224 protein-coding genes, 1 tRNA gene, 3 pseudogenes, 1 riboswitch and 1 other annotated feature (1 of these 230 cut by a window edge) are annotated in these 195,786 nt (G+C 43.9%); of the genes and pseudogenes, 182 read left to right on the forward strand and 46 right to left on the reverse strand.

Annotation, left to right across the window (positions count from 1 at the left end; all coding sequences use genetic code 11):
• From grpE to mtaB, 6 genes are all read left to right on the forward strand, one after another.
• A protein-coding gene (grpE, locus tag KHQ79_RS03130) for a nucleotide exchange factor GrpE (RefSeq protein WP_003237097.1) crosses the window boundary here: on the forward strand, positions 1–344 show its 3' portion. 220 nt of this gene lie to the left of the window's left edge; only the last 344 of its 564 coding nucleotides appear in the window; the start codon falls outside the window, past its left edge; it ends in the stop codon at positions 342–344.
• 23 nt (positions 345–367) lie between these two features.
• Positions 368–2,203 (forward strand): molecular chaperone DnaK, encoded by a 1,836-nt coding sequence (gene dnaK / locus KHQ79_RS03135; RefSeq protein WP_060399056.1) that lies wholly within the window; start codon positions 368–370, stop codon positions 2,201–2,203.
• Positions 2,204–2,402: 199 nt separating this feature from the next.
• Complete coding sequence (gene dnaJ, locus KHQ79_RS03140; protein ID WP_060399055.1) at positions 2,403–3,530, forward strand: molecular chaperone DnaJ; 1,128 nt, start codon at positions 2,403–2,405, stop codon at positions 3,528–3,530.
• 24 nt (positions 3,531–3,554) lie between these two features.
• Entirely contained in the window at positions 3,555–4,490 is a 936-nt protein-coding gene (gene prmA, locus KHQ79_RS03145; protein ID WP_019258930.1) for a 50S ribosomal protein L11 methyltransferase, read from the forward strand.
• 22 nt (positions 4,491–4,512) lie between these two features.
• Positions 4,513–5,283 carry a 16S rRNA (uracil(1498)-N(3))-methyltransferase gene (locus tag KHQ79_RS03150; protein WP_225514192.1) on the forward strand — a complete coding sequence of 257 codons (771 nt, stop codon included), beginning with the start codon at positions 4,513–4,515 and terminating at the stop codon, positions 5,281–5,283.
• Entirely contained in the window at positions 5,283–6,638 is a 1,356-nt protein-coding gene (gene mtaB, locus KHQ79_RS03155) for a tRNA (N(6)-L-threonylcarbamoyladenosine(37)-C(2))-methylthiotransferase MtaB (protein WP_225514193.1), read from the forward strand. Before KHQ79_RS03150 ends, mtaB begins: the two co-directional genes overlap by 1 nt.
• A gap of 34 nt (positions 6,639–6,672) precedes the next feature.
• On the opposite strand, the gene KHQ79_RS03160 is transcribed toward mtaB, so the two are convergent.
• Positions 6,673–7,596, reverse strand: coding sequence for a Na/Pi symporter (locus tag KHQ79_RS03160; RefSeq protein ID WP_003237089.1), 924 nt, complete (start codon positions 7,594–7,596; stop codon positions 6,673–6,675).
• Positions 7,597–7,768: 172 nt separating this feature from the next.
• Between KHQ79_RS03160 and rpsU the strand changes: the two genes are divergently transcribed.
• The 25 genes from rpsU to KHQ79_RS03285 all read left to right on the forward strand — a co-directional run bounded on the left by rpsU (position 7,769) and on the right by KHQ79_RS03285 (position 30,812).
• Complete coding sequence (gene rpsU, locus KHQ79_RS03165) at positions 7,769–7,942, forward strand: 30S ribosomal protein S21 (RefSeq protein WP_003152957.1); 174 nt, start codon at positions 7,769–7,771, stop codon at positions 7,940–7,942.
• 14 nt (positions 7,943–7,956) lie between these two features.
• The gene (locus KHQ79_RS03170; protein ID WP_003230022.1) at positions 7,957–8,403 is read left to right on the forward strand and encodes a GatB/YqeY domain-containing protein; all 447 of its coding nucleotides are present in this window, start codon (positions 7,957–7,959) and stop codon (positions 8,401–8,403) included.
• Positions 8,404–8,533: 130 nt separating this feature from the next.
• Entirely contained in the window at positions 8,534–9,847 is a 1,314-nt protein-coding gene (locus tag KHQ79_RS03175; protein WP_225514194.1) for an NfeD family protein, read from the forward strand.
• A gap of 21 nt (positions 9,848–9,868) precedes the next feature.
• Positions 9,869–10,864: a flotillin-like protein FloA gene (gene floA, locus KHQ79_RS03180; protein ID WP_060399050.1), complete on the forward strand. Its 996-nt coding sequence runs from the start codon at positions 9,869–9,871 to the stop codon at positions 10,862–10,864.
• 24 nt (positions 10,865–10,888) lie between these two features.
• Complete coding sequence (locus KHQ79_RS03185; RefSeq protein WP_060399049.1) at positions 10,889–11,305, forward strand: hypothetical protein; 417 nt, start codon at positions 10,889–10,891, stop codon at positions 11,303–11,305.
• Positions 11,306–11,361: 56 nt separating this feature from the next.
• On the forward strand, positions 11,362–11,643 hold the full coding sequence (yqfC, locus tag KHQ79_RS03190; protein ID WP_003237082.1) for a sporulation protein YqfC: 282 nt from the start codon (positions 11,362–11,364) through the stop codon (positions 11,641–11,643).
• Between the two features lie 18 nt (positions 11,644–11,661).
• Positions 11,662–12,858 carry a sporulation protein YqfD gene (gene yqfD / locus KHQ79_RS03195; RefSeq protein WP_019258924.1) on the forward strand — a complete coding sequence of 399 codons (1,197 nt, stop codon included), beginning with the start codon at positions 11,662–11,664 and terminating at the stop codon, positions 12,856–12,858.
• The gene (locus KHQ79_RS03200; protein WP_060399048.1) at positions 12,855–13,814 is read left to right on the forward strand and encodes a PhoH family protein; all 960 of its coding nucleotides are present in this window, start codon (positions 12,855–12,857) and stop codon (positions 13,812–13,814) included. The genes yqfD and KHQ79_RS03200 overlap by 4 nt, the downstream gene beginning before the upstream one ends.
• Before the next feature lie 78 nt (positions 13,815–13,892).
• A complete protein-coding gene (pgpH, locus tag KHQ79_RS03205) occupies positions 13,893–16,028 on the forward strand; it encodes a cyclic-di-AMP phosphodiesterase PgpH (protein ID WP_225514195.1) in 2,136 nt (711 codons plus the stop codon).
• Complete coding sequence (ybeY, locus tag KHQ79_RS03210; protein ID WP_087986868.1) at positions 16,029–16,502, forward strand: rRNA maturation RNase YbeY; 474 nt, start codon at positions 16,029–16,031, stop codon at positions 16,500–16,502. It abuts the gene before it with no gap.
• Complete coding sequence (locus KHQ79_RS03215; protein ID WP_133486909.1) at positions 16,483–16,854, forward strand: diacylglycerol kinase family protein; 372 nt, start codon at positions 16,483–16,485, stop codon at positions 16,852–16,854. The genes ybeY and KHQ79_RS03215 overlap by 20 nt, the downstream gene beginning before the upstream one ends.
• Positions 16,855–16,974: 120 nt before the next feature.
• Entirely contained in the window at positions 16,975–17,385 is a 411-nt protein-coding gene (locus KHQ79_RS03220; protein WP_060399046.1) for a cytidine deaminase, read from the forward strand.
• Positions 17,366–18,271, forward strand: a complete 906-nt coding sequence (gene era / locus KHQ79_RS03225; protein ID WP_041905673.1) for a GTPase Era — start codon at positions 17,366–17,368, stop codon at positions 18,269–18,271. The genes KHQ79_RS03220 and era overlap by 20 nt, the downstream gene beginning before the upstream one ends.
• Before the next feature lie 143 nt (positions 18,272–18,414).
• The gene (locus KHQ79_RS03230; RefSeq protein ID WP_003230053.1) at positions 18,415–18,558 is read left to right on the forward strand and encodes a YqzL family protein; all 144 of its coding nucleotides are present in this window, start codon (positions 18,415–18,417) and stop codon (positions 18,556–18,558) included.
• Positions 18,559–18,594: 36 nt separating this feature from the next.
• Complete coding sequence (gene recO / locus KHQ79_RS03235) at positions 18,595–19,362, forward strand: DNA repair protein RecO (protein ID WP_060399045.1); 768 nt, start codon at positions 18,595–18,597, stop codon at positions 19,360–19,362.
• 39 nt (positions 19,363–19,401) lie between these two features.
• Positions 19,402–19,577 (forward strand) — a binding site (T-box leader).
• Between the two features lie 82 nt (positions 19,578–19,659).
• Positions 19,660–20,547 carry a glycine--tRNA ligase subunit alpha gene (gene glyQ, locus KHQ79_RS03240; protein ID WP_003226213.1) on the forward strand — a complete coding sequence of 296 codons (888 nt, stop codon included), beginning with the start codon at positions 19,660–19,662 and terminating at the stop codon, positions 20,545–20,547.
• Positions 20,540–22,579: a glycine--tRNA ligase subunit beta gene (glyS, locus tag KHQ79_RS03245; RefSeq protein WP_225514196.1), complete on the forward strand. Its 2,040-nt coding sequence runs from the start codon at positions 20,540–20,542 to the stop codon at positions 22,577–22,579. Before glyQ ends, glyS begins: the two co-directional genes overlap by 8 nt.
• Before the next feature lie 133 nt (positions 22,580–22,712).
• A complete protein-coding gene (gene ccpN, locus KHQ79_RS03250; protein ID WP_003237058.1) occupies positions 22,713–23,351 on the forward strand; it encodes a transcriptional regulator CcpN in 639 nt (212 codons plus the stop codon).
• 25 nt (positions 23,352–23,376) lie between these two features.
• Positions 23,377–24,189 (forward strand): pyruvate, water dikinase regulatory protein, encoded by an 813-nt coding sequence (locus KHQ79_RS03255; protein WP_003237056.1) that lies wholly within the window; start codon positions 23,377–23,379, stop codon positions 24,187–24,189.
• A gap of 253 nt (positions 24,190–24,442) precedes the next feature.
• The gene (locus KHQ79_RS03260) at positions 24,443–24,937 is read left to right on the forward strand and encodes a YaiI/YqxD family protein (RefSeq protein WP_003237054.1); all 495 of its coding nucleotides are present in this window, start codon (positions 24,443–24,445) and stop codon (positions 24,935–24,937) included.
• 33 nt (positions 24,938–24,970) lie between these two features.
• On the forward strand, positions 24,971–26,785 hold the full coding sequence (gene dnaG, locus KHQ79_RS03265; protein ID WP_133486915.1) for a DNA primase: 1,815 nt from the start codon (positions 24,971–24,973) through the stop codon (positions 26,783–26,785).
• A 199-nt stretch (positions 26,786–26,984) separates the two neighbouring features.
• Entirely contained in the window at positions 26,985–28,100 is a 1,116-nt protein-coding gene (gene rpoD, locus KHQ79_RS03270; RefSeq protein WP_003226225.1) for an RNA polymerase sigma factor RpoD, read from the forward strand.
• A 328-nt stretch (positions 28,101–28,428) separates the two neighbouring features.
• Entirely contained in the window at positions 28,429–28,791 is a 363-nt protein-coding gene (gene cccA / locus KHQ79_RS03275) for a cytochrome c550 (RefSeq protein WP_003237051.1), read from the forward strand.
• A gap of 256 nt (positions 28,792–29,047) precedes the next feature.
• Entirely contained in the window at positions 29,048–29,698 is a 651-nt protein-coding gene (gene trmK, locus KHQ79_RS03280) for a tRNA (adenine(22)-N(1))-methyltransferase TrmK (protein WP_003237050.1), read from the forward strand.
• The gene (locus KHQ79_RS03285) at positions 29,691–30,812 is read left to right on the forward strand and encodes a Nif3-like dinuclear metal center hexameric protein (protein ID WP_225514198.1); all 1,122 of its coding nucleotides are present in this window, start codon (positions 29,691–29,693) and stop codon (positions 30,810–30,812) included. The genes trmK and KHQ79_RS03285 overlap by 8 nt, the downstream gene beginning before the upstream one ends.
• Positions 30,813–30,834: 22 nt before the next feature.
• On the opposite strand, the gene KHQ79_RS03290 is transcribed toward KHQ79_RS03285, so the two are convergent.
• Both KHQ79_RS03290 and KHQ79_RS03295 read right to left on the reverse strand, forming a co-directional pair.
• Positions 30,835–31,779, reverse strand: coding sequence for a 4-hydroxy-3-methylbut-2-enyl diphosphate reductase (locus KHQ79_RS03290; RefSeq protein ID WP_019258918.1), 945 nt, complete (start codon positions 31,777–31,779; stop codon positions 30,835–30,837).
• 122 nt (positions 31,780–31,901) lie between these two features.
• On the reverse strand, positions 31,902–32,624 hold the full coding sequence (locus KHQ79_RS03295; RefSeq protein ID WP_225514199.1) for a YqfQ family protein: 723 nt from the start codon (positions 32,622–32,624) through the stop codon (positions 31,902–31,904).
• Positions 32,625–32,792: 168 nt separating this feature from the next.
• Between KHQ79_RS03295 and cshB the strand changes: the two genes are divergently transcribed.
• The gene (gene cshB / locus KHQ79_RS03300; protein ID WP_019258916.1) at positions 32,793–34,109 is read left to right on the forward strand and encodes a DEAD-box ATP-dependent RNA helicase CshB; all 1,317 of its coding nucleotides are present in this window, start codon (positions 32,793–32,795) and stop codon (positions 34,107–34,109) included.
• Positions 34,110–34,118: 9 nt separating this feature from the next.
• On the forward strand, positions 34,119–35,012 hold the full coding sequence (locus KHQ79_RS03305; RefSeq protein WP_019258915.1) for a deoxyribonuclease IV: 894 nt from the start codon (positions 34,119–34,121) through the stop codon (positions 35,010–35,012).
• 27 nt (positions 35,013–35,039) lie between these two features.
• Here KHQ79_RS03305 and KHQ79_RS03310 read toward each other — a convergent pair whose 3' ends face one another.
• Positions 35,040–35,294, reverse strand: coding sequence for a DUF2624 domain-containing protein (locus tag KHQ79_RS03310; RefSeq protein WP_003237038.1), 255 nt, complete (start codon positions 35,292–35,294; stop codon positions 35,040–35,042).
• Positions 35,295–35,409: 115 nt separating this feature from the next.
• Here KHQ79_RS03310 and KHQ79_RS03315 point away from each other — a divergent pair, with 115 nt between their 5' ends.
• Positions 35,410–36,291, forward strand: coding sequence for a YitT family protein (locus KHQ79_RS03315; protein WP_003237036.1), 882 nt, complete (start codon positions 35,410–35,412; stop codon positions 36,289–36,291).
• Positions 36,292–36,428: 137 nt separating this feature from the next.
• Positions 36,429–36,866 (forward strand): zinc uptake transcriptional repressor Zur, encoded by a 438-nt coding sequence (gene zur, locus KHQ79_RS03320; RefSeq protein WP_003237031.1) that lies wholly within the window; start codon positions 36,429–36,431, stop codon positions 36,864–36,866.
• A gap of 41 nt (positions 36,867–36,907) precedes the next feature.
• On the opposite strand, the gene KHQ79_RS03325 is transcribed toward zur, so the two are convergent.
• Complete coding sequence (locus KHQ79_RS03325) at positions 36,908–37,489, reverse strand: hypothetical protein (protein WP_148981987.1); 582 nt, start codon at positions 37,487–37,489, stop codon at positions 36,908–36,910.
• A 133-nt stretch (positions 37,490–37,622) separates the two neighbouring features.
• On the opposite strand from KHQ79_RS03325, the gene KHQ79_RS03330 reads away from it, so the two are divergent.
• Positions 37,623–38,012 carry a DUF308 domain-containing protein gene (locus tag KHQ79_RS03330; RefSeq protein WP_080010836.1) on the forward strand — a complete coding sequence of 130 codons (390 nt, stop codon included), beginning with the start codon at positions 37,623–37,625 and terminating at the stop codon, positions 38,010–38,012.
• Positions 38,013–38,037: 25 nt separating this feature from the next.
• Here KHQ79_RS03330 and ispG read toward each other — a convergent pair whose 3' ends face one another.
• Positions 38,038–39,171: a flavodoxin-dependent (E)-4-hydroxy-3-methylbut-2-enyl-diphosphate synthase gene (gene ispG, locus KHQ79_RS03335; protein ID WP_080010835.1), complete on the reverse strand. Its 1,134-nt coding sequence runs from the start codon at positions 39,169–39,171 to the stop codon at positions 38,038–38,040.
• A 121-nt stretch (positions 39,172–39,292) separates the two neighbouring features.
• The gene (locus KHQ79_RS03340) at positions 39,293–39,592 is read right to left on the reverse strand and encodes a LysM peptidoglycan-binding domain-containing protein (protein ID WP_225514200.1); all 300 of its coding nucleotides are present in this window, start codon (positions 39,590–39,592) and stop codon (positions 39,293–39,295) included.
• A gap of 276 nt (positions 39,593–39,868) precedes the next feature.
• On the opposite strand from KHQ79_RS03340, the gene yqgA reads away from it, so the two are divergent.
• The gene (yqgA, locus tag KHQ79_RS03345; RefSeq protein ID WP_225514201.1) at positions 39,869–40,297 is read left to right on the forward strand and encodes a cell wall-binding protein YqgA; all 429 of its coding nucleotides are present in this window, start codon (positions 39,869–39,871) and stop codon (positions 40,295–40,297) included.
• A gap of 414 nt (positions 40,298–40,711) precedes the next feature.
• Here the strand turns inward: yqgA and KHQ79_RS03350 are convergent, their stop codons facing one another.
• The gene (locus tag KHQ79_RS03350; RefSeq protein WP_120028366.1) at positions 40,712–41,479 is read right to left on the reverse strand and encodes a DUF1189 domain-containing protein; all 768 of its coding nucleotides are present in this window, start codon (positions 41,477–41,479) and stop codon (positions 40,712–40,714) included.
• Positions 41,480–41,589: 110 nt separating this feature from the next.
• On the opposite strand from KHQ79_RS03350, the gene KHQ79_RS03355 reads away from it, so the two are divergent.
• The 9 genes from KHQ79_RS03355 (at position 41,590) to pstB (KHQ79_RS03395) (ending at position 51,087) form a co-directional block, all read left to right on the forward strand.
• Positions 41,590–42,072: a DUF456 domain-containing protein gene (locus tag KHQ79_RS03355; protein WP_060399036.1), complete on the forward strand. Its 483-nt coding sequence runs from the start codon at positions 41,590–41,592 to the stop codon at positions 42,070–42,072.
• A gap of 179 nt (positions 42,073–42,251) precedes the next feature.
• Positions 42,252–42,860, forward strand: coding sequence for a superoxide dismutase SodA (gene sodA / locus KHQ79_RS03360; protein ID WP_003237019.1), 609 nt, complete (start codon positions 42,252–42,254; stop codon positions 42,858–42,860).
• Positions 42,861–42,968: 108 nt separating this feature from the next.
• Entirely contained in the window at positions 42,969–44,261 is a 1,293-nt protein-coding gene (locus KHQ79_RS03365; protein WP_225514202.1) for an MFS transporter, read from the forward strand.
• A 113-nt stretch (positions 44,262–44,374) separates the two neighbouring features.
• Positions 44,375–46,525, forward strand: a complete 2,151-nt coding sequence (pbpA, locus tag KHQ79_RS03370) for a penicillin-binding protein 2A (RefSeq protein ID WP_225514203.1) — start codon at positions 44,375–44,377, stop codon at positions 46,523–46,525.
• A gap of 154 nt (positions 46,526–46,679) precedes the next feature.
• Complete coding sequence (locus KHQ79_RS03375; RefSeq protein ID WP_003237013.1) at positions 46,680–47,582, forward strand: phosphate ABC transporter substrate-binding protein; 903 nt, start codon at positions 46,680–46,682, stop codon at positions 47,580–47,582.
• A gap of 68 nt (positions 47,583–47,650) precedes the next feature.
• Positions 47,651–48,580 carry a phosphate ABC transporter permease subunit PstC gene (pstC, locus tag KHQ79_RS03380; RefSeq protein WP_060399034.1) on the forward strand — a complete coding sequence of 310 codons (930 nt, stop codon included), beginning with the start codon at positions 47,651–47,653 and terminating at the stop codon, positions 48,578–48,580.
• Positions 48,580–49,464 carry a phosphate ABC transporter permease PstA gene (gene pstA, locus KHQ79_RS03385; RefSeq protein ID WP_003237008.1) on the forward strand — a complete coding sequence of 295 codons (885 nt, stop codon included), beginning with the start codon at positions 48,580–48,582 and terminating at the stop codon, positions 49,462–49,464. Before pstC ends, pstA begins: the two co-directional genes overlap by 1 nt.
• Positions 49,465–49,484: 20 nt before the next feature.
• The gene (gene pstB, locus KHQ79_RS03390; RefSeq protein ID WP_225514204.1) at positions 49,485–50,294 is read left to right on the forward strand and encodes a phosphate ABC transporter ATP-binding protein PstB; all 810 of its coding nucleotides are present in this window, start codon (positions 49,485–49,487) and stop codon (positions 50,292–50,294) included.
• A 10-nt stretch (positions 50,295–50,304) separates the two neighbouring features.
• Positions 50,305–51,087, forward strand: a complete 783-nt coding sequence (pstB, locus tag KHQ79_RS03395) for a phosphate ABC transporter ATP-binding protein PstB (RefSeq protein ID WP_003237005.1) — start codon at positions 50,305–50,307, stop codon at positions 51,085–51,087.
• 31 nt (positions 51,088–51,118) lie between these two features.
• On the opposite strand, the gene KHQ79_RS03400 is transcribed toward pstB (KHQ79_RS03395), so the two are convergent.
• Together KHQ79_RS03400 and KHQ79_RS03405 are read right to left on the reverse strand one after the other, a co-directional pair.
• Complete coding sequence (locus KHQ79_RS03400; RefSeq protein WP_019258905.1) at positions 51,119–51,583, reverse strand: endolytic transglycosylase MltG; 465 nt, start codon at positions 51,581–51,583, stop codon at positions 51,119–51,121.
• Entirely contained in the window at positions 51,580–51,933 is a 354-nt protein-coding gene (locus KHQ79_RS03405) for a hypothetical protein (protein WP_003226272.1), read from the reverse strand. The genes KHQ79_RS03400 and KHQ79_RS03405 overlap by 4 nt, the downstream gene beginning before the upstream one ends.
• Positions 51,934–52,112: 179 nt before the next feature.
• On the opposite strand from KHQ79_RS03405, the gene KHQ79_RS03410 reads away from it, so the two are divergent.
• From KHQ79_RS03410 to KHQ79_RS03465, 12 genes and pseudogenes are all read left to right on the forward strand, one after another.
• On the forward strand, positions 52,113–52,583 hold the full coding sequence (locus KHQ79_RS03410) for a hypothetical protein (protein WP_119914024.1): 471 nt from the start codon (positions 52,113–52,115) through the stop codon (positions 52,581–52,583).
• On the forward strand, positions 52,580–53,659 hold the full coding sequence (locus KHQ79_RS03415; protein WP_225514205.1) for a glycosyltransferase family 4 protein: 1,080 nt from the start codon (positions 52,580–52,582) through the stop codon (positions 53,657–53,659). The genes KHQ79_RS03410 and KHQ79_RS03415 overlap by 4 nt, the downstream gene beginning before the upstream one ends.
• A gap of 83 nt (positions 53,660–53,742) precedes the next feature.
• Positions 53,743–53,892 (forward strand): 50S ribosomal protein L33, encoded by a 150-nt coding sequence (rpmG, locus tag KHQ79_RS03420; protein ID WP_003153056.1) that lies wholly within the window; start codon positions 53,743–53,745, stop codon positions 53,890–53,892.
• A gap of 84 nt (positions 53,893–53,976) precedes the next feature.
• Positions 53,977–54,540: a 5-formyltetrahydrofolate cyclo-ligase gene (locus KHQ79_RS03425; protein WP_225514206.1), complete on the forward strand. Its 564-nt coding sequence runs from the start codon at positions 53,977–53,979 to the stop codon at positions 54,538–54,540.
• 64 nt (positions 54,541–54,604) lie between these two features.
• Positions 54,605–54,778 (forward strand): hypothetical protein, encoded by a 174-nt coding sequence (locus KHQ79_RS03430; protein WP_003236997.1) that lies wholly within the window; start codon positions 54,605–54,607, stop codon positions 54,776–54,778.
• 88 nt (positions 54,779–54,866) lie between these two features.
• Positions 54,867–56,390 (forward strand): rhomboid protease YqgP, encoded by a 1,524-nt coding sequence (gene yqgP / locus KHQ79_RS03435; RefSeq protein WP_225514207.1) that lies wholly within the window; start codon positions 54,867–54,869, stop codon positions 56,388–56,390.
• 113 nt (positions 56,391–56,503) lie between these two features.
• Positions 56,504–56,720 (forward strand): annotated as a pseudogene (locus KHQ79_RS03440) (YqgQ family protein).
• Between the two features lie 10 nt (positions 56,721–56,730).
• Positions 56,731–57,696, forward strand: a complete 966-nt coding sequence (gene glcK, locus KHQ79_RS03445; RefSeq protein WP_003236990.1) for a glucose kinase GlcK — start codon at positions 56,731–56,733, stop codon at positions 57,694–57,696.
• Between the two features lie 115 nt (positions 57,697–57,811).
• Complete coding sequence (locus tag KHQ79_RS03450; RefSeq protein WP_225514208.1) at positions 57,812–59,728, forward strand: LTA synthase family protein; 1,917 nt, start codon at positions 57,812–57,814, stop codon at positions 59,726–59,728.
• Between the two features lie 81 nt (positions 59,729–59,809).
• On the forward strand, positions 59,810–60,940 hold the full coding sequence (locus tag KHQ79_RS03455; RefSeq protein WP_225514269.1) for a M14 family metallopeptidase: 1,131 nt from the start codon (positions 59,810–59,812) through the stop codon (positions 60,938–60,940).
• A 67-nt stretch (positions 60,941–61,007) separates the two neighbouring features.
• Positions 61,008–62,063: a YqgU-like beta propeller domain-containing protein gene (locus KHQ79_RS03460; protein WP_225514209.1), complete on the forward strand. Its 1,056-nt coding sequence runs from the start codon at positions 61,008–61,010 to the stop codon at positions 62,061–62,063.
• Between the two features lie 2 nt (positions 62,064–62,065).
• Complete coding sequence (locus KHQ79_RS03465; protein ID WP_003236982.1) at positions 62,066–62,374, forward strand: MTH1187 family thiamine-binding protein; 309 nt, start codon at positions 62,066–62,068, stop codon at positions 62,372–62,374.
• A 37-nt stretch (positions 62,375–62,411) separates the two neighbouring features.
• Here KHQ79_RS03465 and KHQ79_RS03470 read toward each other — a convergent pair whose 3' ends face one another.
• Positions 62,412–62,585, reverse strand: a complete 174-nt coding sequence (locus tag KHQ79_RS03470) for a DUF2759 domain-containing protein (protein WP_003236980.1) — start codon at positions 62,583–62,585, stop codon at positions 62,412–62,414.
• 156 nt (positions 62,586–62,741) lie between these two features.
• Here KHQ79_RS03470 and KHQ79_RS03475 point away from each other — a divergent pair, with 156 nt between their 5' ends.
• Entirely contained in the window at positions 62,742–63,377 is a 636-nt protein-coding gene (locus KHQ79_RS03475) for an MBL fold metallo-hydrolase (protein ID WP_003236978.1), read from the forward strand.
• Positions 63,378–63,416: 39 nt separating this feature from the next.
• On the opposite strand, the gene KHQ79_RS03480 is transcribed toward KHQ79_RS03475, so the two are convergent.
• Positions 63,417–63,662, reverse strand: coding sequence for a DUF2626 domain-containing protein (locus tag KHQ79_RS03480; protein ID WP_003236976.1), 246 nt, complete (start codon positions 63,660–63,662; stop codon positions 63,417–63,419).
• Positions 63,663–63,894: 232 nt separating this feature from the next.
• On the opposite strand from KHQ79_RS03480, the gene mgsR reads away from it, so the two are divergent.
• Positions 63,895–64,272 (forward strand): transcriptional regulator MgsR, encoded by a 378-nt coding sequence (mgsR, locus tag KHQ79_RS03485; RefSeq protein ID WP_019258896.1) that lies wholly within the window; start codon positions 63,895–63,897, stop codon positions 64,270–64,272.
• Between the two features lie 65 nt (positions 64,273–64,337).
• On the opposite strand, the gene KHQ79_RS03490 is transcribed toward mgsR, so the two are convergent.
• Positions 64,338–64,408, reverse strand: a tRNA-Gln gene (locus KHQ79_RS03490).
• 88 nt (positions 64,409–64,496) lie between these two features.
• Between KHQ79_RS03490 and KHQ79_RS03495 the strand changes: the two genes are divergently transcribed.
• Complete coding sequence (locus KHQ79_RS03495; protein ID WP_003236972.1) at positions 64,497–65,336, forward strand: STAS domain-containing protein; 840 nt, start codon at positions 64,497–64,499, stop codon at positions 65,334–65,336.
• A 59-nt stretch (positions 65,337–65,395) separates the two neighbouring features.
• On the opposite strand, the gene KHQ79_RS03500 is transcribed toward KHQ79_RS03495, so the two are convergent.
• Positions 65,396–66,724 (reverse strand): hemolysin family protein, encoded by a 1,329-nt coding sequence (locus tag KHQ79_RS03500; RefSeq protein WP_225514210.1) that lies wholly within the window; start codon positions 66,722–66,724, stop codon positions 65,396–65,398.
• Between the two features lie 143 nt (positions 66,725–66,867).
• On the opposite strand from KHQ79_RS03500, the gene corA reads away from it, so the two are divergent.
• The 10 genes from corA (at position 66,868) to KHQ79_RS03550 (ending at position 72,691) form a co-directional block, all read left to right on the forward strand.
• Entirely contained in the window at positions 66,868–67,812 is a 945-nt protein-coding gene (gene corA / locus KHQ79_RS03505; RefSeq protein WP_003236968.1) for a magnesium transporter CorA, read from the forward strand.
• 62 nt (positions 67,813–67,874) lie between these two features.
• Entirely contained in the window at positions 67,875–68,285 is a 411-nt protein-coding gene (locus KHQ79_RS03510; protein WP_225514211.1) for a CBS domain-containing protein, read from the forward strand.
• A 215-nt stretch (positions 68,286–68,500) separates the two neighbouring features.
• The gene (comGA, locus tag KHQ79_RS03515) at positions 68,501–69,571 is read left to right on the forward strand and encodes a competence protein ComGA (protein WP_225514212.1); all 1,071 of its coding nucleotides are present in this window, start codon (positions 68,501–68,503) and stop codon (positions 69,569–69,571) included.
• Positions 69,558–70,595 (forward strand): competence type IV pilus assembly protein ComGB, encoded by a 1,038-nt coding sequence (gene comGB, locus KHQ79_RS03520; RefSeq protein WP_225514213.1) that lies wholly within the window; start codon positions 69,558–69,560, stop codon positions 70,593–70,595. Before comGA ends, comGB begins: the two co-directional genes overlap by 14 nt.
• 13 nt (positions 70,596–70,608) lie before the next feature.
• Entirely contained in the window at positions 70,609–70,905 is a 297-nt protein-coding gene (gene comGC, locus KHQ79_RS03525) for a comG operon protein ComGC (RefSeq protein ID WP_019258890.1), read from the forward strand.
• Positions 70,895–71,326, forward strand: a complete 432-nt coding sequence (gene comGD, locus KHQ79_RS03530; protein ID WP_225514214.1) for a competence type IV pilus minor pilin ComGD — start codon at positions 70,895–70,897, stop codon at positions 71,324–71,326. Before comGC ends, comGD begins: the two co-directional genes overlap by 11 nt.
• Positions 71,310–71,657: a competence type IV pilus minor pilin ComGE gene (gene comGE, locus KHQ79_RS03535; protein WP_225514215.1), complete on the forward strand. Its 348-nt coding sequence runs from the start codon at positions 71,310–71,312 to the stop codon at positions 71,655–71,657. The genes comGD and comGE overlap by 17 nt, the downstream gene beginning before the upstream one ends.
• A gap of 25 nt (positions 71,658–71,682) precedes the next feature.
• Positions 71,683–72,066 (forward strand): competence type IV pilus minor pilin ComGF, encoded by a 384-nt coding sequence (gene comGF, locus KHQ79_RS03540; protein WP_225514216.1) that lies wholly within the window; start codon positions 71,683–71,685, stop codon positions 72,064–72,066.
• A complete protein-coding gene (gene comGG, locus KHQ79_RS03545; protein ID WP_225514217.1) occupies positions 72,067–72,441 on the forward strand; it encodes a competence type IV pilus minor pilin ComGG in 375 nt (124 codons plus the stop codon). It begins immediately after the preceding gene.
• Between the two features lie 70 nt (positions 72,442–72,511).
• Positions 72,512–72,691 carry a YqzE family protein gene (locus KHQ79_RS03550; protein ID WP_003236949.1) on the forward strand — a complete coding sequence of 60 codons (180 nt, stop codon included), beginning with the start codon at positions 72,512–72,514 and terminating at the stop codon, positions 72,689–72,691.
• Between the two features lie 41 nt (positions 72,692–72,732).
• On the opposite strand, the gene KHQ79_RS03555 is transcribed toward KHQ79_RS03550, so the two are convergent.
• On the reverse strand, positions 72,733–73,059 hold the full coding sequence (locus KHQ79_RS03555) for a YqzG/YhdC family protein (protein WP_029316858.1): 327 nt from the start codon (positions 73,057–73,059) through the stop codon (positions 72,733–72,735).
• A gap of 272 nt (positions 73,060–73,331) precedes the next feature.
• Between KHQ79_RS03555 and tapA the strand changes: the two genes are divergently transcribed.
• The 3 genes from tapA (at position 73,332) to tasA (ending at position 75,501) form a co-directional block, all read left to right on the forward strand.
• Positions 73,332–74,096 (forward strand): amyloid fiber anchoring/assembly protein TapA, encoded by a 765-nt coding sequence (gene tapA / locus KHQ79_RS03560; protein ID WP_133486967.1) that lies wholly within the window; start codon positions 73,332–73,334, stop codon positions 74,094–74,096.
• Positions 74,080–74,652, forward strand: coding sequence for a signal peptidase I SipW (sipW, locus tag KHQ79_RS03565; protein WP_080429111.1), 573 nt, complete (start codon positions 74,080–74,082; stop codon positions 74,650–74,652). The genes tapA and sipW overlap by 17 nt, the downstream gene beginning before the upstream one ends.
• Before the next feature lie 63 nt (positions 74,653–74,715).
• Positions 74,716–75,501, forward strand: a complete 786-nt coding sequence (gene tasA, locus KHQ79_RS03570) for a biofilm matrix protein TasA (protein WP_003236939.1) — start codon at positions 74,716–74,718, stop codon at positions 75,499–75,501.
• 94 nt (positions 75,502–75,595) lie between these two features.
• On the opposite strand, the gene sinR is transcribed toward tasA, so the two are convergent.
• The 4 genes from sinR to KHQ79_RS03590 all read right to left on the reverse strand — a co-directional run bounded on the left by sinR (position 75,596) and on the right by KHQ79_RS03590 (position 78,811).
• On the reverse strand, positions 75,596–75,931 hold the full coding sequence (gene sinR / locus KHQ79_RS03575) for a transcriptional regulator SinR (protein ID WP_003226345.1): 336 nt from the start codon (positions 75,929–75,931) through the stop codon (positions 75,596–75,598).
• Between the two features lie 33 nt (positions 75,932–75,964).
• Complete coding sequence (sinI, locus tag KHQ79_RS03580; RefSeq protein WP_003226347.1) at positions 75,965–76,138, reverse strand: anti-repressor SinI; 174 nt, start codon at positions 76,136–76,138, stop codon at positions 75,965–75,967.
• Between the two features lie 184 nt (positions 76,139–76,322).
• Positions 76,323–77,117, reverse strand: coding sequence for a YqhG family protein (locus KHQ79_RS03585; RefSeq protein ID WP_003236936.1), 795 nt, complete (start codon positions 77,115–77,117; stop codon positions 76,323–76,325).
• Between the two features lie 20 nt (positions 77,118–77,137).
• A complete protein-coding gene (locus KHQ79_RS03590) occupies positions 77,138–78,811 on the reverse strand; it encodes a DEAD/DEAH box helicase (RefSeq protein ID WP_003236934.1) in 1,674 nt (557 codons plus the stop codon).
• Positions 78,812–78,979: 168 nt separating this feature from the next.
• A riboswitch (glycine riboswitch) is annotated at positions 78,980–79,081 on the forward strand.
• Positions 79,082–79,254: 173 nt separating this feature from the next.
• Between KHQ79_RS03590 and gcvT the strand changes: the two genes are divergently transcribed.
• The 3 genes from gcvT to gcvPB are packed head-to-tail and all read left to right on the forward strand — an operon-like array spanning position 79,255 to position 83,178.
• Entirely contained in the window at positions 79,255–80,343 is a 1,089-nt protein-coding gene (gcvT, locus tag KHQ79_RS03595) for a glycine cleavage system aminomethyltransferase GcvT (RefSeq protein ID WP_225514218.1), read from the forward strand.
• 29 nt (positions 80,344–80,372) lie between these two features.
• Entirely contained in the window at positions 80,373–81,719 is a 1,347-nt protein-coding gene (gene gcvPA / locus KHQ79_RS03600; protein WP_060399010.1) for an aminomethyl-transferring glycine dehydrogenase subunit GcvPA, read from the forward strand.
• On the forward strand, positions 81,712–83,178 hold the full coding sequence (gene gcvPB, locus KHQ79_RS03605; RefSeq protein ID WP_225514219.1) for an aminomethyl-transferring glycine dehydrogenase subunit GcvPB: 1,467 nt from the start codon (positions 81,712–81,714) through the stop codon (positions 83,176–83,178). The genes gcvPA and gcvPB overlap by 8 nt, the downstream gene beginning before the upstream one ends.
• A gap of 36 nt (positions 83,179–83,214) precedes the next feature.
• Here the strand turns inward: gcvPB and KHQ79_RS03610 are convergent, their stop codons facing one another.
• Positions 83,215–83,592, reverse strand: coding sequence for a rhodanese-like domain-containing protein (locus KHQ79_RS03610; protein ID WP_225514220.1), 378 nt, complete (start codon positions 83,590–83,592; stop codon positions 83,215–83,217).
• A 190-nt stretch (positions 83,593–83,782) separates the two neighbouring features.
• On the opposite strand from KHQ79_RS03610, the gene lipM reads away from it, so the two are divergent.
• The 3 genes from lipM to KHQ79_RS03625 all read left to right on the forward strand — a co-directional run bounded on the left by lipM (position 83,783) and on the right by KHQ79_RS03625 (position 86,147).
• Entirely contained in the window at positions 83,783–84,619 is an 837-nt protein-coding gene (gene lipM, locus KHQ79_RS03615) for an octanoyltransferase LipM (protein WP_060399008.1), read from the forward strand.
• A 99-nt stretch (positions 84,620–84,718) separates the two neighbouring features.
• Entirely contained in the window at positions 84,719–85,147 is a 429-nt protein-coding gene (gene mntR, locus KHQ79_RS03620; protein WP_003236923.1) for a transcriptional regulator MntR, read from the forward strand.
• Positions 85,148–85,271: 124 nt separating this feature from the next.
• A complete protein-coding gene (locus KHQ79_RS03625; RefSeq protein WP_003236918.1) occupies positions 85,272–86,147 on the forward strand; it encodes a patatin-like phospholipase family protein in 876 nt (291 codons plus the stop codon).
• On the opposite strand, the gene KHQ79_RS03630 is transcribed toward KHQ79_RS03625, so the two are convergent.
• Positions 86,144–86,539 carry an SA1362 family protein gene (locus KHQ79_RS03630; protein ID WP_003226367.1) on the reverse strand — a complete coding sequence of 132 codons (396 nt, stop codon included), beginning with the start codon at positions 86,537–86,539 and terminating at the stop codon, positions 86,144–86,146. The genes KHQ79_RS03625 and KHQ79_RS03630 overlap by 4 nt on opposite strands.
• 39 nt (positions 86,540–86,578) lie before the next feature.
• A complete protein-coding gene (locus KHQ79_RS03635; RefSeq protein WP_225514221.1) occupies positions 86,579–87,535 on the reverse strand; it encodes a DUF1385 domain-containing protein in 957 nt (318 codons plus the stop codon).
• 225 nt (positions 87,536–87,760) lie between these two features.
• Here KHQ79_RS03635 and KHQ79_RS03640 point away from each other — a divergent pair, with 225 nt between their 5' ends.
• From KHQ79_RS03640 to KHQ79_RS03775, 28 genes are all read left to right on the forward strand, one after another.
• Positions 87,761–88,297 (forward strand): YqhR family membrane protein, encoded by a 537-nt coding sequence (locus tag KHQ79_RS03640; protein WP_080010833.1) that lies wholly within the window; start codon positions 87,761–87,763, stop codon positions 88,295–88,297.
• Between the two features lie 87 nt (positions 88,298–88,384).
• Positions 88,385–88,825, forward strand: a complete 441-nt coding sequence (gene aroQ / locus KHQ79_RS03645; protein WP_019258874.1) for a type II 3-dehydroquinate dehydratase — start codon at positions 88,385–88,387, stop codon at positions 88,823–88,825.
• A gap of 2 nt (positions 88,826–88,827) precedes the next feature.
• Positions 88,828–89,889 carry an aminopeptidase PapA gene (gene papA, locus KHQ79_RS03650; RefSeq protein WP_019258873.1) on the forward strand — a complete coding sequence of 354 codons (1,062 nt, stop codon included), beginning with the start codon at positions 88,828–88,830 and terminating at the stop codon, positions 89,887–89,889.
• A gap of 24 nt (positions 89,890–89,913) precedes the next feature.
• Entirely contained in the window at positions 89,914–90,471 is a 558-nt protein-coding gene (gene efp / locus KHQ79_RS03655; RefSeq protein ID WP_003236907.1) for an elongation factor P, read from the forward strand.
• A gap of 143 nt (positions 90,472–90,614) precedes the next feature.
• Entirely contained in the window at positions 90,615–90,896 is a 282-nt protein-coding gene (locus KHQ79_RS03660) for a YqhV family protein (protein ID WP_003226379.1), read from the forward strand.
• Positions 90,897–90,971: 75 nt separating this feature from the next.
• Positions 90,972–91,889 carry a stage III sporulation protein AA gene (gene spoIIIAA, locus KHQ79_RS03665; RefSeq protein ID WP_003236905.1) on the forward strand — a complete coding sequence of 306 codons (918 nt, stop codon included), beginning with the start codon at positions 90,972–90,974 and terminating at the stop codon, positions 91,887–91,889.
• Entirely contained in the window at positions 91,883–92,398 is a 516-nt protein-coding gene (gene spoIIIAB, locus KHQ79_RS03670) for a stage III sporulation protein SpoIIIAB (protein ID WP_003236904.1), read from the forward strand. The genes spoIIIAA and spoIIIAB overlap by 7 nt, the downstream gene beginning before the upstream one ends.
• A 22-nt stretch (positions 92,399–92,420) precedes the next feature.
• Positions 92,421–92,627, forward strand: coding sequence for a stage III sporulation protein AC (gene spoIIIAC, locus KHQ79_RS03675; protein WP_003153142.1), 207 nt, complete (start codon positions 92,421–92,423; stop codon positions 92,625–92,627).
• Between the two features lie 6 nt (positions 92,628–92,633).
• A complete protein-coding gene (gene spoIIIAD, locus KHQ79_RS03680; protein WP_003230228.1) occupies positions 92,634–93,035 on the forward strand; it encodes a stage III sporulation protein AD in 402 nt (133 codons plus the stop codon).
• An 18-nt stretch (positions 93,036–93,053) separates the two neighbouring features.
• Complete coding sequence (gene spoIIIAE / locus KHQ79_RS03685) at positions 93,054–94,253, forward strand: stage III sporulation protein AE (protein ID WP_003236902.1); 1,200 nt, start codon at positions 93,054–93,056, stop codon at positions 94,251–94,253.
• A 13-nt stretch (positions 94,254–94,266) separates the two neighbouring features.
• Positions 94,267–94,887 (forward strand): stage III sporulation protein AF, encoded by a 621-nt coding sequence (spoIIIAF, locus tag KHQ79_RS03690; protein WP_003236901.1) that lies wholly within the window; start codon positions 94,267–94,269, stop codon positions 94,885–94,887.
• Positions 94,880–95,569 (forward strand): stage III sporulation protein AG, encoded by a 690-nt coding sequence (gene spoIIIAG, locus KHQ79_RS03695; protein WP_019258869.1) that lies wholly within the window; start codon positions 94,880–94,882, stop codon positions 95,567–95,569. The genes spoIIIAF and spoIIIAG overlap by 8 nt, the downstream gene beginning before the upstream one ends.
• The gene (spoIIIAH, locus tag KHQ79_RS03700; RefSeq protein WP_003236899.1) at positions 95,570–96,232 is read left to right on the forward strand and encodes a stage III sporulation ratchet engulfment protein SpoIIIAH; all 663 of its coding nucleotides are present in this window, start codon (positions 95,570–95,572) and stop codon (positions 96,230–96,232) included.
• A gap of 155 nt (positions 96,233–96,387) precedes the next feature.
• Complete coding sequence (gene accB, locus KHQ79_RS03705; RefSeq protein WP_003236898.1) at positions 96,388–96,870, forward strand: acetyl-CoA carboxylase biotin carboxyl carrier protein; 483 nt, start codon at positions 96,388–96,390, stop codon at positions 96,868–96,870.
• Between the two features lie 11 nt (positions 96,871–96,881).
• Positions 96,882–98,234, forward strand: coding sequence for an acetyl-CoA carboxylase biotin carboxylase subunit (gene accC / locus KHQ79_RS03710; protein WP_003236897.1), 1,353 nt, complete (start codon positions 96,882–96,884; stop codon positions 98,232–98,234).
• A gap of 20 nt (positions 98,235–98,254) precedes the next feature.
• Positions 98,255–98,662: a fatty acid biosynthesis protein YqhY gene (gene yqhY / locus KHQ79_RS03715; RefSeq protein ID WP_003236896.1), complete on the forward strand. Its 408-nt coding sequence runs from the start codon at positions 98,255–98,257 to the stop codon at positions 98,660–98,662.
• A gap of 263 nt (positions 98,663–98,925) precedes the next feature.
• Complete coding sequence (nusB, locus tag KHQ79_RS03720) at positions 98,926–99,321, forward strand: transcription antitermination factor NusB (protein ID WP_003236895.1); 396 nt, start codon at positions 98,926–98,928, stop codon at positions 99,319–99,321.
• 11 nt (positions 99,322–99,332) lie between these two features.
• Positions 99,333–100,184 carry a bifunctional methylenetetrahydrofolate dehydrogenase/methenyltetrahydrofolate cyclohydrolase FolD gene (gene folD, locus KHQ79_RS03725; RefSeq protein ID WP_003226403.1) on the forward strand — a complete coding sequence of 284 codons (852 nt, stop codon included), beginning with the start codon at positions 99,333–99,335 and terminating at the stop codon, positions 100,182–100,184.
• 137 nt (positions 100,185–100,321) lie between these two features.
• Positions 100,322–101,668, forward strand: coding sequence for an exodeoxyribonuclease VII large subunit (gene xseA, locus KHQ79_RS03730; RefSeq protein ID WP_133486983.1), 1,347 nt, complete (start codon positions 100,322–100,324; stop codon positions 101,666–101,668).
• Positions 101,665–101,919, forward strand: a complete 255-nt coding sequence (locus tag KHQ79_RS03735; protein ID WP_003226409.1) for an exodeoxyribonuclease VII small subunit — start codon at positions 101,665–101,667, stop codon at positions 101,917–101,919. The genes xseA and KHQ79_RS03735 overlap by 4 nt, the downstream gene beginning before the upstream one ends.
• A complete protein-coding gene (locus KHQ79_RS03740) occupies positions 101,909–102,799 on the forward strand; it encodes a polyprenyl synthetase family protein (RefSeq protein ID WP_003236893.1) in 891 nt (296 codons plus the stop codon). The genes KHQ79_RS03735 and KHQ79_RS03740 overlap by 11 nt, the downstream gene beginning before the upstream one ends.
• A 180-nt stretch (positions 102,800–102,979) precedes the next feature.
• Positions 102,980–104,881, forward strand: a complete 1,902-nt coding sequence (gene dxs, locus KHQ79_RS03745) for a 1-deoxy-D-xylulose-5-phosphate synthase (protein ID WP_003236891.1) — start codon at positions 102,980–102,982, stop codon at positions 104,879–104,881.
• Positions 104,878–105,723 carry a TlyA family RNA methyltransferase gene (locus tag KHQ79_RS03750; RefSeq protein WP_019258865.1) on the forward strand — a complete coding sequence of 282 codons (846 nt, stop codon included), beginning with the start codon at positions 104,878–104,880 and terminating at the stop codon, positions 105,721–105,723. Before dxs ends, KHQ79_RS03750 begins: the two co-directional genes overlap by 4 nt.
• A 97-nt stretch (positions 105,724–105,820) precedes the next feature.
• A complete protein-coding gene (gene argR, locus KHQ79_RS03755) occupies positions 105,821–106,270 on the forward strand; it encodes an arginine repressor ArgR (RefSeq protein ID WP_003236889.1) in 450 nt (149 codons plus the stop codon).
• 35 nt (positions 106,271–106,305) lie between these two features.
• A complete protein-coding gene (gene recN / locus KHQ79_RS03760) occupies positions 106,306–108,036 on the forward strand; it encodes a DNA repair protein RecN (RefSeq protein ID WP_225514222.1) in 1,731 nt (576 codons plus the stop codon).
• Positions 108,037–108,210: 174 nt separating this feature from the next.
• Positions 108,211–109,491 (forward strand): SpoIVB peptidase, encoded by a 1,281-nt coding sequence (gene spoIVB / locus KHQ79_RS03765; protein ID WP_003236887.1) that lies wholly within the window; start codon positions 108,211–108,213, stop codon positions 109,489–109,491.
• Between the two features lie 275 nt (positions 109,492–109,766).
• Entirely contained in the window at positions 109,767–110,570 is an 804-nt protein-coding gene (spo0A, locus tag KHQ79_RS03770; protein WP_003226427.1) for a sporulation transcription factor Spo0A, read from the forward strand.
• A gap of 140 nt (positions 110,571–110,710) precedes the next feature.
• Positions 110,711–110,890: a hypothetical protein gene (locus KHQ79_RS03775; protein WP_003236884.1), complete on the forward strand. Its 180-nt coding sequence runs from the start codon at positions 110,711–110,713 to the stop codon at positions 110,888–110,890.
• Between the two features lie 234 nt (positions 110,891–111,124).
• On the opposite strand, the gene KHQ79_RS03780 is transcribed toward KHQ79_RS03775, so the two are convergent.
• Both KHQ79_RS03780 and KHQ79_RS03785 read right to left on the reverse strand, forming a co-directional pair.
• Positions 111,125–112,243, reverse strand: coding sequence for an NADH-dependent flavin oxidoreductase (locus KHQ79_RS03780; protein ID WP_225514223.1), 1,119 nt, complete (start codon positions 112,241–112,243; stop codon positions 111,125–111,127).
• Between the two features lie 72 nt (positions 112,244–112,315).
• Positions 112,316–112,450 (reverse strand): hypothetical protein, encoded by a 135-nt coding sequence (locus KHQ79_RS03785; protein ID WP_003236876.1) that lies wholly within the window; start codon positions 112,448–112,450, stop codon positions 112,316–112,318.
• Between the two features lie 327 nt (positions 112,451–112,777).
• On the opposite strand from KHQ79_RS03785, the gene KHQ79_RS03790 reads away from it, so the two are divergent.
• From KHQ79_RS03790 to prpB, 9 genes are all read left to right on the forward strand, one after another.
• Positions 112,778–113,074 carry a hypothetical protein gene (locus tag KHQ79_RS03790; protein WP_003236873.1) on the forward strand — a complete coding sequence of 99 codons (297 nt, stop codon included), beginning with the start codon at positions 112,778–112,780 and terminating at the stop codon, positions 113,072–113,074.
• A gap of 19 nt (positions 113,075–113,093) precedes the next feature.
• Positions 113,094–113,714, forward strand: a complete 621-nt coding sequence (locus KHQ79_RS03795) for an N-acetylmuramoyl-L-alanine amidase family protein (protein ID WP_225514224.1) — start codon at positions 113,094–113,096, stop codon at positions 113,712–113,714.
• A 78-nt stretch (positions 113,715–113,792) separates the two neighbouring features.
• On the forward strand, positions 113,793–114,524 hold the full coding sequence (locus tag KHQ79_RS03800; protein WP_225514225.1) for a glycerophosphodiester phosphodiesterase: 732 nt from the start codon (positions 113,793–113,795) through the stop codon (positions 114,522–114,524).
• A 127-nt stretch (positions 114,525–114,651) separates the two neighbouring features.
• A complete protein-coding gene (locus KHQ79_RS03805; RefSeq protein WP_225514226.1) occupies positions 114,652–115,833 on the forward strand; it encodes an acetyl-CoA C-acetyltransferase in 1,182 nt (393 codons plus the stop codon).
• Positions 115,834–115,857: 24 nt separating this feature from the next.
• The gene (locus KHQ79_RS03810) at positions 115,858–116,721 is read left to right on the forward strand and encodes a 3-hydroxybutyryl-CoA dehydrogenase (protein ID WP_225514227.1); all 864 of its coding nucleotides are present in this window, start codon (positions 115,858–115,860) and stop codon (positions 116,719–116,721) included.
• A 27-nt stretch (positions 116,722–116,748) separates the two neighbouring features.
• The gene (locus KHQ79_RS03815) at positions 116,749–117,888 is read left to right on the forward strand and encodes an acyl-CoA dehydrogenase (RefSeq protein ID WP_225514228.1); all 1,140 of its coding nucleotides are present in this window, start codon (positions 116,749–116,751) and stop codon (positions 117,886–117,888) included.
• A 31-nt stretch (positions 117,889–117,919) separates the two neighbouring features.
• Positions 117,920–119,038 carry a citrate synthase gene (mmgD, locus tag KHQ79_RS03820; RefSeq protein WP_003236862.1) on the forward strand — a complete coding sequence of 373 codons (1,119 nt, stop codon included), beginning with the start codon at positions 117,920–117,922 and terminating at the stop codon, positions 119,036–119,038.
• Between the two features lie 21 nt (positions 119,039–119,059).
• Positions 119,060–120,478 carry a bifunctional 2-methylcitrate dehydratase/aconitate hydratase gene (locus KHQ79_RS03825; protein ID WP_225514229.1) on the forward strand — a complete coding sequence of 473 codons (1,419 nt, stop codon included), beginning with the start codon at positions 119,060–119,062 and terminating at the stop codon, positions 120,476–120,478.
• 16 nt (positions 120,479–120,494) lie between these two features.
• Positions 120,495–121,400 carry a methylisocitrate lyase gene (prpB, locus tag KHQ79_RS03830; protein WP_019258853.1) on the forward strand — a complete coding sequence of 302 codons (906 nt, stop codon included), beginning with the start codon at positions 120,495–120,497 and terminating at the stop codon, positions 121,398–121,400.
• A gap of 42 nt (positions 121,401–121,442) precedes the next feature.
• Here prpB and KHQ79_RS03835 read toward each other — a convergent pair whose 3' ends face one another.
• Complete coding sequence (locus tag KHQ79_RS03835; protein WP_225514230.1) at positions 121,443–121,679, reverse strand: DUF2627 domain-containing protein; 237 nt, start codon at positions 121,677–121,679, stop codon at positions 121,443–121,445.
• A 152-nt stretch (positions 121,680–121,831) separates the two neighbouring features.
• Between KHQ79_RS03835 and KHQ79_RS03840 the strand changes: the two genes are divergently transcribed.
• The 8 genes from KHQ79_RS03840 (at position 121,832) to bfmBB (ending at position 131,899) form a co-directional block, all read left to right on the forward strand.
• Positions 121,832–123,910 carry a sigma 54-interacting transcriptional regulator gene (locus tag KHQ79_RS03840; protein ID WP_225514231.1) on the forward strand — a complete coding sequence of 693 codons (2,079 nt, stop codon included), beginning with the start codon at positions 121,832–121,834 and terminating at the stop codon, positions 123,908–123,910.
• A gap of 124 nt (positions 123,911–124,034) precedes the next feature.
• On the forward strand, positions 124,035–124,934 hold the full coding sequence (yqiS, locus tag KHQ79_RS03845; RefSeq protein ID WP_060398984.1) for a phosphate butyryltransferase: 900 nt from the start codon (positions 124,035–124,037) through the stop codon (positions 124,932–124,934).
• Between the two features lie 11 nt (positions 124,935–124,945).
• The gene (gene bcd / locus KHQ79_RS03850; protein ID WP_003236852.1) at positions 124,946–126,040 is read left to right on the forward strand and encodes a branched-chain amino acid dehydrogenase; all 1,095 of its coding nucleotides are present in this window, start codon (positions 124,946–124,948) and stop codon (positions 126,038–126,040) included.
• A gap of 18 nt (positions 126,041–126,058) precedes the next feature.
• A complete protein-coding gene (gene buk / locus KHQ79_RS03855) occupies positions 126,059–127,150 on the forward strand; it encodes a butyrate kinase (protein WP_119914000.1) in 1,092 nt (363 codons plus the stop codon).
• 20 nt (positions 127,151–127,170) lie between these two features.
• Positions 127,171–128,595, forward strand: a complete 1,425-nt coding sequence (lpdA, locus tag KHQ79_RS03860) for a dihydrolipoyl dehydrogenase (protein ID WP_225514232.1) — start codon at positions 127,171–127,173, stop codon at positions 128,593–128,595.
• 21 nt (positions 128,596–128,616) lie between these two features.
• Positions 128,617–129,609, forward strand: coding sequence for a 3-methyl-2-oxobutanoate dehydrogenase subunit alpha (gene bfmBAA / locus KHQ79_RS03865; protein WP_019258847.1), 993 nt, complete (start codon positions 128,617–128,619; stop codon positions 129,607–129,609).
• Between the two features lie 13 nt (positions 129,610–129,622).
• On the forward strand, positions 129,623–130,606 hold the full coding sequence (bfmBAB, locus tag KHQ79_RS03870) for a 3-methyl-2-oxobutanoate dehydrogenase subunit beta (protein WP_003236844.1): 984 nt from the start codon (positions 129,623–129,625) through the stop codon (positions 130,604–130,606).
• Between the two features lie 21 nt (positions 130,607–130,627).
• Positions 130,628–131,899 carry a branched-chain alpha-keto dehydrogenase complex dihydrolipoyllysine-residue (2-methylpropanoyl)transferase gene (gene bfmBB / locus KHQ79_RS03875; protein ID WP_225514233.1) on the forward strand — a complete coding sequence of 424 codons (1,272 nt, stop codon included), beginning with the start codon at positions 130,628–130,630 and terminating at the stop codon, positions 131,897–131,899.
• Between the two features lie 61 nt (positions 131,900–131,960).
• On the opposite strand, the gene bmrR is transcribed toward bfmBB, so the two are convergent.
• From bmrR to KHQ79_RS03890, 3 genes are all read right to left on the reverse strand, one after another.
• Positions 131,961–132,797 (reverse strand): multidrug efflux transcriptional regulator BmrR, encoded by an 837-nt coding sequence (gene bmrR, locus KHQ79_RS03880; protein ID WP_225514234.1) that lies wholly within the window; start codon positions 132,795–132,797, stop codon positions 131,961–131,963.
• Positions 132,798–132,869: 72 nt separating this feature from the next.
• Positions 132,870–134,039, reverse strand: a complete 1,170-nt coding sequence (gene bmr, locus KHQ79_RS03885; RefSeq protein ID WP_003236835.1) for a multidrug efflux MFS transporter Bmr — start codon at positions 134,037–134,039, stop codon at positions 132,870–132,872.
• A gap of 106 nt (positions 134,040–134,145) precedes the next feature.
• Positions 134,146–135,039, reverse strand: coding sequence for a YegS/Rv2252/BmrU family lipid kinase (locus KHQ79_RS03890; RefSeq protein WP_225514235.1), 894 nt, complete (start codon positions 135,037–135,039; stop codon positions 134,146–134,148).
• A gap of 160 nt (positions 135,040–135,199) precedes the next feature.
• On the opposite strand from KHQ79_RS03890, the gene brxB reads away from it, so the two are divergent.
• The 6 genes from brxB (at position 135,200) to KHQ79_RS03920 (ending at position 139,753) form a co-directional block, all read left to right on the forward strand.
• Entirely contained in the window at positions 135,200–135,637 is a 438-nt protein-coding gene (gene brxB / locus KHQ79_RS03895) for a bacilliredoxin BrxB (RefSeq protein ID WP_003226477.1), read from the forward strand.
• Between the two features lie 267 nt (positions 135,638–135,904).
• Positions 135,905–136,672 (forward strand): arginine ABC transporter substrate-binding protein ArtP, encoded by a 768-nt coding sequence (gene artP, locus KHQ79_RS03900; RefSeq protein WP_225514236.1) that lies wholly within the window; start codon positions 135,905–135,907, stop codon positions 136,670–136,672.
• An 80-nt stretch (positions 136,673–136,752) separates the two neighbouring features.
• A complete protein-coding gene (gene artQ, locus KHQ79_RS03905) occupies positions 136,753–137,412 on the forward strand; it encodes an arginine ABC transporter permease ArtQ (protein ID WP_003236829.1) in 660 nt (219 codons plus the stop codon).
• Positions 137,405–138,127, forward strand: coding sequence for an arginine ABC transporter ATP-binding protein ArtM (gene artM, locus KHQ79_RS03910; RefSeq protein WP_003236827.1), 723 nt, complete (start codon positions 137,405–137,407; stop codon positions 138,125–138,127). Before artQ ends, artM begins: the two co-directional genes overlap by 8 nt.
• 72 nt (positions 138,128–138,199) lie before the next feature.
• Entirely contained in the window at positions 138,200–139,168 is a 969-nt protein-coding gene (locus KHQ79_RS03915; protein ID WP_003236825.1) for an aromatic acid exporter family protein, read from the forward strand.
• 51 nt (positions 139,169–139,219) lie between these two features.
• Entirely contained in the window at positions 139,220–139,753 is a 534-nt protein-coding gene (locus KHQ79_RS03920) for a L,D-transpeptidase (RefSeq protein ID WP_003236823.1), read from the forward strand.
• Positions 139,754–139,773: 20 nt separating this feature from the next.
• Here KHQ79_RS03920 and prli42 read toward each other — a convergent pair whose 3' ends face one another.
• Complete coding sequence (prli42, locus tag KHQ79_RS03925; RefSeq protein ID WP_019258837.1) at positions 139,774–139,866, reverse strand: stressosome-associated protein Prli42; 93 nt, start codon at positions 139,864–139,866, stop codon at positions 139,774–139,776.
• Positions 139,867–139,955: 89 nt separating this feature from the next.
• Here prli42 and mce point away from each other — a divergent pair, with 89 nt between their 5' ends.
• From mce to KHQ79_RS03940, 3 genes are read left to right on the forward strand one after another with little or no spacing between them, the layout of a single operon-like run.
• Entirely contained in the window at positions 139,956–140,378 is a 423-nt protein-coding gene (mce, locus tag KHQ79_RS03930) for a methylmalonyl-CoA epimerase (RefSeq protein ID WP_003236820.1), read from the forward strand.
• Complete coding sequence (locus tag KHQ79_RS03935) at positions 140,371–141,894, forward strand: acyl-CoA carboxylase subunit beta (protein ID WP_225514270.1); 1,524 nt, start codon at positions 140,371–140,373, stop codon at positions 141,892–141,894. The genes mce and KHQ79_RS03935 overlap by 8 nt, the downstream gene beginning before the upstream one ends.
• A 17-nt stretch (positions 141,895–141,911) precedes the next feature.
• The gene (locus KHQ79_RS03940; RefSeq protein WP_003236816.1) at positions 141,912–143,027 is read left to right on the forward strand and encodes a tripeptidase T; all 1,116 of its coding nucleotides are present in this window, start codon (positions 141,912–141,914) and stop codon (positions 143,025–143,027) included.
• 48 nt (positions 143,028–143,075) lie between these two features.
• Here KHQ79_RS03940 and KHQ79_RS03945 read toward each other — a convergent pair whose 3' ends face one another.
• The 3 genes from KHQ79_RS03945 to mifM all read right to left on the reverse strand — a co-directional run bounded on the left by KHQ79_RS03945 (position 143,076) and on the right by mifM (position 145,112).
• The gene (locus tag KHQ79_RS03945) at positions 143,076–143,804 is read right to left on the reverse strand and encodes a YqjF family protein (protein WP_225514237.1); all 729 of its coding nucleotides are present in this window, start codon (positions 143,802–143,804) and stop codon (positions 143,076–143,078) included.
• Positions 143,805–143,967: 163 nt separating this feature from the next.
• A complete protein-coding gene (locus KHQ79_RS03950) occupies positions 143,968–144,795 on the reverse strand; it encodes a membrane protein insertase YidC (RefSeq protein WP_225514238.1) in 828 nt (275 codons plus the stop codon).
• 29 nt (positions 144,796–144,824) lie between these two features.
• Positions 144,825–145,112: a membrane protein insertion/folding monitor MifM gene (gene mifM / locus KHQ79_RS03955; protein WP_080010842.1), complete on the reverse strand. Its 288-nt coding sequence runs from the start codon at positions 145,110–145,112 to the stop codon at positions 144,825–144,827.
• Positions 145,113–145,184: 72 nt separating this feature from the next.
• Here mifM and KHQ79_RS03960 point away from each other — a divergent pair, with 72 nt between their 5' ends.
• Together KHQ79_RS03960 and gndA are read left to right on the forward strand one after the other, a co-directional pair.
• Entirely contained in the window at positions 145,185–146,429 is a 1,245-nt protein-coding gene (locus tag KHQ79_RS03960; RefSeq protein WP_225514239.1) for a DNA polymerase IV, read from the forward strand.
• Between the two features lie 109 nt (positions 146,430–146,538).
• Positions 146,539–147,948, forward strand: a complete 1,410-nt coding sequence (gene gndA / locus KHQ79_RS03965) for an NADP-dependent phosphogluconate dehydrogenase (RefSeq protein WP_225514240.1) — start codon at positions 146,539–146,541, stop codon at positions 147,946–147,948.
• A gap of 131 nt (positions 147,949–148,079) precedes the next feature.
• On the opposite strand, the gene zwf is transcribed toward gndA, so the two are convergent.
• On the reverse strand, positions 148,080–149,549 hold the full coding sequence (gene zwf, locus KHQ79_RS03970; protein ID WP_003236805.1) for a glucose-6-phosphate dehydrogenase: 1,470 nt from the start codon (positions 149,547–149,549) through the stop codon (positions 148,080–148,082).
• 225 nt (positions 149,550–149,774) lie between these two features.
• On the opposite strand from zwf, the gene rnz reads away from it, so the two are divergent.
• The gene (rnz, locus tag KHQ79_RS03975; RefSeq protein ID WP_225514241.1) at positions 149,775–150,698 is read left to right on the forward strand and encodes a ribonuclease Z; all 924 of its coding nucleotides are present in this window, start codon (positions 149,775–149,777) and stop codon (positions 150,696–150,698) included.
• A 78-nt stretch (positions 150,699–150,776) separates the two neighbouring features.
• On the forward strand, positions 150,777–150,926 hold the full coding sequence (gene rpmG / locus KHQ79_RS03980; RefSeq protein ID WP_003226511.1) for a 50S ribosomal protein L33: 150 nt from the start codon (positions 150,777–150,779) through the stop codon (positions 150,924–150,926).
• Between the two features lie 41 nt (positions 150,927–150,967).
• Here the strand turns inward: rpmG (KHQ79_RS03980) and KHQ79_RS03985 are convergent, their stop codons facing one another.
• Positions 150,968–151,729: an alpha/beta fold hydrolase gene (locus KHQ79_RS03985; protein WP_003236800.1), complete on the reverse strand. Its 762-nt coding sequence runs from the start codon at positions 151,727–151,729 to the stop codon at positions 150,968–150,970.
• A 110-nt stretch (positions 151,730–151,839) separates the two neighbouring features.
• Positions 151,840–152,856, reverse strand: coding sequence for an NADPH dehydrogenase NamA (gene namA / locus KHQ79_RS03990; protein ID WP_060398971.1), 1,017 nt, complete (start codon positions 152,854–152,856; stop codon positions 151,840–151,842).
• Between the two features lie 172 nt (positions 152,857–153,028).
• On the opposite strand from namA, the gene KHQ79_RS03995 reads away from it, so the two are divergent.
• Positions 153,029–154,663 (forward strand): M20/M25/M40 family metallo-hydrolase, encoded by a 1,635-nt coding sequence (locus KHQ79_RS03995; protein ID WP_225514242.1) that lies wholly within the window; start codon positions 153,029–153,031, stop codon positions 154,661–154,663.
• 48 nt (positions 154,664–154,711) lie between these two features.
• Here KHQ79_RS03995 and proC read toward each other — a convergent pair whose 3' ends face one another.
• Positions 154,712–155,548 carry a pyrroline-5-carboxylate reductase gene (gene proC, locus KHQ79_RS04000; RefSeq protein ID WP_003236795.1) on the reverse strand — a complete coding sequence of 279 codons (837 nt, stop codon included), beginning with the start codon at positions 155,546–155,548 and terminating at the stop codon, positions 154,712–154,714.
• Between the two features lie 401 nt (positions 155,549–155,949).
• Here proC and KHQ79_RS04005 point away from each other — a divergent pair, with 401 nt between their 5' ends.
• The 5 genes and pseudogenes from KHQ79_RS04005 to KHQ79_RS04025 form a co-directional block, all read left to right on the forward strand.
• The gene (locus tag KHQ79_RS04005; protein WP_225514243.1) at positions 155,950–156,909 is read left to right on the forward strand and encodes an MBL fold metallo-hydrolase; all 960 of its coding nucleotides are present in this window, start codon (positions 155,950–155,952) and stop codon (positions 156,907–156,909) included.
• Positions 156,910–156,914: 5 nt separating this feature from the next.
• A complete protein-coding gene (locus KHQ79_RS04010; RefSeq protein WP_019258824.1) occupies positions 156,915–157,694 on the forward strand; it encodes an SDR family NAD(P)-dependent oxidoreductase in 780 nt (259 codons plus the stop codon).
• A gap of 78 nt (positions 157,695–157,772) precedes the next feature.
• On the forward strand, positions 157,773–159,107 hold the full coding sequence (dsdA, locus tag KHQ79_RS04015) for a D-serine ammonia-lyase (RefSeq protein ID WP_225514244.1): 1,335 nt from the start codon (positions 157,773–157,775) through the stop codon (positions 159,105–159,107).
• 71 nt (positions 159,108–159,178) lie between these two features.
• On the forward strand, positions 159,179–160,138 hold the full coding sequence (coaA, locus tag KHQ79_RS04020) for a type I pantothenate kinase (protein ID WP_003236785.1): 960 nt from the start codon (positions 159,179–159,181) through the stop codon (positions 160,136–160,138).
• A gap of 4 nt (positions 160,139–160,142) precedes the next feature.
• A pseudogene (locus KHQ79_RS04025) lies at positions 160,143–160,253 on the forward strand (VOC family protein); the annotation flags it as partial.
• A 25-nt stretch (positions 160,254–160,278) separates the two neighbouring features.
• Here the strand turns inward: KHQ79_RS04025 and KHQ79_RS04030 are convergent.
• Positions 160,279–160,437, reverse strand: a complete 159-nt coding sequence (locus tag KHQ79_RS04030) for a hypothetical protein (RefSeq protein WP_187441459.1) — start codon at positions 160,435–160,437, stop codon at positions 160,279–160,281.
• 50 nt (positions 160,438–160,487) lie between these two features.
• Positions 160,488–161,720, reverse strand: coding sequence for an MDR family MFS transporter (locus KHQ79_RS04035; protein WP_003236779.1), 1,233 nt, complete (start codon positions 161,718–161,720; stop codon positions 160,488–160,490).
• 238 nt (positions 161,721–161,958) lie between these two features.
• On the opposite strand from KHQ79_RS04035, the gene KHQ79_RS04040 reads away from it, so the two are divergent.
• On the forward strand, positions 161,959–162,162 hold the full coding sequence (locus KHQ79_RS04040) for a hypothetical protein (RefSeq protein WP_003236777.1): 204 nt from the start codon (positions 161,959–161,961) through the stop codon (positions 162,160–162,162).
• Between the two features lie 160 nt (positions 162,163–162,322).
• Here KHQ79_RS04040 and KHQ79_RS04045 read toward each other — a convergent pair whose 3' ends face one another.
• Positions 162,323–162,529 (reverse strand): YqzH family protein, encoded by a 207-nt coding sequence (locus KHQ79_RS04045; RefSeq protein WP_003226541.1) that lies wholly within the window; start codon positions 162,527–162,529, stop codon positions 162,323–162,325.
• A gap of 167 nt (positions 162,530–162,696) precedes the next feature.
• Between KHQ79_RS04045 and KHQ79_RS04050 the strand changes: the two genes are divergently transcribed.
• From KHQ79_RS04050 to KHQ79_RS04080, 7 genes and pseudogenes are all read left to right on the forward strand, one after another.
• Entirely contained in the window at positions 162,697–163,935 is a 1,239-nt protein-coding gene (locus KHQ79_RS04050) for a DNA polymerase IV (protein WP_225514245.1), read from the forward strand.
• On the forward strand, positions 163,932–164,273 hold the full coding sequence (locus tag KHQ79_RS04055) for a YolD-like family protein (protein WP_225514246.1): 342 nt from the start codon (positions 163,932–163,934) through the stop codon (positions 164,271–164,273). Before KHQ79_RS04050 ends, KHQ79_RS04055 begins: the two co-directional genes overlap by 4 nt.
• Positions 164,274–164,461: 188 nt before the next feature.
• Entirely contained in the window at positions 164,462–164,932 is a 471-nt protein-coding gene (locus KHQ79_RS04060) for a GNAT family N-acetyltransferase (RefSeq protein WP_225514247.1), read from the forward strand.
• Between the two features lie 10 nt (positions 164,933–164,942).
• Positions 164,943–165,288: pseudogene (locus KHQ79_RS04065) on the forward strand (antibiotic biosynthesis monooxygenase family protein).
• Positions 165,281–166,312, forward strand: a complete 1,032-nt coding sequence (locus KHQ79_RS04070) for a GNAT family N-acetyltransferase (protein WP_225514248.1) — start codon at positions 165,281–165,283, stop codon at positions 166,310–166,312. Before KHQ79_RS04065 ends, KHQ79_RS04070 begins: the two are co-directional and overlap by 8 nt.
• Entirely contained in the window at positions 166,309–166,632 is a 324-nt protein-coding gene (locus KHQ79_RS04075; protein WP_003226552.1) for an iron-sulfur cluster biosynthesis family protein, read from the forward strand. The genes KHQ79_RS04070 and KHQ79_RS04075 overlap by 4 nt, the downstream gene beginning before the upstream one ends.
• Positions 166,633–166,645: 13 nt before the next feature.
• The gene (locus tag KHQ79_RS04080; RefSeq protein WP_003236767.1) at positions 166,646–166,885 is read left to right on the forward strand and encodes a YqkC family protein; all 240 of its coding nucleotides are present in this window, start codon (positions 166,646–166,648) and stop codon (positions 166,883–166,885) included.
• A gap of 40 nt (positions 166,886–166,925) precedes the next feature.
• Here KHQ79_RS04080 and KHQ79_RS04085 read toward each other — a convergent pair whose 3' ends face one another.
• Positions 166,926–167,843 carry an alpha/beta hydrolase gene (locus KHQ79_RS04085; protein WP_003236766.1) on the reverse strand — a complete coding sequence of 306 codons (918 nt, stop codon included), beginning with the start codon at positions 167,841–167,843 and terminating at the stop codon, positions 166,926–166,928.
• 163 nt (positions 167,844–168,006) lie between these two features.
• Between KHQ79_RS04085 and KHQ79_RS04090 the strand changes: the two genes are divergently transcribed.
• Positions 168,007–168,231, forward strand: a complete 225-nt coding sequence (locus KHQ79_RS04090; RefSeq protein ID WP_225514249.1) for a YqkE family protein — start codon at positions 168,007–168,009, stop codon at positions 168,229–168,231.
• Between the two features lie 32 nt (positions 168,232–168,263).
• Here KHQ79_RS04090 and KHQ79_RS04095 read toward each other — a convergent pair whose 3' ends face one another.
• Positions 168,264–169,184, reverse strand: coding sequence for an aldo/keto reductase (locus KHQ79_RS04095; protein ID WP_148981930.1), 921 nt, complete (start codon positions 169,182–169,184; stop codon positions 168,264–168,266).
• A gap of 63 nt (positions 169,185–169,247) precedes the next feature.
• The gene (gene mciZ / locus KHQ79_RS04100; protein WP_003236763.1) at positions 169,248–169,370 is read right to left on the reverse strand and encodes a Z-ring formation inhibitor MciZ; all 123 of its coding nucleotides are present in this window, start codon (positions 169,368–169,370) and stop codon (positions 169,248–169,250) included.
• Between the two features lie 73 nt (positions 169,371–169,443).
• On the opposite strand from mciZ, the gene nudF reads away from it, so the two are divergent.
• Together nudF and KHQ79_RS04110 are read left to right on the forward strand one after the other, a co-directional pair.
• Entirely contained in the window at positions 169,444–170,001 is a 558-nt protein-coding gene (gene nudF, locus KHQ79_RS04105) for an ADP-ribose pyrophosphatase (RefSeq protein WP_003236762.1), read from the forward strand.
• Positions 169,998–171,161, forward strand: a complete 1,164-nt coding sequence (locus KHQ79_RS04110; protein WP_225514250.1) for a TIGR00375 family protein — start codon at positions 169,998–170,000, stop codon at positions 171,159–171,161. Before nudF ends, KHQ79_RS04110 begins: the two co-directional genes overlap by 4 nt.
• Before the next feature lie 8 nt (positions 171,162–171,169).
• Here the strand turns inward: KHQ79_RS04110 and ansR are convergent, their stop codons facing one another.
• Entirely contained in the window at positions 171,170–171,520 is a 351-nt protein-coding gene (gene ansR / locus KHQ79_RS04115) for an HTH-type transcriptional regulator AnsR (protein ID WP_225514251.1), read from the reverse strand.
• A gap of 181 nt (positions 171,521–171,701) precedes the next feature.
• On the opposite strand from ansR, the gene ansA reads away from it, so the two are divergent.
• From ansA to lysA, 23 genes are all read left to right on the forward strand, one after another.
• Complete coding sequence (gene ansA / locus KHQ79_RS04120) at positions 171,702–172,691, forward strand: asparaginase (protein ID WP_225514252.1); 990 nt, start codon at positions 171,702–171,704, stop codon at positions 172,689–172,691.
• Between the two features lie 45 nt (positions 172,692–172,736).
• Positions 172,737–174,164: an aspartate ammonia-lyase gene (gene aspA / locus KHQ79_RS04125; protein ID WP_003236755.1), complete on the forward strand. Its 1,428-nt coding sequence runs from the start codon at positions 172,737–172,739 to the stop codon at positions 174,162–174,164.
• A gap of 141 nt (positions 174,165–174,305) precedes the next feature.
• The gene (gene mleN, locus KHQ79_RS04130) at positions 174,306–175,712 is read left to right on the forward strand and encodes a malate-H+/Na+-lactate antiporter MleN (protein ID WP_225514253.1); all 1,407 of its coding nucleotides are present in this window, start codon (positions 174,306–174,308) and stop codon (positions 175,710–175,712) included.
• A gap of 17 nt (positions 175,713–175,729) precedes the next feature.
• Complete coding sequence (locus tag KHQ79_RS04135; RefSeq protein ID WP_003236751.1) at positions 175,730–177,049, forward strand: NAD-dependent malic enzyme; 1,320 nt, start codon at positions 175,730–175,732, stop codon at positions 177,047–177,049.
• Positions 177,050–177,150: 101 nt separating this feature from the next.
• Positions 177,151–177,366: a hypothetical protein gene (locus KHQ79_RS04140; RefSeq protein WP_003236749.1), complete on the forward strand. Its 216-nt coding sequence runs from the start codon at positions 177,151–177,153 to the stop codon at positions 177,364–177,366.
• Between the two features lie 100 nt (positions 177,367–177,466).
• Complete coding sequence (spoIIM, locus tag KHQ79_RS04145) at positions 177,467–178,111, forward strand: stage II sporulation protein M (protein ID WP_019258808.1); 645 nt, start codon at positions 177,467–177,469, stop codon at positions 178,109–178,111.
• 112 nt (positions 178,112–178,223) lie between these two features.
• Positions 178,224–178,673, forward strand: a complete 450-nt coding sequence (fur, locus tag KHQ79_RS04150) for a ferric iron uptake transcriptional regulator (RefSeq protein ID WP_003236746.1) — start codon at positions 178,224–178,226, stop codon at positions 178,671–178,673.
• A 123-nt stretch (positions 178,674–178,796) separates the two neighbouring features.
• Positions 178,797–179,024 (forward strand): YqzK family protein, encoded by a 228-nt coding sequence (locus KHQ79_RS04155; RefSeq protein ID WP_003236745.1) that lies wholly within the window; start codon positions 178,797–178,799, stop codon positions 179,022–179,024.
• A 7-nt stretch (positions 179,025–179,031) separates the two neighbouring features.
• On the forward strand, positions 179,032–179,922 hold the full coding sequence (gene xerD, locus KHQ79_RS04160) for a site-specific tyrosine recombinase XerD (RefSeq protein ID WP_003236743.1): 891 nt from the start codon (positions 179,032–179,034) through the stop codon (positions 179,920–179,922).
• Between the two features lie 160 nt (positions 179,923–180,082).
• Positions 180,083–181,267 carry a phosphopentomutase gene (gene deoB, locus KHQ79_RS04165; protein WP_019258807.1) on the forward strand — a complete coding sequence of 395 codons (1,185 nt, stop codon included), beginning with the start codon at positions 180,083–180,085 and terminating at the stop codon, positions 181,265–181,267.
• A 12-nt stretch (positions 181,268–181,279) separates the two neighbouring features.
• A complete protein-coding gene (locus KHQ79_RS04170) occupies positions 181,280–182,095 on the forward strand; it encodes a purine nucleoside phosphorylase I, inosine and guanosine-specific (RefSeq protein ID WP_003236738.1) in 816 nt (271 codons plus the stop codon).
• 157 nt (positions 182,096–182,252) lie between these two features.
• The gene (dacF, locus tag KHQ79_RS04175) at positions 182,253–183,422 is read left to right on the forward strand and encodes a D-alanyl-D-alanine carboxypeptidase DacF (protein ID WP_133487067.1); all 1,170 of its coding nucleotides are present in this window, start codon (positions 182,253–182,255) and stop codon (positions 183,420–183,422) included.
• A gap of 95 nt (positions 183,423–183,517) precedes the next feature.
• Positions 183,518–183,871: an anti-sigma F factor antagonist gene (spoIIAA, locus tag KHQ79_RS04180; RefSeq protein ID WP_003223957.1), complete on the forward strand. Its 354-nt coding sequence runs from the start codon at positions 183,518–183,520 to the stop codon at positions 183,869–183,871.
• Entirely contained in the window at positions 183,868–184,308 is a 441-nt protein-coding gene (spoIIAB, locus tag KHQ79_RS04185) for an anti-sigma F factor (RefSeq protein ID WP_003236730.1), read from the forward strand. The genes spoIIAA and spoIIAB overlap by 4 nt, the downstream gene beginning before the upstream one ends.
• An 11-nt stretch (positions 184,309–184,319) precedes the next feature.
• Positions 184,320–185,087, forward strand: coding sequence for an RNA polymerase sporulation sigma factor SigF (sigF, locus tag KHQ79_RS04190; protein ID WP_003236728.1), 768 nt, complete (start codon positions 184,320–184,322; stop codon positions 185,085–185,087).
• A gap of 125 nt (positions 185,088–185,212) precedes the next feature.
• Positions 185,213–185,833: a stage V sporulation protein SpoVAA gene (gene spoVAA / locus KHQ79_RS04195; protein ID WP_225514254.1), complete on the forward strand. Its 621-nt coding sequence runs from the start codon at positions 185,213–185,215 to the stop codon at positions 185,831–185,833.
• Positions 185,823–186,248 carry a stage V sporulation protein SpoVAB gene (spoVAB, locus tag KHQ79_RS04200; protein ID WP_003236725.1) on the forward strand — a complete coding sequence of 142 codons (426 nt, stop codon included), beginning with the start codon at positions 185,823–185,825 and terminating at the stop codon, positions 186,246–186,248. The genes spoVAA and spoVAB overlap by 11 nt, the downstream gene beginning before the upstream one ends.
• Before the next feature lie 12 nt (positions 186,249–186,260).
• Positions 186,261–186,713 carry a stage V sporulation protein AC gene (gene spoVAC / locus KHQ79_RS04205; protein WP_003236723.1) on the forward strand — a complete coding sequence of 151 codons (453 nt, stop codon included), beginning with the start codon at positions 186,261–186,263 and terminating at the stop codon, positions 186,711–186,713.
• Positions 186,714–186,725: 12 nt separating this feature from the next.
• On the forward strand, positions 186,726–187,742 hold the full coding sequence (gene spoVAD / locus KHQ79_RS04210) for a stage V sporulation protein AD (protein WP_003236720.1): 1,017 nt from the start codon (positions 186,726–186,728) through the stop codon (positions 187,740–187,742).
• Between the two features lies 1 nt (position 187,743).
• Entirely contained in the window at positions 187,744–188,094 is a 351-nt protein-coding gene (spoVAE, locus tag KHQ79_RS04215) for a stage V sporulation protein AE (RefSeq protein ID WP_003236718.1), read from the forward strand.
• A gap of 7 nt (positions 188,095–188,101) precedes the next feature.
• The gene (spoVAEA, locus tag KHQ79_RS04220) at positions 188,102–188,719 is read left to right on the forward strand and encodes a stage V sporulation protein SpoVABEA (RefSeq protein ID WP_225514255.1); all 618 of its coding nucleotides are present in this window, start codon (positions 188,102–188,104) and stop codon (positions 188,717–188,719) included.
• Positions 188,664–190,145, forward strand: coding sequence for a spore germination protein SpoVAF (gene spoVAF / locus KHQ79_RS04225; RefSeq protein WP_032731866.1), 1,482 nt, complete (start codon positions 188,664–188,666; stop codon positions 190,143–190,145). Before spoVAEA ends, spoVAF begins: the two co-directional genes overlap by 56 nt.
• Positions 190,146–190,251: 106 nt before the next feature.
• Entirely contained in the window at positions 190,252–191,571 is a 1,320-nt protein-coding gene (gene lysA, locus KHQ79_RS04230; protein ID WP_029316852.1) for a diaminopimelate decarboxylase, read from the forward strand.
• A 26-nt stretch (positions 191,572–191,597) separates the two neighbouring features.
• Here lysA and KHQ79_RS04235 read toward each other — a convergent pair whose 3' ends face one another.
• Positions 191,598–192,470: a DUF1002 domain-containing protein gene (locus tag KHQ79_RS04235; RefSeq protein WP_019258801.1), complete on the reverse strand. Its 873-nt coding sequence runs from the start codon at positions 192,468–192,470 to the stop codon at positions 191,598–191,600.
• A gap of 257 nt (positions 192,471–192,727) precedes the next feature.
• On the opposite strand from KHQ79_RS04235, the gene KHQ79_RS04240 reads away from it, so the two are divergent.
• Complete coding sequence (locus KHQ79_RS04240; protein WP_003223931.1) at positions 192,728–193,159, forward strand: peptidylprolyl isomerase; 432 nt, start codon at positions 192,728–192,730, stop codon at positions 193,157–193,159.
• Positions 193,160–193,308: 149 nt separating this feature from the next.
• On the opposite strand, the gene KHQ79_RS04245 is transcribed toward KHQ79_RS04240, so the two are convergent.
• A complete protein-coding gene (locus KHQ79_RS04245; protein WP_003236705.1) occupies positions 193,309–193,521 on the reverse strand; it encodes a spore germination protein in 213 nt (70 codons plus the stop codon).
• 299 nt (positions 193,522–193,820) lie between these two features.
• Here KHQ79_RS04245 and KHQ79_RS04250 point away from each other — a divergent pair, with 299 nt between their 5' ends.
• From KHQ79_RS04250 to KHQ79_RS04260, 3 genes are all read left to right on the forward strand, one after another.
• Entirely contained in the window at positions 193,821–194,027 is a 207-nt protein-coding gene (locus tag KHQ79_RS04250) for a zinc ribbon domain-containing protein (RefSeq protein ID WP_003236703.1), read from the forward strand.
• 476 nt (positions 194,028–194,503) lie between these two features.
• Complete coding sequence (gene sipS, locus KHQ79_RS04255) at positions 194,504–195,058, forward strand: signal peptidase I sipS (RefSeq protein ID WP_019258796.1); 555 nt, start codon at positions 194,504–194,506, stop codon at positions 195,056–195,058.
• Positions 195,059–195,294: 236 nt separating this feature from the next.
• Positions 195,295–195,639 carry a hypothetical protein gene (locus tag KHQ79_RS04260; protein ID WP_003236697.1) on the forward strand — a complete coding sequence of 115 codons (345 nt, stop codon included), beginning with the start codon at positions 195,295–195,297 and terminating at the stop codon, positions 195,637–195,639.
• Between the two features lie 61 nt (positions 195,640–195,700).
• On the opposite strand, the gene KHQ79_RS04265 is transcribed toward KHQ79_RS04260, so the two are convergent.
• Positions 195,701–195,786: IS3 family transposase (locus KHQ79_RS04265; protein ID WP_131121716.1), on the reverse strand; the 86-nt coding region annotated here is incomplete at its 5' end.

The raw sequence follows: 195,786 nt of genomic DNA on the forward strand, positions 1-195,786 counted from the left end.
TGGAAGCGTCCCAAAAATACCGTTCTCAAAACATCGTGGCTGATTTGCTGCCGGCTCTTGACAGCTTTGAAAGAGCGCTTCAGGTTGAAGCCGACAATGAACAGACGAAAAGTTTGCTCCAAGGAATGGAAATGGTCCACCGTCAGCTCGTAGAAGCCTTGAAAAAAGAAGGCGTGGAAGCCATTGAAGCTGTAGGGCAGGAATTTGATCCTAATCTGCACCAAGCCGTTATGCAGGCTGAAGATGAAAACTACGGCTCCAACATTGTTGTTGAGGAAATGCAAAAAGGCTATAAGCTGAAGGATCGCGTCATTCGCCCTTCCATGGTCAAAGTGAATCAATAATTACATAGCAGGAGGTTATTCAAGTGAGTAAAGTTATCGGAATCGACTTAGGTACAACAAACTCATGTGTGGCAGTGCTTGAAGGCGGAGAGCCTAAAGTTATTGCTAACGCTGAAGGAAACCGCACAACGCCATCAGTTGTTGCGTTCAAAAACGGCGAACGCCAAGTAGGGGAAGTGGCTAAACGCCAATCTATCACAAACCCTAACACAATCATGTCTGTTAAACGCCATATGGGTACAGATTATAAAGTTGAAATTGAAGGAAAAGATTACACTCCTCAAGAAGTGTCTGCTATCATCCTTCAACATCTTAAATCATACGCTGAGAGCTATCTTGGCGAAACAGTATCAAAAGCAGTTATCACAGTTCCTGCATACTTTAACGATGCTGAGCGTCAAGCAACAAAAGACGCTGGTAAAATTGCAGGTCTTGAAGTAGAACGTATCATCAACGAGCCGACTGCAGCAGCGCTTGCATACGGACTTGATAAAACAGATGAAGATCAAACGATCCTAGTATATGACCTTGGCGGCGGTACATTCGACGTTTCAATCCTTGAACTTGGCGACGGTGTATTCGAAGTTCGTTCAACTGCCGGCGACAACCGTCTTGGCGGGGACGATTTTGACCAAGTCATCATCGATCATCTTGTGTCTGAATTCAAAAAAGAAAACGGCATTGATCTGTCAAAAGACAAAATGGCGCTCCAGCGTTTGAAAGACGCAGCTGAAAAAGCGAAAAAAGATCTTTCCGGCGTTTCTTCTACACAAATTTCTTTACCGTTTATCACAGCTGGAGAAGCAGGACCGCTTCACCTTGAACTTACATTAACCCGCGCTAAATTCGAAGAGCTTTCTTCTCATTTAGTAGAGCGCACAATGGGTCCTGTCCGTCAAGCGCTTCAAGATGCAGGACTTTCTGCAAGCGAAATCGACAAAGTCATCCTTGTCGGCGGATCAACTCGTATCCCTGCTGTACAAGAAGCAATCAAAAAAGAAACTGGAAAAGAAGCGCATAAAGGCGTAAACCCAGATGAAGTTGTAGCGCTTGGTGCTGCGATTCAGGGCGGCGTTATCACTGGTGACGTAAAAGACGTAGTTCTTCTTGACGTTACACCGCTTTCTCTCGGTATCGAAACAATGGGCGGCGTGTTCACAAAACTGATCGACCGCAACACGACGATCCCGACAAGCAAATCTCAAGTGTTCTCAACTGCTGCTGATAACCAAACAGCTGTTGATATCCATGTTCTTCAAGGTGAGCGCCCAATGTCTGCCGACAACAAAACACTCGGCCGCTTCCAGCTTACTGATATCCCGCCAGCACCGCGCGGCGTGCCTCAAATCGAAGTTTCTTTCGATATTGACAAAAACGGTATCGTAAACGTAAGAGCAAAAGACTTAGGAACAGGAAAAGAACAAAACATTACTATCAAATCTTCTTCAGGTCTTTCTGATGATGAGATCGAACGCATGGTAAAAGAAGCGGAAGAAAATGCTGATGCTGATGCGAAGAAAAAAGAAGAAATTGAAGTCCGCAACGAAGCAGATCAGCTTGTTTTCCAAACTGAGAAAACATTAAAAGATCTTGAAGGCAAAGTGGACGAAGAACAAGTGAAAAAAGCCAACGATGCCAAAGACGCTTTAAAAGCAGCGATTGAGAAAAACGAATTTGAAGAAATCAAAGCGAAAAAAGATGAGCTTCAAACAATCGTTCAAGAGCTTTCTATGAAGCTTTATGAAGAAGCTGCTAAAGCACAGCAATCTCAAGGCGGAGCAAACGCTGAAGGCAAAGCGGATGACAACGTTGTCGACGCTGAATACGAAGAAGTAAACGACGACCAAAACAAAAAATAAGTTCCTTTCCGAGTCAGTCCCGCTTCTGGGGCTGACCGAAAAGAACACATTTCATAATCTGATTCAATGATTAGAAAGTCAAAGTCAGGCATCTCTTGGCTTTGACTTTTTTTCTTGCCCGGGATAAAAGGAATTGAAAAATCATAATTCAAAATGATACAATCTAATTTATGTGAGAAATTCGGGAGAGTGAAGCGAGATGAGTAAGCGTGATCACTATGAAGTGCTGGGAGTAAGTAAGAGTGCTTCAAAGGATGAAATTAAAAAAGCTTATCGGAAGCTGTCAAAAAAATATCATCCTGATATTAACAAAGAAGCCGGATCGGATGAAAAATTTAAAGAGGTAAAAGAAGCGTACGAAACCCTGTCAGATGACCAAAAACGTGCGCATTACGACCAATTTGGGCATACTGATCCTAATCAGGGCTTCGGCGGCGGAGGTTTTGGCGGCGGCGATTTCGGCGGTTTTGGTTTCGATGATATTTTCTCAAGTATTTTCGGCGGAGGCACAAGACGAAGAGATCCTAACGCACCGCGCCAAGGTGCCGATTTGCAGTATACGATGACCTTGTCGTTTGAGGATGCCGCTTTCGGTAAAGAAACGACCATCGAAATTCCGCGTGAGGAAACGTGCGACACATGTAAAGGTTCAGGTGCGAAACCTGGAACAACTCCTGAAACGTGCTCCCACTGCGGAGGCTCCGGCCAGTTAAACGTGGAGCAAAATACGCCGTTTGGAAAAGTTGTTAACAGACGTGTCTGCCACCACTGTGAAGGTACGGGCAAAATTATTAAAGACAAATGTGCGGATTGCGGCGGCAAAGGGAAAATCAAAAAACGCAAAAAAATTAACGTGACAATTCCAGCTGGTGTAGATGACGGGCAGCAGCTTCGTCTCTCGGGACAGGGTGAACCAGGAGTAAACGGCGGCCCTGCCGGGGATTTATTTGTCGTGTTCCACGTGCGCGCCCACGAGTTCTTCGAGCGTGACGGTGATGATATTTACTGTGAAATGCCGTTAACGTTTGCTCAGGCTGCTCTCGGTGATGAAGTGGAAGTTCCGACGCTGCATGGAAAAGTGAAATTGAAAATTCCAGCCGGTACACAAACAGGAACGAAATTCAGATTAAGAGGCAAAGGCGTTCAAAATGTCAGAGGCTATGGACAGGGTGACCAGCATATCGTCGTCCGCGTCGTTACGCCGACAAACCTGACAGATAAACAAAAAGACATTATACGCGAATTTGCCGAGGTTAGCGGAAACCTGCCTGACGAACAGGAAATGAGTTTCTTTGACAAGGTAAAACGCGCGTTTAAAGGCGATTAATTATTGGATGAGGAGTTGGTAGTTTTGAAATGGTCCGAATTAAGCATTCACACAACACATGAAGCGGTCGAACCTATCTCAAATATATTGCATGAAGCTGGTGCAAGTGGGGTTGTGATAGAGGACCCGCTTGATTTAATTAAAGAACGTGAGAATGTGTACGGGGAAATCTACCAGCTCGACCCCAATGATTATCCAGACGAGGGTGTCATTGTTAAAGCATACCTGCCGGTTAACAGTTTTCTAGGCGAAACGGTGGATGGCATTAAAGAAACGATTAATAATCTGCTTCTTTACAATATTGATTTGGGCAGAAATCACATCACGATTTCTGAAGTGAATGAAGAAGAGTGGGCCACTGCCTGGAAAAAGTATTATCATCCTGTGAAAATTTCTGAAAAGTTTACAATTGTGCCGACGTGGGAGGAATATACGCCGGTCCATACAGATGAACTGATTATTGAGATGGACCCGGGAATGGCATTCGGTACAGGAACACACCCAACAACCGTACTGTGCATTCAGGCGCTTGAACGCTTTGTGCAAAAGGGCGATAAGGTGATTGATGTCGGTACAGGTTCCGGAATTTTAAGTATTGCGGCTGCAATGCTTGAGGCGGAATCGGTTCATGCCTACGATCTTGATCCCGTAGCTGTAGAAAGTGCACGCCTCAATCTCAAGCTGAACAAAGTGAGCGATACTGCTCAAGTGAAGCAAAATAATTTGTTAGACGGGATTGAAGGGGAACATGATGTGATTGTTGCCAACATTTTGGCTGAAGTCATTCTTCGCTTTACTTCACAAGCGTACAGCCTGTTAAAAGAAGGCGGCCATTTTATTACGTCAGGAATCATCGGCCATAAAAAACAAGAAGTAAAAGAAGCACTGGAACAAGCTGGCTTTACCATTGTAGAAATCCTTTCAATGGAAGATTGGGTCAGCATTATTGCGAAAAAATAACAGTTAGTAGGTGTCACAGCGTATGCAACGATATTTTATCGAGCTCACGAAGCAGCAAATGGAGGAAGCGCCGGCTTTTTCGATTACCGGCGAAGATGTTCATCATATTGTGAACGTGATGAGAATGAATGAGGGAGATCAGATTATCTGCTGCTCTCAGGACGGCTTCGAGGCAAAATGTGAGCTTCAATCTGTTTCCAAAGATAATGTGTCCTGTCTTGTGGTAGAATGGACGAATGAAAACAGAGAGCTTCCGATAAAGGTTTATATTGCGAGCGGCCTCCCGAAAGGAGATAAGCTTGAATGGATTATCCAAAAGGGCACTGAGCTCGGAGCTCATGCTTTTATTCCTTTCCAAGCCGCTCGTTCTGTTGTCAAGCTGGATGACAAAAAGGCAAAGAAAAAGCGGGAAAGATGGACGAAAATCGCGAAGGAAGCGGCTGAACAATCGTACCGTAACGAAGTGCCGCAAGTGATGGATGTCCATTCTTTTCAGCAGCTTCTTCAAAGGATGCAGGATTTCGATAAATGTGTCGTTGCATACGAGGAGTCATCGAAGCAAGGGGAAATAAGCGCATTCAGCGCGGTTGTAAGCAGCCTTCCGAAAGGATCATCCCTTTTGATCGTTTTTGGTCCCGAAGGCGGTTTAACAGAAGCGGAGGTTGAACGGCTCACAGAGAAAGACGGTGTTTCGTGCGGCCTTGGACCGAGAATTTTAAGGACAGAAACAGCTCCGCTATACGCGTTGAGTGCGATTTCTTATCAAACAGAGTTATTAAGAGGTGATCAATAATGGCAACTGTTGCTTTCCATACGCTTGGCTGTAAAGTCAACCATTATGAAACAGAAGCAATCTGGCAGCTTTTCAAAGAAGCGGGCTATGAAAGAAGAGACTTTGAACAAACAGCTGATGTATATGTCATTAATACATGTACGGTAACAAATACGGGAGATAAAAAAAGCCGCCAAGTGATCAGACGCGCCATTCGTCAAAATCCTGACGGTGTCATCTGTGTCACAGGCTGCTATGCGCAAACCTCGCCTGCTGAGATTATGGCGATCCCTGGTGTCGATATTGTAGTCGGAACACAGGACCGGGAAAAAATGCTCGGCTACATCGACCAATACCGAGAAGAACGCCAGCCGATTAACGGTGTCAGCAATATCATGAAAGCAAGAGTGTATGAGGAGCTTGATGTACCTGCTTTCACGGACCGGACAAGAGCGTCATTGAAAATACAGGAAGGCTGCAATAATTTCTGCACATTCTGTATCATTCCGTGGGCTCGCGGCTTGCTTCGCTCCCGCGATCCTGAAGAAGTCATTAAACAGGCGCAGCAGCTTGTCGATGCCGGATATAAAGAAATTGTTCTAACCGGTATTCATACAGGCGGCTACGGCGAAGATATGAAAGATTACAACTTCGCTAAGCTCTTGAGAGAATTAGACACTCGTGTTGAAGGCGTTAAAAGGATCAGAATTTCTTCAATCGAGGCTAGCCAGATCACAGACGAAGTGATCGAGGTCTTAGACCGCTCAGATAAGATTGTGAATCATTTGCATATTCCTATCCAATCCGGATCAAACACAGTGCTTAAACGGATGAGACGTAAATATACAATGGAGTTTTTTGCAGACCGTTTAAACAAATTGAAAAAAGCATTGCCAGGCTTAGCTGTAACTTCTGACGTTATTGTAGGGTTCCCTGGCGAAACAGAAGAAGAATTTATGGAAACCTATAACTTTATTAAAGAACATAAATTCTCTGAACTGCATGTTTTCCCTTACAGTAAGCGCACAGGAACGCCAGCTGCGCGAATGGAAGACCAAGTGGATGAAAACGTAAAAAATGAACGTGTACACCGCCTGATTGCTCTTTCTGATCAACTTGCGAAGGAATACGCTTCTCAGTATGAAAATGAAGTGCTTGAGATTATCCCTGAGGAAGCGTATAAGGAAACAGAAGAAGAGAACATGTTTGTCGGTTACACAGACAACTATATGAAGGTTGTTTTCAAAGGAACGGAAGATATGATCGGCAAAATCGTGAAGGTCAAAATCCAAAAAGCAGGTTATCCATACAACGAAGGGCAATTTGTCCGTGTTGTTGACGACGAAATAACTGAACATATGCGTTTGTCTTCTTAACCTAAAAACCGGTGCATTTACATGCACTGGTTTTTTATTTAGCTGGAATAAGGAAGTGAATCAAGCGATAAAACAAGTTTGTAAGCGGAAGAAATAAAAGAGCTGTTACCACATTAAATAAAAGGCTGAAATGCGCGATCCTTTGTGCGGGATCAGGTGATAACTGTTCAACAAAGCCGGTCGCTGCTGTCAGAAAAGGAAATACAATAGCCACGCCCAGCACGTTAAATACCACATGGGCATACGCTGTCTGTTTCGCCGCATATCCGCCGGATACAGCAGCCATGACAGCTGTAATGCATGTCCCGATATTTGACCCGAGCACGACGCTCATCGCCTGTGTCAGTCCGATAATGCCTTCATTCATAAAGCTCATCAAAATGCCGATGCAGACGGAGCTTGAGTGAATGATGGCAGTTAACACCATACCGATGAGCAATGCGGACCAGTTTGAATCGTTAACGTGGTATAGAACGTCGGCTCCCGTTTTCAGCTTTGTAAGCGGTCCTGCAAGGTGGCTAAACCCGCTGATGCAAAAAAAGATGATGCCCAGTCCGAGGAAGCTTGTTCCCAGCTGTCTTAAGGGATACCTGCCAGTCAGAAAAAACAATAAACCGCCTATCAAAAGAATCCAAATCAACACATCCATTTTGATGGCAATAAATTCAGTTGTAAAGGTCGACCCGACATTTGTTCCCAGAATCATCGGTATCGTTCTCTTAAAAGAAAGAACGCCTGCACTAACAAAGCCAATGACAATAACCATAAAGGCTGAACTGCTCTGAAGAATCCCCGTAAATACAATACTGATAAGAAACGCTTTTAACGGATGGTTCGTAAATAAAAGCAAACGTTCTTCAATTTTTGAGTACGCCATTGAAATTAAGCCTTTTCGAAGCATGTTCATGCCTGCGAGAAAGAATAATATAAGAGCAGTAAAACTGATCAGAATCAACATCTTATTCACCAACCCCTTTCCATCATTATATAGACAGGCAGTCGCGCTCATGACGGAAAAGTGAACTCACTTAGTTGACCTGACTGATGGCTTATATTATAATGTCAAAGTACATGTTTATATGTGTAACTTAAAGGTAGTCGATTGGTGTATTCGGAGGGAGGGAAAGAGAATGTCAAAAACGGTCGTTAGAAAAAACGAATCGCTTGAAGATGCTCTTCGTCGCTTCAAACGCAGTGTATCAAAGACAGGTACTTTGCAAGAAGCAAGAAAGCGTGAATTTTATGAAAAACCTAGCGTAAAGCGCAAGAAAAAGTCTGAAGCTGCTAGAAAACGCAAATTCTAAAAGAGGGTGGATTTATGAGTCTTCTTGAGCGTCTTAACCAGGATATGAAGCTATATATGAAAAACCGTGAGAAAGACAAACTGACTGTCGTTCGAATGGTTAAGGCTTCACTTCAAAATGAAGCAATTAAGCTTAAGAAAGACAGTTTGACCGAGGATGAGGAACTCACTGTCCTTTCTCGTGAACTTAAGCAACGTAAAGACTCCCTCCAGGAATTTTCAAACGCTAATCGTTTAGATTTAGTAGATAAAGTTCAAAAAGAGCTGGACATTTTAGAAGTTTATTTACCTGAGCAGCTGTCAGAAGAAGAGCTGCGTACAATCGTAAATGAAACCATCGCGGAGGTCGGTGCGAGCTCAAAAGCGGACATGGGCAAAGTGATGGGGGCAATTATGCCTAAAGTAAAAGGTAAAGCTGACGGAAGTTTAATTAATAAACTTGTGAGCAGTCAACTGTCTTAAATGGCAAAGAAAAGGACATCTTTCTAAGAGAGATGTCTTTTTTTATACATAAAAAAATGAAACCTTTGATACATTTGTTACGTATGAAGAGAAGGCACTTATTATAAAAGGAAGGAGGGATACACCGCCCTTGCTTCACATCAAAGGATTCCGTGTTGCTCTATTGAGCATATTTTTACTTTCTTTATTAGGCGTACAGCTGAACGCAAAAGCAGAAAAACAAACGGTTTATGTGATCCCGATTGAAAAAAATGTCGAACAGGGTCTCGCCTCGTTTTTGTCCCGTTCATTACAGGATGCAAAAGAAGCCCATGCAGATCATATTATTCTTGATATCAATACGCCGGGAGGATTGGTCAAATCAGCTATTGATATAGCGGATTTGATAACCGAAAGCGAGATCCCTGTAACTGCATATGTAAACAAACGCGCGTTGTCAGCTGGTGCATATATTGCCCTGCAAGCCGATAACATTTATATGGCGCCCGGCGGAAAAATGGGAGCGGCCGCGATTATTGACGGTAAAGGCAATGCCGCTGACCAAAAAGCTGAATCGCTTTGGCTTGCAGAGATGGAAGATGCCGCAGTGAAAAATAATCGCGATCCAAAATATGCGCTCGCTATGGCTGACCCGGATATAGATGCCAAGGAAGTCGGCGCGCCGAAGGGTGATCTGCTGACACTTAATGCTGATAAGGCGATTGATGTTGGCTATTCAGAAGGCAATGCTGACAATTTATCCGTGCTCGTAAAGAAGCTTGGGTTTGAAAAAGCACACATCAGCTATGCAAAGGAAAGCTTTGCGGAAAAGACAGCAAGATGGCTGACGAACCCGGTCATTGTTCCTATTCTGCTGACAATCGCTTTTTTAGGTCTGACGGTGGAGCTTTTTTCTCCGGGTGTCGGCATCCCTGGAACGATTGGATTCATTGCTTTGCTGCTGTTCTTTTACGGACATCTCGCAGCCGGCCTTGCAGGATACGAAACGGTTCTCCTCTTTATAGCAGGGGTGATCCTTATCCTGCTTGAGATTTTCCTTCCCGGGGGAATCATTGGATTACTGGGCTTAGGAGCGATTATTGCGAGCCTGTTTTTAGCTGCGGGAAGCTTTACTGTCATGGCGGTTTCTCTCTTGATCGCCTCAGCTGTTTCTATTACAGCTTTCATTTTACTGACAAGGGTGTTGGGAAAGCGTATGAAATTCTTTAAGAAATTGATATTAAATGATTCTACAAATACGGAGAGCGGCTACGTATCAAATCAAACACGCACGGACTTAATGGGCAAAGTGGGTGTAACCTTTACACCGCTGCGTCCCGCCGGTACCGTCATTATTGATGATGAACGTCTTGACGTCGTTTCAGAGGGATCGTTTACAGAAAAAGATAAGAAAGTAAAAGTGATTAAAGTAGAAGGCTCACGCATTGTCGTGCGAGAAATTTAAACAGAAACGAGGAGAATAGATATGGATCCATCAACACTCATGATTCTGGCTATTATCGTAGTAGGAATCATTGTTTTAGCTGTATTTTTTACATTTGTGCCTGTGATGCTTTGGATTTCAGCGTTAGCAGCCGGAGTTAGAATCAGCATTTTCACTCTAATAGGGATGAGGCTTCGCCGCGTTATACCAAACCGAGTTGTGAACCCATTGATTAAAGCGCATAAGGCTGGGCTTAATGTTGCTACCAATCAGCTTGAAAGCCACTATCTTGCAGGAGGAAACGTTGACAGAGTTGTCAATGCCCTGATCGCTGCTCAACGAGCCAACATTGAACTCACATTCGAACGCTGTGCTGCTATTGATCTTGCCGGCCGTGACGTATTGGAAGCCGTGCAGATGAGTGTTAACCCTAAGGTGATTGAAACACCATTTATTGCCGGTGTTGCCATGGACGGGATTGAAATGAAAGCGAAAGCGAGAATCACAGTAAGAGCGAATATCGAACGCCTCGTCGGGGGAGCAGGGGAAGAAACCATTGTAGCCCGTGTCGGCGAAGGGATTGTCTCTACAATCGGTTCATCAGATAATCATAAAAAAGTGCTTGAAAACCCTGATATGATTTCTCAGACAGTCCTTGGAAAGGGATTGGACTCAGGAACTGCGTTTGAAATTCTCTCGATTGATATTGCTGATGTTGACATCGGCAAAAATATCGGTGCGATCTTACAAACCGATCAGGCTGAGGCTGATAAAAACATCGCGCAAGCAAAAGCGGAAGAACGCCGTGCGATGGCTGTCGCTCAGGAACAGGAAATGCGCGCCCGCGTAGAAGAAATGCGCGCGAAAGTGGTAGAAGCCGAAGCGGAAGTGCCGCTTGCGATGGCAGAAGCTTTACGTGAAGGGAATATTGGCGTCATGGACTACATGAATATCAAAAACATCGATGCTGACACAGAAATGCGTGATTCATTCGGCAAGCTGACGAAAGATTCGTCTGATGAAGACCGCAAATCATAATCTCTCTAAGAAGGGAGAACTCTGATGGAAGATATACTGACCAATCCGCTTATTATTGCAGCGATTATCGGAATCATTTCTGCGATTTTCGGCAAAAAGAACAAAGAAGAAAAGAAAAGCAGCCAAAACAGAAAAAAGCCTCAGCAGATGCAAACTGCTTCTCCTCAAAAGAAGCAGGCAGAAGAAGTATCTGTCCCTATTCCTAACCGCATGGAACAGGTAAGACGGGAAGCGGAAGAAAGACGCAGGGAAACAGAAAGAAACCTGAAAGGGCTGGAACGTGATCTTACTGCAGGTAAACAAAAAGCAGTATACACAAAACAAAAAATGCTCCAGGTTAATAAAGACACTGTGGTACAGGGGATCGTCTTAGGAGAGGTATTCGGGCCTCCAAGGGCGAAAAAACCTCACCATACGATGCGCTCGGCCCGTAAAAATTAAAGTGTTAGAACCTCCTTTCAAATCATACATATGAGATGAAAGGGGGTTCTTTTTGTATGGGGCAAAGAAAGAATCGTGTGAAAGCTTGGCTGACAAGAGCATTGGAAATTCCCCCGGACGTTATGATGGATCTGCCGCGGATTACAATGGTTGGCAGACTTCATATCTACATAGAAAACCATAGAGGTCTTTTGCTTTTCAGTGAGAATGAAGTGAGGCTGATGCTGAAGCAGGGCCAGTGCATCATATCAGGAAAAAACTTTGTCATCAAGGCGATTCTTCCGGAAGAAATTCTTTTGGAGGGTACGATTGATGTCGTTCGATATGTTGAGTCATAAAGCCGAGGGGGAAATGTTGTGAAAAATAAATGGCTGTCTTTTTTTTCGGGTAAGGTCCAGCTTGAATTGACGGGAAGAGGGATTGAACGGCTTCTTAATGAATGCACAAGACAGGGGATTCCGGTCTTTCATGTCAAAAAAAAGAAAGAAGCCGTATCGTTATATATACAGCTTCAGGATGTACATGCCTTTCGGCGGGTGAGAAGAAAATTTAAATGTAAAGCCCGATTTATTAATAGGAAGGGATTCCCTTTCCTGTTACTGAAATCAAAGCTGAATATAGGGTTTACGATCGGTTTTGCAATGTTTTTCATCCTTTTGTTTTTGCTTTCCAATATGGTGTGGAAAATTGATGTGACAGGCGCTAAGCCGGAAACGGAACACCAAATGATGCAGCATCTTAATGAAATCGGCGTCAAAAAGGGGCGTCTGCAGTTTTTAATGATGTCGCCCGAAAAAATACAAAAATCGTTAACCAATGGAATAGACAATATCACCTGGGTCGGTGTTGATCTGAAGGGGACGACCATTCATATGAAAGTCGTGGAGAAAAATGAGCCCGAAAAAGAAAAGTATGTAAGCCCGCGCGATATTGTCGCCAAAAAGAAAGCAACCATTACAAGAATGTTTGTACAAAAAGGACAGCCGATGGCCGCAATCCACGATCATGTGGAAAAGGGACAGCTGCTTGTTTCAGGACTCATCGGCAGCGAAGAGCAACAGCAGGAAGTCGCCTCAAAAGCAGAAATCTACGGAGAAACCTGGTACAAATCTGAAGTGACAGTCCCGCTTGAAACATTATTTAACGTCTATACGGGCAAAGTAAGGACAAAGCACAAGCTTTCTTTTGGCTCTTTGGCCATCCCGATCTGGGGTATGACATTTAAAAAAGAGGAATTGAAGCACCCAAAAACAGAACAAGAAAAGCATTCGCTGAATTTTCTCGGATTTAAGCTCCCTATATCTTATATCAAAGAGCAAACGAGAGAAAGTGAAGAAGCTTTGCGAAAATATACGAAAGAAGAAGCAGTTCAAGAAGGCATAAAAATGGGTAAACTGGATGTAGAGGATAAAATAGGCGAAAACGGCGAGGTGAAAAGTGAAAAAGTTTTGCACCAGACTGTTGAGAATGGTAAAGTAAAGTTGATTATTCTCTACCAAGTTATAGAAGATATCGTTCAAACCACACCTATTGTCAGGGAGACTGAAGAATGACAGAACATTTACTTGCGATGAATCAAAAACTGAAAAGCCCGGACGAGGCGCTTTCACTGTTCGGGAACCAAGATTCTTTTTTGAAATTGATGGAGAAAGATCTGAATGTAAATATCATTACGCGCGGCGAAACGATTTATGTTTCAGGCGATGAAGAATCGTTTCAGATTGCAGATAAGCTGCTGGGATCGCTCCTCGCTTTAATTCGCAAGGGGATAGAGATCTCTGAACGTGATGTGATTTACGCCGTCAAAATGGCAAAGAAGAATGAACTTGAATACTTTGAAAGCATGTACGAAGAAGAAATTACAAAAAACGCAAAAGGCAAATCAATCCGTGTAAAAACGATAGGACAGCGGGAATACGTGGCCGCCATGAAGCGGAATGACCTTGTATTCGGCATCGGCCCGGCGGGAACCGGGAAAACGTACCTGGCTGTCGTAAAAGCAGTCCATGCTTTAAAAAACGGACATATCAAAAAAATCATTTTAACAAGACCTGCCGTGGAAGCCGGTGAAAGCCTCGGTTTTCTGCCAGGTGACCTCAAAGAGAAAGTAGATCCTTATTTGCGCCCGCTGTATGACGCTCTTCATGATGTGCTTGGGGCAGATCATACAGAACGTCTAATGGAAAGAGGCATCATTGAAATTGCTCCGCTTGCATATATGAGGGGACGGACGCTTGATGATGCTTATGTTATACTTGATGAAGCACAGAATACCACGCCTGCTCAAATGAAAATGTTTTTGACGAGACTGGGCTTTGGCTCTAAAATGATCATTACAGGTGACGTTAGCCAAATTGATCTGCCGAAAGGCGTCAAATCGGGACTTGCAGTAGCGAAGGAGATGCTGAGAGGAATAGACGGCATTTCTATGATTGAGCTAGACCAGACAGACGTGGTCAGACATCCGCTTGTTGCGAAAATTATTGAAGCATACGATAAGCAAAATTAATGCTGAATGACCCGATCGCGCGTTATCGGGTCATTTTTATGATTGCTTATGGGCTTGATGTTTCAAGAGGAGGTTCTTGTGTTGAAAAAGAAGGGGAAGACCAAAAGCAGACCAAACAAATGGAGCAGCTTTAAAAATGCCCGCTCCATGCATGTCCTGCTGTATCTTCTGCTGGCTGCCATTATGTTTGCTTTGCTCTTTGTACATGTTAAGCCGGAAACACTTGATTTAGACCTGTTTTCAGTCAGCGACAAGACCATTTATGCTCCGGCAACCGTGGAAGATCAAAAAGCCACAGAGGAAAAAAAGCAATCCGCTGAGGACGCGGTTGAAGATCAATATACATTGAAAAAAGAATATACAGACAATCGGATTGACCTTGTGTCATCTATATTCGACAGTATCAGCGAAGTGAAAAAATCGGCGGAAGAAGACAGCAAATCACCGTCGGAAAAATCAATGGTTAAGTCTGTGAAGAACAAACTGACGTCAGATGTGAATGATTCTATTTCAGAGGATTCCATCAAGACATTGCTGAAAGCAGACAGTGAAGACTTTTCTTTCGTCAGAGATACGGTCATTACGGCAGTGAATACGGTCATGAGCAGTGAAATCCCGTCGGATAAACTATCTGATGCAAAGGATAAAGTAGAAAAAGAGCTAAAGAGCAATTCTATCCCGTCTAAATACTTAGGAGCTGCGACAGAAATCGGGCGTTTTGCTATTATTCCGAATTACGTCTTCGATCCGAAAGCGACAGAGGCAAAGCGTCAGGAAGCGTCAGACAATGTTCAGCAGGTTCAGATCAAACAGGGGCAGGTGCTCGTAGAAGAAAATGACCTCATTGATCGGGAAGTGTACAGAAAACTCGAGCTGACCGGGTTGTTAAATAACTCAAATCTCTTTAAGCCGATCAGCGGCCTATTGATTATGATCGGACTTTTCATTGCAACACTTGTATATTATTTTGAAAAACAGAAACAAAACCTGAAGGTTAAAAACCAATCCATCCTGCTTTTCTCCATTATCACAACGCTTTTGCTTGTTATCATGGAGGTTGTCAGTTTATTTCAGAAGATGGAATATAATAATATCGGTTATCTTGTTCCTATTGCGGCCGGCGCGATTCTAATCAAACTGCTGATGAATGAACGCATCGCCATTTTGGGAAGTATCATTCTTGCGATTTGTGGAAGTATGATGTTTAATCAGGGTGTGACAGGTACATTTAATTATGTCATCGGAATTTATTATTTGATCAGCGGGATTTCAGGTGTTTTATTTTTAGGAAAACACAATGCCAGATCAAAGATTTTGCAGACAGGGCTTTTCGTGGCGTTTATCAATATGGTTGTCGTTCTTTCCTTATTATTGATCCAAAACACTGCGCTGTCGGGTCTTGAAATCGGCACGTTAATGCTGATGGGGGTTGTATCGGGATTTGCTTCGTCTGTATTGATCATCGGGCTGATGCCGTTTTTTGAGACAGGCTTTGGCATTTTATCCACTATGAGGCTGATCGAGCTGTCTAATCCTAACCATCCGCTGCTGCGTAAAATACTAACAGAAACACCAGGTACATATCATCACAGTGTAATGGTCGCCAATTTGTCAGAGGCAGCCTGTGAGGCGGTTGGGGCTAATGGCTTGCTTGCAAGAGTCGGCGCGTATTACCACGATCTCGGAAAAACAAAGCGGCCGCAATATTTTATTGAGAACCAAATGAATATTGATAATCCGCATGACAAGCTGTCTCCTCAGCTAAGTAAAAATATCATCATTTCGCATACCACTGACGGTGCGAACATGCTGAGAAGCTATAAATTTCCGAAAGAGCTTGTCGACATTGCTGAGCAGCATCATGGAACCTCGCTTTTAAAGTTCTTTTATTATAAAGCGAAGGAAAAAGGCGATCAGATTACAGAAGAAGAGTTCCGTTATCCGGGACCGAAGCCGCAGTCAAAGGAAGCCGCGATTATATCAGTGGCTGACAGTGTTGAAGCGGCCGTCAGATCCATGCATAACCCAAACCCTGAACGAATTGAAAAGCTTGTCCGGGGTATTATATCCGATAAGCTGCAGGACGGACAGTTCAGCGAATGCGATTTGACATTTAAAGAGCTTGATACAATCGCAAAAACGCTCTGTGCAACATTAAAAGGAATTTTCCACTCCCGGATCGAATATCCGGAGGCTACTAAGAAGGTGAAATAGATGAGTTTACTGATTGATATCGTTGATGAAACGGGGAGTGTCTCAGAAGAGATGCTCAAAGAAGTAGAAAATCTGCTTCAATTTGCCGCTGAGCGTGAAGGTGTTCAGGATCAGGCTGAAGTTTCTGTCACGATTGTTACCAATGAAGACATACAGCAGATTAATAAAGACTATCGCGGAAAGGATACGCCGACAGACGTCATCTCATTTGCTCTTGAAGAAGAGGGAGAAGGCGAGGTTGAAATCGTAGGCGCGGAAATGCCGCCGGTTTTAGGTGATATTATCATCAGTGCAGATCGCACAAGGGAGCAGGCCGAAGAGTATAATCATTCTTTTAAGAGAGAGCTCGGGTTTCTTGCCGTGCACGGTTTTCTGCATCTTTTAGGATATGACCATATGACGAAAGAGGAAGAAGAGGAGATGTTTACTAAGCAAAAGGATTTGCTGGACGCTTATGGACTCAAGAGATCATAGAAATGAGCTGAAGCGATTCTTCAAAAGCTTCGTGCATGCAGGCCGGGGCATATGGGAAACAGCGCGGACGGAGCGGAATTTCCAATTTCATGCCGCAGCCGCCTGCCCTGTTCTCATTTGCGGCTTCCTTGTGGAGCTCAGCCCGATTGAGTGGGCAATTATTTTCCTTTTGATCGGCGGAATGTTTTCGCTTGAGCTTTTAAATACAGCCATTGAACATACGGTTGATTTAATAACAGACAAACATCACCCTCTTGCTAAAGCGGCTAAGGACGCTGCCGCCGGGGCTGTTTGCGTTTTTGCTGTCATTTCGTGTATCATTGGTTTACTTATTTTTTTGCCAAAGCTGTAATGGCTGAAAATTCTTACATTTATTTTACATTTTTAGAAATGGGCGTGAAAAAAAGCGCGCGATTATGTAAAATATAAAGTGATAGCGGTACCATTATAGGTAAGAGAGGAACATGTACACATGAACAAACAAGAATTAATAACAGAAGCTTTAAAAGCGCGTGATATGGCATATGCGCCGTATTCCAAGTTTCAAGTAGGAGCCGCTCTTCTTACCAAGGATGGAAAAGTGTACAGAGGCTGCAACATCGAGAACGCGGCATACAGCATGTGCAATTGCGCTGAGCGTACCGCTTTATTTAAAGCTGTTTCTGAAGGGGATACAGAGTTTCAGATGCTGGCCGTTGCGGCTGACACCCCTGGACCGGTATCTCCGTGCGGAGCCTGCCGCCAGGTGATTTCTGAGCTTTGCACAAAGGACGTTATTGTCGTACTGACTAATTTACAAGGACAAATAAAAGAAATGACTGTGGAAGAATTATTGCCAGGCGCATTTTCATCGGAGGATTTACATGACGAACGAAAGTTTTAAATCAGGATTTGTATCCATTATTGGAAGACCAAACGTAGGAAAGTCTACATTTTTGAACAGAGTCATTGGACAAAAAATCGCGATCATGAGCGATAAGCCCCAAACGACGAGAAACAAGGTGCAAGGAGTTCTGACGACAGGCACATCACAAACGATTTTTATTGACACACCAGGGATTCATAAGCCTAAGCATAAACTTGGGGACTTTATGATGAAAGTGGCGCAAAATACATTAAAAGAAGTCGATCTGATCTTGTTTATGATCAATGCAGAGGAAGGCTACGGGAAGGGCGACGAATTCATCATTGAGAAATTGCAGAAGTTGTCTACGCCTGTATTTTTAATCGTAAACAAAATTGACAAAATTCATCCTGATCAATTGCTTCTGTTAATTGACGAATACCGCGGACGTTATCCTTTTAAGGAAATTGTTCCGATTTCTGCTTTAGAAGGAAATAATATCGAAACATTGCTCGCCCAGATTGAAGCATATTTGCCGGAAGGGCCGCAATTCTATCCAAGTGACCAGGTAACTGACCACCCGGAGCGCTTTATCATTTCTGAATTAATCAGAGAAAAGGTGCTGCATCTGACGAGAGAAGAAATCCCGCACAGCATTGCGGTGGCCATCGAATCCATAAAAGGGCAGGACAACGGTTCTGTGCATGTAGCGGCAACGATTGTGGTCGAACGTGATTCTCAAAAAGGCATTGTGATCGGGAAAAAAGGAAGTCTGCTGAAAGAGGTCGGAAAAAGAGCGAGAGCGGATATTGAAGCACTGTTAGGCTCCCGTGTCTACCTTGAATTGTGGGTCAAAGTGCAGAAAGACTGGCGCAATAAAATGTCCCAGCTTCGCGATTTTGGCTTCAAAGAGGACGAATATTAATCTCTTGCTGTGTCATTATCTCACAGGAACAGGGATGCATTAGCAAATTTTGTTTAACATGAAATGGAGGACATCTGGTCAAGATAAAGGTAAGAATTTGGAGTTTAGGTAAGCTAGTTTAACTACAGAAAGGTGGGTTTCTTGTGTTGAATTTTACCTGGAACGTATTTTCTCAAACAGGAAATGTTGATACGTATCTTCTTTTTAAAGAGCTGGAAAAAGAGAACATGGAAAGACCCGAAGAACTAGAAGATGAGCTAGCCCGATTTGATTATCCAATTTTATAAACCTCTTGGCCGCTCCTGCTTTAGGAAGGTGCGGAAATGCTGACAAAATGTGAAGGAATCGTTCTTCGCACAAACGATTACGGAGAGACGAATAAAATCGTTACTTTACTGACAAGAGAACACGGAAAAATAGGTGTTATGGCAAGAGGCGCCAAAAAACCGAACAGCCGTTTATCAGCAGTCAGCCAGCCCTTTTTGTATGGTTCATTCTTAATGCAAAAAACAACGGGCCTCGGAACGCTTCAGCAGGGTGAAATGATCCTCAGCATGAGAGGCATCAGGGAAGATTTGTTTTTAACCGCATATGCTGCGTATATTGCTGAGCTAGTCGACAGAGGCACAGAAGAAAAAAAGCCAAACCCTTATTTGTTTGAATTCATTTTAGAATCGTTTAAACAGCTGAATGAAGGAACAGATCCGGATGTCATCATCTTCATTGTTCAAATGAAGATGCTCGGTGTCATGGGGCTGTATCCCGAGCTGAATCACTGTGTGCATTGTAAAAGCCAGGACGGGACATTTCATTTCTCTGTCCGTGATAACGGGTTTATTTGCCATCGTTGTTTTGAAAAAGATCCTTACAGGATTCCGATTAAACCGCAAACGGCAAGGCTGTTGAGGCTGTTTTATTACTTCGATCTGTCGAGGCTGGGCAATGTGTCCTTAAAACAGGAAACAAAAGCTGAATTGAAGCAAGTGATTGATTTATATTATGAGGAATATTCAGGGTTATATTTAAAATCAAAGCGCTTTTTAGATCAAATGGAAAGCATGAAACATCTTATGGGTGAAAACAAAAGTTGACATCTGGTCCATCTTTTTATATGATCATTTATTATAAAATATGTTGCAGTGAGAGAAAGAAGTACTTGCGTTTACCTCATGAAAGCGACCTTAGGGCGGTGTAAGCTAAGGATGAGCGCGCAACGAAAGGCATTCTTGAGCAATTTTAAAAAAAGAGGCTGGGATTTTGATCTCAGCAACTAGGGTGGAACCGCGGGAGAACTCTCGTCCCTATGTTTGCGGCTGGCAAGCATAGAGACGGGAGTTTTTTGGTTGCTGCCGCAGTCATCTTATGAAGGAAAAGTGGAGGTGCTTGAAATGAACATTCAAGACATGATTCTAACCTTGCAAAAGCATTGGTCCAGTCAGGGCTGTGTGCTTATGCAGGCTTACGATGTAGAAAAAGGGGCCGGCACGATGAGCCCGTATACATTTTTGCGCAGTATTGGGCCTGAGCCGTGGAAAGTGGCTTATGTAGAGCCTTCCAGACGCCCTGCTGACGGACGATACGGGGAGAACCCGAACAGACTGTATCAGCATCATCAATTTCAGGTCATTATTAAACCGTCTCCTGATAACATTCAAGAGCTGTATTTAGATTCATTGCGCGCTCTTGGAATTGATCCGCTTGAGCATGATATCCGCTTTGTTGAAGACAACTGGGAGAATCCGTCTTTAGGCTGTGCGGGTCTAGGCTGGGAAGTATGGCTTGACGGAATGGAAATTACACAATTTACGTATTTCCAGCAGGTCGGAGGACTTGAATGTAAACCGGTTTCTGTAGAAATTACGTACGGAATTGAGCGTCTTGCGTCTTATATCCAGGATAAAGAAAATGTTTTCGACTTGGAATGGACGTCCGGCTTTACAGTGAAAGATTTATTCATGATGGCGGAATACGAGCATTCCGTTTATACGTTTGAAACGTCAGATGTCGATATGCTGTTCCAATTGTTCAGCACGTATGAAAAAGAAGCGATTAAGCAAATGGACAACGGACTTGTTCACCCTGCATATGACTATGTGCTGAAATGCTCGCACACCTTCAACCTGCTTGATGCCAAAGGTGCGATCTCTGTTACCGAACGGACAGGCTATATCGCAAGAGTGCGGAATTTAGCGAGAAAAGTAGCAAAAACCTATTATGAGGAACGAGAAAAACTAGGGTTCCCAATGCTTAAAGGGGAGGGTTCTTCTCATGAGTAAACAGGATTTACTTTTAGAGATCGGATTAGAGGAAATGCCGGCGCGCTTTTTGAATGAAAGCATGGTTCAGCTTGGTGAGAAGCTGACAGGCTGGCTTACAGAAAAAAATATTAATCACGGTGAAGTAAAGCTCTTCAATACACCGAGACGTCTCGCTGTCTTTGTAAAAGATGTAGCAGAAAAGCAGGCTGATATAAAAGAAGAAGCGAAAGGGCCTGCGAAAAAAATTGCTCTTGATGCAGACGGCAACTGGACAAAAGCGGCGATCGGCTTTTCAAAAGGCCAAGGCGCGAATGTGGAAGACCTGTACATTAAAGAAGTGAAAGGCACAGAGTATGTATTCGTGCAAAAATTCCAAGCCGGCCAAGAAACGAAATCGCTTCTTCCGGAACTGAGCGGCTTAGTTACGAGCTTGCATTTCCCGAAGAACATGCGTTGGGGAAATGAAGATTTGCGTTATATCCGGCCAATCAAATGGATTGTTGCTTTATTTGGACAGGATGTCATTCCATTTTCTATCACAAACGTTGAGTCTGGACGGACAACACAGGGACACCGTTTCCTTGGACATGAAGTGTCAATTGAATCACCTTCAGCTTATGAAGAGCAGCTGAAAGAACAGCACGTTATTGCTGATCCTAACGTCCGGAAACAAATGATTCAATCTCAGCTGGAAGCGATGGCTGCAGAAAACAATTGGAGCATTCCAGTTGACGAAGACCTTCTTGATGAAGTGAATCATTTAGTAGAATATCCGACAGCTCTTTACGGTTCATTTGAATCTGAGTTTCTGTCAATTCCTGAGGAAGTGCTTGTCACGACAATGAAAGAGCATCAGCGCTACTTCCCTGTCAAAGACAAGAACGGTGATTTGTTGCCTCACTTTATCACAGTCCGAAACGGCAACAGCCACGCGATCGAAAATGTGGCCCGAGGCAATGAAAAAGTGCTGCGCGCGCGTTTATCTGATGCTTCATTCTTCTACAAGGAAGATCAGAAACTAAACATTGATGCAAACGTGAAGAAGCTTGAAAACATTGTTTTCCATGAAGAGCTTGGTTCTCTTGCTGATAAGGTTAGAAGAGTCACTTCAATCGCAGAGAAGCTTGCCGTTCGTCTTCAAGCTGATGAAGATACATTAAAATATGTGAAGCGAGCTGCTGAAATTTCTAAATTCGACCTTGTCACTCATATGATATACGAATTCCCTGAGCTTCAAGGAATTATGGGTGAAAAGTATGCGAGAATGCTTGGTGAAGATGAAGCAGTGGCTACGGCAGTCAACGAACACTATATGCCTAGATCAGCAGGCGGAGAAACGCCTTCTACTTTCATCGGAGCAGTTGTAGCAATGGCGGATAAGCTTGACACAATCACTTCATTCTTCTCTATCGGTGTTATTCCGACCGGTTCTCAGGATCCTTACGGGCTGCGCCGCCAAGCGAGCGGTATTGTTGCAATTCTTCTTGACCGCAACTGGGGAATTTCGTTTGAAGAGCTGCTTACTTTCGTACAAACCGATAAAGAAAATGAATTGCTGGATTTCTTCACTCAGCGCCTGAAATATGTCTTGAATGCTGAACAGATCAGACACGATGTCATCGATGCCGTGCTGGAAAGCTCTGAGCTTGAGCCATACTCAGCGCTGCATAAAGCACAAGTGCTGGAACAAAAACTTGGTGCGCCGGGCTTTAAGGAAACAGCGGAAGCTTTAGGCCGAGTGATTTCTATCAGCAAAAAAGGAGTCCGCGGAGACATTCAGCCTGATCTATTTGAAAATGAATACGAAGCAAAACTGTTTGATGCCTATCAAACAGCGAAGCAAAATCTGCAGGAAAGCTTCAGTAAAAAAGATTACGAGGCGGCCCTTTCTTCACTTTCAGCCTTAAAAGAACCGATCGATGCATACTTCGATCATACAATGGTTATAGCGGATAACGAGACGTTAAAGGCAAACCGACTAGCGCAAATGGTAAACTTGGCGGATGAGATCAAGTCCTTTGCGAATATGAATGCCCTTATTGTAAAATAAAGAGAGAAAAGGCGGTTGCTGTGTGATCGGTAATCGTCTTTTCCCCATTTATAAGTTTTTTTGTTTGATTACAAGATATTTACGATATAATATGGATTATTATTTCTTTACATAGATATGAAGTGAAAAGGTGGTGAGTACGATCGAACTAAATAAACGGCAAGAACATATTTTGCAGATTGTAAAAGAAAACGGGCCGATTACAGGGGAGCATATTGCAGAAAAGCTGAACCTAACCAGGGCAACATTGCGTCCGGATTTAGCCATACTCACCATGTCAGGATTCCTAGAGGCGCGCCCGAGAGTCGGTTATTTCTACACTGGAAAAACCGGCACACAGCTTTTGGCAGATAAACTCAAAAAGCTTCAGGTGAAAGACTTTCAATCTATCCCCGTTGTGATTCACGAAAACGTTTCTGTGTACGATGCGATTTGCACCATGTTTTTAGAAGATGTAGGTACTCTGTTTGTGGTGGACCGCGATGCTGTTTTAGTCGGGGTGCTTTCACGAAAAGACTTGCTGAGAGCGAGCATTGGCCAGCAGGAGCTTACATCAGTCCCTGTTCACATCATTATGACAAGGATGCCGAACATTACGGTGTGCAGGCGCGAGGATTATGTGATGGACATTGCAAAGCACTTAATAGAAAAACAAATTGATGCACTGCCTGTCATCAAAGATACCGATAAAGGCTTTGAAGTGATCGGCAGAGTGACAAAAACGAATATGACAAAAATACTTGTCAGTTTATCTGAAAATGAAATCCTATAAGATCGCAAACTAACGGGGGGATAATATGAATAACCGCATCATCTATGTCGTATCGGATTCAGTCGGTGAAACGGCTGAATTGGTAGTAAAAGCAGCGCTCAGCCAATTTAACGGTTCAGCGGACGATACACATGTAAGAAGAATTCCTTATGTTGAAGATATAGGCACTATCAATGAAGTGATTTCACTTGCAAAGGCAGACGGCGGCATTATCTGTTTTACACTTGTGGTGCCGGAAATCAGAGAATATTTGATTGCCGAAGCGGAAAAAGCAAATGTTTTATATTATGATATTATCGGCCCGTTAATTGATAAAATGGAAACAGCCTACGGTTTAACAGCGAAATACGAACCGGGGCGGGTGCGCCAGCTTGATGAAGACTATTTCAAAAAAGTGGAGGCCATCGAGTTTGCAGTTAAATACGATGATGGACGTGATCCAAGAGGGATTTTAAAAGCTGATATTGTTTTGATCGGCGTATCAAGAACGTCTAAAACACCGTTGTCTCAATATCTCGCCCACAAGCGCCTGAAGGTTGCCAATGTTCCGATTGTTCCCGAGGTTGACCCGCCGGAAGAACTCTTTAATGTTGATCCGAAAAAATGCATCGGCTTAAAGATTAGCCCGGATAAACTGAATCATATCAGAAAAGAACGGTTAAAATCACTCGGGCTTAATGACAAAGCGATCTATGCAAATATCAACAGAATCAAAGAGGAACTGGAATATTTCGAAAAGATTGTGGATCGGATCGGGTGCCAGGTTGTTGATGTTTCAAATAAAGCGGTTGAAGAAACAGCGAATATCATCCATCATCTCAAAACAAAAAACATGTAACTCAGGACGCTCTATCCTGGGTTTTTGGCTATGCCAAAAGGGAATAATGAAAAACAATAGCATCTTTGTGAAGTTTGTATTATAATAAAAAATTGTGATAAAATGATTAATTTTAGGTTTAAGGTTCGTGTGATACGAATAAACTATTATGGGTAAGATGTCAAGAATTTCTCCCGGAAATTTTTCGACAAATTTATGTACATCCGCAATGATAAAGGATGTGCGATTTTGCTTGCTTTTATGCAGGAGTTTAATGGAGGGATGGAGAATTACTCTTCTTAATGAACAAGAAAAGACGATTTTTGTCGATGCTGATGCCTGTCCGGTAAAAGATGAAATTTTACAAACAGCATCCGATTATGAAGTCCAAGTTCTTTTTGTCGCTTCATTTGAACATTATCAGCTTTCCAGAAGCAAGGAAGAAAAATGGAAGTATGTTGATCCTCATAAAGAAGCTGCTGATTTATATATCGCAAATCACGTAAAACCGGGAGATATCGTTGTAACGCAGGACATCGGATTAGCATCCCTGCTGTTGAACAGAAATGTCTCCGTCATGTCGGAAAGAGGGCGTCTTTACAAAGAAGACACGATTGATTTTGCTCTTGAGAGCCGTCATTTTTCAGGCAAACAAAGGAGAAAAGGCATATACGCCAAAGGGCCTAAAAAATTGAATAATGAAGATCGAGAACGATTTATTACACTGCTGCAAAAAATCCTGTCGAACGATGAAGGGATTTTGCACTAAAGCATCGAATAATGTACGACGGAGTGTTATAAGATGGGAAATCGGATACCAGATGAAATTGTGGATCAGGTACAAAAGTCGGCAGATATCGTTGAAGTCATAGGTGATTATGTTCAATTAAAGAAGCAAGGCCGAAACTACTTTGGACTCTGTCCTTTTCATGGAGAAAGCACACCTTCGTTTTCCGTATCGCCCGACAAACAGATTTTTCATTGCTTTGGCTGCGGAGCGGGCGGCAATGTTTTCTCTTTTTTAAGGCAGATGGAAGGCTATACATTTGCTGAGTCTGTTTCTCACCTTGCTGACAAATACCAAATTGATTTTCCAGATGATATAACAGTCCATTCCGGAGCTCGGCCAGAATCTTCTGGAGATCAAAAAATGGCTGAGGCTCATGAGCTCCTGAAGAAATTTTACCATCATTTGTTAATAAATACAAAAGAAGGTCAAGAGGCATTGGATTATCTGCTTTCCAGGGGCTTTACAAAAGAGCTGATTGATGAATTTCAGATCGGCTATGCCCTTGATTCTTGGGACTTCATCACGAAATTTCTCGTGAAGAGGGGCTTTAGCGAGGCGCAAATGGAAAAAGCGGGACTCCTGATCAGACGCGAAGACGGAAGCGGATATTTTGACCGTTTCAGAAACCGCGTCATGTTTCCGATCCATGATCATCACGGGGCTGTTGTTGCATTCTCAGGCAGGGCTCTTGGCAGCCAGCAGCCTAAGTATATGAATAGTCCTGAAACACCGCTCTTTCATAAAAGTAAACTGCTTTACAATTTTTATAAGGCCCGCCTTCATATCAGAAAGCAGGAAAGAGCAGTCTTATTTGAAGGGTTTGCCGATGTCATATCGGCCGTAAGCTCGGGTGTAAAAGAGAGCATAGCCACGATGGGAACGTCTCTGACAGATGATCATGTCAAGATACTGAGAAGAAATGTCGAAGAAATCATTCTTTGCTATGACTCTGATAAAGCCGGTTATGAAGCCACCTTAAAAGCTTCTGAGCTTCTGCAAAATAAAGGCTGCAAAGTCAGAGTTGCAATGATTCCTGACGGATTGGACCCTGACGATTACATCAAAAAGTTCGGCGGGGAAAAATTTAAAAACGACATTATCGACGCTAGTGTCACCGTGATGGCGTTCAAAATGCAATATTTCCGAAAAGGAAAGAACCTGTCCGATGAAGGCGATCGCTTAGCTTACATTAAAGACGTACTGAAAGAAATCAGCACGCTTTCAGGGTCTCTTGAGCAGGAAGTCTATGTAAAACAGCTTGCTTCAGAGTTTTCGCTTTCACAGGAGTCTTTAACTGAGCAGCTGACTGTTTTCAGCAAGCAAAACAAACCTGCTGACAATGGTGGCGGTGAAACGAAAACACGGCGAGCGCATCTGACGACAAAAGCAAGGCAAAAACGTCTGCGTCCGGCGTATGAAAATGCGGAAAGGCTGTTACTCGCCCACATGCTTCGAGATCGAAGCGTCATCAAAAAAGTGATTGACCGGGTAGGCTTTCAATTTAATATTGATGAGCACCGCGCATTAGCCGCCTATCTTTACGCTTTTTATGAGGAGGGAGCCGAGCTGACGCCTCAGCATCTGATGGCTAGAGTGACGGATGATCATATAAGCCAGCTCTTGTCTGATATTTTAATGCTCCAGGTCAATCAAGAGCTCAGCGAAGCCGAGTTATCAGATTATGTAAAAAAAGTGTTGAATCACAGAAATTGGTCAATGATAAAAGAAAAAGAGGCGGAAAGAGCCGAAGCCGAAAGGCAAAAAGATTTTTTAAGAGCTGCTTCTCTGGCTCAAGAAATCGTTACATTGAACCGATCTTTAAAATAACTTGACAAACTGGTGAGAAGCATTTATTGGCAATGATTCCTTGCGGAGGAGCAAATAGATCGCTTGACCTCATCATGAATTGTCATTTCATTATTCGCACATTGTTAAAGGCAGTTCACATAGAAAACGCCTGAATGGACCGAATAAGAATCATACCGCTTATAGAATTCGTTGCAAGCTTTGGAAGGAGGGATCCATAATGGCTGATAAACAAACCCACGAGACAGAATTAACATTCGACCAAGTAAAAGAGCAATTAACAGAGTCTGGTAAAAAACGTGGCGTTTTGACATATGAAGAAATTGCCGAGCGTATGTCCAGCTTTGAAATTGAATCAGACCAAATGGATGAGTATTATGAATTTTTAGGTGAACAAGGTGTTGAATTAATTAGTGAGAATGAAGAAACAGAAGATCCTAATATTCAGCAGCTTGCCAAAGCCGAAGAAGAATTTGACCTTAATGACCTAAGTGTACCGCCTGGTGTCAAAATCAATGACCCAGTTCGTATGTATCTAAAGGAAATCGGCCGGGTTAACCTTCTTTCTGCAAAAGAAGAAATCGCCTACGCACAGAAGATTGAAGAAGGTGACGAAGAATCTAAACGCAGATTGGCTGAAGCGAACCTGCGGCTTGTTGTCAGTATCGCAAAACGGTATGTCGGGCGCGGAATGCTGTTCCTTGACCTGATTCAGGAAGGCAACATGGGTCTGATGAAAGCCGTTGAAAAATTTGATTACCGCAAAGGTTATAAATTCAGTACGTATGCTACGTGGTGGATCAGACAGGCGATTACTCGCGCCATTGCCGATCAGGCGAGAACGATCCGGATTCCCGTTCATATGGTTGAGACCATTAATAAATTAATCCGTGTGCAGCGTCAATTACTGCAAGATTTAGGCAGAGAACCAACACCTGAAGAAATTGCGGAAGATATGGATTTAACACCTGAAAAAGTACGCGAAATCTTAAAGATTGCACAAGAGCCGGTATCGCTGGAAACACCGATTGGTGAAGAGGATGACTCGCATCTTGGTGATTTCATTGAAGACCAAGAAGCAACTTCACCTTCAGACCACGCCGCATATGAGCTATTGAAAGAGCAGCTGGAAGATGTGCTTGATACGTTAACTGATCGTGAAGAAAATGTATTGCGTCTTCGATTCGGTCTTGATGACGGCCGTACAAGAACATTAGAAGAGGTCGGCAAGGTATTTGGAGTAACGAGAGAGCGTATTCGACAAATCGAAGCTAAAGCGTTGCGGAAACTAAGACATCCTAGCAGAAGTAAACGTTTGAAAGATTTCCTCGAATAAGATGGAACGGGTCTTGCAGATCCGTTCTTCTTTTTTTCAAAAAGATATATGGATAATATGTCTTTATTTTACTGAAAAATGATGTCATTTGCAAATGAACATTGTGGCGAAAAATTTCAAAACTGAATCCATATTTTCTATTGTAAGCGTATACAATACATTATACAATAGAATAAAAAGGATATCAGAGAAATAAGCATGTTTCTATTCAATTTTGTATAAAGTGTGAATAAAAAACTTTTGTATATCAATCCATTTACTTTTTGTAAAAATAAGTTAGAATTAGAAGTGTTTACATAGGGGGAAGGATCAAAAAGGGGGAAGGGAAATGAAATGGAATCCGCTTATTCCATTTTTACTAATCGCTGTTTTAGGTATTGGTCTGACTTTCTTTTTATCAGTAAAGGGGCTTGATGACTCTCGGGAGATTGCAAGCGGCGGAGAAAGCAAATCTGCTGAAAAAGATGATGCAAACGCTTCACCGGAGGATATATACAAGGCAAACTGTATCGCGTGCCACGGTGAAAATTATGAAGGTGTTTCGGGTCCTAGCTTAAAAGGTGTAGGGGATAAGAAAGATGTCGCTGAAATTAAAACAAAGATCGAAAAAGGCGGTAATGGAATGCCTTCCGGTCTTGTTCCGGCCGATAAGCTGGATGATATGGCAGAATGGGTATCAAAAATTAAATAAAAGATCTATCTTTCTCCTTATACGTTCTCAGGCCGCCGAGATGTTCTCGACAGCCTTTTATTTTTGTCTGCCGCGTAGTAGAGCCGCATCAAAAGAAATAATCTTAAAATCATTCGCTCAGCTTGGATTCCTGGCTGATTTTTTATATGATAGAAAAGGAAAAAATGATTGAGAAAAGTTGTGATGACAAGTGAACGAATTAAAATTATCTAAACGATTGCAAACAGTAGCTGAGTACATACCGAATGGAGCGGTGATGGCCGATATCGGGTCTGACCACGCTTACCTTCCTTGTTATGCGGTGCTGAATCATAAAGCAAGCAAAGCAATTGCCGGAGAAATAACAGACGGCCCATTTTTGTCTGCCAAGCGGCAGGTTGAAAAATCAGGCTTAAGCTCGCACATTTCTGTAAGGCAGGGAGACGGCCTGGAAGTCATTAAAAAAGGTGAAGCCGATGCCATTACGATTGCCGGGATGGGCGGATCTTTGATCGCTCACATTTTAGAAGCGGGTAAAGACAAATTAACGGGAAAGGAACGGCTTATTTTACAGCCGAATATTCATGCTGTTCATATCAGAGAGTGGCTTTATAAAGAAGGATATGCGTTGATAGACGAGGTGATCCTTGAAGAGGACGGAAAATGCTATGAGGTGCTTGTCGCCGAAGCGGGAGACAGAGATGCGGCTTATGCCGGTATTTCTTTATCAGCCGGAATGCTCGTCGGCCCTTTCTTGGCAAAAGAAAAGAATGCTGTCTTTTTGAAAAAATGGACACAAGAGCTTGAGCACACACAAAGCATTTATGAACAGATCAGCCGAGCTGCAACTACAGAGCAAAATAAACAAAAATTAAAGGAGCTCGCCGATCGAATGGAGCTGCTAAAGGAGGTTATCGATCATGGCTAAAACAGTAAATGTGCAGCAGATCGTCCAGCTGTTTGAACAATTTTCCCCGAAAGCCTATGCTGTCGAAGGCGATAAAATCGGACTGCAAATCGGCACTTTAAACAAACCAATTAAAAATGTGATGGTTACACTTGATGTGTTGGAGAGCGTTATCGATGAAGCAATTGAAAAAGAGGTTGATTTGATTATTGCACACCATCCTCCTATTTTCAGGCCGCTAAAGCATATTTCAACAGATCAGCCTGCTGGAAGGTTAATTGAAAAGTGTTTGAAGCATGATATCGCAGTTTATGCAGCTCATACAAATTTAGACGTTGCGGACGGCGGCGTGAATGATTTGCTTGCTGAAGCATTAGAGCTGAGTGAGACGGAAGTGCTGGCGCCTACTTATACTGATCCTCTGAAAAAGCTGGCCGTATATGTGCCGAAGGAATATGAAGAGCAGGTCAGAGCGGCGCTCGGAAATGCAGGAGCGGGCCATATCGGCGAATACAGCCATTGCGCGTTTTCGTCTGAAGGAATCGGCAGCTTTAAGCCATTAGACGGCGCCAAGCCTTTTATTGGTGAAGTGGGAGAGCTTGAGCTTGTTCATGAAGTAAGGCTTGAGACTGTGTTTCCTAAAAGCATCGAAAAAGCTGTTATAAGAGCAATGATAAAAAGCCATCCATATGAAGAAGTCGCTTACGACATTTATCCTGTTGAGCAGTCTCCTGTCGAAAAAGGGCTCGGCCGTGTCGGAACACTTAAAAATGAGATGACGCTCAAGGAATTCGCTTTATTTGTGAAAGACAAGCTTGAAGTAAATGGCGTTAGAATGGTGGGTGAGGCTGACAGCATAGTGAAGAAGGTAGCTGTTCTTGGCGGAGATGGAAACAAGTATATTCATCATGCGAAACGGAAGGGCGCCGATGTTTACGTCACAGGAGATTTATACTTCCATGTGGCCCACGATGCGATGATGCTTGGCCTGAATGTTGTTGATCCGGGCCATTATGCGGAAAAAATCATGAAAAAAGGCGTCATGAGAAAACTGACGGCAATGTGCAAAGATAAAAAGCTGGACGTAAATATCTTTATTTCTGAGACAGATACAAATCCATTTACATTTCTATAAAAAAACTGAGGCTTTAACAGCCTCAGTTTTTTGCTTTTACTTTCGGGAGTATTTTTTTGAGCGGTACATTGTGTTCAATTGTCCAAGTTGATGGATCTTCATGATCATACTGCTCCAAAAAGCGAATGACTTCTTTTGTGATCGGCGTTGGTGTTGAAGCCCCCGCAGTAACGGCAACAGTATTCACGCCTTTAAGCCATTCGAGCTTTAATTCGCTGAGGTCGCCGATTCGGTATGCTTTTGTGCCGGCTATTTCCTCTGACACTTGAGCAAGCCTATTTGAATTGTTGCTTTTAGGGTCACCGACAACGATCGTTAAGTCCGCTTTTTTCGCCTGTTCTGATACAGCTTCCTGCCGTACCTGAGTAGCCAGGCAAATCTCTTGGTGGTATTCGACATGCGGATATTTCTCTTTTACAAGCTCCATGATGTCGTAAACATCCCATTGAGACATCGTTGTTTGATTGGTTACAATTAATTTCTCTGCTTGGATATCAAGGTTTTTCACATCTTCTTCCGTTTCAACTAAGTGAACGATCTCAGGCGCTACGCCAACGGCTCCTTCTGGCTCCGGATGACCTTTTTTGCCGATATAGATCACGTGATATCCTTTTTCTTTCATCTCTAGAATTAAATCGTGAGTTTTCGTCACGTCCGGACATGTGGCATCAATTGCGACTAATCCTTTTTCTTCAGCGATTTTTCTGACTTCGGGAGAAACGCCGTGCGCAGTGAAAATGACAGTTCCCTTGTCAACCTGCTTCAGGATGTCCAGACGATTAGCGCCGTCCAAAGTAAATATCCCTTCCTCTTCAAACGCATCAGTAACGTGTTTATTATGAACAATCATCCCGAGTATATAGATGGGTCTTGGTAAGCTTTTATCAAGTGACGCGTTCTTGGCAATGACCATAGCATCAACAACGCCATAGCAATAGCCGCGCGGTGAAATTTTAATTACGTCCATTTTCGGTAGTCCTCCAATACTGAAGTGAGTAAAGGCAATATAAAAAGCCGTAATCAAACGGCTCTATTCTTGCATTCTTCTGATCTCATTATAGCCAATCTCACTTCAGATATCAAAGAATGTTAAATATATAATCTCGGCTTTGATCTGCCTGATGTTCTTTTTGAAGCAGGAGAGACAGCTTCTTTTTTCTTCGGGGCAGATGTTTTTGATTCTTGTTCTTTACTGTCAGATGTTTTTGATTTCTTCGGTGGAGAAGAACTTTTTGGTTTTGATTTTTTGTTCCCATCTGATGTTTTTGCTTCAGCCTCGTTCTCGATTTCCGAGGTTTCTTCTGACTCTGTTTGCTTTTCATTTTCCTCATTGCTCTCTGTATCATCACTTTTACTTAACTGGCTGTACAGCTTCATCATTGCTGGCAGATTGCGGACTAATGGGCCGTACTGCTGGATCATGGGGGTGACTTGCTGCGCCATGCCGAGCACTTTTTGCACATTCCCAAGCATACTGGATAAAGATGCAGGATTGGCGATATTTTGAATGCCTTGCAAACCTGCTCCTCCGCTCGCTGCTGTGCCTGCTCCTGGAACTCCGGCGCCGCCAGCGCCTCCTCCGCCGGGTAAGAACTTTGACAGCATTCCTTTTAAGCCTCCGCCCGCACCATTTCTCGCTCCGGCATTTGCCTGAGGAAGAAATTGTCCGGATTGCTGAAAACCTTGCTGCTGCGGTCCAAATGAAGGTCTTTGCAAATTAGACGGTCTTCTGCCCATCATTCGCTGATTTGGCATGGGGCGGGGCGGTCCGGGCTGCGGATAATTTCTCATCGGCTGCTGTGGTGAAAACATACTTGTACCTCCTTTCAGCTCTCTCTGCTATTAGAATATGCATGGGCTGCGGTATTTGCTTTACATAACTGAATAAAACAAACGCCTTCCAAACGTGGTGTTTTTAAGCAAAATCGGGTATAATGTGATGATGGACACATAATGTGCCGCTTTAAGGAGCTGGGAAAAATGAAAGAAACTAAATTTGAACTTTATGAATTGAAACCGTTTATTATAGATGCAGTACACCGCCTTGGTTTTTATGAACCGACTGATATTCAGAAAAGGCTGATTCCTGCAGTGTTAAAAAAAGAAAGCGTCATCGGCCAGTCTCAGACGGGAACCGGAAAGACTCACGCTTATTTACTGCCTTTATTAAACAAAATCGATCCTGCTAAGGATGTCGTTCAGGTTGTCATTACGGCTCCGACAAGAGAGCTTGCCAACCAGATTCATCAGGAAGCACTTAAAATCACACAAGGTGAAGAAGGCAGTCAGATTCGCTCGAAATGTTTTATCGGAGGCACAGATAAACAAAAATCGATTGATAAATTGAAAACACAGCCTCATCTTGTCGTCGGTACGCCAGGACGTATTGCCGATTTAATCAAAGAACAGGCGTTAAGTGTTTATAAAGCGGAATCTCTCGTCATTGATGAAGCGGATTTAATGCTGGATATGGGATTCCTTGCAGATGTAGATTACATCGGTTCACGCATGCCTGAGGATCTGCAAATGCTTGTGTTCTCAGCGACCATTCCGGAAAAGCTGAAACCATTTTTGAAAAAATATATGGAAAATCCGAAATACGCCCACGTGGAGCCAAAACAGGTGACTGCTGCGAAGATCGAGCATATCCTCATTCCTTCGAAACATCGTGACAAGGACAAGCTCCTTTTTGACATCATGTCTCATCTGAATCCATACCTGGGCATTGTGTTTGCCAATACGAAAAACACGGCTGACCATATCGCTCAATATCTGACTGGAAAAGGCATGAAAATCGGGCTGCTGCACGGCGGATTAACGCCTCGTGAGCGGAAAAAAGTCATGAAGCAGATCAATGATTTGGAATTCACTTATGTCATTGCGACTGACCTTGCCGCAAGAGGCATTGATATTAAAGGTGTCAGCCATGTTATCAACTATGAGCTGCCGGATGATCTCGATTTTTATGTTCACCGTGTGGGCAGAACGGCTCGCGCCGGCTCATCAGGACAAGCGATGACCATTTATGAGCTCTCTGATGAGGATTCATTAGTCAGACTTGAGAAAATGGGCATTGAATTTGATTACTTGGAGCTTGAAAAGGGCGAGTGGAAAAAAGGCGATGACCGCCAGCGCCGCAAAAAGCGTAAAAAAACGTCGAACGAAGCGGATGAAATTGCGCATCGTCTCGTGAAAAAGCCGAAGAAGGTTAAGCCTGGATATAAAAAGAAAATGAGCTACGAGATGGAGAAAATCAAGAAAAAACAGAGAAGAAACCAATCTAAAAAAAGAAAGTAGGGGAACCTGTTGTTGAGAATAGGCTCACACGTCTCTATGAGCGGAAAACATATGCTTCTGGCTGCAAGCCAGGAGGCAGTTTCTTATGGGGCGAACACGTTTATGATCTATACAGGCGCACCGCAAAATACGCGCCGAAAGAAAATTGAAGACTTGAATATAGAAGCTGGCCGGGCACACATGCAAGAAAACGGTATTGACGAGATTATCGTACACGCGCCTTATATTATTAATATTGGCAACACGACAAATCCGTCCACTTTTGAGCTTGGTGTCGATTTTCTTCGTTCTGAAATTGAGCGGACAGCTGCCATCGGAGCGAAGCAAATTGTCCTTCACCCAGGCGCTCACGTAGGAGCGGGAGCTGAAGCAGGCATCAAGAAAATTATTGAAGGCTTAAATGAAGTGATTGATCCGAATCAAAATGTCCAGATTGCATTAGAAACAATGGCAGGAAAAGGATCTGAATGCGGCAGAAGCTTTGAGGAGCTTGCGCAGATTATCGATGGCGTTACACACAATGAGCATCTGTCAGTATGCTTTGACACGTGCCATACACATGATGCCGGATATAACATTGTCGAAGACTTTGATGGAGTGTTGACTGAGTTTGATAAAATCGTCGGTATTGACCGTATTAAAGTGCTTCATATTAATGACAGCAAAAATGTCAAAGGCGCAAGAAAAGACCGCCATGAAAACATCGGCTTTGGTGAAATCGGATTTGACGCACTGCAGTATGTTGTTCACCATGAGCAGTTAAAAGACATTCCAAAAATCCTTGAAACGCCGTATGTCGGTGAAGATAAAAAGAATAAAAAACCGCCATACCGTTTTGAGATTGAAATGCTGAAAGAAAAACAATTTGATGACACATTGCTTGAAAAGATTTTACAGCAATAAAAAATGGGGGATAAGTCCCCCATTTTTTCAGCTTGTAAATTGTTTGAATAGTTCATTAACGGTTTGGGCTGTTTCTTTCGATGTAATTGCCTCTACTTGTTTCAGCAGCCGCATTCGTTCACTCTCATTAAAGATGTTCACATTTTTCCCGTACAGCAGGTTTGCTACTTCAACGGCCTGCGGTCTTGTTAGGCTGATTCCGTATTGTTTTGAGTACTTCAGCAAATCGTCAGCAGTAGCCTGATTAAGCCGCTGCAAAATAATTCTTTGAAATAAAATCATCGACCATTCCACCTCCAGACTTAATGTATGGGCAAATCAGTAAAATGTGTCAGTGTTTAATGGTAAAATAGATTTATAATGTATTTAAAATAGTTATTGCAGGAAAGGAGATTTTATGACCCCAACAAAACAACATAAGAGAGAAACATTTTCCCATTTTATTTTCAGGGTCTTCATGATTCTGGCAGGAGCTGCATCTGCGGCTGTAAGTATTGAATTATTTTTAATTCCTAACGATTTTATTGATGGCGGGATTATCGGTGTATCACTTATTTTAGACCACCTCTTTATGTCAAACCCCTTTTTGAATTTCGCTTTATTCGTTGTCATTTTAAATATTCCTTTTATGATCTTCGGCTATAAATATATCGGTAAGACCTTCCTTGTCTCTACGATGATTGGAATTGTCGGGCTTGCCGTTATTGAATCCTCGCTTCACCATGTAGAAGCCATTACAACTCAGCCTATTTTGGCCACTGTGTTCGGAGGCCTTTTGCTCGGCTTTGGCGTCGGGCTCGTTATTCGAAACGGAGGTTCAATGGATGGTACAGAAATTCTCGGTATTTTGCTGACGAAAAAGCTGCCATTTTCAGTTGGTGAGTTCGTCATGCTCATCAATGTATTCATTTTCATTTGGGCTGGTTTTGTGTTCGGTCCTGAGCAAGCGATGTACTCTTTCATGACTTATTATATTGCGATGAAAACCATTGATGCCGTGATCCAGGGGCTTGATGAAACAAAAGCTGTCATTATTGTGTCTGATCAGTATGATGAGATTTCCGACGCGATTTTGCACCGTCTCGGTCGCGGAACAACCAAGCTGAAGGGGAAAGGCGGATATACGGACGAAGAAAAGGACGTGATTTACGCGGTTGTCACAAGGCTGGAAGTGACTAAGCTAAAATCGATCGTGTTTGAAGTCGATCAAAATGCATTCATTACGATTATGAATACGCATGAAACGAGAGGCGGAAAATTCAAAAACGCAATCCACTAGGCTTTCATTTACTTTTATTCATTTTATGGGTATAATTTTATCTGCAGTAAAGAAAATGGCTTGCTGGTCAGACAGCTGCCATTTTCTTTTTCATACATGTGATACGTTCTTAAGCAAAGCGAAAAGGGGGACCCTTCATGAACGTACAAGAAGCGCTGAACCTACTGAAAGAAAACGGATATAAATATACAAATAAACGTGAAGATATGCTGCAGCTTTTTGCTGATTCAGACAGGTATCTTACCGCTAAAAACGTACTGTCTGCATTAAATGATGATTATCCCGGCTTAAGCTTTGATACAATCTACAGAAACCTTTCTTTATATGAAGAACTTGGTATTTTGGAAACAACTGAGCTGTCCGGTGAAAAACTCTTCCGATTTAAGTGTTCATTTACCCACCATCACCATCACTTTATTTGTCTTGCCTGCGGCAAAACAAAAGAAATTGAATCATGCCCGATGGACAAGCTTTGTGATGATTTGGATGGCTATCAGATCAGCGGACATAAATTTGAGATTTACGGCACATGCCCTGATTGTACAGCGGAAAACCAAGAAAACACTACTGCGTAATTGCTTATATGAGAAAAAGGAGCCCCGTGTGGGCTCCTTTTTCAGTTATTGACACGTATGATATGATGTTTATTTTTGTTAATCCATTGAACGGCTTCAAGCCAGTTGCTGACTCTGATGATGTTTGAATCAAGCGGAAGCTGATTATAAGGGGAATTGAATAAAATCACCGGTATATCGGCTTCTTTCGCAATCATCATTGCGTTTCCGTGATGATCCTCAAAAAACAAGTCAATGTTGTGTTTTTTGACTGCCTCAACTTTATGATGACCGCCAACGAGTTCGATGTGGTCGTAATGAATATTTTGTCTGTCAAACCATTCATAAGTAATATCAGTTAAATGAGTCCGTCTCGCTGTAATATAAATAAGCTTGTGCTCCTCTTTGAGGAGGTCAAGTGACTGTTTTGCATGCTGCGCAAGCAATGCTTCCTTATATATGATGGCTTCATTTTGATTCATCCAATCCCAAAATTCTTCCTGCGTAATGTTTAACAGCTTTGTCAAATCATAATCCGTCATATCGTTTAATGAAATGGAAAGATTAAACGAGCGGTTCAAATAAGGGACGAATGTATCCTGAGCCGTGATTGTGCCGTCAATATCTATTCCTAAGCGTAACATGCCCACACTCCTTCAGTTTCATCCCTTCCAGTGTAACATAAACAATTGACATTAACAGAAAAGTTTAGCAAACATGAATCAGGCAAAATAGATCAAACTATAAAAGCTCCTTTAATAAAAACAGAAGGGGGAATTGAAGGTGGCAAACGATTACGAAAAACGTGATAACAACAGCTACTATGTAGATCATGGTTCTGAAGGATCAAATATTACCCGCGACAACGATGGTTTTTTTGAGGAAACGGCTGCTGAAATCGCAGAGCCTTACCGTGCTACTGACCGCAGCAATGACCGAGACAATGACCGCAGCGACGGCAATGTCAATGAAGGGCGGGGAATAGGCTATATTGCATTAGCCTTGTCCATTATTTCATTGTTTGTACTGCCTGTTTTATTGGGAGCTGCCGGTATTATTGTCGGCTATATCGCAAGAAGAAGAGGTGCCCAAGGCCTAGGAGCTTGGGCGATGGGTATCGGTGTCGTCTCATTAGTGCTTGGAATATTTATTATTCCATTTTTCTAACACAAAAAAGCTTGACGGGTTCCCGTCAAGCTTTTTGTGTTTCTTCTTTTAGTTTTGCTTTTTCAGCTTCAAGCTTTGCGTAGTGTTCCTCAGCAAGAATGTCGATTTCTTTCTTGAGTTCCTCTACCATTGTTTCCTCTGGAACCTTACGGACAATTTTTCCTTTCCGGAACAACAGTCCTTCACCACGTGCTCCGGCGATTCCGATATCAGCTTCTCTCGCTTCACCAGGTCCGTTTACTGCACAGCCGAGAACAGCGACTTTAATCGGCGCTTTCACCTTAGAAATGTATTCTTCCACTTCATTGGCGATGCTGATCAAATCAATCTCAATACGGCCGCAAGTCGGACATGAGATGAGTGTGGCAGCATTGGAGGCTAAGCCGAAAGATTTCAGAAGCTCCCTTGCTACTTTTACTTCTTCTACAGGATCTGCGCTTAATGAAATACGCATGGTGTTCCCGATGCCCTTGCTTAAAATCGCGCCGAGTCCTGCTGCGCTCTTTACTGTGCCGGCAAACAGTGTTCCTGACTCAGTGATCCCGAGGTGCAGCGGGTAGTCAAATGCTTTCGCTGCTTTTTCATAAGCCTCGATCGCAAGGTTGACGTCAGATGCCTTCATGCTGACAATAATATCGTGAAAATCAAGATCTTCAAGAATTTTAATGTGATGAAGTGCGCTCTCTACCATTCCGTCGGCTGTCGGATAACCGTATTTTTCTAAAATCCGTTTTTCAAGTGAACCAGCGTTTACTCCGATTCTGATCGGAATCCCTTTTTCTTTCGCTGCTTTAACGACCGCTTCGACTTTTTCACGGCGGCCGATGTTGCCTGGGTTGATTCGGATTTTATCTGCGCCGCCTTCAATGGCTTTTAACGCAAGTTTATAATCGAAATGTATGTCAACAACGAGCGGAATGGAAATGCGTTTTTTAATATCCGCAATGGCATTTGCCGCCCGTTCATCCGGACATGCTACCCGGACGATTTGGCATCCGGCTTCAGCCAGACGGTTAATTTCCGCAACTGTTGCTTCTACATCATGTGTTTTTGTTGTTGTCATGCTTTGGATGACAACTTCATTGTTGCCGCCTATTGTTAAAGGTCCCACTTTGACGGGACGCGTTTTTGTACGATGTGTGATTTCACTCACTTGCAATCGCTCCTTAATTGTAGTTGCCGCTTCTAGATATAACAATTCTAGTATGGTTTATGTGAATTTATTTTACAAATTACATTGTAACAGTGTCTTCGCCGAACTGACAAGAAATTAACGTTAATTAAGGGTAGACCGGGAATTTGTACGCTGTACCGGCTTGAATGGCGTTGGCTTTCACATTCGGATTCAGTGCTTCAAAATCCTTTACAATGTCGTCAGGAGAACCTGCTGGTCCAACAATTGACATAACGGTGTCACCCGGCTTTACCTTCACCGTTTTATACGCAGGTTCCTGTACAGCCGTTTTTGCTGATGCTTCATAGACAGGGAGGTCCTGGATGGGGATCGTTCCAACTTTAAGATCATAAAAAAGAATAAAAAGAATAAAAAGAATGCTGCATACAAAAGTGAGACGCTTCATCGCTTTTCCTCCCGCATACGAAATTTTATACTATAGTATGCTTGTCCATTTCGATTCATGACAAAAGAAAAGAGACTGCGAATGCTCGGTTTTTATACAGGCGCTTTTTTGACAGGATTTCTTCGACTAAACATTAACTTCAGATAGAAAATAGAAAATAGTGCAAAATTAGATCAAAAAGAGGCTTTTATAATATAAAACTCGTATTCCATTATTTACAATGAACCATGGATTTGTTAGAATAATTATGTAATAGTTTAAAGGAGGATCAACAAAATGAAGCTAGGAAAATTTTCTGTGTTTTTAATTTTGCTACTTATGTTAACTTTGGTAGTGGCACCTAAAGAAAAAGCAGAGGCTGCAAGCAGTGGTTGGCAACCGGTAAGTGGTATTTCTGGTTGTAAAATAAGAGTTATTACAGATGCTTATACATATACTAAGAGTGCAACATCTATTGATGCTTACGCCGAAACAAATGGAAAATGCGGTAAACTAAATTATAAGAGCTTTGGTGTATCTATAGTTGAGGGTGGGGACATTGGCCCGCAATATTCGGGGTACTTTTCAAGTAGAACTCCAACCAAAAAGTTTTACTTCAGTAAATTACCAAAACCGACAGGAACACCTTGGGCAGTAGGTTTATCAGTGTATAAGGGGAAAGCTAAGGGAGCTGCATTTGTATACATAAATCCACAAAAAAGATAACAGTTCAACAATGAGGATAGAAGGAAAGAAGATAATTCTAACTTGTTGATGATTTAATTCTGAAAGCTAGGTGCCCTATTGGTACCTGGCTTTTTAAATTGCAACTATCTTATGTAATTATGTTGTGAAAGGATGCAAAATATTTTGCCATATGATTTTAACTAGTATATTAGTTAAAATTTAACGTTATTCTTATTTTGTTAAAAACATATGTCAAATGCTGTTAAGAACTCCTTTCATGTTACATCTTACTACTTCTGATGTTATTGTCCAGAGCTTGTTCTTGAGTGATTGTAGAGCTTTTTTTATAAATGTATCTGTTAAGCTCTATACATTTTATTAAATATCCCTTAAGTAAAAAGTTAATGCGAATGCTTTCACACTCTCTACTTAAAGGATAAAAATAAATATAATTTAATTTTTATTAATTACTTTTTTGGACGGAATCTCTTTTAAAACGAGAAACAGGATGACAAAATTGACAAACCAGTTCAGCAAAAATTCACTTGGTACGGTTGCTTCTAATGCCCGCATGATTGTAAAGAATACAGTTGAAAGGGTGATGGAATAAGCAGAAAGCTTCCAGAGCTGATGATAGGATAAATGTTTTTTCTGCGAATTCTTAATGATTAACCCGATAAGCGCTAAAAACGATACTTCAATAAATTTTCCCGCTGCTGTTACGAGAAAAATAAGAGCTGAGAGAACAGTTACAATCATCGCTTTATTTTGGTTTAAACCTGCAATGACATCTTTTTTCTGTAACTCTGACGGCATCATTGAGTAAGACATTTCTTGGGCTTGTCCGTCAATGGCCAAAACAAATTTGTTCTGAAGGATGCCGATTGCGTTTTGCTTTGCTTCAATTTGTTCAGTGCCATAGGAGTCTGTCGGATCGAACACGATAACGAAACCATTTGCTTGAGATTCCGTTGCTTTTTTCTCATCCGTTTGAAGTTTGCCGTTTGAAATTGTGAAATCAGGGAAATCTTTGTTTAAAACAGTTTTAAAGCCGTTCATTGATTTTACGGTCCCTGTACTTACATAATAAGCGGTAGGGATTGCAAACAGGACAGAGAGCAAAAATACATAAAGAATCGCTTTTCCGATTCCTTGAAATCTTGTTTTTGCAATATCACGGGGAGAGTATGTACTTTTAATGAAAAGCTGAAATACATTCACTATCTTCACTTCCTAGCTATACTAATATATGTTGCTTATTGTATCGTTGCCTGCGTGTGAATACAAGGAAGACATGAAGAAGATAGATGTAAAAAGGGAGGATGGATTTTATGGATATGTTATATTGGCTGTTGATTGCGGCGGTATTTGTCATCGCTTTTATAGGGCTGGTGTATCCCGTTATTCCGAGCGTAGTATTTATCGTTGCCGGCTTTGTGTTGTACGGATTTTTGTTTTCGTTCAGTCCGTATTCATATATGTTCTGGCTCGTTGAAGCTGTTTTTGCCGCAGTATTATTCGCCGCGGATTACGTGTCTAATCTGCTTGGAGTAAAAAGGTTTGGCGGAAGCAAAGCCGCCATATGGGGAAGCACGATCGGTTTATTAATCGGGCCTTTCGTCATTCCGGTTGCGGGGATCATATTAGGGCCGTTTATCGGGGCTGTTTGTGCAGAACTTATCGTTCATCAAAAGGACTTAAAGTCAGCGTTTAAAATTGGTCTCGGCTCACTCATCGGCTTTTTAACAGGGGTGATTGCAAAGGGCATCATACAGCTTTTGATGATCGGATATTTTTTATGGACGGTCCTATAAGAATTGCGGGCGGCAGGTTTAATGGGGCGGATTATCGGTTAAAGTGAAATATGTCCGCTGAAATGAGCCAAAATGTGAGCATTTTCATTGATTACACAGCGTTCTTTTGTTACATTGAATGAAGAAAGGCTCGCTGTGAAGCGGCATTTCAGTACATATATATTAAGGAGGAATTTATCATGGCTTACGAACTTCCAGAATTACCTTATGCGTACGATGCTTTAGAACCGCATATTGATAAGGAAACTATGACTATTCACCATACGAAACACCACAACACATACGTTACAAATTTAAACAAAGCGGTTGAAGGAAACACGGCTCTTGCAAACAAATCAGTTGAAGAGCTTGTTGCAGATCTTAATTCTGTTCCTGAAAACATCCGCACTGCAGTCCGCAACAATGGCGGCGGACACGCGAACCACAAATTATTCTGGACACTTTTATCTCCAAACGGCGGAGGCGAGCCGACTGGCGCGCTTGCTGAGGAGATCAACAGTGTATTTGGAAGCTTTGACAAATTCAAAGAGCAATTCGCAGCTGCAGCAGCTGGACGCTTCGGTTCTGGCTGGGCATGGCTTGTTGTGAACAACGGTAAACTTGAAATCACAAGCACACCAAACCAAGATTCTCCGCTTTCTGAAGGTAAAACGCCTATCTTAGGACTTGACGTTTGGGAGCATGCTTACTACCTTAACTACCAAAACCGCCGTCCTGATTACATTTCAGCTTTCTGGAAAGTTGTGAACTGGGACGAAGTGGCTCGTCTATACAGCGAAGCAAAATAATGACACAAGCAAGGTCCTCAATAGGGGGGGCCTTGTTTTTTTCTGTCTTCTTTTTACATATCTCGGTTTGAGTGAGACAGACTAAGGGATAGTAAAGGGGAGTCAGTAATGAGCAAACTAAAAAAAGTAATTGGCGATGTAGACGTAAACAAAGGGTTACTCTTTCTGCTGACCATTGGCGGGCTTTATTCGCTGGGAATTGCATTGTCCAATACATTTGTTAATGTGTACCTTTGGAAGCAGTCAGGGAAATTTATTGATTTGGCGATATATAATTTATCCATTGTGACAATGCAGCCGTTAACCTTTTATTTGGCTGGACGGTTAGCCAAAAAAATAGACAGGGTGTTCATTTTAAGGTTCGGCGTCATTTTTTTAGCTGCCTTTTATTTAAGTGTGCTTTTAGCCGGAGAAACGGCGGCCAGCCGGCTCGTGCTGATCGGTGCGGTGCTCGGAGTGGGCTATGGCTTTTATTGGCTAGCGTTTAACGTGCTGACCTTTGAAATAACAGAGCCGGAGACGCGAGACTTTTTCAACGGATTTATGGGCATTCTGTCTTCCTCTGCAGGGATGATCGGTCCGATTGTAGCGGGATTTGTTATCTCAAGGCTTGAAAATAATACGGGTTACACATTAATTTTCAGTCTCTCCCTCAGTTTATTTGCCTTGGCTGTCGTGATGAGCTTTTTTTTAAAACGGAGAGAATCAAAGGGCCGTTTTATGCTGAGCAAAGTATTTGGAGAGCGCCATAGCAATATGAATTGGCGGAGAATTACGAATGCGCATTTTTTTCAAGGCTTGAGAGAAGGGATTTTTGTCTTCTTAATCAGTGTATTTGTATTTATTGAGACAAACAGCGAACTGGCCCTCGGCACATTCGGCCTTGTCAACTCAGCTGTTTCCTTCTTTGCCTACTACTTTGCATCCAGGCTGATTAAGAAAAAGGCCAGAAAAAAATCAATCTTGTTGGGCGGTCTTATTCTGTATGGCGCGCTGTTTTTGATTCTGTTTCATATGAGCTTTACGACATTATTGACGTACGGCGTTTTTATTGCCATCGGCTATCCTCTTTTGCTCGTGCCATATGTATCACTTACATATGATGTGATAGGCCGGGCGCGGCATGCCAGAAAAGCAAGAATTGAATATATCGTGCTGAGGGAACTGTTTTTAAACGCCGGCAGGATTGTCTCCATTTTATGCTTTCTCTTGATCGTGGCCCTTCTGAAAGAGGATGTGGGAATTCCTTTGTCACTCGCTATATTGGGCATAGGACATCCGCTGATCTATTACTTTGTTAAGGATATCCGTTTTAAGGAGAAAGAAGAGGAAAATGAAACCATGGAAGAAGACGGCCAAAAACGGGTAACTGAACCGAATCTTTTAAAAGGCGAAAGATAATTTTTTGTCAAAAAGGGGTTATCTGTAGAAAAAAGTCGAAAAAACCTTTAGAATGAAAACTGGCACTCTTACTTGAGTGTCTTTTCTTTCTGTAAATAGAAAAAGGTGATGTTATGAGGAGAAATAAACCAAAAAAGCAAAATCATAAAGAGAAAAAGAAGTCGCTTCCGATCCGGCTGAATATTTTATTCTTGGCTGCCTTTGTCATATTCACCTGGATCATTGTGGAATTAGGCATCAAGCAGATCGTACAAGGCGATGATTACAAAAACCAAGCCAATCAGCAGGAACAAAGTGAAGTCAGCTCGGCGGTGCCGCGCGGAAAAATCTATGATCGAAACTTTAATGCCATCGTGACAAATAAGGCTTTAAATGCAATCACATACACCAGATCTAAATCGACCACGCAAGACCAGCGTTTAAAGATCGCAAAAAAGCTGTCTGATATGATTAAAGTTGATACAAAAAAAGTAACAGAACGGGATAAAAAAGATTATTGGATTTTGACTAGACCGAAAGAAGCGAAAAAGCTCATTAGCTCTAAAGAAAGACAGCAGGTTGAAGACAAAAAATTATCCGATGACGATTTATACCAGCTTCAGCTAAAACGGATTACTGATAAGCAGCTGAATGAATTGACGGATAAAGATATGCAGATCCTTGCTATCAAAAGGCGTATGGATTCAGGCTATGCTTTGACCCCTCAATATATTAAAAATGAGGATGTATCAGCGAAGGAAATGGCAGTGGTAAGTGAACATTTAGACGAACTGCCTGGAGTTGACGTCACGTCCGATTGGGAACGTGAATATCCATATAAAAACCTTCTTCGCTCAGTGCTCGGAAGTGTTTCCAGCTCTGATGAAGGATTGCCGTCCAACTTGCTCGACCATTATCTATCGCTTGGCTACAGCCGAAATGACAGGGTCGGAAAAAGCTATCTGGAATACCAATACGAAAGCCTTCTGCAGGGCCAAAAAGCAAAAGTCGAAAATATCACAGATTCAAAAGGCAATGTCACGGGAACAAAAACGGTATCTGAAGGCAAAGCCGGGAAAGATCTTGTACTAACAATTGATATTGATTTGCAAAAATCAGTGGAAAAAATTATTGAGAAAAAACTTAAAGCTGCTAAAGCAAGACCTAGTACCGAATTGTTGGATCGTGCATTCGTTGTCATGATGGACCCTAGAAACGGCGAAGTGCTGACAATGGCAGGGAAGCAGATTAAACGAGAAAATGGAGCCTATAAGTTTGATGATTATGCATTAGGAGCCATGACTTCATCCTACGCTATGGGATCAGCTGTAAAAGGTGCAACCGTTTTGACCGGTCTTCAAACTGGAGCGATTAATTTGAATACCGTATTTAAGGATGAACCATTGTATATCGGCCAGGATAAAAGAGGGAAAAAATCTTGGCAAAACTTAGGGCCGGTTGGTATTCAAACTGCATTAGAGAAGTCATCAAACGTTTTTATGTTTAAAACAGCTATTGCAGTTGGTAAAGGTGAATATAAACCTCACCAAGCATTGCCTTTGGATACTTCTGCATTTGATACCTTCAGAAATTATTTCAGTCAATTTGGATTAGGAGTAAAAACAGGAATTGATCTACCAAATGAAATGACGGGATATAAAGGTACAAGCAGATTATCTGGTTTCTTGCTTGATTTCGCCATTGGACAGTATGATACTTATACACCGCTGGAATTGGCTCAATATGTCTCCACCATAGCAAATGGTGGCTACCGCATGAAGCCTCAGCTTGTAAAGGAAGTCAGAGATTCAAATGCGAAAAAAGGGATCGGCGCAGTCGTTGATTCTGTTCAGCCTGAAGTATTGAATAAAGTCGATATGAAGAGTAGCTATATTGAAGAGGTCCAAGCCGGTTTTAGACGGGTTGCCACTAAAGGGACAGCTGCAGGTCAACTGGCTTCAGCATCGTATAAACCAGCTGCAAAAACAGGAACAGCCCAATCATTTTACGACGGACCGGATAAATCAAAAACAGGAACAGACACTTATAATACGACGCTTGTGGCTTATGCACCAGCTGACAATCCTGAGATTGCTATTTCTGTCGTAGTTCCTTGGACTTACATTGATTACAATCAAAGATACTCAATTACAAACGAAATCGGCAGAGAGGTAATGGATAAATATTTTGAGCTGAAATCGAAGCAGGACAAAGAAGATACGCAACAAAAGAATAAAGATAAAATCGAAGAAAATGCAGAGAACACAACGTCTTCTGATAACTAAAAAGAAACGCTCACATGATGTGGGCGTTTTTTTTATACAAAAAAACGCATTGATTTACAAAACCTTAACATTCGGTTCAAACCCTTTTTACATAGAACCTTTACTCTATACGTGTAGGACAAATTACACATTATACGCAGGGGGAATTCAGGAAATGAAAAAAAACAAATTGGTGCTTATGCTTCTAATGGCTGCTTTTATGATCATTGCAGCTGCATGCGGAAATGCAGGAGAAAGTGAAAAATCGAATAGCGATTCTGCAAAAGGAGAAGGAAAGGCATCAGGTTCTTTAACCATTTCTGGTTCATCGGCTATGCAGCCATTAGTACTTGCAGCCGCAGAAAAATTTATGGAAGAAAACCCTGATGCTGATATACAGGTGCAAGCTGGCGGTTCTGGAACAGGGCTTTCTCAAGTCTCTGAAGGAGCTGTTCAGATCGGGAATTCAGACGTTTTTGCTGAAGAAAAAGAAGGTATCGATGCAAAAGCACTTGTCGATCATCAAGTCGCAGTCGTTGGTATGGCAGCAGCTGTAAACCCTGATGCTGGTGTGAAGGATATTTCTAAAGATGAATTGAAAAAAATCTTCACTGGTAAAATCAAAAACTGGAAAGAGCTTGGCGGCAAAGACCAAAAGATTACACTTGTAAACCGTCCTGATTCTTCTGGCACACGTGCTACATTTGTGAAATATGCGCTTGACGGAGAAGAACCTGCAGAAGGCATTACTGAAGATTCCTCCAACACTGTGAAAAAAATCATTGCTGATACTCCGGGAGCGATTGGATATCTTGCATTCTCATATTTAACAGATGACAAAGTAACTGCTCTATCTATTGATGGTGTAAAACCTGAAGCAAAAAATGTGACAACTGGCGAGTATCCGATCTGGGCTTATCAACATTCTTATACAAAAGGTGAAGCGACAGATTTAGCTAAAGAATTTCTAGATTATCTAAAGAGTGAAGACATTCAAAAAAGCATTGTTACTGACCAAGGCTACATTCCGGTTACTGATATGAAAGTGACACGCGATGCCAACGGGAAGCAAAGCTGATCTTAATAAAAAGAGGAGTGCGGGGACAACCGTTTCTCCTCTTAACACATTCATAGGAGTGTAAAACAATGATAAACAATAGAGAAAATATGTCTGTGAGCGAGCGTTTAATCAGCTCAAGGCAAAATCGGCAATTGGATGAAGTTCGGGGAAGAATGATTGTGACAGCTTGTGCGCTTATTATGATTGCGGCATCTGTTGCGATCACCATTTTCCTCGGCGTTAAGGGGCTGCAATCTTTTCTTGTAAATGGTGTAAGCCCAATTGAATTCTTAACGAGTCTAAATTGGAACCCTACAGATGCTGATCCGAAATATGGTGTGCTGCCATTTATTTTTGGATCATTTGCAGTAACGATTCTTTCTGCCCTCATTGCTGCGCCGCTTGGCATTGCAGGTGCGATTTTTATGACAGAAATTGCGCCGAATTGGGGAAAGAAAGTGCTGCAGCCGGTGATTGAGCTTTTAGTCGGCATTCCATCTGTTGTTTATGGATTCATAGGTCTTACAGTATTGGTGCCGTTTATCGCCCAATTCAAATCGAGCGGGACAGGGCACAGTTTATTGGCTGGAACGATTGTCCTTTCCGTCATGATTCTGCCGACCATCACATCAATCTCTGCTGATGCAATGGCTTCTCTTCCGAAGAGTTTAAGAGAAGGTTCTTACGCGCTTGGTGCGACAAGATGGCAGACGATCAGAAAAGTACTTGTGCCTGCAGCTTTTCCAACATTAATGACAGCTGTTGTACTTGGTATGGCACGGGCGTTTGGTGAAGCTTTGGCTGTTCAGATGGTCATTGGAAATACAAGAGTACTGCCGGAAAGCCTGTTTGACACTGCCGGAACACTGACAACGATCATCACGCTGAACATGGGCCACACCACGTACGGCAGCGTTGAAAATAATACGCTTTGGTCAATGGGGCTAGTGCTTCTGGTGATGTCATTCTTGTTCATCCTGCTTATTCGCTACTTGTCATCTAGGAGGAAAGTGTAATGAACCGCAAAATAACAGATAAACTGGCGACTGGAATGTTTGGTTTGTGTGCAGCCATTATCGCTGCAATTCTAGTAGGCTTGTTTTCCTATATTATTATCAACGGTGTTTCTCAGCTCAGCTTCGACTTTATTTCAACAAAATCGAGTGCTATTGCAGCTGGAGGAGGAATACGCGACCAGCTGTTTAACTCCTTTTATATCTTGTTTATTACCATGCTGATTACAATCCCGCTCGGTGTGGGCGGCGGAGTGTTCATGGCTGAGTACGCGCCTAATAACAAAGTGACTGATTTCATCAGAACATGTATAGAGGTGCTTTCATCTCTTCCGTCTATTGTCATTGGGATGTTTGGATTACTGATGTTTGTCAACTTAACAGGCTGGGGATATACGATCATAGGCGGTGCGCTTGCGTTAACTGTTTTTAACCTTCCTGTCATGGTGCGTGTGACAGAAGACGCGATTCGTACAGTCCCTAAAGATCTGAAGGAAGCATCTCTCGCTTTAGGTGTTTCACGCTGGCATACCGTAAAAACAGTTTTAATTCCAAGTGCGATCCCTTCTATCATCACAGGAGCGATTTTAGCGTCAGGAAGGGTGTTCGGGGAAGCGGCGGCACTATTATTTACAGCCGGTCTGACAACGCCACGTCTTAATTTTACAGAGTGGAACCCGTTTTCTGAAACATCGCCGCTTAATATTTTCAGGCCCGCTGAAACACTGGCGGTGCACATTTGGAACGTAAATACGCAAGGAATGATTCCGGATGCTGAAGCGATTGCCAACGGAGGTTCTGCGGTGCTGGTGATTTCTGTTCTTGTGTTTAATCTTGCAGCGAGATGGCTTGGCACGATGATCTACAAAAAGCTTACGGCAAATTAGAACGGAAAGAGGCGAAAAACATGTCTGAACAAATGGTAAAAGAAAAGCCTGAGCGTGCTGTTTTCGTTCCGAAGCAGCGCCACGTGCTTGAAGTGAAAGATCTGTCTATATTTTACGGAAATAAACAAGCAGTTCACCACGTGAATATGGATATTGAAAAGAACGCGGTGACCGCTTTGATTGGGCCGTCAGGATGCGGAAAGTCTACTTTTTTGAGAAATATTAACCGAATGAATGATTTAATTCCTTCTGCAAGAGCTGAAGGTGAAATCCTTTATGAAGGACTAAATATACTGGGCAGCAATATTAACGTTGTCAGCTTAAGAAGAGAAATCGGAATGGTTTTCCAAAAACCGAATCCATTTCCGAAATCGATCTTTGCCAATATCACACATGCATTGAAATATGCCGGAGAGCGGAATAAAGCCGTTTTAGATGAGATTGTGGAAGAAAGCTTAACAAAAGCAGCGCTCTGGGATGAGGTGAAGGACCGTTTGCATTCATCTGCACTCTCATTATCAGGCGGCCAGCAGCAGCGTTTATGCATCGCGAGAACGCTTGCGATGAAGCCGGCTGTTCTTTTGCTGGATGAACCAGCTTCAGCGCTTGATCCGATTTCAAATGCAAAAATAGAAGAATTAATTACAGAATTGAAAAGCGAATACTCGATTATTATTGTCACGCACAATATGCAGCAGGCTCTGCGGGTTTCTGACCGGACGGCGTTCTTTTTAAACGGCGAGCTTGTAGAATACGGACAGACTGAACAGATTTTTACAAGTCCGAAGCAGCAAAAAACAGAGGATTATATTAACGGGAAATTCGGATAGGAGGGCGGCAATGAGTATTGCTACCGAAGCTGTAATGAAACAGGAAGTTTATCAAGTCAATGGAATGAACTTATGGTATGGACAGAATCATGCCTTAAAAAATATCAATTTGAGCATTCATGAAAACGAGGTCACGGCGATCATCGGGCCATCAGGATGCGGGAAATCAACCTTCATCAAAACACTGAACTTAATGATTCAAATGACGCCGAATGTAAAGCTTGCAGGTGAGCTGAACTATAATGGCAGCAACATTTTAAAGGATAAAGTGGATATCGTGGATTTACGAAAAAATATCGGCATGGTATTCCAAAAAGGGAACCCGTTTCCGCAATCCATTTTTGATAATGTCGCTTACGGACCGAGAGTCCACGGCACCAAAAATAAAAAGAAGCTTCAAGACATTGTGGAAAAGTCATTAAAAGACGTGGCGTTATGGGATGAGGTGAAGGATCGTTTGCATTCATCCGCTCTTTCGTTATCAGGCGGCCAGCAGCAGCGTCTTTGTATCGCCAGAGCGCTAGCGACAAATCCTGATATTTTGCTGATGGATGAACCGACATCTGCACTGGATCCAATCTCAACGAGAAAAATTGAAGAACTCATTCTTGAGCTGAAAAATAAATATACCATTGTAATCGTCACGCATAACATGCAGCAGGCAGCAAGGGTTTCTGATCAAACCGCCTTTTTCTACATGGGTGAGCTTGTTGAATGCGACAATACCAATAAAATGTTCTCAAACCCGCAGGATCAAAGAACTCTCGATTACATTACAGGAAAGTTTGGGTAAATAAAAACAGGCTGACAGTCAGCCTGTTTTTTTATCGTGTTAACGTTTTTACGATCTTTTTGAAGCTCATGTCTGATTTTACTTTAAACTCACCGGCGCGGATTTCTTTGTGATAGCCGGCATCGATGACATAGTCGTTAAAGTCTTGAGCCGAGGAGATGATGCCTTCTTTTTCAAGAATATCTGATACATCTGCAGTGCTCATGCCATCTTTAATGGTGAGCTTGTACGTTTTTACTTTGTCTGTTTTCGTGTCTGAGCTGCTGTCATTGCTCAAGGATTTCTCTTTTGAGTCTAGAAGTTTTTGATATTCATCACGGTTAACAGAAACCATTTTTTTAGAATCAAGGTAATTGTTCACGTCTTGTTCGGTTACTGTTTTACTTTCTTTTACAGCAGCGGCCTGATCTTCGTCTGTCAGATAAAAAACAGCTGCGAGAACGGCCGTCGCTAAAATAATGCCGCCAGCAAATGCCTGAATGCCCCGTTTTGTCATACGAGCACCTTCTCGTTATCTTTGATAATCGTATTTACGTCTTCCACTGATACATGCTCAGCTTTAGCAATCGCTTCAGCAGACATGCCGTTATTATATTTAGAAAGTATTTGTTTGGCGATCTTTTGATTGATGTCGCTATGCTTTGATTTGCGGATGACAAGGTTTGTTTCCAGTAATTCTTCCTCAAGCACTGTCATTTTCTTTTTGAGCTTGTAAATTTCCTGCATCGCAGAAAGCTGCAGTGTTTCGAGCTCCTGTTCTACATCTTTCATCGGATCTCTTTGAGAATATGAGAATGCAATTAGCGCTATACTGACGATAAACAACGCAATAATAGCAATTTCCACGTTTCATCACCTTCTATTCTTTTTTTATCCTTCTTTTTTATACCATAAAACCAATGGATTCTAAAGGAATTCGCGAAAAAAACGAGATTTTGTCGAGAAATCTTTCTTTGCTTCCTCTCTATGTAATGGTTTAATAGGGACACCGAGTGAACGATAGGAAAGGAGAATGGTAGGAGTCTATGGATAAACACCCATTCCTCTATAATATACGACATAGGCTTTCTTTTTTTAGGGACACATTCGACATGATCATTCAAAACGCTCACACCTTGACCGTACGCTGGGAGATCTCAGAAGAAACAATGCGGCTGGCTGAAGCGGTGCTTTTCGAAAAAACGCAGGATATGATAAAAGAATTGCGCATTGTCATCAAAAGAAAAGGCATCGAAGCTGTCAGGACGAATCGCACAACATATGATAAAGGGGAATGGACGATTGGACAGGCGGCTGGTGATGCTGTATATCGGGCTGAGTACAGAATCGTTAATTCTATGAATGTGACGCTCAAACTCGCCGATACAGAGGACATCTATCTTGCGGAAAATGGGGTTAGCGATATAAACAGCTTTCAGATTGAGGACGCGCACACCAGATGGGAGAAGCAATTTTCTGCTTACACCTGTTATGGGAGAGGGGAAAAAGAACGATGAACGTTCTCATGCTGACTCTCGAACATCCTCATGAGCCGAAAAGCGGGCTCGGGGTCCATTTAAACCGTCTCATTTCCTATTTAAAACCGCATATCAACATAACGGTTTGCACTCCAAGCAGGAAGCTGTTTTCATATGCGCAGTTTGAAGATTTCATAGCTGATGCCAACTTTGCAATGGTTCAGCATATGTTATCCTGCAATGAACGCTTTGATCTGATTCATGCCCATGACGACATGACAGCCCCTGCTGCTCATTATTTGAAACAACAGCTTGGTCTTCCGCTTGCTGCGACAATCCATGGTCTTGAAAGCGAAAGGAAGAAGGCGTGCCAAGAAGCACCGCATCCATACCGACTGCAGACCGAACGGCTCCTTATAGAAATTGCTGATGAACTGATTGTATTAAGCACTTTTATGAAACGGTCTCTTGATAAGACAGCAGGTAAAAAAATATCCGTTATCCCGAGCCCTGCATCTATGGAGGAAGAAAAGGGGGAAATACCAAAGAGCATGAATAGAAGGTTCCTATTTTCGTTTGGAAGGTTTGTTCCGGAAAAGGGGTTTTCTCATCTGTTAAAGGTGTTTGCTATCTTGAGGCAGCGTCAGCCTGACCTGCATTTGGTGCTGGCTGGGGAAGGGCCGTCTTTGTCCTCCTATGAGAAATTGGCTGAGGTATTGAACTTGAAGGAACGTGTCATGTTCCTGCCGTTTTTGCACAAAAGAGACATCAGAGCGTTTCTGTCTCACTGTGAAATGGCTGTATTCCCTAGTTTTTATGAGCCGTTTGGGCTTGCCGCGCAAGAAAGCATGGAACAAGGTGTGCTGACTGCTGTTTCTCCATCGGGCGGTTTTTGTGACTATGCGGTTCATGACAAAACGGCAATCACCGTTGATTTTATGCGTGCAGAGGAAGCAGCTGTTCTGCTGGACAGGTTATTAAAAGACCGGGAAAAAGCATGCCGGATAAAAGATGCCGGCAGACAACAAGTGATCAAACTTCACCATCCCCGGCTTATTACGGAATCATATTTGCACCTTTATAAGCGTATCATCAATAATTCAGCAATTCATTGAAAAACAGCCTAGCTTTCCGTCCATTATAGTGGTATTATATATAAGTCTGAATAAGTAAATGATTTTAGTTTGGAGGGAAAATAATGCGCGTTAATATTACTTTGGCTTGCACTGAATGTGGTGAGCGTAACTATATTTCTAAAAAGAACAAACGCAACAATCCAGACCGCGTTGAATTTAAAAAATATTGCCCACGTGATAAAAAATCTACGTTACACCGTGAAACAAAATAACAGCCTAGCTGTTTAAGGTGTAAGAAAAAAGCCAGAGCTTTGAAAAAGGTTCTGGCTTTTTTTCTATTCCGAGGGGGATGAGAGATGAAATCACAATTAAGAAAAAAGACGATGGAGGCACTATCTGCTGTATCAAGTGAAGATCTTCTTCAAAAAACAGCACGTATATACAAGCATTTGTTTTCACTGCCGGAGTGGCAAAATGCCAGCACCATTGCCGTCACCATCTCCAGAGGGCTGGAAATACCGACGCGCCCCGTCATTGAGCAGGCTTGGGAAGAAGGGAAACAAGTTTGTATTCCAAAATGTGACCCGGACACGAAGAAAATGCAATTTCGCACCTATCAGACGGATGATCAGCTCGAAACCGTTTACGCCGGACTTCTTGAACCGGTGATTGAAAAAACAAAAGAAGTGAAACCATCGCAAATTGACTTGATGATCGTTCCGGGTGTTTGTTTTGATACTGATGGGTTTAGGATCGGCTTTGGCGGCGGCTATTATGACCGTTATTTAAGCGATTATAAAGGGAAGACAGTCTCTTTGCTTTTGGAGTGCCAGCTGTTTGCACACGTCCCCCGTCTGCCGCATGACATCCCGGTACATAAGCTGATAACAGAGGATCGGATCATGTCTTGTTTTTCATAACCCCTGCTCATTATTCAAGAATAAATAAGAAAGAATGACAAACCCTATTGGCAGGAGGGATAAGATGAAAAAACTTATGATTTATGCCATTTTTGCTGTTTCTGCCGTTATGTTTTATCAAAATCGATACCGTCTTATGAATACCGTACTCAGCCAGCCGGGTATCAGGCGGTCTTTTATCCATTTCTTTTTAAGAATTCCGTTTATCCGTAATAAGTTTATACAGCAAGCTTTCTAAAATCCCGTGAAAAACGGGATTTTTTGCTTTCAGTAGGCGTTCGGAGCGCCAGCTGTTATAATGAAAAAAAACCATTGGAGCGGTAAACATGTATTTGTTGGAGTATACATATTGGAAAATTGCGGAGCACCTAGTGAATAGCGGGTATGGCGTCATACAAGCCGGTGAGTCAGGTGAAATATGGCTGGAAGCACCGGACAAGTCTTCTTATGATCTGGTTCGCCTTTATAATCATGATATTGATTTTCGGCAAGAAATGGCAAGAGATATCGAAGAGCAGGCTGAACGAGTAGAACAAGTCAGAAAGCAACTTGGCAGACGCAAGATGAAGCTGCTGAATGTATTTTTTTCAGCGGAAGCCCCTGTTGATGACTGGGAAGAGATCGCCGAAAAGCCTTTTGAGAAGGGACCTGTCTTAGTTGAGCCGGCGATCGTGAGGGGAACGATGCTTCGTGATGACCTTCAAGCTGTTTTCCCATCAATTCGTGCAGAAGAATGTACAGAAGCCCGCGATTCGTTTGAAGACGCGCAAATGGCGAGAGAACGCTTCCTTTCGCTCGTACTGAAACAAGAAGAACAGAGAAAAAATGAAGCGGTGGTTTTTCAAAACGGAAAACCAATCTTTACATATGTATTCATCGCGCTTCAGGTCTTAATGTTTTTCTTGCTTGAACTAAACGGGGGCAGCACAAATACGCAGACGCTGGTCTCTTTTGGGGCAAAGGAAAACAGTCTGATTGCAGCCGGAGAATGGTGGCGGCTCCTGACTCCGATCGTGCTTCACATTGGCATAGCGCATTTAGCTTTTAATACGCTTGCTTTATGGTCGGTTGGTACAGCAGTTGAGCGGATGTACGGCTCGGGCAGATTTCTGCTGATTTATCTGGCGGCTGGCGTTACGGGTTCAATCGCGAGCTTTGTGTTCAGCCCGTATCCTTCAGCGGGCGCTTCAGGAGCCATATTTGGATGCTTAGGCGCACTGCTGTATGTAGCTTTGTCAAATCGGAAAATGTTTTTAAGAACCATTGGAACCAATATTATTGTCATTATTATCATTAATCTTGGCTTCGGTTTTGCAGTTTCGAATATTGATAACTCTGGACATATTGGCGGCTTGATTGGCGGCTTTTTCGCAGCTGCCGCACTTGGATTGCCCAAAGCCGGAGCCTTTGGAAAAAGATTGTTGTCAGCGGTTTTGCTGATTGCTTTGGCGGCCGGGTTTTTATATTACGGATTGCATTCGCCTTCCCGCCAGGAGTCAGTCCTGATTCAGCAGGCAAGTGAGTTGTATCAGGAAGGAAAGTATGAAGAAGTAACGGAATTGCTGAACGGAGAAGCAGAGCAAAAAGATGCCTCAGCCGATCTTTTGAAAATCTTGGCTGTCTCTGATATTCAAATCGGCGAATATGATCAGGCGATTTCCCTTTTGGAAAGAGTCGTGGAAAAAGAACCTAAAGATCATGCCTCATATTACAATTTAGCCTTGCTGTATGCGGAAAAAAATGAGCTTGGTCAAGCAGAAGAGGCTATCAAGTCGGCTGTAAAACTTAAGCCGAAGGAGCAGCGGTACAAAGAGCTCCAGCAGCAAATTGAAAATAATAAAGAATCATAGGGAGCGGAATATGCCTAAGGAGGGAGGCTGGCTTTTTTGTCAGCGTTTTCTTCTTGACTGGCCGCTTCCATATGAATACGCTTAAATAGTTAAGATTAAGAATGGTGAGGAAAATGAATACATTATATGATGTGCAGCAGCTGTTAAAAACGTTTGGACACATTGTTTACTTTGGAGACAGAGAGCTTGAAATTGAGTTTATGCTGGATGAATTAAAGGAGTTATACATGAACCACATGATTGAGAAGGAGCAGTGGGCCAAAGCGGCAGCTGTCCTTCGAAAAGAATTGGAACAAACAAAAAAACGGAAGAGATATATGTAAAGGCTAGGGTGATAAAAATGGACGAGATATGGTTTGCGGGCATTGATCTGGGAGGAACGACGATTAAACTCGCTTTTATTAATCAATATGGTGAAATTCAGCATAAGTGGGAAGTCCCGACTGATAAAACCGGCGACACCATTACCGTTACAATCGCAAAAACAATCGACAGCAAGCTGGATGAGCTGCAAAAACCGAAGCATATCATCAAATACATCGGAATGGGTGCACCAGGGCCTGTAGATATGGCGGCAGGAGTCGTTTATGAAACGGTAAATCTGGGGTGGAAAAACTATGCTTTAAAGAACCATCTGGAGACAGAAACCGGCATCCCGGCTGTTATAGAAAACGACGCGAATATTGCTGCGCTCGGAGAAATGTGGAAGGGAGCGGGTGACGGCGCGAAAGACGTCATTCTCGTGACGCTTGGCACAGGAGTTGGCGGCGGCATTATTGTAAATGGTGAAATTGTACATGGCATAAATGGCGCGGGCGGGGAAATCGGCCATATTTGCAGCATTCCTGAAGGCGGAGCGCCATGCAACTGCGGCAAAACGGGCTGTATCGAAACGATTGCGTCGGCAACCGGAATTGTAAGAATTGCAAAAGAGAAAATAGCAAATGCTAGGCAGACGACACGTTTAAAAGCAACTGAACAATTGTCAGCACGGGATGTATTTGAAGCAGCGGGTGAAAATGACGAAATGGCCCTTGAAGTGGTGGATTATGTAGCCAAACACCTTGGTTTGGTGCTCGGAAATTTGGCAAGCTCGCTTAACCCGTCAAAAATCGTTATTGGCGGCGGCGTATCGAAAGCCGGCGAACTGCTGAGATCAAAAGTCGAGAAAACATTCCGCAAATGCGCGTTTCCGCGGGCAGCAGAAGCTGCTGATATTTCAATTGCAGCACTTGGAAATGATGCCGGCGTTATCGGAGGCGCTTGGATCGCTAAAAACGAATGGCTGAAACACCAAAATTGTTAAAATTGTGTAAATGAAATTGATTTTTTGTTATGTTCAGGTTAAGATTTAATTTGATGTGTTAATGAGAATGTTGGGAATAGACTGATTTTTTGAGCGTGCTGCATAGGAGGTTGAAATGCGAAAAACGTTTTTTTCGAAGATTTCATTTATGCTGATTGCCATTATATTGATGTGGCTGAAAACGTATGCTGTTTACAAAACCAGTTTTCATATTAAAATTGACAATCTAACGCAGGAATTTATTTTGTTTATCAACCCATTGAGCTTTTTGCTGCTCATCTTTGGCTTCAGCCTGTTTTTAAAAGGCAAAAACAGAAATCGCTATATTATCGCGATGAGCTGTCTTGTCACGTTTGTATTGCTGGCTAATATGGTTTTTTATCGTTTTTACAATGATTTCTTAACGATCCCTGTTCTTTTTCAAACGAGCAATATGGGTGATCTCGGCAGCAGCATCGGAACACTTCTTGAGCCGACAGACCTCCTATTGGCTGTAGATATTGCGGTATTACTATGGCTGCACATCCGGCAAAAAGCTTTCCAATCGGACATTCCTTCCACGAAAAATGAACGGGCGGCATATTTTTTGTTTGTTGCTTCTGTTTATTTCTTCAACCTGGGCTTGTCTGAGGCGGAAAGACCTCAGCTATTGACGCGCTCATTTGACAGGGAAATGCTTGTTAAAAACATCAGCCTATTTAATTTTCATATTTACGACGGTGTTCTTCAGTCAAAGCAGTCCGCACAAAGGGCATTGGCTGACAGCAACAGCCTGACGGAAATTGAAAACTACGTAACCGCTAATGCGAAAGATGCCAACAAAAGCTTATTCGGCGCTGCAAAAGGAAGGAACGTCATACTCGTATCCTTAGAGTCAACGCAAAGCTTTGTGATCAATGAAAAGGTGAATGGAGAAGAAATCACGCCTTTTCTGAATGATTTTATAAAAAAGAGCTACAACTTTAATAATGTTTACCACCAAACCGGCCAGGGGAAAACATCGGATTCTGAATTTATCGTGGACAATTCACTGTATCCGCTTGGACGAGGCGCCGTGTTTTTTACAAATGCGGGCAACCAATACATCGCGGCACCCGAGATTTTGAAAAACAACGGTTACTATTCAGCTGTGCTTCACGCTAATAATAAAAGTTTTTGGAATAGGGATTTAATGTACGACTCTTTTGGATATGATTCGTTTTTTGATATTAACTCCTATGAAGTAACTGACAAAAATTCAGTCGGCTGGGGACTGAAGGATAAAGAATTTTTTGAGCAATCTTCAGAGCTGATGAAAAATCTGCCTCAGCCGTTTTATTCGAGGCTAATCACTCTTACGAACCACTTCCCGTTTGATCTTGATGAAGAGGATAAATTAATTGATGAATACGATTCAAGCAGCCAGACACTAAACAAATATTTCCCGACAGTGCGCTATCAGGATGAGGCGCTGAAACGGTTCATCGAAAAGCTGAAAGAAGACGGGTTATACGACAACTCTATTATCGTATTATACGGTGACCATTATGGTATATCGGAAAACCATAATGAAGCGATGGGGCAATTTTTAGGGAAAGAGATTACACCATTTGAAGAAGTTCAGCTCCAAAAAGTGCCGCTTGTCATTCATATTCCCGGTATTACCGATAAAAAACCGCAAACCTTTGAAACAGTAGGCGGGCAGATTGATATCAGGCCGACGCTGATGAACCTTTTAGGGATTGATACGAAAGATCAAATTCAATTCGGAAACGATCTGCTTTCGGATGAAAAACTGGACTTTACGGTGCTCCGGGACGGGAGTTTTATCACTGATCAGGTCGTATATACTGACGGTGTTTGTTATGATAAAGAGACCGGACAGCCGTTAAAAGAGGCAAAACAATGTGAAGCATTTGCTGATAAAGCGAAACAGGAGCTATTACTTTCTGATGAAATCATATATGGAGATTTGTTACGATTTTATGATCAGAAAAGGCTGGACAATTCGTCAAAACGAAATGAAAAACAAATGCTTGATCAGGCATCGTAATCACAAAGCCTCCCGCATCAAAGTAGCGGGAGGCTTTCTTTTTTTAAACACGCTGTCATATAGTAACAAAAAAGGGGGATGATGATGGCGTTTATTACGGTGAAACCTGAGATCAAGCACAATTTGGCCAGAGTGGCGAGAGAGCTGAAGATAGACGAGGAGCTGCTTAGAAGTGCAAATCGCTCCGCACAAAAACATCAATTGTTTTGTCCTGGTTATGTTATAGAAGAACATAACGATAAGGAGCTTCAAACCATTCAGGACATAAAGAGCTTTTTACAGCCTCGGCGGCTGGACCTTTCTGATAACTGGGTGGAGCAAGAAAAAGTCTATGATTTTTCAGCTGTAGAAAAGGAAGTAAAGAAGATCATTGATGTGTTTCCATTTGTCTCATGCCGGGAAATCGGCCGTTCTGTACTCGGCAGGCCGATATGGGAGCTGAAGGCTGGAGGAGAGCATACCTCAAAAAAGGTCCATATGAACGCCTCATTTCATGCGAATGAGTGGATCACAACATCTGTCCTGCTAAAATGGTTTAAGGAATACTGTATGTCATTATGCTGCAACTCGCCTTTCTTCGGCTTTTCTCCCATGAAGCTGTTCAGCAGCACATCCTTGTCTCTCGTTCCTCTTGTCAATCCAGATGGCGTTGATCTTGTCTTGAACGGATCAGAAGGCATGGGAGACAGGAAAGAAGAGCTTGAAAGGCTAAATGATCATCGTCCGAATTTTAATGAATGGAAGGCAAACATAAACGGGGTCGATTTAAATAAACAATTTCCGTCGTTATGGGAAATTGAAAAATACCGCAAACCGGCAGCACCCAGCTACCGTGATTTTCCGGGAATCTCTCCGCTTACGGAGCCGGAATCCATTGCGATGTACCGGCTGATAACGGTGAATCCGCCTGACAGACTGCTGGCCCTCCATACACAGGGGGAAGAAATTTATTGGGGCTATAAAGGCCTTGAGCCTGAAGAATCTGCTGCTGTCATAAAGGATTTTGAGAAGTTAAGCGGGAACATTTATAAAGGAGTAAGGGATATTGACAGCTATGCGGGATTTCGCGATTGGTTTATTCACCATTATTTTAAAGAAGGGTATACGGTGGAACTTGGAAAAGGTCAAAACCCTTTGCCGTTTAAGCAGTTTACACATATTTATAACGCGACAAACGGCATTTTGTGGAGGGCGTTATTTTTTCATGAGTAACTGAAACTTTTTCTTTTTTATGCCGCAGAAAATATGCGACAATAAAGATGATCGGAGGGGAAGGCTGATGAGATCAGTTTGTTTCATTCTGCTGTCAGCATTGCTGTTTAGTTTATCGGCATGCGAACCATCTCATCAGCAGCAAAAACAGGCATCGGCGGCAAAAGATGAGGAAATAGACATCATTCCGCTTTCTGCGGAAAAAGCAGAGGGAGTGGAAGGCTGGCTTACTAACAGCACAATTTTATATACAGCGTCCGATCCTACGAAAACGGAGCTTTTTGCATACCGCATCTTTACAGGCAAAGCGAAAAAGCTCTATCGGACGGATGGCCAAATCGTTGATGTTCAAATCAACCCGAGGAAGCAGATGGTTTTGCTGCAAGTCACGCACAGCCAAAAGACAGCAGTGGTTTTGCTTAATGCAAAAGGAGAGACGCTTTACCAAAAAGAATACGAAACGTATGAGCTTGAGGCTGCATGGAATCAGTATGATCCTTATCAAATGATGGTTACGGTATTCTCTGAAAAATGGGACTTTCATACATATCAGGTGGATGCCAAAAAAGACGAATCTTCCTTAAGTCCGGTACAGGTTCCGTTTATTCATTGGACCTCCAAAAACACATTTAATTATGTAAAAGAGGGAAGAGACGATAAGTCAGGGCCATTATATACGTTCGATACAGTCTCTAAAACGGAGCAGAAGCTCGAGGATGACGTTCTCTTCTTTGATTCTTTCCATCAAATGAGTTTTACTGTCAAATCAGCTGCCGGAGAAAAAGGGACGTATCAGTTTAAAACGCCGCAAACAAAATCGCCTGTTACAGCGGAATGGCCGCTCCAAACGAAATATACAAGTTTGGCCCCGATGGAGTATGACTATGATGAAGCAAAAGGCCTGTTTTATACGTTTAAAGAAAGCGGCGATGCATATAAGCTCGCAGCTGTCAATGTGGCATCGGGAAAGGCAAAAGATCTTTTCACTTTGCCGGAAATGGAGCCGATTCAAATATCTCCGAACGGGAAATATGCATTATACGGCTTTCATTTTGAGCAGATCATTTTATTGAAATCACATGAAATGAAGCAACTCATCATTGATCAAAAGGAGATGAAATAACAATGGCTATTGCAGATGTAACCATTATCCCAATCGGTACGGAAACACCTAGTGTGAGTGCTTACGTGGCCGATGTGCAAAAGATTTTAGAAGGATATCAAGCTGAAGGAAAAATCAAATATCAGCTGACACCGATGAATACGCTGATCGAGGGAGAACTCAGTGACCTTTTCACAGTCATTCAGGCAATTCACGAAGCACCGTTTCAAAAAGGGCTGCACAGAGTGGCAACGAACATCCGTATCGATGACAGGCGTGACAAAAAAACAACGCTTGAAAGCAAAATAGAAAGTGTCAATAAACATTTATAGCAATAAAAATAAACCTGTATCCGATCGGATACAGGTTTTAATGTGCGGTTGGATAGCCGCTGTTTATTACTGTCATCACTGTAAACCAGCCAAAGACAAATAAGGTGGCGCCGGCTAATAAAAAGCCAAGTATATTTTTATTTTTAACAGAACGCAAGACTCCCCATAAAGCGAAAAGAGCGACAAGGCCGAAAATCACGACAAGTAACATTACGCAGCCCCCTTTACATTGAAAAACCTGCAATTCTTTCCATTTTTATTCTACCTGTTTTTTATATGTTTGTCGATAGCGTTTTCATTGCGATTGTTTGAATCTTTTTTCAAAAACCTTCATAATAGGAGCATAGAAAAGAAAGAGGTGATACAAGTGAAATGGAGACGGATGCCAGTAGGGCCGATTCAAGCGAACGCATATTTTCTCATCAATGATGATCAATGCCTGATTTTTGATCCGGGCGGCGAAGGAAATAAAATCAATCAATACATAAAAGAAAAAGGGCTGACGCCTTTAGCCATTTTGCTTACACATGCCCATTTTGACCATATAGGGGCGCTAGATGAAGTGAGGGAAAAATGGGATATCCCTGTTTACCTACATCAGAATGAAAAGAATTGGCTTACGGATGCCTCTTTAAACGGCTCCGGCATGCTGCGGGGGATAGAAGTCACAGCTAAGCCTGCAGATCATCTGATTGAAGGAGACGGTGAACTGAATATCGGGCCGTTTCATTTGGAAACATTATTTACGCCGGGACATTCGCCAGGCAGTGTTTCGTACTACGTGAAGGATGCAGACTTGGTGATCTCCGGAGATGTCCTGTTTCAAGGCGGCATAGGGCGTACGGATTTAATAGGCGGCGATCAAGAAACGCTGCTGACGTCTATCCATGAAAAACTGCTTACGCTGCCGGAGCACACGCTGGTGTTAAGCGGCCACGGTCCTGAAACAGACGTACGGACTGAGCAGGATCAAAATCCGTTTTTAAATGGGTTTTCATTGTAAAAAAAGAGACAAACCGATAAGGTTTGTCTCTTTTTGCATTTAATGGCCTCCGCCGCCGGGCACCATAATGAAAATCGAGTAATATGTAAAGCCGGCGAAGAAAATCGTTAAATAAGCGCCAAAAATATAAATATACGTGCGTTCAGTCAAATTCAAATACGATAGAAAAACAAATAAGATCGTCTGTCCAAAAAATAAAAGGGAAGCATCTTTCATATCACCCAAATAAAACATGACTGCAAAAATTCCCGTCCAAAATCCTAACACCCGGAACATGCGATTCATTTTTATCCCCTCCCGAGAGTCCCTCTGACTGTTATTATAATAGATCACACCTATAAATGTAAACATTTTCATTATTGTTATACAAATGGAATTTGTTCCTTTGATTGCGTTTTCTATTATATGAATGGTTTTTAAAAATAATCCGAAAAAAAGTTCTGTAAATGGTTTAAAGAAAAAATGATCCGGGTAGTTATTCTACAAAGAGATGGTTAACTGAGGAGGAAAAAAACGAATGGAACAATTAATTTTTTACTCATATCCAAGCTGCACGTCATGCCGAAAAACAAAACATTGGCTCAAAGCGCATCAAATTGAATTTAACGAACGGCACTTATTTAGAGAGACCCCGACAGTAGAAGAATTAAAGTACATTTTATCGTTAACGACAGAAGGAATTGATGAAATTTTAGCGACAAGAAGCCAGACCTTCAAAAATTTAAATTTAAACATCGAAGAGATGACGGTAAATGAAGTGCTTGAACTTTTAGTCGAGAAGCCGAAGCTTTTGCGGCGTCCGATTCTTGTGGACAACAAAAAGCTGGTGATCGGTTATAATCCGGGAGAACTGTTGAAGTTATCGAAGAAGAAAACGGTTCATCAATCTGCATGATGAAAAACCGAAGATCCGCTGATTATATGAATCAGCTTATCTTCGGTTTTTCACCTGTTCAGAAACTGGGCTAGCTGGATTCGAACCAACGATCACGGAGTCAAAGTCCATTGCCTTACCGCTTGGCTATAGCCCATTGAATGTAAACATAGTATGTGTAAAGGCAGACGCGTTATACATATGAAGCATATATTTTTTGAAAAAATAGGAGGTAGCTCATTAAGATGATAGCTCTTGATCAGCATGTAACAGAGCACAAAGAAGATATTATCAAACAATGGCTGGAAACTTGCTCGTCAAAGGGAAGCTGGCTGTATTCCGTTAAAGATCAGCAAAAATTAGAACAAAAGTTAAAAGACCAGCATGAATCATTAGTGACCATCGTGGCGAAATCCCTTAGTAAAGCAGAAGATGTAAAGGATGAGCTCAATCAATGGTCTCTTCAATGCGCCAGAGACCGTGCCGTTCATGAAGTGAGTGTAACAGAAAGTGTCGGCCAGTTTAACGCTTTTAGACACATCATTTTTGAATGGCTTCAGAAATTCAGCGAAGCCTCTTCTCAAGAAATCAGTATTCAGGACATTTATGAGTGGAGCCAGATTTTGAATCAAACCATTGATGAGATCATCGAAGTGTTTACTGAAGAATATCACCAGGTCACCATGATCCAATTAAACGCGCAAAAGGAAATGATTAATGAATTGAGTGCGCCGATTATGCCGATTTCTGACGGGATAGGGATTCTACCGCTTGTTGGTGAAATTGATACGTACAGAGCGAGGACAATTTTGGAGTCGGTGCTGCAACAGTGCTCAGCGTTAAAGCTCTCGTATTTATTTTTAGATATTTCGGGCGTTCCCATCGTCGATACAATGGTGGCCTATCAAATTTTTAAAGTGATTGACAGCACCAAGCTGCTCGGAATTGAGACGATTATTTCAGGAATCAGGCCGGAAATTGCCCAAACTGTGGTGAAACTGGGTCTGGATTTTTCGAATGTAAAAACTGAGCAAAGTCTTGCTAAAGCCCTGGCCAATAAAGGATTTAAGATAGAAGAGTCATGATATACCGTTTAATGATCAGCCATGTTCATTCTGGGAAAAGCTGAACAGCCACCATCGGGCTATTCAGCTTTTTTAACTTCAATAAATAAAATATGATGGCTGTCGATGTCCTTTACCTTAAAAGAGTAACCATCATATTCAATGACACTTTCAGGCTCGGCGTCTATGTTTTGTGTCAGAAACCAGCCGCCCAAGGTGTCCACTTCTGCGTCTGATAAATCTGTTCCAAGCAGGTTGTTCACAACGCTGATTAATAGTTTTGCATTTAATAAGTAGTGATTCTTTCCGAGCTCGCGGATATGAGGCACTTCATCGGCATCAAATTCATCACGGATTTCTCCTACAATTTCTTCGATAATATCCTCGACAGTAACCAAACCGGAAGTCCCGCCATATTCATCAATGAGGATCGCCATATGAGTGCGTTCCTTTTGCATCTTCAGCAGTAATTTATAAATAGGAATTGTCTCAATAACGTGGATAACAGGCTGAATGAAAGGTTCAATTTGCTGCTTTTTGAGTGAGAAATCTTTCGTCAGCATTGAAAACAGCACTTCTTTCATATTGATTACGCCAATGACATTATCTTTATCCTCTCTGACAACTGGGTACCGTGTATATTTTGTTTGCTTCACTGTTTCCTGCAGATTTCGAATGGAGTCTTCATCAAGTGACAAACTGACCATTTCATTTCGCGGCACCATGATTTCCTTTGCCATTCGTTTATCAAAGGTAAAGATATTATTCATGTATTTTAACTCGCTTTTTCTGATTTCACCGCTTTTATAGCTTTCTGCCAAAAGAACCCGCAGCTCTTCCTCCGTATACGCCAGCTCATGCTCTGACGCCGGCTTCAGCCCAAACAACCCTGTAATCAACCGGGCAGAGTGGTTCAGCAGCCAAATGAATGGAAACATGATTTTATAAAACCAGATAAGCGGTTTGGCAAGCATCAAGGTAATGCTTTCTGCTTTTTGAATGGCGAAACTCTTTGGCGCCAGCTCCCCGATGACGACATTTAAATACGTCACCGTTAAAAAGGCGATGACAAGTGAAAGAAGGTGGGTAAGCGATTCATTTAATCCTGCTTTATGAAAAAGCGGCCGAAGCAGGGTTTGCACGGTCGGTTCCCCAAGCCAGCCCAGTCCTAAAGCTGCAACTGTAATGCCCAGCTGGCAGGCTGATAAATATTCATCAAGGTGAGTGATGACATGCTTTGCCGCTTTAGCACCTTTCTTTCCCTTTGCGACAAGCTGATCAATTCTGGATCGCCGCACTTTTACGATTGAAAATTCTACGGCGACAAAAAATCCTGTTAGCAAAATGAGAATAGCGACTGCTAGTAAATTGATAAATTCCAAAACAACTGCCTTCTCCAAGGAAGGCATGCACCTCCCTTTTCCGATGTCTTTCTACATTCCATACCACCGGAAAATGCTCATCAAACATGAGTTGAAGCGGCCAACTGGTTTAGCGATGCCTTTCTTGGGCAATTAAAGAATAAAAGAACAAAAGTTTGGAGGAGCTTGACATGAAGGCACATACGGGAAAGGATTGGTTTTGGTACCAAATGGGGCCTCAGGAAAGAAATAAGGCAAGAGATCTCATCCATTTTTCTCACTGGCCTCAATGTGAAAAGTGGTTTGAAAATAATCACCATATTAATTTTTTGCGCGTAGACACGACTGAAACAGAAAATGAAGCGGTATTTGGCTCGATTGTATATGATCAAGGGCTGGGTGAGGAAAAAGACCATACCGTTTTTCACTTTTATATTACCAGGCAATATTTTTTTACAATTAACTTTGATTTTTCGATTTTGAAAGGGATTAAGGGAAAACAAGTTGTCCAACAAATGGAAAGAGCGGACAATGCTATAGAGGGATTTTTGATTCTTCTCGGCGAATTAATGAATGCGTATTTAATCGGTGTTGATGAATTTGAAGTAAAGCTAAGAAAGCTCAGATGGCAAATCAAAGACGACAATAGCAAAAGCATTTTAAACCGCGTCCATCTCCTGCGCCATGAGCTGATGATCTGGAAAAACTTAATCCTAAGCGCCAAAAAAATTGAAATGGCGTTGAATGAAACCTTTTTGCCTCAAAATGAAGGAAAAAAGGATTATCAGCGGACACACCTCAAAATTGACAGGGGGTTTACATACATCAGCGAATTTGAAGGGGAGCTTAACAATCTGCTGCATTCAGAGGAAGTCATTACTTCTCACAGGGGAAATGAAATTGTAAAAGCGCTGACCATTTTTACGACGCTTTTTACGCCGATTACAGCACTGGGCGCCCTCTGGGGGATGAACTTTTCAGTGATGCCTGAGCTGAATTGGAAATACGGATATCTCTTTTCCCTCTTATTGATTATCACCTCTACGGTCCTGATCTACCTGTATCTGAAGAAAAAGGGCTGGACGGGAGATATGCTGCAGGAACGTAAGAAGAAAAAGAAAAGGCGAACACTGTAGGATGTTTCATTTTCTGTGCAGCGGATAAAGGATAAATAGAACACGGTAAAGGAGGAATGGAAATGAAAATAAGAGACATCATGACGAAGAATGTAGAATGCAGTGAACCAACCGCTTCAATGACTGAACTAGCGAAGAAGATGAGAGACTCCAATGTCGGTTCTATTCCAATCTGTGAAAATGGCACACTTCAGGGGATTGTTTCTGATCGAGATATTGTGACGAGATGCTTAGCTGAAAATCAGATGGATGCAAAAGCAAGTGACATCATGAGCGCTGACATCGTATCCGGCCATCCTGAAATGTCTGCTGAAGAAGCGGGTCAGCTTATGTCAGAGCACCAAATCCGCCGTTTACCGATTCTTGAAAACGAACGAATTGCCGGTATTGTTACGTTAGGCGATCTTTCCGTTGAGAAAGATACAGATCAAAAAGCCGGTGAAGCATTAAGTGAAATTTCTAAATCAGCATAATGAAAGATGGAGTGAAGCAGGCATGATGATCATCATGCCTGTTTTTTTATTGAGTAAAATAGTGAAATCAAGCATGTACATTCAGCTGAAACCACTTTTTCTGCCAGCAGGAATTGATTTTTCAGTATATAAAACCTTCAGGAAATCATTTTTTCCCCATTTGATTACCGGTTCTTATTTTTCTACAATACGCATTGAAAGGAGAGGGAATCAAATTGGATTCAATAGAAAAGATAAGCAGAACCTTGATTGAAGAGGCATATATAACAAAGGCTTCTGATATTCACATTGTGCCGAGGGAGCGTGATGCCATCATTCATTTTCGGGTTGATCATGCATTGTTGAAAAAAAGGAACATGAAAAAAGAAGACTGTGTAAGACTGATTTCACATTTTAAATTTCTCTCAGCGATGGACATAGGGGAAAGACGAAAGCCGCAAAATGGTTCGCTTACGTTAAAGCTTGAAGAGGGACATGTTCATTTAAGAATGTCAACGCTCCCCACAATTAATGAAGAAAGCCTCGTGATCAGAGTGATGCCTCAATACAATATCCCTTCGATTGATAAACTGTCATTATTTCCGAAGACAGGGGCCACCTTGCTCTCATTTTTAAAACATTCCCACGGCATGCTCATTTTTACCGGGCCGACTGGTTCAGGGAAGACCACTACATTATACTCTCTTGTTCAATATGCAAAAAAACACTTTAATCGAAATATTGTCACACTGGAGGACCCTGTTGAAACAAGGGACGAGGATGTTCTTCAGGTACAGGTGAATGAAAAAGCGGGTGTGACATATTCCACAGGGCTGAAGGCTATTTTGCGCCATGACCCGGATATGATTATTTTAGGTGAGATCAGAGACGCGGAAACAGCCGAAATTGCGGTGCGGGCAGCGATGACGGGGCATTTGGTGCTGACGAGCCTTCACACGAGAGATGCGAAGGGCGCGATTTACAGGCTGCTTGAATTCGGCATCAATATGAATGAAATCCAACAGACCGTCATTGCAATAGCGGCTCAGCGCTTGGTTGATTTGGCTTGCCCGTTTTGTGAAAACGGATGTTCATCGGTGTATTGCCGCCAGTCACGAAGCACCAGGAGAGCAAGCGTTTATGAGCTTCTTTACGGGAAAAATCTTCAGCAATGTATCCAGGAGGCAAAAGGAAATCATGCAAATTACCAGTATCAAACGCTTCGTCAAATTATCAGAAAAGGAATTGCGCTTGGCTACTTGACGACAAACAATTATGACCGGTGGGTTTATCATGAAACAGATTAGGAAAACTTGGCCGTTAAAGGATCAAGCCCAGTTATTGAAGCGGCTCGGTGAAATGACTGCGGGCGGGTATACGCTTCTGGATGGATTACGCCTGATGGAACTCCAGATGACTAAGAGGCAGGCGGCTGACTTGACTGACGCAGTCATTCGTTTGAGGGAAGGGGCGCCGTTTTATCAAGTATTAAAGAGTTTGTCATTTCATAAGGAAGCCGTAGGTATTTGTTATTTTGCTGAAACACATGGTGAACTGCCTGCTTCCATGATCCAGAGCGGAGAGCTGCTGGAACGAAAAATTGCACAGGCAGACCAGCTGAAAAGGGTGCTGCGATATCCGCTTTTCCTCATCTTCACAGTCGCCGTCATGTTTTATATGTTACAGGCCATCATCATTCCTCAGTTTTCCGGTATCTATCAATCGATGAATATGGAAACCTCACGTTCAACAGACATGCTTTTTGCTTTTTTTCAGCATATTGATTTTGTGATCATTCTGGTGGCTCTTTTTGCAGCAGGTATCGGCCTTTATTATTGGCTTGTGTTTAAGAAAAAATCACCTGCTAGGCAAATGCTTATTTGTGTCAGGATTCCTTTGGTTGGAAACCTTGTCAGGCTGTTTAACAGCTACTTTTTTTCTTTGCAGCTAAGCAGCCTTTTAAAATCAGGCCTCTCAATTTATGACAGCCTTAACGCATTTAAACACCAAACGTTTCTCCCTTTCTACCGCTGCGAGGCTGAACAAGTGATTGAACGGTTAAAAGCTGGTGAATCAATTGAAGCCGCTATTTGTGAAAGCCCTTTTTATGAAACTGATTTTTCAAAAGTCATATCTCACGGCCAGCTAAGCGGCCGCCTGGATCGGGAGCTTTTCACATACAGCCAGTTCATACTGCAGCGCATGGAACACAAGGCGCAAAAATGGACAGGCATCCTTCAGCCTATGATTTATGGATTTGTTGCAGCGATGATCTTAATCGTGTATTTATCTATGCTCTTGCCTATGTATCAGATGATGAATCAAATGTGAAAGGAAGAGGCTGATGAATGAGAAAGGTTTCACACTTGTTGAAATGTTAATTGTGCTCTTTATTATTTCAATCTTACTTTTAATTACAATACCGAACGTTACGAAACATAATCAAACCATTCAGAAAAAGGGCTGTGAAGGCCTGCAAAACATGATTAAGGCACAAATGACTGCATTTGAGCTCGACCATGAAGGACAGACACCAAGCCTTGCCGATTTACAGTCAGAGGGCTATGTGAAAAAGGATGCAGTTTGCCCAAATGGGAAGCACATTATTATCAGTGGCGGAGAAGTTAAGGTTGAACATTAAATTAAACGAGGAGGAGGGATTTACCCTTTTAGAAAGCTTACTTGTGTTAAGTCTCGCCTCTATCCTCTTGATTGCCGTGTTTACCACACTTCCTCCTGCTTATGACAATACAGCTGTCCGTCAGGCGGCTTGGCAGCTGAAAAACGATATTATGCTTGCGCAGCAGACTGCTATTTCCAGTCATCAAAGAACAAAAATTCTCTTTCAGAAAAAAGAATATCAATTAGTCATGGATGATATTGTGATTGAACGTCCGTATACAACGGGACTTTCTATAGAACCGCTGACATTAAAAGACCGTTTGGAATTTAACGAGAAAGGGCACCCGAATGCAGGCGGAAAAATACAAGTAAAAGGACATGCCACTTATGACATCACAGTTTATTTAGGGAGCGGGAGAGTCAATGTGGAGAGAAAGTAAAGGTTTTTCTACAATAGAAACAATGTCTGCGCTAAGCCTGTGGCTGTTTCTGATGCTGACAGTCGTTCCCTTGTGGGACAAGCTGATAGCTGATGAAAATATGGCGGAATCACGAGAAATCGGCTACCAGTTAATGAATGAAAGTATTAGCAAATATATGATGACTGGTGAAGGAGCTGCGTCAAAAACGGTTACAAAGAACAATAATATCTATACGCTGAAGTGGGAGGAGGAGGGAGAATATCAAAACGTATGCATCTCAGCAGCAGCATATAAAGAAAAACCATTTTGCCTCAGCATTCTGCGGACAGACTGGCTATACGCTTCTTAACGTATTATTTTCGCTCTCCGTCTTTTTGCTCATATCAGGATCGTTAGCTATGATCTTCCATCTGTTTTTGTCACGACAGCAGGAGCATGACGGTTTCACACAGCAAGAATGGATGATTTCAATGGAGCAGATGATGAACGAGTGCAAGAAGTCTCAAACAGTCAAGACAGCCGAGCATGGGAGAGTATTGATCTGTACCAATCTTTACGGGCAAGACATCCGTTTTGAAACCTATCATTCAATGATCAGAAAAAGGGTGGATGGCAAAGGGCATGTGCCGATTCTCGATCATATTACTGCCATGAAAGCTGATATTGAAAATGGGATTGTGTTGTTGAATATTAAGAGCAAGGATGAAAAAGTGTATCAAACTGCTTTTCCGGTTTATACGTCTTTAGGAGGAGGATGAATGTACCGTTCGAAAGGGTTTATTTATCCCGCTGTTCTTTTTGTCTCCGCGCTTGTGCTGCTGATCGTAAACTTTACTGCTGCTCAATATATTTCACGCTGCATGTTTGAAAAGGAAACAAAAGCGTTTTACACAGGAGAAAATTTGCTTCAGAATGGCGCACTTATTTCAATTCGGCATGTTCTTGAGCAGCGGAAAGGCCAAAAGGGTTCACAGCAGTTTACATATGGGCAGGTTTCTTATCACATTCACAATACATCGATAAAAGAGCAAAAACAAATCAGCTTAAAAGCCATTACGGAGTCGGGAGCAGAAAGAACTGCACAGCTAGTGTTCGATCAAAAACAGAAAAAACTGCTGCGCTGGATAGAATAAAGCAGAGAAAAGGGTATAAAAAAAGTCATGTGAGCCAACACTCATAATAATTGAATGATGAGGTGATCACGTGAAAACGAATGATTATGTCAAATATATGACTCAGCAATTTGTCAAATATATAGATACTCCGAAAGATGAGCGAAAAGAACGAAAAGAGGTCCGGAAAGAAACTAAAACACCCGCTTCACAGCATTGGTTCGGTATTTTACCCTATGGTTTCAGGCTATGGCTTAAACGGAAAAAATAATCACATATACAAAGAATAAGGTCCTTCAAATAAGGAGGACCTTATTGATATTCTTCTAATATGGCAATTTTATTGACCTTTTGGCTGTAGGGATCGAATGAAATCGTTACAAATACGCCGAATTCCTTTGATCCTTCCCTCAGGGTTAGGTGGTATTGCTTTACTGCTTCATCTTTTCTTTTTCGGTCCCATACTTTTTGTTTGAACAGTACCTGTGCGAGCGGGTACCTTTTTTTTGCTTCTTTTACAGCAAGCTCTTCCCATTTGGACATGTGGCGGGCGGTCACAAGTGGTGCTTCTTCTGCGTGAGCGGCTGCGGTGCCGAAAACGAGAAGAGAAAGACATATCACACATTGTTTGATCATCATGCTGTCACCCTTTCTTTGTTTATTATTACCAAATCATGTTTGGCTATGCATTTAATTTCTCACATAATAATCCCAAAAATTTCAAAAAAATTCAAAAAGGTGAGCAATACTGAGTAAGACTTTGTAATATGATGAAAACATTCTTTTAAACGAACAAAACGGTCGATTTTGATGTTTTTCAATCCATTAAACGTTGATTATACTCTATTTGTGCAGTTCTTTAAAAAGAACGATTGTCATATCAAGTTACAGTGTTTTACAGGAGGTAAGATATGTTTCGATTGTTCCGCAATCAGCAAAAGGCGAAGACGAATCTGAAAGTTCTGCTTCTTATTTTTCAGCTTTCAGTCATTTTCAGTCTGACTGCCGCGATATGCTTACAATTTTCCGATGATACAAGCGCTGCTTTTCATGATATTGAAACATTGGATGTTTCGCTTCAAGCGTGTACAGATTTTCAGCATACAGATAAAAACTGCCATTATGATAAACGCTGGGATCAAAGTGATTTGCACTTATCAGATCAAACGGATACGAAAGGCACTGTATGCTCCCCTGTCGCTTTATTTGCTGAGCTCGAAAATACAGGCGAGAAACTTAAAAAATCAAAGTGGAAGTGGGAGCTTCATAAGCTGAAAAATGCCCGCAAACCATTAAAGGATGGGAATGTGATCGAAAAAGGATTTGTTTCCAATCAAATCGGCGATTCACTTTATAAAATTGAGACGAAGAAAAAAATGAAACCCGGCATTTATGCATTTAAAGTATACAAACCGGCTGGCTATCCGGCAGAAGGCAGTACATTTGAGTGGTCGGAGCCTATGACGCTTGCAAAGTGCGATGAAAAACCGACAGTTCCGAAAAAAGAAACAAAGCCAGCCTTCAAAAAGGAGAAGGAAAACTCACAAAAGGATATACAAGAAAAATCAAATAACGAAGATGCAACTCAAGAAGCTGTAACAAAAGAAAAAGAAACTCAATCAGTTCAGAAGGAAAGCGGGGAAGAGGATGAAAAAAGCAATGAGGCTGATCAGTAATATTCTCTACGTGATCATCTTTACTCTCATTATTGTGCTGACGCTTGTCGTGATATCAACACGTTCATCCGGGGGAGAGCCGGCAGTGTTTGGATACACGCTGAAATCAGTTCTGTCAGGTTCAATGGAGCCGGAGTTCAACACAGGTTCCTTAATATTGGTCAAAGAAATTACTGATGTGAAAGAGCTCCAAAAGGGTGACGTCATTACATTTATGCAGGATGCAAATACGGCGGTGACCCACAGAATTATTGACATGACGAAGCAAGGAGACCATTTGTTATTTAAAACAAAAGGGGACAATAACGCCGCAGCTGATTCAGCGCTCGTATCGGACGAAAATGTCCGCGCGCAATATACAGGTTTTCAGCTTCCGTATGCCGGCTACATACTTCATTTTGCCAGTCAGCCGATCGGAACTGCTGTTTTACTGATTGTTCCCGGCGTGATGCTGCTGGTGTACGCTTTTGTGACGATCACAAGCGCCATTAGAGAAATAGAAAGAAAGACAAAAGCTTTGGAAACAGATACAAAGGACAATACTATGTCCACTTAACATCAGTTGTAAACCTGGCAACAGGTTTCGATATAATATCATTCAATAAAAGGGGAGTTTGCCATGGGTATGAAAAAGAAATTGAGTTTAGGAGTCGCTTCTGCGGCACTAGGATTAGCTTTAGTTGGAGGAGGAACATGGGCAGCATTTAACGACATTAAATCAACGGATGCTACTTTTGCATCAGGTACGCTTGATTTATCAGCTAAAGAAAATTCAGCAAGTGTCAACCTGTCAAATCTAAAGCCGGGAGACAAATTGACGAAAGATTTCCATTTTGAAAATAACGGCTCACTTGCAATCAAAGAGGTATTAATGGCGCTGAATTACGGAGAATTTAAAGCAAACGGTGGCAGCAATACATCTCCAGAAGATTTTCTCAGCCAGTTTGAAGTGACGTTATTGACAGTCGGAAAAGAGGGCGGCAATGGTTACCCGAAAAACATTATTTTAGATGATGCCAACCTCAAAGACTTGTATTTGATGTCCTCAAAGAATGATGCAGCGGCTGCTGAAAAAATTAAAAAACAAATTGACCCTAAATTCTTAAACGCAAGCGGCAAAGTCAATGTAGCAACAATTGACGGTAAAACCGCTCCTGAATATGATGGTGTTCCAAAAACACCGACTGATTTCGACCAGGTTCAAATGGAAATCCAATTTAAAGACGACAAAACAAAAGATGAAAACGGGCTAATGGTTCAAAATAAATACCAAGGCAACTCCATTCAGCTTCAGTTCTCGTTTGAAGCAACACAATGGAATGGTTTGACAATCAAAAAGGAACACACTGATAAAGACGGTTACGTGAAAGAAAATGAAAAAGCGCACAGTGAGGATAAAAATTAATAGCAGCAATAAAAAAGAGATGGCCCGGTATATCATATACTGGGCCATCTCTACGTTTATTAACAAAAGAGGAGTAAGTGCCTCTGCTCAGGCACTACTCCTCTTTTTGGGATTTTCTCCATTTTTGATAATCTAAAAATTCACGAAATTGTTTTTTCGATACCCCGGATGTCATTGCATCGCGAACCAATTTCTCCCATTCACTATCTAATTGACCATCGTATTCGGTTTCATGTTTCTCATCGAGCAAAGTATGAACCGAGACGTCCAGAACAGCGGAGACTTTTTCGAGAAATTGAATGGAGGGGTTCGTTTGTAGATTTCGTTCTATTGAGCTTAAATAAGACTTCGCTACCCCAGCTTTTTCAGCTAGTTCTGATAGTGAGTAGCCTTTTTCTTTACGGTATTGTTTAATACGCTGGCCAATCAATGTCATCACCTTCCTTGTGATATTATAGCACATTCAGAAAGGATTTACGGTATGACTTCTGGCTGCCGGACCAGGATGAGCAGACTTTTTGTTTAAAAGTAAATATTTTCGTATTTCTTCCGGGCTGATATTTGCCTCTTTGGCTTTCATCATTAATTCAACCCATTCTTGATCTAATTCGAAGTGCTCTTGTTTTGCATTTTTCATGCAGTTTCTCCTCCTAAAATACTTGTTTATGTATTTCAGCCAGTCCGGCCATGACTCATTGTATGCCTTCATTGGTCTCTGGAAGTCATTTGTCATTGAAATTGCCAGAATTTTTTTCCAATATATCTTTATTATAGTCGCATTTTTTCAAAAAAAACGAGAACGATGTCGAATGGTAAAAAAGTTAGCTTGAAATATTATTTTGCAGATAAAATAATCCGCCATTTTCAATTTCAACTGATATCTTTGGTTGATACAAGGCTTTCAGGGCCTGTTTTTCTAGATAATACTCTTCTGGTTTTTCTTCTGTATGCTCATAAAATTTGTCAAGCAATTCCATATCTTTTTTCCACCTGTTTACAGCCTGTTCTGCCCAGTCTGACGGCTCCTGCATGGCGGATTTAGCAATATAGTTTTCCATGCGCTTGAGGCCGCTTTCTGGTTTGATCATAGGCGATATGGTGAAGCAATAGTCACATATTTGAGACGTCAGCGAAAGCTGTGTCAGCTTGCTTTGAAAATCTTCAATCATGGTTCCAGAGACTAGGTGAAGACCTAGTGACAATAGCTTGTCCTTTTTCATGTCGGACTGGTATGAAATCGTGATATTTATACCAAGCCAAGGCTGGAGTGGGACTTTAGCTCCGGCTGATTCAATTTTCTCATACATTCTGGTAAATCTCCCATTTTGTTTAACAGCTTTAAATATTTGAAAAAGGCGGGGCGCTCCAAAATAAATAAATTCGCCGTCTAGGTCTTTTGGAGCAGTCTCCTTATCTGTAATAAAAGTGATTTTCATCGGATTCGGATCACCGCCTGTCTTCTCGCGCCAGTGCCAGTAGAAAGGGCGGTTCATGATCTGTTTGTCCATTTCAACTGTAAGCTGCACAGTCATATAGCCGGAACCTTGATCGACGATTTGGCAGCTGTTTGCCTGGAAAAAACGAAGCAGAAAATCGTGAACCTCTTGCTGTCTCACTTGTAAAACCTCCTTACAGGCTAAGATCCTCTTTTTTCAGCAGGCTGCTGTTTTTTATAAGACAAAAATGAGGTTAAATTATCCATTTTTATTTTCATTTCTTCTTCTGTAGCTGAATGGTACAAAATGTCATGCAGGTGCTCTTCAAAATTGTTCACTTGAATTTTCGTTAAAATGTCATCAAGTTCGCCGACCACTTTTTCAAACAAATGAATTTTTTCATATAGCAGCTTTAAAATATGCTCTTCTACAGTATGTTTCGTCGCCATGTTATATATGTGCACGTCACGCTCCTGCCCGAGCCTGTGAATTCTTCCGATTCTTTGCTCGAGACGCATCGGATTCCATGGCAGGTCATAGTTGATCATGTGATTGCAAAATTGCAGGTTAATCCCTTCACCGCCTGCTTCAGTTGCAATCAGGACTTGGACCTTTCCGCGGAAAAGATCCTTCATCCAGTCTTTTTTCCCGCGTTTAAATCCGCCTCTGAACGGCACAGAACTGATGCCGTTTTGCTGAAGAAACCATTGCAGGTAAATCTGGGTTGCCCGGTATTCTGTAAAAATGATGACCTTATCGTCTATCTTTTTGATCAGATCAACGACTTGAAGCGCTTTGGAGTTTTGTGTCACTTGGTTGATGCGATCTATTAAAACCGAAATGGTGTGCTCATCAATGGCCGGTGCTTGTTTCTCTTTTTGATCTAGCATCTTTTTCAGCGTCATATACACCGCTTCTCTGCTCGAACAGCACTCTCTTTGCAAAGTCATAATCGAGAACATGCTGGCCGGCTTGTTGATGCCTTCCTTCAGGCGGGAAATTTCATCATAAAGCGCCTGCTCAGATGGAGAAAATTCAATCGGCACTGTTTCAACATAGCGCTGTTTCCAATTCAGCCCTGTGTCATGCCGTCTGTTACGGATCATGACTTTATTCACAAGATCTTTTAAATGCTCGTGCGCTTCTAAACTGGATTTCTTCTTAGCGAACTCTTCCTGAAAGTGATTTTGACTGCCTAAATGGCCAGGCTTTAATAAGGACACCAAATTGAAAATTTCTTCGATACGGTTTTGAATTGGCGTCGCGGTAAGAAGCAGGCAATATTTTTTTACGAGATTCCGGACAAATTCATAGTTCTTCGTTTTGCTATTTTTTAGTTTATGTGCCTCATCAATAATGACGAGATCATATGGGATTGACAGCACAATTTCACGGTGGGGCGAGCGCTTCGCGGTGTCGATTGATGAGACGACAATATCGTATTGCTCCCACACGTAGCTTTTCTTTTGTTCAACAGCCGGGATCAAAAATTTTTCCTGTAGCTCTTTGACCCACTGTGACACAAGGGAAGCGGGCACAAGGATTAAAATTTTTTTGGCTAAACCGCGAATCATATATTCTTTTAGAATCAGCCCGGCTTCAACCGTTTTCCCGAGACCCACCTCATCTGCTAAAATCGCTTTCCCGTTCATTTTTTCAACCACTTTTTGCGCTACCTCAAGCTGGTGAGGGAGCGGCGTAAAGGAAGGCAGATATAAAGGGGCCCGTAAGCCTTCAAATTCAGGAATTGCTAATGTTTTCTGGATTTCTGCAGATAGCTTGTACAGTTCCCAGTTCGCCCATGGGCCATCATTTTTCAGCCTTTCAGCGAATTCTTCCGGCCATTTTGCATCGTAGATCATTTCTGCGTTCATTGCTTTGAAACCGCCCTTCTTATTCTTCGATTCTTAAAATGAACAATATAAGAAAAATCTGCCCAAATTGCTGTTGCCCAGCATATAGTGATGGTGGTAGGATATGAGTATGTATTTGATGTAAGATATTGCTATAGTATGTCCATAACAGCATGAAAATATGAGCGAATGACAGCAAGGGGAGAGACCTGACCGAGAACCTCGGGATACAGGCGCCGAAGGAGCAAACTGCGGAGTGAATCTCTCAGGCAAAAGAACTCTTGCTCGACGCAACTCTGGAGAGTGTTTGCGCGGATGCCGCAAGCCACCAAAGGGGACGTCTTTGCGTATGCAAAGTAAACTTTCAGGTGCCAGGACAGAGAACCTTCATTTTACATGAGGTGTTTCTCTGTCCTTTTTTGTATAATTTTTTAGCTGCGCCGTTGAAAAAGGGGAGGAATTTGATGCTGAAAAGAACGCCGTTATTTGACCTGTATAAGGAATATGGAGGAAAAACGATTGATTTCGGAGGCTGGGAGCTTCCTGTTCAATTCTCTTCTATAAAAAACGAACACGAGGCTGTTCGAACTGCAGCCGGGCTCTTTGATGTATCCCATATGGGAGAAATCGAAGTGTCAGGAAGCGACAGTCTGTCTTTTTTGCAAAGGCTGATGACAAATGATGTTTCCGCGTTGACACCAGGCCGTGTGCAATATACAGCGATGTGCTATCCGGATGGCGGAACCGTCGATGATTTGCTTGTCTATCAAAAAGGAGAGAACCGCTATCTGCTAGTCATTAATGCTTCTAATATAGATAAAGACCTGGCTTGGATGAAAGAACATGCGACAGGTGATGTGCAGATTGACAATCAGTCAGATCAAATTGCGCTCCTGGCTGTGCAGGGGCCGAAAGCAGAAGCAATCTTAAAAAAACTGGCAGCTTCAGATGTGTCTGCAATAAAGCCGTTTGCGTTTATTGATGAAGCTGATATCAGCGGCTGCAGAGCACTCATTTCGCGCACCGGCTATACGGGTGAAGACGGATTTGAAATTTACTGCCGTGCTCATGATGCCGTGTATTTGTGGAAGCAAATTATTGATGCGGGTGAGGAATACGGACTGATTCCATGCGGTCTTGGCGCACGTGATACGCTCCGGTTTGAAGCGAAACTCCCGCTTTACGGCCAGGAGCTGACCCAGGATATTACACCGATTGAAGCAGGTATTGGCTTTGCCGTAAAACACAAAAAAGAGTCTGACTTTTTTGGTAAGTCTGTATTGAGTGAACAGAAAGAAAACGGAGCAAAGCGAAAGCTTGTCGGCCTCGAAATGATCGAAAAAGGGATACCGCGGCACGGATATGAAGTATTCCAACATGGCAAGTCCGTCGGAAAGGTCACAACCGGCACGCAGTCACCGACATTAGGGAAAAACGTCGGCCTTGCCCTAGTTGCTGCGGAAGCGAGTGAAATCGGGACTGTTGTAGAGGTGGGGATTCGCAAAAAATTAGTGAAAGCAAAGGTTGTCAAAACACCATTTTATAAACGCTAATATTTTTTCTTGGGGAGAGGAGTCAACACATGAAGCACCGTTATTTGCCCGCAACAGAAAAGGATAAACAGGAAATGCTTGCCGCTATCGGCGTAAGCGGCATCGATGAATTATTTGCTGATATACCGGAAAACGTCAGATATCAAAAAGAGTATCAAATCAAAAAAGCGAAATCAGAAACGGAATTAACAAGAGAACTGGCAAAGCTGGCCTCTAAAAATCGTGATACCGTACAACACGCGTCTTTCTTAGGAGCGGGTGTATATGACCACTATCAGCCTGTTATTGTGGATCATGTCATTTCGCGCTCTGAGTTTTATACGGCGTATACGCCTTATCAGCCGGAAATCTCACAAGGGGAGCTACAGGCCATTTTCGAGTTCCAAACGATGATCTGTGAACTGACAGGAATGGATATTGCCAACTCCTCTATGTATGATGGCGGAACAGCCTTGGCGGAAGCGGCCATGCTTGCTTCCGGCCACACGAAAAAGAAAAAAATCGTTGTGTCAAAAACCGTGCATCCTGAATCGAGAGAAGTGCTGAAAACGTACGCAAAAGGTCAGTATATTGAAGTCGTTGAAGTCCCCGCTAAAGATGGAGTTACTGATATTGATGCTTTGCGCCAAACCGTTTGCGAGGACACGGCTGCAGTGATCGTTCAGTACCCTAATTTTTTTGGCCGGGTTGAGCCGTTAAAGGATATTGAGCCTATCGCTCATCAAGGGAAATCCATGTTTATTGTGTCAGCCAATCCGCTTGCGCTAGGTCTTCTCACTCCGCCGGGCAAGTTTCAGGCTGATATCGTCGTCGGCGATGCGCAGCCTTTCGGCATTCCTTCCGCATACGGCGGCCCGCACTGCGGCTTTTTTGCAGTCAACAAAAAATTAATGAGAAAAGTGCCGGGCCGTCTCGTCGGACAAACGGAAGACGAAAACGGAAAAAGAGGCTTTGTGCTTACTTTGCAAGCCAGGGAACAGCATATCCGCCGGGATAAAGCGACATCAAATATATGCTCGAACCAAGCTTTAAATGCGCTGGCAGCTTCTGTCGCCATGACAGCTCTCGGGAAAAACGGCGTAAAAGAAATCGCCCGTCAAAATCTCCTAAAAGCCAACTATGCCAAGCAAGAAGGAAAAAAAGCGGGCCTCACCGTCATGTTTGATGGACCGATGTTTAATGAATTTGTCATCAAACTGGATGAACCGGTAAAAGCAGTAAATCGGCGTTTGCTGGCAAAAGGCATCATCGGCGGATATGATCTTGGGCTGACGTATCCGGAGCTGGACTGTCATATGCTGATTGCTGTAACGGAGCTGAGAACAAAAGAAGAAATTGACGCACTCATTCAGGAATTGGGGGATCGCCATGAGTAATCAGGATCAGGCACTTATTTTTGAGCTTTCCAGAGAAGGCCGTATAGGCTACAGTCTGCCGGAGCTCGATGTACCGGAAATCGAATTGGAGAACCTCTTGTCAGACACCTATATTCGTGACGAGGATGCAGAGCTGCCAGAGGTGTCCGAGCTGGATATCATGCGCCATTATACAGCGCTGTCTATACGTAATCACGGAGTGGATTCCGGCTTTTACCCGCTCGGTTCTTGCACAATGAAATACAATCCGAAAATAAATGAAAAAATTGCGCGAATTCCCGGTTTTGCTGCGATTCATCCTCTTCAGGATGAAGACACGGTTCAAGGCGCTTTAGAGCTTTTATATGATTTAAGCAAGCACCTTGAGGAAATTACGGGAATGGATGAGGTTACTCTTCAGCCCGCTGCCGGGGCGCATGGCGAGTGGACGGGGCTGATGATGATCCGGGCCTATCATGAAGCGCGAGGGGATTTCAAGCGAACGAAGGTCATTGTACCTGATTCCGCGCACGGGACGAACCCTGCTTCAGCGACAGTAGCAGGCTTTGAAACAGTAACGGTGAAATCGAATGAAAAGGGGCTTGTCGATCTGGAGGATTTAAAAAGAGCAGTGAATGAAGAAACGGCGGCTCTTATGCTGACGAATCCGAACACGCTCGGCTTGTTTGAGGAACAGATTACCGAGATGGCGGAAATTGTTCACCAAGCGGGGGGGAAACTGTACTATGACGGCGCTAATTTAAATGCCGTTTTAAGCAAAGCACGACCGGGAGATATGGGTTTTGACGTGGTGCACCTCAACTTGCATAAAACATTCACTGGCCCTCATGGCGGCGGAGGCCCCGGATCAGGCCCTGTCGGCGTAAAAAAAGATCTGATTCCTTATTTGCCAAAACCAGTTTTAATCCAAAAAGAAGGACGCTTTACGTTTGATTATGACCGCCCTCATGCGATCGGCCGCGTGAAGCCGTATTACGGCAACTTCGGCATCAATGTCAGAGCGTATACGTATATCCGTTCTATGGGGCCTGACGGGTTAAAGGCTGTTACTGAGAACGCAGTGTTAAACGCCAACTATATGATGAGAAAGCTCGCGCCTTATTACGATCTTCCGTTTGACCGTCATTGCAAGCATGAATTTGTATTGTCAGGGAAGCGCCAGAAAAAGCTGGGAGTGCGTACGCTTGATATAGCAAAACGGCTGCTCGATTTCGGATATCATCCGCCTACGATTTATTTCCCGCTTAATGTTGAAGAATGCATCATGATCGAGCCGACAGAGACGGAATCCAAGGAAACACTGGATGCGTTTATCGACGCTATGATTCAAATCGCAAAGGAAGCGGAGGAGAATCCGGAGCTCGTCCAAGAGGCGCCGCATACGACGATTGTAAAAAGAATGGATGAAACAAAAGCGGCGAGACACCCGGTGCTCAGGTACGAGGCGGAAGAGAGGTAAAAAAACAGCTGTCTATACGACAGCTGTTTTTCTTTATTACTTCGTTTTAATCTTTCCGCCCCATTTTTTAAAGCCGCCCTTTAGGTTGTAAATCTCAGTGCAGCCGTTTTTGCGCAGAGTTTGTGCCGCGCGTCCGCTGCGGACACTGTTTTGGCAGTACAGATAGACAGGCTTGTCCGGACGGATTTCATTTTTTCTCTGTTTCAGCTGGGAAAGCGGGATGTTGCGGGCGCCTAAAATATGTCCGCCCTCAAACTCATTCGGTTCACGAACGTCAATGAGCTGCGCTTTTCGGTAACCTGCGCGGAACTCTTCTTCCGTAAGTGTTTTCATAATTCGCTGCTGATAGACATATGAAGCAATCATATAGACGAGAAACGCAGCAAAAATAATTAAGACGATCATATTAGACAATGTGATTCTACTCCTTTAGCATATAAAATCAAAACCCTGCTTCATAAAACAAGGCCATAGAGCCGTTTTCGACAAATACTATTATAGTAAAGCACGGCGCGATTGTCATCCATAATGGAACTAAAATATTTTTCATTTTCCCTGCAGTTTGATAAACTGATTCTATTAAAACGGTAAGGAAGGTCTCAAAATGGAAAAAGAAACTTGGCGGTTTATAGACTCAGGCAATGCAAGTCCTGCATTCAATATGGCGCTTGATGAAGCGCTTTTATATTGGCACAGCGAAAAGAAAATTCCTCCGGTTATCCGTTTTTACGGTTGGAATCCGGCGACTCTTTCTGTAGGATATTTTCAAAATATTAAAAAGGAAATCAATTTTGAAGCAGTACATAAGTATAATCTCGGATTTGTCAGACGCCCGACCGGCGGGAGAGGTGTTCTGCACGATCAGGAATTGACATACAGCGTGATTGTTTCGGAAGAGCACCCCGAAATGCCGGCGACTGTTACTGAGGCATACCGGGTCATTTCAGAAGGCATACTCCAAGGCTTTAGAAATCTCGGTCTGGACGCATATTTTGCCATCCCGAGAACCGAAAAAGAAAAAGAAAGCTTAAAAAATCCGCGGTCATCCGTTTGTTTTGACGCGCCTTCATGGTATGAGCTGGTGGTCGAGGGACGCAAGGTGGCGGGAAGCGCGCAAACGAGACAAAAAGGCGTGATTCTTCAGCATGGCTCCATTCTGCTTGATTTGGATGAGGACAAGCTGTTCGATCTGTTCTTGTATCCGAGTGAAAGAGTCAGAGAGCGGATGCAGCGCAATTTCAAAAATAAAGCGGTTGCCATTAATGAACTCACCGATAAGCGGGTGACGATGGATGAGGCCCGTAAAGCCTTTAAAGAAGGATTTGAAACTGGTCTTAACATTCATTTAAAGCCGTACGAACTAACTCAGGAAGAGCTTGATTTTGTTCATCATTTGGCAGAAACAAAATATGCTTCAGATGAATGGAATTATAAGCGGTAAAAAGGGCTTTTGGCCTGCGGAGCATCCTTGTTTTTTCAAGTTCATTAGTGTAAACTTGTAATGGTTTATAAAGTTAAGGTGCTTTTTGGGAGGGTTTCGATGACAACACCAAGTATGGAAGATTATATTGAACAGATTTATATGCTGATTGAAGAAAAAGGATATGCACGGGTTTCCGATATCGCGGAAGCATTGGCAGTCCATCCCTCCTCTGTAACGAAAATGGTTCAAAAACTAGATAAAGACGAATATTTAATTTATGAAAAATATCGCGGTCTCGTGTTAACGTCTAAAGGGAAAAAAATAGGCAAACGGCTGGTATACAGACATGAATTGCTTGAGCAGTTTTTAAGAATCATTGGTGTTGATGAAGAGAAAATATATAACGATGTCGAAGGAATCGAACATCATTTAAGTTGGAACAGCATTGATCGCATCGGGGATCTTGTTCAATATTTTGAAGAAGATGATGCTCGTAAAAAAGATCTGAAATCAATCCAAAAGAAAACAGAACATCATAATCAGTAAAAAGGCGGTCTCGAAGGAGGCCGTCTTTTTTGATGCGTCGGGCCGCGTGTCATTCGTTGGTCTATTTCTTCGCGTGTTTTCTTAAAATGATAGTAAACGATCGGATGGAGGGGGAGGGAATGAGATGTATATTGACGGTGTGTTTTCCGGCGGAGGAGTAAAAGGCATTGCGCTTGCAGGCGCTTATGAAGCGCTTGAGGAAAAAGGTTTCCGCTTTAAAAGGCTTGCGGGTACAAGCGCGGGCGCAATTATTGCCGCTTTCATTGCGTCAGGTTACACCAGTAAGGAAATCCACGCTTTAATTGAAGAAGTGGATGGAGAGAAATTGCTGGACCAGCGGTACTCATTTCTCCCCTTAAAAATGCTCCAGTGGGTGTCCATCTACTGGCGTCTTGGCTTATACAAAGGCGACACGATAGAAAAATGGATTGCTGACCTGTTAAGAGCGAAAGGCATAAGGGTTTTCGGTGATTTGCAGAAAGGGTCTCTGCGCCTTATCGCTTCTGATCTGACAAACGGCACCATGATTGTTTTGCCGGACGATTTGGTCCGTTACGGGTTAAATCCCGATATGTTTCCGGTTGCCAGGGCGGTGAGAATGAGCTGCAGCATTCCGTATTTCTTTGAACCGATAAAATTAAAAACGGACACAGGCACTGCCACGGTGGTTGACGGAGGCGTGTTAAGTAATTTTCCAATATGGCTGTTTTCAAAGGAAAGAAAACGCCCTGTGATCGGTGTGACGCTTGCGCCGCGTGAAAGGGAGCGCCCGAAAAAAAATATCCGCAACGCTTTCGAACTGTTTGGCGCCCTGTTTGAAACGATGAAGGATGCCCATGACGCAAGGCATATTGCGTCACGCTATGAACAAAATATCATTTTTCTGCCGGTTGATGACGTAATGGCAACTGATTTTCAATTAACACAACAAAAAAAACTAGCCCTGATAGAGCTAGGTAAAAGACGGACAGAGCTGTTTTTAAAACAATGGACCTATTAAAAAAGCGCTCTGTTTTTCTTTTTATTTTTTTTCCCTTCTATAACAGTCAGCTGAGTCTGGCTTTTTTTCTTGAGAATCATCGGCTTAGGCTTGCTGGCGCTCGGAACGCTTCGCAGGTGGCTCACACGTCCCTTATGTCCGGCGCGATGCTTTGCTTTTTGTTCTTTCATCCGGCGCCGCGACTGTTTCGCCGCTTTTTTGAAGGCTGCTCCTTCGCTGCCCGCATTTCGATTCATTACATATTTCACAATAAAATAAATAATGATACCTGCCACGATGACGGTTACCGCCATTTTTGCCATTTCTCCGGGATTGGTTACCAGCACATAGAGGAAACCGAACGCTCCCAGCGCGATTAATACAGCAATAATAGGTTGTACACGATGATTCATAACTGTCCACCTCCGAAAGTAATAGCAGGGCAACGGATTTTAGATGACGTTGTGAGAAGGCTTCTGATTTTGTTCAGACATTTCTTCGAGTCTGAGAAGCTCGTTAAAGCTTTCGATGGCAACTTCAACCTGGTCATCCTTAGGTTCTTTTGTTGTTAACAGCTGAAGCCAGAGGCCCGGGTATCCAAGAAATTTCAGTCCGGGAATATCACGCACTTTGTTAGTCAGCTGGAGAACTTCAAAGGATATGCCGAGTACGACTGGTATCAGCGCGACACGATCTATAACACGCAGCCAAAGCGGATCTGTCGGAACGAGCAAATAGACAAACATGCCGACAATAATCGTAAATAATATAAAGCTTGATCCGCAGCGGTAATGAAGCCGAGATTGGTTTTGAACATTCTGCACTGTAATTGGCAAATTCTGTTCATAACAGTTTATGACTTTATGTTCGGCTCCATGATATTGAAACACTCTTTTAATGAGCGGTGTCATGGACAGAAAATAAATATAGCCGAGCAGCAAAATCAACTTAAACAGGCTTTCAACCGCGATTTGCTCTTTGTCCGATGAAAAAATCGGCCTTGTCAGTTCAGCTAAGAAAACAGGAACCAATGTAAATACGAATTTACTGAACAAAAATGATAAGACGCCGATTACCGCGAGGCTGAGATACATAGACAGACCGGAGGATTTTTTTTCTTCCTGCTCAAGTGTCTCGTCTTCCGATGGATCGAGCCCGTAACGTTCGCTTGAAAAATTTAAATGTTTGGTGCCGTTTGCGCTCGCTTCAATAATGGCCGCGATTCCTCGTAAAAACGGTATCTTTTTTACGATGTTCAGTTTCGGATTGTGTTTGCGGGGAAGCTTAAAAAAGTCAATGCTCCCATCCGTTCTTCTGATCGCCGTAACGTAATGATGCTTTCCGCCAAACATAACGCCTTCCACAACTGCCTGCCCGCCGTAAGCGGGCGGAATTTTATGTTTTGACATATTATCAACCTGCCTATTTCTTTAGGATTGCTAACCATTTCCTTTCACTCTATTGTACAGGAAACAGCGCTAAACCTCTAGATTGACAGGCTGAAAAGTTGCCATAGCCTTGCTTTTTCTTCATGCATTATACCCGTTATTTTCAAATTTTACTCGCAGCTGCCAAAAAGTGTGAGCTTTTTTATTGACATTTCATTTTTTGGGCACACTTTAACTGGAGGTGCCGTGATGACAAGTGAAAAAAATACAGAACAAAATCAAGAATCGACTGAGAAGCAAGGACCGCCTGTTCCGATGGCCGGCAGGGTGGCGGCAACAGGTTTTTGCGGCGGCGTATTATGGAGTTTTATCGCTTATATTGCGTATTTGTTTCATTTTTCCGAAGTCAGTCCGAATATGATTTTGCAGCCGTTTGTGCTCGGAGAGTGGAAAAAACATGGACTTGGAACCATAATCAGCATCATTTTGATCGGAATTATTTCAATTGGCGCAGCATTTCTTTATTTTCTTCTATTGAAACGTTTAAAAACAATGTGGCCGGGTATTTTATACGGCTTGCTGCTTTGGCTACTCGTGTTTTTTGTTTTTAATCCGATTTTTCCTGATGTGCGCGCGGTGACCGAACTGAAACCAGATACAATTATTACAACCATTTGCATTTATTTGCTTTACGGGCTGTTTGTCGGTTATTCCATTTCATTTGAATACAATGAGCTGAATTCGGAAAAGCTGGCACGTGCGCTGGGAACGCATAGAGAATAGTGTATTATCCATTTCCAGTATGGTAAAATGTTCACGAGAAGTGAACATTTTTTACATGAGAAACCCTCGCGAAAAGGAGAGATTCATGTGCCTCATTTTTTGATTTTGAACGGGCCGAATGTCAATCGGCTGGGGAAGCGTGAGCCGGAGGTATTCGGCCGCCGGACACTGACCGATATCGAAACAGACCTTTTTCATTTTGCTGAAGCCTTACATATCCAGCTCACTTTCTTCCAGTCTAACCACGAAGGTGATTTGATAGATGCGATACATGAGGCTGAGGAGCAATACGACGGGATTGTTCTGAACCCTGGCGCCTTGAGCCATTACAGCTATGCGATCAGGGATGCTGTTTCAAGCATTAATCTTCCAGTGATTGAGGTGCATTTATCAAACTTATACGCCAGGGAGGAATTCAGGCATCAGTCGGTCATCGCTCCGGTTGCGAAAGGGCAGATTGTCGGTCTTGGATCTGAAGGCTACAAGCTTGCTCTCCGCTACTTAATAAGCCAGCAAGGGGGAGAATAAAGATGAAGCTAGAGAAATTAAGAAACCTGTTTGGACAGCTGGGGATTGACGGAATGCTGATTACAAGCAGCACAAATGTACGCTATATGACAGGATTTACAGGTTCAGCTGGCCTGGCTGTTATATCAGGTGACAGGGCAGCGTTTATTACCGATTTTCGTTATACAGAGCAGGCGAAGGTTCAGGTAAAGGGCTTTGAGATCATTGAGCATGGCGGCAGCTTGATTCAGACTACAGCCGACACGGTTGAAGCGTTCGGCATCAAGCGTCTCGGCTTTGAGCAGAACAGCATGACATACGGCACATACGCATCATACAGCGCGGTTATCAGTGAGGCTGAATTAGTGCCTGTGGCTGAATCCGTAGAAAAGTTGCGCTTGATTAAGTCTAGTGAAGAGATTAAGATATTAGAGGAAGCTGCGAAGATTGCAGATGATGCCTTCAAACATATCTTGACGTTTATGAAACCCGGCATTTCTGAAATAGCTGTTGCCAATGAGCTGGAGTTTTATATGAGAAGCCAGGGAGCTGATAGCTCTTCTTTTGATATGATTGTCGCCTCGGGCCTTCGGTCGAGCCTTCCGCACGGTGTGGCCAGTGACAAGCTGATTGAAAGCGGAGACCTTGTTACACTTGATTTTGGCGCTTATTATAAAGGATACTGTTCTGATATTACCCGTACGGTCGCTGTCGGTCAGCCCAGTGATCGATTGAAGGAGATTTATCAGGTCGTATTTGATGCTCAGGCACTCGGCGTCGCACATATTAAGCCGGGCATGACAGGAAAAGAGGCTGACGCCCTCACAAGGGATCACATTGCTGCAAAAGGCTACGGTGAATATTTCGGCCATTCAACCGGGCACGGGCTCGGTATGGAAGTTCATGAATCGCCGGGATTGTCCGTCAGATCTTCAGCTATCCTTGAACCGGGCATGGTGGTCACAGTGGAGCCGGGCATTTACATACCAGAAACAGGCGGTGTCCGCATAGAAGATGACATCGTGATTACAGAAAACGGCAACCGGACAATCACCCATTCCCCAAAAGAACTTATTATTTTGTGATTGGAATATAGGAGGACATTAAACATGATTTCAGTTAACGATTTCCGTACAGGATTAACAATCGAAGTAGACGGCGGCATTTGGCGCGTCGTTGACTTCCAGCACGTAAAACCTGGTAAAGGCGCGGCGTTTGTCCGCTCTAAACTCCGCAACCTTCGTACGGGCGCGATTCAGGAAAAAACTTTCCGCGCTGGTGAAAAAGTAGCAAAAGCGCAAATCGAAACAAAAACAATGCAATACCTATATGCAAACGGAGATCAGCACGTATTTATGGATACTTCTTCTTATGAGCAGCTTGAACTGGGCGAGGCTCAAATCGAAGAGGAATTAAAATACCTGCTTGAAAACATGTCTGTGCATATCATGATGTACCAAGATGAAACGCTCGGTATCGAACTTCCAAACACAGTTGAGCTGAAAGTTGTTGAGACTGAACCTGGTATTAAAGGTGATACAGCATCAGGCGGTACAAAACCTGCGAAAACTGAAACCGGCCTTGTTGTCAACGTGCCGTTCTTTGTGAATGAAGGCGACACACTTGTTGTCAATACATCAGACGGTTCTTACGTTTCAAGAGCGTAGAAAGAAATAAGAAGTCTGTTCCCGAATGGGAGCAGGCTTTTTTTTTGCCCAAAAACAGAATCTTTCTTTTATACGAAAATGACAAGACTACTTCTGCAAGCTAGAGCATATCATATAAAAAAATGGGAGGTTGGGAGAGTGCTATGAAATTTTTACTTGGAAATATCAATTCTACTGTTTTAACAATGGCCGGATTGCGAGTTTTATCCTCAATGATTGAGCTGACGGCAGCGATTATCATGCTTGTGACAAATGATGTCCGGAAGGCGGTTGTGGTTAACAGCATTCTCGCTATTGTCGGTCCGCTGATATTTATCATTACCATGACTGTCGGAATCTATCAAATTGCCGGGCAGCTGTCGTATGCAAAGCTGATACTGATTTTTACGGGTGTTGTTTTGATTTTAGCGGGTGTTCATAAATAAAGAGAGGCTTGTCATAAAGTCTGCCTCACATCATACATTTTAAAGAAGCCAATCGGTAGAAAGGAGGAGGCTCTGTTGAATGAAATCGCTGAGGTTCTCCCAGAATCCATGAAAAACGCCCTTTCTGAAATACCGGAACATCAATGGCTGGAAATCGAAGAAGTCAGAATTCGGGTCAACCGCCCTGTTGAATTAATTCGAAAAGGACAACCTGTTTTTTTGTCCTATACGGGCACGGCCGAGGATGCCCATCTGATCCTTAGCCGGCTCAGCAACTATAGTATGTATACGCTCGAAGAAGAGCTGAAGAAAGGGTATGTCACGATCAGAGGCGGCCACAGAGTCGGACTGGCAGGCAGAGTCATTACGGAAAACGGAGGTGTGAAAGGCCTCCGTGACATCACATCTTTTAATATACGAATTGCCCGGCAAAAGCTGGGGATTGCGGAGCCGCTGCTTCCATACTTGTATCAAGACAGCTGGCTGAATACGCTGATTATCGGTCCGCCGCAAACCGGCAAAACAACACTTCTCCGGGATCTTGCGAGACTCTCGAGCACCGGCAAAAATCTCATGTTGCCCGTAAAGACAGGAATCGTCGATGAACGGTCAGAAATTGCCGGGTGCCTGCGCGGCATTCCGCAGCACCAATTTGGACAGAGGATTGACGTATTAGACGCCTGTCCAAAGGCTGAGGGTCTGATGATGATGATTCGATCGATGAGCCCTGAGGTGATCATTGTCGATGAAATCGGGCGCGTGGAAGATACAGATGCACTTCTTGAGGCCTTGCATGCCGGTGTTTCAGTAATCGTCTCGGCGCATGGCTGGAGCATATCCGACCTGATGAAGCGGCCTTCATTGAAGCGTTTGTGGGAAGAAAGAGCCTTTGACCGCTATTTGGAATTATCGAGAGCGAAGGGGCCGGGCACAGTAAGCCGGATTTATGACAAAGACGGAAATGTGCTGTCTGGGACGATGAAGAAATGTTGAAGCTGCTGGGCGCTGTATTCATTGTGGTAGCGACAACATGGACAGGTTTTGAGATGGCGAAGATATATACAGAACGTCCGCGGCAAATCCGCCAGCTGCGTGCGGCGCTCCAATCTCTCGAGGCAGAAATCATGTACGGCCATACACCGCTTCATACCGCTTCACAGCAGATTGCCAAGCAGCTGGCACAGCCTGTTTCGGCTCTTTTTATCACGTTTAGTGATCAGCTGGACAAGGGCAGTGATTCCGCGAAAACGGCGTGGGAGCAAAGCTTAAAGAAAGTGTGGGACAGCATGTCTTTGAAAAAAAGCGAATATGAAGTGCTAAAGCAATTTGGTGAGACGCTCGGGATTCATGATCGAATCTCGCAGCAAAAGCACATCAAGCTGGCGCTGACACACTTGGAAGCCTCTGAAGCGGATGCTGAGCAGGCACAAGCAAAAAATGAAAAGATGATAAAAAGTTTGGGCTTTTTAGCGGGCTTGTTACTCATTCTTCTATTGATGTAAACGTGAGGGGAGCAAAAATAAAATGGGAGTAGACGTGAATGTCATATTTCAAATCGCCGGAGTGGGAATCGTGGTTGCTTTTTTACACACGATTTTGGATCAGATGGGCAAAAAAGAATATGCCCAGTGGGTGACGCTGTTAGGTTTTATCTATATTTTATTTATGGTCGCCACGATCGTAGATGACCTTTTTAAAAAGATAAAAGCTGTGTTTTTATTCCAAGGATAGGGGGGCTTGCAGATTGACATTGTTCAAATTGTAGGTTTAGGGCTGATCGCCACCTTCCTTTCTTTGATTGTAAAAGAACAAAAGCCGACTTTTGCGTTTTTAATCGTCGTGTTTGCCGGCTGTGCCATTTTTCTTTATTTAGTAGATCAAATCTACGACATTATTCGAATGATAGAAAAAATCGCGATTAATGCAAACGTCAACATGGTTTATGTTGAAACCATTTTAAAGATTATCGGAATCGCCTATATTGCTGAATTCGGGGCGCAGCTCACCAAGGATGCCGGTCAAGGGGCCATCGCCTCGAAAATAGAATTGGCGGGGAAAATTTTAATTCTCGTTATGGCTGTGCCTATTTTAACAGTCATTATCGAAACGATTCTCGGACTTATACCTTCTATGTCATAACCGAAAGGAGGCGGTAGATTGAAGCGTTTTCAATGGGCTTTGCTTCTGGCCGTGCTGCTCATAGCAGGCCGTGCAGAAATGGTACAAGCAGCTGGTGACGCCGAACAAACGGAAGACCATGCTGAAACGGCTGAACAATTAGCGGAAAGGACAGCGGACTCGCTTGAAACAGACAAGATCGGTGAATTTTGGAATGACATTATGACAGAGTACGGCGGACTGCTGCCGGAAAGCCAAAAAGGCAGCTTAATGGAGTTTATCAACGGCGATAAATCATTTTCACCGCAAGAATGGCTGAAAGCTCTTTTTTCTTATTTGTTTCATGAAGTGCTTGCCAACGGAAAACTGCTGGGCACATTGATTTTGCTCACGATATTTTGCGTCATCCTGCAGCTTCTGCAAAATGCGTTTCAGCAAAGCACCGTCAGCAAAGTCGCTTACTCAATTGTGTACATGGTGTTGATTATCCTTGCGCTAAACAGTTTTCATGTGGCAATCAATTATGCGACAGAGGCCATTCAGACGATGACCAGCTTTATATTGGCGCTCATTCCGCTCCTCTTGGCGCTTTTGGCTTCCTCAGGCGGAGCTGTATCTGCAGCCTTCTTTCATCCTGTTATCCTCTTTCTGATGAATACAAGCGGTCTCTTGATTCAGAATATTGTTATGCCGCTCATTTTCTTATCAGCGATTCTGAGCATTGTCAGTACAATGACCGAACAATACAAAGTAACGCAGCTGGCCAATCTGCTTAGAAATATCGCCATCGGCGCACTGGCCGTCTTTCTCACCATCTTTCTCGGCGTCATCTCTGTTCAGGGAGCCTCAGCTGCAGTGACAGACGGCATTACGCTCAGGACGGCAAAATTTATAACCGGAAACTTTATTCCTGTGCTTGGCCGGATGTTTACAGACGCGACAGATACAGTGATCAGTGCTTCCTTATTGCTGAAAAATACAGTAGGGATTCTCGGTGTCGCTATTTTGATCTGTATTGCGGCCTTTCCGGCAATCAAAGTGCTTTCCCTCGCTTTTATTTATAAGCTGGCAGCCGCGATTCTTCAGCCGCTTGGAGGCGGGCCCGTCATTACTTGCCTCGATGTCATCAGCAAAAGCGTCATTTATATTTTTGCAGCTCTCGCCATTGTATCTCTCATGTTTTTTTTAAGCCTTACCGTCATAATCACAGCCGGAAACCTCACGATGATGATGAAATAAAGGAGGCTGGCGGATGAGTTTTTTAACTGAATGGCTGACCACCATCGTGTTGTTTATCCTGTTTGCAATTGTAATTGATATGCTGCTGCCGAGCTCCAGCATGCAAAAGTACGCAAAAATGGTAGTCAGCCTGCTCTTGATTGTCGTCATGCTCACGCCGATTTTTAAGCTTTTCAACACAGACCCTGCAGTCATCTTTGAGTACCTCACAAAAAACGGGCAGTCAGAGTCTGCCGACATAAAAAATCAAATCAATTCAAAAAAAATAGAAATACAAGCTTCCCAGCGCGCATATATTTTAGAAGAAATGGCTGTCCAATTAAAAAAGAAAGCAGAGGAGAGATTCAGTCATGATGAATACAAAGTAGACAACATCAAACTCACGGCAGGAGAAAAGGTAGATTCAGAAGAGGATATTAAAACAATCAGCGTGTATATGGCCCCGTCTTCTGAAAAAACGGTCCAAACGGTCGCGCCGGTCAACATTGATACAGATCATGCATACGTAACGAAAGAAGCAGCCGAACAAAAAGAAGCCAAACAGATCCAGTCACAGCTTGCGGACATTTGGGAAATCGGAAGTGAGAAAATTACGGTTCATATGGAAGGCGGGGAGAGTGTCGGCAATGAATAAAAACGGATTATGGAATGTATTGAAAAAGCAGTTTCTTCCGGGGCAAACGAAGGACGGTGAAAAGCCGAAGCTGACCAAATATCATTACTTTCTGTTCGTTTTTGTTCTCGGAGTTTCCTTTATGCTTGTCAGCCAGCTGTTTTCTTCACCTGAGAAAACAGAAAACGCCAAAACGATAACGGCAGTACCATCACAAGATACCAAAGACAGCAAAGAGAAAACAGCCGAAGTGTTTAAAGCCTCAAAATCTGATGAACCTAAAGACTCGATCGATGATTATGAAAAAGAATACGAAAATCAGCTGAAAGAAATTCTTGAAACGATCATAGGTGTGGACGATGTCTCTGTTGTCGTGAATGTTGATGCAACGTCGCTGAAAGTATACGAAAAAAACAAATCAAACAAAAATACAACCACTGAAGAAACAGACAAAGAAGGCGGAACAAGAAGCGTTACAGACCAGACGTCAGAAGAAGAAATTGTCATGATCAAAAACGGCGATAAGGAAACGCCCGTCGTCGTCCAAACGAAAAAGCCTGATATACGCGGTGTACTCGTTGTTGCTCAAGGAGTGGACAACGTTCAAATAAAACAAACCATTATTGAAGCGGTGACACGGGTCCTGGATGTACCAAGCCACCGGGTTGCGGTTGCCCCTAAAAAAATAAAGGAGGATTCATAAATGCTTAAAAAACAAACCGTTTGGCTATTAACAATGCTCAGTCTTGTCGTGGTGTTAAGCGTCTACTATATCATGTCGCCGGAAAGTAAAAATGCCGTGCAAATGCAAAGTGAAAAAAGCGCGTCTGACAGCGGAGAGGTTGCAACTGAAAAAGCGCCTGCCAAGCAAGACACGAAGGAAAAAAACGGTACAGAAACTGAAACAGAAACGGAAAAAGAAGATGGAACAAAGGGCACGAAAGATTCATCTGGAGACAAGGAAACATCAGCTGAAGCCAGTGAAAAAGGAACTGTTGTAACTGAAACAGCTGATGATGATCTGTTTACGACGTACCGTCTTGATTTAGAAGATGCCAGAAGCAAAGAAAGAGAAGAGCTGAATGCGATTGTGTCAAGCGATGATGCAACAGCAAAGGAAAAGAGCGAAGCATATGATAAAATGACGGCTCTCAGTGAAGTAGAAGGAACAGAAAAACAGCTGGAAACCCTTATTAAAACACAAGGCTACGAAGACGCGCTCGTCAATGCTGAAGGAGATAAAATCAACATTACTGTCAAATCAGACAAACACTCCAAATCGAAGGCGACAGCCATCATAGACCTTGTGGCAAAAGAAATCAAAACAATGAAAGACGTCGCTGTCACATTTGAGCCATCCAAGTGAAAAAGAGGAAAAACACGCCCGCTTAAGCAGCGGGCTTTTTGCGTGCCAATCATATTAGAGTTGAATTCAAAAGTCCGCTCCTGTAAGATAAACATAGTATGTACTTTTAGTAGTAACCTATAAAAAAGAAATTTCATACATAGGAGTGCGATTGAATGTTAAATATTAAAGAAATCCACGAGCTGATTAAAGCAATTGACGAGTCTACAATTGACGAATTCGTATATGAAAATGAAGGTGTATCCTTAAAACTGAAAAAACATGAAGCAGGCACTGTTCAAGTGATGCAGCAGGCGCCGGCAGCACCTGTACAAGCTCAGGCTCCGCAGGCAGTTCAGCCGCAAGCGCAGCAAGCAGCGCCGGCACCTGCCCAAGAAGCACCGAAGCAAGATGAAAATCTGCATAAAATCACTTCGCCAATGGTAGGAACGTTTTATGCATCTTCATCACCGGAAGCGGGCCCTTATGTAACGGCTGGTTCAAAAGTAAATGAAAACACAGTTGTCTGCATTGTAGAAGCAATGAAGCTATTCAACGAAATCGAAGCGGAAGTAAAAGGTGAAATCGTTGAAGTATTAGTAGAAAACGGCCAGCTGGTCGAATACGGACAACCTCTATTTCTTGTGAAAGCAGAGTAAGGAGACTTAACATGATTAAAAAGCTATTGATCGCCAACCGAGGAGAAATTGCTGTCAGAATCATCAGAGCCTGCAAAGAGCTCGGAATTGAGACTGTCGCTGTTTATTCAGAAGCTGATAAAGATGCCCTTCATGTTCAAATGGCCGATGAAGCTTTTTGTATCGGACCGAAAGCATCAAAAGACAGCTACTTAAACGTTACAAATATAGTAAGTGTTGCAAAGCTGACAGGCACAGACGCTATTCATCCGGGATATGGATTTTTAGCTGAAAATGCTGATTTCGCGGAATTATGTGAAGAAGTTAACGTCACGTTTGTCGGCCCGAGCGCTGACGCCATTTCAAAAATGGGAACAAAGGATGTTGCGCGGGAAACGATGAAACAGGCCGGCGTACCGATCGTACCGGGTTCACAAGGAATTATAGAAAATGTGGAAGAAGCGGTTTCGCTTGCTAATGAAATTGGGTATCCTGTAATTATAAAAGCCACCGCAGGCGGAGGCGGAAAAGGAATCAGGGTTGCCCGCACCGAAGAGGAATTGGTCAAAGGCATTAAGATTACACAGCAGGAAGCTGCAACAGCATTCGGAAATCCAGGTGTTTACATCGAAAAATACATAGAAGATTTTCGTCATGTTGAGATCCAAGTGCTTGCCGATAACTACGGAAATACGATCCATTTGGGCGAACGCGACTGCTCGATTCAAAGACGCCTGCAAAAGCTTTTGGAAGAAACGCCGTCTCCGGCGCTTGATTCAGAAATCAGGGAGCAGATGGGAGATGCAGCGGTTAAGGCTGCAACAGCAGTTGGCTATACAGGCGCGGGAACTGTTGAATTTATTTATGACTACAAAGAACAGCGCTACTACTTCATGGAAATGAATACGAGAATCCAGGTAGAGCACCCAGTCACAGAAATGGTAACGGGAACCGACCTGATTAAGGAACAGATCAAAGTTGCATCAGGAATGGAACTGAGCCTCAAGCAGGAAGATGTCGAATTTGAAGGCTGGGCTATCGAATGCCGAATCAACGCAGAAAACCCAAGTAAAAATTTCATGCCGTCACCTGGTGAAATTAAAATGTACCTGCCTCCTGGCGGTCTTGGTGTCCGTGTAGATTCAGCTGCGTATCCGGGCTATTCCATCCCTCCGTACTATGACAGCATGATTGCAAAAGTGATCACATATGGAAAAACGAGAGATGAAGCGATTGCCCGAATGAAGCGCGCATTGAGCGAATTCGTGATCGAAGGCATTGAGACAACAATCCCGTTCCACTTAAAACTGCTTGAACACGAAACATTTGTTAGCGGAGAGTTTAATACGAAATTTTTAGAAACATATGATGTAATGGGCTCATAATTTTTACGGAGGTGAATTGAATGAAAGACAACAGCTTGCTTAAAATGGATCAAGAAGATACGCATTTAGGTAAGGTTGAGATTGCACCGGAAGTCATTGAGGTCATTGCCGGCATAGCAGCTTCAGAAGTTGACGGTGTTGCCGAAATGCGCGGAAACTTTGCGACAGGCGTCGTCGAGCGCTTCGGTAAAGTGAATCATGGCAAAGGTGTCAAAGTCGACCTGGCGGATGACGGAATTACGATCGATGTATACTGCGTTGTTACATTCGGCGTTTCGATTCCGAAAGTTGCAGCGTCCGTTCAGGAAAACATTCGTCAAACCTTATTAAATATGACGTCTCTTTCGATTAACGAGATCAATATTCACATCGTCGGCATTCAATTTGACACAAAAGCCCAAGAAGTCCAAATCGACGAAGAAATGTAAATGGCTTAACAAAAAACCAAGGGGAGGGCGGCCCTTTGGTTTTTTTACACGTTACCCTTTATTTCAAAGCATGAAGAAAGCCGGCTCAAGGCAGCCGAGTTTCTTCATGAACGTGAAATCCGAATGATCATATCAAGGTGTGTGAAAATATTCGGTAATAGGGTAAAAAACCTTGATTTCAATATGCGGATACGAAAAAAATATGTTATGATCTCTTTGTGGCTTAACGACAAGCGGATAAAGAGGATCAAAGGAGAAAGAAAATGAAAAGAAGAACAGCAAGAGAAAAAGCTTTGCAGGCACTATTTCAAATTGATGTCAGCGATATCGCAGTAAATGAAGCCATTGAACACGCATTGGATGAAGAAAAAACAGATCCTTTCTTTGAACAGCTTGTACACGGGGTATTGGAACACCAAGTCCAGCTGGATGAAATGATTTCCAAGCATCTGGTGAATTGGAAGCTCGATCGGATTGCCAATGTTGACCGCGCGATTTTGCGTCTGGCAGCATACGAAATGGCATATGTCGAAGACATTCCGGTGAATGTCTCCATGAACGAAGCGATTGAGCTGGCAAAACGGTTTGGTGATGACAAAGCGACAAAGTTTGTAAACGGGGTTCTTTCTAACATTAAATCTGATATTGAACAATCATAGGAGGAAAGAAAATGACTGCAACAATCATCGACGGAAAAGAAACGGCTAGAGAAAAACGCGAACAATTGGCAAAAGAGGTAGAAGAGCTTAAAAAGCAAGGCGTCACTCCTGGACTGGCGGTTATTTTGATTGGAGATGATCCTGCTTCTCACTCTTACGTGCGAGGAAAGAAAAAAGCGGCTGAAACAATGGGAATGAATTTCAAGCTCGATCAATTTGACAGCAGCCTCACAGAAGCTGAACTGCTATCCATAATCGATCAATACAATCAAGACCCTGAGTTTCACGGCATTCTCGTTCAGCTCCCGCTTCCAGACCATATTTCTGAAAAAGCGGTGATCGAACGTATCTCTCCTGATAAAGATGTAGACGGTTTTCATCCATTAAACGTAGGGAAAATGCTCCTTGGCGAAGATACGTTTCTTCCTTGTACGCCTCACGGAATTGTTGAGCTTTTGAAGAAAACCAATATCGACCTTTCCGGTAAAGAGGTTGTTGTAGTCGGCCGAAGCAATATTGTCGGCAAACCTGTCGGCCAGCTTTTATTAAATGAAAACGCGACGGTTACTTACTGTCATTCAAGAACGGAAAATATTACCGAACATACGAAAAAAGCGGACATCTTGGTGGTGGCAGTCGGCAGAGCTAACTTCATCAGTGCAGACCAGATCAAAGAGGGCGCTGTTGTCATTGACGTCGGCGTTAACCGTCTGGAAAGCGGAAAGCTTTGCGGAGACGTTGAATTTGAAGGGGCAAAGGAAAAAGCGTCCTTCATCACGCCGGTTCCTGGCGGAGTAGGTCCGATGACCATCACGATGCTTGCGCATAATACTGTTAAATCTGCGAAACGTACGTTATCATAGATAATTGGAGATATTCACAGGTGGGACGTTTTGCCCGCTGTGAATATGAGCACGATACCCGCTTCTTCAGGCTCCTAAAGCCAGGGCGGGTTTTCTTTAGTTATGGTGCAGGAATGCTTATGAGAGGAGTTTGAGACATGGGCGAAACAGCGTATGTTACTGTCTCAGCGCTGACAAAGTATATAAAACGAAAATTCGATGTAGATCCTCACCTTGAAAATATTTGGATTAAAGGCGAATTATCGAATGTAAAAATACACACAAGAGGCCACATTTATTTCACATTGAAAGACGAAAATGCCAGAATGCAGTCGGTGATGTTCGCGAGACAGAGCGAGCGTCTGCCTTTTAAACCTGAAAACGGCATGAAGGTGCTGGTCAGAGGCGGAATTTCCGTATATGAACCGAGCGGAAACTACCAATTATATGCCAAAGAAATGCAGCCTGACGGGGTCGGAGCGCTTTATTTAGCGTACGAAGAGCTAAAAAAGAAGCTTGCCGGAGAAGGTTTATTTGATAACCGCTACAAAAAACAAATCCCCGCATTTCCAGCCACAATCGGGGTTGTGACATCTCCAACGGGTGCCGCTGTCAGAGACGTCATTACAACTCTAAAAAGAAGATATCCCCTTGTAAAAGTTATTGTTCTTCCAGCGCTCGTACAAGGCGAAAATGCGAGCAGATCCATCGTTCAGCGCATTGAAGAGGCAAATGAAAAAGAGGTTTGCGACGTATTAATTGTTGGGAGAGGCGGCGGTTCGATTGAAGAACTGTGGGCATTTAATGAAGAAATTGTAGCACGTGCGATCTTCGCTTCTAACATTCCGATTATATCGGCAGTCGGGCATGAGACGGACTTTACGATCAGTGATTTTGTCGCTGATATCAGAGCCGCAACGCCGACAGGAGCAGCTGAGATTGCCGTACCGCATACCACTGATTTAATCGAACGGACAAAAACAGCGGAAGTCAGGATGACAAGAGCGATGCAGCAGCATCTCGGCCAGAAAAAAGAGCGGATTCAAACGCTGCAATCCTCGTATGCCTTTCGTTTTCCAAAGCGTTTGTATGCGCAAAAAGAGCAGCAGTTTGACCTTGCCTATCAACAGTTTCAAGCACAGCTTACCGCTCTTTTAGATCGAAAAAGCAGACAGCTTGAGCGTGAAACGTACAGATTAGAGGCGCTGCATCCTCATGAACAGCTGAAGCAAGCGAGAACACGATACGAGGAACAAACAAATCAGCTGAGAAAAAATATGAATATCCAAATGAAGCAGCTGCATTCCCAATTTCAAACTGTTCTTGGCAAGCTGAATGCGTTAAGTCCTCTTCAAGTGATGGAAAGAGGATACAGCTTGGCTTATAAAGAAGACGAACTCATTAAAAGTGTCAGTCAGATAGAAGAGAAGGACCAGGTTGAGGTCAAGCTGAAGGATGGCGTGCTGACCTGTGAAGTATTAGAAAAGAGAGGGGAAGAAAAATGACAGACGTGAAAAAAAATGAAAACATGACATTTGAAGAAGCGATGAAAGGGCTTGAAAGCATTGTGTCAAAGCTTGAAGAGGGCGATGTGCCTTTAGAGCAAGCGATTAACTATTTCCAAGAAGGCATGGCTCTTTCAAAAATGTGCCACGAAAAGCTGCAAAAAGTCGAAAAACAAATGGATTTCATTTTAAAAGAAGACGGCGAACTGGCACCTTTTAGTGTTCAGGAGGAAGACGAAGGTGACAAATAAATTAACGAGCTTTCTGGCGGAGCGGAAAAAAACGATTGAAAATCAGCTTTCTGTCTATACAGAGAAGCTTGATATGCCGGACTCATTAAAAAAGTCTATGCTGTATTCCCTTGAGGCTGGCGGAAAGCGGCTGCGTCCTCTCATTGTACTGGCTGTATTAAACGCCTATGGGAAAAGTGAAAAGGACGGCATTCCAGTTGGGTGTGCTGTCGAAATGATTCACACATATTCGTTAATTCATGATGACCTTCCTTGTATGGATGATGACGATTTGCGCCGCGGGAAGCCGACAAACCATAAAGTATTCGGTGAAGCGACAGCAGTATTAGCCGGTGACGGGCTCCTTACGGAAAGCTTTAAGCTGATCACCTCCCACGTGTCAGACGAGGTGTCAGCAGAAAAGCGGCTTCGGCTTGTGAATGAACTGATTTCAGCGGCAGGCACTGAAGGCATGGTCGGGGGGCAAGTAGCTGATATGGAAGCGGAAAACCGCCAAGTCACGCTTGAAGAGCTCGAATCCATTCATGAACGGAAAACAGCCAAGCTCCTCGGTTTTTGCGTCATTGCCGGTGCTATTTTGGCGGATGCGCCTGAGGAAGACATTGAAACGCTGCGTACCTTCAGCAGTCACATTGGAATCGGTTTTCAAATCAGAGACGATATTTTAGATTTAGAAGGCAGTGAAGAGAAAATCGGCAAACGTGTCGGCTCGGATACAACAAACGACAAATCGACTTACCCGTCACTTCTTTCACTGGAAGGGGCCAAACATAAATTGGATGTTCACATCAATGAGGCGAAGCGTTTAATCGGCGGACTCTCTCTTCAAAAAGATCTTTTATTTGAGCTTTGTGATTTAATTGCGGCAAGAGATCACTGAAACGATCCTAATTTGAAGCGGCTGCACGAGATATGGTAAAATGTAAGCAGTTTATATGAAAAATGAAAAGGAAAAGCGTGTTTGTCTTTTTTTATGTCTGAGAACTGGCCATTGTCCAGCTCGGCTTGTAGAAGACATGTATCATTGCAGAAATTCATGCTGAAAGTGAGTTGATCCGCTTTGGATCTTTTATCAATACAGGACCCGTCGTTTTTAAAAAACATGTCCATTGATGAATTAGAGAAATTAAGTGATGAAATCCGTCAATTTTTAATTACAACTTTATCTGCTTCCGGCGGCCACATCGGCCCAAACTTAGGTGTCGTAGAGCTTACTGTTGCGCTGCATAAGGAATTTAACAGCCCGAAAGACAAATTTTTGTGGGATGTAGGCCACCAGTCTTACGTCCACAAGCTGCTGACAGGACGCGGAAAAGAATTTTCGACGCTTCGCCAGTACAAAGGGCTTTGCGGATTCCCAAAGCGGAGTGAAAGCGAGCATGATGTTTGGGAAACCGGGCACAGCTCAACTTCTCTGTCAGGTGCGATGGGGATGGCTGCTGCGCGTGATATTAAAGGTACGGATGAATTTATTATTCCGATCATTGGTGATGGCGCGCTGACTGGCGGAATGGCGCTCGAAGCGCTGAACCACATCGGCGACGAGAAAAAAGATATGATTGTCATCCTGAATGATAATGAAATGAGTATTGCACCGAATGTCGGCGCCATTCATTCTATGCTCGGACGACTGCGCACTGCAGGGAAATACCAGTGGGTAAAAGACGAGCTCGAATACTTGTTTAAAAAGATTCCGGCAGTCGGGGGCAAACTTGCCGCCACGGCGGAACGAGTCAAAGACAGCCTGAAATACATGCTCGTCTCGGGAATGTTTTTTGAAGAGCTTGGTTTTACGTATTTAGGCCCGGTGGACGGACATTCTTATCATGAGCTGATTGAGAATCTTCAATACGCCAAAAAAACGAAAGGCCCTGTTCTCCTGCATGTCATTACGAAAAAAGGGAAGGGGTACAAACCGGCTGAAACCGATACGGTTGGAACATGGCATGGTACCGGACCATATAAAATTAATACCGGTGACTTTGTAAAACCGAAAGCCGCAGCTCCTTCATGGAGCGGCCTAGTCAGCAGCACTGTGCAGCGAATGGCGCGCGAGGACGGACGCATTGTAGCCATTACGCCGGCTATGCCTGTCGGCTCTAAGCTTGAAGGCTTTGCAAAGGAATTCCCTGACCGCATGTTCGACGTAGGAATCGCAGAACAGCATGCCGCTACGATGGCAGCAGCTATGGCAATGCAGGGGATGAAGCCGTTTTTGGCGATTTATTCAACCTTCCTGCAAAGGGCATATGACCAAGTTGTTCATGACATCTGCCGTCAAAACGCCAATGTGTTTATTGGCATTGACCGTGCAGGGCTCGTCGGCGCTGACGGAGAGACACATCAAGGCGTGTTTGATATTGCGTTTATGCGTCACATTCCAAACATCGTCTTAATGATGCCAAAAGATGAAAATGAAGGACAGCACATGGTTCATACAGCACTCAGCTATAATGAAGGCCCGATTGCGATGCGTTTTCCGCGCGGAAACGGACTCGGCGTAAAAATGGATGAACAGCTGAAAACGATTCCGATCGGCACGTGGGAGGTGCTGCGTCCAGGGAACGACGCTGTCATCTTAACGTTTGGAACAACAATCGAAATGGCGCTTGAAGCAGCTGAAGAGCTGCAAAAAGAAGGCCTTTCCGTGCGCGTTGTGAATGCGCGCTTTATTAAGCCGATTGATGAAAAGATGATGAAGGATATCCTAAAAGAAGGCTTGCCGATTTTAACGATTGAAGAAGCGGTCTTAGAAGGCGGTTTCGGAAGCTCGATTTTAGAATTCGCTCATGATCAAGGTGAATATCTTACACCAATTGACAGAATGGGTATCCCGGATCGTTTTATTGAACACGGAAGCGTAACGGCGCTTCTTGAAGAAATTGGACTAACAAAACAGCAGGCGGCAGACCGGATTAGATTACTGATGCCGCCGAAGACACATAAAGGAATTGGATCATGACGTCAAAGAAAGAACGTTTAGATGTATTACTAGTGGAAAGAGGGCTGGCGGAAACGCGGGAAAAAGCCAAGAGAGCTATTATGGCGGGGATCGTCTATTCAAACGAAAACCGCTTGGACAAGCCCGGGGAAAAAATTGACCGTGACTTACCGTTAACCGTCAAAGGAAACCCGCTAAAATATGTGAGCAGAGGCGGCTTAAAGCTTGAAAAAGCGCTGAAGGAGTTTCCCGTCTCTGTTAAGGATAAAATCATGATTGATATTGGCTCCTCCACCGGCGGTTTTACGGACTGCGCTCTGCAAAACGGAGCTAAACAGTCATACGCGGTGGATGTAGGCTACAATCAGCTTGCGTGGAAGCTCAGACAAGATGAACGGGTCGTCGTAATGGAACGGACCAACTTCCGTTACGCAACACCGGCAGACTTTACAAAGGGCATGCCGGAGTTTGCTACGATTGATGTATCCTTTATTTCACTGCGGCTTATCCTGCCTGTTCTCAAAACATTGCTTGTACCGGGCAGTGACTGCATGGCTCTTGTTAAGCCGCAGTTTGAAGCGGGACGGGAATCCGTCGGCAAAAAAGGGATTGTCAGAGATCCTAAAGTGCATGCTGATGTTCTCAAGCGAATGATCAGTTTTTCTGCGGCTGAAGGCTATATCTGCCAAGGCCTGTCATTTTCTCCTATCACGGGAGGAGACGGAAATATTGAATTTCTCCTTCATTTGCATTGGCCGGGAGAGGGACAGGAAGGACAGGAGCTGCCGGAAGAAGAGATCATCCGCATTGTAGAAGAGGCACATAAGACGTTAAAAGAAAAAAAAGCAGATGTACCGGAATAATAGGGCGACTATTATTCCTTTTTTCTGCATTCATGTACAATTTGCAGAGAATCATATAACATAAAAGAACAGATAAGCTGGAAATAGAGGTGCTTACATGAACAAAGGCCAGAGGCATATTAAAATCAGAGAGATCATTACAAGCAATGAAATCGAAACGCAAGATGAATTGGTCGACATGCTGAAACAGGATGGATACAAAGTAACGCAAGCCACGGTTTCACGGGATATTAAAGAACTTCACCTTGTAAAAGTGCCTACGAATAACGGCTCTTACAAATACAGTCTTCCGGCAGACCAGCGTTTCAATCCGCTGTCCAAGCTGAAGCGGGCACTGATGGACGCATTTGTGAAAGTAGACTCTGCAAGCCATATGATTGTGCTGAAAACGATGCCGGGCAACGCCCAGGCAATCGGGGCGCTGATGGACAATTTGGACTGGGATGAAATTATGGGGACCATTTGCGGAGATGACACGATTTTAATTATTTGCCGGACTCCTGAAGATACAGACGGCGTAAAAAACAGACTGCTTGAGCTGCTGTAACAGAAATCTAACAAAGATAAGAGGTGTAATGCTGTTTGTTAGCTGAACTATCGATTAAAAACTTTGCCATTATTGAGGAACTGACGATTTCTTTTGAACGCGGGCTCACGGTTTTAACAGGAGAAACCGGAGCCGGCAAATCCATCATCATAGATGCCATTTCTCTTTTAGTCGGAGGCCGCGGATCTTCTGAATTTGTCAGATATGGAGAAGCAAAAGCCGAGCTTGAAGGGCTGTTTTTGTTGGAGAGCGGCCATCCCGTTTTAGATGTATGCGCTGAGCAGGGAATCGACGTTTCAGACGAAATGATCGTTATGAGAAGGGATATCAGCACGAGTGGAAAAAGCGTTTGCCGGGTTAATGGCAAGCTTGTCACGATTGCCTCGTTAAGAGAGATCGGCAGGCTTTTATTAGATATTCACGGGCAGCACGATAACCAGCTGTTAATGGAGGACGAAAATCATCTCCAGCTTTTGGACAAGTTTGCCGGAGCCGAAGTGGAAAGCGCGCTCCAAGCGTATCAGGAAGGATACCAGCGTTACATGAAGCTGCTTAAAAAACTAAAACATCTTTCTGAAAGCGAACAGGAAATGGCCCACCGCCTTGATCTCATTCAATTTCAGCTCGAAGAAATCGAATCGGCAAAGCTTGAGCTTAATGAAGATGAACAGCTCCAAGAAGAACGCCAGCAAATTTCAAACTTTGAGAAGATATATGAATCGCTGCAAAATGCGTATAACGCGCTTCGCAGTGAGCAAGGCGGACTGGACTGGGTCGGAATGGCATCAGCGCAGCTTGAAGATATATCCGATATTAATGAACCACTGAAAAAACTGTCTGAAAGTGTTTCGAACTCCTACTATCTTCTGGAGGACGCTACATTTCAGATGAGAAATATGCTGGACGAGCTTGAGTATGATCCGGAACGCCTGAATTATATTGAAACACGTCTTAATGAAATCAAACAGCTGAAACGAAAATATGGTGCATCTGTTGAGGATATTTTAGAATACGCTTCTAAAATTGAAGAAGAGATAGACCAAATTGAAAACAGGGACAGCCACCTTCAAAGCTTGAAGAAGGAGCTTGACTCAGTCGGTAAAGATGTCGCAGTGGAAGCGGCAAATGTTTCGCAAATCAGGAAAGCATGGGCGAAAAAGCTGGCCGATGAGATTCATCGGGAATTAAAAAGCCTGTACATGGAAAAGTCAACGTTTGATACGGAATTTAAGGTCAGAACAGCGTCCCGCAATGAGGAGGCGCCGATTGTAAACGGCCAGCCTGTTCAGCTGACTGAACAAGGGATAGATCTGGTGAAGTTTTTAATTTCAACCAATACAGGTGAACCGCTAAAATCTCTTTCGAAAGTCGCTTCCGGGGGAGAGTTGTCTCGGGTAATGCTTGCCATAAAAAGCATTTTTTCCTCTCAGCAGGATGTGACGTCGATTATATTCGATGAGGTCGATACCGGTGTAAGCGGCAGAGTCGCCCAGGCAATCGCTGAGAAGATCCATAAAGTGTCAATAGGATCACAAGTGCTGTGTATTACTCACTTGCCTCAGGTGGCTGCCATGGCCGATACGCACCTTTATATTGCGAAGGAGTTAAAAGACGGCAGAACGACGACACATGTCAAGCCGCTGTCTAAGCAGGAAAAGGTAGTGGAAATCGGGCGCATGATTGCAGGAGTCGAAGTAACAGACTTGACGAAACGCCATGCGAAAGAACTTTTAAAACAAGCGGATCAAGTCAAAACAACTGGGTAAGCTGCGCGAGAAGCGCAGCTTATTTTTTTCGCACACATCCATTCGTTCATCAGTATATCCAATGTTTTTCTTTATATGACAGTTATAAATAAGGCGTCAGAAGGCAAAATTAAATGATGTAGCAGCAAGTCATAAAGAAGGTGTGGGATAGGAGCGAGGAGAGTGAAGTAGTGAATGCCCGATAACATCAGAAAAGCAGTAGGTTTAATTCTCCTTGTTTCGTTATTAAGTGTAGGTTTATGCAAACCGCTAAAAGAGTATTTACTGATTCCAACGCAAATGAGAGTATTTGAAACCCAAACACAAGCGATTGAAACGAGCTTATCGGTAAACGCTCATGCACAAGAATCGTCAGAAGCGTTTACAGTAAAAAAAGACCCGCACGAAATCAAGGTGACAGGCAAAAAATCAGGTGAATCAGAATTAGTATACGATCTTGCCGGATTTCCAATCAAAAAAACAAAAGTGCAAGTTCTTCCTGATTTAAAAGTCATACCTGGCGGACAATCAATCGGTGTTAAACTTCATTCCGTCGGTGTTCTTGTCGTCGGGTTTCATCAAATCAACACAAGTGAAGGCAAAAAATCTCCGGGAGAAACGGCCGGTATCGAAGCGGGCGACATCATTATTGAGATGAATGGACAGAAAATTGAAAAAATGAATGATGTAGCCCCATTTATCCAAAAGGCCGGTAAAACCGGAGAATCGTTAGATTTGCTGATTAAACGTGATAAGCAAAAAATCAAAACAAAGCTCATTCCAGAAAAGGATGAAGCAGAAGGCAAGTACAGAATCGGATTATATATCAGGGATTCGGCTGCTGGCATCGGCACCATGACCTTTTATGAACCGAAAACAAAAAAATACGGAGCACTTGGCCACGTGATTTCCGATATGGACACAAAGAAACCAATCGTAGTGGAGAATGGAGAAATCGTCAAATCCACTGTAACATCGATTGAAAAAGGGACAGGCGGAAATCCGGGAGAAAAACTGGCGCGATTTTCCTCAGAACGCAAAACGATCGGGGATATTAACAGAAACAGCCCATTTGGGATTTTCGGCACACTGCATCAGCCAATTCAAAACAACATTTCAGATCAAGCATTGCCGGTTGCGTTTTCTAATGAAGTCAAAAAAGGGCCGGCTGAAATTTTAACGGTCATTGATGATGACAAGGTAGAAAAATTTGATATTGAAATCGTCAGCACGACGCCGCAAAAATTCCCGGCGACAAAAGGAATGGTCTTAAAAATAACCGATCCGAGGCTGTTGAAAGAAACAGGAGGCATCGTACAGGGGATGAGCGGAAGCCCGATCATTCAAAATGGAAAAGTGATCGGCGCTGTCACCCATGTGTTTGTAAATGATCCGACAAGCGGCTACGGCGTTCATATTGAATGGATGCTGTCAGAAGCAGGAATCGATATTTACGGAAAAGAAAAAGCAAGCTGACTGCCGGAATTTCCGGCAGTTTTTTTGTTTTTATTCCTCTTCACTTCTCAGAATACATACGGTAAAATGTACAAAAGAAGATTTTTCGACAAATTCACGTTTCCTTGTTTGTCAAATTTCATTTTTAGTCGAAAAACGGAGAAAAACATAGAATAACAAAGATATGCCACTAATATTGGTGATTATGATTTTTTTAGAGGGTATATAGCGGTTTTGTCGAATGTAAACATGTAGCAAGGGTGAATCCTGTTAACTACATTTGGGGAGGAAGAAACGTGGAGAAAATTAAAGTTTGTGTTGCTGATGATAATCGAGAGCTGGTAAGCCTGTTGAGTGAATATATAGAAGGACAGGAAGACATGGAAGTGATCGGTGTAGCTTATAACGGACAGGAATGCCTGTCGTTGTTTAAAGAAAAAGATCCCGATGTGCTCGTATTGGATATTATTATGCCGCATTTGGACGGACTTGCGGTTTTAGAGCGGCTGAGGGAATCAGATCTGAAAAAACAGCCGAATGTCATTATGCTGACAGCCTTTGGACAGGAAGATGTCACGAAAAAGGCCGTCGATTTAGGCGCGTCCTACTTTATTCTCAAACCGTTTGATATGGAAAACCTTGTCGGACATATCCGTCAGGTCAGCGGAAATGCCAGCAGCGTGACGCACCGTGCGCCATCATCGCAAAGCAGCATTATACGCAGCAGCCAGCCTGAACCAAAAAAGAAAAATCTCGACGCGAGCATCACAAGCATTATCCATGAAATCGGCGTCCCGGCGCATATTAAAGGCTATCTCTATCTGCGCGAAGCAATCTCAATGGTATACAATGACATCGAATTGCTCGGCAGCATTACAAAAGTCCTCTATCCGGACATCGCCAAAAAATTCAACACAACCGCAAGCCGTGTAGAAAGAGCGATCCGCCATGCAATTGAAGTGGCGTGGAGCAGAGGAAACATTGACTCCATTTCCTCATTGTTCGGCTATACAGTCAGCATGACAAAAGCTAAACCGACAAATTCAGAGTTCATTGCAATGGTTGCGGATAAGCTGAGATTAGAGCATAAGGCTTCTTAAGCATGAGTATATTAAGCGATGATTAAATCAAACGTCTTTTATTTATTAGTTCGCGCTGATAAATAGGAGGCGTTTTGTTTTAGGGACATTTATTATAATGGATGATGATAGGAAGCACATTTTCCGGAGGGAGTGATAATGTGTTTGAAAAGTACGGACTGCTGATTGCGTTATTTATTCTTGCGCTTTGCGTCAATTCGAACATCATTACAGAATCACACATGGCAGGCACCCTGATCGACTTCATCTCATTTACAGTCATGGTTTCATGTGTTTTCGCTGCTTGGATTATCAAAAACAAACAATCAGGATCAAATTGAAACCTTTCCCCTGCAAACTCGTAAGATAAGGACGTATTCATGAACAAAGGAGACGTACGAATGAAAAAGAAAAAAGCCGGAAAACGTGACGGGATGCTGTTGGATTTGCTTTCTGAAGCGGCAGACCTATTGCTGTTCCTGCCATTTAGGTTTTTACACAAACTGTTTGATTAGAGAAAAAGCCCCTTATACAAGGGGCTTTTTTTAAAATATCGTTTCGGCAGTCTCCACACATTAATCTTTATAAGGCACCCAGCCAGGCGTGTTCACTATTGCTTGCCATAGCGGTTCAGGCAAGTGATATTTTTCTTTATCTGTACCTTTGATCACTGTTTCGATTTGTTTTTCCCGGCCTTCTTTTACTTTCACCGTCCAGTTGGGGTCAACTAGAATTTCGCGTCCCATCGCGACTAGCGGAATGCCGTTTTCGATTACGGCCAGCGCGTCATCTGCGGAATGAATGGAACCGACGGCGATAAGCGGCACTTTGTTTCCGACACGTTCATTCAACAAGTCCATGCGTGTGCGAGTCGGATCTGCACCGCGGCGCGCTTTTGAGCTCACGTCCATCAGTGAGATATGAAGGTAATCCAATTCTTTATCCCCTAAAGCGTCAACAAGCGTAAAGGTTTCAGTCATTGTCAATCCTGGTGTTTCAGGTTCTTCCGGAGACAGGCGGTAGCCGACTAAGAACGCACCCTTCGCATGTTCTGCAGCGGCTTTTTTCACTTCATCGACAATAGCAAGCGGGAAGGCTAATCGTTTTTCGTCGCTACCTCCCCAGCGGTCTGTGCGCTGATTGGTTTTCGGAGAATAAAACTGCTGAATCAAGTAGCCGTTTGCGCCGTGAATTTCGACACCGTCAAAGCCGGCTTCAATGGCGCGTCTTGTCGCTTCTCCAAATGCCTTCACAATGTTATCTACTTCTTCCTCTGTTAAGGCGCGGGCAATTTGCTTGCCGTTATCAAACATGTCACTTGGCCCTACAACATCTTGTTGCGGAACGAGCTCAGACGGACATTCAATGCCGCCGTGATGAATTTGTACAACGGCTTTAGCGTCTTGCGCCTGAATGACTTGCGCTAATTTTTTTAAACCTGGAATGTTGGCATCATCATGGATGGCCGGCTGCCCGGGAAATGCTTTTCCATCCGGTGTGACATTTGCGCAGGCTGTAATCACCATTCCCATTTCTTTTGAACGGGGGATGATGTAATCAAGCTCTGCTTGAGATATCGTACCGTCATCATTAGAAGCGTAATGAGTCATTGGTGCTACTGTGATCCGGTTGTCAATTGTAACGCCGCTTTTAAACGTAAATGGTTCAAACAGCGGTTTATATTTAGGGTTCATTTAATCATCTTCTTTCGTTTGGATTCGCACATATTCTAGCCTATATGTAAAAATTAATGCAATTGATCTGCTTTACCGGCTGAATATCTTGAGTACAGAGTGATGTTTTCTGCGCTCTTTTTCGGGGGCTTTGTAGCCGCCGCTGATTTGGTGGCCGATGGTGCAAGTGATGACTGCTGCAGCGAGCAGCAGAACGAATTTTTTCATGGGTGTAACTTCTTTCTGTAAAGTGAATATCCTTTAAAAGGTTACGCCTGGCTGATTCAGCCGTCAAACGATTTGCTCACCTCATTCCTCACATTTTTTCAAAATGAATAAAAAGTTGCTTCTTTCCGTTAATTTTTTCTAATATGCGCCTCAATTAGAGCCATCCTCATAGACAAATGCGATTGTTTTCTTTCTAACAACAGGAAATGATCAGGTCGGATAGCCCTTTTGAAAATCATGGAACTTCATCGCCTGCTTTCACAACATCTTTACAAATCTGCCATTCTGGTCAAAGATAAAAGCCAAACATCAGGAAGAGGTGATCATGTGAAACAAACGGCTCTTTTGCTGTTTACTGTGCTCCTTCTCTCAGGGTGCAGTATTGCAAGTGCGGATGACTCAGCCCCAAGGTTTACCGAAGAGGGAAAATACATTGGCTCGGCTGATCCTCATACGATCGCGGTTTCCCTTAACGGAGAAGAAACCATGATACAAGTTCCGAAGGATAAACGTGATGAATGTGAATCACTGCCAGATCACACAAATGTCCAGGTGAAATATATAAAAAAGGGTAATGGAACCTTACAGCTGGAAGATATTCAGCTGCAGAAGAATTCGTCATAAAAAGACCGGAGGGAGAAAGTTGAAAATGTTATGGAGGAGCTTGGCGCTATGCGGATTGGCTTTGACGCTCGCGCCTCGTGCACAGGCTGCAGAGCCGATAGAAGGGAAAACAGTATACATTGATGCCGGACACGGCGGTGAAGACAGCGGAGCAGTCGGGAACGGGCTCTTTGAAAAGGATATTAATTTAGCAGTTTCCGAGTATGTGACGGACAAGCTAAAAGCGGAGGGAGCCAATCCTGTTGCGTCTAGGTCAGACGATCATTTTCTGACCTTGGAGGACAGAGTGGCAAAGGCAAGTGCCAATCACGCCGATCTTTTTGTCAGCATTCATGTGAATTCCGGGGTTGCTTCAGCTTCAGGAACAGAAACGTATTTTCAATCTGATTATGAAGGGGAAAACAGCCGGCGTCTGGCCGCCGATATTCAATCACAGCTCGTCTCATCCTTACAGACAAGAGACAGAGGCGTGAAGGAATCAGACTTTTACGTCATTACATATTCACAAATGCCGAGTGTGCTGGCGGAGCTTGGATTTATCACAAACAGCTCTGACGCGGACAAGCTCGGAAGCGAAGAATACCAGCAAAAGGCCGCGGATGCGATTGTCAACGGTATTGATTCTTATTACGAACAGTAGATTGATATAGCCTTAATCCTAGAGTGGAAACGCCAAAATCAGTATAATAGAGAAAACGTTAGGGCTTGAGGTGAAACGATGACAAAGATTTTTGCCCATCGGGGGGCATCAGGTCAATTTCCCGAAAATACAATGCTTGCATTTGAAAAAGGAATTGAAGCGGGAGCGCATGGAATAGAGCTTGATGTACAGCTGACAAAAGACGGACGCATTGTTGTGATCCATGATGAAAGACTCGACCGGACGACATCGCTCAAAGGATTCGTGAAGGATACAGCGTATGATGTGATAAAAACGGCAAATGCGGCAGCAAATCACAATCAAATGGACAATGATATCAAAGTGCCGCTGCTTGAAGACGTGCTCTCATGGGCAGAAAAAAAGAATTTTCTCATCAACATTGAATTAAAAAACAGCGTGATCCGTTATGAGGGAATGGAAGAAAAAGTGCTGAAGGCAGTGAAGCGATTCAATATAGAGGAGAGAATCATCCTGTCCACATTTAACCATGAAAGCTTGGCGCTATGCGCCCGGCTTGCACCCCATATCGAACGGGCGGCATTGACTTCAGATGTGCTATATCAGGCTGATCGGTATATCACATCAATTCCGGCTTCCGGCTATCACCCCAAGCTGAACAGCCCGGCAACAGCGGATAAAGTACTGAAGAAAATGAGGAACAGTTCGATCAAGGTAAGGCCGTATACAGTTAATCGGCCGGAAGATATGAAGCGCCTCTTTGAAGCGGGGGCAGACGGCATTTTCACCGATTTTCCTGCAAAGGCTTTGGCATTGTTAAAAAATAAATAGTTGTTTTAGAAGGAGGCTGTTGGCGCAGCCTTCTTTTTTCATTCATTCATGCCCGTTTCAAAGCATACATTCATAGAAGACAACTAGAAATTGTAAGCGCTGTCTATCTTCTGAATGAGGTGAAACCATGAGGAAAACAGTCATTGTAAGTGCCGCAAGAACACCATTTGGCAAATTCGGAGGGGCGTTGAAAGAGGTGAAAGCTGCTGAGCTTGGGGGCGTTGCGATGAAGGAGGCGTTACATCGCGCTGGGGTCTCTGGAGACGATGCGGAAGGAACTGTCATGGGCATGGTTGTTCAAGCCGGCTCAGGGCAGATACCTTCCCGGCAAGCTGCCCGTCTGGCTGGAATGCCTTGGAGTGTGCCGTCAGAAACGCTGAATAAAGTCTGCGCATCCGGACTTCGAGCGGTCACCCTATGTGATCAAATGATCCGGGCGCAAGATGCGGACATTCTTGTTGCCGGGGGAATGGAAAGCATGAGCAATATTCCGTATGCCGTCCCCGCCGGGCGCTGGGGAGCGCGGATGGGAGATGGGGAGCTTAGAGATTTAATGGTTTATGACGGGTTAACGTGCGCGTTTGACGAGGTGCATATGGCTGTTCACGGAAATACAGCGGCCAAGGAATATGGAATCTCACGCAGGGAGCAGGATGAATGGGCGCTAAGAAGTCATGCGCGGGCAGCTAAGGCAGCTGATGAAGGAAAGCTTCAGGATGAAATTGTTCCTGTCAGCTGGATCGGACGAAAAGGAAAAACAAACATTGTTGACAAAGATGAAGCGATTCGGCGTGACACAAGTCTGGATCAGCTTGCACAACTTTCTCCGATTTATACAAGTGACGGTTCCGTCACAGCCGGAAATGCTCCCGGAGTCAATGACGGAGCCGGTGCGTTCGTGCTGATGTCTGAGGACAAAGCTGCTGCGCTTGGCAAACGGCCTCTGGCTACAATTCTTGGTTTTTCTACTATGGGAATGCAAGCGCACGAGCTAGCGGCAGCACCGGGGTTTGCAATCAATAAGCTGCTGAAAAAGAGCGGTTTAACCGTCCGAGATATTGACTTGTTTGAAGTAAATGAAGCGTTTGCTTCTGTTGTTTTGACATGCAAAAAAATCGTCGGTTTCGATCTTGAAAAAGTAAATGTGAACGGCGGTGCGATCGCGCTCGGCCACCCGATTGGCGCAAGCGGGGCGAGAATTCTCATGACGCTTGTTTACGAATTAAAGCGCCGGGGAGGGGGACTGGGCGTTGCCGCCATTTGCAGCGGTGCGGCTCAGGGGGACGCCGTCTTAGTGCAGGTTCATTAAAACATGACGAAAAAGGGGATTTGAATGGAAATGAAACAAATCATGGTAGCTGGCGCAGGACAGATGGGAAGCGGAATTGCTCAAACAGCTGCTGACGCAGGCTTTTATGTGCGAATGTACGATGTGAACCCGGAGGCTGCGGAGGCAGGATTGAAGCGGTTGAAGAAACAGCTGACCCGTGATGCTGAGAAAGGAAGAAAGACCGAAGCGGAAGTAAAGCGTGTGATCAGCCGCATTTCGCTCTCTCAAACGCTTGAGGAGGCAAAGCATGCGGACATTGTGATTGAGGCTATCGCAGAAAACATGACAGCGAAAACCGAGATGTTTAAAACACTTGATCACATTTGCCCGCCTCATACGATTTTGGCCAGCAATACATCCTCCTTGCCTATTACAGAAATCGCTGCTGTGACAAACCGGCCTGACCGAGTCATTGGCATGCACTTTATGAATCCCGTTCCTGTGATGAAGCTGGTAGAAGTGATACGCGGCTTGGCTACGTCAGAAGAAACAGCCTTAGATGTTATGGGATTAGCGGAAAAGATGGGGAAAACACCAGTAGAAGTTAATGATTTTCCGGGGTTTGTTTCCAATCGCGTTCTTCTTCCGATGATTAATGAAGCGATCTATTGTGTGTATGAGGGAGTGGCGAAGCCGGAGGCAATAGACGAGGTGATGAAGCTGGGCATGAATCATCCGATGGGCCCGCTTACATTAGCGGATTTTATCGGGCTTGATACGTGTTTATCGATTATGGAAGTTCTTCATTCCGGCCTTGGCGATTCCAAATACCGTCCTTGCCCGCTGCTTCGCAAATATGTCAAAGCTGGCTGGCTTGGCAAAAAGAGCGGACGCGGTTTTTATCAATATGAGGAGAGAACTTCCTGAAGTCAATTCCATCCGGGGGTGGCCGAGTTGCATATAACCCAAGAGCAGGTCATGATGCGAAAAATGGTGCGTGATTTTGCCCGAAAAGAAATTGCTCCCGCTGCGGAAATCATGGAGAAAACGGACGAATTTCCGTCTCAGCTGATCAAAAAAATGGGTGAACATGGCCTGATGGGAATACCGGTGCCGGAGCAATACGGCGGCGCTGGGGCAGATGTTGTTTCTTATATTTTGGCGATTCATGAGATTTCTAAAATCAGCGCGGCTGTCGGTGTCATTCTTTCCGTTCATACCTCAGTCGGCACAAATCCGATTCTGTACTTCGGCAACGAAGAACAGAAGATGAAATATATACCGAAGCTCGCTTCAGGAGACCATTTGGGCGCATTTGCGCTGACGGAGCCTCACTCGGGATCGGATGCCGGAAGCCTTCGCACAACAGCAATCAAAAAGAACGGCAAATACCTATTAAACGGATCGAAAATATTCATTACGAACGGCGGAGCCGCCGATATCTATATCACGTTTGCTTTAACAGCTCCAGATCAAGGCAGGTACGGGATTTCGGCTTTTATCGTTGAAAAAAACACCCCTGGTTTTACCGTTGGAAAAAAAGAAAAAAAGCTGGGGCTCTATGGCTCCAATACGACGGAACTGATTTTTGACAATGCAGAAGTGCCTGAAGAAAATTTGCTTGGCAAAGAGGGTGATGGATTTCACATTGCCATGGCGAATTTAAATGTCGGCCGCATCGGCATTGGGGCACAGGCGCTTGGGATTGCAGAGGCGGCGCTTGAGCATGCCGTTCATTACGCGAAACAGAGAATGCAATTTGGAAGGCCTATCGCAGCCAATCAAGGCATATCGTTTAAGCTGGCTGACATGGCGACAAGGGCTGAGGCGGCAAGGCATCTTGTTTATCACGCGGCAGACCTTCATAACCGCGGCTTGGCCTGCGGAAAAGAAGCATCTATGGCTAAACAATTTGCATCCGATTCCGCCGTAAAGGCGGCGTTAGACGCCGTCCAAATTTACGGGGGATACGGCTATATGAAGGATTATCCGGTCGAGCGTCTGCTTCGCGATGCAAAGGTGACGCAGATCTATGAAGGGACGAACGAGATTCAAAGACTGATTATTTCCAAGCATTTGCTTGGCGGAATCTGATAGACAAAAACGCAAAACGGAGGTTGAGGATATGGAGGAGAAACAGCATTATTCTCCAGGTTTGGACGGTGTGATCGCGGCAGAAACTCATATTTCTTATCTTGACACGCAGTTCAGCCAGATTTTGATACGAGGCTATGATTTAATTGATCTTTCTAAAACAAAAAGCTACCTGGAGCTTGTCCATTTATTGCTGGAGGGCAGGCTGCCGGAAGAAAGTGAAACGGAAACGCTGGAAAGAAAAATAAACAGCGCATCAAGCTTGCCGGCTGATCATCTCCGCCTGCTTGAGCTGCTCCCTGAGCACACTCATCCAATGGATAGCCTGCGGACAGGACTGTCAGCACTTGCCGGCTATGATCGGCAAATTGATGATCGGTCTCCTTCTGCAAACAAAGAACGCGCCTATCAGCTTCTGGGGAAAATGCCTGCCCTCACTGCTGCCAGCTACAGGATCATCAATAAGAAAGAGCCGATTCTTCCGCTTCAAACCCTATCCTACAGTGCAAATTTTCTATACATGATGACAGGGAAATTGCCGTCCTCACTGGAAGAGCAGATTTTTGATCGGTCCCTCGTCTTGTACAGTGAGCATGAGATGCCGAATTCAACATTTGCGGCCAGGGTCATCGCTTCTACACATTCAGATCTTTATGGCGCTTTGACAGGAGCTGTCGCCTCCCTGAAAGGGAATCTTCACGGAGGAGCAAACGAAGCCGTGATGTATATGCTTTTGGATGCGAAAACACCGTCCGAGTTTGAGCAGCTTCTGCAAACGAAACTGAAAAGAAAAGAAAAAATTATGGGATTCGGCCACCGGGTGTATATGAAAAAAATGGACCCGAGAGCACTCATAATGAAAGAAGCGCTGCAGCAATTATGCGATAAAGCCGGAGACTATCGTTTATACGAGATGTGTGAAGCGGGCGAGCGGCTGATGGAGAAGGAAAAAGGGCTTTACCCGAATTTGGATTACTATGCTGCCCCGGTGTACTGGATGCTTGGCATACCGATTCCTTTGTATACGCCTGTCTTTTTCAGCGCGAGAACGTCCGGTTTATGCGCCCATGTAATTGAGCAGCATTCCAATAACCGCCTTTTCCGTCCTCGTGTCAGCTATATGGGCCCGCGCCATCAGGCCGAATCATAAATGATGAAAGGAACTGGTAGAATGCTGAAAACGGATCATGTCATTGAAGAAATCACAGACTATGTGCTTGAGAAAGAGATTACAAGCTCCGAGGCGTATACAACAGCAGGGCATGTGTTGTTGGATACGCTGGGCTGCGGGATTTTGGCGCTCCGGTATCCCGAATGCACAAAGCTGCTCGGCCCGATTGTTCCCGGAACGATTGTGCCGAATGGGAGCAAAGTACCGGGAACGTCATATGTTCTCGATCCTGTGAGGGCAGCGTTTAATATCGGCTGCATGATCCGCTGGCTCGATTACAATGATACGTGGCTGGCGGCGGAGTGGGGGCATCCGTCCGATAATCTTGGAGGAATCCTTGCCGTTGCCGATTATGTATCGAGAGTGAGGCTGTCTGAAGGAAAAGAGCCTTTAACGGTACGAGACGTACTTGAAATGATGATCAAAGCACACGAGATTCAAGGTGTGCTGGCGTTAGAAAACAGCTTAAACCGAGTTGGCCTTGATCATGTTCTGTTCGTTAAAGTTGCGACAGCTGCTGTTGCAGCTAAGCTTTTGGGCGGCGGAAGAGAAGAAATCAAAAATGCGCTTTCGAATGCATGGATTGACAATGCAGCCTTGAGGACATACCGGCATTCACCGAATACCGGCTCGCGCAAATCGTGGGCGGCAGGAGACGCAACGAGCAGAGGTGTTCATTTGGCGCTGATGGCGTTAAAAGGGGAAATGGGTTATTCGACAGCGTTGACCGCACCGGGATGGGGCTTCCAAGACGTTTTATTCAATAAGCAAGAGATCAAACTCGCCCGCCCGCTCGACGCTTATGTTATGGAAAATGTGTTATTTAAAGTGTCTTATCCTGCGGAATTTCACGCTCAGACAGCGGCGGAGTGTGCTGTCATTCTTCATCCGCAGGTAAAGGACCGGATTGATGAGATTGCCCGAGTTGTCATCAGAACGCATGAATCCGCTATCCGAATCATTGATAAAAAAGGTCCGCTTCACAATCCGGCAGATCGTGATCACTGCCTTCAATACATCACAGCAATCGGTTTGCTTTTTGGTGATATCACAGCGCAGCATTATGAGGCTGAAACAGCGATTGATCCGAGAATAGATAAACTTCGGGGTAAAATGGAAGTGACTGAAAATAAAGTATATACCGAGGATTACCTGAAACCCGACAAGCGTTCCATTTCAAACGCCGTTCAAATTCATTTTAAAGACGGAACGAGCACGGAGATGGTGGAATGTGAATTTCCGCTCGGCCATCGTTTTCGAAGAAACGAGGCAGTGCCGAAACTGCTGGAAAAGTTTTCTGCCAATCTCAAAACCCATTTTTCTGATAAACAGTACAAACACATTTATGAGCACTGTACCAGCTATGAGACATTACAAACGATGCGCGTAAATGAATTTGTAGATATGTTCTGCATGTAAAAGGAGGATTTGTGTCATGTCGTGGATCGTCAATAAGCAATCGTCACAAGAGGAGCTTGCCGGCCGTTTCCGCAAGCTGATGTCAGCACCGGACATTCTGCAAATTCCCGGCGCCCATGACGGAATGGCCGCCTTGCTTGCGAAGGAGGCCGGTTTTTCTGCTATTTATTTGTCTGGTGCGGCATATACAGCCAGCAGGGGGCTTCCTGATTTAGGGATCATCACGTCGGCAGAGATGGCTGATCGGGCCAAGGATCTTGTGCGTGCAGCAGATCTGCCTCTGCTTGTTGATATCGATACGGGATTTGGCGGTGTGTTAAATGCCGCCCGAACCGCCCGTGAGATGCTAGAAGCCAGAGTAGCCGCTGTTCAAATAGAGGACCAGCAGCTTCCGAAAAAATGCGGGCATTTAAATGGCAAACAGCTTGTTCCGATAAAGGAGATGGCGCAAAAAATAAAAGCGATCAAACAAGCGGCGCCCTCCCTTGTCGTTGTTGCCCGTACTGATGCCAGGGCGCAGGAAGGGCTTGATGCCGCGATGAAACGGTCAGCGGCTTACATTGAGGCTGGAGCGGACGCGATTTTCCCGGAAGCGCTTCAGGAGGAGAACGAATTCCGCCAGTTTGCTGAGCGCATCTCCGTTCCGCTCCTTGCGAATATGACCGAGTTTGGGAAAACGCCGTATTATCGTGCCGATGAATTCGAAGATATGGGGTTTCACATGGTGATTTATCCTGTCACATCGCTTCGAGCGGCGGCAAAAGCTTATGAGCGGATGTTTGGTTTGATTAAGGAGCACGGCTCGCAAAAAGAAGGCCTGCATGATATGCAAACACGAAAAGAACTGTACGATACGATTTCTTACTATGACTATGAAGCGTTAGATAAAACGATTGCCAAAACCGTTTTGCCTGACGAATAGTTTTGATCAAAAAAGCCGGGGCGTTCTCCGGCTTTTTTGCAGCTATCGTTTTCTGAATCGCGGGCTGACTTGATTGTGTTTTCTGTCTCTGTATAAAATGAACCCGGCCAGCACATAAAGGCCGAACGCAAAAAAGATGAATCCTGACAAACCTTGGAGCCAAAGAGCTGCAAATGGCTTTATCGTATGGCCGAAAAGTGTATCCCTCATCAGTTTAATGCCTAAAGCTGAAATGGCGCCGGGGAGGACTAATATCAAAAGCGCAAGAAGTCGGCTCATCCTCAGAAAACCCCTTTATCTTTTCATTTCCTTTATTGTCCAGCGGAAAAAATATTTTGTCAAGAGAAGAAAACGTGGTAACATAGGGTTGTGCAAATTATTGCAACGGAATAAATAGGTGTGCAAATTTTTTCATACAAAGGGGTAACGGGATGCAAAAGGTACTGATTGTAGGTGCCGGCAAAAGGGGAACGGCGTTATTACATATTTTGATCAAAACAGCCGTCATAGATATCATTGCCGTGGTTGACAAAGACCCCGAGGCGCCGGGATTGAAAGAAGCAGAACGGTATGGAATTGCCGTTTCATCTGATTGGAAACCTTACATACAACAAAAACCGGATATCGTCATTCATACCACCGGCGACCAAGCCGTGTTTGACGAACTCCTTCAGAAAAAGCATGAAGAGACCATTGTCATGCCGGGAAAAATGGCGTACATCGTTTTTCAGCTGATGGAAGAGAAGCAGCAGCTGATTCAAATGCTGAAAGAGCAAACATATAAACACGATAGAATTTTTAATTCCACTCATGACGGAATGATTTTCATTGATATCAATGAAGAAATCATTCTCTTTAACCATATGGCCGAAAAAATGGTCGGGAAAAAACGCGAGGAAGTCATCGGGCGACCGATAAAAGAAGTCATTCCGAGCACAAAGATGCCGCGGATTTTAAAAACGAGAGAGCCTGAATATAACCAGAAGCAGCTTTTAGGCGATCATTTGCAAATTGTGACCACTAGGCTGCCGATTATTGATGAAGGCGGACGTCTGCTCGGGGCGCTTTGTGTGTTTAAAGATATCACTGATGCTGTCGAGCTGGCAGAGGAAGTGACAAATTTAAAGCAGGTCCGTACGATGCTGGAGGCGATTATTCAATCCTCCGATGAGGCGATTTCTGTCGTTGATGAAAACGGTATTGGCCTTTTGATCAATAAAGCATATACGAAAATGACGGGGCTTTCTGAAAAAGAAGTCATCGGCAAGCCTGCAAATACTGATATTTCTGAAGGCGAAAGCATGCACTTAAAGGTGCTTGAAACAAGACGCCCTGTCCGCGGTGTCAGAATGAAGGTCGGCCCCAATGAAAAAGAAGTCATCGTTAATGTAGCGCCGGTGATTGTAGACGGGATTTTGAAAGGCAGCGTCGGTGTGATTCATGATGTTTCTGAAATTAAAATGCTGACTGCGGAGCTTAACCGGGCCAGACAAATCATTCGCACGCTTGAAGCGAAATACACTTTCGACGACATTATCGGCACAAGCGAGCAAATGCTGGTTGCCCTTGAGCAGGCGAAGCTCGGGGCGAAAACGCCGGCAACCATTTTGCTGCGCGGGGAATCAGGAACAGGAAAAGAACTGTTCGCCCATGCCATCCATAACGAAAGCGACCGGAAATACAATAAATTTATTCGCGTGAATTGCGCAGCCCTTTCTGAAAACCTGCTCGAATCTGAATTGTTCGGCTATGAGGATGGTGCGTTTTCAGGAGCGAAGCGAGGCGGTAAAAAGGGCTTATTTGAAGAAGCCAATAACGGCAGTATTTTCTTAGATGAAATCGGTGAGCTGACACAAAATATGCAGGCGAAATTGCTCCGCGTCCTTCAAGAGAAAGAAATCGTCAGAGTGGGCGGCACGAAAGCGATCCCTGTCAATGTCAGAGTAATCGCGGCGACAAATGTAAATATCGAAAAGGCGATGGCGGATGGAACGTTCCGCGAAGACCTGTATTACAGGATCAACCGCTATCCCATCTCCATCCCGCCTTTACGGCAGCGGCTGGAGGACATTGAGGCATTAAGCGTCAGGCTTATCCAAAAGATCAACCGGGATTACGGCAGGAATGTAAAGGGGCTCTCACAGCAAGCCGTGCGTGCCTTATCCGCGTACCATTGGCCTGGGAATGTCCGCGAGCTGGAAAATGTCCTTGGACGAGCCATGATTTTTCTAAATCCGCATATGGAATGGATTGAAAAAGATCACTTGCCTGTTTTCGAACTTGAACAAAAAGAAAGTGATACAGAGCAGGGGACAGGTTTTGATTTTCCGGATATTGAAGGCGAAAAGCTGTCTGTCGCAGTAGAGAAATTTGAAGCGCATTTGATCCAGCAAACGCTCGAAAAGCATCATTTTAACCGGACAAAAACAGCGAAAGCCCTCGGTGTCAGCATACGGAATTTATATTACAAAATGGATAAATACGGCCTTGCAAATGAAGGCATGCAATAATTTGCAGAATAAACGCAAGCATCTGCACGGATTTTTCAATACATCTGGTATGACAGCAAGGTGAGGAGCTGGCATGGAACTTGCATAATAAAAGGCGGAGTCGAAATAAGAAAGGTGGTAACAGATGAAGCTGAAAGATTTAATCGGCAAAGCGTCGATGTACAAAAACAAGACCATTGCGGTTGCCCATGCTGAGGATGAGGAAGTGATCCGGGCAGTAAAGCTGGCAGCCGAGCATCTATCCGCCCGTTTTTTGTTAACGGGCGACAGCAAAAAACTGAACGATCTGACAGCATCTATGCAAGGGCATCAAGTGGAAATCGTTCATGCCGATACGCCTGAGGAATCGGCAAAATTAGCGGTTCGTGCTGTGCATCACAAATCAGCGGATGTTTTAATGAAAGGCAATGTGCCGACTTCTGTTTTGCTTAAAGCGGTGTTGAACAGACAGGAGGGGCTTCGGTCATCCAGTGTCCTTTCCCACGTGGCTGTGTTTGATATACCGGACTTTGACAGATTGATGTTTGTGACAGATTCGGCAATGAATATTGCTCCTTCGCTGGAAGAGCTTCGGCAGATTTTGCAAAATGCCGTTCATGTGGCCCACGCAGTAGGGAACAATATGCCAAAAGCAGCAGCTCTGGCAGCAGTCGAAACGGTGAACCCGAAAATGGAAGCGACAGTGAATGCAGCTGCTCTTGCTCAAATGTATAAAAGAGGCCAAATCAAAGGCTGCATTGTTGATGGACCGCTTGCTTTGGATAACGCAGTATCACAAATTGCCGCAGCCCAGAAAAAGATTTCGGGAGATGTAGCGGGCAGCGCTGATATCCTTCTCGTCCCAACAATTGAGGCCGGCAATATTTTATATAAATCACTGATTTATTTTGCGAAGGCCAGCGTGGCGGCTGTAATTACAGGAGCAAAAGCGCCGATTGCCTTAACGAGCAGAGCGGACTCCGCTGAAAATAAACTGTATTCCATTGCGCTGGCAATATGCGCATCTGAAGAATACACACATTAGGAGGAACGAACATGGAACTTTTTAAATATATGGAGAAATACGATTACGAACAATTGGTGTTCTGCCAAGATGAACAATCAGGCTTAAAAGCGATTATCGCGATTCATGATACAACGCTCGGTCCGGCGCTTGGCGGAACGAGAATGTGGACATATGAGAATGAAGAAGCGGCGATTGAAGACGCGCTCAGACTGGCAAGAGGCATGACCTATAAAAACGCGGCAGCAGGCTTAAACCTTGGCGGCGGAAAAACAGTGATTATCGGCGATCCGCGAAAAGACAAAAATGAAGAAATGTTCCGCGCGTTTGGCCGCTATATTCAAGGACTGAACGGCAGATACATTACAGCTGAAGATGTGGGCACAACAGTTGAGGATATGGACATCATTCATGATGAAACAGACTATGTCACAGGAATTTCTCCTGCTTTCGGCTCTTCTGGAAATCCATCTCCAGTTACAGCGTACGGGGTGTACAGAGGAATGAAAGCAGCCGCTAAAGCTGCTTTTGGAACTGACTCTCTTGAAGGGAAAACGATCGCTGTGCAGGGTGTAGGGAACGTAGCCTACAACCTATGCCGCCACCTGCATGAGGAAGGGGCAAACTTAATCGTTACGGATATCAACAAACAATCAGTACAGCGCGCAGTTGAAGATTTTGGCGCCCGTGCGGTTGATCCGGAAGAGATTTATTCACAAGACTGCGATATTTATGCGCCGTGTGCCCTTGGTGCGACAATCAACGACGACACTATTAAACAGCTGAAGGCGAAAGTCATCGCGGGTGCAGCGAACAACCAATTAAAAGAAACACGTCATGGCGATCAAATTCATGAAATGGGCATCGTTTACGCGCCGGATTATGTCATTAACGCTGGCGGCGTCATCAACGTTGCAGATGAGCTTTACGGCTATAATGCGGAACGCGCATTGAAGAAAGTTGAAGGCATTTACGGCAATATTGAGCGTGTACTTGAAATTTCTCAGCGTGACGGCATTCCGACGTATTTAGCGGCTGACCGCTTGGCAGAGGAACGGATTGAACGCATGCGCCGCTCAAGAAGCCAGTTTTTGCAAAACGGCCACAGTGTATTAAGCAGACGTTAAGAAATTGATCTGGAGGTTATGAAAGTGCTACATGATGAAAAACGCATTCTCACAATTAATCCAGGCTCAACTTCAACGAAAATCGGTGTTTTTCATAACGAACGAAGCATTTTTGAAAAAACATTGAGACACAACATAGAAGAGCTGCAGCGATTTGACCATATTATTGATCAGTATGAATTTCGCAAACACCATATTCTCGAAACGCTTCATGAACAGGGAATCAATATCTCAAAGTTTGATGCAGTCTGCGCCAGAGGCGGCCTTCTCCGGCCGATTGAAGGCGGAACTTACGAAGTGAACGATGACATGATTGAGGACTTGAAAAGCGGCTACGCCGGCCAGCATGCTTCTAATCTCGGCGGCATTATCGCGCGTGAAATCGCTGACGGCCTGAATATCCCTTCGTATATCGTCGACCCTGTTGTCGTAGACGAAATGTCAGTGCTCGCAAAAATTTCAGGCATGCCTGAGATTGAACGGAAAAGCATTTTTCATGCGTTAAACCAAAAAGCTGTCGCCCGTAAGGCGGCAGCCTCTCTTGGCAAACGATATGAGAACATGAAAATGATTATTACCCATATGGGCGGCGGTATTACAATTGGCGTCCATGACCACGGGCGAGTGGTCGATGTCAATAACGGTCTTCACGGAGAGGGGCCATTCAGTCCTGAACGTGCAGGAACAGTGCCTGCGGGAGATCTTGTGGATTTATGTTTTTCAGGACAGTATACAAAAGAAGAAATCATGAAAAAACTGGTGGGCACCGGCGGGCTTTTCGGCTATCTCGGTACGAATGACGCAGTAAAAGTGGAACAGATGATTCAGGGTGGCGATGAAAAAGCCCGCTTCATTTTTGATGCTATGGCGTATCAGGTAGCAAAGGAAATCGGAGCAGCCAGCGCGGCATTAAAAGGCGAAGTTGAAGCGATTGTGCTGACGGGAGGCCTTGCGTACGGCAAAAGCTTTGTTTCCAGTATCAGATCATACATAGATTGGATTTCAGACGTTTTAGTCTATCCGGGAGAAAATGAACTGCAGTCTCTGGCCCAAGGGGCGCTCAGGGTATTGCTGGGCGAAGAGCAATCCAAACAATATCGTATTGAATAGACAGACAGGAGTGAGTCATCATGGCAACTGAGTATGACGTAGTCATTCTGGGCGGCGGTACCGGCGGTTATGTTGCGGCGATCAGAGCCGCTCAGCTCGGCTTAAAAACAGCCGTTGTTGAAAAGGAAAAGCTCGGGGGAACATGTCTCCATAAAGGCTGTATCCCGAGTAAAGCGCTGCTTAGAAGTGCAGAGGTATATCGGACTGCTCGTGAAGCCGACCAATTCGGAGTGGAAACGGAAGGCGTGTCCCTCAACTTTGAAAAAGTGCAGCAGCGTAAGCAAGCTGTTGTTGATAAGCTTGCAGCAGGTGTGAATCATTTAATGAAAAAAGGAAAAATCGACGTGTATAACGGATATGGCCGTATCCTCGGACCGTCAATCTTCTCTCCGATGCCGGGAACGATTTCTGTTGAGCGGGGAAATGGCGAAGAAAATGACATGCTGATCCCGAAACAAGTCATCATTGCAACAGGATCAAGACCGAGAATGCTTCCGGGCCTTGAAGCGGACGGCAAGCATGTATTGACTTCAGATGAGGCTCTCCAAATGGAAGAGCTGCCAAAATCGATCATCATCGTCGGCGGAGGCGTTATCGGTATCGAATGGGCATCTATGCTTCATGATTTTGGCGTGAAGGTAACGGTTATTGAATACGCAGACCGCATATTGCCGACTGAAGATCAAGACATTTCAAAAGAAATGGAAAGTCTTCTTAAGAAAAAAGGCATTCAGTTCGTTACAGGGGCAAAAGTGCTGCCTGACACAATGGCAAAAACATCAGACGACATCAGCATACAAGCGGAAAAAGACGGAGAAACCGTTACCTACTCTGCTGAAAAAATGCTCGTTTCCATCGGCAGACAGGCAAATATCGAAGGCATCGGCATAGAAAACACCGATATTGTCACTGAAAATGGCGTCATTTCAGTCAATGAAAACTGCCAAACGAAGGAATCTCATATTTATGCAATCGGAGACGTGATCGGGGGCCTTCAGTTAGCCCATGTTGCATCACATGAAGGAATCATTGCCGTTGAGCATTTTGCAGGTCTCAATCCGCATCCGCTTGATCCAACGCTTGTACCGAAGTGCATCTACTCTAGCCCGGAAGCTGCCAGTGTCGGCTTAACCGAAGAAGAGGCAAAGGAGAATGGGCATAATGTCAAGATCGGCAAATTCCCATTTATGGCAATTGGAAAAGCGCTTGTATACGGTGAAAGCGACGGATTTGTAAAAATCGTTGCGGATCATGATACGGATGATATTCTCGGCGTGCATATGATCGGCCCGCATGTCACCGACATGATTTCAGAAGCTGGTCTTGCCAAAGTGCTGGATGCGACGCCGTGGGAGGTCGGACAAACGATTCACCCGCATCCGACGCTTTCTGAAGCAATTGGAGAAGCAGCGCTTGCCGCAGACGGCAAAGCCATTCATTTTTAAAAGCATAAAGGAGGGGCTTGAATGAGTACAAACCGACATCAAGCACTAGGGCTGACTGATCAGGAAGCCGTTGATATGTATAGAACCATGCTGTTAGCAAGAAAAATCGATGAAAGAATGTGGCTGTTAAACCGCTCTGGCAAAATTCCATTCGTGATCTCTTGCCAAGGACAGGAAGCAGCACAGGTAGGAGCGGCTTTCGCTCTTGATCGTGAAATGGATTATGTACTGCCGTACTACAGAGATATGGGTGTCGTGCTGGCGTTTGGCATGACAGCAAAGGACTTAATGATGTCCGGGTTTGCCAAAGCAGCAGATCCGAACTCAGGAGGCCGCCAGATGCCGGGGCATTTTGGACAAAAGAAAAACCGCATCGTGACGGGATCATCTCCAGTGACAACGCAAGTGCCGCACGCAGTCGGAATTGCGCTGGCGGGACGTATGGAGAAAAAGGATATCGCAGCCTTTGTTACATTTGGTGAAGGCTCTTCAAACCAAGGTGATTTCCATGAAGGGGCAAACTTTGCCGCTGTCCATAAGCTGCCGGTTATTTTCATGTGTGAAAACAACAAATACGCAATCTCAGTGCCTTACGATAAGCAAGTTGCATGTGAGAACATTTCCGACCGTGCCGTAGGCTATGGGATGCCTGGCGTAACTGTGAATGGAAATGATCCGCTGGAAGTTTATCAAGCGGTTAAAGAAGCACGCGAACGGGCGCGAAGAGGAGAAGGCCCGACATTAATTGAAACCATTTCTTACCGCCTTACACCGCATTCCAGTGATGACGATGACAGCAGCTACAGAGGCCGTGAAGAAGTAGAGGAAGCGAAAAAAAGTGATCCCCTGCTTACTTATCAAGCTTACTTAAAGGAAACAGGCCTGCTGTCCGATGAGACAGAACAAACCATGCTGGATGAAATCATGGCAATCATCAACGAAGCGACGGATGAAGCGGAGAACGCCCCTTATGCAGCTCCTGAGTCAGCGCTTGATTATGTGTATGCGAAGTAGGGAGGAAGAACAAATGTCAGTAATGTCATATATTGATTCGATCAATTTGGCGATGAAAGAAGAAATGGAACGAGATCCTCGCGTTTTCGTTCTTGGGGAAGATGTAGGAAAAAAAGGCGGTGTATTTAAAGCCACAGCCGGCCTGTACGAACAATTTGGAGAAGAGCGTGTTATGGATACGCCGCTTGCTGAATCAGCGATCGCCGGAGTCGGTATCGGAGCGGCTATGTACGGCATGAGACCGATTGCCGAAATGCAATTTGCTGATTTTATTATGCCAGCGGTCAACCAAATCATTTCTGAAGCCGCTAAAATCCGCTACCGCAGCAACAATGACTGGAGCTGTCCGATTGTTGTCAGAGCGCCATACGGCGGAGGCGTACACGGGGCCCTTTATCATTCTCAATCAGTCGAAGCGATTTTCGCCAATCAGCCCGGACTGAAAATTGTCATGCCTTCAACGCCATATGACGCGAAAGGACTCTTAAAAGCCGCAGTTCGTGATGAAGATCCGGTGCTGTTTTTTGAGCACAAGCGCGCCTACCGCCTGATAAAAGGAGAGGTTCCGGCAGATGATTATGTCCTGCCAATCGGCAAGGCTGATGTAAAACGGGAAGGCGACGACATCACGGTAATCACATATGGCCTGTGTGTCCACTTCGCGTTACAGGCTGCAGAACGTCTCGAAAAAGATGGCATCTCAGTACATGTGGTGGATTTAAGAACGGTTTACCCGCTTGATAAAGAAGCAATCATCGAAGCCGCATCCAAAACTGGAAAGGTCCTTTTGGTCACAGAAGATACAAAAGAAGGCAGCATCATGAGTGAGGTGGCTGCGATTATATCCGAGCATTGTCTCTTCGACTTAGATGCGCCGATCAAACGGCTTGCAGGTCCTGATATTCCGGCTATGCCTTATGCGCCGACAATGGAAAAATACTTTATGGTCAACCCTGATAAAGTGGAAGCGGCGATGAGAGAATTAGCGGAGTTTTAAAGACGTAAGGAGGATACAATCATGGCAATTGAACAAATGACGATGCCGCAGCTTGGAGAAAGCGTGACAGAGGGGACGATCAGCAAATGGCTTGTCTCCCCCGGTGATAAAGTGAACAAGTACGATCCGATAGCGGAAGTCATGACAGATAAAGTAAATGCAGAGGTTCCGTCTTCTTTTACCGGGACGATAACAGAGCTTGTGGGTGAAGAAGGCCAGACCCTGCAAGTCGGAGAAGTGATTTGCAAAATCGAAACAGAAGGCGCGAATCCGGCTGAACAAAAACAAGAGCAGCCAGTGGCATCAGAAGCTGCTGAGACGCCTGCTGCAGAAAGTGCCGAAGCAGCCAGTCAGCCAAATAAAAAGCGCTACTCGCCAGCTGTACTCCGTTTAGCCGGAGAGCACGGCATTGATCTTAATCAAGTGACAGGAACTGGTGCCGGCGGCCGCATTACGCGAAAAGATATTCAGCGTATCATTGAGACAGGCGGCGTGCAAGAACGGCCTGAGAAGCCGAAAACAGCAGCTCCTGCACCTGAGTCTGCACCAAAACCAGAGCCGAAGGAAGAGATTTCATATCCTGCGTCTGCAGCCGGAGATAAAGAAATCCCTGTCACAGGCGTAAGAAAAGCAATTGCTTCCAATATGAAACGAAGCAAAACAGAAATTCCGCATGCTTGGACGATGATGGAAGTCGACGTCACAAATATGGTGGCATACCGCAACAGTATAAAAGATTCATTCAAGAAGACAGAAGGGTTTAATTTAACGTTCTTCGCCTTTTTCGTCAAAGCGGTCGCTCAGGCGTTAAAAGAATTTCCGCAAATGAATAGTATGTGGGCGGGCGACAAGATTATTCAGAAAAAGGATATCAATATTTCAATAGCGGTTGCGACAGAGGATTCTTTATTTGTTCCGGTGATTAAAAACGCTGATGAAAAAACAATTAAAGGCATTGCGAGAGAAATTACTGACCTTGCCAAAAAAGTAAGAGACGGAAAACTTTCAGCAGACGACATGCAGGGAGGAACGTTTACCGTCAACAATACAGGTTCGTTCGGATCTGTACAGTCGATGGGCATTATCAACTACCCTCAGGCTGCGATTCTTCAAGTGGAATCCATCGTCAAACGCCCGGTTGTCATGGATCATGGCATGATTGCTGTCAGAGACATGGTCAATCTGTGCCTGTCCTTGGATCACAGAGTGCTTGACGGCCTTGTGTGCGGGCGATTCCTGAGACGAGTGAAACAAATTTTAGAATCGATTGACGAAAAAACATCTGTTTACTAAATAAGCAAAAAGAGCATTTTTTGACACATAACTTCAAAAAATGCTCTTTTTCTATGCAACATTATTCAGCGATTCGAATTTTCATTTCGACCCGGTATTCTTCTTGTTTTTTCGGTGAGTAATGAATCGGTATGATTAACTCGTAAACATCACTGACAACTGTTAATTGGCGGTCTGTGATATACTTGATAAGCTTCTGTAAGTTGAGAAAATAATGCTCAGGTGAAAAGTTATATGCGATACAAACATATCTGCCTTTAGGGATCGTTGTGATTTCCATATCTGGCGTAATGGAAGAAATTTGTTTATTCGTCAATACAGGCGTAAAGATATGACGGTAAGTCATTTCATCAATGCTGGTGTACGGCTGAAATGAGAAAGTAGCGCCGTAGCTATTGTTCGTAAATCCATCTGCTGATTCGATAAATTTTTTTAATTTGCTGTAGGAGGCATTGAGCACGTTTTCAGGCCCGATTCCCTCTGCCTCTGTCTGAATGATGCGGGTTTCTTCTTCATCTAAAACAAACACCTCGCCGAGCGCGGGATATTCCATCTGCCGTTTCATCCGCTTTTTCACCAACGAAATGGTTTGCTCCAATGCTGATAAAAAGTCTAATTTCTCCCTGATTTGCTTCTCCTGCTCTGTATAAAAAGCAAACAGTTCTTCCATCTCTAAGTCCTGTGCCTTTTTCATCTCTTCTAAAGGTGTGCCGATATATTTCAATGATTTGATCAAATCCAGATGAATGAGCTGGGAATCTGTATAATAGCGGTAGCTTGTATCCGGATTGACATAGGCGGGTTTAAATAAATCAATTTTATCGTAATAACGGAGCGCTTTAATCGACACGTTTGCCAGTTTTGAAACTTCTCCAATTGAGTAATACGACTCCTTCATGCCATCACTCCTTCTATGATCAGTATAATAAAGAAGCGCATTCTTTGCAGTACACAAAGAATACGCTTTTTATCACGTGCTGGCTTTAAGATGTGCAGGCGCTTTCCAAGCAATGGTCAGCGCAATGCCTATGGCTAAAGCTACCGTTGCAAAGTAGAATGGATAGTTTACATCGATATCGAACAGCATTCCGCCGATAATAGGCCCGAAAACATTGCCGATACTTGTAAACATTGAATTCATACCGCCGGCAAACCCCTGTTCATTTCCCGCAATCTTTGACAGATAAGTCGTTACCGCCGGCCGCATGAGATCAAATCCGACAAATACGGTGACTGTAACCAGCAGAATTGAAACATAAGAATTCACGATTGTCATCAAGAATACAAGACTCGTCGAGAGAATTAAGCTATACCGAATTAAGTGGATTTCGCCAAACCACCTTGTAAAGCGGTCGAATAAGACGACTTGCGTAATGGCGCCAACAATCGCTCCTCCTGTAATCATGACGGCAATGTCGCTGGCTGTAAATCCGTATTTATGGTCAACGAATAACGCAAATAAAGATTCAAATGACGCTAAACCAAAAGATGAAATCAAGATAATGAGAAAAGCAATGAAATACATAGGGGCAAAAATCCGTTTGAAGCCTGTCTTCTGCCCTTTTATGTCCTGATTTTCAGGGTTTCGTTCCGGCTCGCGCAGCGTGAGCATTGATAAAATGGCTGCTAACAATGCAAAGGCTGCCGCAAAGAAAAATGGCAGGCGGGAATGGATTTCCGCTAAAAATCCCCCGATGCCTGGGCCGATAATAAAGCCTGTAGAAATAGCAGCTGACATATAACCGAGCGCTTTCGGACGTGTTTTAATGGTCGTGATATCTGCAATAAAAGCCGTGACCCCGGGCATAATGAAGGCTGCGCTGATTCCGCCAAGCATACGGGATATAAATAAAATCTCAACTGTTTTTCCGATGCCGAATAAAAACTCCGAAACACTAAAGAACAACAGACCGATCACGATCATGATTTTACGTCCGAAGCGGTCAACCCATCGTCCGCCTATTGGTGATACAATAAGCTGTGTAACAGCAAAGCAGGCAACCATATAGCCGACCGCGGTACCCGATAAATGCAATTCATTCATAATGGTAGGCGTTACCGGAATCACAAGCCCGATTCCTAAAAAAGCAATAAATAAATTTGTTAATAATATCATTAAAGTGATATTTTGTTTCTCCATGTGACTTCCCCTTTTTCGAAAGTGTATCTCTTATACTGTAAGCCCTCCTCTTAGGGGAGAGTCAACGGATTTACAAAATCTTTCTAACAGTGTTCGATCCTTATCGTTATTCATTGGACGGGACAAGCATATCAATGTGCTGCGGCAGCACTTGAATCACCGCAGGCGTATGAGTATAGACTTCTCCATCTGTATCAGCTTTTTTGACAGTGTCTGTTTCAATTTCGATACGGGAGGCCTGAATATAGGACAGCTCTCCGGTAAAACGATCAATTGTGCCCTGTTCCATGCTCATCAGCTCCCGCAATGCGGAGAGGTTGGTGTTGCGGCAAATGAGGATATCGAGTAAGCCGTCTTCTATACTGGCATCCGGCAGGGGAATTCGGTTCGTACCAATGTATTGTCCGTTCATGACAAGCAGCATAACGGCTTCTTCTTTAATTTCTTTTCCATCAATTTTTAAGGTCATCGGAAACGATCCGGCAGATGAGACGGTACGCAATGCACTTGTAAAATAGCTGATTTTTCCCAATAATGCTTTTTCCGTTTCGTTAATTTGATTCGATGTTTCTGTAATCAAGCCAATCCCCCAGAAATTTAAAAAATAGCGCTCGTTCATCTGACATACATCTACGCTTGTTTTTTTTCCTGATACAAGCGCTTCCGCCGCCTTTGCGAGATTTTGAGGGATGCCCAGCACTCTTGAAAAGTCATTGCACGTGCCGCCGGGCAAAATTCCGACCGCGGGCTTTCTTTCTAAAGCACTGATGCCGTTTATGCATTGGTGGACCGTGCCGTCGCCGCCGAGAATAAAGACGGTGTCGACAGAATCATCAATGGATTGGCAAAAATGATACGCATCATCCTTTTTCTTTGTTTGTCTAATGATCACCTCATCTAAAGATTGTGATAAAACCGGCACCACAGCCCCTAATGCTTTTTCTGTATTTTTGTTGCCGGCATTTCCGTTATGAATCAGTAATGCTTTCCGGTGGCTCATACAAAACTGCTCCTTTATTTTACATCTGGTTATATAATCCCCTTTTTCTGTAAGCTGTAAACGGAGAGCAAAAAAAGTGTGCGGCCAAGCAATGTCATTTGCCGATATGGACGTTTCCTTGCTATCATAAGAACAGATGATGAAAAAGGAGAGGTCTTCATTGAACATGGACTTTAATTTATTTATGAATGACATTGTCCGCCAAGCGAGACAAGAAATTACAGCTGCCGGATATACCGAGCTGAAAACTGCTGAAGAGGTGGATGAGGCACTTACGAAAAAAGGAACGACGTTAGTCATGGTAAACTCTGTTTGCGGATGCGCCGGGGGAATTGCAAGACCGGCCGCATACCATTCCGTTCACTATGATAAAAGACCTGATCAGCTCGTTACCGTCTTTGCCGGACAGGATAAAGAAGCGACAGCGCGTGCTCGTGACTATTTTGAAGGATATCCGCCATCTTCTCCGTCCTTTGCGATTTTGAAAGACGGAAAAATCATGAAAATGGTGGAACGCCATGAAATTGAAGGCCATGAGCCGATGGCAGTTGTGGCAAAGCTGCAGGAAGCCTTTGAAGAATATTGTGAAGAAGTATAAGACGAACACCCCGGGTGCCTAAGCGGCCCCGGTTTTTTTATGCACAAAATTCCAAAGGGATATGAATAAATATTAAAAGTTTATTCAATGCAGTTGTACAATGAATCTATTTTTATCTAGTAATATCAAAAAGAGATTGCTGGGAAAATAAGCTTAAAGATAATTTTTGAAAATAGTATTGCATAAAAATAAGAAACTGTTTAAAATACAAATTAACGAATAAATATTCAAATGCACTAAAAGTAATGAATATGGGGGAAATGGATCATGAAAAAATGGCTCTTATTACTTATAACTGCCTGCATCACTTTTGCATTATCGGCTTGCGGCTCAAGCAATTCAGGTTCTGAAGGCGGCAAGAAAAAGTTAATTATGGGCACTTCGGCGGATTACAAACCGTTTGAATATAAGGAAGGCGATAATATTGTCGGCTTTGATGTAGATTTGGCAAAAGCGCTTGCGAAGAAGACTGGCTACGAAATTGAAGTGCAGGATATGGACTTCAACAGTTTAATCACAGCGCTGAAATCAAAACAGGTGGATCTGGTTCTGTCCGGAATGACACCGACGCCTGATCGTAAAAAACAAGTTGATTTTTCCGATGTGTACTACACAGCGAACCATATGATTGTCAGCAAAAAAGACAGCGGCATTAAGTCTTTAAAAGATCTGAAAGGAAAAACAGTCGGCGTTCAGCTTGGCTCCATTCAGGAAGAGAAGGGGAAAGAGCTTTCTCCGGAATATGCTTTTAAAACAGAAGACCGCAACAGAATTTCTGATTTGGTGCAGGAAATCAAATCTGACCGCTTTGATGCCGCGATTATCGAAGACATGGTAGCAGAAGGGTATTTCAAATCAAATGACGACCTGCAAGGCTTCGTGATTCCTGATGCGAAAGCGGAGGAAGCCGGTTCAGCGATTGCTTTCAGAAAGGACAGTGAACTGACAGACAAATTCAATAAAGCACTCAAGGAAATGGAAGATAACGGAGAGCTCGAGAAATTGAAGAAGAAATGGTTCACTGGCGAGAAGTAAAAAAAAGCGGCTCAACTTTTCGTTGAGCCTTTTTATTGAATAGGAAATCTTTTTTCCTGTAAGAAAAGGAGACAAAGACTATGAATTTGGATTTTTCAGCAACGATCCCCCAAATTCCTTTTATATTAGAAGGCTTAGCGATTACTTTGAAAATTGTCATCGTATCAGCCATTATCGGACTTATACTGGGTATTGTGCTAAGCTTATGCAAGATCAGCACGTTCCGCCCTCTGATCTGGATCGCTGATTTTTATACATCAGTGTTCCGCGGTACGCCTTTAGTGCTGCAGCTTATGATTGTCTATTTCGGGCTTCCTCAGCTGCTCGGCTTTCAAATTGACCAGTTTTGGGCTGCGGTAGTCGCATTGTCATTGAATTCCGCCGCTTATGTATCGGAAATTATCAGAGCCGGAATCAACGCCATTGATAAAGGGCAAAAAGAGGCGGCTGTCGCACTGGGTGTCCCGTACGGCAAAATGATGAAGGATCTGCTGTTGCCGCAGGCCTTCAAAAATATATCACCTGCAATTGTGAATGAATTAATCACGTTAACAAAAGAATCGGCGATCGTCACCGTCATCGGGCTTGGTGATGTCATGAGACGCGCTTATCAAGCTGGCGCCGCCACTTACAATTACCTTGAGCCGCTCATTATCGCCGGATTGATTTATTATGTGCTTGTCCTGATTTTAACGTTTATCGGCAAGGCTGTAGAAAGGAAGCTGAAATCCAATGATTAAGGTTGAAAAGCTGTCAAAATCATTTGGGAAACACGAAGTATTAAAAAACATTTCAACAACAATCGCTGAAGGTGAGGTTGTTGCCGTCATCGGCCCTTCAGGCTCAGGCAAATCAACGTTCCTTCGCTGTTTAAACCTGTTGGAAAAACCTAACGGCGGAACCATAACAATCAAAGACAACGAGATCACGAAGCCGAAAACCAACACATTAAAGGTACGGGAAAACATCGGGATGGTTTTTCAGCATTTTCATCTCTTTCCGCACAAAACGGTTCTCGAAAATATCATGTACGCGCCTGTTAATGTCAAAAAAGAATCAAAACAGGCTGCACAGGAAAAAGCTGAAGAGCTGCTCCGCAAAGTCGGTTTGTTTGAAAAGAAAAATGACTATCCAAACCGCTTGTCTGGCGGGCAAAAACAGCGTGTCGCTATCGCCCGGGCTCTTGCAATGAATCCGGAAATCATGCTGTTTGACGAACCGACCTCTGCACTTGATCCGGAGATGGTTAAGGAAGTGCTCCAGGTTATGAAAGAGCTGGTCGAAACCGGCATGACTATGGTGATTGTCACACATGAAATGGGCTTCGCTAAAGAAGTGGCAGACCGAGTGCTGTTTATGGACCAAGGAATGATTGTCGAGGACGGCAATCCGAAAGAATTTTTTCTTTCGCCAAAATCCAAAAGAGCGCAGGACTTTTTAGAGAAAATATTATAGAATATAGAAAAAAAGAAGAAGGCTAAAGCTTCTTCTTTTTTATTGAAGAAACAAATAGAAATGGAGTCCGACATGTTTAAAATTGGTTACCGCACAATAAAGACCGCGCTTGGAACAGCTTTGGCTATTTATATAAGCCAGCTATTGCATTTGCAAAACTTCGCATCAGCAGGAATCATCACCATTTTGTGCATTCAAATCACACAAAAACGGTCGCTTCAGGCGTCGTGGGCCCGCTTTGCCGCATGCTGTCTGGCAATTCTTTTTTCTTATCTCTTTTTCGAGCTGATTGGCTATCATCCGTTTGTTATCGGAGCGCTTCTCTTGATATTCATTCCGATAACGGTTCTGTTAAAAATTAACGAGGGGATCGTTACCAGTTCCGTTATTATCCTTCATTTATACATGTCCGGCGGCATTACGCTTGCTTTCATTTGGAATGAAGTTCAGTTAATTACGGTTGGTATCGGTGTCGCTCTTTTGATGAACTTGTATATGCCGAGCCTTGACCGGAAGCTGATTGCCTATCGCAAAAAGATAGAGGATAACTTTGCTGTCATTTTTGCAGAAATAGAGCGGTATTTGTTAACTGGTGAGCAAGATTGGACTGGAAAGGAAATTCCGGAAACACACCAGCTCATTACGGAGGCGAAAAACCTGGCGTACCGAGATGTGCAAAACCACATTCTGCGCTACGAAAATCTGCATTATCATTATTTTAAAATGAGAGAAAAGCAATTTGAAATTATTGAACGCCTTCTCCCTAAAGTGACTTCCATCTCCATTACAGTAGATCAGGGAAAAATGATCGCTGAATTTATTCATGATTTGCGGGAAGCGATACACCCGGGAAATACGGCGCACAAATTTCTGAAAAGACTTGCTGACATGAGAAAAGAATTTGAGGAGATGCCGCTTCCAGCGACAAGAGAGGAATTTGAAGCACGAGCCGCTCTCTTCCATCTACTCGGCGAAATGGAACAATATTTAGTGATCAAAAGCTATTTTAAAGGAATAAAAGCGCAAAAATCACTCGCATGATTCGCATGAGCTCTTCCTTCATTGGTCAACCTAATGAAAAAGGAGGAGCTTATGCGTTTTTTCTTATGTTCAATTTTTATGATGATGATTTCACCGATTTGGCCGCTTGGCGAAAACCCGCTGCCGGGGGATCCTTATGTCATTGTCAACAAGAGAACAAACGAACTGGCTGTCATCTTGGACAACAAAGTAGAAGGGGTGTACAGCGTGGCGACCGGAAAAACAGACGATCTGACGCCTGAAGGGGAATTTTCGGTAACAGTAAAAGCGGCGAATCCTTACTACAGAAAGAAAAATATAGAAGGAGGATCTCCTGACAACCCGCTTGGGGCAAGATGGATCGGATTTGACGCGAAAGGAACAGACGGGCGGATTTACGGAATTCATGGGACAAACCGGGAAGAATCAATAGGGAAATTTGTGTCTAACGGCTGTATACGTATGCATAACGATGAGGTCGTTCATCTGTTTCGAACGATTCCGGTGGGTACGAGAGTGCTGATTACGGACGACTCCCGCTCTTTTGAAGAGATTGCTATCGAGCATAAAGCTCTGATAAAAAAGCAGGATGTTCCTAATCAATAAGGTTGCCTGCTTTTTTATCGTTAGAAAAACATGACGATTCCTGAGAGTACAGTTGAAAGAATAAAAACTCCCAAAATCACGATTAAAACGCTTTTCATCAGTTTTTGAGACATGATTTCACTCCTTAGACAATCTGTCTATATTTTAGCGTGTTTTGAAAGGGCGGACAAGCGATATCTATTGACGGAAGGCAGGGATGAAAATGAACAGGCTTGACCATATTGGGATAGCTGTTTTTTCGATAGAAGAAGCGAGAAGCTTTTATGAAGATATATTGGGGCTTGCGTTTCTTCATCAAGAAACGGTTGAAGAGCAAAAGGTGAATGTTGCTTTTTTTCAAGCGGGAAGCGTCAAGCTGGAGCTGATAGAACCGTTGACACCTGACAGCCCCGTCCGTTTGTTTTTGGAGAAGAAAGGGCAGGGGCTGCATCATGTTGCGTTTTTGTGCACCGGCTTATCTGAACAGCTGCAAGCATTGTCTGACCGGCAAGTTCAATTGATTGACAAGTATCCAAGACAGGGAGCTAATGGGAAAAAGATCGCATTTCTTTCTCCGCGGGAAACAAATGGCATTCTTGTAGAGCTATGCGAGCCGAAAGGAGTCCAAACCGTTGAACATGAATGAGCATATTGATCATTTATACACGAGACGCAGGCAGGCAGAACAAGGCGGAGGACATGAAAAGCTGGCTCAGCAGCGGCAAAAGGGAAAGCTCACCGCTCGGGAAAGGATCACGTTTCTTCTTGATCAGGACAGCTTTATCGAGTTGAATCCTTTCATGGAAAGTCAAGTGTTAACAAGAGAACAGCGTATGTTAGGGGATGGAGTCGTGACAGGGTACGGCACAATTGATGGCCGCTCTGTATATGTATTTGCGCAAGACTTCACAGTATTCGGCGGGGCGCTTGGCGAAACCCACGCCAAAAAAATCTGCGCACTGATGGATCTAGCTGCGAAAAATAAGGCGCCGATTATCGGGCTGAATGACTCAGGTGGTGCGAGAATTCAAGAGGGTGTGGTATCATTAGATGGATACGGTCACATATTTTACCGAAATGTCTTATACTCCGGAGTCATTCCGCAAATATCGGTTATTTTAGGGCCGTGCGCTGGAGGCGCTGTGTATTCTCCGGCACTCACAGATTTTATATTTATGGCTGAACAGACCGGCCGGATGTTTATTACCGGGCCGAAGGTAATTGAAAAAGTGACAGGAGAACAGGTTGATGCGGAGAGCTTAGGTGGAGCGGGAATACATAATGCCGTCAGCGGAAACGCCCACTTTTCCGGACATACGGAGAGGGAGGTTCTGACAGGAGTGAAAAAACTGCTGTCTTATTTGCCGCTGAATGGCCAGACAGCAGCGCCGCTACCTGAGAAAGAGGCCTCCAGACCATTATTAAACCGTCTCGTGCCCGCCGACACGACAAAGCCGTATGATGTGCGGACGGTAATTAAGGAGTTGGCTGATCCGCAGTCTTTTTTTGAAATTCAGCCGTTTTTTGCGAAAAACATTGTTATCGGGTTTGCAAGGCTGGGTGAAAAAACGATCGGCATCGTTGCGAGCCAGCCGAAGCATCTGGCGGGAAGCCTGACGATTGACGCTGCAGATAAAGCAGCGAGGTTCATCCGTTTTTGCGACGCCTTTGACATACCGCTGTTAACTGTCGAGGATGTTCCGGGGTTTCTGCCTGGTGTTCAGCAGGAGCATAACGGAATTATCAGGCACGGAGCAAAATTATTGTTTGCCTATGCAGAAGCGACCGTCCCAAAAGTCACGCTCATTATCAGAAAAGCGTATGGCGGCGCCTATGTCGCTATGAACAGCAAAGCGATCGGAGCGGACCTTGTGTTTGCATGGCCAAATGCTGAAATCGCAGTGATGGGTTCAGAAGGCGCGGCATCGATTTTGTATGAAAAAGAAATAAAAGCTTCAGCCGACCCGCAAAAGACAAAACGCGAAAAAACTGCTGAATACAAAAAGCAAAACGCCGGTCCATACAAAGCGGCGGCCTGCGGAATGGTTGATGACATCATTTTGCCGGAAGAATCAAGGAAAAGACTGATCCAAGCTTTTTACATGCTTGCACATAAGACAGAAGAGAGACCGAAAAAAAAGCACGGTAACATACCGCTTTAACATGGAGGGACTTACAAATGGTGAATGAAAAACGCCTGCTGGAAGAATTTTTAGAGCTTGTCCAAATTGACTCAGAAACAAAACACGAAGCAGAAATCTGCAAAGTGCTGAAACAAAAATTTTCTGATTTAGGTGTGGACGTTAAAGAAGACGATACAATGGATATCACTGGCCACGGAGCGGGAAACCTGATCTGCACATTAAAAGGGACAAAACAAGCAGATACGATCTATTTTACATCTCATATGGACACAGTTGTACCCGGAAACGGCGTAAAACCGGTTGTTGAGGAAGGCTATGTCAAAACAGACGGCACTACGATTTTAGGCGCTGATGATAAAGCGGGGCTGGCTGCAATGTTTGAAGCGATTAAAGTGCTGAAAGAAGAAAACATTGAGCACGGCACGATTGAATTCATCATCACTGTAGGTGAGGAATCAGGCCTGATCGGAGCAAAGGCGCTTGACCGTTCTATGATCACGGCATCCTACGGCTATGCCCTTGACTCAGATGGAAAAGTCGGAAATATCATTGTGGCTGCGCCGACACAAGCGAAGGTAAGAGCGGCAATATACGGGAAAACCGCACACGCCGGGGTTGAACCTGAAAAAGGCATTTCAGCGATTACAATCGCTAGCAAAGCCATTTCAAAAATGCCATTGGGCCGTATTGATGAAGAAACAACAGCAAACATCGGCCGGTTTGAAGGCGGCACACAGACAAACATTGTGTGCGACGAAGTCCATATTCTTGCTGAAGCACGCTCTTTAGTTCCTGAGAAAATGGAAGCTCAGGTTCAAAAAATGAAAGCTGCATTTGAAGAGGCTGCTGCTGATATGGGCGGACGCGCAGAAGTCGAAATTGAAGTGATGTATCCGGGCTTCAAATATCAAGACGGCGACCAAGTAGTTGAAATCGCGAAAAAAGCGGCTGCTAAAATCGGACGGCCAAGCGAGCTGCAAACAAGCGGCGGCGGAAGCGACGCGAACGTTATTGCAGGTCATGGCATTCCGACGGTCAACCTTGCTGTCGGTTACGAGCAAATTCATACAAAGAATGAAAAAATGCCGATCGAAGAACTCGTTAAAACGGCAGAAATGGTTGTTGCCATTATTGAAGAGGCAGCGAAATAAAAAAGGAAAACCCGAGTGCGCTTGCCCGCATCGGGTTTTTTCTTGCATTCAGCGCCATTGCCTAAGAGGCCAAAATAACACGTCCTGCTTTTTAGCGTAATGAAGCAAAGGGTCTGAATCTGGCAATGATATATCGTGAGCATCAGCCACCGTATTGACCGAAAACTCGGCCTCGGCATGTTGCAGCAGCCAAGGATGATGATGAATGTCTTCGTAAAAGAGCTTGTTGCGATAAGTGCTATAGAGTCTGTATCGTTCCGTCAGCCAATATTCGAGGGAATCCTCTTCCGCTGTAAAAGGAGCTGAAATGGGCCGGTATGCGGCGCGGAATGCTGCTTCTCCGTCGTCTCTCCGCTTGCTGACATAGTCAATGCCATCACCGTTTTTTTCAGCTTTCATATCCGCGTAAAAATAAGGTAAATGAAAGAACGTGCGAGCGCCCAGGACTGCCAGCCGATGATCAGCATCTAAGCTGAAAAAATAAATGCCGGGCTTGCCTTTATACGTGACATAGGTGCGGAGGTTAAGCTCAGGAAATGCACGCGCACCGGGAATGGCAGGAAGAAAACGCGCCCTCAGATTCGTGAGCATAAAGGGAAGCATGCTGATCCAACCTTGCCCGTTATATGTATCTAATTCTAAAACCGGCGGTACTAAATCGCGAAGGATAGAAACATCAACAGGCCAGTGGGCAAATAAGACATCATTCCAAGTTTGTCTCATGATCCAGATTCCTTCAGGCACAGAAATGTTTTTTTGCTGAGAGCGTTCCGTCACATACATGCTCCTTTCAGTTAGATGTGAGTATAAGGTATTCCCGGTTTCCTTCTTTTTAAACGATACGGCTGTTTTTTAGGGTTGCCATTTTCGCCTCTGCCATGACCGAAAAGGGTGAGGTGAAACAAAAAACAACCCCGGCTTTTCGCTCGGGGTTGTTACGCTATTTTACCGTCTCAGTAAGAGAAGCGGCGTTTTTACTTTTATGATGTGTCATCTGAAGGACGATGTTTTGTACTGTCAGGAACAGCCCGCTTGTGAACCAGTACAGCGGAAGGGCTGCCGGAACATTAAGCGAGAAAATCGTCATCATCACAGGGAAGATGAACACCATCAGTTTTGCAGATTGCTGCGCCGCCGGGTTTTGCGGGACAGCGGAATATTTCGCGCTCAGTTTTTGAGCGACATAGGCTTGGATAAAGTACATCGCTCCCGCACTAAGAGACACGAGAATGTCAGATTGTCCTAAACTGAACCATAAAAACGAGTGTGACGCAATTTCGGGTGTAGAGCGAATCGCGTAATAAAACCCAATCACAATAGGAAATTGAATCAGCATTGGGAGACACCCCATGGCAAGCGGATTGATATTGTGCTCTTGATACAGCTTCATCATTTCCGTTTGCAGTTCTTTTTGCTTTTCCGGGTCCTTCGTCTTTTTCAATTTGGCCTGAATGCTGTCAACCTGAGGTTTAATAACTGCCATTTTCTCTTGGAATATGCGCTGTTTTTTGAACTGATTGACAAACAAAGGCAGTACAACGACACGCACAATAATGGTGACGAGAATAATAGACAGTCCGTATTCTCCGTGAAACAGCCCGGCAACACCCTTAAGCAGAGCAGAAAACGGTTCGATTAAATAGTCGTGGAAAAAACCGACGTTGCTGAGGCCTCCCACCTGATTAGTCGCGGCAAATGCAGCATTGCCCGAGCAGAATACGATCAAAAAGATACCCATAGCCAAAAGTTTTTGATATGTTTTTAACAATTTGTTCTCCTCCTTTTTATAAATGCGGTTTATAAAAGAAGAGAACTGGCGTCTTCATCATCGTTCACAGGCGAATTCATGCGGAAGACTTTACGTATCCAAGTTGTAATGCGATGATATATAATAATAAGAAAGTCTGTTCGGTTAATTTGAAAGACCGTCTGATGTTCATCTGTTCGTTTTGATTTCCATTGCTCGCCGGCACGGCACTCTCGTAAGAGGAATGCAATCCCGATTGCCGTCAGAGTCGGAAGAATAATTGTGAAAAAATCGACTAAGAATAAAACGTCATTTATCGATTCCACAAACATTGTAATCACATCCATTCAATACCTTCATTTTACTATATGTACAAGCCGTTGTCTAATGAACGAAAAGGAGATTTATTTATGCTGGGAAAGGGCCGAATTATTTTCCATATTGATATGAATAGTTTTTACGCATCGGTGGAAATGGCATATGACCCGGCCCTCCGAGGGAAGCCGGTTGCAGTTGCCGGAAACGTAAAGGAGCGAAAGGGCATCGTGGTGACATGCAGCTACGAAGCAAGAGCGCGCGGCGTCAAAACAACGATGCCGGTTTGGGAAGCGAAGCGCAATTGCCCTGAACTTATCGTTCTTCCGCCGAATTTTGACCGATATAGAAGCTCTTCAAGAGCGATGTTTAACATCCTTCGTGAATATACTGACTTGGTGGAGCCTGTCTCCATCGACGAAGGCTATATGGACATGACTGATACACCATACAGCAGCCACGCTTTGGAGACGGCAAAAGAAATACAAAGCAGGCTGCAAAAAGAGCTGCTGCTTCCGTCAAGCATAGGAATCGCGCCGAATAAATTTCTTGCTAAGATGGCGTCAGATATGAAAAAACCGCTTGGCATCACGATTTTAAGAAAGAGACAAGTGGCTGATATCCTTTGGCCGCTTCCTGTTGGAGAGATGCACGGAGTTGGCAAAAAGACAGCGGAAAAGCTGAAGGGACTCGGCATTCATACGATTGGAGAGCTAGCGGCAGCTGATGAACACTCGCTGAAACGTCTGCTGGGCATCAACGGGCCGCGCCTTAAAAATAAAGCAAATGGCATTCACCATGCGCCAGTTGACCCGGAGCGCATTTACGAATTTAAAAGCGTCGGCAATTCATCAACACTTTCACATGATTCCAGTGATGAAGAAGAGCTGTTAGACGTTTTCAGAAAACTGGCCGCTTCCGTTAGTGACCGCTTACAGCGCAAGGAAGTCATGGCTTCGAAGCTTTTTATTATGATTAGATATGCAGATTGGAAAACCATCACAAGAAGCATCACGCTGAAAAATCCGATCGATCAAAAAAATGAAATTATGAAAGAAGCGGAGCACCTCTTTTTTAAACATTGGAATAAAAATCCTGTCAGGCTGCTTGGCATTACCGGAACTGATTTAGTAGAAAAAGAGCAGGCCTATAAGCAGCTCGATTTGTTCAGTTTTAATGAAGATGCGAAGGATGAACCAATTCAGCAGATGATGGAAAAGCTGAATGATAAGTACGGCTCCAAACTGATCAGAAAAGGGGCAAAGATAAAAAAAGAGGAGAGCAAAACGAAGGGAACAAGCTTTAATAAAGATTTTTTTCAGGATGAAAAGAAAAGTTGAATAGCTTGAAAAAAAGGGTGGAAGTATGGTAATTTCTTTATTATAAATATCATTTTATTTTAATTTAAATTTTAAAATGATTAAACGTTTGCAGAAGGGACGTTAGAATATGTCAAAACAACAAATCGGAGTTATCGGTCTTGCGGTCATGGGTAAAAATCTAGCTTTAAATATCGAAAGCCGGGGATTTTCTGTTTCTGTTTACAACAGATCAAGCAGTAAAACTGAGGAGTTTCTGCAGGAGGCAAAAGGCAAAAATGTTGTTGGCACATACAGCATTGAAGAGTTTGTCCAATCCTTGGAAACACCGCGCAAAATCTTATTAATGGTTAAAGCGGGAACTGCAACAGATGCGACAATTCAATCTCTTCTTCCTCATCTAGAAAAGGATGATATTTTAATTGACGGCGGTAATACATACTATAAAGATACACAGCGCCGTAACAAAGAGCTCGCTGAAAGCGGCATTCATTTTATCGGAACAGGCGTTTCCGGCGGAGAAGAAGGAGCGCTTAAAGGACCTTCTATCATGCCAGGCGGACAAAAAGAAGCACATAAGCTTGTGAAGCCGATTCTTGAAGCGATTTCTGCAAAAGTTGACGGAGAACCTTGTACGACATATATCGGTCCAGACGGTGCCGGCCATTATGTGAAAATGGTCCACAACGGTATTGAATACGGAGATATGCAGCTGATTTCTGAATCTTACTTCATTCTGAAACAGGTGCTCGGCCTTTCAGCTGATGAGCTTCACGAAGTTTTCGCTGAATGGAATAAAGGTGAGCTTGACAGCTACCTGATTGAGATTACAGCTGACATCTTTACGAAAAAAGACGAAGAAACAGGCAAACCGCTTGTTGATGTGATTCTTGATAAAGCAGGCCAAAAAGGAACAGGAAAATGGACAAGCCAAAGCGCGCTTGACTTAGGTGTTCCGCTTCCGATTATTACTGAGTCTGTATTCGCACGTTTTATCTCAGCTATGAAGGAAGAACGTGTGAAAGCGAGCGGCCTTCTTTCAGGGCCAGAAGTGAAGCCTGTTACAGAAAATAAAGAAGAGCTGATTGAAGCAGTCAGAAAAGCGCTGTTCATGAGTAAAATTTGTTCTTACGCGCAAGGATTTGCCCAAATGAAAGCTGCTTCTGAAGAATATAACTGGGATCTGAAATATGGCGAAATCGCTATGATCTTCCGCGGCGGCTGCATCATTCGTGCAGCATTCCTTCAAAAGATTAAAGAAGCTTACGATCGCGAACCTGAGCTTGATAACCTGCTTCTTGACAGCTACTTCAAAAATATTGTAGAAAGCTACCAAGGAGCGCTTCGCCAAGTGATTTCACTTGCAGTTGCCCAAGGTGTGCCGGTGCCGTCATTCTCAAGCGCATTAGCTTACTATGACAGCTACCGTACAGCCGTACTGCCTGCAAACCTAATCCAAGCACAGCGTGACTACTTTGGCGCCCATACTTATGAGCGTACTGATAAAGAAGGTATCTTCCATACTGAATGGATGAAGTAATCAATAAAAACCCCCGAAGTCTTTAGGCTTCGGGGGTTTTTGTTATTAAAGAATGTCTTAAGGGATATGGCAGTCTTGACAGCTGCAAAAAAAGCCGAAAATGCTCACAAGCATTTTCGGCTTTTCTCGTTTTATATATTCCACCAGTGCAAGCCGTCTTTCGCCAAAAGATCATCTGATTCTTTCGGTCCCATAGAGCCTGATTCGTAGTTAGGAGACAAGGTTTTGTTTGCTGCCCATGTTTCAGAAATGGAATCGACAAAGCTCCAAGATAGGGCAACTTCATCCCAGTGAGCAAAGTTTGTTGCATCGCCAAGAAGACAGTCGTGAATTAATTTTTCATATGCTTCAGGGGTGTTCATCTCGTCATTGCAATTGCTGCAGTAATCCAGTTTGATTGGCTGCGCGTGTGCTGCCCCCCCAAGCTTTTTAGCGTTTAAGTAAAGCGTAATGCCTTCGTCAGGCTGAATATGGATGACGAGCAAGTTCGGATTCATATTGTTTTCATTGCCGTAGTACAGGTTCATCGGAATGTCCTTAAATTGAACAACGATTTTTGTGGACTTTTCTTTCATTCGTTTTCCGGTGCGGATATAGAATGGAACACCAGCCCATCTGAAGTTGTCGATCAAGAGCTTGCCTGAAACAAACGTTTCTGTATTTGAGTCAGGAGCGACATTATCCTCATCTGTATAAGCAGGAACCGATACACCGTCAATTTCACCGGCTTGATATTGTCCGCGCACAAAGTACTCATCAACTTCGTCTTTTGCAATAGGGCGCAGAGCTCTCAGAACCTTCACTTTTTCGCTTCGGATTTCTTCTGTGTTCAATTTGATCGGCGGCTCCATTGCAAGAAGGGCAACCATTTGCATGATGTGGTTTTGCACCATGTCGCGCAGGGCGCCTGATTTTTCGTAATATCTTGCACGGTCCTCAACGCCAAGTGATTCGCTTGATGTAATTTGGATATTTGAGATATAGCGGTTTGTCCAAAGCGGTTCGAAAATCGCATTGGCAAATCGAATGACTTCAATGTTCTGAACCATTTGTTTGCCTAAATAATGGTCGATTCTGTAAATTTGATCTTCTGTAAACGCTTCGCGGATTTCTTTGTTCAGTGCCTGTGCGCTTGGCAGATCATGGCCGAACGGCTTTTCAATGACAAGGCGGGACCAGCCTGTTGTTGCTGTAACACCTTCTGATTTTAATGTTTTTGCAATTGTTCCGAAGAATTCAGGAGCCATTGCCAAGTAGAACATTCTGTTGTTCGGAATTTGATATGTATCTTCCAGCTGGTTAAGCAATACGTTAAGCTCTTGATAAGAGCCAGGATTTGTCACGTCAAACGGGTGATAGTAAAAATGAGACGTGAAATCATCTATATGTTTATCTGCAGATGAGGATATGGATGTTTTAACGGTTTGGCGAAGATCTTCATTAGACCAAGGTCTTCTTCCAACTCCTACAACTGCAAACTCTTCTCCGATTTGTCCGTTTTGATATAAACGGTGAATAGACGGATACAGTTTTCGTTTTGCTAAATCTCCCGTTGCACCGAATATGACAATTACTGCTTTTGGTTGTTGGTTTGTTTTCACTAAAAGTACCTCACTTTATTCGAAGCTTTATTTTAGTACACCCCGTATATTTCCTTCATTTTAAATCTAAAATTCAACGAAAGCAAACATTTCAGCCCATTTTTTGCTGAATGCCGTAAAAATGTTTCTAGAACGAAAGGATTGTTCCTTTCAGAGGCAAGATTCACATTTGTCGCATGATCCTGTATTCTTGTAGGTAACTAGTTCTAGTAGGAGGAAGGAAATGTGGAATTACTTTTTTTAGGGACGGGAGCCGGCATTCCCGCCAAGGCGAGAAACGTAACGTCGGTGGCATTAAAATTGCTTGAAGAAAGGCGTTCGATATGGCTGTTTGACTGCGGGGAAGCCACACAGCATCAAATTTTACATACAACGATTAAACCTCGTAAAATAGAAAAAATCTTCATTACCCACATGCACGGCGATCATGTTTACGGGCTTCCAGGGCTTCTGGGGAGCCGCTCCTTTCAAGGCGGTGAAGACGAGCTGACAGTGTACGGGCCAAAAGGCATCAAGGCTTTTATTGAAACAAGCCTTGCCGTCACGAAAACCCATTTGACATATCCGCTTGTGATCAAGGAAATCGAAGAAGGAATCGTGTTTGAAGACGATCAGTTTATTGTCACGGCAGTATCTGTTATTCATGGAGTGGAAGCCTTCGGATACCGCGTGCAGGAAAAAGACGTGCCTGGTTCCTTAAAGGCGGATTTATTAAAGGAAATGAACATCCCGCCCGGACCTGTGTATCAAAAAATCAAAAAAGGCGAAACGATAACGCTTGAAGACGGACGCATCATCAATGGGAATGATTTTCTGGAGCCTCCTAAAAAGGGAAGGGCTGTGGTGTTTTCCGGAGATACGAGAGTAAGTGACAAGTTAAAAGAGCTTGCAAGGGATTGTGATGTGCTTGTTCATGAAGCGACATTTGCTAAGGAAGATAGGAAACTTGCTTATGATTATTTTCACAGTACAACGGAACAAGCAGCTGTAACAGCGAAAGAAGCCGGGGCGAAGCAGCTCATTTTAACCCATATCAGTGCCAGATATCAGGGAGATGCCTCTCTGGAGCTTCAAAAAGAAGCGGCAGACGTTTTCCCAAACAGCGTGGCGGCGTATGATTTCTTAGAGGTAAACGTCCCGCGTCGCTGAAAAAAACTCTTATTTGACAATCTGAGATTACATTGTATAATAAAACGTAATCATTACGCTTTATAAGGAGATGTTAATATGAGAGTAAATGTTACTTTAGCCTGCACTGAAACGGGAGACCGAAACTACATCACAACAAAAAATAAACGCACCAACCCAGACCGTTTAGAGCTGAAAAAATATTCACCGCGTTTAAAGAAATATACCCTTCATCGTGAAACAAAATAACATAAAAGACCGGGCGTCTTACAGCCCGGTCTTTTTTTATGTTAATTGACTGCCTGGTAAAGAGGAGCGGCCTGCTGGCACGCTGCGCACCATACGTCATAAATAGCCAAATGCACGATATGAGGTTCATCATGATGGATGTTGTGCGAGCTGTTTTTAGCTTGAATCCAGCCGCTTTGATTAGATAGAGACAATATGCTGCTGTGCAGGTTTTGCCACTCCTGTTCAGCAGCGAATTTCTCAGTCCGTTCACCTGATGACAACACAAGGAGAGGCATGTTTCCTAAATGGACTTGCTGTTGTTTGAGTACCTGCAGGCTTTTTGAAAATTCTGCATGTGTGCCCTCAAGCATCATCTTTCTTGTGTATGCTTTGTGCATTTCTTCAGGAATAAAGGAGAAGCTTGTGCAATCTCCTAAAGCTGGATCAAGGAGGACCATGCCGATAATATCGCGCCTGTTTTTGCAGGCCCATAAACCGGTGATCACAGCTCCGTATGAGTGAGAAACAGCCAAATAAGGAGGTTTTACATCTGCTGCTTTAAGCAAACTCTCCAATTCTTTCACCTGTTGTTCAGCTGTTCGTTTAGTGCTGCTTTGTCCGCTTTTCCCTATTCCTGCCCGATCATATGTGAAAATGCCAAATTCATCATCAATGTCCGCCATTAATGGTTCCCACGTCTCAGAAGAAGTACCGTAGCCGGCCTCAAAGACAATCGTTACACCGCTTGATCCTCTCCGGTGTTGTGTATGAAACGCACATCCGTCAATTGTATATGTCTTTTCCATCCAAGCTGAGTTCATTGGAGTCATCTCCTCTAATTGGTTCTACTAGGGAGACGGAGAACCTGAGCTGATCGTTTCTCTAAAAAATAAAAAAAGAGATATCCGGTTGAGGATATCTCTTTTGGACATTACCAGCCTCTTTCGTATTGAACAGGGGCCGGTATCTCTGTATTAAGCTGTTTTGCAGCAGTTCTTGCAAAGAATGGATCTCGCAGAAGCTCTCTGCCGATAAAGATAAGGTCGGCACGTCCGTTTTGCAGAATTTCTTCAGCCATTGAACCGTCTGTAATCATGCCGACAGCACCAGTTGCCATGTCAGCCTGTTCACGGATTTTCTCAGCGAAGCTGACCTGATAGCCTGGGAATACATTAATGTCTGCATGAACAAGGGCGCCTGAGCTGCAGTCAATTAAGTCAACACCTTGCTCCTTCATCCATTTTGCAAAACCGATGTGATCGGCGATGTCTAAGCCTTTGTCTGTATAGTCAGAAGCAGATACACGGACAAATAAAGGGCCGTCCCATACTTGTTTGACTTCATCGATGATTTCTCTTAAGAAACGATAGCGGTTTTCTGGTGAGCCGCCGTATTCATCTGTACGATGGTTGGATAGCGGAGATAGAAATTCGTGAATTAAGTATCCGTGCGCCGCATGAATTTCAATTACATCAAAGCCGGCTTCTTTTGCGCGGGCTGCCGCTTGTTTGAATTCCTGGATCGTTTCTTTTACTTTTTCTGCTGACATTTCTACAGGTGTTGCTGATTGTTCGTCAAACGCAATCGCCGATGGAGCGAAAATATCTCCTTCAAGCTCTGCTTTACGTCCGGCATGGGCAAGCTGAATGCCGATTTTTGACCCCTGTTCTTTGACCTGCTCAGTCAGTTTGGCAAAGCCTTCAATATGCTCGTCACTCCAGATTCCTAAGTCTTGGTCTGTGATTCGTCCTTGAGGGTTAACCGCTGATGCCTCCACAATAATCAGTCCGACCTGGCCGATTGCGCGTGATATGTAATGTGCCATGTGGAACGGCGTCAATTTTCCGTCCTTTTCATGAGAAGAATACATGCACATTGGCGACATGACGATGCGGTTTTTTAATGTCAGATCTTTAATTGTAATAGGTGTGAATAATTTTCTGGCCATTTCTTTCGCCTCCCGTAAGGTTTTTAGAGATTGATTATATCAAGTCATTTCTTTCCCGTCATATAAACTGCTCAAAAGATCCGTTTTTGTCAAACATTTCTGTATAATAGACAGGGAATCATCTTATTTTTCAAGCTAGAAGCGTTTTTATACATAGGAGGGGCGGAAATCGATGAATTGGCAGACGAAGGACGAATTGCTGACCCTTTTAACTTCTCTTGTGCAATACGAAAGCATCACCGGTTCGAAGGGAGAGGCAGCGCTTGCAGAATATCTTTATTTTATTTTGAAGGACAAGCCTTATTTTCAAAAACATCCTGATGATGTAACACTTCATACGATGGACGACGGCAGATCCTTTCTTACGGCTCTTGTCAAAAAGAAGAATGTCAAAAAGACAGTGCTTTTGCTGAGTCATTTTGATGTCGTGGACATAGAGGATTATGGAGAATTCGAACATATGGCATGTAAGCCTGCTGAGCTGTTGAGCTCCTTTTTAGAGAAAAAAGAGCTGCTTCCGGAGCGTGTGAGAACAGACGCTGAAAGCGGCGACTGGCTGTTCGGAAGAGGGACGATGGATATGAAAGCAGGGCTTGCGGTTCAGCTGTCGATGCTGGAGCGGGCAATGAACGGCCAATTTGAAGGCAATCTGCTGTTGATTACGGTTCCTGACGAGGAAGTGAATTCAAGGGGCATGATTGAAGCGGTTCCTGTACTGAAGGAAATGGAGAAAAAGTATGATATCACATTAACAGCTTGCCTGAATGCTGAACCAATGTTTGAAAAATTTCCCGGCGACCAGCAGCAATATTTTTACTCAGGAAGCATTGGCAAGGTGCTTGCGGGATTTTTCTGCAAGGGGATTGAAACTCATGTCGGAGAGCCGTTTTCAGGCATAAATGCCAATTTAATGGTATCTGAGATTAACCGCTTGCTTGAGCTGAATGCGGATTATTGCGAAAAGGTTGATGGTGAAGTCACTCCGCCGCCGGTAAACTTAATGCAAAAGGACTTGAAAGAGGCGTATTCTGTTCAGACACCGCATACAGCTGTCACGTTATTTAATGTGCTGTCAATGAAACGATCGGCTAGTGAACTGCATCAGATGCTGCTTAAAACCGCCGAACAGGCGGCGGAGGAAATAACTGCGAACATTCGAAAGAAAACACAGGATTTTCAGCAATTTGAGTCATTTACGCCGATGGAACGTGCTGTCTCTGTTTTGACATTTGATGAGCTGATCGCGCGTGCGAAAAAGCGTGCTGGAAATTCTGAAACCGAGCGGGTTCTGAATTATGCCTTTGCCAACAGGGGAGATCTTGGAGACAGGGATTTTTCGACGAAAATTGTATCTGAGCTTGCTGCACTTTGTAAGGAGGATGCGCCGCTTATTGTTCTTTTTTACAGCCCGCCGTTTTATCCGGCGGTTTCTTCAAGGGACGATCAGTTGATCAGGAATACAGCTGACCAGCTTATGCAATATGCGGCTGACAGATACGGCATTGCGTTACGGGAGGTTCAATATTTTCCTGGACTTTCAGACTTAAGCTATCTGCAGCTCGAAAAGCAGGAGGTTGATGCGTACACAAGCAATATGCCGCTCTTTAACAGAGGATATTCGCTGCCAAGCGGCAAAGACCAGGCTTTATATGTACCGGTTTTAAATGTCGGCCCGGCTGGAAAAGACCCGCACAAATGGACGGAAAGACTGTATTTGCCTTATTCCTTTGAAGTGCTTCCCGACTTGCTTTCGTTTACGATCGCTGCGCTATTAAAACAATCAGAAACTGCCGGTAAGCTGTCTTAGGAAAAACAAAAGACAGATGGCATTGTGCCTTCTGTCTTTGTGCTTACACTATGAATGCCTCTCTAAGGCGGCACCGGCAAACTGCTTTTTGATTTCAGCGCTGCGTTTAGCAGTTTCTTCAATACAGTGAATAATTGCTTCTTCAAAGCGGGAGTCCTGTAAAGCGCGAAGACCTGCCTCTGTTGTGCCTCCCGGGCTTGTGATTTCCTTGCGGAGCTGTGCGGGCTGTTTGCCGCTTTGAAGGAGCATATCTGTTGCCCCTGCCATTGTCTGCAAAATGAGTGCTTTTGCTGTTTCCTCATCCAATCCTACTTTCTGCGCCGCTTTTTCCATTGCCTCAATATAACGGTACACGTAGGCTGGACCGCTGCCGGCGATCGCCGTGACAGCATCAAGATGCTGTTCCTCAACAAGTGTGGCATCGCCGATTGTTTCCAATAAAGCCTTTGCTGCGGTGATATCATCCTGGCTTGCTTCAGCGCTTACGGAAAATCCGGTTGCTGATTTTCTGATGGCTGCTGAAGTATTAGGCATGACGCGAATGACCGCGAGCTTTCTGCCAAAATAGTGCTGAATGGCTTCAATGGTAAGGCCTGCAAGTACTGAAATTACAAGCTGGTCCTTGAGATACGAACGGATGCTGTCAATGCTTTCCGCCGCGTCCTTCGGTTTAAAAGCGAGGATGATGATATCGGTTTGAGTGAAAAACTCATTTTTATCTCTGCATGGACGCACACCGTACGTTTCCTTTAATTCAATCAGACGCTCATCATTTGAGCGGTTTGTGATATAGATATGTTCTGGTTTTGTGATGCCGCTTTGCAAAATACCGTTGATCATTGCTTCTGCCATGGACCCGGCGCCGACAAATCCTATCTTTTTCATTGATATCCTCCTTCTATTAGAACAACAAAAAACCTTTTCATCACGTAAAGGACGAAAAGGTTCGCGGTACCACCCTCATTAGCACAGATTATGCTCAGCTCAAATCCCGTAACGCGGGAAACGTTTAGGTTTTCCTAACCGCTCTGAGGGCAGGTTCTACAAACAAGCGGGCCGCAATATCTTTCAGCCGGGGATATCGCTCTCTTTGGCCATTGCCTTGTATATTATTCCTCGTCATAGCGTTCCAATGGTTCTCGTTTTAGTTTGTTGTTCATTATGCAATGGCGGACAAGCTAATGTCAATAGCTTTTTCAAAAAGGGCCGTTCTCATTCGGCAATAATGACACAAGACCGAGAAAAAGCTAAAATATGAATAATGAATGAAGACAAGGAGCAAAAGGATGACAACTGCAGATGTAATTGCGATCCGCGTCCCGACGCCATTTGCTGTCGGCGATGTTCTCGTGTATCTAGTAAAAGGCGATGCGCTGACACTTATCGATGCCGGGCCGAATACAAAGGAGGCTGTCAGAGCCCTTCAAGAGCAGCTTGCCGCTGTAAATGTGAAAATGTCAGATATCGAGCAGGTTGTACTGACTCACCATCACGCTGATCATGCAGGCCTGCTTGATGTCTTTTCTGATGAAATCGAAGTGATCGGACATCCGTTTAACGAACCTTATATCAGCCGAGATCAGGCTTTTATGGATTGGCAAAAACGTTTTTTTCAAAAGCTGCTGCCAGAATTAGGCGTTCCTTTTGATATGGAAAAGGCAGAAAAGCTCATTCGGTCCGCGTACGCATTTTCCTGTACGAGATCCCTGACGAAAACAGTCAGAGAAGGTATGAGTATTGATGGGCTTGAGGGCTGGTCGGTTTTGGAGATGCCTGGACATGCTGAATCGCATATCGTTCTTTTCCATGAAAAAAGCGGGAGAATGCTTGGCGGCGATCTTCTGCTGGCCAACAGCTCGTCTAACCCGATTCTGGAAGCGCCGAAAGCGGGAGACATAAGGTCAAAGCCTTTAGTCGATTATCAGCGGTCGTTAGGAAGGCTGTCTGAACTTGATCCAACAATCGTGTTTCCCGGTCACGGCGAGACAATCACCAGCGTTCAGGCGCTGATTGAGAAGCGTTTTGACAAACAGAGGAACAGGACGGAGGATGTGCGGCGCATGCTGGATGAAAAGCCGATGACTGCTTTTCAGGTCTGCCAGCAGCTTTTTCCTGCTGTGTATGAAAAGGAATTATTTTTAACGATGTCAGAAACGGCAGGGCATCTTGATGTGTTGGCGGCTGAAGAAACCATCACGTCATATTGGGAAGGAAATACTGCATACTTTAGAACAATGAAGAGGTGAAATGGGTGAAACATATAGCGGGAAAGCGGATTTGGATAACCGGCGCTTCAGGAGGGCTTGGTGAAAGAATTGCATATTTATGCGCTGCTGAAGGAGCCCATGTCCTGCTGTCGGCAAGACGTGAGGATCGTTTGATTGAAATCAAAAGGAAAATAACCGAGGAATGGAGCGGACAGTGTGAGATTTTTCCTCTGGATGTCGGCCGCCTAGAGGATATCGACCGTGTCCGCAATCAGATCGGCTCGGTTGATGTACTGATCAACAATGCGGGCTTCGGTATATTTGAAACGGTTTTAGACTCGACACTGGATGACATGAAAGCGATGTTTGATGTGAATGTCTTCGGCTTGATCGCCTGTACAAAAGCGGTGCTTCCGCATATGCTTGAGCAAAAAAAGGGCCATATCATCAACATCGCTTCTCAAGCAGGGAAAATTGCAACACCGAAGTCGAGTCTTTACTCTGCGACAAAACATGCCGTGCTCGGCTACTCAAACGCTTTGCGGATGGAGCTGGCGGGAACCGGCATTTATGTGACAACAGTCAATCCTGGACCGATTCAGACGGACTTTTTTTCCATTGCTGATAAAGACGGGGACTACGTCAAAAATGTAGGCCGGTGGATGCTTGATCCTGATGACGTGGCAGCTCAAATTACAGCTGCTATTTTAACCAACAAACGGGAGATCAATCTTCCGCGTTTAATGAATGCCGGCACCAAGCTGTATCAGTTGTTTCCAGCTCTCGTTGAAAAGCTGGCAGGACGGGTACTCATGAAAAAATAACGATGGAACTGCCTGTAGCGAGTTGGTTTGTTGGCATAGTCACAGGCAGTTTTTATAGAGGAAGGGAGAAACCATTGGATGTCAATCAATCAAGAAGCCCTTCATGTTCTGCTCAAAGATCCGTTTATTCAGAAACTGATTAATGCAGAGCCTGTATTCTGGGCAAATCCGGGCAAGAAAGAGGGCCCGTTATTCGATGCAGATGAGTGGGGAAGTGAGATAGCAGAGGCGGAAAAAAGGCTGCGGCGGTTTGCTCCTTATATTGCTGAGGTGTTTCCTGAGACGAAAGATGCCAAAGGAATGATCGAGTCTCCGCTTTTTGAGATGCAGCATATGAAGGAAAAGCTGGAAGCGGCATACAAGCAGCCATTTCCGGGAAGATGGCTTTTAAAGTGCGACCATGAGCTTCCGATTTCAGGATCGATTAAAGCGCGGGGCGGGATTTATGAAGTATTAAAGCATGCTGAAAAGCTGGCACTTCAAGAAGGAATGCTTCAGGAAACCGATGATTACCGCATCTTACATGAAGAGCGGTTTGCCGCGTTTTTCTCGCGCTATTCGATTGCTGTGGGTTCGACAGGAAATCTGGGGTTAAGCATCGGCATCATCGGTGCCAAACTCGGGTTTCGTGTGACAGTGCATATGTCCGCCGATGCTAAGCAGTGGAAAAAGGATCTCCTTCGCCAAAAGGGTGTCACCGTCATGGAGTATGAATCAGATTACAGTGAAGCGGTGAAAGAAGGGAGACGGCAGGCGGAACAAGATCCATTCTGTTATTTCATTGATGATGAACATTCCCGTCAGCTGTTCTTAGGATATGCTGTTGCTGCAAGCCGATTAAAAACCCAGCTTGACTGTATGAATATACAACCGAGTCTTGAGACGCCGCTGTTTGTGTATCTGCCGTGCGGCGTCGGCGGAGGGCCGGGTGGTGTGGCATTCGGGCTGAAGCTTTTATATGGAGACCATGTTCATGTGTTTTTCGGGGAGCCGACTCATTCACCGTGTATGCTGTTGGGGCTTTATTCCGGCCTTCACGAGAAGATTTCTGTCCAGGATATCAGCCTGGATAATCGGACGGCTGCTGACGGGCTTGCCGTAGGGAGGCCGTCAGGATTTGTCGGTAAGCTGATCGAACCTCTTCTGAGCGGCTGTTATACGGTAAAGGACAATACGCTTTATACCTTGCTTCATATGCTGGCTGTATCTGAAAATAAATATTTAGAGCCCTCTGGTCTTGCCGGCATGTTCGGGCCGATTCAGCTTTTTTCGACAGAAGAGGGAAGGCGTTATAGTCAGAAATATAACATGGAACATGCCGTACATGTCGTCTGGGGAACGGGAGGGAGCATGGTTCCAAAAGAAGAAATGGCCGCGTATAACCGAATCGGTGCGGATTTGCTGAAAAAATAAGCAGACAGTGAAAGGGTTTTCCGTTACAATCTTTGTAAGGGTTTTAACCTTCAGAGAGTCAGGTGTAAACAGTGAAAAATAAAGAGCTTAACTTACATACTTTATATACAAAGCACAATCGTGAGTCTTGGTCTGGTTTTGGGGGACATTTGTCGATTGCTGTTTCTGAAGAAGAGGCAAAAGCCGTGGAAGGGCTGAATGATTATCTATCTGTTGAAGAAGTGGAAACGATCTATATTCCGCTTGTTCGCCTGCTTCATTTGCATGTTAAGTCTGCGGCCGAACGCAATAAGCATGTCAATGTTTTTTTAAAGCACCCTCATTCAGCCAAAATTCCGTTTATTATCGGCATCGCCGGCAGTGTGGCAGTCGGGAAAAGCACGACGGCGCGGATATTGCAGAAGCTGCTTTCGCGTTTGCCGGATCGTCCTAAAGTGAGCCTTATCACGACAGATGGTTTTTTATTTCCTACTGCCGAGCTGAAAAAGAAAAATATGATGTCACGAAAAGGGTTTCCCGAAAGCTATGACGTAAAGGCGCTGCTCGAATTTTTGAATGACTTAAAATCAGGAAAAGACAGAGTAAAGGCTCCGGTGTATTCCCATCTCACCTATGACCGCGAGGAAGGTGTGTTCGAGGTTGTAGAACAGGCCGATATTGTGATTATTGAAGGTATTAATGTTCTTCAGTCGCCCACCTTGGAGGATGACCGGGAAAATCCGCGTATTTTTGTTTCCGATTTCTTTGATTTTTCGATTTATGTGGATGCGGAAGAAAGCCGGATTTTCACTTGGTATTTAGAGCGTTTTCGTCTGCTTCGGGAAACAGCTTTTCAAAATCCCGATTCTTATTTTCATAAATTTAAAGACTTGTCTGATCAGGAGGCTGACGAGATGGCGGCCTCGATTTGGGAGAGTGTCAACCGGCCGAATTTATATGAAAATATCTTGCCGACTAAATTCAGGTCAGATCTCATTTTGCGTAAGGGAGACGGGCATAAGGTTGAAGAAGTGCTGGTAAGGCGGGTATGATATCGTGCATTATATTGAACTGTATGTCTCTGATTTGGAAACGTCTCGACGGTTTTGGGGATGGTTCTTAAAAGAACTTGGCTATAAAGAGTTTCAAAAAGGCCGGATCGGATTAAGGTAGAGCTCACTGCCCCAAGCGGTTAATCGTGATCTTCGGGCAGGCTGTTAAGCTTTTTCTCAATGCGATCCAGCTGCGCTTTTCGGTTCTTCGCATACTTGAAGCCTGTAACAGCTGCAAAGGTGACAGCGGCAAACACGATAAATACGAAAAGCTGAAACATCACATCACCTATATTCATGTGCATCACCTCATTTTTGCGGGAGAGATTGGTTCTCTCCCGTTTTTTGTTTAAAGCGGCTTTTCCAGCGCGGACCGGTGTTTTGTCATTTCCGTTTTCATCTGCCGATAGGCAAACGCTAAAAATGGCAGGCCGAGCAGGGTGATGCCGCTCAGGACAGAAAAAATAAAAATCGGCCGGCCAGCGCCAAATAGGTCTATACATATACCCCCGACCCAGGGGCCGATGACGTTTCCGAGCTGTGAAAAACCGATTGCCCCGAAATAAGTGCCTTTTAATCCTGGTTTTGCAATCTGGTCTACAAACAAATCCATCATAGAGAATAAAAGCACTTCGCCGATTGTAAATGTAACCACGATTATAACAAGGGATGAAACACCGTGTGATATGGTGAAAATGGCCATGCTGACACTAACCATCACATTACCGAGCATCAGGGAGCGAAGCGGCGAAAAACGTTTTGCAAAATGGACGATGGGAAACTGCGTTGCCAACACAACGATTGCGTTTAATGTCAGCATCAACCCGTACAGCTTCGTTCCATTGCCGATCAAGGGGTTCTGCGCCATATACTGCGGAAATGTTGAACTGAATTGTGAGTAGCCAAAGGTGCATAGTGTAATGCCGACCAAAGCAATTGTAAAAAGATGATCCTTTTGCGTCACCATAAATGCTTCCCGCACGCTCATATTTCGGGACTGGCCTGATGCTGATGAGGATGGATGTTTTTTAAATTGGATGGCAAGCACGAGTCCGTATAGTCCGTAAATGACTGCGGGCACCAAAAAGGGTGCGGTCGATTGAGATGAGCCGAAATACAGGCCGAGTACCGGTCCGAAGACAACGCCGATATTAATAGCTGCATAGCGTAAATTAAAAACAAGTAGTCTGTTTTTTTCTTCTGCCATATCAGACAGCAAAGCCTTTGAAGCTGGCTCAAACAGTGATTTGCAAAGACCGTTTAATGCGTTTACCACAAAAAACACCCAGAGATGAGATGCCGCCGCAAATCCTGCAAATACCAGCATCCAGCCGAAAATGGACACAAGCATCATGTTTTTTCTGCCAAATTTGTCCGAGATATATCCGCCGTAAAAGCTTGCAAGGATGCCGACTGATGAGCTTGCGGCAATGACCAGCCCTGCATAGGACGCTGATGCGCCTTGGATGGCTGTTAAATAAATCGCTAAAAAAGGGATACTCATCGATGTGGCCATTCTGCCGAAAATGGTTCCGATTATAATTGTCCAGCTGATTGGGTGGATATTTTTCCATTTCTTCATAAATCGTATTCTCTCCTGTATGTAAGAATCTTTTCCTATCATATATGAAAAAATTCCCTTCTCCAATAGAGAATTCAAAATATTTTGTTATTGACATTTTACCATGTGTGGACATCATTGAAATTGAGGTTAAAGCATTCGGAAGTAAAATGACGATATGTCTGACGCTTATCTGGGGTAAAAGGACAATATTAATTGATGCTGGAATGCTAGACATTTTAAAACGATTCGGCAGGGCATGGAAGAATACGGAGGTCCGTTTGAAACATTAAAGGCAGTGATGTCAACCTATCATGATGTGGATCAAGTTCCGGAAATGCTCAGTGATGCCGGACATGAGATCAAGATTTACGCGAACTGGAGCGGCGGCCTTATTTTGAGGAGCATTCGGGTGATTTTTACGCCGGGGATTTGTCAGGCCATATCAATCTATGGAGCGTGAGAAAAGCCTGCTTTTCTTTCTCTGCAAGCCCTTCTGCAGTATGACACGCTTGAGCCTGTTATTTCACGGCGGTGTTTTCAAAGGGAAGCCGCATCAGCGGCTGAAAGAACTGACAGTCTGATTGGGGCGCTGTGCGCCTCTGTTTTCTTTTGACCAGCGTTTAAGAGAACAGTCCTTGATTTGTGACATAGTCATAAATGATATCTTCTATATGCGCATGCAGATCCTCATCGGGTTCTTCATTCCGTCTCTCTTCTAAGGCGGCTTTCAGGCTTTGTTTTTCGTACGGGCTTAACGGATCTATGGCAACATTTCTGCCGTATTGACGCAGTGCCTGCCCCATCATTTTTTCAACAAATTTCTCCATTATGACTCTCCTATCTTTATGCTTCGCTTTTATTCTACTAAATGTTTTTCTTCTCTCACACCCTTGGATCATATTTTCTGTCAGACAAGAATCATTTACCAGTATAAAACGAACATATTTTCGCATATAATAGAAAAGCGAACATAAGTTCTTTTTTAGAGGTGTGTATGATGAAAGGAAAAGTGATTTTTCTCGTTGACATGCAATCGTTTTATGCATCTGTAGAGAAAGCGGAAAATCCACATTTGAAAAATAGGCCCGTCATTGTTTCGGGTGATCCTGAAAGAAGGGGCGGAGTCGTATTGGCTGCCTGCCCGCTGGCGAAACAAAAGGGTGTGGCGAATGCTTCGCGGCTGTGGGAGGCGCAGGAAAAGTGCCCTGAAGCTGTTGTGCTCCGGCCCCGTATGCAGCGGTACATTGATGTATCACTGCAAATCACGGCCATTTTAGAGGAATATACAGACCTTGTGGAGCCGTATTCCATCGATGAACAATTCATGGACATTACAGGCAGCCAGAAGCTGTTTGGGACGCCGGAGGAGATCGCGACAAGCATTCAGGGCAGAATCATGCGGGAGATCGGCGTTTATGCGCGGGTCGGAATCGGCCCTAACAAAGCACTAGCCAAAATCGCGTGCGACAATTTTGCCAAAAAGAATAAGAACGGTATTTTTACCTTAACGAAAGAAAATATGAAAACTGATATGTGGCCGCTCCCGGTGGGCAGCATGTTTGGCGTCGGGAGCCGCATGAAGCATCATTTAAACCGAATGGGCATTAGCACGATCGGCGGGCTCGCGGCTTTTCCGCTCGATCTTTTAAAAAAGAAATGGGGCATTAACGGCCACGTGCTGTGGATGACGGCGAATGGGATCGACTATTCCCCTGTATCAACTTCATCTCTTGACGGGCAAAAGGCGATTGGCCATGGAATGACTCTCCCAAAAGACTACGAACACTTTGACAAAGAAATCAAAGTCGTGCTGCTGGAGCTGAGTGAAGAAGTGTGCAGGCGAAGCCGAAACGCCGGAGTAATGGGGCAGACGGTATCAGTGAGCTGCCGGGGGGCTGATTTTGATTGGCCGACGGGCTTCAACCGGCAAGTGAAGCTGGCGGAGCCGACTAATTCTACGCAGGATGTATATGAGGCTGTATGCCGGCTGTTTCTTACGTTTTGGGACGGGAAGCCTGTCCGCCGCCTCGGGGTCAATCTGTCTCAGCTCTCATCTGATGACATATGGCAGCTCAATTTATTTCAGGATTATGCAAAGAAAATGAACCTCGGCTATGTGATGGACGGCATTAAGAACCGGTTCGGCGACACAGCCATCATCCGGGCGGCGTCACTGACAGCGGCAGGCCAGGCATTTGAACGTGCGGCTAAAATAGGAGGTCACTATAAATGAACGACCATTTAAAAAGAGGCAACCTGCTGTGGGAAGGAAGCAGGATGTTTCTGCCGGAACATAAACAAAGCCTGCTTGAGAGAAAGCGCCATAAACAGAAGCTGCCAAAGCCGATCCTGGATCCTGATAAGCTGGAGGAGATGAATCAAACGCTTTGCGCCGCGATGGAGTTTGCTCAGGATATCACTGTCAGCTGCTTTCAGGACGGTGAAATTGTCCGCTGCACCGGGAAAATCTGCCGGTATGAAGAGTTTGAAAAAACAGTATGGATAAAAGGAGACGAGGATCAGCTGTATAAGCTGAAGCTTGATCAAGTGCTTGATATTGTGCTGTGTTAAGTCTATCCCTTCTGCACTGGGGGGAGAAATATGTGTAAAAATATCAAACATTGTTCCCTCGGCAGTCTGGAAACGTATGATACAGGAAAGAAGGCATTTACAATTCCAGTCAGGCAAAATATAATTTTTATATTGTGAGAAAAAAGAGCTGACATTCGTTTTGCCAGACGGAGGGAGATCAAATCGTAATGGATATTCGAACAATCACGTCTTCAGATTATGAAATGGTAACGTCTGTAATGAATGAATGGTGGGGCGGCAGACAGCTGAAAGAAAAATTGCCGAGATTATTTTTTGAGCATTTTCAGGACACAAGCTTTATCACATCTGAACATAACAGCATGACCGGATTTTTAATCGGATTTCAATCGCAATCGGACCCTGGAACGGCATACATCCATTTTTCCGGTGTGCATCCGGATTTCAGAAAAATGCAAATTGGTAAACAATTATACGATGTATTTATTGAAACAGTAAAACAAAGAGGCTGCATCCGGGTAAAGTGCGTCACTTCACCGGTGAATAAGGTATCAATCGCGTATCACACAAAATTGGGTTTTGACATTGAAAAGGGCACCAAAACGGTAAATGGCATCTCAGTGTTTGCAAACTACGATGGCCCGGGCCAAGACAGGGTACTGTTTGTCAAAAACATATGAAGGGGGAAATATGATGGATTTTTTATCAAAAACACCTGAGCCTCCTTACTATGCGGTCATTTTTTCTTCTGTCAAAAGTGAAAATGATACAGGATATGGAGAAACAGCGGAGCGGATGGTATCACTTGCGGCGGGTCAGCCCGGATTTTTAGGCGTCGAAAGCGTTCGTGAAGCGGATGGAAGAGGCATAACGGTTTCCTACTGGGACAGTATGAACGCAATTAACCACTGGAAGCATCACACTGAACATCAAGCGGCAAAAGAAAAAGGAAAAAGCGTTTGGTACGAGTCGTATGCAGTCCGCGTCACAAAAGTCGAGAGGCAGCGGCTGTTTTCAGGAGATCACGAATGATTGAATTTCTTCAGCATAAGGAAGACATCACAGCGCGTGAGATTATTGCCGTACAGCAGCCCGCCTACATAAAAGAAGCAGAGCTAATCGGTTTTGACGGTATTCCTGCCTTACAAGAGAAGGCAAAGGATATTCAAGCATCTCATGAACAGTTTGTGGGATATCGGAAAGACGGCAGACTGATCGGTGTCATTTCATATGAGAAAAACATGCATCATCTAACCATTTGCAGGCTTGTTGTGCATCCCGATGGTTTCAGAAAAGGGATTGGACGAGCACTTCTGCAATTTGTCATTGCTCAAAACGAAGACGCTGAGAAAATCGAGGTAGTCACAGCCGAGAAAAATAAACCAGCCGTGTCGCTTTATACACAGGCGGGATTTCAAAAGGTCGAAACTGTGAAAGCGACGGAGGATCTTTTGCTGTCTGTCTTTTATTTGTATCCGAAAAGAAATGTTAAAGTCGTTCACTACAATGAAAAATGGGCGGAACTTTTCAGTGAAGAAAAGGAGCGGCTGAAGCTTGTGTTCGGACCGGAGATCATTGCTGTTCATCATATCGGAAGCACATCGATACCGGATATGGCGGCAAAGCCAATCATTGATATGTTAATTGAAGTCAGAAGCATTGAAGCTGTGAGCCAATATGATACACAAATGAAGTCAATCGGCTATACACCGAAAGGAGAAAACGGCATAGCTGGGAGGCGTTATTTCCAAAAGGGCGGAAATAAACGCACTCATCATGTCCATATGTACGAAAAGGGGAATCCTGCAATTGAAAGGCACCTATTATTCAGAGATTATCTCAGAGCTCATCCAGAAATAGCGAAAGAATACGCCGTTCTCAAAAAACGGCTGGCGGCCCAGCATCCGGACAGCATCCATCAGTACATACAAGGGAAAGATGATTGGATCAAGACTGCAGAAGAAAATGCGAAGCGCTGGAAAGAAGGCAGAAACAATGCGAATGGAAGCGTTGTATGCTACAATAGCGAAAATGATGAAAACGGGGGTCTCACCTTATGAACATACATGTGACAGATGCAGCAAAACAGGCACTGCAGCAGGCGTTTGACGCCAACCCGGGAAAAAAAGCCCAGCTTCGTTACGATGCAGAAGGATGCGGCTGCGCGGTAAGCGGTGTACCGACAATCTGGCTGGCAGAAGAATTAACAGGACAGTGCGAGCAGCTGGAAACGAACGGCATCCCGCTTTATATCCAATCGTCGCAAAAAGTGTTTTTTGACGATCAAATGACGATCGATTACAATGAAAAAGCCAAAACGCTGGCGCTGAAAAGCCCGGCTGAAATGCTCAGCCCCAGAATGAGCATATTAGTAAAGTAGGGAGACACGAAACGTGGAACAAAAGCTGAAGTCAATGAAGAACACAGCACAGAATAAAACGTGGGTATCCTTCCTGAATCAAAACCATCCCTATACCTTGCTCCACTGGTCAATCGGAGGAGCAGAATCCATCAAGAAAGATGTTTGGCTATTGCAGGATGAAATGACATTCGAAACGCAGGAGTTTACAACGATAGATCTTGCGATTGAATGGATCAGAGAAAATATGGATGGCATTACCGACGTTTTATGAAATGGAAAAAGCGAAAGAGCCGAAGGGGCCTTTCGCTTTTTTATTCTGTTGAATCTTTCATTTTATCTAAAAACTCCTTCACCGTTTTTCGGTATGTGTCCCGGTTTTTTGTATACGACATGGCGTGTTCACCGTTCTCGGCAATATACAGCGTCTTCAGTCCGGGTTTCTTTTCATACAACCGTTCGGTTGAAGAAACCGGAATATAGTCATCATCCTTACTGTGAATAAAGAGGACCGGTTTTTCAATTTTATCAATGACAGCAAGCGGAGAAACTTCGCGTGCGCGATAGCCCCCCCTCAGCTTTAAAAAGAAGTCGGTGATGGGGAGCAGCGGCCAAGCCGGGAGCCTGTATTCCGCTTTCAGCCGATAGGCAAGCTGTTCATCAAAACGTGCGAATGGGCAATCGGCAATATAAAAATCAGCGCCATCATCACAGTGTTCACCAGCGTAAAGCAGGGCAGTCGCAGCTCCCATTGATTCACCGTGAATTCCGATCAATCCGCGATGATCTGTTTTGTTCTTGACCCAGCTGACAACCTCGCTGAGATCATCCTTTTCATAAAACCCGTAGCTAGTCGTCTTTCCGCCGCTTTGTCCGTGCCGGCGATGGTCATAAACAATCACATTCCAGCCAAGATCAAGAAATAAATGCATATATTTAAGAGAATTCAGCACATTCATCGTCACCCCGTGACAGATAATGATGGTGTTTGGTGTGTCATGCGGTGCGACATGGTATCCTTTTATATCATACCCGTAAGCGGATGGTATCACAAAAGCGGTTTTCTCCATTCGTTCAAATGATTCAAACACATCATGTCCGTCGTCTGTCTCTCTTTTGATAATGTCTTCATCTGTCTTTTTCCTGATAAACAGAATTATATTTGAAAAAACAACTCCGATTGCAATAACAGCGGTTAAGAGAGCGCCAATGGCCAAAAGGATTTTCTTCAAAAGTCACAGCACCTTTCAACTAAATACAGGAAATTTATATTTGAAATCATTATACCTAAATAGTGCTGTGCTGATCAAAAAAGTTTTCAGAAGAGAGTCCGCTTGTTCAGTCTGTATGCTCCGTGATAAACTGGCCTCAAAACAAAACACGGGGGAAGCGTACATGAAAAAACAAAAATCCGCTGACAAACACCAGTTAAAAGACGACCTTCAATCCGACATCAAAGCAAAGCTTATGGAGATGAAGAGCCAATTGAAGGAAGAGGATGAAAAGAGGCAGGAAAGAGAAAAAACAGAACAGATCAGAAAGAAAAAAGAGCTCGAAAAAAACAAAAGCTTTGAAGAACTCCTTAATGAAAGCCAAATGGATTGGCATCAATATAAATAAACCAGCACCCATACAGGGTGCTGGTTTTTCTGTTATGAGCGGTGCGCTTCGTAAACGTCTTGTTTCGTATGAGATTGGAGCGCTTTGATTTCCTCTTCGCTTAAACGCCGTGCGTTTGCAGCCTGAACGTTTTCCCGTAACTGCTCAATCTTACTGGCGCCTGTAATTACTGAGGCGACAGCCGGCTGTGCTAATAGATACTGCAGTGATTTTTCTGTCATGGAAAGATCGGAAGCAACATTCTCCATCGCCTTGCGGGCATTTGTCAATTCCTCAAATGAATAGGACAAGTACCCGTTTTGTTTCATGCTGTCTGCCGCTTGATCAAGCGGTTTTTCAGTTAAGAGCCCTTTGGCAACCGGGCCTCTGGCGACTACGCTGATGTGGTGTTCGTCTAAAAGTGAAAGCCACTCCTCAGGGCGTCTGTCAAACAGGCTGTATTGCATCATAATACTGACGATGTTTGATTTTTTCACATATTCTTTAATCACATTCGGGCGGATGGAAGAAATGCCGTAGTAACGGATCACGCCTTCTTGTTTTAATTCCTCAAACGCTTCAATTGTTTCATCAATGTTGTCCTCTATCGTCCCGCCGTGAAGCTGATAAAGGTCGATATAATCCGTTTTCAGCCGCGCAAGGCTCTTTTTTACTGCTTCTTTTATGTAAGCTTTTGAAGGGTCCCAATACCAGCCTTCGCTTTCGTCATTCCAGCGGTTTCCCGCTTTCGTTGCCAAAATAATATCCTGGCGTCTGTTTTGGATCGCATCACCGACGATTTCTTCGTTGCGTCCGCGATCATACAAATCTGCTGTGTCCAAATAGTTGATCCCAAGCTCGATGGCTTCATCCAGGATGGACAAGGCTTTGTTTTTGTCAGTTCCAAGAGACATACAGCCGAGTCCGACTTCGCTTATTTCTAAATCAGATGTACCCAGTTTGCGCTTTCTCATGTGCACACTCCTTTTTTTAGGCTTTGTATTGACCGTAATATAAAGGAGCTTAAGTTTCAACTTTTACGGCTTAGAGACCCAATCTTTCACATATTGGAATGTGCGTCCGTACTCCTTTAACTTCGCCCGAATCTCCCATGCTTTTCCGACTAAGATAACACCTTTTGCCATACGGTGCACTTTCACGAAGAAGCCCCCTTTTCTCTAGTATGATAAAATGTATGGGGCATCATATAGAGACAGAACGGGAGATGGAGAAATGAAACCATTAGAAGAAAAAACAATTGCCAAAGAACAAATTTTTTCAGGTAAAGTCATTGATCTTTATGTAGAGGACGTCGAATTGCCAAACGGCAAAGCGAGTAAACGTGAAATTGTGAAACACCCTGGAGCTGTAGCGATATTAGCTGTCACGGATGAAGGGAAAATCGTCATGGTGAAACAATTCCGTAAGCCGCTTGAACGGACGATCGTTGAAATTCCGGCCGGCAAGCTTGAAAAAGGAGAGGAGCCGGAGTATACGGCACTTCGGGAGCTTGAAGAGGAGACGGGTTATACAGCGAAAAAACTGACAAAAATCACTGCGTTTTATACTTCGCCTGGCTTTGCTGATGAAATCGTTCACGTGTTTCTTGCTGAAGAGCTTTCTGCACTCGAAGAAAAACGGGAGCTTGATGAGGACGAGTTTGTTGAAGTGATGGAGGTGACGCTTGAAGAGGCGCTGAAGCTGGTTGAATCGCGTGAAGTATATGATGCTAAAACAGCCTATGCGATTCAGTATCTTCAACTGAAAGAAGCGCTCCAAGCACAAAAATGAAAAAGATTTACGCGGACTTGCACATTCATATCGGCCGGACCTTTACGGGAAGGGCTGTCAAAATAACAGGCGCCAAAACACTGACGCTGGACCGAATTTTGGTTGAAGCCAGTGAACATAAAGGGATTGAACTTCTTGGTATTATCGACTGTCATTCTCCGGAAGTCATCCTGGAGCTTGAGGAAGGCATTTCATCCGGAAAATATCGCGAGCTTGACGGCGGTGGAATTCGCTACCGCAGCACGACTCTTTTGATGGGGAGCGAGCTGGAGATCTATGATGAAGCCTGCAGCGGGCCAATCCATGTGCTCGTCTTTTTGCCGACGCTGGCTGATATGAAACAATTTTCAAACTGGCTGTCAGCGCGGCTGAAAAATATTCATTTAAGCTCGCAGCGGATATATGAAACGGGCTTGAACCTGCAAAAAAAAGTGAAGGAAATGGGCGGGCTGTTTATCCCCGCCCATATCTTTACACCGCATAAAAGCTTATATGGAAAAGGGGTTAAATCAAGCTTAACCGAGGTTTTTGATCCCTCTATGATAGATGCGGTGGAGCTTGGGTTAAGCTGTGATACAGACATGGCTTCCCACGTATCTGAATTGAATCAGTATCCTTTTTTAACAAATTCTGATGCGCATTCGTTAGGGAAAATCGGCAGAGAATATAATGAACTATATGTACAGTCAGCTGATTTTACTGAATTTGCTCTTGCATTAAGAGGACAGGGTGACAGAACAATTGCCGCAAATTACGGCTTGGACCCGTTACTGGGGAAATATTATCAGACGGCTTGTGAAGCGTGCGGAGAACCTGCGGTGAGCGGGGAAACGGCGTGCGCGAATTGCGGAAATTCCAGATTTACCAAGGGAGTCAGCGAAAGATTGCGTGAATTGAGTGATCAGGCTGAAGTTCGCGTCTCGCGTCCGCGATATGTTCATCAGATTCCGCTGCAATTTGTTCCGGGTGTCGGTCCGAAAACGCTGGACAAACTAAAAAAAGCCTTCGGAACAGAAATGGCTGTTCTTCATGAGGCTGCAGAAGAAGATTTGGCTCGCGTTGTCCCGCCGAAAACCGCGGCGCTTATTGTAAAAGCGAGATCCGGAAAGCTGGAATTGAAAGCCGGGGGAGGAGGAACTTACGGAAAAATTAAACCGTGAGTTAAAAATTAACTCAGTTCCTCCTGTACTTTTCTTTTTGTCCGGATAAAGGTGATCAGCTGGATGATTTCGTCTTCACTCAGCGGCTTGCCATCAACAGAAATGTGAAAGTCAATACTGCTCCACGTGGTCAATTCAATGGTCTGAGGGGCAGTCTGCTTTTGTTTCTCGCGGCCCAAAAGTTCATCACACGTTGTGTCAAAGAGGTCAGCCAGCATGGCAAGTGCCTCAAGCGAAGGCCGGCGGTAGCCTGACTCGTAGCCGGCATATGTGCTTTTTGCGATACCCAGAAGGTCAGCTGTATATTGAAGCGACCAATTTTTCTTTTTTCTCAATTCAGTTAAACGATCTAGATTCATGAACTTCCGCTCCTTTTTCACCTTGAGCTGATTATATCATATAGGTATTAGGAAGTGTACGCGAATTGAATAATAATGTCTTGCGTATTTTATTTTCCGTGTCTATAATTGCATTAAAAGTATGCGAAAAGCGAATACCTTCTCGCAACCCATCTTTAGATACAGTGAAGAGGTGCATGGTATGAAAAAATTATTGATGTTGACAACTGGGGGAACGATTGCTTCAGTTGAAGGGGAAAATGGGCTGGCTCCCGGAGTCAAGGCTGATGAATTATTAAGTTACGTATCAAAACTTGATAACGATTACACGATGGAAACTCAGTCGCTTATGAATATAGACAGCACCAATATGCAGCCTGAATACTGGGTGGAAATAGCAGATGCCGTTAAGGAAAATTATGATGCCTATGACGGATTTGTTATTACTCACGGTACAGATACAATGGCCTACACATCTGCCGCATTATCGTATATGCTGCAGCATGCCAAAAAACCGATTGTCATCACTGGCTCGCAGATCCCGATCACGTTCCAAAAAACGGACGCCAAAAAAAATATCACAGACGCCATTCGCTTTGCCTGTGAAGGCGTGGGCGGCGTTTATGTTGTGTTTGACGGCAGAGTCATTCAAGGAACGCGTGCGATCAAATTAAGAACGAAAAGCTACGACGCATTTGAAAGCATCAATTACCCATATATCGCTTTTATCAATGAAGACGGGATCGAATACAACAAACAAGTAACGGAACCTGAGAATGACACTTTCACAGTTGATACTTCACTATGCACAGATGTATGTCTGCTGAAGCTGCATCCGGGCTTAAAGCCTGAAATGTTTGATGCTCTGAAAAGCATATACAAAGGAGTTGTCATTGAGAGTTATGGCAGCGGAGGCGTGCCGTTTGAAGGCAGAGACATTTTGTCAAAAGTGAATGAGCTGATTGAAAGCGGCATCGTCGTCGTGATCACGACTCAATGTCTGGAAGAAGGGGAAGACATGAGCATTTACGAGGTCGGCCGCAGAGTCAACCAAGACTTAATTATCCGATCCAGAAATATGAACACAGAAGCAATCGTGCCAAAATTGATGTGGGCACTCGGCCAGTCTTCGGATCTTCCTGTCGTCAAGAGAATTATGGAAACGCCGATTGCTGATGACGTTGTCCTGTAAAATGTCAGAAACGATAACCAACAAAGAGAAAGTAGGTTAAAGATTATGTTAAACGGCCAAAAAGAATACCGCGTGGAAAAAGACTTCCTTGGGGAAAAACAAATTGAAGCGGATGTTTATTACGGAATCCAGACGCTCCGTGCTTCTGAAAACTTCCCGATTACGGGATACAAGATCCATGAAGAAATGATTAACGCGCTGGCGATTGTAAAAAAAGCTGCGGCTCTTGCCAACATGGACGTGAAACGGCTGTATGAAGGAATTGGCCAAGCTATCGTACAAGCCGCTGACGAGATTCTGGAAGGCAAATGGCACGATCAGTTTATCGTTGATCCGATTCAGGGCGGTGCCGGAACTTCTATGAACATGAATGCGAATGAGGTTATCGGAAACCGGGCGCTTGAAATCATGGGGCATAAAAAGGGAGACTATATCCATTTAAGCCCAAACACACATGTGAATATGTCACAGTCGACAAACGATGTGTTCCCGACTGCGATTCATATTTCCACATTGAATCTCTTGGAAAAACTGCTGAAAACAATGGAAGACATGCATAGTGTGTTCAAACAAAAAGCACAGGAGTTTGATTCTGTTATAAAAATGGGACGGACACACCTGCAAGACGCTGTTCCGATTCGTCTTGGCCAGGAATTCGAAGCGTACAGCCGTGTTCTGGAGCGTGATATTAAACGGATCAAGCAATCGCGCCAGCACCTTTATGAAGTCAACATGGGCGCAACTGCTGTCGGTACAGGCCTGAACGCAGATCCTGAATATATCAAACAGGTTGTGAAGCACCTTGCTGATATCAGCGGGCTTCCTCTTGTCGGCGCTGATCACCTTGTTGATGCTACACAAAATACGGATGCCTATACAGAGGTATCAGCAGCATTAAAAGTCTGCATGATGAACATGTCGAAGATCGCAAACGACCTTCGCTTAATGGCATCAGGCCCGCGCGCCGGACTTGCGGAAATTACTCTGCCAGCACGTCAGCCGGGATCATCCATTATGCCGGGCAAAGTCAATCCGGTGATGGCGGAGCTGATCAACCAAATTGCGTTCCAGGTCATTGGAAATGACAATACTATCTGCCTTGCTTCTGAAGCCGGCCAGCTTGAATTGAACGTCATGGAGCCAGTGCTTGTCTTTAATTTGCTTCAATCCATCAGTATCATGAACAACGGCTTCCGTTCGTTCACTGACTATTGCTTAAAAGGCATCGAGGCCAACGAAAAACGCTTGAAGCAATACGTGGAAAAAAGCGCAGGAGTGATCACTGCAGTCAATCCGCATCTTGGATATGAAGCGGCTGCCCGAATCGCAAGGGAAGCGATTATGACAGGCCAATCAGTCCGTGATCTTTGCCTGCAGCATGATGTGCTGACAGAAGAAGAATTGGATATTATTTTAAATCCATATGAGATGACAAAACCAGGGATTGCAGGGAAAGAACTATTAGAAAAATAAAATTTGAACAAAATACAGCTTATTCATCTCCGGATAGTCGGATGAATAAGCTGTTTACAACATAGGGATGAGGAAGTATAGTATACGTGTTGTACTATTTATTGAAAGCGTTTTAGCTTTTTACATGAAGGGGGACTTCTTTTGAAGGATGTAAGACTGCCAACACTATTCGAAATTATTATTGTACTAGGATCATTTTTAGCACTTGTCATGTCGTTTACAGTCTTTTTAGACTTGCCGATACAGCTTGCGCTCTTCATTTCCTGGTTTATTGCAATGATTCTCGGTATCAGGCTCGGTTATTCTTATAAAGATATGCAAAATGCAATTCTGCATGGAATATCAAACGGCCTTGAAGCCGTTCTGATTCTCGTTTCAGTGGGGGCGCTCATTGGAACATGGATTGCCGGAGGCGTTGTGCCGACACTGATTTATTACGGATTAGAATTTATTCACCCTAGTATCTTTTTACTGGCCACGTTAATTATTTGTTCAATTATGTCTGTAGCTACAGGAACGTCTTGGGGAACAGTCGGAACTGCCGGCATCGCCATGATCGCAATTGGAGAAGGATTGGGAATTCCGCTTCCTCTTGTGGCGGGAGCTATCCTTTCAGGCGCTTATTTCGGGGACAAGCTGTCTCCTCTCTCTGACAGTACAGTTCTGGCTTCCTCACTATCAAAAGTCGATGTATTGGACCACGTGAGAGCAATGCTTTATTTATCAATACCTGCATATGTGATTACAGCTATTCTCTTTACAGTTGTTGGATTTATGTACGGCGGTAAAAATATTGATCTTGACAAAGTGGAATTCTTGAAATCATCTTTGCAAAATACGTTTGACATTCATATTTGGATGCTGATCCCGGCTGTCGTCGTTATTGTCTTATTGGCGATGAAAAAGCCGTCTATGCCGGTTATCGTAATCGGTGCTTTGCTTGGCGCAATCTGGGCAGCTGTTTTCCAAGGCATGAATATTGCCGATGCGATTGCTACAGCGTACAACGGATTTTCTATTAAAACAGATGTTGAATTTTTGAACGGCCTGTTAAACCGCGGCGGAATTGTCGGAATGCTCAGTTCCCTTGTCGTGATTATCTTTGGCCTTGGTTTTGGCGGACTGCTTGAGAAACTCGGCGTGCTAAAAGTCATTGTCTCTATGTTTGAAAAGAAATTAACATCACCGGGCAATGTCACTTTGTCTACGCTGATTGTAGCGTTTTTAGCGAACATCTTCGGCTGTGCGATGTATGTATCCCTTATTTTGACTCCGAAGATTATGGAAGACAGCTATGATCGATTACATCTGGACAGAAGAGTGTTGTCGCGTAATGCAGAGGTCGGGGGAACATTGACTTCAGGTATGGTTCCTTGGTCTGATAACGGTATTTACATGGCTGGTATTTTAGGTGTTTCTACCTTCTCTTATCTGCCGTTTATGTGGCTCAGTTTTGTTGCAATAGGTCTTGCAATTATCTATGGTTATACAGGAAAATTTATATGGTATACGAAAAACAATACAGTTAAAGCCGAAAAACTAGGCTAATAGGGGAGGATCACTGAATGATAGCGAAACACATGATTCGGACACTGATGATCGAAACGCCTTCGGTTCCCGGAAATCTTGGAAGGGTGGCTACGGCAATCGGCCTTCTGGGCGGGGATATTGGTGAAGTGGAGACGGTAAAAGTCGGACCCAATTACACAATGCGGAATATTACCGTTCAAGTGGAGAATGAAGAACAGCTTCAGGAAGTGATCGCGGCTGTACAGGCCCTGGGAGAAGGGATCAGGCTTCACACCGTATCTGATGAAGTCCTGTCCGCACATGAAGGCGGAAAAATCCAAATGAAAAGCAAAATGCCGATCCGCTCATTGGCAGAGCTCGGGCGTGTCTATACACCAGGTGTTGCAGACGTGTGCCGTCTGATTGAAAAAGAACCTGAAAAAGCTTCTATTTATACAACGATCAGCAACTCTGTTGCGATTGTGACAGATGGAACGGCAATTCTCGGTCTTGGGAATATCGGCTCTGTCGCAGGCATGCCTGTCATGGAAGGAAAGGCTGCTTTATTTGATCAGCTGGCGGGTATTAGCGGCATTCCGATATTGCTTGATACGAGTGACCCTGAAGAAATCATCAAAACGGTAAAGCATATTTCTCCAGGTTTTAACGGCATCCTGCTTGAGGATATCGGCTCGCCGCATTGCTTCGAAATCGAGGACCGCCTAAAAGAGGAGCTGAACATCCCTGTTATGCACGATGATCAGCATGGTACAGCTGTTGTGACGCTGGCAGCTGCCATCTCGGCATGTAGGAGTGCGGGTGTTGACCTGAAAGAAGCGAAAGTGGGGCAAATCGGTCTGGGCGCAGCAGGCGTTGCCATCTGCCGGATGTTTATGGCCTATGGCGTGAAAGCTGTTTACGGCACAGACAAATCAGAGGCAGCAATGGACCGTCTCGAACAATACGGCGGACAGGCAGTTTCCAGCATCGAGGAGCTCATGGAAGTATGTGACATTGTCGTTGCAACAACGGGAGTTCCAGGGTTAATAAAACCAGCATTTGTACGCTCTGGCCAGGTGATTTTGGCTTTATCAAATCCGAAGCCGGAAATTGAACCGGAGGCCGCGCTGCAGGCTGGCGCCGCATATGCAGCGGACGGACGTTCTGTTAATAATGTGCTTGGCTTCCCGGGTATTTTCAGAGGAGCGCTCAACGCAAAAAGCAAGGAGATCAATCATGATATGCTTGTCGCAGCAGCAGAGGCCATCGCAGCCTGCACAAAACAAGGCGATGTAGTCCCTCAGCCGCTTGATTCAAAAGTCCATCATGAGGTAGCAGCTGCGGTCGAGCACGCAGCTCTTACAGCAGTTAAATAAATGAAGTCAAACAGCACCTGGCATAACAGGTGCTGTTTTTTTCTCATCATGTGTTCATTTTTGCTATAATTGCTGTGAAAATAAATAAGGGAGTGATCAGCATGGCAAAAAGCCGAGCGAAAAAGAAGCGGGAGCATCTGTTGAGAAATGGCGGACGTGATGTTTTATTATCAAGAGGAGGCGCACCATCGTTCAGCACGCATGAAAGAATGACAAAAAGCAAAAAAGAGATTTTGAATAAGAAAAAGCATAGGAATCCTTATGATCATACAGCATTTGATGATAAGGATTTTTTTGTGCCCACAAAAGCCGCCTAGCATCCTTCTCTATCGTTTCTTTTTGAAAAAGAGCATGTTTTTCCGTTTCTTTCATACAATCTATTAAATCAAATCACTAGAACGGACGGGAGGAAACGGTATGCGAAAAATCTCTTATAAAGACATGTTTCTCAGACATGTCAAAGATCATCTCTCTCTTTATATATTTGTCTCAGTGCTGTTTTTCATGGGTGTCATTTTTGGCGCAATTATTGTCAACAGCATGACCATCAGCCAGAAGGAAGATTTATATTACTATTTAAGCCAATTTTTTGGACAGCTTTCGGATGGAAAACAGGCAAGTTCATCTGATATGTTTGGGCAAAGTATCTTTCATAATGTAAAGTATTTAGGGCTGATGTGGATATTGGGGATTTCCGTCATTGGGATGCCGATTATTTTTATCATGATCTTTCTAAAAGGAATCGTCGTCGGTTTTACTGTCGGATTTCTCGTCAATCAGATGGGAATCAGCGGTTTTTTCTTATCCTTTGTCTCCGTTTTGCCGCAAAATGTACTGCTTATTCCGGCTTATCTCATTATGGGCACGTGTGCGATTGCGTTTTCTTTAAAGTTAATCAGGCAGCTGTTCGTTAAACGAAGCCTGCATGACGCGCCGATTCAGTGGTTCGGACGGTATGCCTTTGTGCTTCTGGTCATTCTGTTTTTAGCGCTGATCTCATCCCTCTTTGAAGCATATTTATCTCCTGTATTAATGGAAAAGCTTACATTGAGACTTTTTTAAAATAATTATTAAGAAAAAATCGTTTTATTTATCAGTTTATAATAATTATAGTTGGAACTCTGCGCGTATTTTGTTATAATGAGTCATGGAATGCGGCGTAGGAGGGAAAGACATGGAAAACCGTATTGATCGAATTAAGAAACAGTTGCACTCATCCAGCTACAAACTTACGCCTCAGCGTGAAGCGACAGTAAGAGTGCTGCTTGAAAATGAAGAAGACCATTTAAGCGCAGAAGATGTATACCTCCTCGTAAAAGAGAAATCTCCTGAGATCGGTCTCGCAACAGTATACCGTACGCTTGAATTATTAACTGAATTAAAAGTCGTTGATAAAATTAACTTTGGAGACGGCGTGTCCCGTTACGATCTTCGTAAAGAGGGTGCAGCTCACTTTCATCACCACTTGGTGTGCATGGAGTGCGGAGCCGTTGATGAAATTGAAGAAGATTTACTAGAAGACGTGGAAGAAATCATTGAACGTGATTGGAAATTTAAGATTAAAGATCATAGATTGACGTTTCACGGCATTTGCCACCGCTGTAACGGAAAAGATGCTGAATAGACGGTGCCGAGCGCGAACCTTTTCTCCTGGGGAAAGGGTTTTTTGCTGTTTCCATGTATAAAACCTTTCTGATTTGGCATATGGTTAAATAACTGGAACCATAGGGAAAGGATCGATTAGGACATGGGAAGATTCCTAAAAACAACTCTCGATGCATTGAAGGTTTTCATCCTGTTTACCGGTTTTACCGCTCTGTTCTATTATGCTATGATATGGGTAAATCAAGAATATGAAAACTATCATCGGTACGATAAACCGGAAGGCTCCGCTGTAAAAGTTGTTGAAATGGATCAGGATGAAAAAGGCGGATGGTTCGACCGGTTGATCTTTTTTTACCAAAACGGGGAGTAGATCAAGAGTGAAAGATCAAATAAAGGATTTCATCCACTACGTCATGGTAGAGAGAGGGCTTTCCCAAAACACGGTGGTATCCTATGAACGTGACTTGAAAAGCTATTCTCTTTATTTAACAGAAACCCTTCATGTTACGGATTGGAATCATGTAACCCGTATACATATTATTCAATATTTAAAGCACTTGAAGGACTCGGGGAAATCCGGCAAGACTTCAGCACGGCATTTGGCATCCATTCGCTCTTTTCACCAATTTCTGCTCAGGGAAAAGGTGACGGACAAGGATCCTTCCGTTCATATCGAAACACAAAAGACCGAGCGGGCGCTTCCGAAGGTGCTCGCGCTCAATGAGGTCGAGCGATTATTAGACACGCCTAAGCTGACGAGCCCTTTCGGCTATCGGGATAAAGCGATGCTGGAGCTGCTTTATGCGACAGGCATACGAGTCAGTGAAATGATTGAATTGAAAACGGCAGATGTTCATTTATCTATGGGTTTTGTCCGCTGCTTCGGGAAAGGAAGAAAAGAACGGATTGTGCCAATCGGTGAAGCCGCCGCTTCCGCCATTGAGGAATATATGACAAAAGCCAGGGGGAAACTGCTGAAGAACAATGTGTCTGACGCTCTCTTTTTAAATCATCACGGCAAACAAATTAGCCGCCAGGGATTTTGGAAAAACCTGAAGAAAATCGCGCTGGAAGCTGGGATTAAAAAAGAGCTGACCCCGCATACGCTCAGGCATTCCTTTGCGACGCACCTGCTTGAGAACGGGGCTGATTTAAGAGCGGTGCAAGAAATGCTCGGACATGCGGATATATCCACGACGCAAATTTATACGCATGTGACGAAAACAAGGCTGAAGGATGTGTACAAGCAGTTTCATCCGCGCGCCTAGCCGCAGGTGGCTGCGGCTTTTTTGTTTAGAACGACAGAAAATACTGAAGTTTTTCATTATTTTCGAATGCATTGTCAACGGGAATGAAAACGGTTTATACTTGAGTTGTCAGACCTCTTAGCGATACAATAGACGTATAGAAAAAAAGGAGGCTTTCAAGATGCCTGCATACAAATATAATCGTGTGTTTTTAATTGTAATGGATTCAGTCGGAATCGGCGAAGCGCCGGATGCCGCTGACTTTAATGACGAAGGCGCAAATACGCTCGGGCATATTGCCGAGCATATGAATGGATTACATATGCCGAATATGGCAAAACTCGGCCTTGGTCTCATTGGAGATATCAAAGGTGTAGAAAAAACGGAACATCCGCTTGCGTATTATGGAAAAATGCAAGAAGCGTCAAACGGCAAAGATACGATGACCGGCCATTGGGAGATCATGGGCTTGTACATTGATAAACCGTTTAAAGTGTTCCCTGAAGGCTTTCCAGATGAACTGCTTCAGGAGCTGGAAAAGAGATCTGGTCGCAAAATTATCGGAAACAAGCCGGCCTCCGGCACAGCGATTTTGGATGAACTTGGGCAAGAGCACATGGAGACAGGGGCTTTAATTGTATACACATCTGCTGACTCTGTTCTGCAAATTGCCGCTCACGAAGAGGTTGTTCCGCTTGAAGAGCTGTACCGCATCTGTGAAACGGCGAGAGAGCTGACGCTTGATCCGAAGTATATGGTAGGCCGCATTATCGCACGGCCGTTCGTCGGAGAACCGGGACAATTCAAACGGACGCCAAACCGTCATGACTATGCGCTTAAGCCGTTTGACCGCACTGTCATGAATGAATTGAAAGACAGCGGCTTAGATGTGATCTCAATCGGAAAAATCTCTGATATTTATGACGGAGAAGGCATTACTTCTTCACGGAGAACGGTTTCCAATATGGACGGAATGGACAAGGTGATTGATACGCTGGGAGAAGACTTTACAGGTCTGAGCTTTGCGAACCTTGTTGATTTTGATGCTTTATTCGGACACCGACGTGACCCGGAAGGATACGGACGCGCGCTTGAAGAATTTGATGCGAGGCTTCCGGAAGTGTTTGAGAAAATGAAAGAAGACGATCTGTTAATCATTACAGCCGACCACGGCAATGATCCGATTCACCATGGAACCGATCATACACGCGAGTACGTGCCGATTCTCGCTTACAGCAAAAAACATAAGAAAGCGCAAATGCTGCCGCTTGCAGATACATTTGCTGATATCGGCGCAACGATCGCTGATAATTTCCAAACGACTAAACCGAAATACGGGAAAAGCTTTTTATCTTTATTACAATAGGGGGACTGTTTCTTGAAAGACAGAATCGAACGCGCAGCCGCTTTTATTAAGCAAAACCTGCCGGAATCTCCAAAGATCGGCCTTATTTTAGGCTCAGGTCTTGGCATTTTGGCGGACGAAATTGAAAATCCGGTCAAGCTGAAATATGAGGACATACCTGAATTCCCGGTATCCACTGTTGAAGGACATGCCGGACAGCTTGTGCTTGGGACTCTTGAAGGAGTTTCCGTCATTGCGATGCAAGGCCGTTTTCATTTTTATGAAGGCTATTCAATGGAGAAAGTCACTTTCCCTGTACGCGTGATGAAAGCGCTCGGTGTGGAAGCGTTGATCGTAACTAATGCTGCTGGCGGCGTCAACACTGAATTCCGTGCGGGAGACTTAATGATCATTACCGATCATATTAACTTTATGGGAACGAACCCGCTGATCGGGCCAAACGAAGCCGATTTCGGCGCCAGATTTCCAGATATGTCGTCAGCCTATGACAAAGACCTGTCCGGACTGGCTGAAAAGATTGCGAAAGACCTTAACATTCCAATTCAAAAAGGCGTGTATACCGCTGTGACAGGACCTTCTTACGAAACACCGGCAGAAGTCCGTTTCTTAAGAACAATGGGCTCTGACGCTGTCGGTATGTCTACTGTTCCGGAAGTCATTGTAGCGAATCATGCGGGAATGCGTGTCCTTGGCATTTCCTGCATCTCTAATGCGGCAGCCGGAATTTTGGATCAGCCTTTAAGCCACGATGAAGTAATGGAAGTGACGGAAAAAGTAAAAGCTGGATTCTTGCAGCTTGTGAAAGCGGTCGTCGCTCAGTACGAATAAAAATTGAATCAGAGCAAAATCAAAAGAGAGCTGTGTCCCATGGACGCAGCTCTCTTTTTTTATGCCAAAAAATATACGAAACATTTTCCATCAGTGGGGTATAAAACCATCCCGCTTGGAAAAAATAAAAAGGATTATGAAATGGAGGGCTTTTGAGATGAAACGTCTTTTATCCACTTTGTTGATTGGTATAATGCTGCTTACATTTGCACCGTCTGCATTTGCAAAACAAGACGGAAAACGTACATCGGAGCTTGCTCATGAAGCGAAGTCTGCGGTGCTGATAGAACGTGACACAGGAAAAGTGCTATACAACAAGAACAGCAATGAGAGACTGGCGCCTGCAAGCATGACGAAAATTATGACGATGCTTTTGATTATGGAAGCTTTAGATGAAGGCAAAATCAAAATGAGTGATAAGGTCCGTACGAGCGAGCATGCGGCTTCAATGGGCGGCTCACAGATTTTCCTTGAACCCGGTGAGGAAATGACTGTTGAAGAAATGCTGAAAGGCATCGCAATCGCTTCAGGGAATGACGCTTCCGTAGCAATGGCTGAATTCATTTCCGGCTCTGAAGAAGAATTTGTTAGGAAAATGAATAAAAAAGCAAAAGAGCTTGGCTTGAAAAACACATCCTTCAAAAACCCGACAGGACTGACCGAGGAAGGGCATTACAGCTCTGCTTATGACATGGCAATCATGGCTAAGGAATTATTGAAATACGAATCAATCACGAAGTTTACCGGTACGTATGAGGATTATCTGCGCGAAAATACAGATAAAAAGTTTTGGCTTGTCAATACGAATCGGCTTATCAAATTTTATCCTGGCGTAGACGGTGTAAAAACAGGCTATACAGGAGAGGCCAAATATTGTCTGACAGCTTCAGCTAAAAAAGGAAACATGCGGGCCATTGCGGTTGTGTTCGGAGCGAGCACACCTAAAGATAGAAACGCGCAAGTGACAAAGATGCTTGATTTCGCTTTTAGTCAATATGAAACGCATCCTTTATATAAACGAAATGAAACAGTAGCAAAAGTAAAGGTCAAAAAAGGAAAACAAAAATTTGTCGAACTCACTACATCTGAGCCGATTTCAATATTGACGAAAAAAGGCGAGGATATGAAAAATGTGAAAAAAGAAATCAAAATGAATGACAATGTAACTGCTCCGATTCAAAAAGGCCAAGAGCTTGGCACTCTCGTTCTGAAAAAGGATGGAGAAGTGCTTGCTGAAAGTCCTGTTGCTGCTAAAGAAGATATGAAGAAAGCCGGGTTCATAACATTCTTGAAGCGGACGATGGGAGACTGGACAAAATTTAAGTAATTATGCCGAATGACCACTAGTTTTGTCACGGTGAAGGAATTCATTCCGTCGAAATCGAAACACTCATTATCCGATCATATCAAGGAGGAATGAGCATGAGCCTTGGAATTGACATGCATGTCAAAGAATCTGTGCTTTGTATTCGATTAACAGGCGAACTCGATCACCATACGGCTGAAACCCTGAAACAAAAAGTGACTCAATCATTGGAGAAGGATGATATTCGCCATATCGTGCTGAACCTGGAGGACCTTTCCTTTATGGACAGCTCGGGGCTTGGCGTTATTTTAGGAAGATACAAGCAAATTAAGCAAATTGGCGGGGAAATGGTCGTTTGCGCTATCTCTCCTGCGGTGAAACGGCTGTTTGATATGTCGGGTCTGTTTAAAATTATCCGATTTGAACAATCCGAGCAGCAGGCGCTGCTGACGCTGGGGGTGGCATCATGAAAAATGAAATGCATCTCGAGTTCTCTGCCCTCAGCCAGAATGAATCATTCGCCCGTGTGACAGTTGCTTCATTTATTGCCCAGCTAGACCCGACAATGGACGAACTGACCGAAATCAAAACAGTCGTGTCAGAGGCTGTGACGAATGCCATTATCCATGGATATGAAGAGAACTGTGACGGGAAAGTTTACATTTCAGTGACGCTGGAAGATCATGTCGTATATTTGACCATTCGTGATGAAGGCATGGGCATTACAGATCTTGAAGAAGCCCGCCAGCCTTTATTTACGACGAAGCCTGAGCTTGAGCGCTCTGGAATGGGCTTTACCATTATGGAAAATTTCATGGATGATGTCAGTATCGATTCATCGCCTGAGATGGGAACGACGATTCGCTTAACAAAGCACTTATCAAAAAGCAAAGCGCTTTGTAATTAAGGAGATTTGTTATGGATGTGGAGGTTAAGAAGAACGGCAAAAACGCTCAGCTGAAGGATCATGAAGTAAAGGAATTAATCAAGCAAAGCCAAAATGGCGACCAGCAGGCAAGAGACCTCCTCATAGAAAAAAACATGCGTCTTGTTTGGTCAGTCGTACAGCGGTTTTTAAACAGAGGCTATGAGCCTGACGATCTCTTCCAGATCGGCTGCATCGGGCTGTTAAAATCTGTTGACAAATTTGATTTAACCTATGATGTGCGGTTTTCAACGTATGCAGTGCCGATGATTATTGGTGAAATCCAGCGTTTTATCCGTGATGACGGAACCGTAAAGGTGTCAAGGTCATTGAAAGAACTTGGAAACAAAATCAGGCGCGCGAAGGATGAACTTTCAAAAACATTGGGCAGAGTGCCGACAGTGCAGGAGATCGCCGATCATTTGGAGATTGAAGCAGAAGATGTCGTACTCGCTCAAGAGGCAGTAAGGGCTCCGTCTTCGATTCACGAAACCGTTTATGAGAATGACGGAGATCCGATTACCCTGCTTGATCAAATCGCTGACAACTCTGAAGAAAAGTGGTTTGAAAAGATTGCGCTGAAAGAAGCGATCAGCGATTTGGAGGAAAGGGAAAAACTAATCGTCTATCTCAGATATTATAAAGACCAGACGCAGTCCGAGGTTGCTGAGCGGCTCGGGATCTCTCAAGTTCAGGTTTCCAGGCTTGAAAAGAAAATATTAAAACAGATCAAGGTTCAAATGGATCATACGGATAGCTAGTCTGCGATGCTGGCTGGCTTTTTTGTGTCAAAAGCGTGGTAATTTATGGTCTTTTCAAGCGGATGAATGAGAACAAAATCGAACCACATACTACATATATAACCACCGAAAGATGGTGATCAAAGATGGAACGACGTATATTTATCCGACTTCGCCACAGGGTGCTGGCACATCCGGGGGATATCATCACGGTTGGAGATGCCACGCAAATTGAAGGACAGCTTCAGCTGAAAAAGAAACTTTCGGCTATGCCGCTCTATCAGGTGAGCGAAAAAGATAAAAATATCGTAATTCTGGATATCATACAAGTCCTCAAAGCCATTCATTTACAAGATCCGACACTTGATGTTCAAACGGTAGGCGGAGCAGAAACCATTGTTGAAATTCAGTACCGGAAACGGCAAATATCAACGGTTCTGTTTATTGGTGTCTGGCTGCTTTTGTTTATCGGATCGTGTCTTGCCATCATGAACTTTCATGAGGATGTAAGCATGAGAGATGTTCATATTGCACTTTATGAAATCATAACTGGAGAGAGGAATGACTATCCATATTTGCTGCAAATCCCATACAGCATCGGTTTGGGACTTGGGATGATCGTGTTTTTCAACCACATATTTAAAAAGCGCCTTAATGAAGAGCCCAGCCCGCTGGAGGTTGAGATGTTTAACTATCAGCTTGATCTCGACCAATATGTGGCTATGCATGAGAATCAAGAAACAATAAAGGACCTGCATGATCGCTAGTGTATTGTTCATTATTTTTGTCGGGCTCGGCGGAGGCATCACGGTGGGGGCTGGCTTCGTTGCTTTTTTAACCGTAATGGGGATCATTCCGCGGCTGATGCAGCTCACCAAAACGATGAGATTCGTTCAGGCTTATGAAGCGGCTGTTATTCTTGGCGCTGTTTGCGGGGGATGGGAGACGCTTCATATGAACCATCTTTTTTTAACAAAATGGATTGCCGTACCGGTCGGGCTGCTGGCAGGTGTGTTTGTCGGGATGCTTGCGGCTGCCCTTACAGAGGTTTTAAATGTCTTGCCGATTTTGGCAAAACGAATCGGGCTCAGAAGTAAAATCATTATTCTGTTAATGGCCATCGTGATTGGGAAAATCGCGGGATCTTTATTTCACTGGCTATATTTTATTGATCATTCATAAGGAGGTTTCAAGATGACAAACATAAAAGAAAACTACAAATCAAAAGTAAAAACGTATCAGCCTAAGCCGCCTTACGTCTGGAACTGTGTAAAAGCCTTTCTGGTAGGCGGTCTGATCTGTATGATCGGGCAAGGTCTGCAGAATTTTTATATCCATTTTTTTGATTTTAATGAAAAAACAGCGGGAAATCCAACGGCGGCCACGCTGATATTATTATCAGCCCTGCTTACCGGGTTCGGCATCTATGACAGAATCGGGCAGTTTGCAGGCGCCGGTTCAGCCGTACCGGTCACAGGTTTTGCCAACAGCATGGCAAGCGCGGCTCTTGAATATAAAAGCGAAGGGTTTGTGCTCGGAGTAGCGACAAACATGTTTAAACTGGCGGGAAATGTCATCGTTTTTGGTGTTGTGGCTGCTTACATCGTCGGAATGATTCGGTTTGCTTTTGAGAAACTGATGTCGTAGGAGGAGAAGAAAATGAAATTAACAGGAAAGCAAACCTGGGTATTTGAAAATCCCTTATTTGTCAACTCAGCGGGAACAGCAGCTGGGCCAAAGGAAAAAGACGGACCGCTCGGCTCCTTATATGATAAAACCTATGACGAAATGCACTGTAATCAAAAAAGCTGGGAAATGGCTGAACGCCAGCTGATGGAAGACGCTGTAAACGCAGCGCTTCAAAAAAGTAATCTAAAAAAAGATGATATTGATCTATTGCTGGCAGGCGACTTGCTGAATCAAAACGTGACGGCCAATTATGTGGCAAGGCACTTGAAAATTCCGTTTCTTTGTATGTTTGGCGCTTGTTCAACATCAATGGAAACGGTGGCTGTCGCATCAGCCTTAGTTGACGGCGGGTTTGCCAAGAGGGCTCTCGCTGCCACCAGCAGTCATAATGCCACAGCGGAAAGACAGTTTCGCTATCCGACGGAATACGGCGGCCAAAAACCGGACACTGCAACGTCTACTGTAACCGGAAGCGGAGCTGTTGTCATCAGTCAGACACCGGGTGATATCCAAATCACAAGCGCGACTGTCGGAAAGGTTTCTGACTTAGGAATTACAGATCCGTTTGATATGGGATCGGCCATGGCTCCGGCTGCAGCTGATACGATTAAACAGCACTTTAAAGACCTCAACCGGACAGCGGATGACTATGATCTGATCCTGACAGGTGACCTATCCGGCGTCGGATCTCCCATCGTAAAAGACATCTTAAAAGAAGATGGCTATCCGGTCGGCACAAAGCATGATGATTGCGGGCTTCTGGTTTATACGCCGGATCAGCAGGTCTTTGCCGGAGGGAGCGGCTGCGCATGTTCAGCGGTCGTTACCTACTCTCACATTTTTAAGCAGCTGAGAGAAGGAAAATTAAACCGTGTATTTGTCGTGGCGACCGGGGCGTTGTTAAGCCCGACAATGGTCCAGCAAAAAGAAACCATCCCGACCATCGCCCACGGGGTTGTATTTGAGCGTGCAGGAGGTGCATCTTAACATGGACTACCTTTTGGCTTTTGTATGCGGCGGGGCTATTTGTATTGTTGGCCAGCTGCTGTTAGACGTATTTAAATTGACGCCAGCCCACGTCATGACGTCCTTTGTCGTTATAGGAGCGATTTTAGATGGTTTCGGCATTTACGATAAATTTATTGAATTTGCCGGAGGGGGCGCCACTGTTCCGATCGTCAGCTTTGGCCACAGTCTTCTGCATGGTGCCATGCATCAGGCGCATATACACGGATTTATCGGGATCGGCATGGGGATTTTTGAGCTGACATCTGCCGGTATCTCAGCCGCCATTCTCTTCGCCTTTCTCGTAGCTGTTATTTTCAAACCGAAAGGATAATGTCAACATGACGACAAAGCGAAAGGTCATACTGGTAACAGACGGGGACGTGTATGCCGCTAAAACAATTGAATACGCCGCAAGACAAGTGGGGGGGCGATGTATTTCACAATCAAAAGGGAACCCCTCCATCCGCAGCGGCGCGGAGCTTGTCAGGCTAATCACCTCAGCGCAGTATGATCCCGTATTTGTCATGTTTGACGACTCAGGCCTGCAAGGAGAGGGTCCGGGAGAAGCCGCTCTTACCTATGTCGCCACCCATCCGTCAATTGAAGTGCTCGGTGTGATTGCGGTCGCGTCAAAAACCCATCAGGCTGAATGGACCAGAGTTGACGTAAGCATTGACCGCAATGGAGAAATAACAGAATACGGCGTCGATAAAGGCGGAGAAAGGGAGTTTGATGAACATAGAATAAGCGGAGACACAGTCTATTGCCTTGATAAACTTGATCTTCCGCTTATTGTCGGCATCGGGGATATCGGCAAAATGGGCAGAAAAGACGATATCTCAAAAGGATCGCCCATCACCATGAAAGCGGTCGAGTTTATTTTAGAAAGGAGCGGGTATCATGCCGGGTCACAAGGAAGAGAAAATCCGGGTTTATCGGAATCCAGCCAAAAATGAAGCGTATTTTAAAAATCGGGTCGGAATGGGAACCAGCTATGATGTAGGGGTTCGCAAGCTCAACATTTTAGACAAGGAAATACAGCTTTACTATCTAAATGGACTATCTGATACCGCCTATATCATTCATTTAATGAGAGAGCTTGTTGCCATTAACAATCGGAAAGAGGACGCTGATAACCTGGTCGATATCGTCGAAAACAGGCTGCTTAACGCCCAGGTTGAAAAAGTAAAAACGCTGGATGAAACGACTGACCAAGTGCTATCGGGGCTAGTTGCAGTCATTGTTGAAGACGCCGGCTTCGCATTTATTATTGATGTAAGAAGCTATCCTGGTAGAAATCCGGAAGAACCTGATACAGAAAAGGTCGTCAGGGGGGCCAGAGACGGATTTGTTGAAAATATCGTCGTCAATACGGCCCTTCTCAGACGCCGGATCAGAGACGAACGTCTTCGCATCAAGATGACAAAGGTCGGTGAGCGATCAAAAACGGATCTGAGCATTTGTTATATAGAAGATATTGCAGATCCTGATCTAGTTGACATCGTCGAAAAAGAAGTTGCTGCCATTGATGTCGACGGATTAACAATGGCCGACAAAACAGTAGAGGAATTCATCATTAAACAAGGCTACAACCCGTATCCGCTCGTCCGCTATACAGAAAGGCCGGATGTGGCGGCTAATCATGTACTTGAAGGCCATGTCATCATTATGGTTGATACATCGCCGAGTGTAATTATCACCCCGACGACTTTGTTCCATCATGTCCAGCATGCTGAAGAATACAGGCAGGCGCCTGCAGTCGGTACTTTTTTAAGGTGGGTCAGATTTTTCGGTATTATTGCATCCACTATATTTCTCCCGATCTGGTTTCTCTTTGTGCTGCAGCCGGACCTGCTGCCCGAGAATATGAAATTTATCGGTTTAAATAAGAATACGCATATCCCGATCATCCTGCAGATATTCTTAGCTGACTTAGGAATCGAGTTTCTCAGAATGGCTGCCATTCATACCCCGACCGCTTTATCGACAGCCATGGGTATCATTGCCGCTGTGCTGATTGGACAAATTGCCATTGAAGTCGGCCTGTTTTCACCAGAGGTGATTCTATACGTCTCACTTGCGGCAATTGGAACCTTTGCGACGCCTAGTTATGAATTAAGCTTGGCGAACAAAATGGGCCGTCTTACTCTCATGATACTCGTTGCCATATTTCACATAAAAGGGCTAGTAATCGGATTTACAGTGCTAATTATTGCCATGGCCAGCATCAAATCTCTCCAGACACCGTACTTATGGCCGCTGATTCCCTTTAACGGCAAGGCGCTGTGGCAGGTACTGATCCGCACTGCAAAACCTGGCGCAAAAGTAAGACCTAGTATCGTTCACCCAAGAAATCGCTTAAGACAACCTACCAATTCATAATCGCATTGAAACTGACTGTAGAGTATGATAATGTATGTCTTAATTATGAAGGGACAGTCGATAAAACTGTCCTCTTCACCCATAAGCGGAGAAAGAGGGAATGACATTGTTCTTACATGGCACAAGCAGACAAAATCAACATGGGCATTTAGAAATCGGAGGTGTGGACGCTCTCTATTTAGCAGAAAAATATGGCACACCTCTTTACGTATATGATGTGGCTTTAATACGTGAGCGTGCTAAAAGCTTTAAGCAGGCATTTATTACTGCAGGGCTGAAAGCACAGGTGGCATATGCGAGCAAAGCGTTCTCATCAGTTGCAATGATTCAGCTTGCTGAAGAAGAGGGACTTTCTTTAGATGTCGTGTCCGGGGGAGAGCTTTATACAGCTGTTGCCGCAGGCTTTCCGGCAGAACGCATCCACTTTCATGGGAATAACAAGAGCAGGGAAGAACTGCGAATGGCACTTGAGCATCACATCGGCTGCATTGTGGTGGATAATTTCTATGAAATTTCGCTTTTGGAAGACTTATGTAAAGAAACGGGACACTCCATCGATGTTCTTCTTCGGATCACACCCGGAGTAGAAGCGCACACGCATGACTATATTACAACAGGTCAAGAAGATTCAAAGTTTGGTTTCGACCTTCATAACGGGCAAACTGAACGGGCGATTGAGCAAGTATTACAATCAGAACACATTCAGCTGCTGGGTGTCCATTGCCATATTGGCTCACAAATTTTTGATACGGCCGGTTTTGTGTTAGCAGCGGAAAAAATCTTCAAAAAACTAGACGAGTGGAGAGATTCATACTCGTTTGTATCCAAGGTTTTGAATCTTGGAGGAGGTTTCGGCATCCGTTATACGGAGGAAGATGAACCGCTTCACGCTACTGAATACGTTGAAAAAATTATCGAAGCTGTGAAAGCAAATGCTGCCCGTTACGGTTTTGACATTCCGGAAATTTGGATCGAACCGGGCCGTTCTCTCGTGGGAGATGCAGGCACAACCCTTTATACGGTTGGCTCTCAAAAAGAAGTGCCGGGTGTCCGCCAGTATGTCGCGGTAGACGGAGGCATGAACGACAATATTCGTCCTGCACTCTACCAGGCTAAATATGAAGCTGCAACAGCCAACCGTATCGGAGAAGCGCATAATAAGACGGTATCGATTGCCGGAAAATGCTGTGAAAGCGGGGATATGCTAATTTGGGATATTGACCTGCCGGAAGTAAAAGAAGGCGATCTTCTTGCTGTTTTTTGTACAGGCGCATACGGATATAGCATGGCCAACAATTACAATCGAATCCCGAGACCTGCCGTTGTATTTGTAGAAAACGGCGAAGCTCATTTAGTCGTGAAAAGAGAAACTTACGAGGATATTGTCAAACTTGACCTGCCCTTTAAAACGAGTGTAAAGCAATAAAAAAGCGCCGATTTCTCGGCGCTTTTTTATTTGAATATAGAAACAATTGCATTCCAGATAGATACGAAGAAATCAATGACTTTCTGGATGAAGTTTTTGCCTTCATCTGATTCTATGAACTTCGTAATCTTATCTTTCGCTTTATCAAGCTGGTCACCGACCTGTCCCCAGTCGATGTCAACATTTTTCATTTTATTGAATAAGGATACAAGCTGATCCTTTTGGCTGTCTGTAAGTGTGACGTTTAAATCAGAAGCTGCGTCGTCCACTTGTTTTTCAATGTCAGCTTTATTGTCAGGCACACCGTTTTTAGCAAACTCTTCTTTGATTTTTGCAATCAGCGCAGCTGCATTTTCGTTACCGATTTTGTCCCCAAGCTCTGATGTCGTGACAAGCTCTTGGTTAGCTACTTGCTTCACATCCTCCGAGATCGCTTCATCAGAAGAAACTTCATACGCCTTAATCAATCCAGTTAAAGCTGCAGTCCCAGATACTTCAAATGGTGCTGTAACATACACCTTCGCATCTTTAACACCTGCTGTCATCAGGGCATTTAGGTACATTTCATCTGTAATGCCGCTGATATTATGCGTCTCAACATTCAGTCCAGAGCCTTTTTTGGCAATGGTTATTGACGATGAAGAAATGGCTCTTGATCCGATTTGAGCGCTCGGTATATATTTTCCTAAATATTCATGTTCTTCCTTATTGGTCACGGTTACCGTTGTGGCATTATCAGGGACATTCATCTCATCAAGCACTTTTTGTTTATCAGATTCTGATAAATCAGCACCCAGAGTTACAATGACATCTCCAACTGCGGCATCCGCGAGACTGACTTTCGGAATCATCAGCAGCAAAACGGCCGCTGCCAGCATTCCAATCCATATTTTTTTCAAAGCAGTTTGACCTCCTTCAATTTCACAAGCAGCTGGATAGAGCTGCTTTGCGAGGACCTGTGATCATGATGAAAATACAGTTCCGTTAGGTTAGACGGAGATAAAGAGATCAAGGTTTCATTTTTATTTTTTGTAAAGCCGGGAGATTCGTTTTCCCCCGAAAGGTGTGGTATAATAGCCGCGACAAGGAGAGACAGGCTATAACCTATCATACATAATCTCCTTTGAAAATTAAAATAAAGAAAGTAGGCATACAATTGAAAACAGGTTACTTTTTATTAGAAGACGGTAACAAAATTGAATTTGAACTTTACCCTGAAGCTGCACCGGGCACTGTCGCAAACTTTGAAAAGCTTGCGAACGAAGGCTTTTATGACGGTCTTACATTCCACCGAGTGATTCCAGGCTTCGTCAGCCAAGGCGGATGTCCTCACGGAACTGGCACAGGCGGCCCAGGATACACAATCAAATGTGAAACAGAAGGAAACCCGCATACACATGAAGCGGGTGCACTTTCTATGGCACACGCAGGAAAAGACACTGGCGGCAGCCAATTTTTCATCGTTCATGAGCCGCAGCCACATTTGAACGGTGTTCACACTGTATTCGGTAAAGTAACAAGCGGACTAGAATTCGCGAAAAACATGTCTAACGGCGACGTCATGAAAGAAGTTCGCGTAGAAGGCTAGTAGGCAGCAGAAGGCTTCCCCATCTCGGGGGAGCTTTTTTATTTGCAAAAAATGATCCAATAGAAAACCGCCTGAGTGCTGGAGGCGGTGAACAAAAAGACGTTTATCCGGTTAACGAGGAGTTTTGTATCGCTTAAAGCAGACAGAAATTACAATGTTTTGGTCACATGCTGATCGGAAAATTGACTGTTAATCATTTTGGACTGGCTTACAAAATTGTTCTCAATGACAATTCCAGTATTCAAGCCGCCGGAACCAAACACAGATTTGGACACAGTTAATGGTCTTATCGTAAAAGCGCCGCCTACGTTTACTACACTGTTCCCGGAAACATTGTTTATATTAATGGGATAATCAATCATTCACGGAGTCTCCTTTCAAATTCTCTATTTTTTATATGTATTATTGCTAGAGTCAATAAGCGTAAACTTATTGGTAAAAATACTTATGTTTTTTATGATGTCGCGAAAAGGGGGGGATTCTTCAATCATTGCATCTTTTTTAGCCAGTCACTCGAGTTAAGCAGCAAAATCGGCTTTTATTTCTGTGGATTTCATATATAAAATTAAGAAAACTTTAAAGTTGCATGGTTCATCAAAATGGTATTTTGTAGTAAAATAAATCAAAACAAACGTGATGTTGTGAAAGGGAGCTTGACGATATGAACAATAAAGGCTGTATAAAATGCGGAAGCACTGAAGCGGGTCAAAAAGAAATAGCCACAACCGGTACGGGATTATCGAAGTTGTTTGACGTTCAGAATAACCGTTTTCTCGTGGTTTACTGCAAGAATTGTGGATATTCGGAGTTTTATAATAAAGAATCTTCAACTGCCGGCAATATATTGGATTTATTTTTTGGAGGCTGATCCTTGTTTTCGAGCTTCAATGATATTTAAAATATCTTGAAAGCAAAACGGGATGCAGGCCGGATATGTCACCTGTAAAATGGGCTGCCGCAAACATTGCAGTAACCTTCATGATGTGAATCAATTTGTCAAGCACCATGGGACTGGGCGATCAATAGAATGCAGTAGATGAAAAGAGCTGCTCGTAACCTTTTATATATTATCTAAAGATTAGCATACGAGCTGTCTTTCTTCTAAGCCCATCTCTGCTGAAATTATGTGATTATTTCTTTCATACTTTTCGTATGCCCCTGTGTATTATACGATTGCTGGAGTCCAATTGCTCAAGCGACATTTGATGCAGAGCCGGCTGTGATCGACAAGAGGTGGAAGATGAGGATTAATAGACTGTAAAATCACTTCAATGGTCCTGATAGGATTTCTTTTCGATTCGTGATAACATAAATTGAAGACCGTTGTTTATTGGAGGAAATCAGTTGAAATCAGAAAATGTTTCAAAGAAAAAATCAATGTTAGAATGGGCAAAAGCAATTGTGATTGCTGTCGTTCTCGCTTTGCTCATTCGCAATTTTATTTTTGCGCCGTATGTCGTTGATGGTGACTCTATGTATCCTACACTTCATAACAGGGAAAGGGTCTTTGTCAATATGACAGTCAAATATATCGGCGAGTTTGATAGAGGAGACATCGTCGTTTTAAACGGGGATGATGTTCACTATGTCAAACGTATTATCGGCCTGCCTGGAGATACGGTTGAAATGAAAAACGATCAGCTCTATATTAATGGGAAAAAGGTGGATGAGCCTTATTTGGCAGCTAATAAAAAGAGAGCGAAGCAGGATGGCTATGACCGTTTGACCGATGATTTCGGCCCGGTTAAAGTGCCTGATGACAAGTATTTTGTGATGGGTGATAACCGCCGGAATTCAATGGACAGCCGAAACGGGCTTGGCCTCTTCACGAAAAAACAAATTGCGGGTACGTCAAAGTTTGTTTTCTTCCCGTTTAACGAAATGCGAAAAACGAATTAGGATTTAGCAGCTTCCTGAACAGGAGGCTGCTTTTTTATATCTTTTTTACGTTCATCCCCCAAAACCAGAACATAAATTCGTATATCTATAGAAAAGAAATTTTTGCAGAAATGTGAAACATATTCCCGTTATGCATCGTTATATTAATAATTTACGAGAATTTACGGTTTTTTATTCATGAAAAAAAGGAATAACTCATATGAATGAATAGATTCATATTGGCTGGAGGTTTAAAAATGGGAAGAATAAAAACCAAGATTACCATTCTGTTAGTGCTTTTGCTTTTACTTGCAGGCGGTTATATGTATATAAATGATCTTGAGCTGAAGGATGTTCCGACAGCAATTGGACAAACCTTGTCCTCGGAAGAAGAGGAATACACCATCGAGGAATATAAAGTGACGGAAATTGACGGTTCAGAGTATCATGGAGAAGCAGAAAACGGCACGAAAATCATCTTCAACGGAAAAAAATTAAATCAGGATTTGTCTGATATAAAAGAAGGCGACAAGATTAAAGCATACTTCAGCAAATCAAAGCGAATCGACGGATTAATCAAGGTTGCCAAAGTGAATGATTAACAAAAAAACACCTTTCGGATGGGACTGACCCCCGTTTTTGAGACAGGGGTCAAAACACCTTTTAAACAGCCAATTGCCGATAGTTTATCGGTGATTGGTTGTTTAGTTTGGTTTGAATACGAATATTGTTATAATAATGAATGTATT

Origin of the sequence: Bacillus sp. TSO22, assembly GCF_020223595.1 — a bacterium.
Taxonomy (GTDB): domain Bacteria; phylum Bacillota; class Bacilli; order Bacillales; family Bacillaceae; genus Bacillus; species Bacillus inaquosorum.

Excerpts from the sequence above, each read along its gene's own strand:
- dnaJ (WP_060399055.1), top strand. The coding sequence starts at position 2,403 with ATGAGTAAGCGTGATCACTATGAAGTGCTGGGAGTAAGTAAGAGTGCT.
- KHQ79_RS03150 (WP_225514192.1), top strand. The coding sequence starts at position 4,513 with ATGCAACGATATTTTATCGAGCTCACGAAGCAGCAAATGGAGGAAGCG.
- mtaB (WP_225514193.1), top strand. The coding sequence starts at position 5,283 with ATGGCAACTGTTGCTTTCCATACGCTTGGCTGTAAAGTCAACCATTAT.
- KHQ79_RS03160 (WP_003237089.1), bottom strand. The coding sequence starts at position 7,596 with ATGTTGATTCTGATCAGTTTTACTGCTCTTATATTATTCTTTCTCGCA.
- rpsU (WP_003152957.1), top strand. The coding sequence starts at position 7,769 with ATGTCAAAAACGGTCGTTAGAAAAAACGAATCGCTTGAAGATGCTCTT.
- KHQ79_RS03170 (WP_003230022.1), top strand. The coding sequence starts at position 7,957 with ATGAGTCTTCTTGAGCGTCTTAACCAGGATATGAAGCTATATATGAAA.
- floA (WP_060399050.1), top strand. The coding sequence starts at position 9,869 with ATGGATCCATCAACACTCATGATTCTGGCTATTATCGTAGTAGGAATC.
- KHQ79_RS03185 (WP_060399049.1), top strand. The coding sequence starts at position 10,889 with ATGGAAGATATACTGACCAATCCGCTTATTATTGCAGCGATTATCGGA.
- yqfC (WP_003237082.1), top strand. The coding sequence starts at position 11,362 with ATGGGGCAAAGAAAGAATCGTGTGAAAGCTTGGCTGACAAGAGCATTG.
- KHQ79_RS03200 (WP_060399048.1), top strand. The coding sequence starts at position 12,855 with ATGACAGAACATTTACTTGCGATGAATCAAAAACTGAAAAGCCCGGAC.
- ybeY (WP_087986868.1), top strand. The coding sequence starts at position 16,029 with ATGAGTTTACTGATTGATATCGTTGATGAAACGGGGAGTGTCTCAGAA.
- KHQ79_RS03215 (WP_133486909.1), top strand. The coding sequence starts at position 16,483 with ATGGACTCAAGAGATCATAGAAATGAGCTGAAGCGATTCTTCAAAAGC.
- KHQ79_RS03220 (WP_060399046.1), top strand. The coding sequence starts at position 16,975 with ATGAACAAACAAGAATTAATAACAGAAGCTTTAAAAGCGCGTGATATG.
- era (WP_041905673.1), top strand. The coding sequence starts at position 17,366 with ATGACGAACGAAAGTTTTAAATCAGGATTTGTATCCATTATTGGAAGA.
- recO (WP_060399045.1), top strand. The coding sequence starts at position 18,595 with ATGCTGACAAAATGTGAAGGAATCGTTCTTCGCACAAACGATTACGGA.
- glyQ (WP_003226213.1), top strand. The coding sequence starts at position 19,660 with ATGAACATTCAAGACATGATTCTAACCTTGCAAAAGCATTGGTCCAGT.
- glyS (WP_225514196.1), top strand. The coding sequence starts at position 20,540 with ATGAGTAAACAGGATTTACTTTTAGAGATCGGATTAGAGGAAATGCCG.
- KHQ79_RS03255 (WP_003237056.1), top strand. The coding sequence starts at position 23,377 with ATGAATAACCGCATCATCTATGTCGTATCGGATTCAGTCGGTGAAACG.
- KHQ79_RS03260 (WP_003237054.1), top strand. The coding sequence starts at position 24,443 with ATGGAGGGATGGAGAATTACTCTTCTTAATGAACAAGAAAAGACGATT.
- dnaG (WP_133486915.1), top strand. The coding sequence starts at position 24,971 with ATGGGAAATCGGATACCAGATGAAATTGTGGATCAGGTACAAAAGTCG.
- rpoD (WP_003226225.1), top strand. The coding sequence starts at position 26,985 with ATGGCTGATAAACAAACCCACGAGACAGAATTAACATTCGACCAAGTA.
- cccA (WP_003237051.1), top strand. The coding sequence starts at position 28,429 with ATGAAATGGAATCCGCTTATTCCATTTTTACTAATCGCTGTTTTAGGT.
- trmK (WP_003237050.1), top strand. The coding sequence starts at position 29,048 with ATGGCCGATATCGGGTCTGACCACGCTTACCTTCCTTGTTATGCGGTG.
- KHQ79_RS03285 (WP_225514198.1), top strand. The coding sequence starts at position 29,691 with ATGGCTAAAACAGTAAATGTGCAGCAGATCGTCCAGCTGTTTGAACAA.
- KHQ79_RS03290 (WP_019258918.1), bottom strand. The coding sequence starts at position 31,779 with ATGGACGTAATTAAAATTTCACCGCGCGGCTATTGCTATGGCGTTGTT.
- KHQ79_RS03295 (WP_225514199.1), bottom strand. The coding sequence starts at position 32,624 with ATGTTTTCACCACAGCAGCCGATGAGAAATTATCCGCAGCCCGGACCG.
- cshB (WP_019258916.1), top strand. The coding sequence starts at position 32,793 with ATGAAAGAAACTAAATTTGAACTTTATGAATTGAAACCGTTTATTATA.
- KHQ79_RS03310 (WP_003237038.1), bottom strand. The coding sequence starts at position 35,294 with ATGATTTTATTTCAAAGAATTATTTTGCAGCGGCTTAATCAGGCTACT.
- KHQ79_RS03315 (WP_003237036.1), top strand. The coding sequence starts at position 35,410 with ATGACCCCAACAAAACAACATAAGAGAGAAACATTTTCCCATTTTATT.
- zur (WP_003237031.1), top strand. The coding sequence starts at position 36,429 with ATGAACGTACAAGAAGCGCTGAACCTACTGAAAGAAAACGGATATAAA.
- KHQ79_RS03325 (WP_148981987.1), bottom strand. The coding sequence starts at position 37,489 with ATGTTACGCTTAGGAATAGATATTGACGGCACAATCACGGCTCAGGAT.
- KHQ79_RS03340 (WP_225514200.1), bottom strand. The coding sequence starts at position 39,592 with ATGAAGCGTCTCACTTTTGTATGCAGCATTCTTTTTATTCTTTTTATT.
- yqgA (WP_225514201.1), top strand. The coding sequence starts at position 39,869 with ATGAAGCTAGGAAAATTTTCTGTGTTTTTAATTTTGCTACTTATGTTA.
- KHQ79_RS03355 (WP_060399036.1), top strand. The coding sequence starts at position 41,590 with ATGGATATGTTATATTGGCTGTTGATTGCGGCGGTATTTGTCATCGCT.
- sodA (WP_003237019.1), top strand. The coding sequence starts at position 42,252 with ATGGCTTACGAACTTCCAGAATTACCTTATGCGTACGATGCTTTAGAA.
- KHQ79_RS03365 (WP_225514202.1), top strand. The coding sequence starts at position 42,969 with ATGAGCAAACTAAAAAAAGTAATTGGCGATGTAGACGTAAACAAAGGG.
- pbpA (WP_225514203.1), top strand. The coding sequence starts at position 44,375 with ATGAGGAGAAATAAACCAAAAAAGCAAAATCATAAAGAGAAAAAGAAG.
- KHQ79_RS03375 (WP_003237013.1), top strand. The coding sequence starts at position 46,680 with ATGAAAAAAAACAAATTGGTGCTTATGCTTCTAATGGCTGCTTTTATG.
- pstC (WP_060399034.1), top strand. The coding sequence starts at position 47,651 with ATGATAAACAATAGAGAAAATATGTCTGTGAGCGAGCGTTTAATCAGC.
- pstA (WP_003237008.1), top strand. The coding sequence starts at position 48,580 with ATGAACCGCAAAATAACAGATAAACTGGCGACTGGAATGTTTGGTTTG.
- pstB (WP_225514204.1), top strand. The coding sequence starts at position 49,485 with ATGTCTGAACAAATGGTAAAAGAAAAGCCTGAGCGTGCTGTTTTCGTT.
- pstB (WP_003237005.1), top strand. The coding sequence starts at position 50,305 with ATGAGTATTGCTACCGAAGCTGTAATGAAACAGGAAGTTTATCAAGTC.
- KHQ79_RS03400 (WP_019258905.1), bottom strand. The coding sequence starts at position 51,583 with ATGACAAAACGGGGCATTCAGGCATTTGCTGGCGGCATTATTTTAGCG.
- KHQ79_RS03410 (WP_119914024.1), top strand. The coding sequence starts at position 52,113 with ATGGATAAACACCCATTCCTCTATAATATACGACATAGGCTTTCTTTT.
- KHQ79_RS03415 (WP_225514205.1), top strand. The coding sequence starts at position 52,580 with ATGAACGTTCTCATGCTGACTCTCGAACATCCTCATGAGCCGAAAAGC.
- rpmG (WP_003153056.1), top strand. The coding sequence starts at position 53,743 with ATGCGCGTTAATATTACTTTGGCTTGCACTGAATGTGGTGAGCGTAAC.
- KHQ79_RS03425 (WP_225514206.1), top strand. The coding sequence starts at position 53,977 with ATGAAATCACAATTAAGAAAAAAGACGATGGAGGCACTATCTGCTGTA.
- KHQ79_RS03430 (WP_003236997.1), top strand. The coding sequence starts at position 54,605 with ATGAAAAAACTTATGATTTATGCCATTTTTGCTGTTTCTGCCGTTATG.
- yqgP (WP_225514207.1), top strand. The coding sequence starts at position 54,867 with ATGTATTTGTTGGAGTATACATATTGGAAAATTGCGGAGCACCTAGTG.
- glcK (WP_003236990.1), top strand. The coding sequence starts at position 56,731 with ATGGACGAGATATGGTTTGCGGGCATTGATCTGGGAGGAACGACGATT.
- KHQ79_RS03450 (WP_225514208.1), top strand. The coding sequence starts at position 57,812 with ATGCGAAAAACGTTTTTTTCGAAGATTTCATTTATGCTGATTGCCATT.
- KHQ79_RS03455 (WP_225514269.1), top strand. The coding sequence starts at position 59,810 with ATGATGGCGTTTATTACGGTGAAACCTGAGATCAAGCACAATTTGGCC.
- KHQ79_RS03460 (WP_225514209.1), top strand. The coding sequence starts at position 61,008 with ATGAGATCAGTTTGTTTCATTCTGCTGTCAGCATTGCTGTTTAGTTTA.
- KHQ79_RS03465 (WP_003236982.1), top strand. The coding sequence starts at position 62,066 with ATGGCTATTGCAGATGTAACCATTATCCCAATCGGTACGGAAACACCT.
- KHQ79_RS03470 (WP_003236980.1), bottom strand. The coding sequence starts at position 62,585 with ATGTTACTTGTCGTGATTTTCGGCCTTGTCGCTCTTTTCGCTTTATGG.
- KHQ79_RS03480 (WP_003236976.1), bottom strand. The coding sequence starts at position 63,662 with ATGAATCGCATGTTCCGGGTGTTAGGATTTTGGACGGGAATTTTTGCA.
- mgsR (WP_019258896.1), top strand. The coding sequence starts at position 63,895 with ATGGAACAATTAATTTTTTACTCATATCCAAGCTGCACGTCATGCCGA.
- KHQ79_RS03495 (WP_003236972.1), top strand. The coding sequence starts at position 64,497 with ATGATAGCTCTTGATCAGCATGTAACAGAGCACAAAGAAGATATTATC.
- KHQ79_RS03500 (WP_225514210.1), bottom strand. The coding sequence starts at position 66,724 with ATGCCTTCCTTGGAGAAGGCAGTTGTTTTGGAATTTATCAATTTACTA.
- corA (WP_003236968.1), top strand. The coding sequence starts at position 66,868 with ATGAAGGCACATACGGGAAAGGATTGGTTTTGGTACCAAATGGGGCCT.
- KHQ79_RS03510 (WP_225514211.1), top strand. The coding sequence starts at position 67,875 with ATGAAAATAAGAGACATCATGACGAAGAATGTAGAATGCAGTGAACCA.
- comGB (WP_225514213.1), top strand. The coding sequence starts at position 69,558 with ATGAAACAGATTAGGAAAACTTGGCCGTTAAAGGATCAAGCCCAGTTA.
- comGC (WP_019258890.1), top strand. The coding sequence starts at position 70,609 with ATGAATGAGAAAGGTTTCACACTTGTTGAAATGTTAATTGTGCTCTTT.
- comGE (WP_225514215.1), top strand. The coding sequence starts at position 71,310 with ATGTGGAGAGAAAGTAAAGGTTTTTCTACAATAGAAACAATGTCTGCG.
- comGG (WP_225514217.1), top strand. The coding sequence starts at position 72,067 with ATGTACCGTTCGAAAGGGTTTATTTATCCCGCTGTTCTTTTTGTCTCC.
- KHQ79_RS03555 (WP_029316858.1), bottom strand. The coding sequence starts at position 73,059 with ATGATGATCAAACAATGTGTGATATGTCTTTCTCTTCTCGTTTTCGGC.
- tapA (WP_133486967.1), top strand. The coding sequence starts at position 73,332 with ATGTTTCGATTGTTCCGCAATCAGCAAAAGGCGAAGACGAATCTGAAA.
- sipW (WP_080429111.1), top strand. The coding sequence starts at position 74,080 with ATGAGGCTGATCAGTAATATTCTCTACGTGATCATCTTTACTCTCATT.
- tasA (WP_003236939.1), top strand. The coding sequence starts at position 74,716 with ATGGGTATGAAAAAGAAATTGAGTTTAGGAGTCGCTTCTGCGGCACTA.
- sinI (WP_003226347.1), bottom strand. The coding sequence starts at position 76,138 with ATGAAAAATGCAAAACAAGAGCACTTCGAATTAGATCAAGAATGGGTT.
- KHQ79_RS03590 (WP_003236934.1), bottom strand. The coding sequence starts at position 78,811 with ATGAACGCAGAAATGATCTACGATGCAAAATGGCCGGAAGAATTCGCT.
- gcvT (WP_225514218.1), top strand. The coding sequence starts at position 79,255 with ATGCTGAAAAGAACGCCGTTATTTGACCTGTATAAGGAATATGGAGGA.
- gcvPA (WP_060399010.1), top strand. The coding sequence starts at position 80,373 with ATGAAGCACCGTTATTTGCCCGCAACAGAAAAGGATAAACAGGAAATG.
- gcvPB (WP_225514219.1), top strand. The coding sequence starts at position 81,712 with ATGAGTAATCAGGATCAGGCACTTATTTTTGAGCTTTCCAGAGAAGGC.
- lipM (WP_060399008.1), top strand. The coding sequence starts at position 83,783 with ATGGAAAAAGAAACTTGGCGGTTTATAGACTCAGGCAATGCAAGTCCT.
- mntR (WP_003236923.1), top strand. The coding sequence starts at position 84,719 with ATGACAACACCAAGTATGGAAGATTATATTGAACAGATTTATATGCTG.
- KHQ79_RS03625 (WP_003236918.1), top strand. The coding sequence starts at position 85,272 with ATGTATATTGACGGTGTGTTTTCCGGCGGAGGAGTAAAAGGCATTGCG.
- KHQ79_RS03630 (WP_003226367.1), bottom strand. The coding sequence starts at position 86,539 with ATGAATCATCGTGTACAACCTATTATTGCTGTATTAATCGCGCTGGGA.
- KHQ79_RS03635 (WP_225514221.1), bottom strand. The coding sequence starts at position 87,535 with ATGTCAAAACATAAAATTCCGCCCGCTTACGGCGGGCAGGCAGTTGTG.
- papA (WP_019258873.1), top strand. The coding sequence starts at position 88,828 with ATGAAGCTAGAGAAATTAAGAAACCTGTTTGGACAGCTGGGGATTGAC.
- efp (WP_003236907.1), top strand. The coding sequence starts at position 89,914 with ATGATTTCAGTTAACGATTTCCGTACAGGATTAACAATCGAAGTAGAC.
- KHQ79_RS03660 (WP_003226379.1), top strand. The coding sequence starts at position 90,615 with ATGAAATTTTTACTTGGAAATATCAATTCTACTGTTTTAACAATGGCC.
- spoIIIAB (WP_003236904.1), top strand. The coding sequence starts at position 91,883 with ATGTTGAAGCTGCTGGGCGCTGTATTCATTGTGGTAGCGACAACATGG.
- spoIIIAC (WP_003153142.1), top strand. The coding sequence starts at position 92,421 with ATGGGAGTAGACGTGAATGTCATATTTCAAATCGCCGGAGTGGGAATC.
- spoIIIAF (WP_003236901.1), top strand. The coding sequence starts at position 94,267 with ATGAGTTTTTTAACTGAATGGCTGACCACCATCGTGTTGTTTATCCTG.
- spoIIIAG (WP_019258869.1), top strand. The coding sequence starts at position 94,880 with ATGAATAAAAACGGATTATGGAATGTATTGAAAAAGCAGTTTCTTCCG.
- spoIIIAH (WP_003236899.1), top strand. The coding sequence starts at position 95,570 with ATGCTTAAAAAACAAACCGTTTGGCTATTAACAATGCTCAGTCTTGTC.
- accB (WP_003236898.1), top strand. The coding sequence starts at position 96,388 with ATGTTAAATATTAAAGAAATCCACGAGCTGATTAAAGCAATTGACGAG.
- accC (WP_003236897.1), top strand. The coding sequence starts at position 96,882 with ATGATTAAAAAGCTATTGATCGCCAACCGAGGAGAAATTGCTGTCAGA.
- yqhY (WP_003236896.1), top strand. The coding sequence starts at position 98,255 with ATGAAAGACAACAGCTTGCTTAAAATGGATCAAGAAGATACGCATTTA.
- nusB (WP_003236895.1), top strand. The coding sequence starts at position 98,926 with ATGAAAAGAAGAACAGCAAGAGAAAAAGCTTTGCAGGCACTATTTCAA.
- folD (WP_003226403.1), top strand. The coding sequence starts at position 99,333 with ATGACTGCAACAATCATCGACGGAAAAGAAACGGCTAGAGAAAAACGC.
- xseA (WP_133486983.1), top strand. The coding sequence starts at position 100,322 with ATGGGCGAAACAGCGTATGTTACTGTCTCAGCGCTGACAAAGTATATA.
- KHQ79_RS03735 (WP_003226409.1), top strand. The coding sequence starts at position 101,665 with ATGACAGACGTGAAAAAAAATGAAAACATGACATTTGAAGAAGCGATG.
- KHQ79_RS03750 (WP_019258865.1), top strand. The coding sequence starts at position 104,878 with ATGACGTCAAAGAAAGAACGTTTAGATGTATTACTAGTGGAAAGAGGG.
- argR (WP_003236889.1), top strand. The coding sequence starts at position 105,821 with ATGAACAAAGGCCAGAGGCATATTAAAATCAGAGAGATCATTACAAGC.
- spoIVB (WP_003236887.1), top strand. The coding sequence starts at position 108,211 with ATGCCCGATAACATCAGAAAAGCAGTAGGTTTAATTCTCCTTGTTTCG.
- KHQ79_RS03780 (WP_225514223.1), bottom strand. The coding sequence starts at position 112,243 with ATGAACCCTAAATATAAACCGCTGTTTGAACCATTTACGTTTAAAAGC.
- KHQ79_RS03785 (WP_003236876.1), bottom strand. The coding sequence starts at position 112,450 with ATGAAAAAATTCGTTCTGCTGCTCGCTGCAGCAGTCATCACTTGCACC.
- KHQ79_RS03800 (WP_225514225.1), top strand. The coding sequence starts at position 113,793 with ATGACAAAGATTTTTGCCCATCGGGGGGCATCAGGTCAATTTCCCGAA.
- KHQ79_RS03805 (WP_225514226.1), top strand. The coding sequence starts at position 114,652 with ATGAGGAAAACAGTCATTGTAAGTGCCGCAAGAACACCATTTGGCAAA.
- KHQ79_RS03810 (WP_225514227.1), top strand. The coding sequence starts at position 115,858 with ATGGAAATGAAACAAATCATGGTAGCTGGCGCAGGACAGATGGGAAGC.
- mmgD (WP_003236862.1), top strand. The coding sequence starts at position 117,920 with ATGGAGGAGAAACAGCATTATTCTCCAGGTTTGGACGGTGTGATCGCG.
- KHQ79_RS03825 (WP_225514229.1), top strand. The coding sequence starts at position 119,060 with ATGCTGAAAACGGATCATGTCATTGAAGAAATCACAGACTATGTGCTT.
- prpB (WP_019258853.1), top strand. The coding sequence starts at position 120,495 with ATGTCGTGGATCGTCAATAAGCAATCGTCACAAGAGGAGCTTGCCGGC.
- KHQ79_RS03835 (WP_225514230.1), bottom strand. The coding sequence starts at position 121,679 with ATGAGCCGACTTCTTGCGCTTTTGATATTAGTCCTCCCCGGCGCCATT.
- KHQ79_RS03840 (WP_225514231.1), top strand. The coding sequence starts at position 121,832 with ATGCAAAAGGTACTGATTGTAGGTGCCGGCAAAAGGGGAACGGCGTTA.
- yqiS (WP_060398984.1), top strand. The coding sequence starts at position 124,035 with ATGAAGCTGAAAGATTTAATCGGCAAAGCGTCGATGTACAAAAACAAG.
- bcd (WP_003236852.1), top strand. The coding sequence starts at position 124,946 with ATGGAACTTTTTAAATATATGGAGAAATACGATTACGAACAATTGGTG.
- buk (WP_119914000.1), top strand. The coding sequence starts at position 126,059 with ATGAAAGTGCTACATGATGAAAAACGCATTCTCACAATTAATCCAGGC.
- lpdA (WP_225514232.1), top strand. The coding sequence starts at position 127,171 with ATGGCAACTGAGTATGACGTAGTCATTCTGGGCGGCGGTACCGGCGGT.
- bfmBAA (WP_019258847.1), top strand. The coding sequence starts at position 128,617 with ATGAGTACAAACCGACATCAAGCACTAGGGCTGACTGATCAGGAAGCC.
- bfmBAB (WP_003236844.1), top strand. The coding sequence starts at position 129,623 with ATGTCAGTAATGTCATATATTGATTCGATCAATTTGGCGATGAAAGAA.
- bfmBB (WP_225514233.1), top strand. The coding sequence starts at position 130,628 with ATGGCAATTGAACAAATGACGATGCCGCAGCTTGGAGAAAGCGTGACA.
- bmrR (WP_225514234.1), bottom strand. The coding sequence starts at position 132,797 with ATGAAGGAGTCGTATTACTCAATTGGAGAAGTTTCAAAACTGGCAAAC.
- bmr (WP_003236835.1), bottom strand. The coding sequence starts at position 134,039 with ATGGAGAAACAAAATATCACTTTAATGATATTATTAACAAATTTATTT.
- KHQ79_RS03890 (WP_225514235.1), bottom strand. The coding sequence starts at position 135,039 with ATGAGCCACCGGAAAGCATTACTGATTCATAACGGAAATGCCGGCAAC.
- artP (WP_225514236.1), top strand. The coding sequence starts at position 135,905 with ATGAAAAAATGGCTCTTATTACTTATAACTGCCTGCATCACTTTTGCA.
- artQ (WP_003236829.1), top strand. The coding sequence starts at position 136,753 with ATGAATTTGGATTTTTCAGCAACGATCCCCCAAATTCCTTTTATATTA.
- artM (WP_003236827.1), top strand. The coding sequence starts at position 137,405 with ATGATTAAGGTTGAAAAGCTGTCAAAATCATTTGGGAAACACGAAGTA.
- KHQ79_RS03915 (WP_003236825.1), top strand. The coding sequence starts at position 138,200 with ATGTTTAAAATTGGTTACCGCACAATAAAGACCGCGCTTGGAACAGCT.
- KHQ79_RS03920 (WP_003236823.1), top strand. The coding sequence starts at position 139,220 with ATGCGTTTTTTCTTATGTTCAATTTTTATGATGATGATTTCACCGATT.
- prli42 (WP_019258837.1), bottom strand. The coding sequence starts at position 139,866 with ATGTCTCAAAAACTGATGAAAAGCGTTTTAATCGTGATTTTGGGAGTT.
- mce (WP_003236820.1), top strand. The coding sequence starts at position 139,956 with ATGAACAGGCTTGACCATATTGGGATAGCTGTTTTTTCGATAGAAGAA.
- KHQ79_RS03935 (WP_225514270.1), top strand. The coding sequence starts at position 140,371 with ATGAATGAGCATATTGATCATTTATACACGAGACGCAGGCAGGCAGAA.
- KHQ79_RS03940 (WP_003236816.1), top strand. The coding sequence starts at position 141,912 with ATGGTGAATGAAAAACGCCTGCTGGAAGAATTTTTAGAGCTTGTCCAA.
- KHQ79_RS03960 (WP_225514239.1), top strand. The coding sequence starts at position 145,185 with ATGCTGGGAAAGGGCCGAATTATTTTCCATATTGATATGAATAGTTTT.
- gndA (WP_225514240.1), top strand. The coding sequence starts at position 146,539 with ATGTCAAAACAACAAATCGGAGTTATCGGTCTTGCGGTCATGGGTAAA.
- rpmG (WP_003226511.1), top strand. The coding sequence starts at position 150,777 with ATGAGAGTAAATGTTACTTTAGCCTGCACTGAAACGGGAGACCGAAAC.
- KHQ79_RS03985 (WP_003236800.1), bottom strand. The coding sequence starts at position 151,729 with ATGAACTCAGCTTGGATGGAAAAGACATATACAATTGACGGATGTGCG.
- namA (WP_060398971.1), bottom strand. The coding sequence starts at position 152,856 with ATGGCCAGAAAATTATTCACACCTATTACAATTAAAGATCTGACATTA.
- KHQ79_RS03995 (WP_225514242.1), top strand. The coding sequence starts at position 153,029 with ATGAATTGGCAGACGAAGGACGAATTGCTGACCCTTTTAACTTCTCTT.
- proC (WP_003236795.1), bottom strand. The coding sequence starts at position 155,548 with ATGAAAAAGATAGGATTTGTCGGCGCCGGGTCCATGGCAGAAGCAATG.
- KHQ79_RS04005 (WP_225514243.1), top strand. The coding sequence starts at position 155,950 with ATGACAACTGCAGATGTAATTGCGATCCGCGTCCCGACGCCATTTGCT.
- dsdA (WP_225514244.1), top strand. The coding sequence starts at position 157,773 with ATGTCAATCAATCAAGAAGCCCTTCATGTTCTGCTCAAAGATCCGTTT.
- KHQ79_RS04030 (WP_187441459.1), bottom strand. The coding sequence starts at position 160,437 with ATGAATATAGGTGATGTGATGTTTCAGCTTTTCGTATTTATCGTGTTT.
- KHQ79_RS04035 (WP_003236779.1), bottom strand. The coding sequence starts at position 161,720 with ATGAAGAAATGGAAAAATATCCACCCAATCAGCTGGACAATTATAATC.
- KHQ79_RS04040 (WP_003236777.1), top strand. The coding sequence starts at position 161,959 with ATGGAAGAATACGGAGGTCCGTTTGAAACATTAAAGGCAGTGATGTCA.
- KHQ79_RS04045 (WP_003226541.1), bottom strand. The coding sequence starts at position 162,529 with ATGGAGAAATTTGTTGAAAAAATGATGGGGCAGGCACTGCGTCAATAC.
- KHQ79_RS04050 (WP_225514245.1), top strand. The coding sequence starts at position 162,697 with ATGATGAAAGGAAAAGTGATTTTTCTCGTTGACATGCAATCGTTTTAT.
- KHQ79_RS04055 (WP_225514246.1), top strand. The coding sequence starts at position 163,932 with ATGAACGACCATTTAAAAAGAGGCAACCTGCTGTGGGAAGGAAGCAGG.
- KHQ79_RS04060 (WP_225514247.1), top strand. The coding sequence starts at position 164,462 with ATGGATATTCGAACAATCACGTCTTCAGATTATGAAATGGTAACGTCT.
- KHQ79_RS04070 (WP_225514248.1), top strand. The coding sequence starts at position 165,281 with ATGATTGAATTTCTTCAGCATAAGGAAGACATCACAGCGCGTGAGATT.
- KHQ79_RS04075 (WP_003226552.1), top strand. The coding sequence starts at position 166,309 with ATGAACATACATGTGACAGATGCAGCAAAACAGGCACTGCAGCAGGCG.
- KHQ79_RS04090 (WP_225514249.1), top strand. The coding sequence starts at position 168,007 with ATGAAAAAACAAAAATCCGCTGACAAACACCAGTTAAAAGACGACCTT.
- KHQ79_RS04095 (WP_148981930.1), bottom strand. The coding sequence starts at position 169,184 with ATGAGAAAGCGCAAACTGGGTACATCTGATTTAGAAATAAGCGAAGTC.
- nudF (WP_003236762.1), top strand. The coding sequence starts at position 169,444 with ATGAAACCATTAGAAGAAAAAACAATTGCCAAAGAACAAATTTTTTCA.
- KHQ79_RS04110 (WP_225514250.1), top strand. The coding sequence starts at position 169,998 with ATGAAAAAGATTTACGCGGACTTGCACATTCATATCGGCCGGACCTTT.
- ansR (WP_225514251.1), bottom strand. The coding sequence starts at position 171,520 with ATGAATCTAGATCGTTTAACTGAATTGAGAAAAAAGAAAAATTGGTCG.
- ansA (WP_225514252.1), top strand. The coding sequence starts at position 171,702 with ATGAAAAAATTATTGATGTTGACAACTGGGGGAACGATTGCTTCAGTT.
- aspA (WP_003236755.1), top strand. The coding sequence starts at position 172,737 with ATGTTAAACGGCCAAAAAGAATACCGCGTGGAAAAAGACTTCCTTGGG.
- KHQ79_RS04135 (WP_003236751.1), top strand. The coding sequence starts at position 175,730 with ATGATAGCGAAACACATGATTCGGACACTGATGATCGAAACGCCTTCG.
- KHQ79_RS04140 (WP_003236749.1), top strand. The coding sequence starts at position 177,151 with ATGGCAAAAAGCCGAGCGAAAAAGAAGCGGGAGCATCTGTTGAGAAAT.
- spoIIM (WP_019258808.1), top strand. The coding sequence starts at position 177,467 with ATGCGAAAAATCTCTTATAAAGACATGTTTCTCAGACATGTCAAAGAT.
- fur (WP_003236746.1), top strand. The coding sequence starts at position 178,224 with ATGGAAAACCGTATTGATCGAATTAAGAAACAGTTGCACTCATCCAGC.
- KHQ79_RS04155 (WP_003236745.1), top strand. The coding sequence starts at position 178,797 with ATGGGAAGATTCCTAAAAACAACTCTCGATGCATTGAAGGTTTTCATC.
- deoB (WP_019258807.1), top strand. The coding sequence starts at position 180,083 with ATGCCTGCATACAAATATAATCGTGTGTTTTTAATTGTAATGGATTCA.
- dacF (WP_133487067.1), top strand. The coding sequence starts at position 182,253 with ATGAAACGTCTTTTATCCACTTTGTTGATTGGTATAATGCTGCTTACA.
- spoIIAA (WP_003223957.1), top strand. The coding sequence starts at position 183,518 with ATGAGCCTTGGAATTGACATGCATGTCAAAGAATCTGTGCTTTGTATT.
- spoIIAB (WP_003236730.1), top strand. The coding sequence starts at position 183,868 with ATGAAAAATGAAATGCATCTCGAGTTCTCTGCCCTCAGCCAGAATGAA.
- sigF (WP_003236728.1), top strand. The coding sequence starts at position 184,320 with ATGGATGTGGAGGTTAAGAAGAACGGCAAAAACGCTCAGCTGAAGGAT.
- spoVAA (WP_225514254.1), top strand. The coding sequence starts at position 185,213 with ATGGAACGACGTATATTTATCCGACTTCGCCACAGGGTGCTGGCACAT.
- spoVAB (WP_003236725.1), top strand. The coding sequence starts at position 185,823 with ATGATCGCTAGTGTATTGTTCATTATTTTTGTCGGGCTCGGCGGAGGC.
- spoVAC (WP_003236723.1), top strand. The coding sequence starts at position 186,261 with ATGACAAACATAAAAGAAAACTACAAATCAAAAGTAAAAACGTATCAG.
- spoVAD (WP_003236720.1), top strand. The coding sequence starts at position 186,726 with ATGAAATTAACAGGAAAGCAAACCTGGGTATTTGAAAATCCCTTATTT.
- spoVAE (WP_003236718.1), top strand. The coding sequence starts at position 187,744 with ATGGACTACCTTTTGGCTTTTGTATGCGGCGGGGCTATTTGTATTGTT.
- spoVAEA (WP_225514255.1), top strand. The coding sequence starts at position 188,102 with ATGACGACAAAGCGAAAGGTCATACTGGTAACAGACGGGGACGTGTAT.
- spoVAF (WP_032731866.1), top strand. The coding sequence starts at position 188,664 with ATGCCGGGTCACAAGGAAGAGAAAATCCGGGTTTATCGGAATCCAGCC.
- KHQ79_RS04245 (WP_003236705.1), bottom strand. The coding sequence starts at position 193,521 with ATGATTGATTATCCCATTAATATAAACAATGTTTCCGGGAACAGTGTA.
- KHQ79_RS04250 (WP_003236703.1), top strand. The coding sequence starts at position 193,821 with ATGAACAATAAAGGCTGTATAAAATGCGGAAGCACTGAAGCGGGTCAA.
- KHQ79_RS04260 (WP_003236697.1), top strand. The coding sequence starts at position 195,295 with ATGGGAAGAATAAAAACCAAGATTACCATTCTGTTAGTGCTTTTGCTT.